201 protein-coding genes (1 of these 201 cut by a window edge) are annotated in these 230686 nt (G+C 56.2%); 53 read left to right on the plus strand and 148 right to left on the minus strand.

Annotation, left to right across the window (positions count from 1 at the left end; all coding sequences use genetic code 11):
• Window positions 1-384, plus strand: a 384-nt coding sequence (locus INT32_RS08390) for a cytochrome c5 family protein (protein WP_193088289.1), incomplete at its 5' end; no start/stop codon positions are given.
• A gap of 217 nt (window positions 385-601) precedes the next feature.
• Here INT32_RS08390 and INT32_RS08395 read toward each other — a convergent pair.
• The 5 genes from INT32_RS08395 to INT32_RS08415 form a co-directional block, all read right to left on the minus strand.
• Complete coding sequence (locus INT32_RS08395) at window positions 602-1825, minus strand: CaiB/BaiF CoA-transferase family protein (protein WP_193088290.1); 1224 nt, start codon at window positions 1823-1825, stop codon at window positions 602-604.
• 174 nt (window positions 1826-1999) lie between these two features.
• Complete coding sequence (locus INT32_RS08400) at window positions 2000-4063, minus strand: UvrD-helicase domain-containing protein (protein ID WP_226816780.1); 2064 nt, start codon at window positions 4061-4063, stop codon at window positions 2000-2002.
• Window positions 4064-4066: 3 nt separating this feature from the next.
• On the minus strand, window positions 4067-6118 hold the full coding sequence (locus INT32_RS08405; protein ID WP_193088291.1) for a primosomal protein N': 2052 nt from the start codon (window positions 6116-6118) through the stop codon (window positions 4067-4069).
• Window positions 6119-6464: 346 nt separating this feature from the next.
• Window positions 6465-7538 (minus strand): uroporphyrinogen decarboxylase, encoded by a 1074-nt coding sequence (gene hemE, locus INT32_RS08410; RefSeq protein ID WP_193088292.1) that lies wholly within the window; start codon window positions 7536-7538, stop codon window positions 6465-6467.
• 126 nt (window positions 7539-7664) lie between these two features.
• The gene (locus INT32_RS08415; RefSeq protein WP_226816783.1) at window positions 7665-8669 is read right to left on the minus strand and encodes a hypothetical protein; all 1005 of its coding nucleotides are present in this window, start codon (window positions 8667-8669) and stop codon (window positions 7665-7667) included.
• Window positions 8670-8895: 226 nt separating this feature from the next.
• On the opposite strand from INT32_RS08415, the gene INT32_RS08420 reads away from it, so the two are divergent.
• Window positions 8896-9126 carry a hypothetical protein gene (locus INT32_RS08420; RefSeq protein WP_193088293.1) on the plus strand — a complete coding sequence of 77 codons (231 nt, stop codon included), beginning with the start codon at window positions 8896-8898 and terminating at the stop codon, window positions 9124-9126.
• Window positions 9127-9853: 727 nt separating this feature from the next.
• On the opposite strand, the gene INT32_RS08425 is transcribed toward INT32_RS08420, so the two are convergent.
• Window positions 9854-10849 carry a tripartite tricarboxylate transporter substrate binding protein gene (locus INT32_RS08425; protein WP_193088294.1) on the minus strand — a complete coding sequence of 332 codons (996 nt, stop codon included), beginning with the start codon at window positions 10847-10849 and terminating at the stop codon, window positions 9854-9856.
• Window positions 10850-10971: 122 nt separating this feature from the next.
• Between INT32_RS08425 and INT32_RS08430 the strand changes: the two genes are divergently transcribed.
• A complete protein-coding gene (locus INT32_RS08430; RefSeq protein WP_193088295.1) occupies window positions 10972-12660 on the plus strand; it encodes a thiamine pyrophosphate-binding protein in 1689 nt (562 codons plus the stop codon).
• Window positions 12661-12879: 219 nt separating this feature from the next.
• Here INT32_RS08430 and INT32_RS08435 read toward each other — a convergent pair whose 3' ends face one another.
• The 10 genes from INT32_RS08435 to INT32_RS08480 all read right to left on the minus strand — a co-directional run bounded on the left by INT32_RS08435 (window position 12880) and on the right by INT32_RS08480 (window position 21307).
• Window positions 12880-13308 carry a F0F1 ATP synthase subunit epsilon gene (locus INT32_RS08435; RefSeq protein ID WP_014749581.1) on the minus strand — a complete coding sequence of 143 codons (429 nt, stop codon included), beginning with the start codon at window positions 13306-13308 and terminating at the stop codon, window positions 12880-12882.
• Window positions 13309-13317: 9 nt separating this feature from the next.
• The gene (gene atpD, locus INT32_RS08440; protein ID WP_193088296.1) at window positions 13318-14718 is read right to left on the minus strand and encodes a F0F1 ATP synthase subunit beta; all 1401 of its coding nucleotides are present in this window, start codon (window positions 14716-14718) and stop codon (window positions 13318-13320) included.
• A gap of 55 nt (window positions 14719-14773) precedes the next feature.
• On the minus strand, window positions 14774-15685 hold the full coding sequence (atpG, locus tag INT32_RS08445) for a F0F1 ATP synthase subunit gamma (protein WP_014749579.1): 912 nt from the start codon (window positions 15683-15685) through the stop codon (window positions 14774-14776).
• A gap of 67 nt (window positions 15686-15752) precedes the next feature.
• Window positions 15753-17294, minus strand: coding sequence for a F0F1 ATP synthase subunit alpha (atpA, locus tag INT32_RS08450; RefSeq protein WP_193088297.1), 1542 nt, complete (start codon window positions 17292-17294; stop codon window positions 15753-15755).
• 34 nt (window positions 17295-17328) lie between these two features.
• Window positions 17329-17871, minus strand: a complete 543-nt coding sequence (locus INT32_RS08455) for a F0F1 ATP synthase subunit delta (protein ID WP_193088298.1) — start codon at window positions 17869-17871, stop codon at window positions 17329-17331.
• 12 nt (window positions 17872-17883) lie between these two features.
• Window positions 17884-18354 carry a F0F1 ATP synthase subunit B gene (locus INT32_RS08460; protein ID WP_024005178.1) on the minus strand — a complete coding sequence of 157 codons (471 nt, stop codon included), beginning with the start codon at window positions 18352-18354 and terminating at the stop codon, window positions 17884-17886.
• 145 nt (window positions 18355-18499) lie between these two features.
• Window positions 18500-18742 (minus strand): F0F1 ATP synthase subunit C, encoded by a 243-nt coding sequence (gene atpE / locus INT32_RS08465; protein WP_014749574.1) that lies wholly within the window; start codon window positions 18740-18742, stop codon window positions 18500-18502.
• A gap of 128 nt (window positions 18743-18870) precedes the next feature.
• On the minus strand, window positions 18871-19758 hold the full coding sequence (atpB, locus tag INT32_RS08470; protein WP_193088299.1) for a F0F1 ATP synthase subunit A: 888 nt from the start codon (window positions 19756-19758) through the stop codon (window positions 18871-18873).
• 65 nt (window positions 19759-19823) lie between these two features.
• Complete coding sequence (locus INT32_RS08475) at window positions 19824-20270, minus strand: ATP synthase subunit I (protein WP_193088300.1); 447 nt, start codon at window positions 20268-20270, stop codon at window positions 19824-19826.
• Between the two features lie 257 nt (window positions 20271-20527).
• Window positions 20528-21307 carry an enoyl-CoA hydratase gene (locus INT32_RS08480; RefSeq protein ID WP_193088301.1) on the minus strand — a complete coding sequence of 260 codons (780 nt, stop codon included), beginning with the start codon at window positions 21305-21307 and terminating at the stop codon, window positions 20528-20530.
• 137 nt (window positions 21308-21444) lie between these two features.
• Between INT32_RS08480 and INT32_RS08485 the strand changes: the two genes are divergently transcribed.
• Window positions 21445-23226, plus strand: a complete 1782-nt coding sequence (locus INT32_RS08485; RefSeq protein ID WP_193088302.1) for a M61 family metallopeptidase — start codon at window positions 21445-21447, stop codon at window positions 23224-23226.
• On the opposite strand, the gene INT32_RS08490 is transcribed toward INT32_RS08485, so the two are convergent.
• The 4 genes from INT32_RS08490 to gpmA all read right to left on the minus strand — a co-directional run bounded on the left by INT32_RS08490 (window position 23223) and on the right by gpmA (window position 28110).
• On the minus strand, window positions 23223-23978 hold the full coding sequence (locus INT32_RS08490) for a HesA/MoeB/ThiF family protein (protein WP_193088303.1): 756 nt from the start codon (window positions 23976-23978) through the stop codon (window positions 23223-23225). The two genes, INT32_RS08485 and INT32_RS08490, sit on opposite strands and share 4 nt — an antisense overlap.
• A gap of 3 nt (window positions 23979-23981) precedes the next feature.
• The gene (locus INT32_RS08495; RefSeq protein ID WP_193088304.1) at window positions 23982-25640 is read right to left on the minus strand and encodes a S41 family peptidase; all 1659 of its coding nucleotides are present in this window, start codon (window positions 25638-25640) and stop codon (window positions 23982-23984) included.
• 29 nt (window positions 25641-25669) lie between these two features.
• Window positions 25670-27295: a murein hydrolase activator EnvC gene (locus INT32_RS08500; RefSeq protein WP_193088305.1), complete on the minus strand. Its 1626-nt coding sequence runs from the start codon at window positions 27293-27295 to the stop codon at window positions 25670-25672.
• A gap of 62 nt (window positions 27296-27357) precedes the next feature.
• Window positions 27358-28110, minus strand: coding sequence for a 2,3-diphosphoglycerate-dependent phosphoglycerate mutase (gpmA, locus tag INT32_RS08505; RefSeq protein ID WP_193088306.1), 753 nt, complete (start codon window positions 28108-28110; stop codon window positions 27358-27360).
• Window positions 28111-28290: 180 nt separating this feature from the next.
• Here gpmA and INT32_RS08510 point away from each other — a divergent pair, with 180 nt between their 5' ends.
• From INT32_RS08510 to INT32_RS08525, 4 genes are all read left to right on the plus strand, one after another.
• Complete coding sequence (locus tag INT32_RS08510) at window positions 28291-28707, plus strand: rhodanese-like domain-containing protein (protein ID WP_193088307.1); 417 nt, start codon at window positions 28291-28293, stop codon at window positions 28705-28707.
• Window positions 28708-28776: 69 nt separating this feature from the next.
• A complete protein-coding gene (gene grxC, locus INT32_RS08515) occupies window positions 28777-29040 on the plus strand; it encodes a glutaredoxin 3 (RefSeq protein WP_370540200.1) in 264 nt (87 codons plus the stop codon).
• Between the two features lie 38 nt (window positions 29041-29078).
• Complete coding sequence (secB, locus tag INT32_RS08520) at window positions 29079-29615, plus strand: protein-export chaperone SecB (protein WP_193088308.1); 537 nt, start codon at window positions 29079-29081, stop codon at window positions 29613-29615.
• Between the two features lie 6 nt (window positions 29616-29621).
• Window positions 29622-30662: an NAD(P)H-dependent glycerol-3-phosphate dehydrogenase gene (locus INT32_RS08525; protein WP_193088309.1), complete on the plus strand. Its 1041-nt coding sequence runs from the start codon at window positions 29622-29624 to the stop codon at window positions 30660-30662.
• A 79-nt stretch (window positions 30663-30741) separates the two neighbouring features.
• Here INT32_RS08525 and INT32_RS08530 read toward each other — a convergent pair whose 3' ends face one another.
• The gene (locus INT32_RS08530) at window positions 30742-31659 is read right to left on the minus strand and encodes a methyltransferase domain-containing protein (RefSeq protein ID WP_193088310.1); all 918 of its coding nucleotides are present in this window, start codon (window positions 31657-31659) and stop codon (window positions 30742-30744) included.
• An 80-nt stretch (window positions 31660-31739) separates the two neighbouring features.
• Here INT32_RS08530 and INT32_RS08535 point away from each other — a divergent pair, with 80 nt between their 5' ends.
• The 6 genes from INT32_RS08535 (at window position 31740) to hutG (ending at window position 36730) form a co-directional block, all read left to right on the plus strand.
• Window positions 31740-32549, plus strand: coding sequence for a ComF family protein (locus tag INT32_RS08535; RefSeq protein WP_193088311.1), 810 nt, complete (start codon window positions 31740-31742; stop codon window positions 32547-32549).
• 288 nt (window positions 32550-32837) lie between these two features.
• Entirely contained in the window at window positions 32838-33593 is a 756-nt protein-coding gene (locus INT32_RS08540; RefSeq protein ID WP_193088312.1) for an IclR family transcriptional regulator, read from the plus strand.
• Between the two features lie 19 nt (window positions 33594-33612).
• Window positions 33613-34347 carry a transporter substrate-binding domain-containing protein gene (locus tag INT32_RS08545; RefSeq protein WP_193088313.1) on the plus strand — a complete coding sequence of 245 codons (735 nt, stop codon included), beginning with the start codon at window positions 33613-33615 and terminating at the stop codon, window positions 34345-34347.
• Window positions 34344-35012: an amino acid ABC transporter permease gene (locus INT32_RS08550; RefSeq protein WP_193088314.1), complete on the plus strand. Its 669-nt coding sequence runs from the start codon at window positions 34344-34346 to the stop codon at window positions 35010-35012. The genes INT32_RS08545 and INT32_RS08550 overlap by 4 nt, the downstream gene beginning before the upstream one ends.
• Window positions 35009-35764, plus strand: a complete 756-nt coding sequence (locus INT32_RS08555) for an amino acid ABC transporter ATP-binding protein (RefSeq protein WP_370540201.1) — start codon at window positions 35009-35011, stop codon at window positions 35762-35764. The genes INT32_RS08550 and INT32_RS08555 overlap by 4 nt, the downstream gene beginning before the upstream one ends.
• Before the next feature lie 15 nt (window positions 35765-35779).
• Complete coding sequence (gene hutG, locus INT32_RS08560) at window positions 35780-36730, plus strand: formimidoylglutamase (protein WP_193088315.1); 951 nt, start codon at window positions 35780-35782, stop codon at window positions 36728-36730.
• A 107-nt stretch (window positions 36731-36837) separates the two neighbouring features.
• On the opposite strand, the gene INT32_RS08565 is transcribed toward hutG, so the two are convergent.
• The 7 genes from INT32_RS08565 to rsmB all read right to left on the minus strand — a co-directional run bounded on the left by INT32_RS08565 (window position 36838) and on the right by rsmB (window position 45362).
• Complete coding sequence (locus INT32_RS08565) at window positions 36838-37302, minus strand: tRNA (cytidine(34)-2'-O)-methyltransferase (protein WP_193088316.1); 465 nt, start codon at window positions 37300-37302, stop codon at window positions 36838-36840.
• A 45-nt stretch (window positions 37303-37347) separates the two neighbouring features.
• A complete protein-coding gene (locus tag INT32_RS08570; protein ID WP_193088317.1) occupies window positions 37348-38817 on the minus strand; it encodes a TrkH family potassium uptake protein in 1470 nt (489 codons plus the stop codon).
• 9 nt (window positions 38818-38826) lie between these two features.
• Complete coding sequence (gene trkA, locus INT32_RS08575) at window positions 38827-40203, minus strand: Trk system potassium transporter TrkA (protein WP_193088318.1); 1377 nt, start codon at window positions 40201-40203, stop codon at window positions 38827-38829.
• Window positions 40200-40916, minus strand: coding sequence for a response regulator (locus tag INT32_RS08580; RefSeq protein WP_193088319.1), 717 nt, complete (start codon window positions 40914-40916; stop codon window positions 40200-40202). The genes trkA and INT32_RS08580 overlap by 4 nt, the downstream gene beginning before the upstream one ends.
• 78 nt (window positions 40917-40994) lie before the next feature.
• Entirely contained in the window at window positions 40995-43274 is a 2280-nt protein-coding gene (locus tag INT32_RS08585) for an ATP-binding protein (protein ID WP_370540204.1), read from the minus strand.
• Window positions 43274-43918 (minus strand): DUF4390 domain-containing protein, encoded by a 645-nt coding sequence (locus INT32_RS08590; protein WP_193088321.1) that lies wholly within the window; start codon window positions 43916-43918, stop codon window positions 43274-43276. The genes INT32_RS08585 and INT32_RS08590 overlap by 1 nt, the downstream gene beginning before the upstream one ends.
• 100 nt (window positions 43919-44018) lie before the next feature.
• Window positions 44019-45362, minus strand: coding sequence for a 16S rRNA (cytosine(967)-C(5))-methyltransferase RsmB (gene rsmB, locus INT32_RS08595; RefSeq protein ID WP_193088322.1), 1344 nt, complete (start codon window positions 45360-45362; stop codon window positions 44019-44021).
• 540 nt (window positions 45363-45902) lie between these two features.
• On the opposite strand from rsmB, the gene rimO reads away from it, so the two are divergent.
• Together rimO and INT32_RS08605 are read left to right on the plus strand one after the other, a co-directional pair.
• Complete coding sequence (gene rimO, locus INT32_RS08600) at window positions 45903-47231, plus strand: 30S ribosomal protein S12 methylthiotransferase RimO (RefSeq protein ID WP_193088323.1); 1329 nt, start codon at window positions 45903-45905, stop codon at window positions 47229-47231.
• A 22-nt stretch (window positions 47232-47253) separates the two neighbouring features.
• Window positions 47254-47883, plus strand: coding sequence for an HAD-IA family hydrolase (locus tag INT32_RS08605; RefSeq protein WP_370540205.1), 630 nt, complete (start codon window positions 47254-47256; stop codon window positions 47881-47883).
• A 105-nt stretch (window positions 47884-47988) separates the two neighbouring features.
• Here the strand turns inward: INT32_RS08605 and fmt are convergent, their stop codons facing one another.
• Window positions 47989-48951 (minus strand): methionyl-tRNA formyltransferase, encoded by a 963-nt coding sequence (gene fmt, locus INT32_RS08610; RefSeq protein ID WP_193088486.1) that lies wholly within the window; start codon window positions 48949-48951, stop codon window positions 47989-47991.
• Window positions 48952-49030: 79 nt separating this feature from the next.
• Between fmt and INT32_RS08615 the strand changes: the two genes are divergently transcribed.
• Window positions 49031-50008, plus strand: coding sequence for a cation diffusion facilitator family transporter (locus INT32_RS08615; protein WP_193088325.1), 978 nt, complete (start codon window positions 49031-49033; stop codon window positions 50006-50008).
• A gap of 231 nt (window positions 50009-50239) precedes the next feature.
• Here the strand turns inward: INT32_RS08615 and INT32_RS08620 are convergent, their stop codons facing one another.
• From INT32_RS08620 to dprA, 4 genes are all read right to left on the minus strand, one after another.
• Window positions 50240-50719 carry a hypothetical protein gene (locus INT32_RS08620; RefSeq protein WP_193088326.1) on the minus strand — a complete coding sequence of 160 codons (480 nt, stop codon included), beginning with the start codon at window positions 50717-50719 and terminating at the stop codon, window positions 50240-50242.
• Window positions 50720-50727: 8 nt separating this feature from the next.
• Window positions 50728-51639: a hydroxymethylglutaryl-CoA lyase gene (locus tag INT32_RS08625; protein WP_193088327.1), complete on the minus strand. Its 912-nt coding sequence runs from the start codon at window positions 51637-51639 to the stop codon at window positions 50728-50730.
• A gap of 12 nt (window positions 51640-51651) precedes the next feature.
• Window positions 51652-52257, minus strand: coding sequence for an NADPH-dependent FMN reductase (locus tag INT32_RS08630; RefSeq protein WP_226816786.1), 606 nt, complete (start codon window positions 52255-52257; stop codon window positions 51652-51654).
• A 130-nt stretch (window positions 52258-52387) separates the two neighbouring features.
• Window positions 52388-53638 carry a DNA-processing protein DprA gene (gene dprA / locus INT32_RS08635; protein ID WP_370540202.1) on the minus strand — a complete coding sequence of 417 codons (1251 nt, stop codon included), beginning with the start codon at window positions 53636-53638 and terminating at the stop codon, window positions 52388-52390.
• 174 nt (window positions 53639-53812) lie between these two features.
• Here dprA and def point away from each other — a divergent pair, with 174 nt between their 5' ends.
• Both def and INT32_RS08645 read left to right on the plus strand, forming a co-directional pair.
• Window positions 53813-54325 carry a peptide deformylase gene (def, locus tag INT32_RS08640; RefSeq protein WP_193088329.1) on the plus strand — a complete coding sequence of 171 codons (513 nt, stop codon included), beginning with the start codon at window positions 53813-53815 and terminating at the stop codon, window positions 54323-54325.
• A 263-nt stretch (window positions 54326-54588) separates the two neighbouring features.
• A complete protein-coding gene (locus tag INT32_RS08645) occupies window positions 54589-55302 on the plus strand; it encodes a lipoate--protein ligase family protein (RefSeq protein ID WP_193088330.1) in 714 nt (237 codons plus the stop codon).
• A gap of 21 nt (window positions 55303-55323) precedes the next feature.
• Here INT32_RS08645 and INT32_RS08650 read toward each other — a convergent pair whose 3' ends face one another.
• From INT32_RS08650 to INT32_RS08680, 7 genes are all read right to left on the minus strand, one after another.
• Window positions 55324-56628, minus strand: a complete 1305-nt coding sequence (locus INT32_RS08650) for a phenylacetate--CoA ligase family protein (protein ID WP_193088331.1) — start codon at window positions 56626-56628, stop codon at window positions 55324-55326.
• Between the two features lie 9 nt (window positions 56629-56637).
• Complete coding sequence (locus INT32_RS08655; RefSeq protein WP_193088332.1) at window positions 56638-57489, minus strand: ABC transporter ATP-binding protein; 852 nt, start codon at window positions 57487-57489, stop codon at window positions 56638-56640.
• A gap of 82 nt (window positions 57490-57571) precedes the next feature.
• Entirely contained in the window at window positions 57572-58903 is a 1332-nt protein-coding gene (locus INT32_RS08660; protein WP_193088333.1) for an ABC transporter substrate-binding protein, read from the minus strand.
• Window positions 58904-58976: 73 nt separating this feature from the next.
• Window positions 58977-60041 (minus strand): branched-chain amino acid ABC transporter permease, encoded by a 1065-nt coding sequence (locus tag INT32_RS08665; RefSeq protein ID WP_193088334.1) that lies wholly within the window; start codon window positions 60039-60041, stop codon window positions 58977-58979.
• Window positions 60042-60058: 17 nt separating this feature from the next.
• A complete protein-coding gene (locus INT32_RS08670; RefSeq protein ID WP_193088335.1) occupies window positions 60059-60988 on the minus strand; it encodes a branched-chain amino acid ABC transporter permease in 930 nt (309 codons plus the stop codon).
• A 5-nt stretch (window positions 60989-60993) separates the two neighbouring features.
• The gene (locus INT32_RS08675) at window positions 60994-61794 is read right to left on the minus strand and encodes an ABC transporter ATP-binding protein (protein ID WP_193088336.1); all 801 of its coding nucleotides are present in this window, start codon (window positions 61792-61794) and stop codon (window positions 60994-60996) included.
• Window positions 61791-63761 carry a long-chain fatty acid--CoA ligase gene (locus INT32_RS08680; protein ID WP_193088337.1) on the minus strand — a complete coding sequence of 657 codons (1971 nt, stop codon included), beginning with the start codon at window positions 63759-63761 and terminating at the stop codon, window positions 61791-61793. Before INT32_RS08680 ends, INT32_RS08675 begins: the two co-directional genes overlap by 4 nt.
• Window positions 63762-63934: 173 nt before the next feature.
• Here INT32_RS08680 and INT32_RS08685 point away from each other — a divergent pair, with 173 nt between their 5' ends.
• Window positions 63935-64603, plus strand: coding sequence for a Crp/Fnr family transcriptional regulator (locus INT32_RS08685; RefSeq protein ID WP_193088338.1), 669 nt, complete (start codon window positions 63935-63937; stop codon window positions 64601-64603).
• 264 nt (window positions 64604-64867) lie between these two features.
• Here INT32_RS08685 and INT32_RS08690 read toward each other — a convergent pair whose 3' ends face one another.
• From INT32_RS08690 to INT32_RS08700, 3 genes are all read right to left on the minus strand, one after another.
• Window positions 64868-65560, minus strand: a complete 693-nt coding sequence (locus tag INT32_RS08690; protein WP_193088339.1) for a YggS family pyridoxal phosphate-dependent enzyme — start codon at window positions 65558-65560, stop codon at window positions 64868-64870.
• A gap of 29 nt (window positions 65561-65589) precedes the next feature.
• On the minus strand, window positions 65590-66522 hold the full coding sequence (locus INT32_RS08695) for a glycosyltransferase family 9 protein (protein WP_193088340.1): 933 nt from the start codon (window positions 66520-66522) through the stop codon (window positions 65590-65592).
• A 185-nt stretch (window positions 66523-66707) separates the two neighbouring features.
• Window positions 66708-67985, minus strand: a complete 1278-nt coding sequence (locus INT32_RS08700) for an O-antigen ligase (RefSeq protein ID WP_193088341.1) — start codon at window positions 67983-67985, stop codon at window positions 66708-66710.
• A gap of 218 nt (window positions 67986-68203) precedes the next feature.
• Here INT32_RS08700 and INT32_RS08705 point away from each other — a divergent pair, with 218 nt between their 5' ends.
• Complete coding sequence (locus INT32_RS08705) at window positions 68204-69079, plus strand: acyl-CoA thioesterase II (RefSeq protein WP_193088342.1); 876 nt, start codon at window positions 68204-68206, stop codon at window positions 69077-69079.
• A gap of 286 nt (window positions 69080-69365) precedes the next feature.
• Here INT32_RS08705 and INT32_RS08710 read toward each other — a convergent pair whose 3' ends face one another.
• From INT32_RS08710 to INT32_RS08740, 7 genes are all read right to left on the minus strand, one after another.
• Window positions 69366-71351 carry an acyltransferase family protein gene (locus tag INT32_RS08710; RefSeq protein WP_193088343.1) on the minus strand — a complete coding sequence of 662 codons (1986 nt, stop codon included), beginning with the start codon at window positions 71349-71351 and terminating at the stop codon, window positions 69366-69368.
• A gap of 325 nt (window positions 71352-71676) precedes the next feature.
• Window positions 71677-74022, minus strand: coding sequence for a glycosyltransferase (locus tag INT32_RS08715; RefSeq protein ID WP_193088344.1), 2346 nt, complete (start codon window positions 74020-74022; stop codon window positions 71677-71679).
• 20 nt (window positions 74023-74042) lie between these two features.
• Window positions 74043-74789, minus strand: coding sequence for an ABC transporter ATP-binding protein (locus tag INT32_RS08720; protein WP_193088345.1), 747 nt, complete (start codon window positions 74787-74789; stop codon window positions 74043-74045).
• Window positions 74790-74791: 2 nt separating this feature from the next.
• Window positions 74792-75586, minus strand: coding sequence for an ABC transporter permease (locus tag INT32_RS08725; protein WP_226816797.1), 795 nt, complete (start codon window positions 75584-75586; stop codon window positions 74792-74794).
• Between the two features lie 336 nt (window positions 75587-75922).
• Window positions 75923-77212, minus strand: a complete 1290-nt coding sequence (locus tag INT32_RS08730) for a hypothetical protein (protein ID WP_193088347.1) — start codon at window positions 77210-77212, stop codon at window positions 75923-75925.
• A complete protein-coding gene (locus tag INT32_RS08735; protein WP_193088348.1) occupies window positions 77187-77600 on the minus strand; it encodes a GtrA family protein in 414 nt (137 codons plus the stop codon). Before INT32_RS08735 ends, INT32_RS08730 begins: the two co-directional genes overlap by 26 nt.
• Entirely contained in the window at window positions 77597-78544 is a 948-nt protein-coding gene (locus tag INT32_RS08740) for a glycosyltransferase family 2 protein (RefSeq protein WP_193088349.1), read from the minus strand. Before INT32_RS08740 ends, INT32_RS08735 begins: the two co-directional genes overlap by 4 nt.
• A 271-nt stretch (window positions 78545-78815) precedes the next feature.
• On the opposite strand from INT32_RS08740, the gene INT32_RS08745 reads away from it, so the two are divergent.
• Window positions 78816-79646, plus strand: coding sequence for a glycosyltransferase (locus INT32_RS08745; RefSeq protein ID WP_193088350.1), 831 nt, complete (start codon window positions 78816-78818; stop codon window positions 79644-79646).
• 2 nt (window positions 79647-79648) lie between these two features.
• On the opposite strand, the gene INT32_RS08750 is transcribed toward INT32_RS08745, so the two are convergent.
• The 3 genes from INT32_RS08750 to INT32_RS22365 form a co-directional block, all read right to left on the minus strand.
• Entirely contained in the window at window positions 79649-80908 is a 1260-nt protein-coding gene (locus tag INT32_RS08750; protein WP_193088351.1) for a polysaccharide pyruvyl transferase family protein, read from the minus strand.
• On the minus strand, window positions 80901-82985 hold the full coding sequence (locus INT32_RS08755; RefSeq protein WP_193088352.1) for a glycosyltransferase: 2085 nt from the start codon (window positions 82983-82985) through the stop codon (window positions 80901-80903). Before INT32_RS08755 ends, INT32_RS08750 begins: the two co-directional genes overlap by 8 nt.
• A gap of 108 nt (window positions 82986-83093) precedes the next feature.
• The gene (locus tag INT32_RS22365; RefSeq protein ID WP_193088353.1) at window positions 83094-84368 is read right to left on the minus strand and encodes a sugar transferase; all 1275 of its coding nucleotides are present in this window, start codon (window positions 84366-84368) and stop codon (window positions 83094-83096) included.
• A 294-nt stretch (window positions 84369-84662) separates the two neighbouring features.
• Between INT32_RS22365 and pgi the strand changes: the two genes are divergently transcribed.
• Entirely contained in the window at window positions 84663-86195 is a 1533-nt protein-coding gene (gene pgi / locus INT32_RS08765; protein ID WP_193088488.1) for a glucose-6-phosphate isomerase, read from the plus strand.
• Complete coding sequence (locus tag INT32_RS08770) at window positions 86192-87301, plus strand: glycosyltransferase (RefSeq protein ID WP_193088354.1); 1110 nt, start codon at window positions 86192-86194, stop codon at window positions 87299-87301. The genes pgi and INT32_RS08770 overlap by 4 nt, the downstream gene beginning before the upstream one ends.
• A gap of 181 nt (window positions 87302-87482) precedes the next feature.
• Here the strand turns inward: INT32_RS08770 and galE are convergent, their stop codons facing one another.
• The 15 genes from galE to INT32_RS22135 all read right to left on the minus strand — a co-directional run bounded on the left by galE (window position 87483) and on the right by INT32_RS22135 (window position 99967).
• Complete coding sequence (galE, locus tag INT32_RS08775) at window positions 87483-88517, minus strand: UDP-glucose 4-epimerase GalE (RefSeq protein WP_193088355.1); 1035 nt, start codon at window positions 88515-88517, stop codon at window positions 87483-87485.
• Window positions 88518-88806: 289 nt separating this feature from the next.
• Window positions 88807-89787 (minus strand): lipoyl synthase, encoded by a 981-nt coding sequence (gene lipA, locus INT32_RS08780; RefSeq protein WP_100696638.1) that lies wholly within the window; start codon window positions 89785-89787, stop codon window positions 88807-88809.
• A gap of 274 nt (window positions 89788-90061) precedes the next feature.
• Window positions 90062-90688, minus strand: a complete 627-nt coding sequence (gene lipB / locus INT32_RS08785) for a lipoyl(octanoyl) transferase LipB (RefSeq protein ID WP_193088489.1) — start codon at window positions 90686-90688, stop codon at window positions 90062-90064.
• Window positions 90688-90963 (minus strand): DUF493 family protein, encoded by a 276-nt coding sequence (locus tag INT32_RS08790; protein WP_128396139.1) that lies wholly within the window; start codon window positions 90961-90963, stop codon window positions 90688-90690. The genes lipB and INT32_RS08790 overlap by 1 nt, the downstream gene beginning before the upstream one ends.
• On the minus strand, window positions 90963-91829 hold the full coding sequence (locus tag INT32_RS08795) for a D-amino acid aminotransferase (RefSeq protein WP_193088356.1): 867 nt from the start codon (window positions 91827-91829) through the stop codon (window positions 90963-90965). The genes INT32_RS08790 and INT32_RS08795 overlap by 1 nt, the downstream gene beginning before the upstream one ends.
• 18 nt (window positions 91830-91847) lie before the next feature.
• Window positions 91848-93164: a D-alanyl-D-alanine carboxypeptidase family protein gene (locus INT32_RS08800; protein WP_226816800.1), complete on the minus strand. Its 1317-nt coding sequence runs from the start codon at window positions 93162-93164 to the stop codon at window positions 91848-91850.
• A gap of 85 nt (window positions 93165-93249) precedes the next feature.
• Complete coding sequence (locus tag INT32_RS08805; protein WP_193088357.1) at window positions 93250-93921, minus strand: alpha/beta hydrolase; 672 nt, start codon at window positions 93919-93921, stop codon at window positions 93250-93252.
• Window positions 93921-94082, minus strand: coding sequence for a hypothetical protein (locus INT32_RS08810; RefSeq protein WP_193088358.1), 162 nt, complete (start codon window positions 94080-94082; stop codon window positions 93921-93923). Before INT32_RS08810 ends, INT32_RS08805 begins: the two co-directional genes overlap by 1 nt.
• Window position 94083: 1 nt before the next feature.
• Window positions 94084-94884: a type III pantothenate kinase gene (locus tag INT32_RS08815; RefSeq protein WP_193088359.1), complete on the minus strand. Its 801-nt coding sequence runs from the start codon at window positions 94882-94884 to the stop codon at window positions 94084-94086.
• A 4-nt stretch (window positions 94885-94888) separates the two neighbouring features.
• Window positions 94889-95749, minus strand: coding sequence for a biotin--[acetyl-CoA-carboxylase] ligase (locus INT32_RS08820; RefSeq protein ID WP_193088360.1), 861 nt, complete (start codon window positions 95747-95749; stop codon window positions 94889-94891).
• Window positions 95750-95752: 3 nt separating this feature from the next.
• On the minus strand, window positions 95753-97138 hold the full coding sequence (locus INT32_RS08825; RefSeq protein ID WP_193088361.1) for a 3-deoxy-D-manno-octulosonic acid transferase: 1386 nt from the start codon (window positions 97136-97138) through the stop codon (window positions 95753-95755).
• Window positions 97139-97182: 44 nt separating this feature from the next.
• A complete protein-coding gene (gene waaC, locus INT32_RS08830) occupies window positions 97183-98136 on the minus strand; it encodes a lipopolysaccharide heptosyltransferase I (protein ID WP_193088362.1) in 954 nt (317 codons plus the stop codon).
• 237 nt (window positions 98137-98373) lie between these two features.
• Window positions 98374-99183: an endonuclease/exonuclease/phosphatase family protein gene (locus INT32_RS08835; protein WP_193088363.1), complete on the minus strand. Its 810-nt coding sequence runs from the start codon at window positions 99181-99183 to the stop codon at window positions 98374-98376.
• Window positions 99184-99192: 9 nt separating this feature from the next.
• A complete protein-coding gene (locus tag INT32_RS08840) occupies window positions 99193-99834 on the minus strand; it encodes a site-2 protease family protein (RefSeq protein ID WP_226816803.1) in 642 nt (213 codons plus the stop codon).
• On the minus strand, window positions 99827-99967 hold the full coding sequence (locus tag INT32_RS22135) for a hypothetical protein (protein WP_226816805.1): 141 nt from the start codon (window positions 99965-99967) through the stop codon (window positions 99827-99829). Before INT32_RS22135 ends, INT32_RS08840 begins: the two co-directional genes overlap by 8 nt.
• A gap of 219 nt (window positions 99968-100186) precedes the next feature.
• Here INT32_RS22135 and INT32_RS08845 point away from each other — a divergent pair, with 219 nt between their 5' ends.
• Together INT32_RS08845 and INT32_RS08850 are read left to right on the plus strand one after the other, a co-directional pair.
• Window positions 100187-101059 (plus strand): neutral zinc metallopeptidase, encoded by an 873-nt coding sequence (locus INT32_RS08845; protein WP_193088365.1) that lies wholly within the window; start codon window positions 100187-100189, stop codon window positions 101057-101059.
• Between the two features lie 44 nt (window positions 101060-101103).
• Entirely contained in the window at window positions 101104-101400 is a 297-nt protein-coding gene (locus tag INT32_RS08850) for a HigA family addiction module antitoxin (protein ID WP_193088366.1), read from the plus strand.
• 163 nt (window positions 101401-101563) lie between these two features.
• Here the strand turns inward: INT32_RS08850 and INT32_RS08855 are convergent, their stop codons facing one another.
• The 6 genes from INT32_RS08855 to INT32_RS08880 all read right to left on the minus strand — a co-directional run bounded on the left by INT32_RS08855 (window position 101564) and on the right by INT32_RS08880 (window position 107952).
• Complete coding sequence (locus INT32_RS08855; RefSeq protein WP_193088367.1) at window positions 101564-102733, minus strand: patatin-like phospholipase family protein; 1170 nt, start codon at window positions 102731-102733, stop codon at window positions 101564-101566.
• Window positions 102734-102742: 9 nt separating this feature from the next.
• On the minus strand, window positions 102743-103540 hold the full coding sequence (locus INT32_RS08860; protein WP_193088368.1) for a 3-hydroxybutyrate dehydrogenase: 798 nt from the start codon (window positions 103538-103540) through the stop codon (window positions 102743-102745).
• Window positions 103541-103745: 205 nt separating this feature from the next.
• Window positions 103746-105539, minus strand: coding sequence for an aspartate--tRNA ligase (gene aspS / locus INT32_RS08865; protein ID WP_193088369.1), 1794 nt, complete (start codon window positions 105537-105539; stop codon window positions 103746-103748).
• 88 nt (window positions 105540-105627) lie between these two features.
• Complete coding sequence (locus INT32_RS08870; protein WP_193088491.1) at window positions 105628-105912, minus strand: FmdB family zinc ribbon protein; 285 nt, start codon at window positions 105910-105912, stop codon at window positions 105628-105630.
• Window positions 105913-106038: 126 nt separating this feature from the next.
• Complete coding sequence (locus INT32_RS08875; protein WP_193088370.1) at window positions 106039-107340, minus strand: putative Na+/H+ antiporter; 1302 nt, start codon at window positions 107338-107340, stop codon at window positions 106039-106041.
• 111 nt (window positions 107341-107451) lie between these two features.
• Window positions 107452-107952 (minus strand): GAF domain-containing protein, encoded by a 501-nt coding sequence (locus tag INT32_RS08880; protein WP_193088371.1) that lies wholly within the window; start codon window positions 107950-107952, stop codon window positions 107452-107454.
• 286 nt (window positions 107953-108238) lie between these two features.
• Between INT32_RS08880 and ubiA the strand changes: the two genes are divergently transcribed.
• Window positions 108239-109153 (plus strand): 4-hydroxybenzoate octaprenyltransferase, encoded by a 915-nt coding sequence (gene ubiA, locus INT32_RS08885; protein ID WP_193088372.1) that lies wholly within the window; start codon window positions 108239-108241, stop codon window positions 109151-109153.
• 368 nt (window positions 109154-109521) lie between these two features.
• Window positions 109522-113346: a trifunctional transcriptional regulator/proline dehydrogenase/L-glutamate gamma-semialdehyde dehydrogenase gene (gene putA, locus INT32_RS08890; protein ID WP_193088373.1), complete on the plus strand. Its 3825-nt coding sequence runs from the start codon at window positions 109522-109524 to the stop codon at window positions 113344-113346.
• Between the two features lie 127 nt (window positions 113347-113473).
• Here the strand turns inward: putA and dctP are convergent, their stop codons facing one another.
• Genes dctP through tssJ form a run of 7 tightly spaced genes read right to left on the minus strand, consistent with a single transcriptional unit; the run spans window position 113474 to window position 125130 of the window.
• Window positions 113474-114685: a TRAP transporter substrate-binding protein DctP gene (gene dctP, locus INT32_RS08895; protein WP_226816811.1), complete on the minus strand. Its 1212-nt coding sequence runs from the start codon at window positions 114683-114685 to the stop codon at window positions 113474-113476.
• Between the two features lie 41 nt (window positions 114686-114726).
• Window positions 114727-117519, minus strand: a complete 2793-nt coding sequence (locus INT32_RS08900; RefSeq protein ID WP_193088375.1) for a hypothetical protein — start codon at window positions 117517-117519, stop codon at window positions 114727-114729.
• Window positions 117520-117568: 49 nt separating this feature from the next.
• Complete coding sequence (gene tagF / locus INT32_RS08905; RefSeq protein ID WP_193088376.1) at window positions 117569-118312, minus strand: type VI secretion system-associated protein TagF; 744 nt, start codon at window positions 118310-118312, stop codon at window positions 117569-117571.
• A 2-nt stretch (window positions 118313-118314) separates the two neighbouring features.
• Entirely contained in the window at window positions 118315-121926 is a 3612-nt protein-coding gene (gene tssM, locus INT32_RS08910) for a type VI secretion system membrane subunit TssM (RefSeq protein WP_193088377.1), read from the minus strand.
• Window positions 121923-123236, minus strand: coding sequence for a DotU family type VI secretion system protein (locus tag INT32_RS08915; RefSeq protein WP_193088378.1), 1314 nt, complete (start codon window positions 123234-123236; stop codon window positions 121923-121925). Before INT32_RS08915 ends, tssM begins: the two co-directional genes overlap by 4 nt.
• Window positions 123237-123238: 2 nt before the next feature.
• Window positions 123239-124582: a type VI secretion system baseplate subunit TssK gene (gene tssK, locus INT32_RS08920; protein WP_193088379.1), complete on the minus strand. Its 1344-nt coding sequence runs from the start codon at window positions 124580-124582 to the stop codon at window positions 123239-123241.
• 20 nt (window positions 124583-124602) lie between these two features.
• Window positions 124603-125130: a type VI secretion system lipoprotein TssJ gene (gene tssJ, locus INT32_RS08925; RefSeq protein WP_193088380.1), complete on the minus strand. Its 528-nt coding sequence runs from the start codon at window positions 125128-125130 to the stop codon at window positions 124603-124605.
• A gap of 546 nt (window positions 125131-125676) precedes the next feature.
• Between tssJ and INT32_RS08930 the strand changes: the two genes are divergently transcribed.
• Both INT32_RS08930 and INT32_RS08935 read left to right on the plus strand, forming a co-directional pair.
• Window positions 125677-126144: a TssQ family T6SS-associated lipoprotein gene (locus INT32_RS08930; protein ID WP_193088381.1), complete on the plus strand. Its 468-nt coding sequence runs from the start codon at window positions 125677-125679 to the stop codon at window positions 126142-126144.
• A 58-nt stretch (window positions 126145-126202) separates the two neighbouring features.
• Window positions 126203-127279 (plus strand): FHA domain-containing protein, encoded by a 1077-nt coding sequence (locus INT32_RS08935; protein WP_193088382.1) that lies wholly within the window; start codon window positions 126203-126205, stop codon window positions 127277-127279.
• 122 nt (window positions 127280-127401) lie between these two features.
• Here INT32_RS08935 and tssH read toward each other — a convergent pair whose 3' ends face one another.
• Complete coding sequence (gene tssH / locus INT32_RS08940) at window positions 127402-130029, minus strand: type VI secretion system ATPase TssH (RefSeq protein ID WP_193088383.1); 2628 nt, start codon at window positions 130027-130029, stop codon at window positions 127402-127404.
• 202 nt (window positions 130030-130231) lie between these two features.
• Window positions 130232-130960 (minus strand): bifunctional 2-polyprenyl-6-hydroxyphenol methylase/3-demethylubiquinol 3-O-methyltransferase UbiG, encoded by a 729-nt coding sequence (locus INT32_RS08945; protein ID WP_193088384.1) that lies wholly within the window; start codon window positions 130958-130960, stop codon window positions 130232-130234.
• 463 nt (window positions 130961-131423) lie between these two features.
• On the opposite strand from INT32_RS08945, the gene tssG reads away from it, so the two are divergent.
• From tssG to INT32_RS08960, 3 genes are all read left to right on the plus strand, one after another.
• Complete coding sequence (gene tssG, locus INT32_RS08950) at window positions 131424-132458, plus strand: type VI secretion system baseplate subunit TssG (protein WP_193088385.1); 1035 nt, start codon at window positions 131424-131426, stop codon at window positions 132456-132458.
• A 385-nt stretch (window positions 132459-132843) separates the two neighbouring features.
• Window positions 132844-134343 (plus strand): sodium/proline symporter PutP, encoded by a 1500-nt coding sequence (putP, locus tag INT32_RS08955; RefSeq protein ID WP_193088386.1) that lies wholly within the window; start codon window positions 132844-132846, stop codon window positions 134341-134343.
• Between the two features lie 325 nt (window positions 134344-134668).
• Window positions 134669-135616, plus strand: a complete 948-nt coding sequence (locus INT32_RS08960; protein WP_193088387.1) for a LysR family transcriptional regulator — start codon at window positions 134669-134671, stop codon at window positions 135614-135616.
• 244 nt (window positions 135617-135860) lie between these two features.
• Here INT32_RS08960 and INT32_RS08965 read toward each other — a convergent pair whose 3' ends face one another.
• Window positions 135861-136841, minus strand: coding sequence for a DMT family transporter (locus INT32_RS08965; RefSeq protein WP_193088388.1), 981 nt, complete (start codon window positions 136839-136841; stop codon window positions 135861-135863).
• 212 nt (window positions 136842-137053) lie between these two features.
• Between INT32_RS08965 and INT32_RS08970 the strand changes: the two genes are divergently transcribed.
• Together INT32_RS08970 and INT32_RS08975 are read left to right on the plus strand one after the other, a co-directional pair.
• Window positions 137054-137218 carry a hypothetical protein gene (locus INT32_RS08970; protein WP_193088389.1) on the plus strand — a complete coding sequence of 55 codons (165 nt, stop codon included), beginning with the start codon at window positions 137054-137056 and terminating at the stop codon, window positions 137216-137218.
• 261 nt (window positions 137219-137479) lie between these two features.
• Window positions 137480-138838, plus strand: a complete 1359-nt coding sequence (locus INT32_RS08975; RefSeq protein WP_193088390.1) for a GntP family permease — start codon at window positions 137480-137482, stop codon at window positions 138836-138838.
• 172 nt (window positions 138839-139010) lie between these two features.
• On the opposite strand, the gene INT32_RS08980 is transcribed toward INT32_RS08975, so the two are convergent.
• Genes INT32_RS08980 through INT32_RS08990 form a run of 3 tightly spaced genes read right to left on the minus strand, consistent with a single transcriptional unit; the run spans window position 139011 to window position 144067 of the window.
• Window positions 139011-139517, minus strand: coding sequence for an acetone carboxylase subunit gamma (locus INT32_RS08980; RefSeq protein WP_193088391.1), 507 nt, complete (start codon window positions 139515-139517; stop codon window positions 139011-139013).
• 58 nt (window positions 139518-139575) lie between these two features.
• Window positions 139576-141903 (minus strand): hydantoinase B/oxoprolinase family protein, encoded by a 2328-nt coding sequence (locus tag INT32_RS08985; protein ID WP_193088392.1) that lies wholly within the window; start codon window positions 141901-141903, stop codon window positions 139576-139578.
• 16 nt (window positions 141904-141919) lie between these two features.
• Complete coding sequence (locus INT32_RS08990; RefSeq protein WP_193088393.1) at window positions 141920-144067, minus strand: hydantoinase/oxoprolinase family protein; 2148 nt, start codon at window positions 144065-144067, stop codon at window positions 141920-141922.
• 631 nt (window positions 144068-144698) lie between these two features.
• Between INT32_RS08990 and INT32_RS08995 the strand changes: the two genes are divergently transcribed.
• Window positions 144699-146765: a sigma-54-dependent Fis family transcriptional regulator gene (locus INT32_RS08995; RefSeq protein WP_193088394.1), complete on the plus strand. Its 2067-nt coding sequence runs from the start codon at window positions 144699-144701 to the stop codon at window positions 146763-146765.
• A 158-nt stretch (window positions 146766-146923) separates the two neighbouring features.
• Here the strand turns inward: INT32_RS08995 and INT32_RS09000 are convergent, their stop codons facing one another.
• From INT32_RS09000 to INT32_RS09030, 7 genes are all read right to left on the minus strand, one after another.
• Window positions 146924-147994 carry an aldo/keto reductase gene (locus INT32_RS09000; protein WP_193088395.1) on the minus strand — a complete coding sequence of 357 codons (1071 nt, stop codon included), beginning with the start codon at window positions 147992-147994 and terminating at the stop codon, window positions 146924-146926.
• Between the two features lie 40 nt (window positions 147995-148034).
• Window positions 148035-149036 (minus strand): asparaginase, encoded by a 1002-nt coding sequence (locus tag INT32_RS09005; protein WP_193088396.1) that lies wholly within the window; start codon window positions 149034-149036, stop codon window positions 148035-148037.
• Window positions 149037-149468: 432 nt separating this feature from the next.
• Window positions 149469-150560 carry a tartrate dehydrogenase gene (locus tag INT32_RS09010; RefSeq protein ID WP_193088397.1) on the minus strand — a complete coding sequence of 364 codons (1092 nt, stop codon included), beginning with the start codon at window positions 150558-150560 and terminating at the stop codon, window positions 149469-149471.
• An 82-nt stretch (window positions 150561-150642) separates the two neighbouring features.
• Window positions 150643-151437, minus strand: a complete 795-nt coding sequence (locus tag INT32_RS09015; RefSeq protein WP_193088398.1) for an ABC transporter permease — start codon at window positions 151435-151437, stop codon at window positions 150643-150645.
• Between the two features lies 1 nt (window position 151438).
• Window positions 151439-152248: an ABC transporter ATP-binding protein gene (locus tag INT32_RS09020; protein WP_193088399.1), complete on the minus strand. Its 810-nt coding sequence runs from the start codon at window positions 152246-152248 to the stop codon at window positions 151439-151441.
• Between the two features lie 4 nt (window positions 152249-152252).
• Window positions 152253-153290 (minus strand): ABC transporter substrate-binding protein, encoded by a 1038-nt coding sequence (locus INT32_RS09025; RefSeq protein WP_193088400.1) that lies wholly within the window; start codon window positions 153288-153290, stop codon window positions 152253-152255.
• A gap of 350 nt (window positions 153291-153640) precedes the next feature.
• Window positions 153641-154138 carry a DNA-deoxyinosine glycosylase gene (locus INT32_RS09030; RefSeq protein WP_193088401.1) on the minus strand — a complete coding sequence of 166 codons (498 nt, stop codon included), beginning with the start codon at window positions 154136-154138 and terminating at the stop codon, window positions 153641-153643.
• 128 nt (window positions 154139-154266) lie between these two features.
• Between INT32_RS09030 and INT32_RS09035 the strand changes: the two genes are divergently transcribed.
• On the plus strand, window positions 154267-155049 hold the full coding sequence (locus INT32_RS09035; protein ID WP_193088402.1) for a transporter substrate-binding domain-containing protein: 783 nt from the start codon (window positions 154267-154269) through the stop codon (window positions 155047-155049).
• A gap of 179 nt (window positions 155050-155228) precedes the next feature.
• Here INT32_RS09035 and INT32_RS09040 read toward each other — a convergent pair whose 3' ends face one another.
• Window positions 155229-156158, minus strand: a complete 930-nt coding sequence (locus tag INT32_RS09040; RefSeq protein WP_193088403.1) for a LysR family transcriptional regulator — start codon at window positions 156156-156158, stop codon at window positions 155229-155231.
• 337 nt (window positions 156159-156495) lie between these two features.
• Between INT32_RS09040 and INT32_RS09045 the strand changes: the two genes are divergently transcribed.
• The 5 genes from INT32_RS09045 to INT32_RS09065 all read left to right on the plus strand — a co-directional run bounded on the left by INT32_RS09045 (window position 156496) and on the right by INT32_RS09065 (window position 165016).
• Window positions 156496-157494 carry a tripartite tricarboxylate transporter substrate binding protein gene (locus INT32_RS09045; protein ID WP_193088404.1) on the plus strand — a complete coding sequence of 333 codons (999 nt, stop codon included), beginning with the start codon at window positions 156496-156498 and terminating at the stop codon, window positions 157492-157494.
• A 16-nt stretch (window positions 157495-157510) separates the two neighbouring features.
• On the plus strand, window positions 157511-157975 hold the full coding sequence (locus tag INT32_RS09050) for a PaaI family thioesterase (RefSeq protein ID WP_193088405.1): 465 nt from the start codon (window positions 157511-157513) through the stop codon (window positions 157973-157975).
• An 83-nt stretch (window positions 157976-158058) separates the two neighbouring features.
• Window positions 158059-161376, plus strand: a complete 3318-nt coding sequence (locus INT32_RS09055) for a carboxyl transferase domain-containing protein (protein WP_193088406.1) — start codon at window positions 158059-158061, stop codon at window positions 161374-161376.
• 29 nt (window positions 161377-161405) lie between these two features.
• A complete protein-coding gene (locus INT32_RS09060; RefSeq protein ID WP_193088407.1) occupies window positions 161406-163883 on the plus strand; it encodes a CoA transferase in 2478 nt (825 codons plus the stop codon).
• Between the two features lie 125 nt (window positions 163884-164008).
• On the plus strand, window positions 164009-165016 hold the full coding sequence (locus INT32_RS09065; protein WP_193088408.1) for a tripartite tricarboxylate transporter substrate binding protein: 1008 nt from the start codon (window positions 164009-164011) through the stop codon (window positions 165014-165016).
• 251 nt (window positions 165017-165267) lie between these two features.
• Here the strand turns inward: INT32_RS09065 and INT32_RS09070 are convergent, their stop codons facing one another.
• From INT32_RS09070 to INT32_RS09180, 22 genes are all read right to left on the minus strand, one after another.
• Window positions 165268-166266 (minus strand): AraC family transcriptional regulator, encoded by a 999-nt coding sequence (locus INT32_RS09070; RefSeq protein ID WP_193088409.1) that lies wholly within the window; start codon window positions 166264-166266, stop codon window positions 165268-165270.
• Between the two features lie 333 nt (window positions 166267-166599).
• Complete coding sequence (locus INT32_RS09075; RefSeq protein ID WP_193088410.1) at window positions 166600-167379, minus strand: 2-keto-4-pentenoate hydratase; 780 nt, start codon at window positions 167377-167379, stop codon at window positions 166600-166602.
• A gap of 31 nt (window positions 167380-167410) precedes the next feature.
• A complete protein-coding gene (locus tag INT32_RS09080; RefSeq protein WP_193088411.1) occupies window positions 167411-168712 on the minus strand; it encodes a mechanosensitive ion channel family protein in 1302 nt (433 codons plus the stop codon).
• 379 nt (window positions 168713-169091) lie between these two features.
• Window positions 169092-170459, minus strand: coding sequence for a 4Fe-4S binding protein (locus tag INT32_RS09085; protein WP_193088412.1), 1368 nt, complete (start codon window positions 170457-170459; stop codon window positions 169092-169094).
• 121 nt (window positions 170460-170580) lie between these two features.
• The gene (locus tag INT32_RS09090) at window positions 170581-171426 is read right to left on the minus strand and encodes an FTR1 family protein (protein ID WP_193088413.1); all 846 of its coding nucleotides are present in this window, start codon (window positions 171424-171426) and stop codon (window positions 170581-170583) included.
• Between the two features lie 27 nt (window positions 171427-171453).
• Window positions 171454-171810 carry a cupredoxin domain-containing protein gene (locus tag INT32_RS09095; protein ID WP_193088414.1) on the minus strand — a complete coding sequence of 119 codons (357 nt, stop codon included), beginning with the start codon at window positions 171808-171810 and terminating at the stop codon, window positions 171454-171456.
• A 2-nt stretch (window positions 171811-171812) separates the two neighbouring features.
• Window positions 171813-172352, minus strand: coding sequence for an iron transporter (locus INT32_RS09100; RefSeq protein ID WP_193088415.1), 540 nt, complete (start codon window positions 172350-172352; stop codon window positions 171813-171815).
• 317 nt (window positions 172353-172669) lie between these two features.
• On the minus strand, window positions 172670-173428 hold the full coding sequence (gene phnP / locus INT32_RS09110) for a phosphonate metabolism protein PhnP (protein ID WP_193088417.1): 759 nt from the start codon (window positions 173426-173428) through the stop codon (window positions 172670-172672).
• Window positions 173425-174006 carry a phosphonate metabolism protein/1,5-bisphosphokinase (PRPP-forming) PhnN gene (gene phnN / locus INT32_RS09115; RefSeq protein ID WP_193088418.1) on the minus strand — a complete coding sequence of 194 codons (582 nt, stop codon included), beginning with the start codon at window positions 174004-174006 and terminating at the stop codon, window positions 173425-173427. Before phnN ends, phnP begins: the two co-directional genes overlap by 4 nt.
• A complete protein-coding gene (locus INT32_RS09120) occupies window positions 174006-175151 on the minus strand; it encodes an alpha-D-ribose 1-methylphosphonate 5-triphosphate diphosphatase (RefSeq protein WP_193088419.1) in 1146 nt (381 codons plus the stop codon). The genes phnN and INT32_RS09120 overlap by 1 nt, the downstream gene beginning before the upstream one ends.
• The gene (phnL, locus tag INT32_RS09125) at window positions 175141-175845 is read right to left on the minus strand and encodes a phosphonate C-P lyase system protein PhnL (protein ID WP_193088420.1); all 705 of its coding nucleotides are present in this window, start codon (window positions 175843-175845) and stop codon (window positions 175141-175143) included. The genes INT32_RS09120 and phnL overlap by 11 nt, the downstream gene beginning before the upstream one ends.
• A 34-nt stretch (window positions 175846-175879) precedes the next feature.
• Window positions 175880-176710 (minus strand): phosphonate C-P lyase system protein PhnK, encoded by an 831-nt coding sequence (phnK, locus tag INT32_RS09130; protein ID WP_193088421.1) that lies wholly within the window; start codon window positions 176708-176710, stop codon window positions 175880-175882.
• A complete protein-coding gene (locus INT32_RS09135) occupies window positions 176707-177561 on the minus strand; it encodes an alpha-D-ribose 1-methylphosphonate 5-phosphate C-P-lyase PhnJ (RefSeq protein WP_193088422.1) in 855 nt (284 codons plus the stop codon). Before INT32_RS09135 ends, phnK begins: the two co-directional genes overlap by 4 nt.
• On the minus strand, window positions 177558-178787 hold the full coding sequence (locus INT32_RS09140) for a carbon-phosphorus lyase complex subunit PhnI (protein ID WP_193088423.1): 1230 nt from the start codon (window positions 178785-178787) through the stop codon (window positions 177558-177560). Before INT32_RS09140 ends, INT32_RS09135 begins: the two co-directional genes overlap by 4 nt.
• 9 nt (window positions 178788-178796) lie before the next feature.
• Window positions 178797-179381 (minus strand): phosphonate C-P lyase system protein PhnH, encoded by a 585-nt coding sequence (phnH, locus tag INT32_RS09145; protein ID WP_193088424.1) that lies wholly within the window; start codon window positions 179379-179381, stop codon window positions 178797-178799.
• Complete coding sequence (gene phnG, locus INT32_RS09150; protein ID WP_193088425.1) at window positions 179378-179827, minus strand: phosphonate C-P lyase system protein PhnG; 450 nt, start codon at window positions 179825-179827, stop codon at window positions 179378-179380. Before phnG ends, phnH begins: the two co-directional genes overlap by 4 nt.
• Entirely contained in the window at window positions 179824-180537 is a 714-nt protein-coding gene (phnF, locus tag INT32_RS09155; RefSeq protein ID WP_226816813.1) for a phosphonate metabolism transcriptional regulator PhnF, read from the minus strand. Before phnF ends, phnG begins: the two co-directional genes overlap by 4 nt.
• A 39-nt stretch (window positions 180538-180576) precedes the next feature.
• The gene (gene phnE, locus INT32_RS09160; protein WP_370540206.1) at window positions 180577-181395 is read right to left on the minus strand and encodes a phosphonate ABC transporter, permease protein PhnE; all 819 of its coding nucleotides are present in this window, start codon (window positions 181393-181395) and stop codon (window positions 180577-180579) included.
• A gap of 57 nt (window positions 181396-181452) precedes the next feature.
• Entirely contained in the window at window positions 181453-182448 is a 996-nt protein-coding gene (gene phnD / locus INT32_RS09165) for a phosphonate ABC transporter substrate-binding protein (RefSeq protein WP_193088427.1), read from the minus strand.
• Between the two features lie 23 nt (window positions 182449-182471).
• On the minus strand, window positions 182472-183314 hold the full coding sequence (gene phnC, locus INT32_RS09170; RefSeq protein ID WP_193088428.1) for a phosphonate ABC transporter ATP-binding protein: 843 nt from the start codon (window positions 183312-183314) through the stop codon (window positions 182472-182474).
• A 602-nt stretch (window positions 183315-183916) separates the two neighbouring features.
• Window positions 183917-185281 carry a YbfB/YjiJ family MFS transporter gene (locus INT32_RS09175; RefSeq protein ID WP_193088493.1) on the minus strand — a complete coding sequence of 455 codons (1365 nt, stop codon included), beginning with the start codon at window positions 185279-185281 and terminating at the stop codon, window positions 183917-183919.
• A gap of 18 nt (window positions 185282-185299) precedes the next feature.
• Entirely contained in the window at window positions 185300-186271 is a 972-nt protein-coding gene (locus INT32_RS09180; RefSeq protein ID WP_193088429.1) for a threo-3-hydroxy-L-aspartate ammonia-lyase, read from the minus strand.
• A gap of 139 nt (window positions 186272-186410) precedes the next feature.
• Here INT32_RS09180 and INT32_RS09185 point away from each other — a divergent pair, with 139 nt between their 5' ends.
• Entirely contained in the window at window positions 186411-187652 is a 1242-nt protein-coding gene (locus INT32_RS09185) for an FAD-binding oxidoreductase (protein WP_226816816.1), read from the plus strand.
• A gap of 272 nt (window positions 187653-187924) precedes the next feature.
• Here the strand turns inward: INT32_RS09185 and INT32_RS09190 are convergent, their stop codons facing one another.
• The 4 genes from INT32_RS09190 to INT32_RS09205 all read right to left on the minus strand — a co-directional run bounded on the left by INT32_RS09190 (window position 187925) and on the right by INT32_RS09205 (window position 191369).
• A complete protein-coding gene (locus INT32_RS09190; protein WP_193088430.1) occupies window positions 187925-188446 on the minus strand; it encodes a class IV adenylate cyclase in 522 nt (173 codons plus the stop codon).
• A gap of 195 nt (window positions 188447-188641) precedes the next feature.
• The gene (locus INT32_RS09195) at window positions 188642-189622 is read right to left on the minus strand and encodes a tripartite tricarboxylate transporter substrate binding protein (RefSeq protein WP_193088431.1); all 981 of its coding nucleotides are present in this window, start codon (window positions 189620-189622) and stop codon (window positions 188642-188644) included.
• A gap of 18 nt (window positions 189623-189640) precedes the next feature.
• Entirely contained in the window at window positions 189641-190588 is a 948-nt protein-coding gene (locus tag INT32_RS09200; RefSeq protein ID WP_193088432.1) for an SMP-30/gluconolactonase/LRE family protein, read from the minus strand.
• Entirely contained in the window at window positions 190572-191369 is a 798-nt protein-coding gene (locus tag INT32_RS09205; protein ID WP_193088433.1) for an SDR family NAD(P)-dependent oxidoreductase, read from the minus strand. Before INT32_RS09205 ends, INT32_RS09200 begins: the two co-directional genes overlap by 17 nt.
• A 112-nt stretch (window positions 191370-191481) precedes the next feature.
• On the opposite strand from INT32_RS09205, the gene INT32_RS09210 reads away from it, so the two are divergent.
• Window positions 191482-192387: a LysR family transcriptional regulator gene (locus tag INT32_RS09210; protein ID WP_193088434.1), complete on the plus strand. Its 906-nt coding sequence runs from the start codon at window positions 191482-191484 to the stop codon at window positions 192385-192387.
• Window positions 192388-192542: 155 nt separating this feature from the next.
• Here the strand turns inward: INT32_RS09210 and gorA are convergent, their stop codons facing one another.
• Window positions 192543-193889: a glutathione-disulfide reductase gene (gorA, locus tag INT32_RS09215; RefSeq protein ID WP_193088495.1), complete on the minus strand. Its 1347-nt coding sequence runs from the start codon at window positions 193887-193889 to the stop codon at window positions 192543-192545.
• Window positions 193890-194131: 242 nt separating this feature from the next.
• Here gorA and INT32_RS09220 point away from each other — a divergent pair, with 242 nt between their 5' ends.
• Together INT32_RS09220 and INT32_RS09225 are read left to right on the plus strand one after the other, a co-directional pair.
• On the plus strand, window positions 194132-194959 hold the full coding sequence (locus INT32_RS09220) for an aspartate/glutamate racemase family protein (RefSeq protein WP_193088435.1): 828 nt from the start codon (window positions 194132-194134) through the stop codon (window positions 194957-194959).
• 2 nt (window positions 194960-194961) lie between these two features.
• Window positions 194962-195609 (plus strand): VOC family protein, encoded by a 648-nt coding sequence (locus INT32_RS09225; RefSeq protein ID WP_193088436.1) that lies wholly within the window; start codon window positions 194962-194964, stop codon window positions 195607-195609.
• A gap of 29 nt (window positions 195610-195638) precedes the next feature.
• On the opposite strand, the gene INT32_RS09230 is transcribed toward INT32_RS09225, so the two are convergent.
• From INT32_RS09230 to INT32_RS09265, 8 genes are all read right to left on the minus strand, one after another.
• Window positions 195639-196463 carry a M55 family metallopeptidase gene (locus INT32_RS09230; RefSeq protein WP_193088437.1) on the minus strand — a complete coding sequence of 275 codons (825 nt, stop codon included), beginning with the start codon at window positions 196461-196463 and terminating at the stop codon, window positions 195639-195641.
• A 92-nt stretch (window positions 196464-196555) separates the two neighbouring features.
• The gene (locus tag INT32_RS09235; RefSeq protein ID WP_193088438.1) at window positions 196556-197659 is read right to left on the minus strand and encodes a P1 family peptidase; all 1104 of its coding nucleotides are present in this window, start codon (window positions 197657-197659) and stop codon (window positions 196556-196558) included.
• Window positions 197660-197702: 43 nt separating this feature from the next.
• Complete coding sequence (gene gsiD, locus INT32_RS09240) at window positions 197703-198605, minus strand: glutathione ABC transporter permease GsiD (RefSeq protein ID WP_193088439.1); 903 nt, start codon at window positions 198603-198605, stop codon at window positions 197703-197705.
• A gap of 10 nt (window positions 198606-198615) precedes the next feature.
• Window positions 198616-199536 carry a glutathione ABC transporter permease GsiC gene (gene gsiC, locus INT32_RS09245; protein WP_193088496.1) on the minus strand — a complete coding sequence of 307 codons (921 nt, stop codon included), beginning with the start codon at window positions 199534-199536 and terminating at the stop codon, window positions 198616-198618.
• Between the two features lie 78 nt (window positions 199537-199614).
• Window positions 199615-201165 (minus strand): glutathione ABC transporter substrate-binding protein GsiB, encoded by a 1551-nt coding sequence (gene gsiB, locus INT32_RS09250; RefSeq protein ID WP_193088440.1) that lies wholly within the window; start codon window positions 201163-201165, stop codon window positions 199615-199617.
• 57 nt (window positions 201166-201222) lie between these two features.
• Window positions 201223-203079 carry a dipeptide ABC transporter ATP-binding protein gene (locus INT32_RS09255; protein WP_193088497.1) on the minus strand — a complete coding sequence of 619 codons (1857 nt, stop codon included), beginning with the start codon at window positions 203077-203079 and terminating at the stop codon, window positions 201223-201225.
• 105 nt (window positions 203080-203184) lie between these two features.
• Window positions 203185-204159: an isoaspartyl peptidase/L-asparaginase family protein gene (locus INT32_RS09260; protein WP_193088441.1), complete on the minus strand. Its 975-nt coding sequence runs from the start codon at window positions 204157-204159 to the stop codon at window positions 203185-203187.
• The gene (locus tag INT32_RS09265) at window positions 204156-205025 is read right to left on the minus strand and encodes a MurR/RpiR family transcriptional regulator (protein ID WP_193088442.1); all 870 of its coding nucleotides are present in this window, start codon (window positions 205023-205025) and stop codon (window positions 204156-204158) included. The genes INT32_RS09260 and INT32_RS09265 overlap by 4 nt, the downstream gene beginning before the upstream one ends.
• Before the next feature lie 341 nt (window positions 205026-205366).
• Between INT32_RS09265 and INT32_RS09270 the strand changes: the two genes are divergently transcribed.
• Both INT32_RS09270 and INT32_RS09275 read left to right on the plus strand, forming a co-directional pair.
• The gene (locus INT32_RS09270; protein ID WP_193088443.1) at window positions 205367-206476 is read left to right on the plus strand and encodes an NADH:flavin oxidoreductase/NADH oxidase; all 1110 of its coding nucleotides are present in this window, start codon (window positions 205367-205369) and stop codon (window positions 206474-206476) included.
• A gap of 127 nt (window positions 206477-206603) precedes the next feature.
• On the plus strand, window positions 206604-207101 hold the full coding sequence (locus tag INT32_RS09275) for a C40 family peptidase (RefSeq protein WP_226816818.1): 498 nt from the start codon (window positions 206604-206606) through the stop codon (window positions 207099-207101).
• 168 nt (window positions 207102-207269) lie between these two features.
• Here the strand turns inward: INT32_RS09275 and INT32_RS09280 are convergent, their stop codons facing one another.
• The gene (locus tag INT32_RS09280) at window positions 207270-207806 is read right to left on the minus strand and encodes a VOC family protein (protein ID WP_193088444.1); all 537 of its coding nucleotides are present in this window, start codon (window positions 207804-207806) and stop codon (window positions 207270-207272) included.
• Window positions 207807-208159: 353 nt separating this feature from the next.
• Between INT32_RS09280 and INT32_RS09285 the strand changes: the two genes are divergently transcribed.
• A complete protein-coding gene (locus tag INT32_RS09285; protein ID WP_193088445.1) occupies window positions 208160-208603 on the plus strand; it encodes a MarR family winged helix-turn-helix transcriptional regulator in 444 nt (147 codons plus the stop codon).
• Between the two features lie 192 nt (window positions 208604-208795).
• Here the strand turns inward: INT32_RS09285 and ppk2 are convergent, their stop codons facing one another.
• The gene (ppk2, locus tag INT32_RS09290) at window positions 208796-209992 is read right to left on the minus strand and encodes a polyphosphate kinase 2 (protein ID WP_193088446.1); all 1197 of its coding nucleotides are present in this window, start codon (window positions 209990-209992) and stop codon (window positions 208796-208798) included.
• Between the two features lie 123 nt (window positions 209993-210115).
• On the opposite strand from ppk2, the gene thiD reads away from it, so the two are divergent.
• Complete coding sequence (thiD, locus tag INT32_RS09295; RefSeq protein ID WP_193088447.1) at window positions 210116-210928, plus strand: bifunctional hydroxymethylpyrimidine kinase/phosphomethylpyrimidine kinase; 813 nt, start codon at window positions 210116-210118, stop codon at window positions 210926-210928.
• Between the two features lie 77 nt (window positions 210929-211005).
• Window positions 211006-211683 (plus strand): protein-L-isoaspartate O-methyltransferase, encoded by a 678-nt coding sequence (locus INT32_RS09300; RefSeq protein ID WP_014749414.1) that lies wholly within the window; start codon window positions 211006-211008, stop codon window positions 211681-211683.
• Window positions 211684-211905: 222 nt separating this feature from the next.
• Here INT32_RS09300 and INT32_RS09305 read toward each other — a convergent pair whose 3' ends face one another.
• The 9 genes from INT32_RS09305 to ubiE all read right to left on the minus strand — a co-directional run bounded on the left by INT32_RS09305 (window position 211906) and on the right by ubiE (window position 220487).
• Entirely contained in the window at window positions 211906-212400 is a 495-nt protein-coding gene (locus tag INT32_RS09305; protein WP_193088448.1) for an adenylyltransferase/cytidyltransferase family protein, read from the minus strand.
• Window positions 212400-213971 (minus strand): ubiquinone biosynthesis regulatory protein kinase UbiB, encoded by a 1572-nt coding sequence (ubiB, locus tag INT32_RS09310; RefSeq protein ID WP_226816821.1) that lies wholly within the window; start codon window positions 213969-213971, stop codon window positions 212400-212402. Before ubiB ends, INT32_RS09305 begins: the two co-directional genes overlap by 1 nt.
• Window positions 213968-214597, minus strand: coding sequence for an SCP2 domain-containing protein (locus INT32_RS09315; protein WP_193088449.1), 630 nt, complete (start codon window positions 214595-214597; stop codon window positions 213968-213970). Before INT32_RS09315 ends, ubiB begins: the two co-directional genes overlap by 4 nt.
• A gap of 146 nt (window positions 214598-214743) precedes the next feature.
• The gene (locus tag INT32_RS09320; protein ID WP_193088450.1) at window positions 214744-215598 is read right to left on the minus strand and encodes an ABC transporter substrate-binding protein; all 855 of its coding nucleotides are present in this window, start codon (window positions 215596-215598) and stop codon (window positions 214744-214746) included.
• Window positions 215599-215655: 57 nt separating this feature from the next.
• Window positions 215656-216429 (minus strand): ABC transporter permease subunit, encoded by a 774-nt coding sequence (locus INT32_RS09325; protein WP_193088451.1) that lies wholly within the window; start codon window positions 216427-216429, stop codon window positions 215656-215658.
• Window positions 216426-217424 carry an ABC transporter substrate-binding protein gene (locus INT32_RS09330; protein WP_193088452.1) on the minus strand — a complete coding sequence of 333 codons (999 nt, stop codon included), beginning with the start codon at window positions 217422-217424 and terminating at the stop codon, window positions 216426-216428. Before INT32_RS09330 ends, INT32_RS09325 begins: the two co-directional genes overlap by 4 nt.
• 166 nt (window positions 217425-217590) lie before the next feature.
• Window positions 217591-218355: an ABC transporter ATP-binding protein gene (locus tag INT32_RS09335; RefSeq protein WP_193088453.1), complete on the minus strand. Its 765-nt coding sequence runs from the start codon at window positions 218353-218355 to the stop codon at window positions 217591-217593.
• Window positions 218356-218561: 206 nt separating this feature from the next.
• Complete coding sequence (locus tag INT32_RS09340) at window positions 218562-219539, minus strand: Tim44 domain-containing protein (protein WP_193088454.1); 978 nt, start codon at window positions 219537-219539, stop codon at window positions 218562-218564.
• A gap of 180 nt (window positions 219540-219719) precedes the next feature.
• Window positions 219720-220487, minus strand: coding sequence for a bifunctional demethylmenaquinone methyltransferase/2-methoxy-6-polyprenyl-1,4-benzoquinol methylase UbiE (gene ubiE / locus INT32_RS09345; RefSeq protein WP_193088455.1), 768 nt, complete (start codon window positions 220485-220487; stop codon window positions 219720-219722).
• 119 nt (window positions 220488-220606) lie between these two features.
• Between ubiE and phoB the strand changes: the two genes are divergently transcribed.
• Both phoB and phoR read left to right on the plus strand, forming a co-directional pair.
• Window positions 220607-221302 carry a phosphate regulon transcriptional regulator PhoB gene (gene phoB, locus INT32_RS09350; RefSeq protein ID WP_025371273.1) on the plus strand — a complete coding sequence of 232 codons (696 nt, stop codon included), beginning with the start codon at window positions 220607-220609 and terminating at the stop codon, window positions 221300-221302.
• A 126-nt stretch (window positions 221303-221428) separates the two neighbouring features.
• Window positions 221429-222769, plus strand: a complete 1341-nt coding sequence (gene phoR / locus INT32_RS09355; protein WP_193088456.1) for a phosphate regulon sensor histidine kinase PhoR — start codon at window positions 221429-221431, stop codon at window positions 222767-222769.
• A gap of 283 nt (window positions 222770-223052) precedes the next feature.
• Here phoR and INT32_RS09360 read toward each other — a convergent pair whose 3' ends face one another.
• The 7 genes in view from INT32_RS09360 to INT32_RS09390 are tightly spaced (at most 38 nt apart) and all read right to left on the minus strand, a layout consistent with a single transcriptional unit that may run on beyond the window.
• Window positions 223053-223658, minus strand: coding sequence for a TetR/AcrR family transcriptional regulator (locus INT32_RS09360; protein ID WP_193088457.1), 606 nt, complete (start codon window positions 223656-223658; stop codon window positions 223053-223055).
• Window positions 223659-223696: 38 nt separating this feature from the next.
• A complete protein-coding gene (locus tag INT32_RS09365) occupies window positions 223697-225817 on the minus strand; it encodes an acetate--CoA ligase family protein (RefSeq protein ID WP_226816825.1) in 2121 nt (706 codons plus the stop codon).
• Window positions 225814-226908 (minus strand): acyl-CoA dehydrogenase family protein, encoded by a 1095-nt coding sequence (locus INT32_RS09370; RefSeq protein ID WP_193088458.1) that lies wholly within the window; start codon window positions 226906-226908, stop codon window positions 225814-225816. The genes INT32_RS09365 and INT32_RS09370 overlap by 4 nt, the downstream gene beginning before the upstream one ends.
• Before the next feature lie 4 nt (window positions 226909-226912).
• Complete coding sequence (locus INT32_RS09375; RefSeq protein WP_370540203.1) at window positions 226913-228121, minus strand: acyl-CoA dehydrogenase family protein; 1209 nt, start codon at window positions 228119-228121, stop codon at window positions 226913-226915.
• A gap of 7 nt (window positions 228122-228128) precedes the next feature.
• The gene (locus tag INT32_RS09380) at window positions 228129-228905 is read right to left on the minus strand and encodes an enoyl-CoA hydratase/isomerase family protein (RefSeq protein WP_193088460.1); all 777 of its coding nucleotides are present in this window, start codon (window positions 228903-228905) and stop codon (window positions 228129-228131) included.
• A 32-nt stretch (window positions 228906-228937) separates the two neighbouring features.
• Window positions 228938-229906: a tripartite tricarboxylate transporter substrate binding protein gene (locus tag INT32_RS09385; protein WP_193088461.1), complete on the minus strand. Its 969-nt coding sequence runs from the start codon at window positions 229904-229906 to the stop codon at window positions 228938-228940.
• Between the two features lie 33 nt (window positions 229907-229939).
• A protein-coding gene (locus tag INT32_RS09390) for a tripartite tricarboxylate transporter substrate-binding protein (RefSeq protein ID WP_193088462.1) crosses the window boundary here: on the minus strand, window positions 229940-230686 show its 3' portion. 219 nt of this gene lie beyond the right edge of the window; 747 of the gene's 966 nt are visible here — the last part of the coding sequence; its start codon lies beyond the right edge, outside the window; the stop codon is at window positions 229940-229942.

The raw sequence follows: 230686 nt of genomic DNA on the forward strand, positions 1-230686 counted from the left end.
GCCGCTCCCGCTGAAGGTGCCGCTCCTGCCGAAGGTGCCGCTCCTGCCGAAGGTGCCGCTCCTGCCGAAGGTGCCGCTCCTGCTGAAGGTGCCGCTCCTGCAGCAGATGCGGGTGCCGCAGCGGCTGCCCCGGCAAATGACAAACTCGCCGAAGGAGAAGCGCTGTACAAACAGATTTGTTTCGCCTGTCATGACGCCGGCGTTGCCGGTGCGCCAAAACTGGGCGACAAGGCTGCCTGGGATGCACGTATTGCAACCGGCATGGACAAACTTTATGACGCCGCCGTCAACGGCTTGAATGCCATGCCTCCCAAAGGCGGATCATCAGCATCGGATGAGGTCGTCAAGGCTGCGGTTGACTACATGGTCAAATCCGTAAAATAATCCGCGACGTTTTCGGTTGAAGTTAAAAAGCCCACTTTATATAAGTGGGCTTTTTGTTTTGGGTAAAGATTATTATTGCCTGTAATTCTTATTGCCGGTTGCCGGTATGCGACTGGCTATCGGCAGGATGCGGCGCATCCGGGGCGGCTACCTTTTTCCGGCAGCAAAGTCACGCAAGGCCATTCAGCAGGCACGCAAGGTGCCCGTGCCGTGCTACTTACTTGCCCAGCAATGTCGCGATCTGTTCGTCGCTCCAGCCCAGTTCCTCTCGGAGGATATCCTCGGAATGCTGACCCAGCATGGGCGGTGCATTGCGATACTGAATGGGTGTGTCGGAAAAACGCATGGGACTGGCCGTCATCGGCGAGGTTCCCGCTGCCGGATGCGGCAGTTCCAGTTTCATCTGGCGTGCGATCACTTGCGGATCTGCGTAAACCTGGTCAATCGTGTTGATCGGTCCGGCCGGGATATTGCTGGCCTCCAGATCTGCCAGCCAGGTATCACGCTTGCGGGTTTTCATGACGGACGCCAGCAATGGAATGAGTGAATCGCGATTGACTACCCGGCCGGCATTTTTCCGGTAGCGCTCATCGTCGACCAGTTCCGGCATATTGATCAGGCGGCAGAACGAGGCAAATTGTGTGTCGTTGCCTACCGCCAGGATAAGATGGCCGTCTTCAACTTCAAACACCTGATAGGGCACCAGATTCTGATGCGCATTACCGGCACGCTTGGGTACCTGGCCAGATGTCATGTAATTGAGATTCTGGTTGGCCAGCATTGCCACCTGGCAATCGAGCAGCGCCATGTCAATATATTGCCCCAGGCCGCTGCTGTGGCGCTCATTCAATGCCGCCAGAATGGCAACGCTTGCATACATGCCTGTCATCAGATCCGACACCGCCACGCCGGCCTTCTGAGGGCCGCCACCTGGCAGATCGTCGTGTTCTCCGGTAATGCTCATGAGACCGCCCATACCCTGAATAATATAGTCATAGCCTGGGCGGGTGGCATACGGCCCCGTTTGTCCGAACCCGGTAATGGAACAGTAAATAAGTCGCGGATTGATCTGCTTGAGACTGGCGTAGTCGAGCCCGTATTTTTTCAGGCCACCCACTTTGTAATTTTCCACGACAATATCGGCTTTGGCCGCCAGCGCCAGAACGACCTCCCGTCCCGCATCCGTAGTGAAATCGAGCGCCAGCGAGCGTTTATTGCGGTTCGCAGAAAGGTAGTAGGCCGCTTCGCTGGTGTCCGCTCCGTGTTGATCCTTCAGGTATGGAGGCCCCCAACCACGCGTGTCATCACCGCTGCCCGGACGTTCCACCTTGATGACGTCAGCGCCCAGGTCGGCCAGGTTCTGGGTACACCATGGACCCGCCAGAACGCGTGTCAGATCAAGTACCCTGATGTTCGCCAATGGCGCCATACGCTGTGTCATTTTCCTGCTTCTCCGTATTCAAATTTCAATTATGTTGTCGCCGTCGGCCAACATGTCAAACGTGATTAAGTTCCAGAATCGGCCACCCGCCCTGCATGACGCAAGTAATATAGTGACCCAATAGATAGTGAACAAACAGACAGGCCAGCGGCCCGGCTGCCTGGGGCTTACATTCTACCCTTTTTTCTGCAGCATCTCTTTGAGCCGGACCAGCCGCTCCTTGGGAGTCATGCCGCTGAATGGATCCACCACTGTTTTTACGCCGCTCTCCAGACCCATTTCACCGATAAACCGCGAAGGTTCACGAATCAGATCTTCACGGGCCTTGCGGCGCTTCTTGCACCAGGTCAATGTCAGATGAAATTGCGCTCGGGTAATACCCACATACATGAGACGGCGCTCTTCCTGGATGCGCACTTCCAGCGCCTCGGCGTCCTTGTTCGCATCGCCATATTCGTCGTCCTTGCCAAAATGGGGCAGCAACCCTTCCTCTACGCCAACCATGTGCACATAGGGATATTCCAGACCCTTGGAGGCATGAATGGTCGTCAGCCGCACGGCATCAGGATCTTCATCGTCTTCGCTACGTTCCAGCATGGTGATCAGGGCAATACGCTGAACCAGCTGCGCAAGCGTCAAGCCGTCTTCCTGTGCCTTGCGCTTGAGCCAGTTGGTCAATTCAAGCACGTTCTGCCAGCGCGATTGTGCCGCACGCTCTTCCTGGGTGTCATATAAATAGCGTTCGTAATCGATGTATTTCATCAATTCGTCCAGCAGCTCGGTTGCGCCTTCAGCCGGTGTCGCCGCACCGCCATCTGTCCTGCCGCGCCCGGCACGCCATTGTATATTTCGAATGAAATCAACAAAAACCTTCAGCGGCTCAAGCTGGCGGGGCGCAATCCGCGTGGCGGCCAGTTCATCATGAACGGCATCGAACAGTGAGCACTTGAGCTGCGTGGCCGTGTCCCCAAGCGCTGTCAGGCTGGCCTGTCCCACGCCACGTTTGGGCGTGGTAACCGCGCGAATGAACGCAGGATCGTCTTCTTCGTTGGCGACAATGCGCAGGTAGGCAATAATATCGCGGACCTCGGCCTTGTCGAAAAAGCTTTGCCCCCCGGCAATCACATAGGGAATCCGCAGCTCGCGGAATGTTTGCTCGAACAGGCGACCCTGATGGTTGCCACGATAGAGCACGGCGTAGTCCTTCCAACGGGCGTTGCGTTCGAAACGGGAAGCCGAGATGCGCATGCCCACCGATTCGGCCTCGGCCTCTTCATTGTCCATGACCACCACCTGAATGGGTTCGCCCTGACCCAGCGTAGACCACAGTTTTTTACCGAACAGATTCGGATTGCGGCTGATGACCTGGTTGGCTGCGTCCAGCACCGTCGCGACCGAACGATAGTTCTGTTCCAGCTTGATAATACGCAGTGCCGGATAATCCTGAGGCAATTTGGCCAGGTTTTCGATAGTGGCGCCGCGCCAGGCATAAATGGCCTGATCATCGTCGCCCACCGCTGTAAACATGTCGCGCAGCCCAGTCAGGGATCGCACCCATTGGTATTGGCAGACGTTGGTGTCCTGGTATTCGTCCAGGAGCATATAGCGACAGCGCCGCTGCCAGCGCTCGCGCACCTCATCGTTGGTGCTCATCAGCGTCGCCGGCATGACAATCAGATCGTCAAAATCCACCGATTGATACGCGCGCAAGGTTGCATCGTAGCTACGGTACACGCGGGCAGCGTCCATTTCGTCAGGGGTTTGGGCGATTTTTTCTGAATCATCAGGCGTAATCAGCGCATTTTTCCATAGCGATATTTGCTGTTGTACGCTGCGCAACCGGCCCTTGTCGGTGGTCGCCAGCAACTCCGGAATCACGCCCAGCGCATCGGTGGAGTCCAGGATGGAAAAACCGGGTTTCAACCCCGCCAGCACCGCCTCTTCCCGCAAAAAACGCACGCCCAGTGCATGAAATGTGCTGATCGTCAGGCCTTTGAGCCGTTTCTTTTCCACGCTTTGCTGAATACGTTCAGCCATTTCGCGCGCCGCCTTGTTGGTGAACGTCAGGGCTATGATGCCGCGGGCATCATAGCCGCACTCATTGATCAGATAGGCGATTTTCTGGGTGATGACGCGAGTCTTGCCGCTGCCGGCGCCTGCCAGGACCAGGCATGGTCCGTTCAGGTACAGCACCGCCTCACGCTGCGCGGGGTTCATCGATTGCAGTGCATTGCTCATTATCTAGATTTCCAGTGGGTCTACTTCGATGAAATAACGCATGCGCTGCTTCTGTCCGATCGTTTGGACCTGTGGCAGCCACTGCTGCAGAAAACGCTGCAGCGCTGGCCTTGACACCGATTCAACCAGCAATTGTGCCCGTTCGACGTGGGCAACGCGCAGAATCCGCAGGGGGACAGGATCGTAAAGACGCACGGCCTCGGGCTCGCCGTCGCCAGACAAGACCGAGGCGGCGTGTTCCCGGATGTCTTGAAGAAAGGCCAGTGCCAGCTGCACGCTTTTGGCTTCGGCGGTGATCAGTGCCTGAAAGGTAAAGGGTGGCAGGCCGGTATCCTGGCGCTCTGCCAGCAAGTCGTCGGCAAAGGCCGGGAAGTCGTTGTTAAGCAATGTCTGATAGACCGTATGGTCGGGATAGCCGGTTTGAATCAGCACCTGCCCCCCTTCCGTGTGACGCCCTGCCCGACCGGCTACCTGCAGCAATTGGGCAAACAGGCGCTCGGGGGCGCGAAAATCCGCAGAAAACAGCATGGAGTCTGCATTGAGCACCGCAACCAGGCCAAGACGCTTGAAGTCATGCCCCTTTGCCACCATTTGCGTGCCTACCAGAATATCGATATTGCCGGTATGCACTTCATCGAATAGCCGCAGAGCACTACCCTTCAGGCGTGTGCTATCTGCATCAATGCGCTGGATTCGCGCTGTGGGAAACGTTTCCTGCAGAAACTCTTCAACCCGCTGGGTGCCCCGCCCCAGCGGCTGCAAATCCTGGTTGCCGCAATCAGGGCAGATGGATGGGACGCGACTGTGGAAACCACAGTGGTGACACTGCAACTGATAGCCGCTGCCAGGAGTGCGATGCAATACCGTATGCACCGAGCACCGCGGGCACTGGCTGACCCAGCCGCAAGCGGCACAATGCATGACAGGGGCGTAGCCCCTACGATTCAGAAACACCATGGACTGTTCGCCGCGCTCGAGGTGGGTGCGGATGGCCTCCAGCACGTTCGGCTCGAACCCCTGGTTAAGCTTGGCCTTCCGGGTATCCACAAGACGAATGTCGGGAAGAAAGCGGGTTCTGGCGCGCTGCTCCAGGCTCAATCGGGTATAGCGGCCACTGAGCGCATGATGCCAGGTTTCCAGGGAGGGCGTAGCCGATCCAAGTATCAGCGGAATACCGGCATGATGTGCGCGCCAGACCGCCAGATCGCGCGCCGAATAACGCAAGCCCTCTTGCTGCTTGTAGGAAGCATCGTGTTCCTCATCGACAATAATCAGGCCGGGATTGTCCAGCGGCGCAAAAATTGTCATGCGCGTGCCTAGCAGTACCTTGAGCTTGCCGCGCTGGGCGTCTGCCCAGGCCTTCAGGCGCTCGCCATCGGCCAGCCCGCTGTGAAACACGGCAATTTCCTCGGGAGCCACGATATCTGCAAAGCGGGCCCGGACCGCCGTCTCCAACTGTGGCGTCAGATTAATTTCCGGCACCAGCATTAATATTTGCTGGCCCCGCTGCAAGAAGGCAAGCGCCGCGTGCAGATACACTTCTGTCTTACCGCTTCCGGTCACGCCATGCAGCAGATAGGGACAATAGCCGTCTGATTGGCAAATTTGCTGCACGGCATGTTGCTGCTGGGCATTCAATACGATTGGAGAGGCGACCGCTGGGGCGACTGGACTGCGTTTTTTACGATCGGCTCGGGCCACCGGGCCGCCGGCGGACCGCTTGCCCAGATAAGCGGCCGGTTTTCTTAAGCCGTTGGGCAGTACCGGCAGAATGACCTCGCCCAACGAGCGCTGATAGTAACGCGAGGCGAAATGAGCCAGGGCCAGCCAGGAAGCAGAAAATGCCGGAAGATCGTCCAGCACCTGCTCCACATCGCGGATCTGATCCGGGTCAAGCGCGGGCGCGGGCAGCAATTCGATGACCACGCCGATAAGCTGTCGCGAGCCGAAAGGCACAATAACGCGCTGCCCTATTTGCACTGGATGCTCGCATCGATAATCGAATGCCTCCTGTCGGGGAATATCCAACACGACACGAACCCAGCTGACTTGCACGCTTAATTCCTGAAAAATGTGAGAACAGATACCACCAGAGTTATCTGTTTGAGTATTACCTTTAAGTTACATATCCATGTCAACACTTAAAGTAGTTTCGCAGGTTTCAGCGTTAAAGCATCTGCCCGAAACCACTTATTAAATAAATGACTCTGCCTGTGGATAACTTTGGGGAAAACTATATTACAAAAAAATTATTGAAATGAATTGAAGGATCAAATTTTTTTCATACCGGAAACTTCATAAACTAATTTCTTAAATTTCAATAACTTAAAACGTCAGCTCATTGTGTTACAACAGTTTGTCCAAAAACAACAGCCGCTTGACTTCTGTGTACAACTTGGCCTCAACCGTGTTTGCTTGCGCTATAGCTGTGCACTTCATCGACCAGAATTGACACATTTTGGGGCGGTGTAAATTGTGAAATTCCGTGACCAAGATTGAATACATGCCCCCCATTTGTTACCGGCCCGAAGTCGTCAATGACGCGACGCACTTCCTGACGAATGGCGTCTTCTGTTCCAAACAGCGCCATGGGATCAATATTGCCTTGCAATGCAACACGGTCGCCTACCCGCTCACGAGCCTGCTTCAGGTTAACAGTCCAGTCAAGTCCAACGGCATCGCAGCCACTGTTGACGATGTCTTCCAGCCACAATCCGCCTCCCTTGGTAAACGAAATAACCGGCACAGTAACACCATCCTGATTGCGTTCCAGCTGGCTGATTACCTTGGTGGTGTATGCAAGCGAAAATTGCTGATACAAGCCATCGGCCAGTACGCCGCCCCAGCTGTCAAAAATCATGACGGCCTGGGCTCCCGCGCGGATTTGCTCGTTCAGATACTGCACAGTCGCCTGTGCAGTGACTTCCAGAATACGATGCAGCATTGCTGGCTGCGCATACATCATGGTTTTGATTTGGCGGTAATCTGACGAGCCCCGCCCTTCTACCATATAGCAGGTAACGGTCCACGGGCTGCCGGCAAAGCCGATCAGGGGCACACGGCCATTGAGCGACTGGCGGATCTGGCTGACGGCGTCGAACACGTAGCGCAACTGATTCATATCGGGAACGGCAAGCTGCTCGACATCCTGCTGCGTGCGCAAGGGACGTGCAAACTGCGGACCCTCACCGGCAACAAAACCCAGCCCAAGACCCATGGCGTCGGGCAGCATGAGAATATCCGAAAATAGAATGGCCGCATCCAGGGGAAACCGATCCAGAGGCTGCAAAGTGACCTCTGTGGCAAAATCCGGATTTTTGGCCAGCCCCAGAAAGGACCCCGCCCTGGCGCGGGTCTCGTTATATTCAGCCAAATATCGTCCAGCCTGGCGCATCAACCATACAGGCGTATAGGGAACATGCTGGCGCTGCAGTGCGCGCAGGAAAACATCGTTCTGCAAAACCGGGAAAGCCATCGGGTACCTTTAATATCTATAAATCTATGATTTTCTTACCGGACAGATTGTATCGTACCTGGTGTAAGAATGGCCGCTGACAGTCGCCCGACCATCAAGCGGTTTGCCGTCAGACACCGCTGCTGTTCAAAAACCATTGTCGCGAAACGGTTCTGCACTGATCTGGTGTTTACGCATGAGCGCCCAGAACGCCCGACGATGTTTATGGGAATTGCGGGCGGCCAGAGCGATATTGCCCTTGCTGCGCGCCAGTGCATGCGTGAGATAGGCACGTTCAAATTGGGTAACCACGACCGACTTCAGTTGCTGAAATCCTTCGGGAAATTGCGCTATTTCCTGACAGCAGACCTTGGGGACGCTCAGGCGTGCCGGATGGGCACCCGCCGGCTTGCTCCCTTGCGGCATGGGGCTGCCGATTCCGCGCAAAAGCGAAACAGGCGACAGGATACGGTCAGTGCCTGGGCTGACCCCCATCAGTGCAGCAGCAGGCGTGCGACCGCCGGATCGCTTGAACGCGGGCAACAACGGCGAACCCGGCCTTTCACCGGTCAGGTGCAGTGTACCCGCGGGAGCGCACGCTGGCGCCGGCGCTAAAGCATATTCAGCCGGGTGCGTGATCGCAGCATCGTGAACAGCATACTGCTTCGTATTGACGCTGTCGCCCAGTAGCGAAGGAAGACGGGCCTGAAGATTACGTAGTTCATGCAAGGCACGCAGCAGCCTGACACGGATTTCCTCTGGCTCGCATGGCCATAAGGCGAAATCAACGACACCGAGCTCGAGCAGATCGATCAGGCCAATGGGGCGCAGCGACAGCCCCAATACAAAAATGGGACGATGCTGTTCGATACGGGTTTGCTGCAACAATAAACGCGTCCAGACCAGCGAAGCCGATGAGACAGGCAGGCAGATGGCATCAAAATGACGCAGTGAATAAGTCATTTCCTGCAGCAGCGAGACAGATGGGAACGTACCATGCTCCGCCCCGGGGGAGGGTTCTACCAGACTGAAATGCAGACGACCATTGTGTAAACGGTCAGGTTTGAGCAGCGTTTCTGCGAGCGTTTCGCAGCCGGGAATACTGATAAGGGCGCAGTCCAGTCGTTCTTTCACCTTGAGGGCCTTTTTCATGTAACAAAGCGTACAGGATAAATGGGCTCTGCACGACCAGCAATTCGCATTTGTCACACTAGGGCAATTACTGTTAAGTGACTGTTTTTGCTGAAAAAACAACGGTTTTGCTGCAGTGCATGACATAAAGGCCATATACCCTTGCTTATTGCTAGGGTTAACCCTATAATGGTTTATACCTAGCTTTTACAGTCACTTTAAAGAGCCCAATACCATGAACCTTTCTATGAAAAACGCCCTCGCAATGAGCGATACCCCTGAACTTGCTTTCAGCGATTCTATGGAACGTGAATTGATCCACAATGCAATCAACGAAGAACGCGCACTGAGCCTGACCGCTCTGGTCAAAGCCATCGCTGTCTCTGTCGCCGCAGCCTGCGTCATGATGTATGACATGATCAAGGAAACAGAAAAAGCGATTGACGACACCGAGTCCGAAGGCGGTTTCAGCTGGTAATTGCTGAACGTTCCTGCGGCAACAACGCGGGTACACGAAATCGAAGTGCAGTAATGAATGCGGCGGACGTGATCGTACGCCAAACGGGTGATTGACTGACGGCGCATCTGCCTGCAATTGAACCCACAGTGGCCAGCGAGCTACTGCGATGCAGGCGGATGACATGCCGGTTCGGCAACCTGACCGTATAGATGAGAATAAGGGGCACAAGCGCCACCCTATTGCATAGATTTACCCATCTGAATATATTTTCCGTGGCATACTGCCTGCAACAAGGCAAGCGACATGGCATCGCAGTCGCTACAGCGCTCCCCAGACTTTTACCGTCACTGTTCGCATAAAAAGACGGACATCGCATGGCCGTTTTGTGTCCAATGTCACCTTTGTTGGCGGCAACGCTGACCACTCATAACAATAAATAAAAATATTGATGCGTGCACTTTCCTTTCGAAAGGGTATGCCAGTCGGGCGCAACACAACAACTTGCTCAATCCGATCCGCCTGCGTATATCGCGGTTGTGTCAGACGCAATTCGCTTTGGCATTCCGGGCGATTATTCTCCTTTCCCGGCAGCGACCTGGCGTTGGCAAGGCCCCGATGAGCATAATGAACGCAGTAATGCGCACAATATAATGAAAAACGGCAACAGGTGCCTGTGCCCCTGCTGCCGTTTCTGTTATGCGCTGGCACGAAAAGCCTTGGCCTTCGCGCGCCACCTGCTGCTCAGTTATTCAATTGAAATATTGCCCTTGCGAATAACTTCACTCCAGGTCTTGGTTTCATCAGAGACGAATTTTGCAAACTCTTCCGGCGTATTCTTTTCTGCCGTCGCGCCCAGACCTTCCAGCTGCTTGAGCACTTCGGGCTTGGCCAGAATTTTTTCTACGGTTGCGTTGATTTTATCAATGATAGGCTTGGGTGTACCTTTGGGCGCCACCAGGCCGAACCATGAAGACACGTTAAACTGCGGATAGCCCGATTCCTTCAGCGTAGGCACGTCGGGAAATGCATCCGAGCGCTTGTCCGTTGTCACAGCAAAGGCCTTGATCTTGCCTGCCTTGATTTGCGGTACGGCAGCAGGCATATTCTCGAACACCACATCGGTCTGGCCACCGACCAGAGCCGTCATGGACGGGCCACTGCCGCTAAACGGAATGTGCAGCATGTCGATACCGGCCTGCTGCTTGAAAAGCTCGCCCGCCAGGTGAATGGAGGTGCCGGCGCCAGAAGAACCATAGTTGATCTTGCCAGGATTGGCCTTGGCGTAGTCAACGAACTCTTTCAGGTTGTTATATGGCGTATTGTTGCTGGCAACCAGGATATTCGGCACTTTGGCAACCAGAACGATGGGTTCGATATCCTTTTCAATATTGAACCGGACGTTTTTGTACAGCGTCTGGTTAATCGTGGTAGTAACGGCCATCATCATGAGGCTATAGCCGTCTGCCTTCCTGCGCAGCAATTGGTCCGTCGCAATATTGCTGCCGGCGCCCAGTTTGTTCTCGACCACAAAGCTCTCGCCAAGTTCGTCGCCCAGGCCCTTGGCCACAATGCGGGCCAGCACGTCTGTCGTACCCCCAGCCGCGAAGCCGACCAGTACCGTCACCGGTTTTGATGGATATGCTTCTTCCTGCGCAAACGCGGTATTTGCTGCAGCCAGCAGTCCCAAGCCGGCTGCGATCGAAAAAGCGCGCGGGAAAAAACCTTTCGGAGTCAAATTCATATTCTATATCGCCTATACTTTACAATGATAATGTTGTCTGTGATTGTGCGTGCAACACAAGTGACACGCTGATTTGGAATCATGGACAGCATTCCTTTCACAACTGAAATTATAGAACACTCATGCAAAACAATAGCCAGAGTCGTCCCGGTGGAGAAATTATCGTCGATCAACTCGTCCGTCAGGGCGTTGATCATGTCTTTTGTGTTCCAGGTGAGAGTTACCTGGCCGTTTTGGATGCTTTGCACGACGCCAGCATCAATGTCACGGTGTGCCGCCAGGAAGGGGGTGCGGCCATGATGGCAGAAGCCCACGGCAAGCTCACGGGCCGGCCCGGCATCTGCATGGTGACCCGCGGTCCGGGCATCTCCAACGCCCTGGCGGGCATTCACATCGCCAAGCAGGATTCCACGCCTCTTATCGTCTTTGTTGGACAAATTGAAACCGGCATGCGCGAGCGTGAAGCCTTTCAGGAAGTGGACTACCGCGCCGTTTTTGGTACGCAGACAAAATGGACCACGGAAATCGATGATGCTGCGCGCATTCCCGAACTCATCGCGCGCGCCTTTCACGTGGCCATGTCCGGTCGCCCGGGACCCGTTGTCGTCGCCCTGCCGGAAGACATGCTGGTGCAGTTGGCCACCGTAGCGGACGCGCCACGCGTAGAACCGGTAGAGTCAGCTCCGGCTCCTGAACACATGGCGCAAATGGCCACCCTGCTGGCGGGTGCGAAAAAACCACTGGCCATCCTTGGCGGCTCACGCTGGACACAAGAGGCCGTCAATAATTTTGTCCGTTTTGCCGAAAGGCAGCAACTTCCTGTAGCGGTCCAGTTCCGCCGCCAGCATCTGTTCCCGTCGTCGCATCCCAATTTCGTTGGTGATATAGGTCTGGGCATCAATCCGAAACTACTCAAGATGGCGCAGGAAGCCGACGTGATTCTGCTGGTGGGCGGACGCATGTCGGAAATCGCTTCGCAAAGTTACACACTGCTGGACATCCCGGTACCAAAACAGACGCTGATTCATGTTCACCCGGACAGCCAGGAACTGAACCGCGTCTATCAGGCAACACTGGCCATCAACGCCACGCCAGTTCAGTTTGTCAATGCCGCCACCGGGCTCTCTGTCAGCGACCAGGGCACGCGCAAGGACTATGTTGATGCCGCCCATGCAGCCTATCTGGAATGGAGCGATCCACAGTCTGTGAGCACGCCCGGCGACCTGCAAATGGGTAAAGTCATGGCGTATCTTGAAAACAATCTGGAACCGGACGCCATTCTAACCAATGGCGCCGGCAACTATGCCACCTGGCTGCATCGCTTTCACCGCTTCAATCATTTCAATACCCAATTGGCCCCTACTTCCGGGTCAATGGGCTACGGGGCGCCCGCTGCCGTAGGCGCCAAGCGTGTCATGCCACAGCGGCAGGTTGTCTGCTTTGCCGGCGATGGTTGCTTTCTGATGCACGGTCAGGAGTTTGCCACTGCCGTACAGTACGGATTGAATATTATTGTGCTTGTGTTCGACAACAGCATGTACGGTACGATACGCATGCACCAGGAAAAACACTACCCTGGCCGCGTCAGCGCCACCGACCTGCAGAATCCGGATTTTGCCGCTTATGCGGTGGCGTTTGGCGGCCATGGAGAGCGGGTGGAAAAGAGCGAAGATTTCGGGCCTGCGTTTGAGCGGGCAGTGGCCAGCGGCAAACCAGCGATTTTGCACTGCCTGATCGATCCGCAAGCCATTACCCCTACCGCCACGCTGGATCAACTGCGCGCTGCTGCAGAAAAATCACAAACGAAGTAATCCCGTGAAGACACTGGCGGTTTGAAGCGCACCACAAACCGTCACTACCCGGGCCTGATCCAGGCATTTATAAGCGTAAGCCACCCGCACTGGTGCGCCTTCAAGCTATTTGCGACAAGCCTGGATCACGAGGACAATCAGCCTGGGGACACAAAAAGCAAAAGACGCCACCAGGGCGTCTTTTGCTTTTACTGACAGTACCGCAGCAACAATGAAAAATCAGTGACGATTTTTCATGTTGGCCAATCGGCGGGCAGCAGCAACCTGCGCTGCCAGCATAGCCAGTTCGGCTTCGACAGCGGCAATATCCTGCTTGTCGTGTGCATTCTCGAGTGCTTCCAGCGCCTGCTGGCGAGCCTTCTCGGCCTTGGCTTCGTCCAGGTCTGCCGCACGGATTGCCGTATCGGACAGGACTGTAACGCCAAATGGCTGCACTTCAAGAATACCACCGGCTACAAACACCAGCTCTTCTGTTCCATCTTCACGTACGATTTTCAACGTACCAGGACGGACCTTGGAGATCAGCGGCGTGTGGCCGGGCAGAACGCCCAGCTCACCGCTTTCACCCGGCAAAGATACAAACTTGGCTTCGCCCGAGAAGATGGATGCTTCAGCACTGACAACATCTACTTTGAGTAAAGTAGCCATAGTTATTCCTTATTTTAAGCCTTTCGCTTTTTCAAAGGCTTCATCGATGGTACCGACCATGTAGAAAGCCTGTTCGGGCAGCGCATCGCATTCACCGTCAACAATCATCTTGAAGCCGCGAATGGTTTCAGACAACGGTACGTATTTACCAGGAGAGCCGGTAAAGACCTCGGCAACGTGGAACGGCTGAGACAGGAAGCGCTGGATTTTACGTGCACGGGCAACAGCCTGTTTGTCTTCAGGAGACAGCTCGTCCATACCCAGAATCGCAATAATGTCGCGCAATTCTTTGTAGCGTTGCAGTGTCTGCTGCACACCACGGGCCACTGCGTAATGCTCTTCACCAACCACTTGCGGATCCAGCTGACGGCTGGTGGAATCCAGTGGGTCAACCGCTGGATAAATACCCAGAGAAGCGATGTCACGCGACAGCACGACCGTAGAGTCCAAATGCTGGAAGGTTGTAGCAGGAGATGGGTCGGTCAAGTCATCGGCGGGAACGTAAACGGCCTGGATCGATGTAATGGAACCGGTTTTGGTAGAGGTAATACGCTCTTGCAGTACACCCATTTCCTCGGCCAGTGTTGGCTGATAGCCCACCGCAGAAGGCATACGACCCAGCAGCGCAGATACTTCGGTTCCGGCCAGGGTGTAACGATAAATGTTATCAACGAAGAACAGAATGTCACGGCCTTCGTCACGGAATTTCTCGGCCATTGTCAGGCCGGTCAAAGCCACGCGCAGACGGTTGCCCGGAGGTTCGTTCATCTGACCGAACACCATGGCTACTTTGTCCAGAACGTTGGACTCTTCCATTTCGTGATAGAAGTCATTACCTTCACGAGTACGCTCACCCACACCGGCAAACACGGACAGACCGGAGTGCTGTTTGGCGATGTTGTTGATGAGTTCCATCATGTTAACGGTTTTGCCCACACCGGCACCACCGAACAGGCCCACTTTACCGCCTTTGGCGAACGGGCAAACCAGGTCAATCACCTTGATGCCGGTTTCCAGCAGCTCGACCGAAGGAGACAGTTCGTCAAACTTCGGTGCAGGCTGGTGAATTGCGCGTCTTTCCTCGGTAGCAATAGGACCGGCTTCGTCGATAGGACGACCCAGCACATCCATGATGCGGCCCAGAGTGGCTTCACCGACAGGAACGGAAATAGCAGCGTTGGTACGGCCAACGGACATGCCGCGACGCAGACCGTCACTTGAGCCCATTGCAATCGTACGCACAACACCGTCGCCCAGCTGTTGCTGAACTTCCAGTGTCAAACCTTTCTCGGCGAATTTTGATTCATTGTCCGCCAGGACAAGGGCTTCATAAACTTTTGGCATGTTGTCGCGTGGGAACTGAATATCCACGACGGCGCCGATGCACTGAACGATGGTACCGTTACTCATGTCGATTCCTTACTTAATAACGATTGAAAGATGCCGGTTCGTGTTGACCCGAAGGTTACACGGCCGCGGCGCCCCCCACGATTTCTGAAATTTCTTTGGTGATAGATGCCTGACGGGTTTTGTTGTAAACCAGTTGCAGCTCTCCGATCACTTTCTTTGCATTGTCCGATGCAGCCTTCATCGCCACCATCCGTGCCGACTGCTCTGACGCCATATTTTCCGCAACTGCCTGATACACCAGACCCTCAACGTAACGGGCCAGCAAATCGTCGATGACCGATTTGGCATCGGGCTCGAAGATGTAGTCCCACTGGTAGCTCGATTCGATCGCTGCCTCTTCGTCTTCGGCTTTTGCAGCACCGGCGACAAATGGATCCTTCAAGCCATCCGGCAACGGCAGCAGACGCATGATCGTTGGCTCCTGCCTCATGGTGTTCACGAAATGCGTGGACGCCACATAGAGGGCATCGATCTTGCCGTCCAGATAATCGTCAAGCTGTACCTTGAGAGCGCCAATCAGACGTTCAAGATGTGGCTGATCACCAAGCTGCACTTCGTTGGATACCAGATTGCTACCGATACGTGTCAGCAGGCTCAAACCTTTATTACCCAGGGCAGTCGTCTGGACCTTGATACCCTTGGCTTCAAATTCCTTGAGACGCGCCAGCACCAGCCGGGAGATATTTGTATTCAGGCCGCCGCACAGACCCTTGTCTGTGGTGACCAGCACTACACCCACCGCCTTGATATCTGTACGTTCTTCCATGTACGGATGACGGTAGTCAGGATGCGTTTGCATCATGTGTGCAGCGATTTCGCGTACTTTCTTGGCATAGGGACGGCCGGCACGCATTCTTTCCTGCGCCTTGCGCATTTTGGATGCTGCCACCATTTCCATGGCCTTGGTGATCTTGCGCGTGTTTTGCACGCTCTTGATCTTCGTACGAATTTCCTTGATTCCAGGCATTTCGCTTTCCTGTTAAACCAATTTCAGGAAGGTGCACGGCAACAGGCCCTGCACCTCACGGACTTACTTAATATGAGCCACCAGATTTGAAGCTGGCAACAATATCTTTCAGTGCAGCTTCGTCTTCTTTGGACAGTTCTTTCGTATCTTCGATACGGCCGATCAGATCAGCGTGCTTGTTCTTAAGCTCATCTTTCAGGCCTTTCTCGAAGGACAGAACCTTCTCGACTTCAACGTCGTCCAGGTAGCCATTGTTCACGGCGTACAGTGAGACGGCCAGTTCCCAAACCTGCAAAGGTTGGTATTGAGGCTGCTTGAGCAGTTCTACCACGCGTTTACCACGCTCGAGCTGACGCCGTGTTGCGTCGTCAAGATCGGAGGCAAACTGGGCAAAGGCTGCCAATTCACGATACTGGGCCAAGTCGGTACGAATACCACCGGACAGTTTTTTGATGACTTTGGTCTGCGCTGCACCACCAACCCGCGATACGGAGATACCCGCGTTGATCGCTGGGCGCACACCGGCGTTGAACAGATCGGTCTCAAGGAAGATCTGGCCGTCGGTAATGGAAATCACGTTGGTAGGAACGAACGCAGAAACGTCGCCTGCCTGGGTTTCAATGATCGGCAGCGCGGTCAGAGAACCGGTTTTGCCTTTCACTTCACCATTGGTGAATTTTTCTACGTAATTTGTGTTAACGCGAGCTGCACGCTCAAGCAGACGGGAGTGCAGATAGAACACGTCACCAGGATAAGCTTCACGGCCTGGCGGGCGACGCAGCAACAGGGAAACCTGACGGTATGCCCAGGCTTGTTTGGTCAGATCATCATAAACGATCAGGGCATCTTCACCACGGTCGCGGAAATATTCACCCATGGTGCAACCGGCATACGCTGACAGATACTGCATGGCAGCAGAGTCAGATGCAGTGGCTGCAACAACAATCGTGTATTCCATTGCGCCGAGCTCTTCGAGCTTACGGACCACGTTGTTCACGGTAGAGGCTTTCTGACCGATAGCAACGTAAACGCAGGTCACGTTCTTGCCTTTCTGGCTGATGATCGCGTCGATGGCAACAGCGGTTTTACCTGTCTGGCGGTCACCAATAATCAGTTCGCGCTGACCACGGCCGATAGGCACCATGGAGTCGATTGATTTAATACCGGTTTGCAACGGCTGAGAAACAGACTGGCGCTCAATAACGCCGGGTGCCACTTTCTCGATAATGTCGGTTGCTTTCGCGTTGACCGGACCTTTACCGTCGATGGGCTGACCCAGTGCGTTGACCACGCGGCCGCGCAATTCGGGGCCAACGGGTACTTCGAGAATACGACCGGTTGTTTTGACTTGATCACCTTCGGATACGCCGGTGTAATCACCCAGAATAACGGCACCCACGGAGTCACGCTCGAGGTTCAGAGCAAGACCGTAGACGTTATTGGGAAACTCCAGCATTTCGCCTTGCATCACATCGGAAAGACCGTGGACGCGTGTGATACCGTCGGTTACGGAAACAACCGTACCTTGCGTACGAACATCGGCAGAAGCGCCCAGGCCTTCAATACGGCTTTTGAGCAGTTCGCTGATTTCTGACGGATTGAGTTGCATGTTCAGACTCCTGAAATCCTGTTATGTATGGCGCTTAGTGAGCCGCCAGTGTGTCGCGCAGGCGGCTCAACTGAGCCTGCACGGAAGTATCTAATACCTGATCACCTACTGTTACGCGAACGCCACCGATAAGCGATGGATCAACGGTAACAACCGGCTTCAGTTTAACGCCGAATTTTTTCTCCAGCCCGGCAATCAGTTCCTGCACCTGGGCTTCGGACATCTCGAAAGCACTGGTGATATCTGCCTGCGCAGTCCCATCATTGCGGTTTCTGAGCGCCTCGAACTGCTCGGCGATTTGTGGCAGGAGCAAAAGACGATCGTTTTCAATGAGCAGGTCGACGAAATTGCGCATTGGCTGCGACAAGGACGTTTTGAGCAGGCCCAGAAAAACATCTTCTTTTGTTTTTCGTTCCAGTTGCGGATCTGACATCGCTTCACGCACATCTTTCAGACTTGAAAGCTGCGCGAGCTCATTGACGGCATCCGACCATGCAGCAAGACCTGCCGGATCATTTTTCGCAGAGGCAAAAAGCGCCTCGGCGTACGGACGGGCAACGGTTGATAGTTCTGCCATGGTATTTCCGAATTAAAGCTGTGCCTTGAGTTGGTTCAGCAACTCGGCATGCGTCTGAGGATTGACTTCGCGCTTGAGAATCTGCTCTGCGCCTTTGACGGCAAGGGCAGCTACTTCATCACGCAGGCTGTCCCGTACACGCTGCACTTCACGCTCGGCATCCTGTTGGGCCTGAGCGATGATGCGTGAACGTTCAGTTTCTGCTTCTCCGCGGGCAGCATCAACAATCGATGCGGCATGTTTTTCAGCGTCCTGCAAGCGAGCATGTGTTTGCTGCTTGGCATCGGCTTCGATCAGACTGATACGAGCCTGGGACTGAGCGAGATCCGCTTTGCCTTTGTCGGCTGCAGCCAGACCATCGGCAATCTTCTGACGACGTTCTTCAATGGCCTTGATCAGCGGAGGCCACACGAATTTCATCGTGAACCACGCCAGCACAAAAAAAACGAGCGTCTGGAAAAAGAGCGTCGCGTTTAAATTCACGGTCGTTTCCCTTCAATAATGGGCGGTTTCGCCTGGGCGAAATCCTGAAATTTACTTGAACTTTTGTCATTGGCGAACCCTGAATATCAGGGTTCGCTATTCCATCTTGTTCACCACCATCCGAAGATGGCCTTACGTCTTGTTATCAGGCACCAAACGGGCTTGCGAACGCGAACAGCATGGCGATACCAACACCGATCAGGAACGCAGCGTCGATAAGACCAGCCAACAAGAACATTTTAGTTTGCAAAACGTTCATCAGTTCTGGCTGACGAGCGGATGCTTCGAGGTATTTACCGCCCATGATACCGATACCGATACACGCGCCTATAGCGCCCAGGCCGATGATGAAAGCGCAAGCAAGAGCAACGAAAGCTGCTGTGGTCATGACAACTCCTTGTGGTTATGAACCTAAAACAATTTAAAGATGGAAAATTACTGCTTAAAACTTGGTAGATCGGTTATTGATTTCCGATCTACCGACTACGGCATAACAGAACCTGCTATGACGAAACCTTAGTGGCTCTCATGCGCCTGACCAAGATATACCAGGGTCAGCATCATGAAAATAAAGGCCTGGAGCAGGATGATCAGGATATGGAAAATAGCCCATATTGATCCGGCCAGTACCTGGCCAATGCCAAGCCCGATATTCATTGCGGAAAAACCGGTCCATGCACCACCCAACAGGGCAATCAGCATGAACAACAGTTCACCGGCGAACATATTACCGAACAACCGCATACCGAGAGAAACGGTTTTGGCAGCGTATTCGATGATATTGAGCAACAGATTGAAAGGCGACAGCAGGACAGCGGCAAAGCCATGCGCGTGAAACGGCGCAGTGAACAGCTCTTTCACAAAACCACCGGCGCTCTTGATTTTGATACCGTAGTAAAAAGACAGCAGCAACACAGCCAGAGACATTCCCATGGGAACGTTCAAGTCGGCAGTAGGAAGAATGCGATGATAATACAGGGGGCCATGCGCAGTAGCGTCACCGGTCAGGCCCAGCCAGCCGAAAATGGCACCAGCCAGATCAACCGGGATAAGGTCCAGCACGTTCATCAGCGTGACCCACAAAAACACGGTCAACGCCAATGGCGCGATGAACTTGCGCGATACTTCGTTATGAACAATGCTTTTTGCCTGATCGTTGACCATATCAACAACCATTTCGACGCTAGCCTGAAAACGACCAGGTACGCCATTGGTCGCACGGCGGGCTGCCAGCCATAGGAGGAATACGACAGCCAGACCCGTGGCCAGAGACCAGAATACGGAGTCGTAATTGATAACACTCATATCCAGAATGCTGGTTTGAGGATGACCCGTATTGTTCAGGTGCGCCAGGTGATGCTGGACATAAGCTGACTGAGGCGATACTTCGGCAGATGCAGCCATTTAGTACGTACTCCAAATTCGCAGCCGGTTCAGGCTGCATTTTGATTTATCCCATTTATGTCTGACTACCTGAGTTTATTCAACACAAGCAGCAGGACATACCCCTTCAATACAACAACAAGCCCGATCAGCAAGGCAGGCCAGACAAGGTAGGTTCCCGCGAACCTGACTACCAGGGCCAGCAATGCCAGCGTTCCGCCAATCTTCAGCGCTTGCGTCCAAAAGAACGTAAGCGCACCGGCGTTAGCCTGACTGTAAATCTTTACAAGCATATGAAGAGCAGCGAACGAGGATGGGATCAGATAAATCAACCCCCCGGCCAGCGCCGATAGCGCTGCATAGCCCCCCGCAACAAGCCAACTCACCAGTGCTGTTATGAGCAGCAACGCTGCTTGTGCCAGCACCAGATTAACCAGGCCCCTTGCCGCCCTTGCGTTCATCCTGGCTCGCTCTTGTGGAGTCAAGCTCAGTGAACGCGCTTCCTGTGGCGTTGTTTGTGCTTTTTCTGACATTACCGGCGCAGCCTTTCCTACTGCGGTGTGTTGGTTATTGGCAACGGGCGTATCTGTAGACACCCCGGACTGCAAAACCGACCTTCCCGGCAAATGCTTCGTACGATCAGGTCCGATGGCTCCCGTTGGATGATTCATGCCGATGGATGATTCATAAGTAAAGCCCCCGCGCCGTTCATAACGGTTTTTAGCATTCAGTTAAGCCATAGAAGTATATCGTATATTTCAAGTCATAGGCAAGACGCGGGGACGTTTTCTTACATATTATTGAAGGCAGGTGCTCGCTTGCCAACAAAGGCGTCCATCCCTTCTTTCTGGTCCTTTGTCGCAAACGTTGCGTGAAATACACGGCGCTCAAACAACAACCCCTGCTCAAGTGTTGTTTCCAGCGCCACGTTGAGGCATTCCTTGGCCATCATGAGCGTAGTTTGCGACATGCCCGCCATGCCCTGCGCGATCTTGATCACTTCCTCGAGAAAATTCTCGACCGGCAGGACACGAGCAACCAGCCCCGCGCTTTCTGCTTCCTTGGCGTCCATCATGCGGCCCGTGAGCACCAGATCCATGGCCTTGGCCTTGCCCACTGCGCGGGTCAACCGCTGCGTGCCGCCCAGGCCGGGGATCGTACCCAACTTGATTTCGGGCTGGCCGAATCGGGCGCTTTCGGCCGCATAGATGGTGTCGCACATCATGGCCAGCTCGCAACCACCGCCCAAGGCATAGCCCGAGACCGCCGCAATGACTGGCTTGCGAATGACATTCTTCATGGTTTCCCAGTCGCCGCCAATGTAATTGCTCTTGTAGACATCCATATAATCCCAGTCTTTCATGGCCGAGATATCGGCACCGGCAGCAAACGCCTTGTCGGAACCGGTCAATACAATGACATTGACACTGCTGTCTGCCTGCATGGCCAGCAGGGCCTGGCTAAGTACGCGCATCAGCTCATTGCTAAGCGCATTCAGGACCTTGGGACGATTGATGGTAATGACGCCGACAGCGCCTTCGACACGCGATACGACAAATTCTTCTGACATGCTTCGGTCTCCCTGTGAGTATTCGGATATTCACTGAAATTGTGTCGATTATTGTAGCCACTGAATGGTCAAAAAACGACAAACCTGCGGTTTTTGCTATAGTTACTTACTTAACCCCAAAATTTTACAGAGTCAGTATGCCTTCCGTTTCCTATCAGATCACGCCCGCCGACCCCGCCGCTCATTATTTTGATGTCCAGGTCACCATTGACAACCCCGACCGTCGCGGCCAGGTTGTGTCGCTGCCGGCATGGATCCCCGGCAGCTATCTGATACGGGATTTTTCCCGGCATATTCACGGCCTGACGGCAAAGACCGGCAGATCTGCGCTGGCCATCAAAAAACTGGATAACCACACCTGGCAAGTGGCGCCCAGCTCCCGCCGCCTGACGCTCAATTATCGGGTGTACGCCTGGGATCTGTCGGTGCGCTGCGCCCATCTGGATCAGACCCATGGCTTTTTCAATGGCACCAGCGTTTTTCTGAAAGTGCATGGCCGCGAAAAGCAACCATGCCAGGTGACGATTGAACCGGGCAGCAGCACCCGCCATTGGCGCGTTTATACCAGCCTGCGACCGGCACGCCGGGGCCGGCAGACGACCCTGCCGCATCGGTTCGGGGTCTATGAGGCGCCCGATTACGATGCCCTGGTGGACCATCCGGTCGAGATGGGCACGCCTCACGTGGAAACGTTTACCGTATGCGGGGCCAAACATGAAATGGTGTTTACCGGGGTGTTGCCCAACGTCGACTTCAAGCGCATTGCACGCGATACGGCGAAAATCTGCGAAACCCAGATCCGTTTTTTTGAGCCTCGCAGCCAGCGCGCACCGTTTCTGGACAGCGCCGATCGCTATGTGTTCATGACTTACGTGACAGGAAAGGATTATGGCGGCCTGGAGCATCGCGCCTCCACGGCACTGGTGGCGTCCCGCCAGGACCTGCCTGTGATCGGCAACGATGAACGCAGCGAAGGCTATACCGGTTTTCTCGGTCTGGTCAGCCACGAATATTTTCATACCTGGAATGTCAAGCGCATCAAGCCGCAGGCCTTTGTCCCCTATGATCTGTCCCAGCCCAATCTGACCAGCTTGCTGTGGATTTTCGAAGGCTTCACCTCATACTACGATGATCTGATGCTATTGCGCGCCGGCGTCGTAGATGAAAACGACTATCTGCAACTGCTGGGCAAGACTATTACCGGCGTACACAGGGCGCCGGGGCGCTTCAGGCAGAGCGTAGCCGACAGCTCCTTTGACGCATGGAATCGATATTATCGCCAGGACGAGAGTTCCATCAACAATATCGTCAGCTACTATACAAAGGGGTCCCTGGTCGCGCTGGCGCTGGATCTGAGCATTCGCAACGCCACCGGCAACCGCAAGTCGCTGGACGACGTCATGCGATTGCTTTGGGATCGCTATGGCCGCCGCTTTTACCAGTCACGCCAGCGTGGCTTGCAGGAGCATGAATTTGCGGGCCTGCTCAAGCAGGCGACGGGCGTGGATCTGCAGTCATTTATTGACGCGGCCACCGAACAAACAGACGATTTGCCGCTGGCCTCGTTGCTGGAAACACAAGGCATCAGCCTGTCCTGGCAGACCGAGCGCCGCGCACCAGGCATTGGCGCCACCATGCGGGCCACGGCAACCGGTGAACCGGGCCTGGCGCAGGTTATTGAAGGCGGCGCAGCGCATGCGGCAGGCCTATCGGCCGGCGATATTCTGCTGGCCATGGATGGCCTGCGCATTGAAGCGGCAAACTGGGACAAGCTGCAGGGCCGCTACCGGCCCGGACAGCAAGTCCTTATTCATTATTTCAGACGTGATGAGCTGCGCAGCACGCAACTCACGCTGCAGGCGCCGGCTCATGACAAGTGCAATTTAACCAGGCAATCTGCCAGCCAGGACAGCAATTAACGATCGCGTGTTGCACACACTGGACATGCCAGATTGCGCTCCAGCAGCAGCGTTTGCCACTGCATGGATAGCGCATCGAGCATCATCAGCCGACCGCGCAGGTTGTCGCCCGCACCCAGCAGCGTTTTGATGGTTTCGGCCGCCTCTACGCTGCCGATGATACCGACCAGCGGCGCAAAGACGCCCATGGTGGCACAGTTGTCGGTCTGTAAATTGTCTGAGGGAGGAAATGCGCAGGCGTAACAGGGCGAGTCTGCGTGGCGCGTATCAAACACCGTCACCTGGCCAGCAAACCGGATGGCCGCACCCGACACAAAGGGCTTGGCGTGTGCAACGCATACTTCATTGATGGCCTGGCGCGTGCGGAAATTATCGGTGCAGTCCACGATAATATCGACCCCGGCAAGCAACTGCCCCAGGCGATCGGTGTCGACCCGTTCGACGACCGTGTCCACCACGCAATCCGGATTGATCTGGCCAATGGCCGCAAGCGCTGATTCTGCCTTGCTCTGGCCGATGCGTGCAGTGGTATGGATGATCTGGCGCTGCAAATTCGACAGCTCGACCTGATCGTCATCCACCAGCACCAGCCGACCAACGCCGGCAGAGGCCAGATACGCGGCCACCGGCGAGCCCAGCCCACCGAGCCCGAGGATCAGCACGGAACTGGCAAGCAGTTTTTCCTGCCCCTCAATGCCGATGGCCTCAAGCATCAGATGTCGCGCATAGCGCAGTAGCTGGTTATCATCCATTGGCTATTTTCCTGCGGGCTGCGCGGGTGCCGCCGGCTTGACAGCATCAGCCGGCGCCTTGCGCTCGGCTGGCGGTGGCGCAGCAGGCGCGGCCTTATCAGGCTCATCTGCGTCAGCAGGTTCGCCCTTGACTGGCTTATCACCCTGATCCTGTCCCGGTTTGGCGACGCTGTCAGAAGCCGCGTCAATGGATTTGCTCTCCGTCTGCTTTTCCTTCTCGCTCAGTTGCTTTTCGGCAACCGGTGCACCGCCCTTGACCGGTTTGCCCAGCAGTTTGTTCACCGCCTGCGCCAGCTGAAAATCGTCAGCCGAGCCGAACTCAAAGACCTGCTGGTCCTCTGCCGTTTCGTCGGGCTTGATTGAGGTGGTGCCTTTGACTTCACCGTTTTCACCAGCCTGGTCATTGCGCAGATGCTCGGCCAGGTCGGCCTCGCGCGGGAAGCTGAACAGATCGCCTTTTTCGGTGTCCGTCACCACGACATCCGGAACAATGCCGGTGGCCTGGATGGAGCGCCCGGAGGGGGTGAAATAACGTGCCGTGGTCAGCTTGAGCGCCGTATTATCGTCCAGCGGCATGACCACCTGGACCGAACCCTTGCCGAAACTGCGATTACCCATCACCGTGGCGCGCTTGTGGTCCTGCAGCGCGCCAGCGACAATTTCCGCAGCTGATGCCGAACCAACGTTGATCAATGCCACCATGGGAACCGTTCTGGTCCAGGCTGGCAGGCCTTTCAGATAATCACTCGAATTGTGAACGTAGTCCCGCGCATCGGCGTTGAACACATGCGAATCCTGATCGTCGCGGGACTTGGTAGACACCACATTGATGCCGGGCTTCAGAAATGCCGCCGACACCCCGATGGCGCCCGTCAACAATCCGCCTGGATCGTTGCGCAAATCAAGCACCAGACCTTTCGGTGTGCCCTTGGCGTCCAGCTGTTTCAAGTGCGTCGCCAGATCGGGACCTGTGCGTTCCTGAAACTGCGATACACGCACATAGGCGATCGCATCAGGCAGCATTTTGCTGCGCACGCTTTGCACCTTGATCACAGCGCGGACCAAATCAAAGTCCAACTGTTTGCCGGTGGACGGACGGCTGACCGAAAGCTTGATCGACGTACCCACGTCTCCCCGGAGATTCTTCACCACATCGTTCAGCGGCTTGCCTTCCATACTTTCGCCATTGATGCCGGTAATGATGTCGCCTGGCATGATGCCGGCCTTGGCCGCCGGCGTATCTTCAATGGGCGAAATAATTTTCACAAAGCCTTTTTCGGGGCCGATCTCAATGCCCAGGCCACCAAACTCGCCATCGGTGGACACTCGCATCTCTTCATACTCTTGCTCATCCAGATAGGCCGAATGCGGATCCAGATCCTGAACCATGCCCTTGATCGCGGACTCGATCAGTTTCTGGTCCTCTATCGGCTCTACGTAGCTGTTTTTGATCGCAGCGTACACGCGCGCGAAACGCTGCAGCTCGGCAAATGGCAACGACTCTTCGGCAGGCAGCGGAGCGTGAGTCTCGGGTGCGGGAATCTGCCGCGCCGGATTGGCCGGCTTCTGCTGAGACAAAGCCACTGGCGAATAGGCGATGCCTGCCTGAATCAGCCCGATGATAATTACATATGACAACTGGCGCACTGCAAACAATTTCATAGCGTCTTCCGGATAAATGCGCGGCACCGTTACCGGGCCAGCCAGCTCATGGGATCTACCGGAGTAGACCCTTGTCTGATTTCGAAATAGAGGCCAGGGTCAACCTGCCCCCCCGTAGCGCCGACACGGGCAATGGTCTGGCCAATGCGTACTCGGTCGCCCACCTTTTTGCTCAGGCTCTGATTGTAACCATATACACTCAGATACCCATTCTGGTGATCCACAATAATGAGGTTACCAAATCCCTGAATCCATGATGCATAAACTACGCTACCGCTGCCAACCGCCTTGACCGGCGTGCCGCTGCCCGCCCGAATCAGAATGCCGCGCCAGACATCACCCGTATCGGGACGCGGCGTGCCGAAGCGACCCTGCACACTGCCGCGTACGGGCCAGGGTGCACCGCGCTGCAGGCCGGCAGTGCCAGACGAGGCTTCTGCAGCAGCCTTGCGCTCATCTTCACGCGCCTTCTGCGCCAGCCGCACTTGCTCTTCAGCCTTCAGGCGCGCCAGACGGGCCTTCTCGCGATCGATTTCCAGATTTTCCCGCTGTATCCGCGCCAGCGCCAACTGCTCCTGCGCCGCTGCCGCAGAACGGCTGGCTGTGTTCAGGTCGGGCGAAGGCGGTACGCCAGCGCCGGCAGATGGCGCGTTTTCGCGGGCGCGCCGCAGGGCCTCTGTCTGTTCTTCGGCCGTCATATAGGCGCGTTGTTCTGCTTCCCGGGCCGCCTGGGCCTGACGCGCCGCCTGATCCGCGCGCCTTGCCGCAAGCGCCGCCTGCTGGGCAGCTTCACGAGCGGCCTGCTCACGGGCCTGTTGCAGCGCCTTGCGTCGCGCAGCCTCGCGGGCCTCGCGCTCGATTGCGGCACGACGAATGGCCTCGCGCTGCTTGACAATGCTGCCCTGAATATCATCGATAAGCGCGTTCAGGCGCTTGTCGTCCCGCGCCAGCTTGCCAGCCTGGGACCGCCGCGCTTTCAGATCTTCTTCAACCCTGGCCAGCACCGCCGCGTGCTTTTGCTTTTCCTGCTCCAGATCAGCCTTGCTTTTTTCTGCGTCATCAGCCAATTTCTGCAACGTTTTCCGGTGATCCGCCACCTTCTTTTTGACGGCGTCAAGACGGGCGATTTCGGTGTTGAGCGCTTCAACAGCCCGGGTTCTTGCCTTGGTAACATAACTGAGGTAGGTCAGGTCACGGCCGATTTTCTGTGCATCATCGCCGGAGAGCAGCGCGGCCCATGGTGAAACACCGTGGGTGTACTGGGACTTGAGCTGCTCTGCCAGTTCCTGGCGGCGCTGCTCCATGAGCCCCTGCTGCGCGGCCTGCTCCTGGCGCAGGTCGTCCAGCTCCCTCTCGGTCTTGTCCCTCTGGCTGTCCAGATCATCAAGCCTGGCATTGAGCCGGGAAATTTCGGTCTCGGACTGGCGCAGCGACTCGGTGACATCCTTGCGATCGCTTTCGGATTCATCGATCCGCTTCTGAACTTGCGCAATTTTTTCCTGAAGGTCACGACGCAACTGTTCGGCATTCTGCTGCTGTTTGGTAAGCGAAGAAATGGATTGCGCGCCCGCCGGCCCGCTCGCAAGCAGAACCAGACAGGCAAGCGTCGCACTGCCGAGCAAACGCAATGATAACAAGGGACCGGACCCACTCATGACGCCTTCCCTATGGCCGGCATGCAGACAGAAGACGCAATGTGCGCGAGACCCGGATCACGTCAGTCCTTTTTGGCCTTTCCCTGGGCCGCAACAGCAGCCATGGCCGCAGCGATGGCATCCTGGTCGCCCAGATAATAGTGTTTAATGGGCTTGAGGTTCTCATCAAGCTCATAGACCAGCGGCTGGCCGGTAGGGATATTTAAATTGACGATATCGTCTTCAGAGACCTGATCCAGATGTTTGATCAATGCACGCAGACTATTGCCGTGGGCAGAAATAAGCACATTGCGGCCAGCCTTGATCGCGGGCGCAATGGATTCATTCCACAATGGCAGTACCCGTTCAACGGTATCCTTCAGGCATTCGGTTGCCGGCAGATCGGCAGGGGCAATGCGACTATAGCGGGCATCAAAGCGCGGATGGCGTTCGTCGTCTCCGTCCAGTGGCTCGGGCGCAATCGCGTAGGCCCGACGCCACACCAGCACCTGCTCATCACCATACTTCTGGGCGGTTTCCGCCTTGTTCAACCCCTGCAGCGCACCATAGTGCCTTTCGTTCAGGCGCCAGCTGTAGTGCACCGGCGTGTACATGGCATCCATGGCGTCCAGGGCGATCCAGAGGGTGCGGATGGCGCGTTTTAACACAGATGTGAATGCCAGATCGAAGGTGTAGCCTTCTTTTTTGAGCAGCTCGCCTGCTTCCCAGGCCTGCTGACGACCGGTTTCAGTCAGATCGACGTCTTTCCAGCCGGTAAACCGGTTTTCAAGATTCCACTGGCTTTCGCCATGGCGCATTAACACTAGCTTATACATTATTGATTCCCGCAAGACAAACTGAAAAACTGTACCGGGTTGAAAATCGGCCCGCCGCGTGCCTGCGGCCCGGGTCAACCATTAATTTTGTCTATTTTACAGAAGTCTTATCACGAATAGGCGAGCTATTTTATAATCAGTAAATTCAGCGTTTGAAAAACGCAATTTACAGGATTCATTGTGGATTTTCTTTTTTATCAAAACTCGATTTACTTTCTTATTTTTCTGCTGGTAGCCGGCGCCCTGCTGGTTTTCCCCCTGCTGCGCCAACAGGGCAAAGGCAATACCGGGCTGAGCGTCAAAGATGCGGTCAACCTGGTCAACCGTGAAAACGCGGTGTTTGTCGATCTGCGTGCCGCCGATAGCTATCGCAGCGGCTCCATTCCTTCTGCCCGCAATCTGCCAGCAGCCGACTTTGAACAGAAAGCCGGTACCCTGCCGCGCAACAAACCGCTGATCCTGGTATGCGACAATGGACGTGAATCGGCCAAAATGGCCAACGTGCTGCGCAGCAAGAACACCGAGAACGTGTATACGCTGGCCGGCGGCATGGGGGCCTGGAAGGCTGACGGCATGCCCGTCAAGCAACACAGCTGACGTCATCGCCGGCGTCGCCACGGCGGCGCAGCACCGCATCCATTGCTACACAGAGAACAGATAAGGCTCATGATGAAAAAAGTGACCATGTATTACAAGCAGACCTGCCCCTACTGCGTGCGCGCAGAAAAATTATTGCGTGAACGCGGAGTGAACGATCTGGAGAAAATCAGCATTGACACAAACCGGGAGCAGCGGGCTGCTATGATTGAACGATCCGGCGGGCGTACAACGGTGCCGCAAATCTTCATCGACCAGGCGCATATCGGTGGCTGTGACGAGCTGATGGCACTTGACCGCGACGGTAAACTGGTTAACATGCTGGGTGCATAACCCGCTTATTTTTGATATTTACATAATTAGGAAGTTATATGGCTGACGAAAACAACGCTGCGTCGAACAACGACGCGACAGGAACAGATCCGGTATTCTCGATGCAACGTGTCTATCTCAAAGACCTTTCCCTGGAAATGCCCAATGCACCGCAAATTTTCCTGGAGCAGGAAACACCGAACGTTGAAGTGTCTCTGAACGTCGGCGGCGAGCGCCTGGCCGATACCGTTTTCGAAGCGACAGTGACAGTGACGATCACCACCAAGGTTGGCGACAAGACGCTGTATCTGGTCGAAGGCACGCAGGCAGGCATTTTTGAAATTGCCAATGTGCCTGAAGAACAGTTCGAACCACTCATCGGTATTGTCTGCCCGACCATGCTGTTTCCTTACCTGCGCGCCAACGTCGCCGATGCCATCAACCGCACCTCGCTGCCTCCGCTGCACCTGGCCGAAGTGAACTTCCAGGCATTGTATGAACAGCGCGTACAGGAAGCACAAAGCCAGGCCGGCGGCAATGACTCGCCAGACACGGGTTCAGGCCTCTACGTGCCTCCCGGTACCACACGTCAATAAACGCCCATGACGCCTGCGCCTTCGCCGTTGTCATTGCGCGTGCTCGTTCTTGGAGCAGGCAGCTGGGGCACAGCGCTGGCGCATGCCGCCTGCAATAATGCCCAGACCATGGTCTGGGCACGTGATCCGGAAACGGCGCGACACATCAACCAGCAGCATCGCAATCCGCGGTATCTGCAGGATATCCCCCTGCCGCCTGGCTTGCTTGCCAGCGACAGTCTTGACCAGGCGTTTGCGTTTCTGCAAGAAGCGTCAACGTCCCTGATTATCCTGGGCACACCTGTCGCAGCCATCGCCCACACCTGTACTATTTTGCGCGAGCATCTGCCAGTTGCCGGCCTGCAAACAACGCCTGTACTATGGACCTGCAAGGGATTCGAGCAGCAAACGGCGCGCCTGCCTCACGAAGTGGTGCAGGCCATTCTTGACGATATCGTTCCGTATACCGGTGTGCTGTCCGGCCCTTCGTTTGCGCGCGAAGTGGCGCAGGGTCTTCCGGTTGCACTGACTGTGGCCAGCCGCCATGAGTGCGTCACAGCACGGGCCACAGAAGCCCTGCATGCGGGCAATACCCGCATTTATCGAAGCCAAGACGTGGTCGGCGTTGAAGTGGGCGGCGCCATGAAAAACGTTATTGCGATTGCCTGTGGCATTGCTGATGGCCTGGCACTAGGCATGAATGCACGTGCGGCGCTCATTACCCGTGGACTGACCGAAATGAGCCGCCTGGGCCTGGCGCTGGGCGGCGAGGCCGCCACCTTCAGCGGGCTGACCGGGTTGGGCGACCTTGTCCTGACGGCAACCGGAGACCTGTCGCGCAATCGCCAGGTGGGTGTCGCGCTGGGCCAGGGTCAGGGCCTGGATACGATCCTGTCTTCGGGCATGACCGCCGAAGGCGTTCGCTGTGCCCGTGCCGCCCTGACCCGTGCACGCGGGCTAAATATCGATATGCCCATTACCGAAGCCGTCTGCGCTGTACTGTTCGACAAAGTCTCCCCGCTACAGGCCGTATCCCGTCTGCTGTCACGCGAATCGCGCAACGAATAGCGCAGCAGCTCCAGCACCGTCGATCGGCGACGTTATGATCACCATTGCCACCGGGCTGCGCCGCCGTACGCGCGCATGCTTAACGTACTGCCCGCTTGATGGTGCTGATCGGCACCAAAGTCTCACCCGCCGCATTTTGCCTTACCGGCTTGCACCAGGCGTGCCCATACGCCACCTCTAATGACAAGCGCAATAAACCGTCTTCTCCACGACCCGCTTCCAGTGCCTCGCGAAGACGCCGGTGCCACGCTTGCCCCTTGAGTCCGTCGCCACGTGCTTCGCTCGGATTGCCGCCCAGCCCGCGCACATCCCTGAGCAGGGCATCCACCGTGCGATAGGTCAGCGTAATCACTTCCTGATCCATGACCGGATCCATAAAGCCATTTTCCAGGAGGATGTCGCCGAAATCATGCATGTCGACAAATTGCATGGTCTGGGTCTGGATACCCGCTGCCGCGACAGCGTTGCGCACTTCACGAAAGGTGCCAGGGCCTAGACAGGAAAACATGGCCAGGCCGCTGTTACCCAGGACCCGACGCCATTCGCGGATGACGTCATGCGGTAGCTGATGCCAATGCAGCGCCAGATTGGACCAGACCATATCGACCGACTCAGGCGGCATGGGCATGGCCGCCATATCGGCGAGCGCGAAGGAAAAACCTTGCCGTCCCTTAAGTTTTTGCATGATGGATTTGAGCCCTTTGGGCACAAACTGGTTCTGGCAATGCTCAATAAAGGGCGCGCAATGGTCCACGCCGATGATCGATGCCTGCGGGTAACGCGCCGCCAGCAGATAGAGCGAATTGCCGGGGCCGCAACCGGCGTCGACGATCCGCTCGGGCGCCACCTTGATATAGCCCAGGCGATCGATCATGCGCGTGGCAATTTCGTCATAGAAAAAGCGCGCGTCTTCCAGCGTGCCACGGCGGGCAAACTGCTGACGAACATGCGTCATGTTGATGGGCAGCCGCGAAGCCGAATGAATTAGCTGGGACATTGGTATCACAAACCCGTTTGATGCCAGAGCTGTCTTCTGGCAGATTATGCAATCTGCCATTGTAATGAAGGAGACCAGTCATGACTGCCGTCAGGCCGTTTTCCCCACGATTTTCCTATTTGCGCGCACGTCTGTCCGCTGCCATCGGGGCCGCTTGCGCGCTGTGCAATGCAACTGCGCCATTAGGCCGGCTCTGCCCCGGATGCACAAGCGACGTGCAGCATTCCATGCGCGAACATCCGTGGCGCTGCGCCCGCTGCGCGCTGGCACTGCCGGCGCCAGGGCCATGCCCGGACTGCGCCGACCAGGCGCCATCGCTGGAAAAAGTTATCGCTGCCTTTGACTATGTTGGCCCGGCAGACAGCCTGATTCTGCGCTACAAGAACGCCCGTCAGTTTCAGTTGGCCACCGCGTTTGCGGCGCTGGCCGTTGATGCGATCCGGCTGGGCAGCCAGGGGAACGGCTCACCACCATGGCCTGCCTTGACGCCACTGATCCCGATTCCCGGCAGCCGCCGCTCGCTGCAGCGGCGCGGCTTCAATCCGGCCGCCGAGTTCGCCTGCAGACTGGGCCGATTATTGAACATGCCGGTGCTGCATTCGCTGCTATACCGTGAACCCGACCATCTGAAGCAAAGTACGCTGAACCGCCGACAGCGGCGCGCCAACACCGCACATCTGTATTATTGCGCTCGAAATTGCCATTTGCCGTGTGCGGTTCTGGTGGACGACGTACTGACCACGGGCAGCACACTCAATACCGCCGCCAGGGCACTGATCGCAGCCGGCGTAGACCGGGTATTTGCCGTGGTCATCGCCAGAACGCCCTGCGTCGCGCGCGATGAGCCCGACAGTATCGGTTTGCCGGATCACCCATCAGAGCACGACTGACCAGCCCACCACTGACTGCGAAGCGAAACGGTGCGGAACACACACGCTTCGTGTCCCTGGTGGTCGCCTGGCCTGTTGCCGGAAAGCCAACCCGATCCCTCGACGGAGCCAGCCGGCGCCGCCAGCTTCTATCGGGTTCCTCTACATCCCTGGCAGACCTAACTACCTTGATTCCGTACCTATCGAATTGGGGTTTTCCATTATTTTCTCGATAGTCAGGAATTGATTATTTGATTATTGAGAAATTAACGTTATTCTGCGTTTCTCTTCTTCTTTTCCAACAGGGTCATGCTTTCTCAATCGGACAAAGGTGGCGCTGATCGCGCGCTTTATATTCTGTCGGTTTTCGCCAAAATCGAGCGGCCAGTTACCGTGGCCGAGCTGATCACGCTTACCGGTTTGCCACAGAGCACCCTTTACCGACAACTGACACTACTGAAAAAGTGGGGGTTTGTTTTCGAATCACAGGGCCAGTACATGCCCGGCCCCGGATGCCTGCCGCTGGCGTGGGGCTTCAGTCAATCGTCCTTTCTTTTGCAGCATGCACGCAGGGATATGCTGACCCTGTCCACCCAGACCGGTGAATCGGTCGGCATACTGGTTGCGCTGGATGCGATGGCGGTCTGCCTGGATATGGTCGAAAGCACAAATTCCCTGCGCTGTTCATTCGTCAAGGGGCGCTCGCTGCCATTGATCCGCGGGGCGTCCGCCAAATCCCTGCTGGCCTTTCTGCCCGCAGCCAAGCAGCAGGTAATTGTGCAGGAAGCCGTGCAGCAGAATTTGCTAACCGGCACGCAAGCCGAGCAATTGGCGGCAGATTTGCGCCAAATTCAGCAGCAAGGCTTTGCGGTATCCGAAGGCGAAGTAGACGACGGGGTTTGGGGCGTCAGCGCCCCGCTCTTTCAGCACAAACGGATCGCACTTGGATCCATTACCCTGATGGCGCCCACTGCCCGGGCCCTGCCACGAAGTCAGCAACTGATTGATGCAACCGTGAAGGCTGCAGCCAATATTTCAACCACGCTTAAAGCGCTCCTGGTTTAACTCACGTGAAGGAACTTCCATGAAGACATTTTTTCTTACCGCTCTGCTGGCTCTTGGCCTGGCAGCACCCTCCCTTTCTGTTGCTGCCGATGCGCCATTGCGCGTGGTCACCGACGCCACCTTTCCACCCATGGAGTTTTTCCAGGATGGCAAACCTACCGGCTTTGATATTGAGCTGATGCATGCGCTGGGCAAAGAAATGAACCGCCCGATAGAACTGACCAACATTGACTTCAAGGGCCTGATTCCTGCCATTGTGTCCGGTCGCGCAGATGCGGCCATTTCAGGCATCTACATTACGCCAGAGCGCAAAAATGTTGTGGACTTTACCGCTTCGTACTATGCGGGCGGCCTGGTCGTACTGACCAAGAAAGACAACAATATCAAAAGCATCAAGGACCTGGATGGCAAGAAAGTCTCGGTCCAGGTCGGAACTAAATCGGTCAACTATCTGACCGAGCATTTGCCCAACGTCAAGCGCGTCGAAGTGGAAAAGAATGAAGAAATGTTCAATCTGGTTAAGATCGGCCGCGCCGATGCGGCAGTGACCGGCAGGCCGGCCGCCAAACTCTACGCCCAGCACAATCCGGATTTTATCGTTCTGGACGACCAGATCACCACTGAAGAATACGGCATTGCCGTGAGCAAATCACAACCGCAAGTGCATGATGCGCTGAACGCAGCGCTGAAGAAAATCCGTGACAACGGCACCTATCAGAAGATCGTGGACAAATGGTTTGAGGCCAAATCATGAATCTGGATTTCACTCCTGTCCTCTCCGGCTGGGAACCTTTGCTGCGCGGGACCCTGGTGACCATTGAGGTGACTGCCGGCGCATTGCTGCTCTCGTGCTTCGTCGGTTTGCTCATCGGCATCGGGCGCCTGAATCCCGAGCGCAAATTTATCTATATGTTGTGCAGCACTTATCTGACGATTTTCCGCGGCACACCCCTGCTGGTACAGTTATTTATCTGGTTCTTCGGGTTGCCCCAATTTGGCATTCTTTTGCCGGCCTACCTGTGCGGCGTACTGGGGCTGGGCATGTATTCGGCCTCGTATGTCTCCGAAGTTGTTCGCGGCTCCATTCAATCCGTGGACAAAGGCCAGGGCGAAGCGGCCAGGTCACTGGGCATGTCTACGCGCCAGGCCATGCGTAAAATCATTCTGCCCCAGGCGCTGGTACGCATGATCCCGCCATTGGGCAACGAGTTTATCGCGCTCATCAAAAACTCTGCCCTGGTATCTTTGCTGACGATTCACGATGTGATGCATGAAGGCCAGAAAATTATCAGCGTGTCATATCGCTCACTTGAAACATATTTGGTCATTGCCCTCATTTATCTTGTGCTGACCGCCACCGCAATGTTCATCTTGCGCAAAGTAGAAAACTCACTCAAAGCCGGAGGAATGGTTCAATGACGCCATCCATGATTCATCTTGATCGCGTTGAAAAATACTACGGTGATCATCAAGTGCTCAAGGGCGTAAGCCTGGATATTGCACGCTCCTCTGTCGTGGTCCTGATCGGGCCCAGCGGCTCAGGCAAAAGCACCCTGTTGCGCTGCTGCAATGGCCTGGAGACGGCGCAAAAAGGCAATATCACAATCAACGGGCAGGCGCTGCTGAAGGACGGCAAACTGATCGCCGAAAAAGACCTGAATGCACTGCGCATGAACGTCGGCATGGTGTTCCAGTCGTTCAATCTGTTTCCCCATCTGTCGGTACTGGACAATGTCACGATTGCGCCCAAGACGCTGAAAAAAACCACCGATGCCGATGCGCGAAAACTCGCATTGTCGTTACTGGAAAAAGTGGGACTACAGGAAAAAGCCCAGGCAATGCCTGCCAGCCTGTCTGGCGGCCAGAAGCAGCGCGTGGCCATCGCCCGGGCGCTGGCCATGGAGCCGGAGGTCATGCTGTTTGACGAACCAACCTCGGCGCTGGATCCCGAACTGGTGGGCGAGGTGCTTCAGGTTATGAAAATGCTGGCCAGCGAGGGCATGACCATGTTGGTCGTTACTCACGAAATGGGCTTTGCCCGCGATGTCGCTGACAAAGTGGTGGTCATGGATCATGGTGTCATCCTTGAAGAAGACCTCCCCTCTGTCATCTTTACGCAGCCGGCGCATGAACGTACCCGTTCATTTTTGCAGGCCGTCCTGAACGCTTGAATTTCACTGATCATAATGACAAAAGCAATATTTTCCTGGCATGGCAGAGTGGACGCTTCCGAACGTGGTGATACCTGCCGGATCCACCAAATTGCCCAGCCACTGGGTAACAGTCTTCCCGACGCTTTGAACGGGCAAGCGGTTGTTCTGGGGTTTTGCTGCGACGAAGGCGTCAGTCGTAACTATGGCCGCATCGGCGCACGTCAGGCGCCGGACCATGTGCGTGGGGCGCTTGCCGGTCTGCCTGCCCATAAACTGCAACGCCTTTACGACGCCGGCGATATTGAATGCGAAGGCCATAACCTGGAACTGGCGCAACGCCAGCTGGCAAACAGAATTGGCGCCCTGCTCAACACCTCTTCACGCCTGGCTGTCATCGGCGGCGGTCATGAAATTGCCTACGGCAGTTATCTGGGACTGGATCAGCATTTGCAGACAACGGCGCAGTCGGGTACCGTGCTGGTGCTTAATTTGGATGCGCATTTTGATTTACGTACCAGCCGGCCTGGCAGCTCGGGCACCCCGTTCGACCAGGTATTGGAACACGCGGCGCAACACGGTCGGTCTGTTCGTTATTGCTGCCTGGGGGTCTCGCTCCTGTCCAATACCCCAGCCCTGTTCAACCGGGCACGGGAACTGGATGTGGCCTATCTGCAAGACACGCAGATGCAGGAAAGCCAGTTACCGCAGATCCGGCAGTTTGTGGCTGCACAATTGCAGGAGGCGTCTCATCTTTATCTGACCATTGATATGGACGTGCTCCCAGCCTGGCAGGCGCCTGGCGTATCTGCGCCAGCCGCTTACGGCGTGGGCCTGACGGTCGTCGAAACGATTCTGGGTATGGCCCAGGAGTCGGGCAAGCTGCGACTACTGGATATAGCAGAGGTCAACCCTGAGCATGACCATGACGGGCTGACGGCTAAAACCGCAGCAAGGCTGATCTGGCGATATCTGCAACCGGCATGATGTAAGTATTCAGGCGCTGTGGGCCGTAACGCGCCTGCCACGCTTTAGCGCCTGGCTGATTGTGGGAAATGTTGCTTTTTCCGGCCAGCATTCAGGCGTCATCAACGCTAGCTGCCCGACGCAAACCCCAGTTGCCGCCATGCTTCGTAACTGACAATGGCCACGGCATTGGACAGATTCAGGCTCCGGTTATTGGGCAACATCGGGATTCTCAGACGTTCGCTGTTGGCGAAGGTCGCCATGACCTCGGGAGCAAGCCCGGTGGTTTCAGCGCCAAAAAGCAGCACATCCCCATCCTGAAACGCCACATCGGTATAGGCGCGCGTGCCTTTAGTGGTGATGGCAAATATCCGCTGACCAGGCACGCTGGCCACAAACGCGGCATAGTCCGGGTAAATTGTCACCTTGGCCAGATCGTGATAATCCAGTCCAGCGCGGCGCATTTTTGCATCATCAATGCGAAACCCCATGGGCTCAATCAAATGCAGCCAGCAGCCATTGTTGGCGATCAGCCGGATAATATTGCCGGTATTGGGAGCAATTTTGGGTTCGAACAGGGCGATATGGAGCATGGGCAACGTCAGCTGAACGATAAGTGTGCGGGCATAATAGGCGCCTTATTTTTTCCAGAATCCGGGCGTAAAGAGCACCAGAACGGTAAAGAACTCCAGCCGGCCGATCAGCATGGCAAAAGTGCACACCCAGATCTGAAAATCGCTCAGGCCGGAGTAATTGCTCATGGGCCCAACGGCGCCCAGGCCCGGACCGATATTGGACAGACTGGCAAAGACCGCCGATGATGCCGTAGTGAAGTCCAGGCCGGACACCACCATCACGCCGGTGAGCACTACGTTCATGATAACAAACACCAGCACGAACACCATGATGGATGAAATAATCGCCGGCGGCACGATCCGCCGGTGCAACTTCACGGGACAAACGGCATGCGGGTGCAACACCTTGCGCAGCTCGGCGCCAATTTGCTTGAAAATCACAATGACCCGAATCAGCTTGATCCCACCACCGGTGGAGCCGGCGGACGAAGAAAAACTGCCCAACATGAGCATCAGAACCGGCAGCAGCACCGGCCAGTGCAGATAGTCGGCATTGGCAAAGCCTGTGGTCGTGGCCAGCGATATGGTATTGAACATGCCAAAACGCAGCGCTTCGAGCATGCTTGGATAGATGCCATCAAAATACAGCCAGGCGCTGACGCCCAGCCCGCCAAGCACCATAATGCCGACGAATACTTTTGTTTGCGGACAGGTGATGTAATAACGCAGATTGCGATGCCTCAACACGTTGTAATGCGTGGCAAAGCTGATGCCGGCCAGGACCATGAATACGCAGGCAACTGCATCGACCATGGGGGAGTCATAATGCAGAAAACCGTCATCGTAAATCGAGAAACCGCCCAATGCCATAGTGGATGCCGCATGACACCAGGCGTCAAACCACGATAGGCCCGCCAGCCGATAGCTGATGACGCATAGCGTTGATATCGAAATATAAATGGTATACAGCGCCTTGGCTGTCCCGGCAATGCGAGGCGTCAGCTTTTCTTCCTTCATGGGGCCGGGAATTTCACCTCGCATGATCTGGTAACCACCCACGCCCAGCAGCGGCATGACGGCAACGGCCAACACCAGAATGCCCATACCGCCTACCCAAATAAGGGTGACACGCCAGATATTGACCGAAGGCGGCAACGCCGAGATATTGTTCAATACCGAACCACCGGTGGTCGTAATTCCCGACATGGCTTCGTAATACGCATGCGTAAAGCTCAGCGAATACCCTTCTATGCTGGCATCGATCACGAAGGGCAGCGAAGCGATCAGCGGAAACACCAGCCAGACCAGTGATACCAGCAGCAGCCCGTTGCGTGCGTTGAGCTCAGCCTTGGAGCTGCTGGTGAGCTTCCATAGCACGGCCGATATCCCCAGCGAGATACCCAGGCTGATCAGAAAGGCATTGTGCGCGCCATCTTCAAAATAAAGCGAGACGGCCAGCGGAAACAGCAGTACGGTGGAAAAGCCAAGCATTGTCAGGCTGAGCGCATGCAGGACATTCAGAATATTGCGCATGTAGGCTGCCTAGAAGAAAAACACGGAAACCTGGAAGAGTTTTTCGACCCGCCGCATATCGTGCCGATTGCCGGCAAAAACCACCACATGATCGCCCGGCTCGATAATCGTTGCCGGTTCGGGCAGAATAACGTCCTCTTCGCGCAAAATTGCCGCCACGATGGCGGTTCTTGGTAATTTCAATTCAGCAATGGACTTGCCCACGACCTGGGAGCTCTTGCTGTCGCCATTGACTTCAAACTCAATGGCTTCGGCATTGCCCCAGCGCAGCCGATGTCCGGCGACCACGGCGCCTTGCCGCACATCACGTAGCAAGGCCCCAATGGTCGCCTGGGAAGGCGAGACAGCAATATCGATCAGGCTGCCTTCCATCAATTCGCCATAGGCCTTGCGATTGATCAGGGCCACAACCTTGCGTGCGCCCAGCCGCTTGGCCAGCAAGGACGACATGATATTGTCTTCATCATCATTGGTGACGGCCAGAAACGTGTCCATTTCTTCGATATTTTCGTTATCGAGCAGGGCCTCATCGGTCGCATCGCCATGCAGGACCAGCACTTTGCTGGGCAACAAGGTTGCCAGGGTCTCACAACGCTCGCGGTTGCTTTCCAAAATACGCACGTTATAGCTGCCTTCGGACAGCTTGCGGGCAAGCCGGTAGCCGATATTGCCGCCGCCGGCAATCATGACGGTACGCACCTTGCGCGAAACGTACTGCAACTTGGCTACCGCCTCCTTGCCTTCCTGCGTATCGACAGCAACAACCAGCTCGTCACCTTGCTCAATGGCAGACTGATGATCCAGCGCCACCGAGGCGCCATTGCGGAAAATTTCCAGCACGCGGGCATTGATGTTCGGTAAATTGTGGCCAGTCTGATTGACGCGTACATTGATTAGCGGGCTGACCCGGCCGATGCGGATGATAAGCAGGCTTAAGCGGCCCCCGCCGAACTCCACTACCTGCAAGGCTTCCGGAAATTCGATCAGGCTGTGCAGGTAGGTAGTGACACTGTTTTCAGGGCTGATCACGGAATCAACGCCAAAGCTCTCCTTGATCAGCTCTGGATTGCTGGAAAAATCGTAGCTGCGGACACGGGAAATGCGGCGCGGAATATTGAAGACATCTTTGGCAATCCGACAGGCAACCAGATTGACCGGATCGGTAGCCGCACAGGCAACCAGCAGGTCGGTATCATCGGCGCCTGCCGCGCGCAGCACTTCGGGCATAGAAGCGTCGCCCTGCACGCCACGAAGGTCAATACGGTCCTGCAGGTAGCGCAGGCGCTCTCCATCGGTGTCGACAATCGTGATATCGTTTTTTTCAGAAACAAGATTCTCGGCGACGCTCGCACCAACGCGCCCTGCGCCAAGGATCAGGATCTTCATGAATTGCGTTTGCGTGAGGAATCAATACCCAGTTGACGCAGCTTGCGATACAGGTGCGTGCGTTCCAGGCCGGTTTTTTCCGATACCCGGGTCATGCTGTGATTTTCGCGACCCAGGTGATATTCAAAATAGACGCGCTCAAATTCGTCCCGGGCATCGCGCAGTGGCTGGTCAAGTGAAATGCTGCCCAGTTGCGACCCTTGCACCGGCGTCTCCGGCTCAGCCGCAACCTGCGTACCCTGGACCGTCGCAGCGGCAGGCGCCGCCACCGTGCCTGGTCTGGCAGCAGGTGCTGCGGCCGGCGCGCGGTTGGCGCCATTGGTTGCCGATGCCATGACCTGTTTGGCGTGCGGTCGCATCAGGCCGGCCTGCACGGTCTTGAGCAGTTTTTGCAGCGTGATGGGTTTTTCAAGAAAATCCATAGCGCCAATGCGGGTGGCTTCAACCGCAGTGTCTACTGTCGCATGCCCGCTCATCATGATGACTGGCATATCCAGCAAACCCTGGGAGCCCCATTCCTTGAGCAGGCTGACACCATCGGTATCGGGCATCCAGATATCAAGAAGCACCAGATCGGGCCGGTAGCGCAGGCGAGCGGCGCGTGCCTGCGAAGCATTCTCTGCAAGCTCTACGGTGTGACCTTCGTCGTATAAAATTTCCGACAGAAGTTCGCGTATACCAATTTCATCGTCAACCACCAGAATTCTGGCCATATCTTGTCACCTATTACTTTCTGACTGCATTTTGGTACTGATCAAAGTTCCGGGTTCAATTATAACCACGGGAATGCGCTAATTGCCTGTTTTCGGAGTCAGCCGCGTGAGTAATATTGAGACACGGGCTCCACCGTCCTTGCGATTGGCAATATCAATTCGGCCACCATGCTCCTCGATTATTTTACGCACAATGGGCAGTCCCAGCCCCGTACCATGCGCCTTGGTCGTGACATAGGGTTCAAAGGCCGTCTGCAATACCTTGGCAGAAAATCCACCACCTCTGTCCTCAAGTGTAATACGAATTGCCTGTCCGGCCGCGCTCTGATCCTTCTCAGACCGCGTAAGTGTGGTGCGAATGGTGATTCCGGGCTCATCGCCTTCGAGTTCCAGCTCGGCCATGGCATCGCGGGAATTGGACAGCAGGTTGTTCAGAACCTGGCGCAACTGGGTCGGGTCGGCTTCGGCCAGCGGCAGATCTGGCGCCAGGTCCAGGCGGATGTGGCGGTACAACGGCTCGTCATGATGCCCATTGCCTTCCGGATCCCAACCATACAGGATGGCCAGATCGGAAATCAATGCATTGATGTCAACACGCTGCATTTGCGCGGGCGGCGTTCTTGCGTATTCGCGGAAATCATCCACCATTTTTTTCAGCGATGATACCTGATTGATAATGGTATTGGTCGAGCGTGCCAGGATCCCGGCATTGCGCTCGTCCAGATGCCCTTCCAGCTTCATGGCCAGGCGTTCGGCCGACAGCTGAATCGGGGTCAGCGGATTCTTGATTTCATGCGCCAGTCGTCGCGCCACTTCGCCCCAGGCGCGGGCCCGGTTAGCCGAAATCACCTCTGAAATATCGTCGAACACCACGACATAGCCCGTGGGGCGTCCGTCAATGCGCAGCCGTGTACCGCGCATCAACAAGGTAATATCGTCCGTTTCGTCGCTTTCACTACTGGTCGACAGGGTGATCTGCTCCTGCCAGTAATGGCGCTCGGACCCCACCGCAGCGTGATCGGCAAATGCCTTGCGAATCTGCCGGGTAAACTCAATCAGCGAATCGATCACTTCCAGCGGCCGCCCCGGCACTGAGCGCAGGTCGACATCCAGAATCGATTGGGCCCCTTTATTGACTGTCGTCACATTGAAGCGCTCATCAAATACGATCACCCCCGAAGACAAACCGGCCATCACACTTTCCAGATACGCATTGGAGCGCTCCAGCTGAATGCGATTGCTTTCAACCTGGCGGCGCGCTTCATCAAGCTGGCGCGTCATGGCATTGAATGAGCGGGTCAACAGGCCAATCTCGTCCATGGCCGTGGGTTCGGGCAACGGCCGGTAGTCGCCAACAGCGACTGCCTGGGTCCCGGAAGCCAGTGTCAGCAGCGGCTTGACCAGGCGTCGCGCGATGGCCAGCGCCACGGCAATGGACGTAAACAGCGTGACCAGCAGCGCCAGCGTCAAGGTAATGCCATACAGTTTCTGGATGCCCTGGCGCGACAAGGCCAGTTCCTGATAATCCCGGAATCCCTTTTGCACCTCGTTCAAATTGCTGCCGATATTTTCCGGCACCAGTCGGGTCAGCTGCAGCAGATACGGTTCGGGCGAAGCGCCCAGGGGCGCGTCAAGCTTGAAGGAATTGGAAAACACCGGCACGATAACGCGAATGCGCAGCTGCGGGTTTTCGAAATCGGTGCCTTCGACCGCCTCGGTACGGGCATAGGAGCGCGACAGCCGCAGCTGGTTCAACACCGACACCGGCGGCATTTGCGGCAACAGGCTGCCAAACGAGGAACTGGAAAACCCGACCACCCGGCTGCCGGAGATAGTGAACACCAGGGCATCGCCCACCGTGGTATTTTCACGCAAACGGGTCAGCGCCACCGACAGTTCCTGATCGGGAACGGTCGACAGATCATCGGCCATCAGCCTGGCGCGCGACAGCAAATCGCCCACCTGGCTATCGAGCGATGCCTGCCCCAGTGTCAGGCCCGATTGCAGGGCGCTATCGACCCTGACGTTGAACCATGATTCGACCGATCGCGACATGAACTGTACGGAAAGCAGGTAGATCACCACGCCGGGAATAATCGCCATTACCGCAAACGCCAGCGCAAAACGCGAAGTGAGTCGCGCGCCAAATTGCCTGGACCGCAGTTGCCGGATCAGGCGGAAGGTCAGCATCGAGACCCACAGGAACAACGCAAGCGCCAGCACCCCGTTGAGCAGGAGAAGCAGGTCGTACTGCTGCGCCAGTTTTGAGGAATTGCCGGTAGAGCGCACCAGCAGCCCCATCAGAACCAGGGCCGCGAGCACAGCGGCAATAAATACCAGTCGCACGACCCACTTGATCAGGGATTGGGCGCGATTGCCGAGAATTGAAATGCGAAATTTTTCCATGGTGTCGATAAGGCCCAGGCGCGTCCGCCCAGGGCGTCCATCTGAAAGGGCCGCGGTAAAAGAGAGGTATCCAGTTTCATGCGAAACTGCGCTTCATAATGCTGGTCGGGATCCAGATCAGTGAACGGTCCCACAGGCCAGTTATAGATTCGTGTAATGGTTTGCAGGGCATCGTCCAGAGACATTTCCGGCACTGAATAGTCGCCCGAGGTGACGCGCCACTGACGCACCAGCGCATTGTAGGCCACACGCCAGGTTTGCGATTGATCATACACTTGCCGGTCAAACCACCACCAGCGTGGCTGCACCAGCCGGAACTCGACCGTGAAATAAAGCGGCACGCCATGCTGGGCGGCCACCTGCAACTGATGCGACAGCGGCAGCTCAACGTCGGCATTCAGGACATACCCGTCTGCCTGCTGCTGGATTTCGACGCTGTTGATCGTCGCCACGGCAGCACCGGTGCCTGCGTCAGCATCTGCAGTGGTAGTTTGCGCGTGCAAAGCGGCGCCACCGTTGGCGGCGAGGCCCAGAAGCACGATCAGCGCAAGCCTGAGAATAAATGCAATTGACATGGAAACGGGCTGGGTTTTCATCCGGAATAGGTCATTGGGGTTGGCAGCACCGGCGCTTGCGGTGCCCCTATAATACCCCAACCCAACCGGCGCGGGCGACTTAACCGCCCGCGCCGGGCGTTCAGCCCTGTTTGCGCAGCAATGAATAGAAAAACCCATCATGCTCCTGTCCCTGCCCGGGCAATAGCTGGCCGGGTGATGGCAGTGCGACGGCGCCCTCAAGCGCCTGCTGCATCCATTGGTCCTGCTCAATCCCTTCCTGCGGAAAGACCGAACACGTGACGTATAGCAAAGTCCCGCCGGGCTTGAGTGTTTGCCACAGGGCAGAAACAATACGTCGTTGCAGTGCGACAGTGTCGGCAATATCCTGTTCGTGGCGCAGCCACCTGATATCGGGATGCCGACGCACGATCCCGGATGCGGTGCAAGGCACATCGGCAAGAATGGCGTCAAAAGGCTGCGTGTCCCACCACGATTTCAAATCAATCGCATTGCCGGCACGCAGCACCACACCCTCATCATTCAAATCGAGCCGCTGCAGGTTCGAGGCTACCCGTTCCAGACGACCCTGGTCGATATCCAGCGCAGTCAGCTGCAGCCGGGCCTGCATCAACAGGCCAGCCGTTTTGCCGCCCGGCGCGGCGCAGGCGTCCAGCACCCGCATACCATCAGTGACCGGCAATAGCTGGGAGGCCAATTGCGCACCCGCATCCTGCACCAGCCACCACCCTTCTTCGAATCCGGGGATTTTGGCCACCGGCAGCGGCTGATCCAGAATCACGCCATGATCCCCGATAGCCGAAGCAGAAATGTCTTGCGCCTGCAGCACCGCCAGCAGGGCTTCCCGGCTGGTTTTGCGTGTATTGACGCGAAGAGTGAGCGGCCCCGGCTGAAAGCTGCTGGCCAGTATCGCTTCCCATTGCGCCGGATACGCCTGGCGAACCCGGCCGATCCACCACTTGGGGAAACCCCAGCGCACATTGCTACGGCGATATGCTTGCTCCAGCAGCGCTTCGCGCTCCCGTTCAAAACGTCGCAAGCAGGCGTTGATCAGCCCCTTGAAGCCGGCCGTTTTGCGGTCCAGGCCGGCGGCAGCCACTGCCTGACTGACCAGTGTATAGGCCTCATAGACCGGCACCCGCGGGTTGTCGCGCACTTCGCGCTCGTCTATTGACAGCAGGGACAAGGCGGTGATCAGCAGACTGTCCGCCAGCGAATTGGGCGGACTACGATCCAGGAGCAGATCTGCCAGCGCATGCCCGCGGGCCAGCTGGCGCATGACATAAAATGACAGTGATTGGACCGCCGCGCGCCGACTTGCCGGCTCGGCATTCAGTATGTCGGTCAGGGAACGGCCTTCGCCGACTGCCTGCACTGCGTATGCTGTTGCCAGCAAAAGCTCGCTTAAGGGCGGAGTGACCGACGCCGCTTGCGGCGAGATGGAGGGCTGGACAGGACTAGTCATTGACTGAAATCCCCGAGCATAAAAAATTGACTGTGCATATACACCGTTAGTGAGCGAAAATGGTAAAATTGCCTGATTATTCATTGCGATAGCAAGCAACCGGCAGCAGATGGCGGACTGGAAGAGCAAAAACAAGGCTTGGCGGTTCCCGGTGTTCTGCCAGAAATACGGTCTCTTTTGTAAGCGTTACCGGCCAACCGGCTTCCAATGCGCGCAATAGCCCCTGCCCTGCAACCCCCGTACTGTAAGTTAAGAATACAGCAGGACAGGCAAAACCGGCAGCGCCAGCGGCCTTGCTGCTGTTTTTGGGGCAAATGGCTCAAGCGCCTGTCAACCTGGCTGCCGGCCGTATAAACCAGGCAAAAACGTGTTGATAGGCGCCGTGCCTTTACCGAAACAGGGCCGGCAACAGAATCCGTTTCGATCTGCCGCAAGAATAAACCGGACGCCTCGGGATACGGTATTTTACTGCCCATACCCCATTAGGTCGCGTTGCTTCCCATTGTTTCGTATTTATTCTCTATATTTTAAAGGTTTTCTATGTCCGCTCCCCGCGTTGGCTTTGTCAGTCTGGGCTGCCCGAAGGCACTCGTTGACTCTGAACGCATCCTGACCCAGTTGCGCACTGAAGGTTATGATATTTCTCCCTCCTATGAAGGCGCCGACGTGGTCGTGGTCAACACCTGTGGCTTCATCGACAGCGCCAAGGCCGAATCGCTTGACGCGATCGGCGAGGCGATCTCCGCCAACGGCAAGGTTATCGTGACCGGCTGTATGGGCGTGGAGGAACAGGTCATTCGCCAGGTCCATCCTCGCGTGCTTTCCGTGACCGGTCCCCAGCAATATGAAGAAGTGGTCCGTGCCGTCCATGAGGTCGTCCCTCCCTCGCTCGACCATGACCCTTATGTAGACCTGGTGCCGCCACAAGGCATCAAGCTGACGCCCAGGCATTATGCCTATTTGAAGATTTCCGAAGGCTGCAACCATCGCTGCAGCTTCTGTATCATCCCGTCCATGCGCGGTGACCTGGTCAGCCGCCCGGTGGGCGACGTGCTGCAAGAGGCACAACGTCTGGCCAATGCGGGCGTCAAAGAACTGCTGGTCATTTCGCAGGATACCAGCGCCTACGGCGTAGACATCAAATACCGTAGCGGTTTCTGGAACGGACGCCCGGTGCGCACCCGCATGACCGAACTGTGCGAGGCCCTGTCCGAACTGGGTATCTGGGTGCGTCTGCATTACGTTTATCCTTACCCCAGCGTTGATGAAGTGATCCCGCTGATGGCCCAAGGCAAAATCCTGCCGTATCTTGATATCCCGTTCCAGCATGCCAGTCCCAAAGTCCTCAAGGCAATGAAACGCCCTGCCTTTGAAGACCGCACGCTGGCGCGCATTCACAAATGGCGCGAAACCTGTCCCGACCTGACCATCCGTTCCACCTTTATTGTGGGATTCCCTGGCGAAACAGAGGAAGACTTCCAGTATTTGCTTAACTGGATGACAGAGGCACAGCTGGATCGCGTGGGCTGCTTCCAGTATTCACCGGTAGAGGGCGCACCCGCCAACGCATTGGGCGATCATGTGCCCGATGACGTCAAGCAGGATCGCTGGGAGCGCTTCATGGCTCACCAGCAGGGTATTTCCACCGCCCGGCTGGCACGCAAGGTAGGACGTGAAATTGACGTTCTGATCGACGAAATCGATGAAGATGGCGATGCCGTGGGCCGCTCTCACGCAGATGCGCCGGAGATCGACGGCTGTGTGTTTATCAGCAGCCCTGAAAAACTGCAGGCTGGCCAGATTGTGCGCTGTACCGTGACTGACAGCAACGAATACGATCTGTGGGCCGATCATAAACCGCTATCTTGATTGTGATTTACAGATGAAGTCTCTGCCTTATCAGTTGCTGGCCTTTGATTTTGATGGCACGCTGGCCGATACTCTGCCGTGGTTTGATACGGTGCTGGCCAGCGTGGCGCAAAAATACGGGTTTCGCAACCCGGCCGAAGACGAGAAGGAACAGTTGCGGCACCGCGATGTGCGCCATATCCTGAGCACACTGGATATCCCCTTCTGGAAGGCGCCCGCCATTCTCATGGAATTTCGCCAGCGCATGCAGGAGGCCTCGCCGGATGTGCATCTGTTTGAAGGCATAGAGCAGGCCCTGGCTGCACTCAAGCACGCCGGCTACCAGATCGCCGTCCTGAGCTCGAACAGTGAAATCAATGTGCGTCGCACATTGGGCAGGGCGACCGAGTTCATCGACCAGTATCGCTGCGGCAGCGACCTGTTCGGCAAAGCATCCAGGCTCAAGACCCTGTACCGTCAGACCGGCTGCACGCCCGAAACCTGTTTGCTGATTGGCGATGAAATCCGCGACATCGACGCCGCGCGCGAATCGGGCTGTCATGCCGCCAGCGTGGCGTGGGGCTATAACCATCCCGAGGTGTTGTCTGCAAAAGGACCACAGTTTCTGTTTTGCACGCCGGATGATATCCAGGCCCAGTTACTGCCAGCTTAACGGCCTATAACGGACCCATAGCGTACCTACAATAACCCCAAACAACACGGCGCATGTTCCAGGCGCGCGCATCGCTCGCGGGCTGACCCGTGCAAGGCTCGGGGATCAGCCCTGTGGCAGCTTCCACCCCGTGACAAAAACCGCGACAGGCTGACGCTTGCCGCCCGCTTTCTGCAATTGCAATAGCCGCAGTGTGCCATTACCTGTAGCGATATCAATGCCCTCGGGGGTAACGGCCAGCACCTGCCCGGGCGCTGCCGAAGCAGAAGCCCCCGCGGCACCGGCCTCAAGCGCACAGGCATCCCACACCTTGACCGGGCTATCGATCCCCGGCAGCATCACGCTGGCCCCCGGTGCAGGGTTAAATGCGCGGATACGGCGCGCCAGCGTAACGGCATCCTCTGATAAGTCCAGCGCCGCTTCGCGTTTGTCCAGTTTGGCGGCATACGTGACACCGGCCTGTGGCTGCGGGCTTGAGTGCAGCACGCCGTCCTTATCCAATGTCTGCAGCACCGCGACAATTTGCCGCGCGCCCATCACAGCCAGTTCATCATGCAGTTGCGTGGCATTCTGGTCCACAATGGGAAGGGTTTCGCTGGCAATGACATTGCCCGTGTCCAGGCCAGCATCCATCTGCATGATCGCAATGCCGGTCTGGCTGTCGCCGGCTTCGATCGCCCGTTGGATGGGCGCCGCGCCGCGCCAGCGCGGCAACAGACTGGCATGGATATTCAGACAGCCATAGCGAGGCAGATCCAGGACCCACTGCGGCAAGATCAGGCCGTAGGCGGCCACCACCATGACGTCGGGCTGCAGCGCTTGCAGCGTCTGGCGGGCACTGGCGGCCTCGTCGGGATACTTGCCATCCAGGCGCAGACTGACAGGCTGGATCACAGGAATATTATCTGCAACCGCCTGCTGCTTGACCGGACTGGGCGTCAGTTTCATCCCCCGGCCCGCAGGACGATCAGGCTGCGTCATAACCAGAGGAACTGAAAACCCTGCCTGCACAATGGCGGCCAGCGCCTGGCGCGCAAATTCGGGCGTTCCCGCAAAAACAACATTCAGCATAATCGTGATACTTGGAAAGTGATGGACAATTGAGTAGCATACCTCAAAGACGCTTTTATTTTCAGCCCCAACCGACATGACCCATCAACATGATCATTCTGCGGTACCTGCGCGCCGGCTTGCCTCCTACCAGGCATCAGAGCTTGTCGCAGAAAGCGAACGCTCGCAGGTAGCCCGGCGCAGCACCTGGGTCAGCGTCGCCGTCAATATCATCCTTGTGATATTCCAGATCATTGTGGGCGTGTTCGCCCAATCTCAGGCGTTGATTGCAGATGCCATTCATTCACTGTCCGACATTTTTTCCGATTTTGTGGTGCTGTTTGCCAATCGTCATGCCGCCAGGGCGGCCGATGCCGGCCACCCCTTTGGGCACCGCCGTTTTGAGACCATCGCATCGTTGGCCATCGGGCTGATCATGCTTGGGGTGGGGCTGGCCATGGTATGGAGCGCGGGGCTGCGCCTGACCGACCCGTCAACGATCCCCACCGTGCATATGAGCGCGCTGTTTGTCGCAATCAGCGTGCTCATGGCCAAGGAACTACTGTTTCGCTATATGTTGAATCAAGCGCAGCGCGTGCGCTCTGCCCTGCTGGTCGCCAATGCCTGGCATGCGCGCTCGGATGCAGCATCATCGCTGGTTGTCGGCATCGGGATTCTGGCAAACATTGCCGGGTTTCCCATGGCCGATCCGCTTGCCGCGCTGCTGGTGGGCGCCATGATTGCGCGCATGGGCGGCAAGTTCTCACTGCGGGCACTGAGCGATCTTGCCGATCACGCCGTGGACGACGAAATCGAACAACAGATTCGCCAGGCCTTGCATGACACGCCCAATCTGCAAGGGTTTCATGATCTGAAGACGCGCAAGAGCGGCGACATGGTTCTGGTCGAAGTGCATCTTGAATTTCCTTCGGACATGACGATCCTGGCGGCGCATGACATTTCCGAACTGGCCTGCGCGCGTATTATGCAGATCGACGATATTTTGCAGGTGACGACGCACTTTGATCCGGTGACGGTCGCTCCCGCGGACACTGGCCGCGAGGTCAATAAATAAGAGATACTGAACGCCGGATATTACGCGTATACATTGTGCGGCGGCATTGGCCCATGCCTTGCAGCCACCAGATCGGGTTTGCTACTTTTGTCAGTGACAGCAGGCGCAATGATAGACGCCAACCGCGTTTTGACATAGCGGCCGGTGCCAATTGCGATCGTTATATTCGTCAGCAGAAACGCCTGACCGGTACAACGTCAGTAAGCATTGTCCGCCCGGCCCTGGCATGCATCACACCTTCCGATTCTTGAACGCCAGCGAAATTTTCGCAAACGCCACCTGCAGATCTTGTGTACCGCCCTGGAACACCACGGGTTTGCCTTTTTTTGTGAAGACCACCAGCCGCTTGGACGCGAGCATCGGCACAAACTTGGCGAAGGTCACGTCCTGCCAGGCCACTTCACGGCGGGTCAGCCAGCTTTGCCGCAAACCCTGTGAATCTATGGTGGTGACTGAGGTCTGCATATAGCGGGTTGTAACAGCGAGCGCCAGGAACACAACCAGCAGGATCAGACCCGTCATGGAAAACAGCACCTGCACCCCGGCCTTGTTGAAAGCCACAAGCGACTGCAATACGATGAGACCCAGCACAACCCAGGCGACCGTTTTCACCCAGGCGGGCCATGCCTGCCCGCGAACGGGCAAGGGTTCGATCGAAGCGAGCAACTGGTCGCGTTCGGACTCGGAAAGCGGCAGGAAATTGATGACCATAAGTGCGCTTACGCCGCCTGCCGTTTGGTAATAATGGCCTTGCCGGCACGACTGGAATTGGCGCGCTGCAGGTAATCGGAGATCCACTGGCCGGTGCTGATGACCTGATCCAGGTCAATGCCGGTTTCGATGTCCATGCCATGCAGCATATACAGCACGTCTTCGGTGGCGACATTGCCAGTCGCGCCCTTGGCGTAGGGACAGCCACCCAGACCAGCCGCAGACGAGTGCACAATGGCAATACCCGCTTCGAGCGCAGCCAGAATATTGGCCAGCGCCATGCCATAGGTATCGTGAAAATGCGCAGACAACATGGCGGGATCGGCCACCGCCGACACGGCGTTCATGACTGCCGTCACCTTGCGCGGTGTGCCCACGCCAATCGTGTCGGCAATATCAATTTCGTGACAACCCAGTGCCAGCATGCGCTTGACGACATCGGCCACCGCAGCCGGTGCGATCTCGCCCTCGTACGGACAACCCAGCGCACAGCTGATGCTCGCACGCACGCGCAGGCCGGCCTCTTTGGCCGCACTGGCCACCGGCTCGAAACGCTCAATGGATTCGGCAATGGAGCAATTGATATTGCGCTGGGAAAAGGATTCACTGGCTGCGCCAAAGATCACCACCTCGTCGGCGCCAGCGGCAAGCGCCCCTTCGAACCCTTTCAGATTCGGCGTCAGAACGGAATAAATAGTGCCCGGCCGGCGCTCGATGCCAGCCATGACCTCTGCGCCATCGGCCATTTGCGGCACCCACTTAGGCGACACAAAAGAGGCCGCTTCCACATTCTGAAAGCCCGCAGCCGACAGGCGATTGATCAGCTCGATTTTAATGTCGGTCGGAACAAATTGTTTTTCGTTCTGCAGGCCATCGCGAGGCCCCACTTCAACCACTTTTACGCGTTCCGCAATTGCCATGACTATCTCCGATCAGGCTTGATTCTGTTTTTGATGATGCAGCTCGAGCATGCGAGCCAGCTCTTTCAGATGATTGCCAATGAAGGTGAGCGTGGTTTCGTCGGTAATCTTGCCACCTTCGCCTTCGGCCTTGTTTTGTACTGTGCCGACCATGATTTCGGGCCGATTGACCAGATGAATATTCATCGCAACCAGGATCTGGCGCAGGTGATATTGCATTCTGGCCCCGCCGATAGCGCCGCCCGAGGCCGAAATGATTGAACCGACCTTGTTGTCAAACGGCAGCGGACGCAAGCGCGATACCCAGTCGATCGCGTTTTTGAGCACACCGGGCACCGAATAGTTATATTCAGGCGTCACAAAAATCAGGCCATCGGCCGCAACAATGGCGTCGGCAAACGTCTGGACTTCTTTGGGAAATCCGGCATCCTGCACGTCCTGGTTATAGTGAGGCAGCGTACCGATGGAAGGAGCGTAAACCAGTTCCAGATTATCCGGCGCCAGGTCAGCCAGTTGCCGGGCGATCGCGGCATTATAGGATTTTTCACGAAGACTGCCGATGATGATCAGAACTTTGAACTTGGTGCTCATTAAGCGCTCCTGTTTGGGCTTGGACATGAATAGAACCTGGCTGGCGCATCGTTGCCGACGCCCCTTTGGCGGCATGCTGCGGTGGCAATTGCCGGCACTGAAATACCGAGCGAACAACGCTGCGGCATGCGTGACGGCATCGACTTTGCTGCGTTGCTTATTGTAAGTGATTCACCCGTTGCAGATAGCGTCCGTCTGGCAGGCGCACTATTTTACCGGCCATTTCCAATTCGGTCAGCAACCCCGCCAGCGTGCCCACCGTGGTGTCAAGCCTGACCAGCAGCAAATCCATGGAGACCGGGTCAAACCCCATCTTCTCAAGCAGCGCCTGGTGTGCCGCATTGCTGGTGGTCGTGATCACGGCTGGCGTACTGCGCGCGTCGCCCGATTGCGCCTCCCGGCGCGTTCCAGGCGTTATGAGCGCCAGGGGTGTGGCCGCACGCTTCGAGCCAGGCTGCGGCTGCCGCCCGGATTCACGGCCCAGGCCGGCGCCAGGGCTGGGTGCCGAACCGCTGCGCGCAAGCTCTTCCAGAATGTCTTCGGCGGTTTCCACCAGCTTGGCGCCCTGCCGGATCAGCGCATGGCAGCCACGTGACAACGGCGAATGAATGGAACCCGGAATGGCAAACACCTCGCGACCGTTTTCCCCGGCCAGACGCGCTGTAATCAGCGAGCCGCTGCGTTGCGCGGCTTCGACCACCAGTACGCCGAGCGAAAGCCCTGCGACGATTCTGTTGCGGCGAGGGAACTGATGCACCACCGCTGCGGTATCCAGCGGCAATTCGCTCACCAGCGCCCCCTGCTCCCGGATCCGCATGGCCAGCCCCTTGTTGGCTGCCGGATAGACGCGATTGATGCCCGTTCCCATGACCGCAATGGTGGCCGGCGCCGCGCCACTGGCCAACGCGCCCTCGTGAGCGGCCGCGTCAATGCCCTGGGCCAGGCCGCTAGCGATGGTCCAGCCGGCATCGGCCAGATGTCGTGCGAAAGCGAAGGCATTATCGGTGCCGCCTGCCGTGGCCGAGCGCGCGCCCACCATGGCAAGCACGGGCCGGGACAGCGCCTGGGGATCGCCGTCCACATAAAGCAGGGACGGCGGATCGGCAGTATCCAGCAATCGGGCGGGATACAGTTCATCGGCCAGCGTCACGATATGATGGCCGGGGCGGGCAAGCCAGTCGAAAGTGCGCTCGATCAGGGTGTGGGTAACCGGGTCGACCGCTGCGGCCAGTTGCACCGCCTGTTTCTGGGGCACCACCTTCATCAGCGCCGCCACCGAGGCGCCAAAAATATCCTGAGGCAGTCCGAAGGCAACCAGCAGATGACGGGCAGTGACCGGGCCTATCCCGGGTTCCAGCGTGAGACGAATCCACGCGTACCGCTCTTCATCTGACATTGCCATATCCATCCGCTTGAATTTGTGAAAAAACACCCTATTATAGGAATATAGTCGCAAGAGAATGATGATTTTTCTGCGGCACCCCCAGGATTCCGATGCATCATGCAATTTGACCTGCTGCGCCAGAGGGGCCCGGCGGGCTGTGAACCCCAAGCAGCATCGATTTCAATTATAATATTGGCCATGGCACTCTTACCTATTCTTCAATTTCCCGATCCCCGGCTGCACACGGTAGCAAAACCGGTAGCCCAGGTGGATGACCGCATTCGCCAGCTCGTCCGTGACATGGCTGAAACCATGTATGCCGCACCCGGCGTGGGGCTGGCTGCGACCCAGGTCAACGTGCATGAACGCGTGGTGGTCATTGATGTCTCCGAAGAAGGCGACGACCTGCTGGCGCTCATCAACCCTGAAATTATCTGGAAAAGCGACGATAAACAGGTATATGAAGAAGGCTGCCTGTCGGTTCCCGGTGTTTACGACAAGGTGGAGCGCTCGGCCAGCATTCGCGTCCGTGCGCTCAACGAGCAGGGAGAAACCTTCGAATTTGACGCAGAAGGCCTGTTGGCCGTATGTGTCCAGCACGAACTGGACCACCTGCTGGGCAAGGTATTTGTTGAATATCTGTCGCCCTTAAAGCAAAGTCGCATCAAGACCAGGCTGAAAAAACAAGCCAAGGAACAGGCCGAGGCCTGATTGAGCAGGAACGGCCGGATGCAGACCCGCAAAGGCCACCGCTGTCCCCAGGAGCAGACGTGCCTGGACCCATCCGGATCGCAAGCGCGCCCATCGCCCTCGCCAATCAGCAATCGCCCATGGCCGATCATCAAATATAATTGTTCTGATTTCTCCACCGCCCCGGCAAACCTTTCCTGCCGGCCGGTGGTTGCTCACGGTCCGTCGATCCCTTCTGCCCGCCGCATGGCCCGGCCGCACCCGCGACAGGACTGCCAGCTAACATGAATGCGCCCTTTTTTGCCCTGCCGCCCAGTGCCATTTTTGAAGACGGGCGCAGCCGTCGGGACAGCGAGGCGCGGCTGCTGGATCAGGTCGACCGGCAGGGACAGCGCCTTGCGGTCATCCACCAAGCCAGCCAGGGAATCAGCGTGCCGCGCAGTTATCAGCGCAACCGACACTTTGAAGCGGCCAGCAAGCAGTTGGCCGCAGCGGGCCTGCCCGTCGATGTTCGCCTGTCCGGCGGGGGTGTGGTGCCCCAGGCGGCCGGGGTAATCAATTTACATCTGGCCTACCCGGTCCAGGCCAATTATCCGCTGCAGCATGTCGAAGCGCATTACCTTGGCCTGTGTGAACTGATTGCCAACGCGCTGGCTGCTTGCGGCATTCATGCTACGCCCCAGCCGGTGCAGGGCTCGTTCTGCGACGGCCGGTTCAATCTGGCTGTTGATGGTAAAAAAATCGCCGGCACGGCCCAGTACTGGCGTCGCAACCGGACGGCAACAACACCCGCTTTTTCGCTACTATCGCATGCGGTGATTCTGGTCAATGCCGACAGCACGAAACTGACCGACATGGCAAACCGTTTTGAAGTGGCGCTGCACAGCCCGGTACGCTATCTGCCGGAAAAAACCACATCGGTCGCGGCGTTACTGGGCAGGCCTGTGACTGACTTTGAACAGATCCTGCTGCAGGCGCTGCAGAACCCGCCCTTCTGAGGCAGGTTCTATTTTGCTTTTTTATTCGTAAGAGCGACTATCTTCAATGACCTTGCCGTCATTGGCCAGTTCGCCGACCCCGACAAAAACAATGGCGGCACGCAGCTTGGTTTCTTCCCGAACCACATTACCCAGTTTTTCCTGCAGGCCTGCGGCGGGCACGCCGTCCACTTCCACAAAAAGGGTCATGTCATCGCGCCCGGTTTCACCGGAAACGACCAGCCTGGCCTTGTTGATCTGCTCAAAGCGAGCGACGATTCTGGCCACTTGCTCCGGGTGCACAAACATGCCCCGCACCTTGGTCGTCTGGTCAGCCCGTCCCATCCAGCCGCGAATCCGCTTGTTGGTGCGACCGCAGGCTGAATGCCCGGGCATGATTGCCGACAGATCTCCAGTGCCAAAACGCAGTAGCGGATAATCGGGATTCAGGGTAGTCACAACAATTTCCCCCACCTCGCCTTCGGGTACCGGCTCATTGGTGCCGGGCCGCACAATTTCCAGCACAATATCTTCGCCGATAATCAACCCATCCCGCGCTTCGGACTCATAGGCGATCAAGCCCAGGTCGGCAGTGCCGTAGGCCTGATAGCCGTGAATCCCGCGTTGTGCGAACCAGGTCTGCAACGACGGCGGAAATGCTTCCCCGGAGAACAGTGCGCGCTTCAATGACGGCAATGCGATCTGCATTTCGTCGGCTTTTTCCAGAATCAGTTTGAGAAAGCTGGGGGTGCCTGCATAGCCCTCGGGCTGCAAATCATGGATGGTTGCCACCTGCATTTCAGTCTGGCCGACCCCGCCCGGAAATACCGTACAACCGATGGCCAGCCCAGCCGTTTCAAACATGGAACCGGCTGGGGTGAAATGATACGAAAAGCAGTTGTACAACAGCGTATTGGCTCGAAAGCCAGCCGCATACAGCGCGCGGCCGAAACGCCAGTAGTCGGCTCGTTTGCTCTCGGGCTCATAAATGGGGCCGGGCGAGGCAAATACACGCGCCGCGTCACCCCAGCCAATCGTTGAAAAGCCGCCAAAGACGCGTTGCACGACAGTGCCCGCCCCAGGGCCAGGGCCCGCGTGGGCGGGCTTTTGACCGGTCTGCGTACGTTGCGCATGCTGCCGCTTGAGCAGCTCAGATTTACGCAATACCGGAATGGCGGCTAGCGCCTGGCGACTGGTGATGCGGTCCACCGGCACGTCCTGCAACTGCGTGGCAATTGCCGGCGCCCGCTCGCGCGCTGCAGCCAGCGCTGCGGGCAATGCCGCAAACAGATCGGCCTCACGCTGCGCCTGATCGCGCACTTCCAGAGCATCGAAATACTCAGTCATTCTCTGCTCCTAAGCCAGCCAGCGCTTGCGGCGGCGATAAAATTTGGTGTCACGAAAGTTTTTCCGATCGCCGCTTTCAATGCCCAGATAAAATTCTTTCACGTCATCGTTGCTGGCCAGCTCCTGGGCCGTGCCGTCCATCATTACCCGGCCGCTTTCCAGAATGTAGCCGTAGTCGGCATAACGCAGCGCGATGTTGGTATTCTGCTCGGCCAGCAAAAAGCTCACCCGTTCACGGGTATTGAGGTCACGCACGATTTCGAAGATTTCCTCGACAATCTGCGGCGCCAGACCCATGGATGGTTCATCCAGCAGAATCATTTTAGGGTCGGCCATCAGAGCGCGCCCAATGGCCGCCATCTGCTGTTCCCCGCCCGAGGTATAGCCAGCCTGGCTGCTGCGACGCTGTTTGAGTCTGGGAAAATACTGGTACACCCGATCCAGCGATGCCTGAATGTCGCCCTTGCTCACCTTGCGCGTATAGGCGCCGGTAAGCAGGTTCTCCTCGATGGTCAGGTGGCCAAAACAATGACGTCCTTCCATGACCTGTATCACTCCCCGTTTTACGAGGTCAGCCGGTGTCATACTGTCGACCCGTTCATTCTGGTAATGAATCGTCCCTTTGGTCACGTCGCCGCGCTCGCTTTTGAGCAGGTTCGATACGGCACGCAATGTCGTCGTCTTGCCGGCGCCGTTTGCGCCGAGCAGCGCCACAATCTTGCCTTCCGGCACCACCAGCGAAACGCCGCGCAGGACAAGAATAACGTGGTTATAGATCACTTCAATACCGTTGACGTTCAACAGGAGCTTTTCAGGTTCCGGCTTGGCGGCAGCGTCTGCTGCAGTTGGCGTGGTTTGCATATTGATATCCCGCTATGTGCTGTCTGATGGGTTGCCCATCCCCCGGCACCGTACCGCGCCGGGGGTGGACGCTCCTCATCCCTCAGGAAGAAGTCTTGCTGCAGTCACGTGGAGTCACTTTCTTTGACTGTGCGTATTTCTCGGCTTCAGACTTGACCAGCGGTCCCACATATTTCTGGTCTGCCTGATACAGATCTGAAGCCGGAACAAACTTGCTGCCGTCCCACTGGACGATCCGGGCCCAGTCTTCACCAACGTGGTTGGCGCAAGAAGTTTTGAACGGTTTGATGATTTGGTCAAAGCCGATTTCCTTCAATCGCGCTTCGGTCAGGTTCAGGTTTTCGAAACCCCAGCGCACCTGTTCGGAAGTCATATGCTTGCCCTTGCCGTATTTTTCCTGGGCAGTGCGAATGGCCTCAACCTGCAGCATGGAAATGACCAGACCACGGGTGTAAGCGATGGTGCCCAGGGTGTTTTTGCTGGAACCATTGCCCTTGTCAAACAGATGCGTTTTCAGATCGTCGTATACCTTGCCCTTGGCTTCCCCGGTATTGTGAATCGTAATGGCGTTGTATCCCTTGGCCACCTCACCCAGATCCTTCACATCGCCCTCTGACCCGGCCCACCAGATGGCATAGATCTTGTCACGGGCGTAACCGGTAGCCTGCGCTTCACGAATGGCCGTTGGCGTCATGATGCCTGCACTCCACAGCAATACGTAATCAGGCCGTTTCTGGCGGATTTGCAGCCATGTGGATTTCTGCTCAACACCCGGTGCTGTCACCGGATAAAGCTGCAGTTCGAAGCCGTTGGCTTCGGCCCGCGCCTTGAGCAAGGGGATCGGCTCTTTGCCATAGGGCGAGTCATGATACACAAGGGCGATTTTCTTGCCTTTGAGCTTATCTTCTCCCCCCAGTTTTTTGGCAATGTCCTGAACCATTACATCAGCCGCGGTCCAGTAGGTACCCAGCAACGGAAAATTCCATTTAAAGACAGAACCGTCTGCAGATTGAGACAAGCCATAACCCACCGTTTCGATAGACACCTTGTCTCTCGGGGCCCTGTCCGAAACCGCAAATGTGATACCGGTGGACTGTGAATCAAAGCCCGACGCGCCGCCGTGAGCAGCCTTAAAGCGCTCGTAACACTCTACGCCGCGATCTGTCGCATAGGCGGTTTCACATTCTTCATAGGCGATCTTGACGCCGTTGATGCCGCCGTCGCGCTCATTGACCAGCTTGAGGTAATCAATCTTGCCATCGGCCCAGGGAATACCCAGCGGCGCGAACGAACCCGTACGGTAGGTCAGCAATGGAATAAATTGTTCGTCGGCTGCCTGCACCTGTAGCGGCAGCGTACCCAGCACTCCGGCGACACCCAGTGCGGCTATCCATTGTTTCATTTTCAATTTCATGTCTCTCTCCTCGGATTTTCATCCAGATAGGTTTTATTTATTGAATACATCCAGCACAGCAAACAGCACACCACTAGTGCGGAAACGGCCAAATCCGCAATTTTTCTTTCGCAATACTCCACAGCCGCGCCAGACCATGTGGCTCGACGATCAGGAAAAATACAATCAGGGCGCCAAATACCATATGCTCGATATGCGCTGCCGTATCCACTCCCAGCGAGAGCCCCAGCATTTCGGGAACCCGGTTGAGCATAATGGGCACCAGGACGATGAAGGCGGCCCCAAAAAAACTGCCTACGATAGACCCGAGCCCGCCAATAATAACCATGAACAGCAACTGGAAAGAGCGGTTCAGATCGAAGGCAGACGGCTCCCAGGAACCAAGATGGATATAGCCCCACAAAGCGCCGGCGATACCCACAATGAACGAGCTGACGGCAAAGGCGCTGAGCTTGGCATACATGGGACGGATCCCGATAACAGAAGCGGCCACGTCCATATCACGAATGGCCATCCACTCACGACCGATGGCGCCGCGCACCAGGTTCTTGGCCAGCACTGCGATGACTATCACAAGTGCAAGTACGAACAAATATTTCTGCAAAGGCGTTTGTACCGGCAAACCGAAAAAGTCCAGCCGTGGCACCGACACGCTGCCCGATGATGAGTTATTGGTGAAGAATGGAATACGCAGGAAGGTCCAGTCTACAAAGAACTGCGCCGCCAGCGTGGCAACCGCCAGATACAGACCGCGTATCCGCATGCTTGGAATGCCAAAAAGAATACCCACCAAAGTGGCAAAGACACCGCCCATCAGAAGTTGAAAGATAAGTGGCAGTCCCGGAAAGCGTACGCCGAAGTTCCATGCGGCATAGGCCCCCACCGCCATGAAGGCGCCGGTGCCCATCGAGATCTGGCCGCAATAGCCCACCAGAATATTTAAGCCGATAGCCGCCATGGCCAGTATCAGAAACGGGATCATGATCCCGCCCAGGAAGTAATTGGTAGACACAAGCGGCACGACAACGATAGCCACGATCAGCAATAACGCAATAAAGATACGGTCCTGCCTGATCGGAAAAATCTGTTGATCCTGCCGGTAACTGATTTTGAACTGACCGTTTTCACGATAAAACATATGGATTCCCTTGCCTTTTACACGCGGTCAATGATTTTTTCGCCGAACAGACCCTGCGGGCGGAACAACAGGAACACCAGCGCTAGCACATAGGCAAACCAGATCTCGATCCCCCCGCCTATGAACGGACCGATATAGGCTTCGGACAGCTTTTCTCCAACGCCAATAATCAGGCCGCCGATAATGGCGCCGGGCACTGATGTGAGCCCACCCAATATCACAACCGGCAATGCACGCAACGCCGCAGTGGACAGCGTAAACTGCACGCCAAACTTTGAGCCCCAGATAATCCCGGCAACCAGTGCCACAATGCCGGCGACGACCCAGACAATGACCCAAATGCGATTCAGGGGAATGCCGATAGATTGCGCGGCCTGGTGATCATCTGCCACGGCACGCAACGCGCGCCCTGTAGCCGTGTACTGGAAAAAGAACGCCAGCAGCGCCACCAGCACTGCTGAGATGACAGCGGCCGTCAGGTCTTCCAGGCTGATCAGAATGCCCCCTTCGAACACCGAATCCAGGATGAACGCAGGATCCTTGGGCATGCCGACATTGATGGAGTAAACCGAGCTGCCGAAGATAATCTGACCCAGTCCATCCAGGAAATAACTGATGCCCAGCGTGGCCATCAATAACGTGGTGCCTTCCTGATTGACCAGGTGGCGCAGCACCAGCCGCTCCACAAGAATGGCGAAAAGCACCATGACGCCAGCGCTGACAATGAACGCCAGGATATTTGCCAGCAGCAAATTTTCAAATCCCAGCCATTGCGGAATCCATACCGAAAACCGTGCCATGGACAAGGCGGCGACCAGCACCATGGCGCCCTGGGCGAAGTTGAACACCCCCGATGCCTTGAAGATAAGAACAAAACCGAGTCCGACCAGCGCATAAAGCATGCCGCCCATCAGACCACCAAAAAGCGTTTCAAGAAAGTAAGCCATGATGATCAGTGCTCCACACCCAAATAAGCCCGAATCACATCCTCGTTCGAGCGCACTTCCGACGGCGTACCATCGCCGATTTTTTTACCGTAGTCGAGCACCACTACCCGATCGGAAATGTCCATCACCACGCCCATATCATGCTCGATCAACACAATCGTCGTACCGAATTCGTCATTGACATCCAGAATGAAGCGGCTCATATCCTGTTTTTCTTCTATATTCATGCCCGCCATGGGCTCGTCCAGCAGCAGCATGCGTGGCTCCATGGCAAGCGCCCGACCCAGGTCCACGCGCTTTTGCAAACCGTAAGGCAGCCTCCCGACCGGGGTTTTGCGATAGGCCTGGATTTCCAGGAAATCAATAATGTTTTCGACAAATTCGCGATGGGCGATTTCCTCTTTTTCTGCGCCGAATATCCGGAAGGCTTGCGAGATCAGCCCGCTTTTCATGCGCAGATTGCGTCCGGTCATGATGTTGTCCAGCACACTCATTCCCTTGAACAGCGCAAGGTTCTGAAAGGTGCGCGCCACCCCCATCTCTGCCGCACGACGCGGCGTCATCCGGCCAAACTGTTTGCCATCGAAGTGGATGCTACCGTCCTGCGGCACATACACTCCGTTGATCACATTGAGCATGGAGCTTTTACCGGCCCCATTAGGGCCGATAATCGCACGAATCTCGTGTTCCTTTACATTGAACGAAATGTCGGTCAGCGCCTTGACGCCGCCAAACCGCAGCGAAATATTCTGCATATCAAGGATCACCTTGCCGATTCTGGCTTCACGTTCGTCACTCATGCTCATGCGGCCTTTTTAAGAGGATCGGATACAACGACGGCAGGGTGAATTTTCAACTCTGCAGCAATTTTCCCGGTTCGTCCATCTTCATATTTCACTTCGGTTTCGATGTACTGACTCGGTTTACCGGAAAACAGCGCATCGATCAGTACACCGTAGCGTTCAGCGATGAAAGCGCGACGCACCTTGCGGGTGCGCGTCAGCTCACCGTCATCGGGGTCCAGCTCCTTGTGCAGAATCAAAAAGCGGTGGATCTGCAGGCCCGATAATTGCGGGTCCTGCGCCACATCTGCATTGACCTTGCCGATGCAATCGGCGATCAACTCATATACTTCGGAGCGCGAGGCCAGATCGGTATAACCGGCATAGGCCAGACTGCGCCGCTCGGCCCAGTTGGCGACGGCTTCCAGGTCGATATTGACAAAGGCCGTGACAAAGTCACGATTTGCACCAAACGCCACGGCTTCCTTGATAAACGGAAAGAACTTCAGTTTGTTCTCCACATACTTTGGTGCGAACATACGCCCGTCACTCAAACGGCCCACGTCCTTGGCGCGATCAATAATCCGCAGTTGCCCCTGAGCATCAACAATGCCGGCATCACCTGTGTGATACCAGCCATCTGCGGTGAACGATTCACGCGTGGATTCGGGATTGCGATAATATTCGCGGAACAAGCCGGGGCTTTTTACCTGCACTTCACCACTTTCGGCAATACGCAATTCGACGCCCGCCACGGGAGGTCCAACAGTGTCGGCAGATACCTGTCCGTCGCTCTGAACGCAAACGAACACCGACGTTTCGGTCGACCCGTAGAGCTGCTTCAGATTGATTCCGATCGAACGGTAAAAGCGAAACAAGTCAGGACCGATAGCTTCGCCAGCGGTATAGGCTACGCGCACCCGGTTCATGCCAAGCGTATTGCGCAGCGGTCCGTAAATCAGAAGATTACCGATTGAATATTTAATACGGTCCAGCGTGCCGACGGCTTGGCCATCCAGGATGCGCCCGCCCACGCGGTGGGCCAGCTTCATGCAGGTATCGAACAGCCATTTTTTGAACCTGCCAGCGTCTTCCATGCGAATGGTCACATGCGTGAGCAAGTCTTCAAGAATGCGTGGCGGCGAAAAATAATACGTCGGCCCGATGTCATGCATATCAATCGCCACGGTCGCTGGCGATTCCGGGTGATTCACCGTAAAGCCGGTGACCAGCAGTTGCGTGTAGGAGAACATATTCTGGCCGATCCAGGCAGGCGGCAAATAGGCTAGCACCTCTTCCCTGTCGGTCAGATTTTCCAGCTCCTGAATCACCTGCGCCCGATCAATCAGGGCGGCATGCGTGAGCACCACACCCTTGGGCTTGCCTGTGGTTCCCGATGTATAAAACATCGCGGCCGTATCGTCGGGCTGCACGCGGTTTACTGCATCGGCATAAGCATTGGGTGCGCCTGTTGCGTACTGGTCGCCCAGTTGCTGCAGGTCTTCCCAGGACAGCAGCTGCGGATCGCTGTAATGGCGCAAGCCACGCGGATCGTCATATATGACATGAGCAAGCGTAGGCACCTGTTCACGTACCTCGAACATCTTGTCGACCTGCTCCTGGTTTTCCGCCACGACAACCCGCACGCTCGCATCCTGGAGCACGTAAACCATCTCCTGCGCAACAGCGTCCTGATACATGGGGACGGGAATCGCGCCAACCGCCTGCGCAGCCATCATCGCCATATACAGCCGCGGTCGGTTCTCGCCCACAACTGCAATATGTTCGCCGGGCTGCACCCCGAACTGCAGGTAGCCATTGGCAACGCGCTGTACCTGCGCAGCAACCTGCGCCCAGGTATAGGTCTGCCAGATGCCCAGGTCTTTTTCCCTGAGCGCCGGCCGGGCTCCGCGGACTGCTGCGTGATGCTGCAGCAGTGCAGGAAATGTCTGCGACACGGCGGCACTCGTGCTGTTTACTTGTTGCGGCATGTTGTCTCCTTGCCTGTGTCTTCGGGCGCTGATTTATTTGTTCTGCCCGCCCCGGTCCGGATACCCCGTATTGGCGAAAAGCCCCGGAAACTTTATGTGTTGCTAAGTTAACGGTTTGATTGTAAGCTAACTGTCGCCATCACGACATTCTATGATTTTCTAGGGTAAGTCCTATGTCATCTTTTTCCCCCGAGGCCGCGCAGTGGTTCAATCTGCTCGCGCCCGAGCACCAGCGACGCGTGCTGCAGGATGTAACCGTTGCCCATTATGGAAACGGCGCCCTCATCGCGCGCAAGGGCGAGGCCGCCGATCACTGGATCGGCGTCATGGATGGCCTGATTCGAATTTCAGTGGGTAATGCCGATGGCAAGGTGGCATCCCTTACCGGCATCCCGGTCGGTGGCTGGCTGGGTGAAGGCAGCATCCTGAAGAAAGAATGCCGCAAGTACGATGTCGTGGCCCTGCGCGATTCCTACGTGGCCAGACTGCCGTCCCGAACCTTTGAGTGGCTGCTGGACAATAGCATTCCGTTTAATCGCTATCTGCTGGATATGCTGAACGAGCGCGTGGGGCAGTTCATCGGTCGCGCCGAACATGACCGCCTGCTCAACGCTGATGCCCGCGTTGCCCGCTGCCTGGCCGAACTGTTCAATCCCCTGCTGTATCCCGGCCTGAAACAGCGGCTGGCCATCACGCAGGAGGAAATGGGTTATCTGGCCCGGGTATCGCGCCAGCGCGCCAATCAGGCGCTCAAGAAACTGGAAAGTGAAAAATTATTACAGGTGGAATACGGCGCCGTATCCATCCTTGATCTGGACGGCTTGCGTCGCTACGGCGCATGATCGTTGTACGGTGAGATTCATACCCTCATCGCCTGCATCAGGGTATTTACACCGTGATATTCATATCGTGATATCTGCAACTTGAGATCTGCATCAGACAATCCACACCTTGATATCAACATCTTATATTGGCACCGAGATATCTGCTCCTCGAGATTAGTGCCGAGAGATACACACTAAGTATTCACGCCAAGCCATTCGCCCAGGTTATTGCACCGGGTCATTACACCGTGAATGTAGCTCACCGGGCTATCAACGTCCGTATCAGCGCACTGGGGGACGCTGGCCGAACAGCGCAGACCCAATGCGCAACTGCGTCGAGCCTTCCTGTATCGCCAGCGCAAAATCGGCGCTCATTCCCATGGACAAAACCGGCAATGTGCGGCCCTGTTCATCCTGGCATTGGTCACGCAACTGGCGCACACGTTCAAAACAGCGCCTGATCCGCTCCTGCTCATGGGTGTTTTCCGCCACCGTCATGAAGCCCTTCACGTTCAGGGTGTCATAGTCGCGAATAGTTTTAAGAAATTGCGGCACAAGCTCGGGCGCCATGCCGGTTTTGCTTTCTTCATTGCTGGACTTTACCTGCACCAACACATCCAGGCGGCGACCGGCCTGCTGCAGCCGTTTGTCCAGCGCCTGCGCCAGCTCCAGCCGGTCCAGCGATTGCAATTGGCTGGCATAACGCACCACTTCCTTGACTTTATTTGTCTGCAGGTAGCCGATGACGACCCATTCGATGGAGGAATCATTCAATGCCAGCGCCTTTTCTTTCATTTCCTGGACCCGGTTCTCGGCAAACTGGCGCTGGCCCAGCGCCATGGCCTGGCGCACGACCTCATGCCCAAAGGTCTTGGAGACCGGCAAAATGCAAACCTGCTGCGGGTCCCTGCCGGCACGTTCACATGCCAGACGTACCTGTTCATTGACGGCGGCAAACTGCTCGGCCAGACTCATTGTGTACCCTCTTGTTGCAGCAGCCTGAATCAGGCCGCTTCCTTGGCATTCATGTTAGTGTCGGTATCGGTGACCGCAGCCGTGTCTGACCGCAATTTGCCGAACGCCCACATCACCTGTTTTGGCGTGAGCAAAATACGCCAGTATCGGTCGCGCAATCGCCCCCCTGGAATATACCATGGTGAAACAATACGTGAGATGCTCCAGGCCGGTCGCCACGCCCTGGTACGCGTCATGCGGCCGGTCAGCGTTAGCACCGGAATACCGGCAGCCGAAGCCAGATGGCCAATGCCCGACTCATTGCCAATGAACCAGCCCGATTCCCGAATGTAGCATGCGACCCCGGTCAGCCCCGGATTATCCGGCAACGCTGCTCCCACGCCTGTAACCCATTGCCAATCAGCGCGCTCGGCTGGCGACACAATAAAGGCAGGTTCAAAACCCGCCTTTATCAAATCTGTAGCCAATTGGCCAAAATACTTTGGCGCCCAGCAACGCAATGCGCCGGTGGAGGTCGGATGGATCGCCACCCGTCTTGGATAGCGGTTCTTTTCAATGCCGCCTGGCGCGACCATACCGTTGGTATGCGTGCACCCGGTATGTCCAAAGTAATCGCGGCAAAAATCGCGCATTTGATAGGCCTTGACAAAGCCCTTGCCGGTAATGACCATGTGTTCGTCGTATATGACTGCGTTCGAATTTTTTTGGGTCAGATCGAACGGCCAGCCGGGATGCATTTGTATGGCCCGATCAAAGCCGCTGAGCGCTGCATGCGCCTGCTGCTCCGTCAACGACCGATGAATGGCAAAACCCGGAAACCAATCGCGCAATTGCCAGATATAGTCACTAAAGATGGACACCTGAGCACCATTGTTACGAAAATTATTGGCAATCACCATCATAAGCAAGGAATCGCCCAGACGCGGCGCCATCAAAATGGCTACCTTTTCTTGTTCGCCCATATATGTCTTTCAATCCCCATGATCAGACAACATGGCTATTGTACTGTTGTCTGATTTGCCACATGACACCACAATACCGGGTGCGCCAAAATACCGGGTGCGCCAAAAGTGACAAACTTGCCGAAGCCCCGATCTGCTGCCCCGGCATGACGTATTTGACAAAACCGCGTAAAAACTTACCCTGATTAATGTTCAACACCCCGGATTCTTGTGGACAGGGCCAGATACACCGCCACGATCACGGTATAGAACCCCATGGTGCGCAAACCGCGGAACATCAGCTCCGAGAGCCCGAAGACGGCAAAGCCGACACAGACTGCAGCCCCCATTGCCGCGTAGGTTCGCAATTCCTCATTGGTTGTGCGCAACATTCGCTTGATGAAGACGGCAGCCGGCGCAAAGTAAAGCAAAAAAAGGCCCAGCACCCCAAACAATCCGTAACTGCTTAACGCCTGCAGCCAGTCGTTATGCGGTTCTCCCCATTGATTGGCCACCACTTCGGAAACCAGCCCGCGCTGCACGCCGTCCGTTTTCATGAATTCGGAAAAATAGTTGTTGGCGCCGGACCCAAACAACGGATTCTCTTCCCAAATAGCAATGGTTGAACGCCACAACTGCAGACGTATGCAGATTGAAGACAACTTGGTGCGGTCCGTGGTGATACATTCCTTGAATTCTTTCTCGCCCAGTTGCACCCGGTCCTTGATACCGGGTATGGTCAGGGTGACGGCTGCAGCCAGCACCAAACCAACCAGAAACACGCCGGCCAGCTTCATGCGATTATTTTCCCGCATATGGATCATGATGCCAAACAGCAGAAAAAAGGGCACCGCCACCCAGCCGCTGCGCGTTTGAGTAAGTACAAACGCCGCAATACCCAATATCCCCAGAATGATTTTGAGAATCTTTTCTGTTCTGGCAAAACGTGTAAACGTCACATTACAGGAATACAGCGTGATCACGCTGAGCAGAAAAGTCAGATCGCCATAGCCCACGGCATTGTATACGGCACTGGTTTCCGGTCGAATGAAATCGGGCAAGGCCAAATAGACGATGAATACAATAGCAAACACCAGGGCTGCGTATACACCGAATACAGAATAGGATAGCCAACGGCGAGGGACATAGCAGCAAGCAGCGACAAGCAGGGGCAGGCCGGCGGAAAAACGCAGTGCCTTTTCAAATCCCGCGCCGTCACTACGGTCATTGACCAGTTCAGATACCACGACGGCCACAACAAAGACAGCACACAGGGCGAACAGCCACGAAAACGTCTTGAGCCGGAAGGTACTTTGCGCCGGGCGCAACGCGACCACAATAAACAGCGACAAAACCAGCAGGAAATAAAAAAGCGGACTGGGGACGCTTTGTGTGCTCATGACGGCAAGTGGCATTGCCACCAGCGCCAATATGAATGTCAGAAAAACAGGGCTTGCCAATTTATTCTGGATGAAATGTGGCATTCGGTGTTCCTTTTCCGTAAAGCATATGACAAAGTGCGGACTTTGCGTCATCGGGATTATAAAACGGGTTATTAAGCCTCGTCCAAATTTGTATCAAGCTGCAAAAACTATTGGCTGCAATTGCGCGATACGGCCATAATAATCGCCGATCGGCACGCTGCCGCCCGAACTCTTCTGCTAGAATCGGACTTTCCTCTCATTTGTCAAAATGACCATCTATGGATAATCAGAACGTACTGCCAGACCTTATTGAGCAACTTCAGGTCGAGTCACTGGGTAATGACGTTTTCAATGGTATCAGCACCGACATCTTTGGTACAGGCCGCATTTTTGGCGGGCAGGTGCTGGGGCAGTCTCTGATGGCAGCGTCGCTGACGGTCAGCCCGGGTCGGGTCGTGCATTCGCTACACTCGTATTTCCTGCGTCCGGGCGATACCAGCAAACCGATACGCTTCGAAGTGGAACGCACCCGTGACGGCGGCAGTTTTTCGGCCAGGCGCGTGATCGCCTCGCAACTGGACCAGCCCATTTTCATTATGAGCAGCAGTTTCCAGGGAGAAGAACCGGGTTTTCAACACCAAACCCCTGCACCCGTCGTGACACCACCAGACTCCCTGAAAAATGAAAAACAACTGATTGCCGACATTGAGCAGAAGCTGCCCAAACGCCTGGCCAGTCTGGTCGGGCGGGATTTTGCCATTGAGATGCGGCCAGTCGAGCCCAGCCATATGCTTAAACCGGGCAATTACGATCCGCAGGCCCACATCTGGTTTCGCGCCGCAGACAAACTGCCCGATAACCCGCTGCTGCATCGCGCCATGCTTGCCTATACATCAGATTTCTACCTGCTGTTTACTTCCCTGCTGCCGCATAACCAGACGCCCTTTTCCATAAGCATGCAAATGGCCACTATTGACCATGCCATCTGGTTCCACCGCCCGTTCCGTATGGACGAATGGCTGCTCTACTCCCTGGAATCGCCGAGCGCCAGCAATGCCCGCGGCTTTTGCCGGGCGCACGTGTACAACAGCAAGGGAGACCTGATCGCTTCCACCACCCAGGAAGGGCTGATACGCAAGATAGAGGAGCACTAATTACGAACGCTGCGAACCTGCTGGTTCAGCGCCTGGTGCCCAAGAGGACCGGTTTCTGACAGAATGTATCCAAAAGCGGCGCAAGGCCGCTTTTTTTGACCACCGGAAAATCCAATTGCCCTGCAGCCTGCAGAAGATCACCTGCAAAAGGCTAACGCCGCCCGCTGGTGGCATTTGCGCCAGCACTCGGACACGAGAACCACGCCGCGGCCCATTACGAAGGTACAGGCATCCGAATTTTCCTGACAGCAGAGCCCACATTGCAATGGGTTCCCATCACCAGTCATCACTTCTCGAAAATAGCCTTGAGCCTGGGCCACAGGCCCTGTATAACGAATGCCGACCCCTGCTTGGACAAATGAGTCCCATCGGAATACAGAAACTGTTTGCGCTTGATCATGGTCACGCAGCGTCCCCCTGCGCACAATACCGAATAGGGATTGATGAATTCAACGTTTTTATGACTTTGCGCATATTTTTCCAGACTGCGGTTCAGCGCATAAGCGTTGCCCTTTTCTTCATTGAGTTCCAGATATTTGGCGCACACCAGCGGCAGATAGCCCGGCCGGTCAACGCATGAGGCCAACCCTACCTGGGACCCCGCTCCCGGCGGCGTACCGATAATGACAAGGGTATTGGTCAAGCCTATCCGCTCATGAATGGCGTCGAAGTTTGTTTCCAGAAAGCGGATATAGGTCTCTGTATCGGGAAAATCCACGCGCTTGCCGTCGGGCGTGCCCATGGTTTTCTGGTAATTCTGATAGCTAACCGCGTACAGCAGCGGCACTTTGGACAGTTTTGCCTCTTTCAGGGCATAGTCCAGCCGTTCCACGCAGTCCTTGCGCGGCACGCCATCGAGCAGGCGGGTGTAACCGGGTCCGAAAAAACAGCCATCTTCGAATGAGGTATCCACCCATTTCTTATTGGCGGCCAGGATCTGGTTCAAGCCGAAGGCGTACTGCCTGGCATAGCTGTCACCCAGAAGGACGGCCGATTTGCGTCGACCATTGGCGTCCCCCAGTACCTGGCTGCCCATGGCAAACCCCTCTCCTCCGTATTGTTCTTCATGGAACCGCGGAGAATTGGCCATATGCTCGGCGAAATAATCATTCATCCGAAAGCTCATGCCGTTGCTGGTCATGATCATGAGCGCCGGTACGAGGATCAGTGCAAGCGCAAACACACGCTGTATAGTCTGTTTGAAATACCAGCTATACAGATCCACACGGCGATACCGGTTTTCCACCAGCACATACATCAAATAACCCAGAATAAACGGCGCGATCACCAGTGCCCACCTTTCGGACAGCAGCAGCGGCCGGTAAATGTAATACTTGTAGAACACAATCAGCGGCCAGTGGATCAGATACATCGAGTAGGAGATCAGCCCCACCGTGACCATGGCACGATTTCTGAAAATATTGCCCAGGTACTTTGCCGGGCTCGCATAGATGCACAACGCCGCGCCAATGGCCGGCACCAATGCATGCAGCCCAGGAAAAGTCGTGGTTTTATCATAGACAAAGATACTGTACAGCAGCAATGCGATGCCCACTGCCATGATGATTTCGTACAGGATCACGCCTGGCGTATGCCGCTTGCGATAATCCACCGCAAACACCATCAGTCCGCCTATGGCAAACTCGAACACCCGAAAGGGAGTCAGATAATAATTGGCAGATGTGTCTACCGACAAATACCATTGCGACAGCGCCAGTGACACCGCCCCCAGCGCCAATAGCGCCCACGGCAATAAGGCACGGTTGAACCGGTATACGAGAAAAATAACAAACGGCCAGATCAAGTAAAACTGCTGTTCCACACCCAGCGACCAGGTGTGCAGCAACGGATTGGTTTCTGATGACGTATCGAAGTATCCCGACACCAGCCAGAATCGGAAATTGGAGACAGAAAACAGGGCGAATACGCTGGAGTCGGCCAGGGCAACGTAGTCGTCCGGCGAAAACAGCAGGAACCCTGCAATCAGGCACAACACCAGTGTCAACAGCAGAGCCGGATACAGGCGTGCAACACGCCGCGCCATAAAGCGCAAAAACGAGAATTTGCCTTCAATACAACTGTTGAGCAAAATCCCGGTGATCAGGTAACCCGAGATGACAAAGAAAACGTCTACCCCGACATAACCGCCACTGAACGCCTGAAAACCTGCATGGAAAAACAGGACGGCAATCACCGCAAGGGCGCGAAGACCATCAACACCAGGTTCGTAGGATGCGGACTGCGTTTTGGAGGTCGTTGAAAACAGGGACATCAGGGCCTTTCTTTATTGAATAACCGGGACTATGTTAATACAAATCGATGACGGCACATCCATGGTGCTGTATATGCATCTGTAAATATTGTGTGGATTCCTTATCAATTGTTCCCGCCCATACCCGACCAGCCTCCGGCTTGTATCCAATTGCAGCAATTCGATCGCCACAGGGACATGAAACGCTTGCATGGCCGCAGTCCCGCTTTGCTCACCGGGCTCCGCCGCCACCCCAAAGGGCGAGTCTACGGCAAAAGGGGCGCGTATCATGTCTGTATCAGGAGACGGGCAACAAAGCTGACATACAGCCTCGGCAAAGTGCCGCTCAGTGCCTGGCGATGCCGCCAGCGCCGGTCGCTGTCACACCTGCCGTGGCGGGTTCAGGCGCCACTTGTCGTTCTTGCTCAAGCGCCTGGTAAAAGCCGTCCATCAGATCAGACCATTGCGCATTGTACTTAGGCACAAAATCTTGAAGCAGCGACTGGATATGCGCCTTGTTGGCCAGCACGCGCTTCATCCTGACATAGATGGCATAGGCATTATCCACGCAGGGCTCGACCAAATACCCGGCCAGTTCTTCGGAAATGCCCGAGAAAATATCGCCAGCGGGCCCGACAATGCATGGTACGCCCAGCGCGCTGCATTCGAGCACCACCATGGGCGAGCATTCGGTATTGGTCACATACAGGTTCAAATCCAGCGACGCCAGCAAGGCGATAAACTGTGGGCGCGGCAATTGTTCATAGGACTCCATCCTGCCCAGTTGCCGAAAATCCAGATCCCTGAAGGTAATACGCGGCACATTGGTATGCAGGGTCCAGTTCTCTTGCCCAAGCGTGGCCAGCAACTGCACAAACGGATTCTTGTACCAGGAACTGACAGCGGAAAAAACGCCGATATGGGCCACCCCATCGTCGGCACGCCGGGTAACGGTAAGCGTGAACTGGCGACGCAGATCCGGAATCGGATTGATCAGTCCGAAGCTTTTGATGCCAATCACATTCAGAATTTTTTCCAGGTCAGGCTTGACTGATATCACGCCGTCAATAACACGACTGTTATATAACTTGTGCCACAAGTTAAAGTGTTCCAGCTGGCTGGGCTCGACCCATTGCGCCGGCGAACCGTGCCACAGAAAGTACTGCTGAATCTGCGGGCCACGTTCGCGGACTTTTTTCGCCATGGTCAGATGAATGACAGACCCCCCACTATAGATAATCTGCGTGGGCGAATTCTCAAGCAGCGTGTCGACCGCCATATCCAACTGCGGATGATTGGCCACCTCCGGGTATTCGTCATCAAAATAAGGAAATCGGAATCGCCCATCGTCAAACAGGCTTTCAGTAGACGCGGCCACGCCCTTCCACATGGGCGCGTAGACCACCACAGGTCTTTCCGGACTGCGCTGCTCAAGCGTAGCCTTGTAAGCCTTCTCTACAGTCTCATATTGAGCTGCGCGGTCAACCGCGTTGGCGCCAAATATTGACCTGCTGTTGCCATGCAAAAGGCGGTTATACCAAACGGCAGCTTTGGGAAACAAGCGGTCAATTGTCCGCACCAGCCCCGCGCGCTTGAGAAAAAAAACAAATGTTCTGGCGCCGTTGACGGCATATTGTCGCAAAACACTGCGGTTGATGCTGTAGCTCTGCTGGCGGGTGGCCACCGGTATCGTCCTGGCAGCCGCCGCCTGTAGAAATTGCAACCATTGGGCCCTGAGCGGGCCTGTGGCGGCAAACTGTTCGTGGAATGCCTGCAGGTTGGCCTGTTTCATCGCAGAAATTCGATCCCGTGACTGGACCAGCGCCTTGAGCGTCGTATAAAACTGCTCGGCGCTTCGCTCGATCACAGTCTCTTGCAGATATTCGGCGGGTAGCACTTCCCTGGCAATGCCGACAGGCGTGGAGACAACGGCGACGCCAAGACTCATGGCTTCGATCAGCGTGAGCGGCGTTCCTTCCGCCAGAGACGCAACCAAAAGAATATCCTGCTGCGCCAGCGTCGCCAGCACTTCATCGCGTGATCGCTTCTGCTGTGCCGAATCGATCACAGTCAGCTCAACCGGAAAACCTTCCTGTTTGAGCCGCTCGACTGCCGGTCTAATAATCGACTCCAGCCCCTTGTAGTCGCGATAACCCGCGTACTCACCCCATTTGGAGTTGCCGGTCCACATGATTTTGATGGGGCCGCCGGCAGCAACCGGCGCTGCCTGGCCGCCAGATACCCCCGCCTGACTGATCGGCCAGTCGATGAGAACACCGTCGGGTCTGGCGAAGAAATCCTGGCTGTCATAAATCTGTTTGAGATCGGCATTGGTTACGAAGTAGCCATTCACGAAATCAAACACCAATTTTCGCTCGATCAGTTCATCGGTCGAGTGGTAAAGATAGTCCGGAATATGCGTCGTAACGACAAGACCATTCAGGTGCACCGCCGCTTTGGATTTTGCTCCTACAGTTTCAAAAATGACCTTCAGGTGTTCCCGGAAAAAAAAGTGCACATGCGTAATACCATCATCTGCCATTTTCTGCAGAAGATGAGAGGCAATCGGATAATCAGCCCAGTAATACAGACTGACCTCGTAATCATCCGACAGTTGCTGCTTTACATGACTGGCAATAATGTCAAATGCCCAGCCCTGTATATCAACGATAAACGCCAGCTTCTTTTTCATATCTGTCCCGGGCCGCACATTCAAAACGACTGCTCGTAGGCCGAAATCACTTCCTCTACCGGTCCCACCATCATTTGTTTGCCGGCATCAAGCCAGATCGCCTTGTTGCACATATCACGGATGACCTGGTTCGAATGCGAGGCGACAAAAACGATCTTGGCACGCTGTTGAAATTCCTTGAGTCGTTTGTTGGCCTTTTCCAGAAATGCAGCGTCACCAACACCAATCACTTCATCGAGCAGCAGAATTTCCGGGTCGAGTGCCGTTGAAATGGCAAATGCCAGGCGGATACGCATACCCGATGAATAGGTGCGGATGGGCAGGTACAGATAATCGTTCAGATCGGTAAATTCGGCGATCTCCTCGGTTTTTTCCTTGATCTCGGCTGAGGACATACCCAGCAGCGTACCACGCAGGCGAATATTGTCATAGCCGCTGAGTGTCTCGTCCATACCCAGCCCCATATCGAGCAGCGCCACTGCGCGGCCTTTGGTGATCAGGGTACCGTTGGTTGGCTCATAAATGCCTGCCAGCACCCTGAGCAAGGTCGACTTGCCCGCCCCGTTGCGTCCGACCAGACCGACCCTGTCGCCGTTGCCAAATTCGAAATGCAGGTCCTGCAGGGCCTTGACCACTGTAATGCCGTGATCGGAGCGCAGACGATCGTTCTTGAGCGAGCCCAGTACGCGCAGTTTCATGGAACGGCCGCTAAGGTCGTACACCGGCATCTCGACATTAAGATTTTCTGCTTTTATGTATGCGGTCATGATTACACCCAGAAAGGAACGCGGGCACGGTAACGCCCGTGCATAAAAATAGCCAATATGGTTCCGGCCACCGCCATCACCAGGCAGACAACCCAGTTTTCAATACTGGGATATTCGCCCAGCAGCGGCGAACGGATGATTTCGATCAGATGCGCGAACGGGTTCAAATCAATGATCCATGGATACTTGTCGAGCATCTCCTTTTTGAACAAAATAGGCGTGACATAAAAGATGACCTGCAAAATACTGATGACAATCTGCGGGACATCACGAAAACGAGCGCAGACCAGAGAAGCTACTGTGCAAATCCACCACAGGTTCCACAGCAGCAACAGCATGCCCAGGACAAACAAGTGCAAGGTGTGCCAGAACGAAATCTGAAAGCCGATCAGCACCAGTACGACGATTACGAAGTTGTGCGCCAATACGATCAGATTGCGCCAGATTGTCTGCAGAATGAAAATGGATCGGGGCAGCGATATCTGCTTCAGATAATTGGTCGAGGCAATATAGGTATTGCAACCATCGGTAATAGTCAGCGATATAAAAGACCAGATCACCAGTCCAATAGCCAGCATCGGCAGGTAATCGCGCAGATTCATCTTGAACAGCGCACCGTAGATCACGCCCAACGCGGCAACCATGACGCCCATACTGATGGTCAGCCAGAATGGCCCGATTTTCGAGCGGTTATAGCGCTGCTTGATTTCAAGCCAGGCCAGAAGCATCCAAATGTGGTGATGCTGAAGGCCCGCGCGGATATCGCTCAGACCCCGATTGATATTGAACAAAAACATGTAATGTAAACTCATCCAAAAAAAGCCAGATTCGCCATCTGTCGTGCCGAATTGCCTGACGATGGGCGCTGCAGGCCATTTGCCCGCCAGCGGAATTATTATCTGTACAGATATGCGCCGCAAGTGCGATGACGCCGTGCGAACATCTCAGCCTGCACGGCCAGACGCGCAAAGCGCATCCTGAGCGCTGACAGGGATGGATTTTACAATAGGTCCCCCTAATAACGTAAAACCCATGCGCAGTGCAGCAAATATTGGGGCCGTACTGATTACAGCAGGTTTCAGCCCCCAGCGCCACCCCGTGCACGCACCTGAATTCTTACAATATGCTGACAACTATCCGGCAATATGCCAGCGTTGCCGGGCGAATCCGACCAAAAGCAGGAAGACAGCGAGCGAGCCCGCTACGATACTCCAGTAGTAATACCGGAAAAAAGGCGCGTTCGCTACCAACAAATAGGACATCAGGTTGATACCCGCCGATAATGACAAGGCAAGGGTCACCGCGCGGTGCGGCAGCCTTGAGGCAACGCTCAGGCAGAACGTGACCGCCGCCACCGCCAGCCAGAATGCCCCGGTAAAGAATAACGGGACCAGCTGTGCAATCGTATTGACATACAGGCCCAGCATATGACGTATGCCATTGGTCTGGCTGCTCTGGTAAGAGCTACCGAGCCAGTACCCGTAGCTGGGCTTGTCCAGCTGGAATGGGGGCGCCAGCGAAAACCCCAGAAAGCGCAGGAAAACTTTGCCGCGAAATTGCAGATACATCCATGGATGATCGCTTACTGCCGCTTTCCAACTGGCCTTGACAGCCTCATAATTGAGCACATGGCTGTAGCGGAAGATATTGTCGCTTACTGAAACCTGCGAACTGCGAGTCACCGTCGCTAGATCTACCCCCGGCACCAGCGAATGCTCCATCTGTGTGGACATGTATGCCAGATCATCCACCATAATGACAATTTGCGGCGTGGCTTTGGTGGTATTGAGAAAATGATAATTGAACAGATTCAGGCACATCAGTTGCGCTATAAAAAACACGCACGACAGGGCGAGCACGCGCGCCCACTTATAGGGAACCCGACGGTTTGCGAACTGTTGCCAAAAATAGCCTACGATCAGCGGCAGGCAGGAAAACAGCGAGTTATAGCGAATGCCAATGGCAACGAAAATGAACAATGAAAACAGCGCCAAACGGCCGCGTGATGGAGGTTGAAGCATCACAATGGCCGCCCATAGCAGCGCATAGGCGGTTGTCACATCCTTCCAGATCACACCGGAAAGGTTGATCACGAACGGCAAAAAACCCAGCAGGTAGACAAATGGCGCGTAGCGATGATCGACACTGCGATTGACGCAGTACAATCCGAACCACAGCAGGAACAGATCAAAAAAAAGAAAGCCTGACGCTGCCGGAAACACCCGATTCAGTCCCGACCAGAGCCAGGCCATCATGGGCGGATGCCAGTCATTGAAAGACTGGGCATTGGCCTGAGCAAGCTGATCCAGCGTATCCGGCGTCATGATGCCGGGATAAAAGGCCAGTGCGCACACGATGAAACCCACAACTGCAATCAGGTCCGACCAACGCAGCGGCTTACCGGGAAATGGCATTTTTATCATATTTATACATTCCCAGGCGCAATTGCAGATAATTGACAAACATGCCAGCCAGACTGCCCACCGCGACCCCGAGTACGGGAAACTGGCGCACGGTGGGCGACCAGGTGATTAGAGCGGCATAGGTCAAATAATTGACCGCGCCACCGGCAAGCATCATCACAAAATATTGCACAAACTCAAGCCAGGGCGCCTTGTTGGAAGACTTGCTGCGAAAGGTCAGGTTGCGGTTCAATATCCACGTGACGAACACGGCGCAGGGAAAGGAAATGGCCCGGGCCCAGTAATTGCCCACGCTGTCTCGGAACAGGTACAAAACGGCAGTGTCGGCGACAAACCCTGCCACGCCGACCAGGCCAAAAAGCAGGAACTCCCGCAACAACGGCTTCATTGCGGCGTTCTGGAAAAAAGAGGAATGGCCAGGTAGGCAAACCGGCGCATTTCCCGCCGGCTTTTACCAATGGAGTCCAGAATAATGCCGGCCACAAACAGCTGCATGGCGAAAATAGACAGACCAGTGGCCGCGACCGCCGTGGGCAGCCGGGGCACCAGTCCTGTCTCCAGCCAGGTCAGAAACAGAGGGATGGCCAGGCCAAGTGCGCTCAACGCAAAAGCGGCAGCCAGAATGGACAAACACGCCAGTGGCCGCTCGAACATATATAAACGCACAATGGTCCGGGCAATACGAATGCCGTCCTTATAGGTACACAACTTGCTGTCCGACCCTTCGGGTCGCGCACCGTAAGGTGTAGCCATCTCGCCATAGGGCATGGCGTTTTCCAGCGCATGTACGGTCAGTTCGGTCTCAATCTCAAAACCAGAGGATAGGCTGGGGAAGGATTTGGCAAACCGCCGGGAAAAAACCCGGTAGCCGGAAAGCATATCGGTGAACTGCCCGCCGAATATCTGCATAACCGAGCCGGTCAGCATACGGTTGCCGAATCGGTGGCCCTTGCGGTAGTTGGCGTTTGCGCCTTCATCAACACGACACCCCACCAGCATATCCAGATGCTCGTCCAGCAATTTTTCGACCATGGCCGGAGCCGACGGCGCGTGGTAGGTTGCATCGCCATCGACCATGATATAGATATCGGCCTGCGCGTCGGCAAACATGCGCCGAACCACGTTGCCCTTGCCTTTTTCCTTGACATGAAACACGTGCGCCCCGGCTGCCCGGGCCACTTCAGCTGTGTTGTCCTGGGAATTATTATCAAAAACATAGATCTGCGCCTGGGGGAGTGCTGCCGCGAAATTGCTGATGACAGTACTGATGGCAGCCGCTTCGTTATAGCACGGTACAATGACCGCGATTGTCGGGAAAGTGTGTTCTTTCATGGTCGCCACTGACTAATGTCCTTTTGGATTGATCATGCGAACTGCACATCGGCGCCCGTGGCTTTATCTGTCCAGGATTCCGAGCTCGCGTACATTGCCCTGCCCGATGGCGGGCCGAACCAATTTTTGTGCGCTGCCCCAATCACAACGATGGTGCAGTACAAAATTTACACCCAGATACACTTGTTCTGTTTATAGCATAATAGCGGGGTATCCGGTCTGAAAAATACGATTCCTGTTGTACGCTTACGATTTTGACATCGCGACCGCAATGACACATTCGATTCCCTTTTCGCTGCTGATGGCTGTATATAAAAATGACAGTCCCGATTTTCTGGCGCAAGCGCTGGACAGTGTCGTTGCTAATACCTGTCAGCCAGCTCAGGTCGTCGTGGTCAGGGATGGGCCGGTCACTCCGGAGCTCGAACGCGTACTTCAGCAATATTCAGAACACCTCGCGCTTGATCTGGTCTCGTTGCCGGTGAACCAGGGCCTGGGGCCGGCGCTTAATGCCGGGGTCCTGGCGTGTCGGGAAGAATGGATTGCCCGCTTTGACAGCGACGACATCTGCAGTCCGACCCGTTTTGAGGAGCAACTGACCTATATTGCGTCGCATCCGGAAACTGGCCTGCTGGGCGGCCAGATTCAGGAATTCGAAACGCATCGGGAACACACGTACGCTTCCCGTATTGTGCCAGTGGAGCAGGCAGCGATTTTCCGATTCGCCAAAACACGCAATCCGTTCAATCACATGACGGTCATGTTCAGAAAATCTGCCGTGCTTACCGCCGGCAACTATCAGAATGATCCGCTTTATGAAGACTATGCACTATGGATACGCATGATCATGCAGGCGCAGAAGGTCGCCAATCTGCCCGCTGTACTCGTATATGCGCGGGCTGGCAATAATATGTTTCGCCGCCGTGGGGGCTGGAAATATGCCTGGAACGAAACGCGCTTCCAATATGGGTTCTACCGTAAAGGATTCCTCTCCCTTCCACAGCTGGCAATCAATATTGCCACCCGGGTGCCCGTACGCCTGGTGCCGAACCAGGCCAGGGCTTTTATCTATCGGCATATATTGCGCCGACCGAACCAGTAGCGTTATTTAAGGACGCCAAGCTGGCGCAGGATGCGTCCGCCGGCGGACCGCAATTTTCGCAAGGCAGGGCCTGTGTGTTCATTCTCATACAATCGGTTATAGCGCACCCACAGGCGATAGCCTCGTGAATCCAGAAAAGCCTGCTGCTGTGCAGTGGGTCGGTCTTCACTCAAATCTTCCAATTGCCTGGAAAGCGCGTCAAGCCGGTAAGCATAATTGAGATTTCTATCCCTTGTGTCTTGGAGTTCTTCATTCAGCATACGATGCCTGTCTGTCAGACTGATCAACGACTCATTGAGCGCAGCAATGTCGGTCGCAGCATGTTCAATGACTTGCAGATCCTGCGGATCCCGGACGCGCGATACACTGCCAGGCTCCTCGCTCTGGTCGGGTTTGCTGTCGGTGAAGGTCACATTCGAAAACCGTGAAAGGGAATAATCATAGACTGCCCTGTTCTTGAAATATCCGCTTGGATGCATGGTCACTTCGCAGCCCATCAAGGTACCCAGGATCGACATATGCAGCCTATCGGAATGAATTTGCTCAAACTGCGACATCAATTCGAGCAGCGGAGACAGTCGTCTGATACACATATCCTTGTCAAACCAGGACTGGCTGTTCCACAACAGTGACAAGTCATAATTATGAGTGTAATGAGCCGCGTTTCTAGCTTCCTCGTCTTCTCGAAACAGATTCAGTCGCCCGCTGCGATGGTCGATCCCGTGCACATTGAATGCCGAAAAATCGGTAGCAAATGCCAGATCGTGACAGAGAAACACTCGATCCTGCATGCCACGGATAGCTTTCAGGTGATCGTAGGACACACGCTCCCTGGCAAAGATTGTGATCTGGCTTGCATATTTTTCGAAGAAAGACTCAAAGCCTTTGACCGTGCTCGGTAAAATCAGCACTTGTCCGCCTTGTGCCAAATAGCCATCCAGTATCTGTGCATAGTGATTCCAGAGCCCGTCAAGCCAGCCACCGCCGCCACCCACAATAAGATGCTTGGCTTGCGGCAGACTGGAGTCGGTCAGGATATCCTGCATGTTCGGATTGATGCCGATTTTTTCAAAAAGATATAAGGTCCCCAGCCCGATCAGGCCATCCCCAAAATTGCCTGCGCTGGGCAAATAAATCGCATCGTTTTCCGCAAATTCTTTTAGGTTGCTGATCAGCGGTTCACACCCTGTGACCTCACCCTGAAGTTCAAGTCGTTTTTCGATAATACTGCTTTGTTGTGTGCTACCTGACTGGTTATTCATGTGATCCGTCCGCCAAATGAAATATTTCTTTTACACGCGTCATATATGCCTGTTCGCTGTGGCGCTCCAGAACGAGAGACAGCGCGTCTTTCCTTAACTGGTCAACATCAAGGGAGTTGTCATAAAGTTGACGAATCGCATCCAGATAACGATCAGCCATTGTCGCATCGTCAAAATCATTATCGAGCAACAGTCCTGTCTTATCGTGATACACAATTTCGCCAATACCGCCCACATTTGGTGCGATTACAAGCAGTCCCTCAGCCATGGCCTCAAGCACGATGTTCGGCAAACCATCAAACCGGCTGGTGTAGATCAGCGCATCATATCCGGCAGCATGCAAATCTGCAAACTTTGCGAACCCGCCCTTGTAGGCAACGTTGGGAATGGTGGCCAGTTGATTGCCGTTTTCAACAAATACACTTTGTCCATAGACATCCAGCACAATATCCGGGTCGAATTCAAGCAATCTAGCCGCGATGAACGGGATCAATTCAGGACGCTTTTCATAATCCAGCCGCGACGCCCAGAGCAGGCGCTTGACTGGCGAGAACTGCTTCAGATTGTCGGGTAGCAAATCACTGGCGCATTTCGCAAACAGCGTTTCACGCTTAAGGCCATCGATGTCAAGCCGCTGCTCCGCGTAGCGGATAGACGCAGGTTGATCCGAAACAATGTGCGTAAGATTTGGGGCAAATTCTGAGATGAAATACAAGCTGCTACCGTCAGTAAAGTTGACGCCTCGATCCGGATAAACAGCGTTGCTGAAATAATAGAATACCGCCTGATTGGTCAACTCTGCGGAAAACCGTTCGAAGAACGAAAATGCATAAGGACACGACTTGATATGCAGCATGCTGGCGCCCGCCACCGCCTGGATTATTCTAAGTGTAATAATATGGATATCACTTAGCTGCCAGCGCGAACATATGTCATACAAATCGATGAAAGTGCACTGTTCGGGCAGCAAATGCAGCGCATGTTGCTTGTATTTTTCCCCACAAAGTATCAGAACGCGCTTGGCCGGATCCAGCTTCCGCAAAGTTTTTACCACATCAAGAATGTATTTTTCCCCACCACCCTTGGAAACAAACGGAAATAGCACAACGTCGGTAAATTGGGTATCATCCAGGTCCTTGACCGCCTCGTAATAGGCGCAGCCCGGCGAAAGTGGTCCGCCCTTTGACGAACCGACATTGAGCCGCCTGACCAGTTCCAGATCGATTTTCGGCTCTATGTAATTGGCAGCAGCAAATGACTCAAGTATCACATCTGATGCCAGCAACCGTTGACGCATGCGTTCGCTATTGAATCCATCAAACCATTTTCTGCCGTCAATTCGCCGATAATCATCAGCACATCGTTGCACAAATACGCTCGGCATGAAGAGCCTGGAAAACGGAATAATGCGTCCGTGGGAGGTGGTCATAATGCTATTGCGACGTTGTCTGTAAAACAGAATCGTATCGCTGGCCACATCAAACCGATAACCGGCGGCCACAGCTTCACAATTGAAATGCCAATCCTCAAATGCCTTCATGCCGCCACGCGCATCGACAAACTGCAGATTATCGAACACCGACCTGTGGCAGCCGATGCGGGACACGTATGAATTGGCACCGAACAGCATGATATTGGTCACATCCTCGCTTGACGTATATTGCCCCCAATAGGTTCGATCGCCAAACGAGCAGACATGTTCCGGACAAATAATCGTATTGGGGCCATGGGCAAGCAAGGCCTGATGCATCTGGACAAAGAAATTATAGGACACCAGATCATCGGCATCTGCAGTAGTAACATATTCCCCGCCCGCAGCAGCGATGCCATCATTGCGCGATAATCCCAAAGAGCGGTTACTGACGTGCAGAACTTTGTACGAGTCGAACTCTGAATAGTTCGCTTTTTCGACCCACTCGCGCGTGGCCTCATCGGCACTGTCCAGCACCAGAATAAGCTCTGAGGTGAGCCCTTTATGGCGAGCAAACTCTGCCGCGTGGGCAAGCGAGCGCAGCGTCCTTTTCAGGTATGGTGCCTCGTTGTGTAAATTGAGAACAACTGAATAGTCGATAGTCATGTACTTCCCGTTACGACTCAATAAAAAAACGGTGGGCGGGTTTCGCCATCGCTACTGACTGCCAGCAACCCGCAAACCGGTTTATGTCAAATGACCAATATGCCCATGTCAGCGAGCGCCATACCCTGTCAGCATTGTCTTGACTGTCAGGAAAATTATATAAATATCCAGAGCGAAAGAGGCATTCTTGATGTAATAAAAATCATGTTCTATCTTGATCTGCGTTTCATCAACGTCGGCCGCATAACCAGACCGAACCTGTGCCCACCCGGTGATGCCGGGCTTGAGCACGTGCCGATAACTGTAGAACGGAATAAGCTCGTCAAACTGCTCGACAAAACTGGGCTGTTCCGGACGCGGGCCGATCAGGCTCATTTCACCACGGATTACATTGATGTACTGCGGCAATTCGTCAATGCGCAGCATTCTGATAATACGCCCCACCCGGGTAATGCGACCATCGTTTTCCCTCGCAAATGCCTCAGTCTCGTTGCCGGTACAGGCCATGCTGCGAAACTTGTACAAGGTAAAGGGCCGATTGCCGCGACCAATGCGGGTTTGGGTATACAAGATCGGGCCAGGACCATCCAGCCTGATACACACGGCGGTGACGGCGCATACAATAAGCACCAGCGGCAATGTAAGCAGAACAATGAAAATATCGAACAGGAACTTCAGGCGTTCGTAGTTGCGGCTGGGCAACAGCGACCCGATGTCGTTTTCAGACATTTTACGGATCGAAACCCGACCTGTGAGCGATTCCAGCAAATGCTTGGCGTTATAGACGGCCGTGCCCTTGAGCACACAGCGCGTCAGAAAGCGCTCCCAGGTGCCGTCAATGGCATCGAAATCGGCAACCACACCGTCATAACGGATTTCCTGGAGATCCGGCGCCTTCAGAATACGCGTGTCAATGAACGGAATCCTGGTCAGTTCAGCGGCGCGCCCCATGTCGATCACCGCCAGCTTGACCTTTTTAAGGTGCTGCAGCACCATAAATTCGATATGCAGCCAGAACAACGCCACAATACCGCTGGCAAACAGCAGATACCGTGATACTTCCAGGCGAAACAGCAATACGATCAGCGACAGGATCAAATAGATCGCCAGAACCTGAGGCGCGACCAGGGCGGCATTGCGTCCACCAGGGTAACGGGTCAGCAGGCGGAAGACGGCCACGTTAGACAGGACCAGCGCAAGCGTGGTGACAACTGCTGCCGTGACCTGGCCGTTATCGGGCGACCAGACAGCCCGCGGCCCCCACATCAGCACGTAAGGCAATACAACGCACAGACTCCAGCCGATTACTATTGAAAACACCCTGGAGAACAGGAGTTGCTCAAAAAAACGGTCAAACCGGCGGGCAGGAATTAGTTCATTCACGTTTCGGTACTGATCCATGTAATACACGACATGCATTACACTACGGATCGGAAGATAAAGCTGCTAGTTTACCGCTTAAAGGTCACACTTCGCCTGTGAGCAATTAAAGTATTGAAAAGGCGTTGTATTGCCGACAACACCTTATTTCAGGGCGTTTCCAACATAAAGAAGACTCATTCGCATTTATTCCTTACGGTATACTTGGCGCTATCGCTCGACAAGCTTTAACCCTGAACTGTTTTTGGCAGGAACACCTTGAATACTGAACCGGACGCTCACAAATCATTGACACAAATGCTGCAATGGCACGCATACGTCAAGGCTATCAATGCTGCGCCTCGTGCGGCCCCTGCCCCGCGGCTTATCGAGGCCGGTGGCATGCTGATCGACCTGACTGCCCAAACCTATAGTCCGGATGTACTCACAACCACCACTGCCCTGCTCCAAGCCCGCAACTTTACCGGCGCCCGCCAGGCGCTGTTTGACGGCGAACCAGTCAATACCACAGAGAACCGGGCAGCCTGGCACACTCAGTTGCGCACCCCCCGTCCCGTCGAAGAAGTTGCCGAGGAACGCAAGCGCGCGCTTGCGTTCGTTCGGCGCAGCGACAGCGAGCGCCGCTGGCGCAACATTGTCCATATCGGCATTGGCGGCAGCGACTGGGGCGTAAGGCTGGTCGTGGGCGCCTTTGGCTATGCCGGCATGTGGCGTAATATCCGTTTTGTTGCCAATATCGACGGTCATGCGGTCGAGGGGGGGCTTGCTGGCCTTGATCCGCGCGAAACACTGATCGTCGTGGCTACAAAATCGTTCAAAACGGCCGAAACCCTGGAGAATGCCAACCGGGCTATTGAATGGATGCAGGCGGCAGGCATTGCCAAGCCGCTGAACCAGGTGATTGCAGTAACGGCCAACCCACAGGCGGCCCAGGAATGGGGTCTGCAGCAAAGCCAGATATTCCGGTTCTGGGACTGGGTGGGGGGGCGTTTCTCCATCTGGTCGGCCGTGGGTGTCGCTGCGGGCCTGGCGGTAGGGCCCGATGTGGTTGCCGGGCTGCAAAGTGGCGCCAAGGCCATGGACGACCACTTCCTGACCACGCCCATCCAAGAGAATGCGCCAGTGCAACTGGCCATGGCCGGTATCGCCAATCGCAGTATCCTGAATTATGGCTCGCTCAATATTTCGGCTTATGATTCCCGGCTGGCCAACCTGATTCCCTATATCCAGCAACTGGAAATGGAGTCGCTGGGCAAATCGGTCGATATCAATGGACAACCGATTACCGTGCCTACCGGGCCGGCAGTCTGGGGGATGCCGGGCACCGATGCGCAGCATACGTTTTTCCAGTGGCTGCACCAGGGTAGCGACGGCGCGCCGGTCGATTTCATCGCCTGCCAGCACGAGGATCATGCCTGGAAAGAACACCACATCCAGTTGCTTGCCCACTGCCTGGCCCAGCGCGAAGCGCTGATGAACGGCAAGACGTATGAACAGGCGTTGCGCGAAAACATAGAGACGGGAATGCCGGACGCAGCCGCCCGCGAGCTGGCAAAACACAAGGTCCACCCCGGCGGCCGGCCGTCCAACCTGATTATGATGCCCAGCCTGACGCCTTTTTCGCTGGGAGCCCTGCTGGCCCTGTATGAACACAAGGTATTTGTCCAGGGCCTGGTGTGGGGCCTGAACCCATTCGATCAATGGGGGGTGGAGTACGGCAAGGTGCTGGCAACCGACATTACCGCCGAATTGAAAGGCGCAGCAGCACTGGCGCCGCACGACGCCTCTACCCATTACTGGATTGAACGCATTCGGTCGCAAATGGAATGAAAATCCTCTTTACCAATTTCCATAAACGCAACGGCGGCGGGCACGTAACCTATATTCTGAACCTGTTGCGGCAGTTTGCCGACCATGACTGCTGGCTGGCCACGCCCGGCACCAGCAGACTGTTTCGCTATGCCCACGCGCTGGACGGCGTGACGGTCAGGGAACAGACCTTCAATTCCCGTATCGGCAAACTGATTCCGGAAGTACGCCAGTTGCGACAATTGATCAGGCAGGAGCAGTTTGACATTATTCACGTCAACGCCTCTGCGGATCACCGGCACGTGATGCTGGCCTGCCTGGGGTTGCCGCAGCGACAACGCCCGCGCATTGTTCTTACCAAACACAACGACCATTCGGTGCATACGATCGGACACCGGCTGCGCGCCTGGCTGGCCACCGATGCCGTCATTGCCGTCAGCCACTACGTGGCGGGATTGTTCGCCGACAGCGCCTACTCGTGCTTTCCGATACACGTGATTCATCACGGCGTTGACGTGCAGCATTTTGCACCACCCTCCCGCGCTGAACGAAGCGCGGCACGCAAAAGCCTGCTGGGTGCAGATGATCCGCAATTGATTGTGTTTGGCAGCACCGGCGGCACCGATTATGAAAAAGGCTGGCTCGAACTGGTATATGCGGTGGCAGGACTACCAGACGCATTACGCAGGCGGTGCCGTATCGTGGTGGCCGGCGACCCGCCGCCGGACGATATTATCCAGAGTATCGACGGGCTCCAAATGCAGAACCAGGTGATCTTTCCTGGATTGCTGGATGACACGCGCCCCGTGCTGGCCGCCAGCGACTTAGGATTTGTCCTGTCGCACCGGGAAGCACTGTCTTATGCTGCGCGTGAAAGCATGGCATGCGGGCTGCCGACCATCGTGAGTGATACGGGCGGCCTGCCCGAAAACCTGGAGCATGGCGTCTCGGGTTGGGTAACGCCGACACAGGACGTCACCGCATTGCGCGCCCTGCTTGCGAAGATTCTGCCTGATGCGCCAGCCCTGGCAACCGTGGCTCAGCATACGCGGCAACGCGCCGAAGTCTTGTTCAATCTGTCGGTCTTTGCCAACAGCACCATGGATGTATACAAAGGCGTGCGCTAACCCTGTTGTCGCCGTGGGTGCACCAGACGCGGCCTGTCGGGCCGCGCAAGTCCATCTGCGCCATTTCATCTGCACGATTTCACCGGCGTGATTGCATTTGAGCTATTTCGTTTGCGCTATCTCATTTGCGCTGTCTCGTTCGCACCCTCTTTCTTTTAGCGAACCATCCAGACGCTTGCCGCTATTGTTGATCGCTGTCGTCGCTCCGATAGCCCTGTGGGTTGTTTTTTTGCCAGCGCCAGCTGTCAGACATCATCAGTGACAGCCCCCGTCTGGCGGTCCAGCCCAGTTCCCGGCTCGCCTTCTCGGGATTGGACCAGCACTCGGCGATATCGCCTTCGCGCCGGGGCGATAACGTATAGGGAATGGACACCGCCGTGGCCTCTTCAAATGCCTTGACGATATCCAGCACGGAGTACCCTTTGCCCGTACCCAGATTCCAGGTATGGGCGCCGGTTTTATCGTGAATAAAATTTAAGGCAGCCAGGTGACCCTGGGCCAGATCGACCACATGGATATAGTCCCGCACACCGGTGCCATCGGGCGTCGGGTAGTCACTACCGAATATGGCCAGCTTTTCCAGTTTCCCAACCGCCACCTGCGTAATGTAAGGCAACAGATTGTTGGGAATGCCGTTGGGATCTTCGCCGATATACCCGGATTCGTGCGCCCCGGCAGGATTAAAGTAACGCAGAATTGCCACCGACCATCGCGGATCGGACTTTGCCAAATCCTGCAGGATGCGCTCGACCATCAGCTTGGAACTGCCATAGGGATTGGTGGGATTGCCCACCGGACAGGTTTCTGCAATCGGCATGGTCTCGGGCTCGCCATAGACGGTCGCTGAAGAACTGAAAACAATGCGACGGACCCCGGCGTCGGCCATGGCTTCGGTCAGTGTGACTGTTCCGCCCACATTATTATCGTAATACCGAAGTGGCTGGCGGACACTTTCACCCACGGCTTTCAGGCCGGCAAAATGCACCACCGCATCAATATTGTGCGCGCTAAACAGCGCATCCAGCACAGGCCGGTCGCGAATATCGCCTTCAATAAAGATGACAGACTTTCCGGTGATTTTCTCTACCCGGTCCAGCGATGTGACCGAGCTGTTGGACAGATTGTCCAGCACGACAATCTCGTGTCCTGCACTCAGTAATTCGATAACGGTGTGTGAGCCAATAAACCCGGCGCCGCCGGTAATCAGAAGTTTCATGCCGGGATTCCCACTATGCAGATTCAGATCGGAGTGATATTGACCGGATTATAGTGCAATGACCGGCGCAAAACCGGCGGGGCAACCGACTGAAAAGGGCAGATGGCGGGATAATTGACCGGAAAACGACAAACCGGACCGGATTGCCTGCGCAACCCGTGTCCGGTAAATCATGCGCCATGCTCGTAACCATGGCGCAGGCATTGCCTGAATTTCAGAAAACCTCGTCGATAGAGCGATATAGTGCACGCCCAATCGCTAACGCCATCAGAGATCAGGTCTGCTCACATCAGAAACCGGCCGCGTGGGCCTGTTCGTCGGCGTGGTAGGAAGACCGTACCATGGCCCCGACAGCAGCGTGCGTAAAGCCCATTTTGTAGGCCTCTTCCTCGAACATTTTGAAGGTATCGGGATGAACGTAACGCAGCACGGGTAAATGGTGTTCTGAAGGTTGCAGATACTGGCCAATGGTCAGCATATCAATATCATGGTCGCGCATGTCGCGCATGACCTGCAGGATTTCCTCGTCGGTTTCGCCCAGTCCCACCATCAGGCCGGACTTGGTCGGTACGTTCGGATAGCGCTGTTTACAGTCGCGCAACAGTTTGAGCGAGTGCATGTAATCAGCGCCGGGACGGGACTGTTTATACAGGCGGGGAACGGTTTCCAGATTGTGGTTCATGACATCGGGCAGGCCGTTGCCGAAAATGTCCAGCGCCTTGTCCAGGCGACCACGAAAATCGGGAACCAGCACTTCAATCTGGGTTTTGGGAGAACGGCTGCGCGTCTCGTTGATGCATTCGACAAAGTGGGCCGCGCCGCCATCGCGCAGATCATCGCGATCAACCGAAGTAATGACCACGTAGTTCAGACGCATCGCCGCGATGGATTTGGCCAGATTGGACGGCTCGTTGACATCCAGCGGATCGGGCCGGCCATGGCCCACATCACAGAACGGACAGCGACGCGTACATTTGTCGCCCATAATCATGAAGGTAGCCGTACCCTTGCCAAAACACTCGCCAATATTGGGGCAGGAGGCTTCCTCACAGACTGTGAACAGATTGTGTTCGCGCAGGATTTTCTTGATGTCGTTAAAGCGTGAATTGGGCGCCGCCGCCTTGACGCGAATCCATTCGGGCTTTTTCAGGCGTTCAACCGGAATAATCTTGATTGGGATCCGCGACGTTTTATCGAAGGATTTCTGTTTCTTGGTGGCGTCGTACTGTTCGTCTTTGACAGTTGGGGTTACTGCTGTGTTGGTAGTCATAGTGATGTCACGGCCCTTATGGGAATGGACGTTACGGCAATAAGGCAGGTGTATTTACTGACGGCGATTTATGAAAGCCGCATGAAATTTCAGCTTATTTTAACGCTTAATAGGCGCTTATCCGCAAAAACCCTAAGAGCGCCATAAGTTTAGGCGGCGGCGCCTCTGGACAATGGGTGCCAGCGCGCATTCACCGGGCGATCGGGCCAGATCCCTGCCAGACCATGTTCCAGCCCTATCGCGAACACATTGCAGCCACAAACCCCGGCACGTATCAGGAAAACCGGGGCAACAACCGCTCAAGCACGCGCATGCCTGCTTCCTGCACAGTCGTATTGACACCCATGGTTTTCAGATCTACCGTTTGTAAACCCGCGTAGCCACAAGGATTGATGCCTGCAAAGGGTTGCAGGTCCATATCGACATTAAGGGCCAGGCCATGATAGGCGCAGCCCTGGCTGATTTTCACACCGAGCGCAGCAATTTTGGCCAGACTGCCGTCCTGCAAGGACACATAGACGCCGGGCGCCCCAGCCTTGCGACAGGCTTGTTCCAGGCCGAAACTAGCCAGGGTGTCAAGCACGACATCCTCGATCAGCGTCACGTATTGCTTGACGTAAATGCCCTGGCGACGCAAATCGACCAGCGGATAGACGACCAGTTGCCCGGGACCGTGGTAGGTGACCTGTCCACCACGATTGCAATGGACCACCTCGATCGCACCGGTATTGAGCAAATGTTCCGGCTTGCCGGCTTGCCCCAGTGTATAAACCGGACGGTGCTCTACCAGCCAGATTTCGTCCGGTGTCTCTTTGTGGCGACCTTCGGTGAACGACTTCATGGCCTGCCATACCGGCTCGTAGGGCGCAGGCCCGTCCAGATGGCGTACCTGTACTTGCATCACAAAACGATTTTGACCAGCGCGTGTCCGTGCAGCGCACGATACAGATTATCGAGCTGCTCACGGGAGGTGGCGCGTACCGTAAATGTCAGGCCAATGTAGTTGCCCTTGCTGCTTGGGCGCATCTCCACCGTAGCCGGATCAAACTGCGGATCGAACTGCAACACCACGTCTGTCAAGAGTTGTGCCAGTTCGGGATGCTGAACGCCCATGACCTTGATAGGAAAATCACTGGGATATTCAATCAGCGACTGCTCTGGTGGAATGTCTTTCATCATAATCGGGAAATTTCCTTGTCGTATTCAGCCCTTACCTTTCTGTATATGGGGCCGGGCTGGCCATTTCCAACCGGTGCGCCGTCCAGCTCCAGAACCGGCAACACTTCCTTGGTGGCCGATGTGACAAGGATCTCATCTGCAGCAAAAACTTCTGCACGAGTAATGTTGCGGGCTTCAAACGGCACTGCCGCCCGTTCGGCCAGCGTTGCCAGCAGACCGTAGCGAATCCCTTCAAGAATCAGGTGGTTCTTGACAGGCGCCAGCAAGGTGCCATCTTTGACCACCCACATATTGCTCAAGGACCCTTCAGTCAGAAAATCATTGCGAAACTGGATCACTTCATCCACGCCGCGCTCGGCGGCTGCCTGGCGCGCCAGAACATTGCCCAGTAACGACACCGACTTTATATCGCAGTGCAGCCAGCGCTCATCCGGCCCCGAGATTACGCGAATACCGTGCTCGCGCTGCTGTGCAGTTGGCCGGATAAACGGACCGCTGGAGCAGAAAATGGTGGGCGTAACCGCAGGCACGGGGAATACATGCTCGCGTTTGGCAACGCCACGCGTAACCTGCAGATAAATAAATGAGTCATCGGTTTCGGCGCGATCAATCATGTCCTGCATCAGGCCGGCCCAGAACTGTGAGGTTTTGCCGGTGGCCAGGCTGATGGCGTTCAGGCTGCGCTCCAGGCGCTGCACATGCTCGTTCAGCCGGAACGGCTTGCGGTTGTAGGCCGGCACGACCTCATATACGCCATCCCCGAAAATGAACCCCCGATCGAATACCGAAATTTTTGCTTCGTCGGCCCGTACATACTCACCGTTAAGATAAACGATGCTGTCGCTGTCTATACCCTGTATCACAACACTCTGCCCGAAAGATTAGCTATTGAAACTGCTCAGGACCTTGTCCCACATGCGTCCGAAGAAGCCGGCTTGCGGTACATCTTCAAGAACGGTGAGTGACTCCTGCTTGAGTACTTTACCATTGAGCACGAACTGAACATTGCCCACTGTCTGGCCCTTGGTCAGCGGCGCAACCAGTTTGCCGTTAATCTGCGTAATGGTCTGGACCTTGTCTTCCATGCCACGCGGCACGGTCACGCTGACGCCGTCGGCGGCACCCAGCTTGGCCTGCTTGACTGTGCCTTCCCAAACGCGCGGGCTGATGAGCGGCGCATCAGCTGCAGCCACCTGTTTGGCGGTAAAGTTCTGGTAGCCCCAGTCCAGCAGGTTCTGGCTGACCTGTTCGCGTTCGCGCACGGTTGCCGCACCAACGACCACTGAAATAAGACGACGATCATCGCGCTTGGCTGCGGCGATCAGGCAGTAGCCGGCATCTTCCGTATGCCCGGTTTTGAGCCCATCCACGCCAATATTGCGAGACAGCAGGCCATTGCGGTTGTGCTGGCGAATTTTGTTGTAGGTAAACTCAGGCTGGCTGAAATAGTGGTAATACTTGGAATGATCCTTGATCACGTGCTGCGCTAGCACTGACAGGTCGCGTACCGTCGTGTAGTGGTCCGGTGCCGGCAGGCCGGTCGGATCGGTAAAGTGGGTGTTGGCCATACCGAACAGCGCCGCTTCCTTGTTCATCTGGTTCACAAATACATCTTCGCTGCCGGCCACGGTTTCGGCCAACTGAATGGTGGCATCGTTACCAGACTGCACGACCATGCCCTTGATCAGATCATCGACAGTCACTTGTGTATTGACCCGGATGAACATGCGCGAACCACCGGTGCGCCAGGCTTTTTCCGAAACGGTCACTTCCTGTTCCGGGCGGATGCGGTTGTCATCTAGTGCCGAGAACACCAGACTGGCGGTCATCAGCTTGGTCAGTGAAGCAGGCGACACTTTCAGGTCCGGTTCCTGGTTGCCGATAATCTGGCCCGACGTGGCATCAATCAGGAACCATGCCTTGACATTGGTTTGTGGCGGCGTCATGCCGGCCACCTCTGCAAGCACAGGCGTATTGGCGTTGGTTACCGGCACGCTGGAGCGTGATTCAGGCTTGGGGGGTGAAGTAGGGGCTTGTGTAGAGGATCCGGTTTGCGCACTGGTTTGCGTCGTGTCCGAACCTGTGGTTGTCTGCGTGCTGCCCGAGGACGCACTATTGTTGGTTTTATTGAAGAAGACATAAGCGCCGCCTGCGACCAGGACGATGATCAGGATGAGAACAATACGACGTAGGAACATGGAAACGGATCCGGATAGAAGAAAGGATTTGAGAAGAGATGGGCCTGCCAGTTAGGAATTATAAGCGCTTGCAGGACAAAATGCGTTACAGGGTGGTTTCGGCGGACATCTGCTGCAACGCGTCGAGCGCCAGTTTTTTCAATTCGATCAGATAGCCATGAAAAAAATGGGTGGCGCCGGGAATAACCGTGACGGCAATGCGATAGCTGGCGATCCAGTCAAAGACTTCCTGCAGGGGTACCACTTCATCACGTTCCCCATGGATAACTACCGTGTTGGCAGGTAGCACCACCTCGCGCCAGGCGAACCGTTTTACTGCCGTGCCCACCAGGGTCAGCAATTGCGGCAAGGGCTGGGTTTGCTCTTCGTGCAACACCGAGTACAGTTGCGCTGCCACCGACGTTCCAAATGAAAAGCCGGCCAGCAGCCATGGCTTGCCGTCCAATTGAGGATGCGCAGTCAAAAAGGCCTGGATCAGCTGTTGCATGTCCTCGGTTTCGCCGCGCGCCTGGTCAAAACTGCCCTCAGATTTGCCGATACCGCGAAAATCGGGACGCAGCACGGCGTAACCTGCCTGCGCGTAGGCGCGCGACAAGGTCGTGACCACTTTATTGTTGCGCGTGCCACCATGCAGCGGGTGCGGGTGCAGAACCAGCGCCCAGCCCAGTAGCTGCTGGGCCTGATCGGGCCAGTCGACAAGACAGTCGATGCGGCCTGCCGGGCCGACGGTATCAAACGGTTCAGTCTGGATAGACATTAGCGTATCGGTCCTACTTCAATGGCGCCTGGCCGAAATTCGGTGGGGGTCTTGACGGTCGCCCCCAGACGCGATTCGCCCGGCTTGAGGCCAAACCAGCCTGCGCCCAATCCGTAAGTAAGGGCATTGGCCAGGACGACAATAAAGAAAAGCGTGCGCATATCAGGCGTCCGTTGAGTGCTGTGCAAGCGCGCGCAGGCCGTCAAGGACCGGCGATTCGCTCTCGATGACCGGTATTGTACCAAATCCCATGTCAACGCTGAATGAATCGATACGCGCCTGCAGTTCCGGCATGATCGCCGCGCGCGCGCCCCCGGTGACAAAAACCAGCGGCGCGCGGCCCAGATGTTCGGTCACCTGCTGCCACTGCCGGATCACACCACCCGTTTGCGCAGCCACAATGCCGGCGGCAATGGCCGCCTGGGTGTTTTGCGGAAATGATGGCCACACCTGTGCTGACATCGGGGCAACGGGCAGGCGGGCCGTCCCTGCGCCCAGCGATGATTGCATCATGCTGACGCCAGGGAAAATCACCCCGCCCAGAAAAGTTTCATGATCGTCGATCGTATCGACCGTCGTCGCCGTCCCGAAGCTGACAAGCATCATCGGGCCATCGACGGGTCGCGCAGCCAGAATGCCCAGCAGGCCAAGCCAGCGATCGGGCCCCAGCTCGGCCGGGTTGTGATAGCGGTTTTTCAGCCGCAGCAGGCGCGCTCCCGGCGTCTGCCACTGGATCAGGCACGGCGCAAGGATCGCGTCCAGTTCCTGGCGGATCGCCTCGGTGGTGACACTGACGCCCAGCGCCCTGGCCGGCGCCTGCGGCAGTTGCCTGATCAGATCGGCCAGGGCATTCAGGTCCGCAGCAGCAAAGGCATGAACGCCTGTGTCGGCAGACCGGCCTGCCGAATCGTAAAGGGAAACTTTGATGCGCGAGTTGCCAGCGTCAATCAGAACGGTCAGCATAGGGTCAGCCCTGGCCTTCAGGCCGGATGGAAATATCGCCGATCGTAATGGCGTGCTGTTGTCCGGCGCATTCTACCAGCAGACAGCCGTCCTGATTAACGCCACGGGCGGCGCCGGACAGGACGATCCGCTCATCCTGGATCACATTGACCTGTTGCTCGCGCAGTGCATCTATCTGCGAATGACGCGCCATGAAAGCGGCAAACCCCTGCTGCTCATACTGCGCAAAGGCGTCGCGCCACGCCCGGGCAATGCGTGCAACCAGCAAGGCGATGTCTTGCGAGCGACCGGGGTCATCGCTCATATCGCCCAGCACCGAGGTCCAGTCGGCGACCTTGCGCCCCAGATGCTGGGTCAATTCCACTGCGCTGGATAAATTCATCCCCATGCCGACGATGACCACATGGTGGTGCTGCGATTCGCGCTGCACCGGCCGGGCTGATTCGACCAGCAAACCGGACAGCTTGGCCTGATCGTACAAAATATCATTGGGCCACTTCATGAGCAGGCGATCCTGCACCGCCGGGCCGGTGATTTTTCGCAACTGCTCGCAGGCGACAATCCCCACGACCGGCGCCAGCATGGGCAGGCGCGCAGGCGGCACGAACACATCATAGGCGCAGGAAAACATCAGCGTGGAACCGGGCGTGTCCTGCCAGCGCCGCCCTGCCCTGCCGCGTCCGCTGGTCTGGGTATGGGCGCCCAGCAGCGCCGGCCGGCCCATGGCAGATTGCGTACCTCTGACTTCCTGCATCAGGTTGACGTTGGTCGAACCGACCTGCTCAACCCAAGCGATACTGGCAAAGTCTGGCAATGCCGAATAAAGGGTTTTTTGCAGGACGGAGGCGCTTGGTAACAGTGACATGGTTTACTTCAGATAAGGCTGCAACGCAGACATGATTCTATCGGTAGCGCCCTCGTGCAGGGACAGCCATTCTTTGGCAGCGCGACTCATGCCCAGGCGCAATTCGGGATTCTCCAGAATCCGCAATGCCAGGCCAATCGCCTCGGAGGGCGTCTGGGCGCGGCGGGCAGCGCCCTCGGCCAGCGCATCTTCTACCGATTGCTGGAAATTGCGGGTATGCGGGCCCACGATGACGGGCAGGCCAAGCGCACTGGCTTCGATATGATTCTGGCCACCCAGCTCGGCAAAACTGCCAGCCACGATGGCCACGTCGGCCAAGCCATAAAAGAAAAACATTTCACCAACCGAATCGCCCAGCAATACATCGGCCGTGCGCAACTGGTTATCGGTCGGAAAGTCGCTGCGCCGACAGAGACTCAGGCCATCATCAGCCAGATATCCGGCGACCAGATCAAAGCGTTGCGGGTGCCGGGGCACCAGGACAAACAGCGGCATCCGATTGTGGTCGACGCCCGATGCGTCTTGCCGGTCTGCCCCGCCCTGTTCGTCCCGAGAGGCCTGATAGGTCTTTTTTACCTCGGCGATGGCGCGGGTAAACAACTCGTCTTCGCCTTCCCGAGTGCTGGCAATCACAATGACAGGCCGCCCGATATGGCGTCGCGCCACCTGCCCCATATGCGACTGTTCGGGCGAGATGCGCAGGTCAAACTTCAGGTTACCCACCACGCGGGTGCGCTTGACGCCGATTTCCGCAAGACGCGCTGCGTCAATGTGGGTCTGGGTGAGAATCAGGTCAATACTGGTCAGCGCCTTGCGCAGCACGCTGCCCAGCAGTTGTCCGCGGCGCAGCGACGCCGGTGAAAAGCGCGCACTGGCCACGATAACGGGAATATTCTGTTTCTTGGTCTGAGCCACCATATTAGGCCAGATTTCGCGTTCGATCAGGACACAGCAGCGCGGCTTCCAGTAATCGAGAAACCCTTGCACGGCTTCGGGAAAATCGTAAGGCATCCACGCCTGGCACAATCTGCCGGTATTGATGGCCGGCGCAAACAGTTTGCCGCCAATTGACCTGCCGGTTTCCGTAAAATGCGTCAGCAGGACAGGCAACCCCTGGTCCAGCAGCGCCTGCACCAGCGGCTGGGCGGCCCGCGTCTCGCCCAGGCTGACGGCATGCACCCACACCGGCCGGGCAAAATCGAATACCGATTCGGCATAACCCTCGTCATCGTCATGCGGGCCGGCCTGCTGTCTTTCGGTATAACGGCCATATCGCTCGGGACCACGGATATCCCAAACGCCGCCAGCCTTGCGCGCGCGCCGTTGCAGCCACCACAGCAGCAAGGGTGAGGCCATTCTTAGGGTTGCAGTATAAAAAAAGCGATTCATGTTCTGATTCTAGGTACCGGGACGGCCACAAGGAAGGATCACTGTCAGGCCTGCAAAGCCTGTTTCAGTTTTGACACCACCATATCTTGCGTTGGCGGCAGGCCCCGGTCGCCCAGGCTCGCAGTAAAGCCGGCGCCTTCCAGGGGCGTGCGCACCGGTGTAGAGGCGCTGTAGATACCGATAGTGGGACGACCAAGCGCCGCCGCCAGGTGCGTCAGACCGCTATCGAGACCGACCATAATTTTGCAGGCTGCCAACAGTTTAGCAACTTCGGTCAGGTTCATTCTGGGTAAAACTTCGGCATTATCGAAATCCCGTATAAGGGCGTGTGCCCTGGCCGTCTCTTTTTCGTTCCCGGCAAGCAGCTTCAGCCCCAACCCTGCCTGCTTGAGCAGACCAAAGACGACCAGCCAGTCCTGTTCGGGCCATAACTTGTCTTCTCGACTGGCCGACGGCATGATGACTGCATAATCCTGTATCGGCGTGTTATCGGTAAAGGACTGCAGACCGAAATCGGGATCCCCCGAGAAGGTATAACCCAGCGCAGCAGAGGCCAGCAGGCGCTGACGGCGCACCGCCGGCTGCCAGAATTCGACCTTATGGCGATCATGATAAAAAAGCGAGGCCAGCGACTCACGTGCCGAACGCCAGTCCAGGCCGTGGCGCCGACCTTTTGCCTGGCGCACAACCCAGGCCGATTTCATTAGCCCCTGCATGTCCAGCACAATATCGTAATCCCGCTTGTGCAGGTTCTGGGCGAAGGCTCGCCGTTCACTGCAGGCCTGCCGCGAGAGCCACTGCTTGCGCCAGCGGCGGTGGGAAATGACAATCACCTCGTGCACGGCAGGATGCCAGGCAGGAATTTGCGCAAAATTTTCTTCCACGACCCAGTCGATTTGCGCACCAGGCACATGCCGATGAATGTCGGAGATGGCCGGTAGCATATGCACCAGATCTCCCAGGGAAGACGAGCGAACAATCAGGATTTTTTTTGTCATCGTAGCGATTTTCGTACTGTGACATGCCTGAAGGTCTGCCACGGGGTAACTGAGTGCAAACTCAATGGGCAAGCTGCGGCAGCCGCAACCTGCAGTTGCCAACGCCAGGCACGCCCTGAGTATTGGCCGCTATTGTAGCGAAGAATGAGGCGTTGCTGCACCCGGCTTTCGCAAAGCAAGCTGCGCCTGGGCGCAAAACCCGCAAATTGGGAGCAACCAGTGTCGGATGGATACATTTCAGGCCAGTTCCAGTTCGGCCAGGATCGGCGCATGGTCGGAAATGCGTGCCCAGGGCAGCCCCTTGAGCACCTGCGCCGACAGGATGGTAAAGCCGCGTTGGTACATGCGATCCAGCCGCAGCCAGGGGAACATGGCCGGGAACGTACGCGGTGGCGCCAATTGATCCACTGCCATCAGGCCGCGACCGTCCATCATGCTACGCAATGACGTTTTCAGGCGCGGCAACTCGTTATCTATCCGCAGCGGACTGTTGGCGAACACCTCGTGCAGCCCCAGTTCGTGATCGAAATAAGGCGCCAGTTTCTCGTTCCAGTCGTTGAAATCGCCGGCCAGAATAAGCGGTTCATGATCCGGCACCAGCCGCTTGATGCGTTCGATGATGGCAACGGCCTGCCGACCGCGACTGGCGGCAAACAGCCCCAGATGCGCGACAAAACAGTGAACCGTTTTGCCGTCGACTTCCACCCGTGCATGTAACACACCGCGCTGCTCCAGCCGATGGTCGGAAATATCCTCGTTTTCATGCTCCACAATGCGAAACCGGGAAAGCAATGCATTGCCGTGATCGGTGTCGGTGCGTACAGCATTGCAGCCATAACAGACATCCATCGACAAATGATTTGCCAGCATATCCTGCTGCGCGTGTAACGACTCGAACCGGCTGTTGCGGCCCTGCACTTCCTGCAGAAATACCAGATCAGCGCTCAGTTGTGTCAACCCGGACTGCAGATCGGCAAGCGACACGCGCTTGCCAAATGCTGACTTGCCTTTGTGGATGTTATAGCTGACAACTTTGAGTGTAGTCATGATTTATGCTTATCCGAACAGAAACAGACGCCCAAGCAGATCAAGCACCACACCGATGACCGGCAGCAGCACCACCTGCAACAGACCAAAGGCGATCAAGCCAAGCACAATGAAAAATCCGTAGGGCTCCAGCCGCTGATAGGCAATGGCCCACTTCGCAGGCAGAAAGCCGGCGATGATGCGGCTGCCGTCCATGGGAGGAATAGGCAGCAGATTAAAGACCATCAGGAAGATATTGAGCGTAAAGCCGGCAATTGCCACCTTCCACCAGTAACTGTCCAGCAAACCAAAACCCAGCAACAGACGCGCCGTGATCACCCACAAGATCCCCATTAACAGATTGGCCAGGGGCCGAGCCAGCGCCAGCAGGATACTATCCCGCTTCGGGTTTGCAAATTGTGACTCGTTCACTGGAATCGGCTTGGGCCAGCCCACCACAAAACCCGGGTTGGCGGCGATCAGCAGCAACGGCACAAGAATGGTGCCGATGGGATCAATATGTTTGGCAGGATTAAGTGTAAGGCGGCCCAGCATGAGCGCCGTGCGATCGCCCAGCTTGTGGGCGACAAAGCCGCGTGCCGCTTCGGCAAGCGTAATGGCAAAAATCAGCGGAATGGCGTAAATGGTAATGGCACGAATAATGTCATTCATGATGGCGGCGCCCCTCACGGCAACGGACTGGCCGTTCGGCAACGATGGCCTGTAGCCAGGCCTGCCCGCTTCCACCATTCACACAACGATCGCCCGGAGAACCCGGTACGCCGACAACAACTTGATTCAACATATTTTTCATGACCCTATTTTAATCGTGAAAACCCACAAAAGAATGACAACCGGGTACCCCATGCGATTTCAGCTGCGCTGCAGATCTTGCATTCGGTTACGTGATTTGCCGCAATTTACCCGGTGATCCCGTATAAAATCGGGGCGCAGTCATATAATTTCAAAGAAAAAAACAACCTGCCTGTCTCATTGTCGGTGGGTTTGCAACAGAGGGATCAAGATGCGATTAGACGATCAGGAACAAAGCAGCAATGTGGAAGACCGCCGTGGATCCGGCGGCTCTGGCCGTGGCCGTGGCATGCGGCTGGGTGGGGGCAAGATCGGCATCGGCACGATCGTCGTTGCACTGGCCGCCTGGTATTTCCTGGGCATCAATCCGATGACCATTCTGGGCGGTGACGATATCCAGCAGGAACCCGCCGGGCAGTCACAACAGGCCGGCGGGCCGGTTGCCGATGACCAGGACAAAGTATTTATGTCCAAGGTGCTCAAGACCACCGAAACTGTCTGGTCTGGCATCTTCAAGCAAAATGGCGGCACGTATCAGAATCCGGCACTGGTGCTCTACTCCGGCGCCACCCGCTCCGCCTGCGGCGTTGGTCAGGCCGCGATGGGGCCGTTTTATTGTCCCGAAGATCGCAAGGTGTATATGGACATGAGCTTCTTTCATCAGATGGGCGCGCAAATGGGGGTTCAGGGTGACTTTGCGCAGGGCTATGTGCTGGCTCACGAAGTTGGGCATCATGTACAGAATCTGCTGGGCGTCATGGACAAAATGGCCCAGGCGCGTAGTTCAATGAACGAGCGCCAGGCCAACGATCTGTCGGTGCGCGTCGAACTGCAGGCAGACTGCTTTGCAGGTATCTGGGCGCATGAACTGCAGAAAGAAGGCACCATTATTGAAGACGGCGACATTGAGGAAGCCATGAATGCCGCCGCAGCGGTTGGCGACGATCATATCCAGAAGCAGGCTCAGGGCTATGTAGTGCCCGACTCCTTTACGCACGGCTCTTCAGAGCAGCGCATGGGCTGGTTCAAGCGCGGCCTGGCCGGCGGCGATATGAAACAGTGCAATACGTTTGCGCAGCAGTAAGGACGGGATGAATCGAATATCTGGACGATCCTAAGGAGTAGCATATGAACGCGCTTAATCATCCTCATCCTGGCCTCATTTTGCGTGAAGACGTCATTGTTCCGTTGGGTCTAACAGTAAGCGATGCCGCCGAAAAATTAGGCATGTCTCGAACTGCATTTTCACGTGTGATCAATGCAAAGGCGGGGATTAGCCCCGATTTGGCAATCAGGCTGGAAACGGCCGGCATCAGTTCCGCCCGCTTCTGGATTGCCTTACAAGCTGAATACGATCTTGAAAAAGCCAAGCAGCATAAGCAGCCAAAAGTTGCCCGTTTAATGGTTAAACCGGCGCTGACCTGACTGAAAAACTGCTAAGGAACGCCTATGCGCATGACTCGGCAATACATCAATTTCTCATGAAAAGCCGACGATTTCGTTTGTCCGTTAGCGCCTCCCCCTATAAAACCCAAACCGGGGTCTGCACGGAGTCAATCGCCCTTATTTGCCCAAACACTCGCCCTGCTCAGAACTTTCTCTTGCGGGCCGCTTCGCCTTGATTGCGATGAATATCATGTGTCACAAATGAAATATCATTATCGGGCATGGCAAGATAGTCGGGGTGCGATAGCGTACTGCGAATGTCCTTAAGCCCGGATTTCCAGTGATCGCGCATGGCACTTACGCCGAACTGATAATCTTTGTTGAACGACTCGTACTCGCGATCGCGGTAAATAAGTTGAATCACATTGCAGTGCTTGCTGTCGGCGATCGCCCGGGCCATATCCAGTGTTTCCGCGTCCAGCGTATGCTTGTCTGGTAACTGCTCAAGCACTTTGGCCATGACCGAACGCATGCGTTGCGTGCGTGCCCATTGATTGGTGACGAGCCGGGTACGGCTGGAGAACTGGATTTCCTTGACCCGGTCATAGACCTGCAGCATATTGTCTGGCAAATGCCCGCGGGCGCTCCATAAATCCACCTGGAAGACCAGTGTGTCGGCGTTCACTTGTGCATCCAGCACATAGCCCAGCGGTGTGTTGGACATGATCCCGCCGTCCCAGTAATACTCGCCATCGATCAGAACCGGCGCGAAGGCCGGCGGCAATGCGCCGGAAGCCATGAAGTGCGCCGGTGTCAGACGGTGCCTGTCGTTGCAGAAATAGGTGAAGTTGCCGGTGCGCACATTCACAGCGCCGACCGATACGTTCAGGTGCCCATGGTTGATCAGGTCAAAATCACACAGCCGTTCAAGCGTCTCGCGCAATGGCGTCATGTCATAAAAACCGGTATGCTCAATGCTGCCTTTCGCATACAACGAGGGTGGCGGAAAGCGCGGCGTGAAAAAGCCTTTTTGCCCGTCCATCATGGCAGACATGCCATACATGGCCGATAGGCTGCTGCGGGTCAGGTCATTGAACCGGAACAGGCTTTGTTCCAGCCACGGCATCAGCCCAAAACCATTATTGGACTGGCAGATGGTATCCCAGAACTCATGGAGCCGTTGCGCGCGTTTGCCCGGCGGGTTTCCGGCAATGATGGCGGTGTTAAGCGCGCCAATGGAGATGCCGGAAATCCAGTTGGGCTCTATTTCGGCCTGCTCCAGGCCTTCAAATACGCCGGCCTGGTAGGCGCCAAGCGCCCCACCACCTTGTAAAACCAGCGCAATCCGTTCGTACTCGGGTAACTGAACCATAAATATGCTCTACTGCATGAACCAGCCGTGGCTGACCACGACCGATTGACCGGTAAGCGCGTTATTGGGAAACGCGGCCAGAAACAGGGCCGTCTGGGCGATATCCTGCGGCGTCGTAAATTCGCCATCCACTGTCCCCGCCAGCATCACGTTCTTGATCACCTCTTCTTCCGAAATACCCAATTCCTTGGCCTGTTCAGGAATCTGTTTTTCCACGATGGGCGTGCGTACAAAACCAGGGCAGATCACATGCGAGCGCACATTGTGGGCAGCGCCCTCTTTGGCCAACACCCGGGCCAGCCCCAGCAAGCCGTGCTTGGCGGTCACATAAGGCGCTTTCAGTTTTGAGGCCTCATGAGAATGCACCGATCCCATATAAATAACAACGCCTTTTTTTGCCTTGTACATATGCTGCAGGGCCGCCTTGGTGGTCAGGAATGCACCATCCAAATGAATGGCCAGCATCTTTTTCCACTTTGCAAATTCGAACTTGTCGATAGACTCGATGGTCTGGATGCCTGCATTTGACACCAAAATGTCCAGCGCGCCAAAGTGCGCGACAAGATCGTCCACGCCCTTGTTGACCTGCGCTTCGTCGGTCACGTCCATGGCAATCCCGAAGGCTTTTCCACCCGCAGCATTAATTTGCTCTGCCACCTCGTTGGCGCCGTCCAGATTCAGGTCTGCAATGCCCACTGCGGCACCGGCCTTGGCATACGTTTCGGCAATTTCCTTGCCCAGGCCGCTGGCCGCGCCGGTAACCAATGCCACTTTGCCGGCGAGTGAGGTTTGTACTTCGGTTGTCATTACATCTCTCCTGAAATTTCAATGAGCGGGTGGCGGGTACGCGCCCGAAGACAGGCCCTTGCCACTGGCGAGTAAACAAATAGGAACGGAACACCAGAATAACAAAATTATAGGCCCACTGATTCGGTTACGCAGTAGCGCAACACATACATGCCGCAAATGGACGAAAAAAAAGCCAGAATCCGATTCTGGCTTTTTCTCTGGTTTATTCGACGACTGTTTTATTACGCAAACGAATATGCAGCTCACGCAATTGCTTTTCATCGACTGGCGATGGCGCCTGCGTAAGCAGACACTGCGCCCGTTGTGTTTTGGGAAAAGCAATCACGTCACGGATGGACTCGGCGCCAGCCATCATGGTCACCAGGCGATCCAGCCCCAGGGCCAGGCCGCCATGCGGAGGCGCGCCGTACTGCAGCGCATCCAGCAGGAAGCCGAATTTGGCGCGTGCCTCTTCATCGCTGATGTTCAGGGCACGGAATACCTTGCTTTGCACTTCTTCGCGATGGATACGGACTGAACCGCCGCCGATTTCCCAGCCGTTGAGCACCAGATCATACGCCTTGGCGTAAGCCTTGGATGGATCAGTGGTGAGAAAATCCTCGTGACCATCTTTCGGGCTGGTAAAGGGATGGTGCGCGGCGAAATATCGTCCCTCTTGCTCGTCATACTCGAACATCGGGAAATCAACCACCCACAACGGCTTCCAGCTGTCTTCGAACAGGCCGGTGGATTTGGCAAAGTCACTGTGGCCCAGCTTGACACGCAAGGCGCCCATGGCGTCGTTCACGACTTTGGCCTTGTCGGCGCCAAAGAAAATGATATCGCCGGCGGCAGCGCCCGAACGTTGCAGGATTTCATTGATCGCAGCGTCGTGCAGGTTTTTCACGATCGGCGACTGCAGGCCTTCGCGACCCTTGGCCGGGTCGTTGACCTTGATCCATGCCAGGCCCCTTGCACCGTAGATGCTGACAAACTGGGTGTAGTCGTCAATTTCCTTGCGTGACAACTCGGCACCACCCGGTACGCGCAATGCGACAACACGTCCGCCCGGCTGGACCGCAGCGGCAGAGAACACCTTGAAGTCAACGTCTTTCATCACGTCGGTCAGTTCAGTAAACTCCAACTTGACGCGCATGTCCGGCTTGTCGGACCCGAAACGGCGCATGGCTTCGTCCCAGCCCATGATCGGGAAGCGTGCATCCAGGTCCACGTTCTGCACCTGCTTGAACACATGGCGCACCATGCCTTCAAAAATTTCACGAATCTCTTCTTCGTTCAGGAACGAGGTTTCGCAATCGATCTGTGTGAATTCAGGCTGGCGATCGGCGCGCAGGTCCTCATCGCGGAAGCATTTGACGATCTGATAGTAACGATCAAAGCCGGCCACCATCAGCATTTGCTTGAACAGCTGGGGCGACTGTGGCAGGGCAAAGAACTGCCCATCATGCACCCGTGATGGCACCAGATAATCGCGGGCGCCTTCGGGTGTGCTTTTGGTCAGCATGGGTGTTTCGATATCGATAAAGCCAAGCCCGTCCAGGAACTTGCGCACTTCGATGGAAACCCGATAGCGCAGCATCAGGTTGCGCTGCATTTGCGGGCGGCGCAAGTCCAGTACGCGATGCGTCAGGCGGGTCGTTTCAGACAGGTTTTCGTCATCAAGCTGAAACGGCGGTGTGACGGAGGCATTGAGCACTTCGACTTCGCGGCACAGTACTTCAATTTCACCCGAGACCAGCTCCTTGTTGGAGGTGCCTTCGGGGCGGCGGCGCACCAGACCGGTAATACGGATGCAGTATTCGTTACGGATTTCTTCCGCTATTGCAAAGGCCTGCGCATTGTCGGGATCGAAAACGATCTGTGCAATGCCTTCGCGGTCACGCAGATCAATAAAAATCACGCCGCCATGATCGCGGCGACGGTGCACCCAGCCGAAAAGGGTGACAGTTTGATCCAGCTGATCAAGGCTGACTTGACCGGTGTAGCAGGTACGCATGAAAAATGCTCCGAAATTCTTTGATTTTGTGTAAATGCTTGAAGCGGCACAGGCCAGAGGCACTGCGCCGCCGCTGGCAGACGGCAAATTATGCAGCGCTGCCTTCAGATGAGGATGGGGTCGGCGCGGCCGCGCTCTGACCGGCACTGCCCGTGTCGGACTTGGCCGCAGCGTTGCCGGCGCCATTGCTGCCGCCGCGGAAATCGGTTACATACCAGCCAGAGCCCTTGAGCTGAAAACCGGCAGCAGTAACCTGCTTGGAAAACGTGCTTTGACCACACTCGGGACAAGTGGTCAGCGGCGCATCGGACATTTTTTGCAGCACATCCTTGGCATGGCCGCAGGCGCTGCATTTATATGCATAAATAGGCACAACGAACTCGCAAAAAAACAGGGTGAAAAGAGATACAAACCCGAACGGGGCGACCCAAAAAATGGGGCGCATTCGGGAATGCATATAGGGACTTATCCCCAAAGTAACCTCTTATTTTATCGCAATTTACAGACCTGTATTTCCCAGAAGTTGCACCGGCAGCAAAAACATGGCCGCGGCCACCAGTGTCGGAACCAGCGCCGCCAGCAACAAGTATTTGGGCGAGATCGCCTCATCGGGAAAACACCCCTTGAGGATGGAAAACCCGGCCGGATTGGGCGCATTGGCAATCACGGTCAGACCACCGCCGGTCACCGCGCCGGCAACCAGCATATAGCGCCAGACCTCGTTGGTGCCCTCCACCAGCGAGCCCAGATACGTTAATGCTGCGTTATCGGTAATTGCCGTCAATGCCGTTGCACCCCAGTACAGCAACGCGGGCGACAGCCCTGCCAGCAAATCCTGCAGCCACCATTGCTGCAACCCGCCCAGCACAATAAGCCCCGCCAGAAAGAACGCCACCATGAGCGCCTCTTTGATCATCAGCTTGTCCTGATAGTGTTCGTAGGCCGAGCAATAACCCACAAACAGCATCATCAACCCGATGAACACGGCCGGATGGTGGGCGAAAATCACAATACTGGCCAGAAATGCCAGATGAATCAGAATGACGAACCAGGGCACCGGCGCACGTTCGTCACTATTGGTCCGGGTCTGTTCATTGGCATGCTCGCCGGCGACCACCAATTCCTTGCGCATCAGAAAGGTAAGCGCACTGGCATTGATCACCACCGCAATCGCTGCCTTCCAGCCGAAATGGGTTGCCATGTACGCAGAATCCCAGCCAAATGAGCTGGCCACCATCAGCACTGGCGGGGCAGCATAGGACGTAAGCACCCCACCGATGGAAATATTGACGAACAGCACGCCCACGGCCATGTATTTGAACCGGGTATGGCTGCTGTGATCAAAGAATGCACGCTTGAGCAACAAGGCGGCCAGCGTCATCGCAGCCGGTTCGGTAATAAACGACCCGGCCAGCGGGACCAGTGTCAGGGTCAGAAAAAAGGTGGCGATAGAGGTCTGCAGGGGCAGCACGCGGGCCAGATAGCGCACCGTTGTGCCGACCATCACCAGAATAGGCCGGCTGGCGGCAACGACCATGATCGCAAATACGAACAGCGGCTCGGTAAAGTTTCGGCTGTCCATATACTTGACCGCGCTCTCGAGCCCGCCGGTCACGCCCATGAAGATGATCAGAATGGACGCCCATAAGCCGAATACCGCCTCGACCTCCGAAAAAACATGCCACAAGCCCGAGTGCGGCCCGCCCTCATGTGCTTTTCTGGCAAAAAACGGCACCGAAAAGGTGTGCACAATGGCAATCGCAAACAGTACCGTTGCGATCAACTCGATCATGTCCGGCATGATTATCCTTTATTTGTCACTAACGAAATGGGGGGATTTTACGGACATCCCCATGATGATTTCAATCGAAACACAGACAAATAAGGGTTTATCTGTGCACGATCAGGCAGATTACACCCTGGCGCCAACGTAGGCATCCAGCCATACCTGGCAGAGCGCCTGCATACCGGCTTTGTCCTCTTGGGTAAAACGGTCAGGCTTGGGACTGTCCACATCCCAAACGCCGATCAGCTTATCATCCCTGAACAAGGGAATGACAATTTCCGAACGGGACGCCGCATCGCAGGCAATATGGCCCGGAAAGGCAAATACATCAGGCACCAGCTGGGCTTGGCCGGTCGCGGCCGCCGTGCCGCATACGCCTTGTCCCATTGCAATACGTACGCAGGCAATCTTCCCCTGGAAAGGCCCCAGCACCAACTGGCTGCCATCATGAAAATAAAAGCCGGCCCAGTTCAGATCGGGTACGGTGTGATACACCAGCGCCGCCAGATTGGCCGCATTGGCAATATGGCTGGGTTCGCCGTCAAACAGCGAGCGCGCCTGGGCAACCAGTGTGTCGTACATGGCTGGCACCGACTCAAAGCCGGAAGAATGATCGAAACTGAACATAATCGGTCTTGGATAGAGTGAGCACCGCAGTTGCGCAAAGACAGACCCAAAGCGAGGCGCCCACGCACAACAAGCGGCGATATTGACTGGCAGGCTTGATTGACAAAAACCATACCGCGGGACTCCGATTGTATCCACAAACCCGGTCCTGGCAGCAAAAACCACTGCCAGCTTCGCAGGAAATTGCGTCATACCCGCCGCGCGGCCCCCTTGGCTGGCAAAACCTTTAAAATCGCTCTTTCAGTATCAAATACGCCGCGAACCCTTGCGACACTTAGCACATACCATGGCCAGCACTCACTCTGATCTTAACGACATTCGCCACAACGACTGGGTGGAACATTATCTGCCCACCGCCTGGCGTCCGTACGCGCGGCTTTGCCGGCTGGACCGCCCTGTTGGCACCTGGCTCACGTTGCTGCCGTGCATCGCGGCGCTGATCCAGGCCCAGCACGGCATGCCCACGCTGCTGCGTTTTGTGGTTTTCTGCCTGGGCGCCTTGCTCATGCGCAGTGTGGGCTGCACCGTCAATGACATCTGTGATCGCAACTTCGACAAGCATGTAGAGCGCACCCGCTTTCGCCCATTGACCAGCGGCCAGATCTCGCTCAAACAGGCCATTATCTTTCTGTTCGCGCAACTGATGGTGGCCGCCCTGCTGCTGTTTTTCATCAATACCTACAGCCGCTGGCTGGCTGTGGCCCTGGTGCCGCTGGTTTTCATCTACCCGTTGTGCAAGCGCTTTACCTATTGGCCGCAATTGGTGCTGGGCGTCGCTTTCAATTGGGGAATGCTAATGGCCTGGTCTGATACCACCAATAGCGTACCGCTGGCTGCCGTTCTTATGTGGATGGGGGCGGTCACGTGGCAGATCGGCTATGACACCATCTATGCCTATACCGACATGAAGGACGATGAACAGCTGGGGCTGCGATCCACCGCGCTTCGCTTCAGGAACCAGGGACTGGCCTGGCTTATCGGATTTTACGCCGCCACTGTTATCTTGTGGACCCTGCCCGGCATCATGCTGGGGTTCGGCTGGCTGTATTATGTATTCATGCTGGCTATTGCCCTGCATTTTTACTGGCAATTGTCTACCTTTGATATACAAAATCCGGGCCGCAGCTTTACGCTGTTTCGCGCCAACATCTGGACCGGCAGCCTGCTGGTAGCCGGCTCGCTAGGCGGCACGCTGCTGTAAGCACAAAATGTGGTGCACGCTTGTGCGACTGCGACGGTCGGCATCGGCTGGCCGACCCGCATTGCGGGCGATTGCACCCGAGACATAAATGGCATTCGTTGCGCCATATTGGATCGCATGCGCACGCCCAGGCTTGCTTGCGGGCACATACGAAAGCCAGCTGGCAACGGCGACATTGTCGCCAAACCCACCCCACGCTCAAGCAAACCACCCGCCTGCGGTTAACCTGATTTTCCATCAAACCAATATCAACAAATAAGTCAATAAATCCAAAGGTTAACCTAAAAATAAAGGGTTAACCCTAATATTAATTTAGCCACAGATTCGGTACGCTCAGCGTCATCACCCGAACCAGACTTGAGTTGCATATGGCTACGACTACTACACTAGGCATCAAGGTCGATACCGACCTGAAAAACCGCCTTCAATATCACGCAGACAAATTGAACTGTACCCCGCACTGGCTGCACAAACAGGCCCTGATTACGTATCTGGAACAGATCGAACGCGGCCTGACGCCCGACGAGCTTCGGCATCTGGCGCCGGCCGCCACGGACAATGACGGCGCCGTGACCTATCAGCAGGACAGCCGCAAGCCGCCTTTCTACGCGTTCGGCCAGGACGTGCAGCCGCAATCGGTGTTGCGCGCCGCCATCACTTCGGCATATCGCCGGCCCGAGCCCGAATGCGTGCCATTGCTGCTGGAACAGGCCGCATTGGTCAAGCCCGAACAGACACGGGAACTGGCGCTCAAACTGGTCAAGTCGCTCAAAGAAAAAAGCCCCGGCGGCGGTGTCGAAGGCCTGATCCATGAATTTGCCCTATCCAGCCAGGAAGGCGTCGCACTCATGTGCCTGGCCGAAGCGCTGTTGCGCATCCCGGACCGCGCCACGCGCGATGCGCTTATCCGCGACAAAATCAGTCATGGCGACTGGAAATCGCATATGGGCAGCTCTCCCTCCCTGTTCGTCAACGCCGCCACCTGGGGGCTTATGCTCACAGGCAGACTGGTGGCCGTCAACAGCGAGCAGAACCTGTCCAAAGCCCTGACGCGCATGATTGCAAAAGGCGGCGAGCCGCTTATCAGGCAGGGCGTGAACATGGCCATGCGCATGATGGGCGAACAATTTGTATCGGGCCAGACTATTTCGTCGGCCCTGGCCAACAGCCGCAAATTCGAGGCCGAGGGCTTTCGCTACAGTTACGATATGCTGGGCGAAGCTGCCACCACGGCGGCCGACGCACAGCGTTATTATGAATCATACGAACAGGCGATTCATGCCATCGGCAAAGCCTCCGGCGGGCGGGGCATTTATGAAGGGCCGGGCATTTCCATCAAACTGTCCGCCCTGCACCCACGGTACTCGCGCGCCCAGCGCGACCGCATCATGAGCGAACTGCTGCCGCGCCTGGTTGCGCTGACGCGTCTGGCCCGCTCCTACGATGTAGGCCTGAACATCGACGCTGAAGAGGCCGACCGGCTTGAACTCTCGCTGGATTTGCTGGAAGCGCTTTGTGCGACGCGTGAATTCGAAGGCTGGAATGGCATCGGGTTTGTGATCCAGACCTATCAGAAACGCGCCCCTCATGTGATTGATTATGTTATTGATCTGGGTCGCCGCACCCGCCACCGCCTGATGATCCGACTGGTCAAGGGCGCCTACTGGGACACCGAAATCAAACGCGCGCAACTGGATGGCCTGGAAGGCTATCCGGTGTATACCCGCAAGGTCTACACCGATGTCTCCTACCTGGCTTGTGCCCGCAAACTGCTGTCGGCGCCCGATGCCGTGTACCCGCAATTTGCCACGCACAATGCGCAAACGCTGGCTGCCATTTATCACCTGGCAGGAAACAATTACTACCCAGGCCAGTATGAATTTCAGTGCCTGCATGGCATGGGTGAACCACTGTATTCCGAAGTGGTCGGCAGCAAGAAGCTGAATCGTCCCTGCCGTATTTATGCACCCGTTGGCACACACGAAACGCTGCTGGCCTATCTGGTGCGACGCCTGCTGGAAAACGGCGCCAATACGTCATTTGTCAATCAGATCGGCGACGATAACATTGATATCAATACACTGGTTGCCAATCCGATCGAGGTGGCCAGCGCCATAACGCCGCTGGGCGCGCCGCACGAGAAAATTGCGCTGCCGCGCGATTTGTACAACACCGATGGCAAACCCGGCAGACGCAATTCCAGCGGTCTGGACCTGAGCAACGAGCATCGCCTGGGCTCTCTTGCCGCGGCGCTACTCAATGGCGCCACCCAGCCCTGGCTGGCCGCACCCACGCTGTACAACGCCGACAGCAGCGAAAGCGACACCGCAAACCGCAAGCCTATGCTCAATCCAGCCGACCATCGCGATGTGGTCGGGCAAGTGATTGAAGCGAGTACGCAGGATGTGGACCAGGCCATGGCTGCAGCCACCACGATGGCGCCTATCTGGCAAGCCACGCCCATCGAAGACCGGGCCAATGCCCTGCGCCGTGCCGCGCAGTTGCTGGAGTCGCGCATGCAGCCATTGCTTGGCCTGATCGTGCGCGAAGCCGGTAAATCGCTGCCCAACGCCATTGCCGAGGTGCGCGAAGCCGTAGACTTCCTGCGCTATTATGCCGATCAGATCGAAGACAACTTCAATGAAGACCATCATCGTCCACTGGGACCGGTGCTGTGCATCAGCCCCTGGAACTTCCCGCTGGCAATCTTCACCGGGCAGGTCAGCGCCGCGCTGGCAGCCGGAAACACCGTACTGGCCAAACCGGCCGAGCAGACCCCATTGATTGCGGCGCAGGCCGTGGCCATCCTGCATGAAGCCGGCATCCCCAAAGAAGCGGTACAGCTGCTGCCAGGCGCGGGCGAAACCGTAGGCGATCAGCTCGTGTCGCACCCGGACATTCGCGGCGTGATGTTTACCGGCTCCACCGAAGTGGCGCGCATTATTGCCGGCAAGCTGGCCGGCCGCCTGGACAACCACGGCCACCCGATCCCGCTGATTGCCGAGACCGGGGGCCAGAACGCCCTGATCGTAGACTCCTCTGCCCTGGCAGAACAGGTTGTCTACGACGTGCTCAACTCCGCGTTTGATTCTGCCGGTCAGCGCTGCTCTGCCCTGCGGGTGCTGTGTATTCAGGAAGATGCTGCCGATCACGTACTAACCATGATCAAGGGCGCCATGAAGGAATTGTCGGTAGGCTGCCCCGATCTGCTGTCTACCGATGTGGGTCCGGTCATCGACGCGCAGGCGCGCCAGATCATCGAGCGCCATATACTCAAAATGCGCCAGTCAGGACATGCGGTGGAACAGCTGCCAATGGACGCGTCCACCGAAAAAGGCACTTTTGTCTCACCGGCAATTATCGAGCTCAATGACATCAGCGAGCTTGAGCGCGAAGTATTCGGCCCCGTACTGCACGTGGTGCGCTACAAACGGCCAGAGCTGGATGCACTGGTCGACAAAATCAATGCGACCGGCTATGGCCTGACATTCGGCATCCATTCGCGCATCGATGAGACCATCGCCCGCGTCAGCAACCGTATCCATGCCGGCAATATTTATGTCAACCGTAATATCGTGGGCGCCGTGGTAGGGGTTCAACCTTTCGGCGGCCAGGGACTGTCGGGAACCGGCCCCAAAGCGGGCGGCCCCCTGTACCTGTATCGCCTGCTGTCGCAGGGCAATGACGACATGCCAAGAGGCATTGATCTGCCGGGCCTCAATCCTGCCGGCACGCTCTTGCCCGGCCCCACCGGAGAGACCAATGTCTATCGCCTTGTACCCCGGGGTACGGTGCTGGCCTGGCCTGCCTCGGCTGAAGGCGCACGCCTGCAGCTGGAGCAAATTCTTGAAACCGGCAACCAGGCCTTGTTTGTGGACACACCTTCGGTACGGGGCTGGATCGGCGCAATCGCAAATGCAGACAACCGGCAGCGCATTGAGTTTATTGCCGAAGAGCGGATCGATGACGCGGTCCTGGATGCGGCACTGTTCGAAGGCGATGGCGATACCCTGCGCCGCTTGAACTTGCAACTGGCCGCAAAAAAAGGGCCGATTGTTATTGCCCAGGGCCTGCAAACCGATGAAATTACACATGGGCATCGCTATGCCATCAGCGGCCTGGTGCACGAACAAAGCATCAGCACCAATACCGCTGCGGCTGGCGGCAATGCAAGCCTGATGACGATCGCTTAGTGGTTGCAGGGGGCCTGGATAGCGGGTACAAACCGTCACGCCCGCTGCGCCGGGCAAGGGAACTGCCTTTGGGTCCGGCGCACCATTTTTCCTTTGGAGATTCTGCCTTGGAGACGTTGCCCAGGCGTTAGCGGCCAGTATCGGTAGCGGTGGGCGTGCTCTGCCCCGCCTTATCCAGTTCGGCGCCGCTTGCAGCCGGGGCGGCCTCATCAACAGGGGGCGGCTCGGGATTCGGTGAAGCCGGTACGGCAGATGCCGGGACTGCTGCCGGATCACTGGCCGGCGGCAATTTCGGTCCGCGTTTGATATCAGCGTTGGCGATGGTGATCAGATCCTGCCCGATTCTCTCGGACCAATTCTGCAGCACGCCGGATGCGGCATTTTTGAATGCCGCCCTCTGCTGATTAGTCAACCGCGTCACTTGTACACCGGCCTGCTCCAGTTGGCCAACCGTTTCATCCACTGCCTGGGTTGCAGCCTGCGACGTCAGAATCGGCGCGGTTTCGCTGATGGCCTGCTCGGCTGCTGCGCGCACTTGTTGCTGGTCTTCACGCGACCAGTTATTCCAGACATTTTTATTGACTGCAATAAAAATTGGCTCTGCCGGATAATTCCACACCGTCAGGTATTTCTGGCCCATTTCATTGAACTTGAAGCCGGTAAATACCGAGAGCGGATTATCCTGGCCATCAATGGCCTTTTTCTGCAACGCATCGGGCACCCCTGTCAGATTCAGCTGCACCGGCGCTGCGCCCAGGGCCTTGAAAAAGTCCATGAACAGCGGCAAACCAATCACACGAATACGCATACCCTTCAAGTCGGCAGGCGCCTGCACAGGTCGCAGCGCATTACTTAGCTGACGATAGCCCGATGAGCCCCAGGCCAGGGTCACAATACCCGCCTTGTCCATATTGTCCCGTACCAGGTTGCCCAGGTCGCCACGAATCAATGCCGCAGTCCCGTCAATATCGGGAACAAAAAAGGGAAGAGAAAATATCGACAGCGCGCGAAACTGGCTTGACCAGTTGCTGGCCGAAGCAACAGCCATATCGGCCACCCCCTGGCGCACCGCCGTCGCTTCACGGGTCTGCTCGCCTTTGACCAGCGACGCGTTGGGATACATGCGGATATTTACACGCCCTTCGGTTTTTTCCGCCACCAGCTCGCGCCAGCGTTTGGCGGTGCGCCCGATGGCAATCCGCTCATCGGATACAAAGGAAAGCGAATACTCGGGCTTATAGCCACCCGCGCTTTGTGCCGAGGCCGGGCCAGCATGCAGCAGCAAGAATGCAGCACAGGCTCCAGGAAGCAAAAACCTGCACAATACTACCCTTTTCATTCCGTGAACATCCGTATTAGTGATTGATCGTACCTCGCATGTTACTGGAATTGGTGTACAACGGTGATATTTTCACCGGCCTTGACGGTAATCACCCGGACATAACGCGGCAAATCCCCGTTTGTAATCATCACATTATAGGTGCCGGGAGCCAACTGCACACTGCGAAATGGCGGGCTGGCGCCGCGAGATCGTCCGTTGATGAACACATTGCCCCACGGCCGTATCACAAAGGAAACCGTACCTTTTGAGGTACTGCGTGTAGCGCCTGCGCTTCGCTCGGCACGTGCCTCGGCAGCACGTCGGCGTTCACGCTCTTTTTTCAGGCGCGCATCTTGCTGGCGGGCTTTCTCCAGCGCCGCCTGCTCTTTGGCCTGATTCGCTTCCTCTTCGCGCGCAGCATCAGCCGCTTTCATTTCAACGGACTCGTTTATGCCCGAAGCCGGTGCAGCGCTTTGCGCCGTGGATGTTTGGTCCGCAGCAGCGGCGCTGGCGGGACTCGTTGCCGCCTGATTGTCCGTGACCGCATTGGTATTGGCAGTGTTATTGGCTGCAGTTTCGGCCCCGGTAGCCGCTGGCGTGCCGCTTTCTGTTGGCACCTCTGCACCAGCAGCCGGACTGGTGCTGCCAGCAGCGGCGGAGGGTGTCTCCTGGACAAACGTACTGGTGCGTCCCGACAGTGCGCCCTGTGTGGCTGTCTCGGGCGCTGCCGGTGTACTCGCAGCAGTATCCCCAGCCGTACCTGCTGCAGGCGCTGCCGATGAAGGTTGTTGGCTTGCCGCAGCCAGACGCGCCTCTTCTGCCTTGGTTGCTTCTTCGATGCGTCGAGCTTCCTGCTCACGACGTGCCTGCTCTGCAGTGGCCTGGTCGTTGGCAACAGCGCTATCCGCAGCCCCTGGCATCTGCGCAGCGGTCCCGCCGGTGGCGCTCAGCGTATTGCTTTGCTCCGTGGGCATGGGGCTGGCGCCCGTTGCCGACGGTGCAGTGGCCGCGGTCGCTGCAGCCGACTGCGCATTGCCTGGGCCGGAAGCCGGCTCGTTAGCGGCAGGCGGTGTGCTCGCCGCCGTTTGCGCCGAATCGGTCACCGGTGCAGTATTGCTGATGGCCGGGTCCTGACCCGCAGCTTCACCCGTCGGCGCGGCTGCCGGCGAAGACTGTCCTGCCGCACCCGATGCGGCTGTGCTCTCGACATTACCGGCATCTGTTGATGCAGCATTATCCGCAGCTGTAGCCGCATCGGTTGCCGGCGCAGCCTCTGAAGGTGACTGCGATGTGTCAGAGGAAGGTTCGCCAGCCTGGTCGGCCGTCGCCGATGGGGTTGCAGTGGTGGCGGGCGCCTGCGGCGTTGCCGGTTCAGTAGAGGTCGCCACCGGGGGCGTGTCGGCCTCTTTTTGACCCCCAAAACCGAAATAGGCGCCTGCTGCGATGGCAGCCAACACAAGGGCAATCAGCAGCACCGGCGCATTCTTTTTTTCCTCCCGGGGTGGCGCAGGGGCAGCAGGTCCGCCGCCCCCGGGGGCGGCCGGCGGAGAACCGGACACGCCGCCGCTGTCTGTCTCTCTTGCCGCTGCCCCATGACTACCCGCCACGGCTTTTTGCTCGCCAGCGCCTGCGTCTGTCGGCGCGTCCGATGTTGCAGTCACGTTGCCAGCCGCAGCAGTGTCGGTCGCTGCAGCCGCTTGATGATCGGCACTACCCTGTTCACTTGCCAGATGAGCCGCACCCGCCGCACCGGCTACGCCGGTAGTACCCATGGCGGCCAGTCTGGCGCGTTCACTTTCATCGTGATGAGGCTGCGTTTCGTTTGCCCCCGCGCTCGTGGATGTAGCAGCATCGCGGCGCGACTGGCTTTGCGCCTGTTCTGCCCTGGCTTGTTCTGCCCTGGCTTGTTCTACCCTGGCTTGTTCTGCCCTGGCCTGCTCTGCTCTGGCCTGCTCTGCCCTGACTTGTTCTGCTCTGGCTTGTTCTGCGCGGATCTGTTCCTGTCTGGCAGCTTGCTCGCTGGCTTGCGCTTGCCGAGCCTGCTCAGCCTGTGCTGCTTCAGCCTCCTGGGCATTACGCAGGGCTTCTTCCTGAGCCTGTCGTGCCTGCTCAGTCTGGTGTGTCGACTCCTGCTCCGCGGCTGGTGGCTGCCCGCTTCCCTCGTCCTCACGCCTACCGCTGCCTGCTGCGGGGCTCAGGATTCCCTGAGCGGCCAGACCACCTGCAACCGCGCCGGGCACCGCTATGCCGCCCGATGTCGAAGGCGCCACCGGCATAGCCGGTGTGGCGGCCGACAATCCCATCATGGACGATAGTTCATCGACCGATTGCAAACGCAAGGCAGACTGCAGCACCGTGCTCAAATCCACCGTGCGCAGAAACTGGCGCGAATAGCCCGCAGGCGCCGCTGCCGCCAGCGGTTCCTGCGTATCCTTGACAAAACGACGCACCGGGCTTTGCGGCGTCTGCCCGCAAATCATGGCCCGCAACAGGGCGCCCAGGCCGTAAACGTCGGTCCAGGGGCCGATACGCCAAGCCGCATCGTCAGTCTGCAACTCGATGGCGGAAAAGGCTTCCGTGCCCGGCACAACGTGGGTCCCTTGCTTGACAAAAGGCTGGCCGACACCCGGCAGTAGCTTGGCACGGCCTACCGGGTCCAGAAAAACGGTTTGCATGGACCACAGACCATAGGCACGCTGCTGTGCATGTAGTGCCTTCAGTTGTGGCAGCAAATCCAGCACCAGATCTTCCAGCTGTCCCTGTGATGCAGATCCTGTCCCCAATCCGGTCTTTTCCAGCGGCTGCCATGAGGGGTCGACGTTGCTTATAAGGTCCTGTAACGAGGTCGCCATAATGTTGTTTCCTATGCCAGGCTTGTCAAATGCATTAATCGGTAAATAGCTACAATCTGAAATTGGTGTGCGTGATAAACAGCGAATTGAACAGTGTAATATTCAACGCGCCGCCATGCACCATGGACTTTTGCGCAGCACCATTGGCCTGGTTGGTCCACCAGTAACTGTTATGTGCATCGCTGTTAAAGCATAGGGCCAGCTCCGGCCAGCGCGAGTCGTTCTGGTCCAGCTTTTCAATCGGCGCAGTTTCATGGCCGCCGTTCAGAATATCCAGAATATCACTGCTGCCATCGTCTTCTATCATTTGCGTAGAAGCGCGTGTCAGCATTTGCGTCAACGTGCCGCGAGCCCCCTGGATATTCTGCTCGAACTGCGTGGCCGAGCAGCCATGTCCGACGGCAGCCAGCAGGCTGCGCCCCAGCTGCTCGTAAAACCGCCCCGAACCCGACACCTGCTGCGCTTCGTACTGCGTTGCCGGCACATATAGAACCGCCATCAATGGATAGGCGCGTCCCACCCGGTCGCGGCTTGGCGCCAGACATCCCATCTGCACCATATCGCACCCGAGCGAAGCGGGAATCAGGAAATTCCAGATGGGCGCACTCAGATATTCCTGCTCGGCCGACAGCAACACCGATTCATGCATGGCAACAAGACCCGAACTGAGCCAACGGTGCCACCAGCCGATCAGGCTCTGATCGAGCCGTCGATGCACAAAATCACCACTGGAGGGCATTTTTCCATACCAGCCCAGCGATTCGGAAAGTTGGTCAATACTGATTCCGCCCATGTCTAACCCTTCCCTGGACATCTGAAACTGCGCATATCGCTCAGGCGAAATGGACTTTTGGCCGAATAGGCGGCAAATTCCAGGGTCACCCGACGACCACCGATATTGAAGGTGGCGACCGTCACTTCCGGTGAGCGTCCCTGACGCTGGCTGGCGCGGTCCAGCAGGCGATTGAGCGCCCAGGGACCTGATGCGGAAATGCCCGAGGTGCCGATTTGCGGCTGCAGACTGATCGTGACCTGGTTACTGCCCTGCTTACCAGGCCACTCCATGGTCGTGCCCACTTGGGGGCCATGGGCGTAGGTCAGCGTCTGCCCGTCCACTTCCATCACCATCTGCGTGATTTCCGGATCCATATCGATCGGACGAACCGCAACCTTGAATGACGGCTCCAATTTGCCGGCAGCAAAATAGACATCGCGGATGACCGATGCTTTTTCAAAGGAGTCAAGAAAGCCTGCAACGCCACCCTTGCTGCCATCGATGCCGGGCTTGAAGCGCCATTTGCCGCCACTCATATCGACCAGGCTGGCCAGGTTTTCACGGAAGAACTGGTCCATCATCTGCTGGGGACCAAAGAAACGCGCAAAGTCATTGGGCGCCACATCCTTGGATGAATTGCCAAACGGATACCGGCCGGCAATCGAACGCCGACAGAAATTGCCAAGCACGGCATTCACGTCCTCACCCACCTTTTCCTGACGAACCCCGGCCACCTGCCGTGAAGCGGTGACCGACAGATCTGTCAGCACGCCGCCTACTGCCGGGGGCACCCGCCCCGCCTCGGCCTGCAGCTTGGTCAAGACATCTGCCGGTGGCAGCGGACTCTGGCTGCGCAAGGCGGTATCGGCCGCGGTCAGATAGGTGTACAGTTCATTGAGCAGCCCCGTCGTGCCCTCTATCGGCGGGGGCACGCCCTGGCCTGCACTGCGGGCCAGTTCGCGATACTGCACAAAATGGTTATCGACAATTTTTTCCAGCTTCTCTTTGGTTGCATCGCGGCGTATCGGATTATCGATCCCAGTTGCGCCGAACATGGATTCGAGCGACTGGGTCGAACCGGACACCCGTTCCCGCGCCCGGTCGAGCAGGGAGCGCTGATTCGCTTCGTCCTCGCGCAGCAGCGTGGTCTCCAGGGCGACCCCTTTGACAAACTTGACCAGTGGTGAATTGGACGAGGACAGGCTGCGGGCGATTTCTATGCTCTGTAGCATCGTCTGCGGTTTGCGCACCGACACATCGGCCAGATAGTTGTCCCAGTACTGCACATAGTCGTCAAAGTATCTTTTTTTTACATCTTCGAACAGCTTGCGATTGCTGCCATCGGCAAAGCTGCCGGCCTTGATCTCAAGCACCCATGTGTCGTCTTCGCGCAACTGCGTGGCGACATTCTCTACGCTCTTGCTAAAGACGTTCCAGTAGCCGTTGTAGGTATACAGCCCGGGGATCCCCTCATTGAGGGGCTTGCCGCTTTTGCGAAAAAAAACCGTAGAGGCTTCAGCGCCACCCAGTGTGATAAAGGTGCTTTGTGTCAGGCTCTGGCCGGACAACAGGCGCAGCATGCGGCTGTACACCCGTTCGGCCAGCGCATGGCGATCAAGATTGCCCCGCACCCGCTCGATCAGCGCGTCATTCCTGGGAAACGGTGAAGACATCACCCCGTTGTTGAACAGCCGGTTGATATGCAGCTTGAGCTGATCATAATCCTGCGTGGTGTAGCCTGCGGGCAGAATTTTCTGCATATCGGACAGTACCCACGACTGCAAAAACGACGGATCGTAATGCTCGGTATCGTACATCATGAGATAGGCACGCAAGGCCTCGTACGAGTATTCCAGATCGTCGGGCGGGGCATTTTCCAGCGCATTTTCGATACGTCGCGACACTTGCGGCAACAGGACTTGTTTGATCGTCTCATCGTAAATACTATTGGCCGCCGCAGCGATCTTGCTACCCTGATAAAGACCGAAAGTATTCCAGACCGGCGGGCTTTCGACCGGGAAGTCTTTGCCATTGGGCAGGTCGGTCGTCGCATTCATAAACGGCACCAGACCCAGCACATCGCCCGATTCGGTAATCTTGATATCCCGGCTTAGTTGATTAAAGCCAGGCAGCTTGTCGCCGACATGCTCAAGATAGTTACGATTGTTCCGGTAGCTATTGAGCCACGCCAGCAGGCAAACGGCAAGAACGGCAGTCAACAGCACATAACCACCCCACTGGATCGTACGATAGCGGCGTTCCCATTTCAGGTTCAGGCCAGCCAGCATGGACTCGGGAAAGACCACATCCTTGAGCAGATTATGCAGGAAGTAGCTTTTCCCCGTTTCCAGCGGAATGCCTGATCCCTGGTCCCGGATGCCCTCGATCTTCAGATATTTCTTGAGCTGGCCGGTGACCCGATCGAAGGTCTGGCCGCCTTGCGTACCGCTGGTGAAATAAATGCCTCGCGGAATCACCACCGATTCAAACTTGGAACTGGAAAATACGTCGCTCAGGAAATGCCCCAGCACCTGGCGCAGGCCGGCAAACTGTTGCGGCAGCAGATACGCCAAGGCGCGTCGCGTGTCGTCCTGCTCTGCAGCCAGCACATCGGGCAGGGCTTCGTAAAGCCGTTTCTGCAGCAATTCGTACTCGGCGTCATAGGCAGTCATCAGCTTGAAGTCTGGCTTTTGCGCCTGCTCGTACGGAATCGTAAAGCCCCAGATCTGATCCAGTTCCTGCCGACTGAAGGTCGCAAAATACTCTTCGAACCCGGACAGCAAGTCGGTTTTGGTCACCAGCACGTACACCGGGAAATGAATACCCAGTTCTTCGCGCAGCTCCTGCAGACGGCGACGCAGCACTGCGGCGTGGGCCACCCGTTCCGTGTCGGTCGCACTCAGCAGATCGGCCACGCTCACTGTGAGCATCACGCCGTTGATTGGCTGGCGTCCACGATACTTGGTCAGCAGGTTCAGAAACCCCTTCCACTCCTGCTCATCGCCGGTCGGATCGCTTTCGTGTGTGGTATAGCGACCTGCCGTATCCAGCAACACGGCCTCGTCGGTGAACCACCAATCACAATTGCGGGTACCGCCGATGCCCTTGAGCGCCACTTTGCCGAAGCGGTCCGCCAACGGAAAATTGAGTCCCGAATTGACCAGCGCGGTTGTTTTTCCCGAACCCGGCGCGCCAATGAATACGTACCAGGGCAATTGATACAGATACTGCTTGGAAAAGCGCGCCAGCGGCGACTTGTTCTCACCGGCTTCAAAACGCGAATTGCGCAGCAGCGTAATGGCTTCGTCGAACCGCTCAGACAGGACCTTGATCTCGGCGCGCTCGGCTTCGGGCATCGCTTTGAGCTCGGCTTCGGGCTTGGGCTTGCGCAATTGGCCCAGCAGTTGCGCATTAAGCCGCCCTTCACGCCACTTGCGCCAGATAATACGCAGTAGCCAGATGGCCCAAATGGTGCCGATCACCCAAAGACGCACCTCCCGGGAATCGAGCAAATACCAGTTATTGACCGACAGGCTCGGGCCCACCGTCCAGATCAGGAACGATATGACCAGCAGCCCGAGAAAAACCCACAGACCACGACTGAAAAGAAAACTGAAGAAGCGACTGATCATCGGTTCGCTCCCCGCTCGGGCATGGCAGACGGGTCAGCCGGGGCAGACGAGCCCGGCGCAACAGGCGAAACAAGCAAGGTAATCTCCACGCGTCGATTGCGTGCCCGATTTTCCGCCGTATCGTTCGGCGCTACCGGGTCGGCCTCTCCGCGACCCTCCGCACGCACCCGCAGTTTATCGGTCAGGCGTTCATCCAGCAGTTTTTTGACGGCGTCAGCACGAGCCTGGGACAGTTCCCAGTTGGAGGGATATTTAATGGTCTTGATCGGTACATTATCACTGTATCCGGTGACCAGAATATTGCCCTGAACTGAATTGAGCGCATCGGCCACGCGTGAGAGCACCGGCAGATATTGGGAGCGGATGGCATCGGCACCCGACTCGAACAGACCATCGCCGCGCAGCACAATCACGCTGCGATCGGCTTCGTCACGAACGGTCAGTAAATTTTCGCGTATTTCAGGTGCAAGAAACGGCGCAATCCTGTTGGTTTTGACTGGTTCGCGTTTGACCTGCGGCGCGCTGATCTGCACCGTTGGCGGTTTGATTTTAATGACGTCTGCAAACAGTTTGTCCGAACGATCTCCCAGGCTCCACTGCAAGCCAAGAAACGACAGAAAACCCAGCGCTACGGCCAGCACGGCAAATACCCACAAGGGAATCGGCAGACGCCGCACCTTGTTTAAAATCGGCGCATCCTGCCAGTGCGGAGACAATGCGGCGGCATATTGGCCACGCGCATTGCGCAAGATAAGCAACAGGCGCTGGCGCAATGTTTCCAGTTGCGAGCGGCCGTTGTCCACGACCCGATAGCGGCCCTCGAAGCCCAGCACCAGACAATAGTAAAGCAGCTCCAGCAGGTCGATGTGCTGCGCCGGGTTCTGCGACAGCTTGGCAAGCAACTGGAAAAATTTCTCGCCACCCCAGGTCTCGTTATGGAAGGTGACCAGCAGGCTATTGGCCGACCACATCCCACCGCCGCCCCAGGGCGTAAGCGCCGCCGCTTCATCCAGTGCCGTGCACAGACAATAACGCGCGCCAAGAATCGTCTCGTTGCGTATGCCTGCATGCTGCGCGCGCAATTCAAACTGGCGCACTTCATCGACCAGGTGTTCGCGCAACTGGGTGGGCGATGGATGCGAGCGGGTATTGCGAATTTGCGGAATCAGTACCAGCAGCGGATTGGCCGCGGCAACCAGTGTATTGGAACCGCTAATGACATAGTCATCGGGCCGCAATTTGCCTGCATCGGGCACCGCGGTGGAGTTTGCCCAGGGACCAATTGGCGTCCCCGCGAAATTTTCTGCCATGTTTATCTGTCCCGATCCTCTCTGACTGCCCAGAACTCAAGTGTCAGCCCCGGAAAGTCTCCGGCCAGATGCAGCGCCAGCGCGCCGGTGCGTTCCAGTTGCGTCCACATATCGCCGGTTTTTTCCAGAGAAAAATAAATATGCCCGGCACTGTACGGCAGCTGACGCGGTACATTGGTGACCGGCTTGAGTGAAACACCCGGCAACTGCAGATGCACCAGATCGCGGATACGTTCGACCGGTCCCAATTTGACCTGTGCCGGAAAGCGGGTTCGCGTGAGTTCGGCCGGCATATCGGCATGAACGGCAATAATAAATTCGGCAGACTGCAACAGGTGCGGGTCGGTAATCTGCCCCACCCGCAGTCCCTGCCCTTTGTCGTGCAGCGGTATGCGAATGGCCTGCTCTTCCAGAATGGTCGTTAACGCCCGGCGCAGCACCTGCATCAAGGGCTCAAAGCTGAGTCGCAAATTGTCATGCACATAAGCGGGGAATGTTTCCATTCGCTTTCCCGTGCCGGTAAAGGTCGCCAGATCGCTGGCCAGCATCAGAAAGTCGTGGAAAATGCGCTCCGGATGCACATTGCCAAGTGTGATCATATGCCATAAGGCGCCACGATAGCGATTGATGGTTTCCAGTATCAGGAACTCCGAGACTTCGGCAACGCCGCCGCGCCCCGGCTGATTCAGACGCGCCGCCAGCAGTTCGCTGCGGGCATTGAGCAGTCCGAAGAGTTCGCGGATAAAGCTGGTCAGGGCAAAACTCACATTGCTCGACAGCACCGGTGCGATATAGGTGAAGTCAAGGACGACCTTGTTGTCGGCGCTGCGTTCGGTAATCCAGGCCAGCGGCATGCCGATCCACTCGTCGCCGAAATCGGACTCAAGCATCAATCGAAAACGCAACCGTCCGACCTGGACCACCGCCGTTCCCAGCGACACTTCACAGGTATCGACAACTTCGTCTTCTATGACGCTATAGCGCGCCAGGGAATCAGGCGTCTCTTCGAACACAACATCTTCAGCGCCTTCGCGTACTCGCGGTATCGCCAGGTACACCCGTTTGTCCAGGGTGCCGGCAGGCACCTCAAGGGCAAATGGCGCAGATTCGGCGTCAAAGCTAAATGGCGTGCCATCGGGAAACAGGCCGGTGGCCTTTTTCAGCGCAATCTTGCCCAGCGCCAGGGCATCAATGTCAATATCCAGGTCCTGAAACCCCCAGAACACACTTGTGATACTTTCAATGCGTACCCGCAGGTTGTGTTCCAGAAATCGTTCGAACTGCTGAAAATGATGAGGGCGAAGAAACATCCCCTCCGACCAGACTACTTTATCTTTTATGCTCATAAAACAATCTGCAATTTAATTTATTTTGGTTCTGTTTTGTTGACGTTGACAGCGGCTCTCTGCACATCGATGCGAATACGTTTTTCGTCAGGAGAGAACTGCCAGAATTTGTAGAAATTGGTCGTCTCGGCTTCGGGCAGATCTACTACCAGGCGCCACTGACTGTTGTTCAGATCACGGTACGAGGCAACAATGCCCAGCGCCTTGGCCTGGGTGCTTCCCGATGCCTTGATTTCCTCAGTACTGCCTGGCTTGATGATACGGGAATTGACTTCAAGCATCTGATCGCCAAGTACTGCGCGCGGGTCCTTCATAAGGGCAAAATAGTCTGCCGTGTCAAAGGCATTGGTGGACTTCAGTTCATAGACAGTGACCTTGACCGGAGAAGGTTTGCCCGAAGCGTTAGGGTTTACCTGACTGTCCGCCTTTAACTCTATGATATAAGGGACTGCCATTTTAGATTCGGTAGATGCGCATCCGGCCAGCACACCGGCAGCAATCAGGCCGACCGTTCCCAGCTTCATGATCTTGTTATAAATAAATGTCATTTGCCATGTCCTCATTCAAATAGCGTGCCAGTGTCTGACCATTACCGCGTAACAAATACAATAGCCGCAATAGCCGCCGTACAGACGCATCGGCAAGGGCGTTTGCACCCGCCAGGTCCTGTCTGCCAGCGCGCCTGCACACCCGGCAAATTCGTCAGTTTCAATTGTGTTTGTGACAGACCAAAACATCAAGCACAAAAACCTATACTCTTACTGAAATTAACTAAGGTGTAGTTAAATTAAACAGTATTTTTCCAAAGTTACCTATCTGTTACATAATTTACGTTTCTTAAGCACGACGCTGCCGATTTAACATGTTATTGTCATCTACAGGTATTAATATATTTAGTACGCAGTCCTGTTGCCGTAAACACTCCAATGAAGGACACTTCCTTCGCAGAAATGGCAGTACAGTGACTGATCTGCATTTGTGATTGCATTTGTCATCCGCCGTAATAAAACGGTATATTTCATTTGCATTAACAGGCTATGTCAAACAGCATTATTAAATATTTCTATTACACAAACATGTCTCAATTCAAAAAAATGAACGCTTCACGTGTATTTCTGCTGCCCGGTGTACTTGCTGCTGGTGTCCTGATGTCGGCATGCTCCCTGTGGAGCAGCTCCGGTCCAACTGCGCTGTCCTCGTCCGAAGAAGTACAGATTCGGCCGATACGCGAAAGTTTTATGGCAGGACAATACGAGGCGGTCATTACGCAAGTGACGAACACCCCGACACTGAACACCGGCTCGGTCCCGCTGCACACGACTGCACTCAAGTACAAGGCATTCAGTGAGTGCCTGACTGAAGCCAAGCGCAGTTGTGCCAGCACTTTTGAACAAATTTTGACACTGGATCCCAATTTCGCATTGCTTCCCGCCGAAAAATCGCATCCCTCCTGGGGACCGGTTTTTGAGCGAATACAGGAACAGCATCAGCCCGGCAAAACAGCAAGCCCGGGCACACAGGCCAGCGGCAGCATTACGCCCATCCGTCCTCTGACAAAGTAGGCTGGCGCGGCACGACGGGGACGCCACAACCGTCTCCGGTCAAGGAGCAGAACTTATCATGAAACTGACCGTACAACATCTGCACAACGCCACCACGTTTATATGTCAGCTGCAGCCGCCCGGCGGCACGATTGGCCGTGGCCAACAGAATGATCTTAATCTGCCCGATCCATCGGGCGAGCTGAGCACCCTGCAGGCGATTGTCCGCATGCAAGAGGGCGGCGCCACGGGCACTGTGCTCAATATGAGCAGCATGAGCCGCGTTGCTGTCAACGACACACCACTCGGACTGTCCCAGGAAGCTAACGTAAGCAACGGCGATCGGATTACCGTGGGCGATTATCTGATTGTCGTTGACGGACCACCAGCAACCTCCAGACCCGCTGCCGTTGACGACACGGGCCTGAGCGCGACCCCATACGATACTGCAGCGTTTGTCGGCACGGCAGCTGCGGGCGCGACGACAACTGCCCGCGCCTTCCCGGATTCGACGACTGCAACTGCCGGCGGTGACGAGCACCTGCCCACCTGGCATCCGGCCTATCAGGCTCCTGCCGAACATACCGCTGACGCAGCGCAGCCGGATTCCTATCCTGAAGAACACCCCCTTGGCACGCCCATTAACAGGATGCCGCCCCCAGCTCCCGTGCCCAACACCACAGTCGCGCCCCTGGGAGACAACACGACACGATCGCGTGCGTCGCCGGAAAATGCACCTGCAGCGTCGCCTGCCGATACGGGCAACAGTCCTGCAGCAGCGCCTGTGCCGGAAGAAAACCCCGACGATATTTTCAAGGATCTGCTCAGCGGTCCCGGCGTGCTGCCCGTTGGCGGCAATGCTACCGATGAACGACATCCATTTGACATGGAATCGGCCACCAATCGCAATCATCATAATCCCGTAGAACTGCTCAAGCCGGAAGGCATGCATCATCCATCGATCGATGGCGACCCACTGGATGCATTGCCTAGCGATGGTGCGGACAAAGATCGCCACACCATATTCAGCGACGACAGCCCGACGACACTGAACAAAGATACCGCCCTGGACAGCCACAAGCAGGACAATATTCTTGAGACGCTGCAACGCGCGGCGCATTCGGGATACAAAGACAAAGACTCTGGCAAAAAATAAAGCGCCTGGCAAGGCAGACTATCGGCAGAGGCGCAACCGTCCTGAATCCAATCCTCTGAAAAAAATGCCCGCTGACAAATTAGCGGGCATTTCTTCAATCTTCATTGCAACGCGATTGGCTTTCAGCTGTATTGATATACAAACTCGCCGTCCTGCGCATCCAGGGACAACCGGGCGAGACTGCGGCCTTCGATCGTGCTCATAAGAATTTCCTGACTCACATTAGGCAATACCGTATTGGTCAGAATCGCATCCACCATCCGCCCGCCGGACTCCACTTCGGTACAGCGTCCGACGATCTGCGAGACAGCAGCGTCGGTTACGTCAAAATCAATATTGTGATTTTGCTGCAGACGCACCTTGATGCGGCCCAGTTGCAGGCGCACGATACTGCCCAGCATCTCATCGGACAGCGGCAAATAAGGCACCACCACCAGTCGACCCAGTAGCGCAGCAGGAAACACACCCAGCAAGGGCTCGCGCAAGGCGCCGGTCAGTCCTTCGGCATCGGGCATCAAATCAGGATCCTTGCACAGATCCACGATGCGATCCGTACCTACATTGGAGGTAAGAATAATCACGGTATTTTTAAAGTCGATATAGCGGCCTTCACCGTCTTCCATCCAGCCTTTGTCGAATACCTGAAAGAAAATCTCATGCACATCGGCGTGCGCCTTCTCGACTTCATCGAGCAGAACCACGCTGTAGGGGCGTCGCCGCACGGCTTCAGTCAACACGCCACCTTCGCCATAACCAACATATCCGGGCGGCGCTCCCTTGAGTGTGGAAACGGTATGCGCTTCCTGGAACTCGCTCATATTAATGGAGATCAGATTCTGCTCGCCGCCATAAAGCGTCTCAGCCAGCGCCAGTGCCGTCTCGGTCTTGCCCACGCCACTGGGGCCGCAAAGCAGGAAAACACCTACCGGTTTATTCGGATCAGTAAGGCGGGCACGAGACGTCTGGATACGGCGAGTGATGGCATCGAGCCCATCTCGCTGGCCGATCACGCGCTTTTCCAGCGAATCGGACAACTGCAATACCGAACTGGCCTCGTCCTTGACCATACGACCAACAGGAATACCCGTCCAGTCTGCCACGACAGCGGCAACCGCGTTGGCGTCCACCGAAGGAAAAATCAGCGGCGCTTCACCCTGCTGGGCTTCCAGTTGCTCCTGCACTTGCCGCAGCGCGGTCAGCGTCTCGTTACGCAGTTGCTCGCTGGTGTCTTCATCACGCAATACCTGACGCAACTCAAACAACCTGGCTGCCAGTTCCTGTTCGGTACGCCAGTTTTCTTCCAACTGGCCCAGCTTGTCACGTGCCGCCACCAGGTCGCTGTCAATGTTGGCGATGCGTGCCTCGCTGCCAACGCCCACCTGCAATTCCCGCTGCGCAATATCGCGCTCGATCTGCAGATGTTCTATGCGCCGCCGGCAATCCTCTACCGCCGGCGGCTGGGCGTGCTGGCTGACCGCTACGCGGGCGCAGGCCGTATCCAGTAGCGCAACAGCCTTGTCCGGAAGCTGGCGTGCCGGGATATAACGGTGAGACAGTCGCACGGCTGCATCAATCGCTTCGTCCAGAAGCAGTACCTGATGATGCGACTCCAGCCTGCCAGCCAGGCCGCGCAACATAATTAGCGCCTTGGCTTCGGCCGGTTCATGCACCTGCACCACCTGAAAGCGGCGCGTAAGGGCAGGGTCTTTTTCGATGTACTTCTTATATTCCGCCCAGGTCGTGGCGCCGATCGTGCGCAACTGACCGCGCGCCAGCGCGGGCTTGAGCAGGTTGGCCGCGTCCCCTGTACCGGCCGCCCCACCTGCGCCAATCAAGGTATGGATTTCATCTATAAACAGCACAATCGGCTTTTCACTGGCCTGCACCTCGTCAATAACCTGGCGCAGTCGCGATTCAAATTCTCCTTTCATGCTCGCGCCGGCAGACAACAGCCCGATATCCAGCAGATACAGCGACACCTCGCGCAGCGACGGCGGAACATCGCCGCTGGCCAGCCGCAGCGCCAATCCTTCAACTACGGCTGTTTTGCCGACGCCGGCCTCGCCGGTGAGCAACGGATTGTTCTGGCGACGGCGCATCAGGATATCGACAATCTGCCGAATTTCTTCATCGCGACCGGATACCGGATCAATTTCATTGTTGCGCGCCCGGGCGGTCATGTCTACCGCATACTGTGCCAACGCAGACTTGCCGCTAGCCCCGGCAGCAGGCGCTGTTGCGCCACTCTCTGACAAAGCCGCGCTGTCCTGCTGTTCAACAGAGTCCCTGACAATGGCAGGCAGATTATCGGCCAGCACATCCGGTGTAATTTTCTTGAATTCAGATGAAATACCGTAAAGCACATTGCGCAGCGAATGAGTCTTGAGAATGCCCAGAACCAGATGCGCACTGCGGATACGCGCTTCGCCATACTTGAGCGAACCGTATACCCAGGCGCGTTCGGTTGCGTTATCCAGATGCTCTGACAGATCGGAAACCGACGAGGCGCCCCGCGGCAACTCGTCCAGGGTGGCGACAATGCCGCGCTCCAGCTGATCGGGATTAAGTTCGAAATAACGGATGATTTTCTGCAGATCGCTGTCATGCTCGTGCATGATCTGATGAAGCCAGTGCACCAGTTCCACATGCGGGTTCCCGCGGAGTTTACAAAATGCCGTGGCCCCTTCCAGGGCGCGGTACAGCAGGGTGTCGAGTTTTCCAAAGAGATCGCTGCGATTAATTTCAGACATAGTTGTTTGTTTTGCTTGCTGTCATTTGTGAATAGAAAAGCGTAGCCGAAAGATATGACCTGCCTGTGAAAATGATGTCCTGTATGTTACGTGTATCCGCAAAGGTTTTCGAACTCTAAAGTTTTGCCAAATGTAAGCGCGCCGATCCGGCCATCACATGGAGCCTGCCGCAGCAAGAATTGGTATAGCCCGCCATCAGCCGTTACACTGACGCAGACACAATCAGCATCATGGGGCGCTCCAGCTCCTCTGCCAGTTGTGGCAACTGCCCAATCTGTTGGGCGGTGGGCGCAAACTCCTGAACCGCCTGAATGCGAAAGCCCGCAGCAATAAGGGCCTTCAATGTCGTGCCGATTGTCCTGTGATATTTCAGTACGCCGGTAGCAAACCAGTCCGTTCGGCGCTCCCCTTCCCGGGCGTATCCGCTGACCGGCCAGGTTTTGCGGCCCTGCTCATCACTGATCCAGTGGGGGTCGGTAGCGGCCATGAAGATCGGATGCTCAATCGAGAAGACCAGGTGCCCGCCTGGCTGCAGGCACTTATGGATCTCGTGCACAAGGCGATCAAAATCCTGCACATAGTGAAAAGTCAATGCACTGTAGGCAACATCGAAACTGGCCGGAGCAAGCACCAGGGTGTCCAGATCGGCGATCCGATATTCGATTGCTGCATCTGCAGTGTCTGCCCTGGCGCGCTGAATCATGTTCCGTGACAGGTCCAGCCCCAGCACCGAGCGCGCACCCTGCTGGCGAAACCAACGTGCGGTCCAGCCGAAGCCGCAACCGAGATCGACGACCCGTTTTCCGGCCGGATCGGGCAGCAGGGTCCGGATCGCAGGCCATTCCGGCGCCCCCTTCAGGCCAAGGACCTGCCGGGGCAATTGAATATAGCCGGCGAAAAAATCAGGGTCATCGTAAATGTTTTGTGCCATTTATCCCTCAATGCACTGGAACATGGCGCTTTTGCGCACTTGCCGGCATGCCGCCCACAGCGTTGCCGCCTGTTTAATCAGACACCTGGTCTGTTGCAATGGCGCGGCCCAAATCCAGCGACAGGGAACAACCAACGACAATAGAACAAGTGCAATAGAACGATTGCGATAAAACAGTTGTATTAATACGTTCGTATTACAGCAGCGGCAACAGCGTGCAGCCATGGACGTGGCGCAATCGTTCGGCGTGCTCATCATGCCGGCGTACGCGGGGGCGGACGGCGTACCTATACCGGCGCTGCAGTACCGGCGCTGCAGATATGGCTTTGTTTTCCGTATCTGATATTATCTGGATTGCAATTTGTCACCTTACACAATATTAAGCTTTCAGGTACACTGGCTGCAACCGCCATGTCATTTCACCAAGATATCTTATACACCTTTTGACAGGTACCACAACCGCATGGATACACCTTCGGATCCTGTGACCCCGACCAATACGCTGCCGCCGGACTTCTGGCAGAAGCTTGAAGCGGACCCCTATCGTTTCGGTCTGTATCATGTGCTGCGCTGGCTGGACGCACGCAGCGGCACACGCAAGCCGCTGGGCCGCGATTCGCTGCCCTCACGCGAACCGGTACGACTACGCCAGGAACCATCCATGGCGTTTGCGCCATCGACCATTTGTGATGTCGATCGTGATAAAGACGGCCCGCCCGTTGTCTCCATTCTGAGTTATGGCCTGTTCGGCCCCAACGGTCCGCTGCCCTTGCATCTGACCGAGTACGTGCGCGAGCGAATCGTGCACCACCGGGACCATACCCTCTCGGCCTTTGCCGATATTTTTCACCATCGCCTGATTGCGCTTTTTTACCGGGCCTGGGCAGACGCGCAAAGCACGGTCAGCCTGGATCGTCCCGAAGAAAATTTCAGTCGTCATGTTGCCAGCCTGATCAATCAGGGACAAAAATCGCTGAAACAGCGTGATTCCATCATGGATCACGCCAAGTATTTTTTTGCCGGCCACCTGGTGCGCCAGACGCGCAATCCGGAAGGTATTATCCAGATACTGAAAACCTTCTTCAACATCAACGTCAGTTTAAAGGAGTTCGTGCCGCAATGGATCGAACTGCATCCATCGCAGCAACTGGGCCTCAATGGCAGCATGGGGCTGGGTCAGGATACGATTCTGGGCAGCTCCGTGCGCGATGCACAGCATAAATTCCGCCTGTTGCTGGGCCCGCTTACCCGGTCCGAATTTGATCAATTCATGCCGGGCACAAGCAAGGCAAAACAGCTGACACACTGGCTGCGGCATTATGTGGGAATCGAACTGAACTGGGATGTCGAGGTCGTGCTCAAAAAAGAAGACATCAAGGGCATTCGTCTGGGCGAAGCCTCGCCGCTGGGACTGGGCACCTGGATGGGATTGCGCCCCAACAGCGCCGGCGACGCGCATGATGTCGTTATTGACTACGAATTGCGCGAAAAGCTGTAGAGGCCTGATTGATTGACTCCCTGCGCAACCGCGCCGACCATGGGCCACCGGCGTGGTTGCTGTGCATAGCGCCGGAACGCGCAGCCTGAAAACCCATGGATCTACGGGTCCCGGAAAGGAACTTCGGATTAGCGAGCTTATCGACCTGCTGCAAGCGCGCTACCGGACAAATGGACTCCCGGGTGAGCGGATTACTGAACAACCTGGCAATTGATCAACTGAGCAGTCCTGGGGTTAACCCAGTTAAAATACAGAAAAACAAAAAATAATATCCATATCAAATCAAAAAGTTAACCGGAATTTATAAGAGTTAACCCTTATATTCATCTGTTTTACTTTTCCGTAAAATCCATCACTTTCAACAGACAGACAAAGGGAACGAGGAATGAGTGGCATAAATCCAATGATCATCACGTTCGCCATATATCTGATTGTCGTACTGGCAGTCGGGTTTATCGCCTACTTTTCAACACGTAATTTTGACGACTATATCCTGGGCGGACGCAGTCTGGGCAGTTTTGTGACGGCACTCTCGGCAGGCGCCTCCGACATGTCGGGCTGGCTGCTCATGGGTCTGCCCGGCGCGATTTATCTGGCGGGCCTGTCCGAAGCATGGATTGCCATCGGCCTGACCATCGGCGCCTACTTCAACTGGCTGCTGGTGTCAGGACGTTTGCGCATGCACACTGAATACAACAACAATGCACTGACGCTCCCTGAATATTTCCATCACCGCTTTGGGGCCGGCAGCGTCTTCATCAAGATAGCAGCCGCAGCCATCATTCTGTTTTTCTTTACCATCTATTGTGCCTCAGGCATTGTGGCTGGCGCCCGACTGTTCGAGAGCCTTTTCCACGTTGATTACGTCACCGCAATGTGGCTGGGCGCCGGCGCCACCATCGTCTATACCTTTATTGGCGGTTTTCTGGCGGTCAGTTGGACCGACACCATCCAGGCTTCGCTCATGTTTTTTGCGCTCATCCTCACGCCAATCATGATATTGCTTGGCATTGGCGATCTGTCTGCCGTCACCGCAACCATTGACCAGGCAGCGGCCACAGCCGGCAAGAATTACTCAAGCCTGATTTCGGGCACGAGTTTTATTGCAATCGTGAGTGCCGCGGCATGGGGCCTGGGTTACTTCGGCCAGCCGCATATTCTGGCGCGCTTTATGGCAGCCGATTCGGTCAAAAGCCTTAAGTCTGCACGTCGCATTGGTATGACATGGATGATTCTATGTCTGATTGGCGCGGTCGCAGTAGGCTATTTTGGCATTGCATGGTTCCAGTTGCATCCGGAACAAGCCGGCGAGGTCAACACAAATAGCGAACGTATTTTTATCGAACTGGCCCAGATTCTGTTCAATCCCTGGATTGCAGGTGTGATTCTGTCGGCGATTCTGGCTGCCGTCATGAGCACGCTCAGCTGCCAGTTGCTGGTATGCTCCAGCGCCATTACCGAGGACTTCTACAAAGGATTCATACGGCCACACGCGAGCCAGACAGAGCTGGTCTGGACCGGCCGCGTGATGGTACTGATGATCGCACTGGTCGCCATCTGGATTGCGTCTGACCCGGAAAGCCGGGTACTGGGCCTGGTTTCGTACGCATGGGCCGGCTTCGGTGCAGCCTTTGGACCAGTGATTATTCTGTCGGTATTCTGGCGTCGCATGAACGCAGCCGGCGCACTGTCCGGCATGGTGGCCGGCGCGCTGGTGGTCGTATTGTGGAAACAGTACAGCGGCAGCGCCCTGTATGAAATCGTACCTGGTTTTATTGCCGGCTTGATCGTGATCATAGCGGTTTCGCTGTTAACCAAAGCGCCCTCACAGGCCGTGGTCGACAACTTCGACCGTGCAGATCGCGACTTCAAAAACGCGGCATAAGCTGCAATCGGCAATACTGCAGAGCCGGCCGAGTATGTCGGTTCTGCAGGCAGAATCAAACGCTCCCGTCCATTCCAGGACTGGAGCGTTTTTTATATACCCCGTTTTCTTGTTATGACGGTTGCAATAGGCCGCACATTAAAGTGCATGCCGGATGCCGGATGCCGGATGCCGGATGCCAACTAGCGTCAGTTTTCTGAAACGGATGTTCAACACGTACGCTTTATACAACATAGTCAGTGATTTGCACGAATCCTGTCGGCAGAATACGGGTTAAGCCCTACAATCGACAATACCTGAGCACTTGCACCCATGAGAGCCCTTTTTGAAAATCCGCCAGCCGCTTCCTCCGCTGAACAGCCTCAAGGCATTCGAAGCCACTGCACGCCTCAAATCCATGGCGCTGGCGGCAAAGGAACTGCACGTCACGCCCTCGGCCGTAAGTCAGCAGATCAAGCAGTTGGAACACCACCTGGGCCAGCGCGTCATTACCCAATCGCGCAGCGGGATCGTGCTGACCGCTTATGGGCGCGACGCGCTGCCCAAGCTGTCTCAGGCGTTCGACCTTCTGGCAGGCTCCTTTCACCATCCACGCGATCCGTTGCTAGTACGCATCAGCGTACTGCCTTCGTTTGCACGCTTCTGGCTCAATCCACGCCTGCCTGCGTTCTTTCGCCAGCACCCCGCTATCCGGCTGGACATAGACAGTTCGCCCAAATTGATTGATTTCACCTTTGACGACCTGGATCTGGCGATCCGGTATGGCAAAGGTAATTATGAAACGCCGCTGTGCGACAGCCTCATGAAAGAGGCACATCAGGCCGTCTGTACACCGCGCCAATATCCGGCATGGGCGCCGCTGGTCGAGTCCGGCGATTTCGCCCGTCTGCCATTGATAGGCGACCGGGGCATGCTGGGCGGCGATGAGCAGGATGTGACCTGGCGGGAGTGGTTGCATGCAAAAGCACCCGAGTCGACATTACCCGACTATCGCATTACTTATACCGATTCAGGCCTGGCGATAGACGCCGCACTTGCCCACCAAGGCATGTTACTGGGACGACTGGTGCTGCTGGATCCGTTGCTCAAGGAACAGAAACTGCTCGCGCTGGATCCGCTTATATTGCGCTCGGAGTTGGGATATTTTTTGCTGGGACCATCACTGGCCGGCCTGTCCGAAGGAGCGCAAAAATTTCGGCAGTGGCTGCTACAGGAAGCCGCGGCATACCAAACACAGCACCATACCCAGTCGCCGGGCTTTTCAGATAGATAACCAGGAACACCAGGCCGGACACTAGCAGGGGCAATGCCCGTCACTCCTGATGGTATTGGGCGTCTGGCGCACCCACATAGGAACAGGCGCTGTGCTCTGATGGCAGGAGCGCCGATGGCCGCTGCGTTAATGCCTGATGCGCATGCGCTTAGCTGATCAGCACACCAAATACAGCGGTCACGGCCTGGGCCCTTTCTGCTGTATTCGCCTTGCCGCTACCGCCATCCCGCTATCACAATCCGGCCTATTGCGACTGTGTTCGCACCGGACAAGGGATGCCTGCCTCGCCGGCCAGCTCGCCCTGCCCGTCTTGTCCATTTTTCTGCAACGAGTCCGGCGGTTGCACCCGAGTTCCCGAATTGCGTGCATTGGCTACGCCGGCAGCAATAATCATGACAATGCCCAGCCATTGCCAGCCGCCCACTTCATGGCCAAACGCGAAATAATCTGCAATTACCGCGACGACCGGATAAACATAGGACAGGATTGCAATTTTTCCCACCGGCAATGATTGATATGCAGAGTAGATCAGGATATACATCAGGAAGGTATGAAACACCCCCATGACAACGACGAACAGCCATTGCACAGATGTCTGCGGCATCTGGTCAAATGCCATAATCGGTGCCAGAAAAACAAGCCCTACGCCCAGCTGACACATCGCCACGACATGGGGTTTGATGCCGGTCAGTTTTTTGGTGACAATGGTCACACCGGAATACAAGAGGGCGGCAAGCAAGGCAAAGCCGGCGCCCTGCAGAAAAAGCAAATCCACTTCTACGCCAAGCAGGGCGGGCAGCACAATCAGTATCACCCCACCAAAAGCCAGTATTGCCAGCGCCACCTGTTTAAGCGTAATGCGCTCACCGAACACCAGCGTGCCGGCCAGCAACAGAAAAAACGGCTGCGTGTTGTAGATCACCGTGCCCACCCCAATACCCGCGTGCAGATACGAAGCGAACAACGCTGCCCAGTTCAGCACCAGCACCACGCCGCTGACGGCAAGCAATACCCATTGCAATCGTGATACGTGCGCCAGCTTCAGATACCCTTTGGCAAAACAGAACAGCAGCAGGCACAGCCCGCCAATCAGGCAGCGCCAGAACCCGACATTAAAAGGATTCTGCCCCGACCAGACCACGAACAGCCCAATGGTGCCCGACATAGCCATGCCCGCAATCAGCTGAAGCTGGCCTACGTTTTCGTTTTTTGTACTCTCTGTCATTGCTTTTTCCTGAACTGCCCCTGATTATGCCAAACCTGATGGCGTTACGACAGGTGCCTGATGATACTCCGGTACTACGCCAGCCGGCATCGGTTCGACTCGCCGCCAAAAGGCAAAACGCGTCGGCTCTCGCGAATCGAGCCCATCCTGCCAAATATGCCATGGGCGACGGCCTTGAGTATGTCTGCAGCCACCGATGAACTGTTGTCATTGTGAATAAACGACAACTGGCTGGCAAGCCACTTTTTCTTAACGACCTTTACTTTTTCTGGTGCACGGCCCTGCTATCCATGGGCAAGGCAGGGGTTATTTTGCACAAGGCTGGCTCGGCCTGCGCGATGAAAGTCGACGTGGCCGCCGGTTCGCTCGGCCAGTGAGGATGCCGATCAAAACGCAAATATGCGCGGCAGTTCAGGCGCCACCGCGCAAGTCATTCGGACCGATTGCACGCCCCTTGCATTGATATATCGTCGCCACCTGCACCTTGTGTCCTCTGCCCGATCCGCCAGCATCGGCTACCCTGCACATGCGTGAGCGCACGGGAAAGACCACGATTTCCGGGAATAATTAAGATACAATCGCCGAATTATTACCCGCTGTACCCAACCCTTTACGACAATTGAATTAGGACAACTGAAATGTACCTGGTCGCCATTCTTGCCATATTGATCGCGCTGATCGTACTGGCAACAACCAAACTCAAACTTCATCCGTTCCTGGCTTTGCTGGCAGCGGCTTTTATCGGCGGCTTCATGTATCAGGTGCCGCTGCTGGATATTGTCAAACACATCACCACCGGCTTCGGTGGCATCATGGGCAGTATCGGGATTGTGATTGTACTGGGCACCATCATTGGCGTCATACTGGAGAAAACGGGTGCAGCCATTACCATGGCTGACAGTATCATCAAGCTGCTGGGCAACCGTTTTCCGACGCTGACCATGTCCGTGATCGGGTATCTGGTTTCCATTCCGGTATTTTGTGATTCAGGCTACGTCATTCTCAATTCATTGAAGGAAGCCATTGCAAAACGCATGAATGTCTCGCTGATTGCCATGAGCGTCGCGCTGGCAACAGGTCTGTATGCTTCCCACACCTTTGTCCCCCCCACACCGGGGCCGATCGCGGCTGCCGGCAACCTGGGGCTGGGGGACAATCTGGGCCTGGTCATTCTGGTTGGTCTGGTCGTATCTGCGGTCACGGCGTTGGCCGGTTTGCTCTGGGCCAATATTTTCCTGAAAAAGGACATTGAACTGGAAGCACCAGTGGTGCCTGTGGGCCCGAATCAGGGCTTGATGAAAACCCGTGAAGACTATGGCGTGCTGCCAAGCGCAGCGCAGGCATTCACGCCAATTTTCCTGCCCATCATCTTGATCTGCATTGGCTCGGTTGTTGCCTTTCCCAGCAAGCCATTAGGCCAAGGCACCGTTGCCAACGTCCTGTTGTTCCTTGGGCATCCGGTCGTTGCGCTGCTCGCAGGTCTGATTTCTGCCATGTTCCTGCTCAAGGGTACGGGCAAACGCCAGCAGTTTCATGACTATGTCGCCCAAGGGCTGACTTCTGCCGCACCGATTCTGCTTATCACGGGTGCGGGCGGTGCTTTTGGCGCGATTCTGAAAGTGACGCCGCTGGGCGACTATATCGGCACGACCCTGTCGACCATGGGCATTGGGCTGTTCATGCCCTTTATCGTATCGGCAGCACTTAAAACAGCTCAGGGCTCGACCACCGTCGCGCTGGTAACGACTTCTGCGCTGGTTGCGCCGATGCTCGGTCAATTGGGTCTGGATAGCGAAATGGGACGCGTGCTGACCGTGATGGCCATTGGCGCTGGCGGGATGACCGTCTCTCATGCCAACGACAGTTTCTTCTGGGTGGTTACCCAATTTAGCCGCATGCGTGTATCAACCGCCTATTATGCGCAGACCATGGCCACGCTGATTCAGGGCGTGGCCGGGATGATCACGGTATGGTTGCTGAGCCTGGTTTTACTGTAAGGCTGATGCCTTTAATGGAATGGCTGTACGAAAACGATAATAAGTGAACATTTCAGGGCAGCATCACGAACGTAACGAAAATGACGCTCGTGATGCTGCCCTGATTCTTCATTAAGATGCCATGTTGGCTAACAGGCTAACGTCCCTGCCTGGCGCCAATGCAGTCGCCGTTTCACTTCCCTTTTTTCGGCACAGGAAGACCCAGCCAGTCTTTATAGAAAGCCTCAATATCCGGCGAAAAATCGTGAATCACGGGATACCATGGCGTTGGCGCTTCTACATCAAGCATGACGCCACAATCAGGACAATAATATTCCCGATAGACCTGCCACTGCGTGTCGGGTGCCATGAGCAATGGATAGACTTCCTCCATTGCTTCAGGCGTGTCACGTACAAAAATGCTCGCCTCCAGTTTCCAGTTTTTGTCATAGGCACAAAACTCATGCCCGCACTCACATTTGGTGATCCACTCGCCGGTTTTCGCCGAGCGCACGATATGAAGATGCGGCCCCAGCGGCAGAATGATTTCGTCCTTCCATGACATTTTGGCCTGCAGGACATCACGATAGATTTCAAAACGTTCCTTGTCCTTGGGCATTTGCAACATGCGCAAGGTCGTATCCCAATCGAGTTTGCCGTCAACCAGATTTTTGACCTGTTCCTTTGTATAAACTGACATAAATTATCTCCAATATTGTTGTAACGGGATCGGCTGCCTTGGCGCCGATCCCTTCGATTTACTCTTCCACCAGCACGACCGTACGAACGTCGGGCATTTCGGAAATGTCATTGCGATACGTGGAGCCAAAGGATGGAACACCCAGCTCGGATTCGGGCAACGACCAATCGGCAGGCAAATCCCAGAAGGACTTGAATTCGTTGGTGAATTTTTCGCTCAGACCGAAGCTGGTTGAGTACATATGACGTACCGGCAATGACGCATCCTTGGCGATAATCCGTTCGCGCTCCTGTTTCATCCAGTCGCGTACCGGAACAGCGCGTTTCAGGCGGTCCTTGCGGATCTGCTTGCGTCGTTCTTCGGTTTTGCTATCGTCAACCGTCCATACGCCATCGGCATCTTTTTCAATGACCGCACCATAGACGCGTTCGGCATATTCAGGCAGAACGAAACGGCAGTTGAGATCCCGGGCAATCGCCTGAGGATCCCGATCCAGCGGATCACCAAAACCTGGGCCTCCACGAATGTAATTGAGGTACAAATCGTGGTCATCAAATACGGTTTCGGTTGTCATGCATTGCTTGTCGCGCTTGACCACCGCGCCTTTGCCCAGATGTTTCTCGTAATCAGGATGGTTCGGATTGGCATCGGCTCCCAGCGGCAGGGACTCGCGATTGGCAATGCGATCTTTCAGCCCGGTGTGGTGGGCTTCAAAGCGATAGCCGGTGGCCGCAGGATAACCGCCCATCATCCCCCAATCACTATTCATGTAGCCGTTGCCCGAGAAGAACATGGTCCAGTCCTGCGCGTGCCATACCATGCGCAAGGTTTCCAGACCGCAACCGCCGCGGTACTTGCCATAGCCACCTGAGTTGCATTTGACCGTGCGTCCCATGAACAGCAAAGGCTCGGCCATTTCCCAGATTTCGATATCCCCCATGTCGCCTTCGGGGTTCCATACGGCGGCAGCATGATTCAGGCCATCCTTGACCGCGCAGGCGCCGGTGCCGGTGGCCGCCGTCTCAAAGCTGTTGACGGCGTGAATTTCACCATCCTGGTTGATACCGCCACCCTGCAGCCAGTTACTGGTGTTCCCGTTACCCGCATTGACCTCTTCCAGATAACCTCGACTGAAATAGGATTGGCTCATGGCACGCCACATGCCGGTCCAGGCGGAAACAAGATAGTGCCAGGCATCGGCATGCGCTGTACGACGGTCGTCCGGATTCATCCATGTTCCCTTGGGAATATGGAACTCAGTTGCGTAATAGGCGCCATCATTGATCCGTTGCGTTGGCACCAGCGTCTGGGTCAGCATCACCCAGATACCGCTGGTGAAAGCGACCTGGTTGGCGTTGAAACTGTGCCAGCACCAGCGACTGCCTCCTTCGAAGTTCATGCGCCAAGAACCATCCGGCCTGATCGTAAGCTCTGTGGGCGCGTGCATGATCGTATTCATTTTGGCGTAAGAAGACGTCAGGTTGACATCTTCATGGTCGTACGGCACGTCAACAAACGCCACCTTGCGATAGACGCCCGGAATGGTCATATCCTTGAGCCGTTGCCGCAAGCCCCGACGCCCTTCTTCGATAATTTCGTAAGCAAAAGTTTCAAACGCCTCGACACCTTCGCTTTCGATCACTTCTTCTACCAACGCCCGGATCATATGGCAACCGGCGATACGGGTACGCTCATCCAGAATCAGGTACTTCGGTGTACGTACGGAGCGCTGGCTTTCATGCAGCCAGTCACGCAGAGGCTGGTCATTGACACCTGTCTTGCGGCAGGTCGTCATATAGCCGTCGCCAAAACGCTGTGTCTGACCAGTGGACATGGAGCCCGGGCTGATGGAGCCCGTATCGATAACGTGGGTCACGCCCCCGACCCATCCCACCAGCCGATCTGCCCAGAAAATGGGAACAATGGTCGCAATATCGCAAGGGTGAACATTACCGATGGTGCAATCGTTGTTGGTGAACATATCACCCGGGTTGATGCCGGGGTTGGCTTCCCAGTCGTTCTCGATCATGTACTTGATCGCCGCACCCATGGTACCCACGTGGATAATGATCCCGGTTGAGGTCAGAATACAATCGCCTGCGGCGTTATACAGCGTAAAGCACAGTTCGCCTTCCTGCTCCACGATCGGAGAGGCCGCGATTTTCTTCGCGGTTTCGCGGGCATGAACCAGACCGCCGCGCAACCTGGAAAACATTTTCTCATAGCGGATCGGATCCTTTTCCTTGAAGTGCAGCGTGCTCAGGCCGTTGTAGTGCCCGGTCTCGCGCGTTTTCGACAGAACCTCGTTACGATGTTCGCGCAGCGTCTTGCCGTTGCCCAGCAACTCCCCCGGACCGAACACGTTCTTTGTCATCATATTATTCATATGTGTCTCCTGCTTTCTATTTGACTTCTTTCAGATGGAACAAGCGGTGTGTATCGAGTCTGGTTTCGAACCCTTTGGGCACCACGAAGGTCGTGGAGTCAGATTCGATCACAGCAGGACCGACGATACGGTTTCCGGCCTGCAGTTTTTCCATGGACCAGACATCAGCCTGCTGCCATTGCTTGCGACGGTAGAATGGACGCTTGCCAAGCAATGCCTCTTTTGGTGGCGTCTCTCCGACCAGTTTCTCTTCTGGCAGTTCGGGTTTTTTGGAGACCACACTGCCTCGCATGATGGCGCTGGTGACACCGAACCCGAGCTCAGGGGAACTGGCCGACGTGGCATACACACGGGCATAGGTTTCATCGAAAGCGCCAACCAGTTTTTCCCAATCGGCCACCGTGGCGGCGGCGCTGATGGGAGAGTCGATTTCCAGATCATTCAACTGGCCAAGATACTGCATGCTGTAGCCTGGGCGCAGCATGACATCTTCACGCTTGAAGCCATTGATGATGAACTCCTCGATCACCTTCTCTGCAAGCTCGGCCCACGCTTCGGTCAGGGTTTTGCCTGCTGCAACCTTGACCTCGTCCCCGGCGCTAGGTGGCACCGCAATGTCGACACTCTTGTCATACCGATATTCATACTCGGCGCAAGCGCAACCGAAGGCCGAGAAACCGGCTGCCCATGCAGGCACGATGACATCTTCAAAGCCCAGGCCCTCGGTATAGCCGTAGGTGTGGACCGGGCCTGCACCGCCATACGAGAAGCAGACGAAATCGGCTGGGTTGTAGCCCTTGGCACTGATAATGGAACGCGTATATTCACGCAATTGCAGGTCAAGCAGTTCAATCACACCCGATGCCGCATCCTCGACCGACAGGCCCAGCGGATCGGCGATCTGTTCCTTCAGACAACGGCGTGCGCGATCGACGTCCAGCTTGATCGCCCCGCCCAGGAAATTGTCGGTGTTCAAATAGCCCAGGATCACGTGACAGTCGGTTACCGAAACGGTATCAAGACCGCTTTCAGGCCAACACATGCCGACACGATAGCCGGCGCTGTCGGGGCCGAGCTTGATCGCGCCGCTGTAAGGATCGATACGAACAAAACTGCCGGCGCCTGCCCCTACCGAGTCCATGGCGACCAGTGGCAACGACAGCACCAGCCGAGCCATGTCGGGATCGGACTTGATGGCAAAATTGCCTTTGGTGATGAGCGCCATATCAAAACTGGTGCCACCGATGTCACTGCAGGCAATATTCTCGTAGCCAAGCAGTTCGCCCAGATATTTCGAGCCGATCACGCCTCCGATGGGGCCGGAGACGATGGTTCGGGCCAGTTCCTTGGCTCGCCAGCCGATGGTTCCGCCATGCGTGGCCATCACGCGCAAATCGAACTTGCCGCCGTGTTTCTTGAACCGATCACTGACGCGTTTGAGCGTGGCGCGCGACGGCTCCGCCGCATAGGCTTCAAGCACGGTCGTGTTGGTTCGATGGCTCTCCTTTCGGGAAGGATAGTAGTCGATCGTTGCGAAGACAGGAATATCGCTGCCCATTTTTTTGAGTTCTTCCAGGTATATATCGCGGGCGCGCTGCTCGTTCTGTCCATTTTTGTGGGACTGCAGCAGGCTGATGACGATGGCCTTGGCGCCACTATGGACCAGCTCGTGCGTGACGGAGCGTACTTCGTCTTCATTCAGTGGAATAACGATTTTTCCCTGTACATCGGTTCTTTCCGTCACCCCGCGTGTGCGCGATAGCGGCACCAATGGTTCATCGCAGCGGTGCGTATTCAGATGAATACGATCTTCCAGCGCATAGCCAAGATAGCTCTGCAGTGCACGTCCCATCGAATGAATATCCTCGAACCCTTTGTTGCACATCAGGCCAACGTCCAGCCCCTTGCGCATTACCACCCGATTGAGCATCGCTGTTCCCGAATATACGCAAGTGAGCAGCTGGGGATAGACGTCTTCAACGCTGCGTCCCCAGGGTGCCAGGGCATCCTGGGAGGATTCGTAAATTGCCTGGGACTCGTCGCCAGGGTTGCTCTGGGCCTTGCCGACAACGAACCTGCCGTCGCTGCTGACGAAAAAGGTATCGGTCATCGTGCCGCCGGCATCGATACCCATTACCTGAACGGGCATTGATTCAGTTTGCATATTTTTGTCTCCGAATAATTGCTAACCTCGCAACCAGACAGGCGCATTGCCATTGCGTCCACCGGGCTGCCTGAACAACAGAATTGACTGTCGTGCGCAGAGATATAGCAATTTCCGGGCCAATTTTTTTTATCGATATTCAACCATCTGATTTTTCTGAAAAATTTATTTTTCTCTTCAGTTTTCCTACTATTGATTATAAAAAAGCGCTGTCCTGAACGTTCGAATCCCATACGTATTTGATGACAACGTATGAAATTTGAACGACGTGACGAACGCGATTCATACCAAAGGCACGGCAGGAAAATGAATTCGCCTTACGGCAAAAGCATGCTCCATCGGTTTTTCATATATTGCAAAATCAAGACCTGCGACGTTATAGTTAGCAATACGATCAACCCCACAAATGCAACAGGTGGCCTTCGCCAGACTAACCGAATCAGTCTTAAGCGATCTGGTCTTAACCGATCCGGACTTAACCGATCCGGACTTAAGCGATCCGGACTTAAGTGAACCAGTCTTAAGTGAACCAGTCAGGAGCAAGCCAGTCACTCAGTGCTAAAGGGGAATCAGGCACACTACCGGAAAGGCTGAAGGTAGTGATAAGTATCAGCACAAAGCGGGAGACAATATGATCAAGACCAAAAGATCACAAAGGCTATCCGACCCCGAAAAGAATGGCCTTGTCATGTCAGTCTGGGAGCGCATCGTTCACGGCGGTCCCTGCCATTCAGACGCACTGCGTCCTCTAGTGACTGACTCGTGGCAACGCTGCCTGCACGCGCAACTTGACCCATTTCATCCGACCACGTCCCCTGCGCTAGAGGGCGCCTCGTTGCGTAACTTGCAGGAACGGCATGCCGATCTGCTGACCTGCAGTCAGCCAGTCATGCAAATGGCAAAAGACGTACTTGAGGAAACCGGTTCGATCATGATTCTGACCGACCCGCAGGGCGTCATTCTGTCCGTTGAGGGCGACAGCCGAACCCAGAGTGCGGCCGAGAACGTATCTCTGGTTTCCGGCCAGAGCTGGGACGAACTGCTTTCAGGCACGAATGCGATTGGCACCGCGCTGGCAACCGGCCTACCGGTACAAATTCATTCGGCCGAACATTTCTGCGCTCAGGTCAAAGCGTGGACCTGCGCAGCAGCCGTCATTCAGGATCCGCTGGATGGGCGCACAGTGGGTGCGATTGATATTTCCGGCTTGCATAACACCTACACGCCAAACAGCCTGGCACTGGTAGCAAACACCGCCAGCCGTATTGAAAATTTACTGTCCAAAAATGAGTTGCATTTTCGAAACCAACTGCTTGAGCGCAGCATGGATCGGTATTTTGGCACTCAGGACGGCATCATTATTGTCGACAGACACGGACGTCCATTCAAGCTGAACCCTTACGCCAGGCAGATTCTGCGTGACATGGATATCTGCGTGGACCCCGAACGAATGCAGACGATTGCTGCTCTGAATTTCAGGCAGGCCGATCCCGGCGGTGACACGGCAATGCCAGGGTGGCTTAATCCGGATTGGGTTGAAGCGGTCACTGTTGAAGGAACAAGAGTCGGGTCCATTTTGACCCTTCCTCGCAGAGAGCCACCCTGTGTCCGTGTCGATGGCGCCTCGCTGGCGCACTCTCGACAATACATGCGCCGGCCGGAGCCGGATGCATTCGATCGCATTGTCGGAACGGCACGGCCACTGCGCGATGCGATCGCCAAGGCCCGACGCCTGGCAACTGTAAACGTACCGGTGCTGGTGCTAGGCGAGACAGGGGTGGGCAAGGAAAACATGGTTCGCGCCATGCACCAGTTTGCAGAAAGTACAAGTATAGCTGCCTCCAAAGCCAATGCTGCCAAGCCGGCGCCCCGGCCATTTGTCGCCATCAATTGTGGAGGCATGTCTGCAGACCTGCTGGCAAGCGAGCTGTTTGGCTACGCCGATGGCGCGTTTACCGGTGCCCGTCGGGGTGGCATGACAGGCAAGGTTGAAGCTGCTCATGGCGGCACGTTGTTTCTTGATGAGATCGGTGAAATGCCACTGGCATTGCAACCGCATTTGTTGCGTGTGCTGGAAGAAGGGGAAATCTACCGTATCGGAGAAACAACGCCCCGGAAAATTCAATTCAAACTCATTGCGGCAACGCATCGTAACCTGCAGCGTGAGGTTGCCGAAGGTCGCTTTCGTGAAGATCTGTATTATCGCATCTCAGTCACGAGCATACAGCTGCCAGCGTTGCGCGAAATGGCCGAAGATATTCCTTTATTGGCTCGGCACCTGCTGCAGCGCCTTTGCTCCCGGTATGATGCGGGCCCGAAAACAATCTCGGACGATGCGATGGCGCTGTTATGTCAATATCACTGGTCCGGCAATATCCGCGAACTGCGAAATACCATCGAAAGCATGTACCTCACGTCCCCGTCATCCGTATTGCAAGTCACAGACCTGCCATCGCATCTGCAACCGGATGCCCCAGGCAATGGCACTCAGGCTGCGCCAGCCATCCCTGTCAACCTGGGAAAACTTAAGGCCAGTGAAAGTCAGGTGATTCAACAGATGCTCCAGTCCTGTAGTGGAAACCTTACGCTCATGGCGCGAGAGTTAGGCATAGCAAAAAGCACCCTTTATGCGAAACTCAATAAGCTTGGAATGGTTGATCAACTACACAAGATCCGACAGGAGCGCCGCGCACATTAACACACATTGCAGCAACCTTATATATGTCCACTCCCATATCCACTCCCATGTTCACTGCAAGAACGAACCAAGGGGACGCCGCCCAGTTACGACACTCCCCGACACGCCAGACGTCACGATTTGCTAGAGCCGTCTACCTGAAAGGGAGTCACCCTGGCTTACGACTTTTCCTGCTGTGGAGTCACCTTCGCAAACGACATGAAATCTCCCGGCCCTTCACGGCCAGGATACGGCACACGTCCCCGTACTGGATGTCCCGGATCGTTGTAACCAGGCGTGGATGCATGACCCGGCGTGACCAGAGCATCAACCAGCGCCTCGTCTTCTTCGGTCAGCCGATATTGCAGCGCATTAAGATAAGATTGCCATTGTTCAAACGTACGCGGTCCCACAATGGCCGAGGTCACGTATTGATTGTTCAACACCCATGCCAGCGCAAAATCGGCGGCGGATATGCCCAGCGCCTGAGCATGTGCCTTGATTTTCTGCGCCACCTGCAGCGACTCTGGACGAAATTCCGTTTGCTGGATACGCTTGTCGCCGCGACCAGCCCTAGAATCGGGCGGTGGCGGCGCATCTGCCGCATATTTGCCCGTCAACACGCCGCGCGCCAGCGGGCTGTAGGAAATCACGCCAATTCCATAGTTTGCTGCAGCGGGCAACTGCTCCACTTCTGCATTGCGTGAAACCAGGTTGTATAACGGCTGACTGGCCACAGGACGGTCAATGCCCAGCTCATCGGCCAACCGGACGGTATCGGCAATTTTCCAGCCCCGAAAGTTCGATACGCCGAAATAGCGCAGCTTGCCCTGGCGGATCAGATCGGCAATGGCGCGAATCGCCTCGCCCAGCGGCTGGCCGGGCACTTCGCGATGCATATACAGGATATCGATATAGTCGGTGCCCAGTCGTTTCAGGCTCGCTTCCACAGACTGAATAATCCATTTGCGCGAGATGCCCCGTTCATTTGGTCCCTCTCCTGCAGGGTTGCCCAGCTTGGTGGCCAGCACCCAGAAATCACGATTGTCTTTGAGGGCTCGTCCCACCACACGCTCGGATTGGCCGCCGTTATAGACATCTGCAGTATCAATGGAATTGATCCCCCGCTCCCTTGCGTCCTGAATAATACGGTGCGCTTGCGCTTCATCCGTTTGTCCGCCAAACATCATAGTCCCTAACGTAAGGGGAGAGATGCTCAATCCGCTTTTGCCCAGATACCGATATGACATGACATTTCCTCTTGCAAATACACTTGAAATAAACTGGTTTTTACTTTGACCAGGCGATCAGCAGGCTGTTAATCGCGTCGCGATTGAGTCCGTTCCAGATGGCGGCGCTAAGCAGCAGCCTGGCCTTGCGCGGGCACAACCAGCCACCCATCAAAATACCGTGCTGTTGCAAATCGATTTCCGCCCCCTTATAACCATACACTGCCGTGGTGGTGCTGCCGGCACCCGTACGGCTGCACATGATGATGGGCACCTGCGCTACTGCCGCCACCAATGCATCGCGCAGCGGTTCCGACACATGTCCGGAACCAAACCCGGCGATCACGATGCCTGCATATCCCGCGCCCAATGCATAAGAGACGATATCAGGATCGTCATCAAGGCTGTGCTCGAGCAACAGCACTTTGTCGCCGTGCACTGATGGCGCCGGCAAGCGTGGTGTTTCAGGCGTATCGCGCAGATAGCGTACCCGACCTTCCTGCACGACCCCGACAGGCCCAAACACAGGCGAGACAAATGCATCAACATGGGTGGTATGCATTTTGCGCACGCGCCGCGCCTCATGAATGTCGTCATTCATGACCACCAGCACCCCGCGACCGCAACTATTCTGGTCGGCCGCGACCTGCACCGCGGCCAGCAGATTGGCGCTGCCATCAGCGCCAGGCATTTGCGGATTGCGCATGGCCCCCATCAGCACCAGTGGTTGACGTCGGTCCCAGAATAGATCAAGCAGAAACGCCGATTCTTCCAGTGTGTCGGTGCCCTGGGTAATGACCACCCCCTGCGCGCCCAGATCAATCTGCTGCTGCGCCCACGCCAGGGTATCGAACAGATGCTGAAAACGGATGGAACCACTGGCCATTCTGGCCAGCGTATGCAAATTAAGCGTGGCAGCCTGCGCCAGCCCAGGCACAGACTGGGCCAGCTCCTCTGCGCCAAGGTTCGAGCTCACTCCCTGACCGCCCGGCGTGCCGGTCATGCTGATCGTGCCCCCAAGGGCGCCAATGGAAATCGTCGGTTTGCTGTTGATGTTGCTCATGCTCATTCTTTTACGAAAAGGTCTGGCGATAAACGTATCTGGATAGGTCTGTCGGTACATGCGGCGCCTGTAAATCGGGTGCGGCACTCAACATTGCCAGCAGCGTTCGGCTTAAAATAGTGATGCCTGAAAAAATGGCTTGCAGATTGCAGGCATCACAACTTAATCCGTTCGATTATCACACGATAACAGATAAAAAATCGTCAGCACCGGCCAAGCCGATCTGACGATGGTACTTTCAAATAGCGGTTTGACAGAACCGGGACGATTCGGTTCGTTGCGCGTATAGGTCTGCGAACTGGCCGACGTAGTGGCCTGTGAATTAGTCAGCGGATTATTCAGTGTATTAGCCAACGTATTGGCACGCATCACGCCCAACGTTTATCGCTTCGCCCAGGCCGGCACAAAAACGGTTGCCTGGGCGTGCGTGCCCTACTGCTGACTGGCGACCAGTTGCGCGATCGCCTTGCCCATCTCGGTGGTGCCTGCCTGCCCCCCAAGATCGGGGGTCTTCGGCCCATTGAGCAATGTCGCTTCCACCGCCCGCATAATGCTGTCTGCCGCTTTTTGTGCGTCGGGGTTGTCCGCCGCAAAAAATTCGAGCATCATCGCACCTGACCAGATCATGGCCACCGGATTGGCAAGGTTTTTGCCAAAGATATCCGGCGCAGAACCGTGCACCGGCTCGAACAGAGACGGGAAATCGCGTTCCGGATTCAGGTTTGCCGAAGGCGCGATGCCGATGGTACCGGTGCATGCCGGTCCCAAATCAGACAAAATATCGCCAAACAAATTGGAGGCAACCACCACATTAAAGCGATCGGGTTGCAAAACGAAGCGCGCGCACAGGATATCAATATGCTGTTTGTCCCATTTCACGTCTGGGTACTGCTTGGCCATTGCCACCACACGCTCATCCCAATACGGCATACTGATTGAAATACCGTTGGACTTGGTCGCGGCGGTCAGTGTTTTACGTTCGCTTCGATTGGCCAGTTCAAAGCCATATTTCAGAATACGGTCCACGCCCTTGCGGGTAAAAACCGACTCCTGCAGCACCACTTCCCTGTCGGTACCTTCAAAAATCTTGCCGCCTACTGAAGAATACTCACCTTCGGTGTTCTCGCGCACCACCAGAAAATCAATATCGCCAGGCTTGCGGTTGGCCAGCGGACATGGCACGCCGGGCATCAGGCGCACAGGCCGCAAGTTCACATACTGATCAAATTCGCGACGGAATTTAAGCAAAGAACCCCACAGGGAAATATGATCGGGCACTTTGTCAGGCCAGCCGACTGCACCGAAATAAATCGCATCGAAGGATTTGAGCGTTTCGAACCAATCATCGGGCATCATCTGCCCATGCTTTTCATAGTAGTCGCAACTGGCCCACTCAAATTCGGTAACCGCAAGGTTCAGACCGAATTTTTCGTTCACAGTCTGCAGAACCCGCAGCCCCTCCGGCATGACTTCCTTGCCGATACCGTCTCCGGGTATCGCGGCGATTCTAATCTGTTTTTTCATGACTGCAAATTCCTGGCGATGCAACGCCTTTATATGTTAAGGATAATGAAGCGCTTGTCCCGGGTGCATCCGGGACAGATCGCTACAGCTTTTCGGTTTCACCCGCTGCCGGGCGCCAGGTGAGCGCATACTTCTCGGTAATGCTGACGATACCGTCCAGAATAAGGGCAAACACCGTGAGCACAATGATGCCGGCCACCACCGTATTAATATCGAAGGTACCCTCGGCCTGTAGGATCAGGTAGCCGACGCCGCTGGCAGAGCCCAGATACTCTCCGACAACCGCACCGACGAAGGCCAGGCCGACCGACGCATGAAGACTGGAGAAGACCCAACTGGTTGCAGAGGGGATGTATACGTGACGCAGCAGCTGGCGTCGGTTGGCGCCCAGCATGCGAGCGTTATCCAGCAGCGTCGGACTCACTTCGCGGATACCCTGGAAAACATTGAAGAACACGATAAAGAATACCAGCGTAAAGGCCAGTGCGACTTTGGACCCGATACCCAGCCCGAACCACATCGCAAAAATAGGCGCAAGAATGACCCGGGGCATGGAATTGAGCGCGGTCAGGAAAGGATCAAGCACCAGGCTGGCAGTACGGGACAGCCCCAACCACAGGCCAAAGCCCATGCCGAACACGGTGCCCAGGAAAAAGGCCAGCAGGGTTTCAATGAGCGTGATCCCCAAATGCCTGTAGATATCTGCATTGACAATGAACCAGTTCCAGATGACCTCGGCCACGCCCAGCGGCCGACCAAAAAAGAACGCGGCCGTATCGTTCAGGGTAATGAAGTACCAGGACCCTAGCAGAACGATGACGATCAGCAACTGCCACGCGCGGTAGTTTTTGGGTGAGGGTTTAATGGCGTTCCACATATTACTTCCGTTTTTGTTGATCGTAGCCTTTGAGAACTTCGTCACGCAGGACGCTCCAGATAGCCTGGTGAAGTTCAACAAAGCGCGGGTGAGCACGAACCTCGGCCACATCGCGCGGACGCGGCAGATCGATGTGAAACTCGCCCATGATATGGGTTCCTGGCCCCGCAGACAGCACGACTACCCGGTCGCTCATGGCGATAGCTTCGTCAAGGTCGTGGGTAATGAAGAGCACGGCCTTGCGCTGCTTCATCCAGATATCGAGCACTTCATTTTCCATCAGTTGCCGGGTCTGGATATCCAGGGCCGAAAACGGCTCATCCATAAGAATAATATCGGGATCGCGAATCAGCGTTTGCGCCAGCATGACGCGCTTGCGCATGCCGCCGGACATTTGATGCGGGTATTTATATTCGGCCTGGGACAAGCCAACACGACGCAACCAGTCCAGCCCCTGGCGCTTGGCTTCTTCCTTGGCCGTGCCCGCAAACTCCAGACCGGCTGTCACGTTATCCAGCGCATTGCGCCACGGCAGCAACGCTTCGCCCTGGAACATATAGCCAGCCCGTTTGTTGATCCCGGACAAAGGTTGACCAAACACCCGCACCTGCCCCGATGAGGGGGTAAGCAGGCCTGCTCCCACATTGAGCAGCGTGGATTTGCCACAGCCTGTGGGTCCCACTACGGCAACGAATTCTCCGGGAGCGATATGCAGCGTCGCATCCCGGACTGCGGTGTACTTCTGGTCACGGTTGTCCTTGGAGACAAACGTGCAGGTGATCTTGTCCAGGCTTAAGGCAGCATCATTCATAGCATCAGGCATTGGCAGCTTTGTCGGTGAAATCATTGGTCCAGCACTTGGACAGGTCTATATCGTCGGCCTTGAAGCCGGCGATATAGACAGACAGTGCTTTCAATGACGTTTCAGCGCCTTTGGGATCAATCCGGCCGTCGGGCGACAATCCCTCAAAACTCTTGGTCAGCGCAAGCTTGTAAACATCGGGGTTGCCCAGCAGATAGTTTTTGGGGACCGTTTTCATGATCTCTTCTGCGCCTGCAGTCTGAATCCATTTGTCAGCCTTGACCATGGCGTTGGTCAGCGCCTGCACCGTGCCCGGATTTTCATCAATATACTTTTGCGCGGTATACAGGCAGCCGGCAGGCATGGGGCCGCCAAAAATGGTTTGCGTATCTTTCAGGGTGCGGGTATCGGCAATCGTGAAGATATCACCGGTGCCGTCGAGCAAGCTGATCACCGGATCCAGGTTGCTGAGTGCATCGATCTGACCGGCACGCAGGGCGCTGACCGCACCGGCGCCACCGCCAACGCCGATAATGGACACATCGGAATCCTTCAACCCGTGCTGAGCCAGGAAAAAACTGACCAGCATATTAGTGGAGGAACCGGGCGCCGTAACGCCGATTTTCTTGCCTTTGAGGTCGGCTGGCGATTTGTAGCCGGCCAGCGTTTTCTTGTTGCCCGCCAGAACGATCATTGGGGCGCGCCCTTGCAGCACAAACGCACGAAAATACTGTTTCTTCGATTGCAGGTTGATGGTATGCTCAAATGCCCCGGAGCAGACATCAGCGCTGCCCCCGACCACGGCCTGCAAGGCTTTGGAGCCGCCGGCGAAATCGGCGACCTTGACGTTGAGCCCTTCTTCCTCGAAGAAGCCCTTTTGTTCTGCAATGGTCAGCGGCAGGTAGTACACCAGACCCTTGCCGCCCACGGCAATAGACACATCGGTTTTTTCCAGCTTGGGTGCATTCTGTGCCAGGCCGATACCTGGCCAGACTGTTGCCAGGCCGGACAAACCGGCGGCTTTCAGTAAATGGCGACGTGACAGACTCATGTGATGCTCCTTGATTTTTTTTCTTGAAGAGGGTTGATATATGACAACTGGAATTGCGTTGCGCCGGTTCGGACAGTGCGGCTCGCCCGTCGCACAGGCCTGGCCGATCCAATCGGCAAAGCCGGGTAAAAACCCAGGCGGATGGCTGGCGAATAAGCAGCAGATGAGCGGCGCAACAGGTACAGCGTCGAACCGGGCTATTGTATCAGAACCCTATAGGGTGAAGACAATCGTGATTATTACCAAGGCGCGCCAAACGGGCCGCATTAACCTGGCCGCACTGACCAAGTTACACCAGGGGGTATCCGAACCGGAGGCTGCCGACACGGGTAACGCCACCTGCCGCTGCGTCAAGTATGGCGCTGCGCAAAAAACTGCCGCCATTGCTGCAGCTTGGCAGCAAAGGCCAGCGTGTAGGCGGGGCTGCTTGAAGGCAACGTCTGCGTCTGGATATGCACGGGAATATGTGGCTGCCCTGCCCTGGCAGCCGCCTTGCCATTGAACCCCACATACTGCAAGGCTGGCGCGGCAGCAAACAGGGTATGCAGTGGATTGAGCTGGCCCCGACGGATGGCGCTGTCCAGACTGCCAACACGCTCGCAGCCTGAGTACACATCCCAGAGCCCGATCCGGTGCGCCAGCAAAATTGCGGTACGCGCCTCATAGTCCAGGGTATTCATGGGTTCATCCAGGATCGCCCCCATCAGCCGCCAGAACTGATTCTGCGGATGTCCGTAGTAACCCTGACGCGCAAGCGACGCTTCCGACGGGAAACTACCTAGAATCAGATGAGTAATGTGTGGTGAATGAAGTGGCTCAAAGCCGGTCAGCCAGGGCGAGATATTCATTGTGTCAATGTTGTAGATTGGGTATGCACCGGCCAGTGTACCCGCATATTGGGATATGCCTGATTGTATTGCATCTGAAATTGCGCCAGACTTGCTGTTTTTCCCATCCTTGTCTTTGGAGAATAACCATGAAAAGAACCCTGCTGTCCGCCTTGCTTTGCACCTTGCCGCTTTCGGTACTGGCGCAAGCGGCCCCCGATACGCTCAAACAGGTCACGGACAGCAAAACCCTGCGCGTCTGTACGCCAGGCGATTACAAGCCGTTCAGTTTTGACCAGGGTGGGCATTTTGAAGGCCTGGATATCGACCTGATGAACGCCCTGGCCGGCACCCTGGGCGCAAATATGCAGGTTGTCAAAACCACCTGGGCCAATCTGATGGCCGATTTTACCTCCGGCAAATGCGATATTGGCGCCGGTGGCATCTCAGTGTCTGTGGAACGCCAGAAAAAAGCCTTTTTCAGCGCACCCTATATGGTAAATGGCAAAACGCCGATTGTCCGCTGCGAGGACAAGGACAAATATCAAAGCATCGAGGCCCTGAATCGCCCGGAAGTAAGGATTGTGGCCAATCCTGGCGGCAGCAATGAAAAATTTGCGCGCACCATGCTGTCAAAAGCGTCGCTCACCATGCACAAGGACAATCTGACCATTTTTGATGAGGTTGCCAATGGCAAGGCCGATGCCTTTGTGACCGAAGCGGCCGAGGCCCGGGTCCAGAGCAAACTGAACCCCAAGCTATGCGCGGTCAATCCGGATCAACCACTGCAATATGCCGAAATGGGATACCTGATCCCTGACAATGACATACGATTCAAGCTATATGTCGACCAGTGGATGCACCTGCTCAAAGCCAGTGGCCAGTACGATCAAATGGCCGAAAAATGGATCCCGGCCGACCCCGCGAAGTAACTGCGCAGGACAAAACCGTGTTGAACACGCGTCGAACGTAATCTGCGCTGAACGCGACCAGTGCTGCTGTCGCAGAGCCACTGCGTTATGTCGCTGTATAGTTTATGCTGGCCCTGGCGTTGCTTATCGGGTAAGCCCGTCAGGCCATGAGGTACGCTCTGCCCGGTCATCATTGCAGGTCAGTCAGCCAGCCACTCCACACCCACGCAACTGAATTGCTGAACGTACGGTCGAAGCAAGCCGATCAGTTCGCCTTGAAGTGCATTCACCGTATGCGGGTTGCGATTGATTACCGGACTGCCGATGATCACCGTCCGGCGAAGGTGAGGACTGACGATAGGTGCGCCGACGATGCGCTTGGCCTTTAGCATAGGGGTAATCGGCATGACCGGCAGGATGGTGTAGCCCACACCGCGTTCAACCAGGTCGAGAATGACGGCAGTACTGTCTGATTCAGCCACCAAATTCAAGTTAACCCCAATAATGGTACACGCACGGTCGATGGCGTTGCGAAGACTTTGCGCTTCCGGAACCACCATAGGCCGCTTTGCGACTTCAGCAAGGGTGACGGGATGGGATTGCGATAACCCGCAAGCGGGTAGGCCCACAACGTAAATGGGTTCGCGGAAAACTGGTGACGTCAAGAGCATCTCGGATTGCAGGTAGTCGCCCATGAGGCAAATGTCCAGCTTGCCGTCTTCCAGGCCGTCTTGCAGGAAATCCGTGAAACCGGTGGCGATGCGTACTTTCAAGTCCGGGTATTGCCGGCGCAGAGACGTTACCAGTGGTCCGGCCAGCGCAGCGGCAAGACCTGGCAGCATGCCTACGGCGACGGACCCCATCAGGTTTGCGGCAGCCGCTCCGATGTCAGCCTTGGCTTGATTAAGCCCCTTTAATGAAACTCGCACCTGGTCCACGAAGCGGCGGCCTGGGATTGTCAGCACCATTCCGAGGCGATTTCGTTCAAACAGCGGGGTACCCAGCTCATCTTCCAGCTGCTTCAGTTGTCGGGACAACGCCGGTTGAACGACGTGAAGAAGTTCGGCTGCCTTGGTCAGGCTACCCGTTTCGGCAATAGCCAGGATGGTCCGAAGTTGTCTTAAGTCCATCGTTAGTTCACCCAAATTGAGATCTATGCCGAACCGCTATAGCTGTCAAAGAAAGATGTGAATTGTGTCACAGACTCACGGAAATTACTATTACACCACTGAATTGCACGCGCATGAGCATGACAAACCATCTTCATTGACAAGGAGATTGGGTTGGCGTTAATCCGCATTCCTGCCATGTGATCCACAGGTTTGAAAAGTGCCAACACCGGCGCTTGGTTGATTTAACAGCTTCGGCAACCGGTAGCAGTCAAAAGTTAAGCACTCAATAAAAACCCTCTAGCACCGTTATTTATAAGCGTAACGATGAATAAAGGGCAAAACTTTAGGAGACAAAATGCTGGCAAGGTACACATTGAACCGCCAAGTGCTCTCGGTATTTCCGATGCTCATCGTTGCATCGACGCTGGGCTTCTCAAATAGCGCCGGCGCCGCAGATTGGCCAAAAGAACAACCCATCAACATCATTGTGCCGTTCGCTCCCGGTGGATTCACAGACTTGATTGCACGCCGCCTGGCGCTTGATTTGGGAAGCGCACTGAAGACGAGCGTGGTCGTTCAGAACAAAGCGGGTGCCAGTGGGCAAATCGGTAGCGCAGTGGTGGCTCGGGAGAAACCTGATGGATACACGTTATTGGTGACGGCTACGCAGCACGTTATCTACCCGGCATTGCAACCGAATCTTCCATATGACCCGAAGAAAGATTTCTCCAACATATCGATTCTGGCGCTTGCGCCAAACGTGCTGCTGGTGCCAGCCAAATCGCCTGTAACCAACGTAAAAGAATTTGTCAATTATGCGAAAAAGCAGTCGGGAGGCCTTGCCTTTGGCTCAAGTGGCGTCGGTGGTTCTGCGCATTTGTCGGGCGAACTATTTAAACTCGTAACGGGTGCGAACTTGCGCCATATTCCCTACAAAGGTGCAGCACCTGCTGTAACCGACCTGATCGGTGAGCAGATTCCATCTGCTTTCGTTGACGCGACATCTGCTTCAGCATTTATTCAAAATGGAAAGGCCAAGGCATTGGCGATTACCTCAACGCAGCCATTATCTTCATTACCAGGCATTCCGACTATCGCAGAGTCCGGGTATCCCAGCTATGAATCTCAAGCTTGGGTAGGGTTGTTTGGGCCTCCCGGGTTGCCCGCTGAAATAGTAAGCAAACTCAATGACATCGCACAACAGAGCAATGCGGCGCAGCGAAACATGAAATGGTTGGCCGACAACAACTCCATTTCCGTGACGTTATCACCGACGCAGGTAACAGCCTTTATTCATTCAGAACTCGATAAGTGGAAGCAGGTCGTGAACAAAGCGCACGTCACTGCTCAATGATCATTGGTTTATTTTTATGCGTACGTTAGAGGATTCAAGTTTGAGCTGTGTAAAAAACCAGGAATTATCAATAGAAGCAGATGGCTTGCAATTGGGGCATTTTGGAATTGATGTGCCATTCATGCACCATATTGGTCTCCAGACTATCAACCTGGATGGTGATTGTTGCCGTACACATTTGAAATTAAAGCGCGAACTCCTCAACAGCCGAGGTGATATTCACGGGGGCGCGTTGATGAGCGCACTAGATTTCACATTGAGCGTCGTGGCGCGAGCGCACGATCCACTCACTATCGGGGCTGCAACGATTGATATGTCGACTCATTTTTATGCGCCTGCCAAATCGCGCATAGACATTGTTGCCACATGCAAACGGCGTGGCAAAAGCATTGCATTTTGCGAGGGTGAAGTCCACGACGACGAAGGCGTGGTTTTGGCTGTTGCGCGTGCCGTATTCAAACTGGTGCCGAGAATTGGGTGAACGTTTTACTTAGCGTTGGATGTGCAATTTCCAGTGGTGGGCAAGACAACGATTAAGACAAGAAATCAGGAAAACAGGAAATCATGAAGAAAATTTTGGTTGCCAATCGTGGCGAAATCGCCGTTCGTATTCTTCGCGCCATACGTGATCTGGGAATGCACAGCGTGGCGGTTTATTCGAGCGATGATTCGAATTCACGACATCGCATTCTGGCGGACGCGTCAGTTGCATTGGATGCGGCAGGCCCTTCGGCATATATCGATATCGATGCCATTATCGCTGCAGCACAAAGTGAGGGCTGCGATGCCATCCACCCCGGTTATGGCTTTCTGAGCGAGCGACCGGATTTCGCTCAAGTGTGTGCCGCTGCAGGCATTACCTTCATTGGCCCCGAGATCAGGCAATTGGCCTTGTTTGGCGACAAGGGTAGCGCATTGAAACTTGCAAGGGAGTGCGGCGTACCCGTGATGCCTGCCACTCACGGAGACGCCACGCTCGAGGAAATAGTGCAGTTCTTCGACGAGCAGGGCGGCGTGGGTGTCGTCATCAAGGCAGTGGGCGGTGGCGGAGGTCGCGGCATGCGAGTGGTAACGTCAAAGGTTCAAATTCCTGAACTCTACGCTCGCTGTCGATCCGAGGCGATGTCCGCATTTGGCGTGGATGCCCTCTATGCAGAACGCTTGGTAAACCGTGCGCGTCACATCGAGGTGCAAATAGTGGGGGACGGATCACATGTCGTCGCGCTGGGTGAACGCGATTGCACGCTGCAACGTCGCTTTCAGAAAGTGGTTGAAATCGCGCCAAGCCCTGTTCTCAAGGCGCAATTGCGTACAGATATTCTTGCCGCAGCAAGCAAGCTTGCGTCGAAGGTGAATTATCGCAGCCTTGGCACGTTTGAGTTCCTCGTTGAAGAAGATGAAAATGGCGTACAAACGGATTTTGTTTTCATCGAGGCCAATCCTCGACTTCAAGTCGAGCATACGATTACCGAACAAGTCGCCGGGGTCGATCTGGTGGCGCTGCAAATTGGTATTGCACAAGGCAAGAGCCTTGAGGCGTTGGGCCTGAACCCTGAGAGCCCGCCGCAGATAAAGGGCTATGTCATTCAAGTGCGAATTACGGCGGAGTCCACGGACGCCGATGGTCTGGCCCGACCGGCGCACGGTCGTCTTGAGCGCTTTGACCCCCCCATGGGCCCAGATGTGCGAGTGGATACGCATGCCTATAGCGGCTATTGTCCCGCGCCGGCTTTCGATACGCTTTTGGCCAAGCTGATTGTGTCCAGTTCCAGTGATGACTTTTCAAACGTCGTCAGGCGCTTGCGCCGCAGTTTGGCTGAGTTCAGGATCGCAGGCGTTTCGACGAACATTCATTTACTGAAAGCGCTTGTCGATCGTGATGATTTCCTACAGCAAAAGAACCATACCCGTTATATCGAATCGATTCTTGCGGACTTGGTCGCTACTGCCTCTGCGCTCGAAAGTGAGCAGGAGGCGAAGGAGTTGCCCATGAGCGAAGCGACTCATACAGCCGCCGCATCGCCAGTCACGAAAAACGTCGTACAGGAAGTGCTTGACGCGGGGCTCGTTGGCTCTCGCGCGCCACTGAGCGGGCGCGTTGTCGAAGTCTTGGTTGGCGTAGGCGATGCGGTTCTGAATGGGCAGTCCATAGCGGTCATCGAAGCGATGAAGATGGAGCACTCCGTGGTCGCTGAAGTCAATGGGCGAGTCGTTGATGTACGGGCCGATAACGGCAGTCAGATCGCTGAGGGCGATATCCTGGTGGTGCTGGAACAGGCGCTGGACAGTACAGATGCAGAGGTCGCTGTTGAAACCGTAGATTTGATGGCCATCCGCCCCGATTTGCAGGCAGTACTTGATCGCCATGCCATTCTGTATGACGACGCTCGCCCGGATGCGGTGGCTAAGCGGCGCGCGCGCGGTCAACGAACTGCCCGCGAAAATCTTGCGGATCTGTGTGATGACGGTTCCTTTGTCGAATACGGCGCATTGGTCGTTGCCGCACAAGCGACCCGCCGCACGAAGGAGGATCTAATGGTAAACACACCTGCCGACGGTATCGTCACTGGTATTGGCAACATCAACGGGGCCCAGTTCGGTTATGACAAGTCGCTAAGTGCCGTAATGGCCTATGACGCAACGGTTCTGGCCGGTACGCAGGGCAAGCGCAATCACATCAAAACCGATCGTTTGGTGGAGCGTGCGCGCCGCGACGAGATGCCATTTGTGTTGTTTGCCGAAGGCGGCGGCGGTCGTCCGGGAGACGTAGACTTCCCATTTGTGTCCGGGTTGTACCAGCCTTCATTTGCGGCGTTAGCAGAACTCAGTGGTGAAGTTCCACTGCTGGGCATCGTATCAGGTCGATGCTTTGCCGGCAACGCTGCCTTTCTGGGCGTATGTGACGTCATCATCGCGGACAAAAACTCCAATATCGGAATGGCCGGCCCCGCGATGATTGAAGGCGGTGGCCTGGGAAAATTCAAACCTGAGGAGGTTGGCCCTGCGAGTGTGCAATTTGCGAACGGTGTCATCGACATTCTCGTGGAGAATGAGGCTCAAGCCGTTGAGCTCGCCAAGCATTACCTTTCAATGTTTCAGGGCAGAACGAAGGACTGGTCAGCGCCCAATCCGCTGGAACTGCGGCACGTGGTCCCCGAGAATCGCTTACGCGTCTACGACAGCCGCAAGGCCATTGAAGGCATCGCCGACGTGGGTAGCATATTGATGCTTCGTTCAGGATTCGGACACGGCATGCACACAGCGCTTGCGCGCGTTGAAGGGCAGCCCGTGGGCATCATCGCCAATAACCCACATCATCTGGGCGGCGCCATTGACGCTGATGCCGCAGACAAGGCGGCCCGGTTCATGAATCTTTGTGATGTTCATGGCCTGCCGATCATTTCGCTGATCGACACACCCGGCTTCATGGTTGGCCCCGATGAGGAAGCGAAGGCTCAGGTGCGCCACGTATCCCGCATGTTCGTAACCGCTGCCAAATTGCGTGTCGCAATACTGGCCATTGCCCTGCGAAAGGGCTACGGCCTGGGAGCCATGGCCATGGCAGGCGGCGGCTTTCGCTCGGCAAGTTGCTCGGTGTCCTGGCCAACAGGAGAGTTTGGTCCGATGGGGCTGGAAGGCTCAATCCGGTTGGGCTTCAAAAAGGAACTCGGCAACGTTCCCGAAGGGCCAGAACGGCAAGCGCTTTACGACCAGCTGGTAGCACGTGCATACGAACGCGGTCATGCCATCAACGTCGCGTCCACCACTGAAATCGATGCAGTCATCGACCCGGCACAGACGCGGACATGGATTCGTCAAGGCATCGCTTCTGCGTCGTTGCGCGCGGCTCGTCCCCGTCGCTCATTTATCGACACTTGGTAAGCACTGCACACAAATAGAGGGAACAGACTTTGATTAAGCATGAACCTACCAGCCAGCTCGCACTTGCTGGACTGCGCGTCCTGGAAATCGGCAATGGCGCGGCATTGGCCTATGCCGGAAAGCTTTTCGCAGACTTTGGCGCTGAGGTCATCAAGGTGGAGGAGTTGGACGGTGACGCGCTTCGGTCTGTGCCTCCGCTGCTGACGGGCTCAGCGATCGAATCGCAAAGCGCACTGAACGCCTGGCTCAACACAAATAAACGCAACGTCACATTGGATGATAACAGTTTCGAAGAACTTGCATGGTTATCGCGACTGGCCAAAACCTGCGACGTAGTTCTCGATGCCAGAGCGCTAAATGAAGGCATCGGAGCCCTGAAACGCCCTGTTTATGGTGAAAGTGACGCGGCTAACGTCGAGAACGTGCCAATCGAGGTGTATTTAACCTGGTTTGGCGAAAGTGGTCCGTACAGCAGTTTCGTGGGCACGACCGCTGTTTGCCGTGCCCTGGCCGGTGCTGTTTACGGTAGCGGCGCGGTCGAAGGACCGCCGCATCTGCCGCACGACCTGCAAACGGGAATTGTTGCGGGTATCGGTGCTTTCTCAAGCGCGATTTCAGCCTTGCTTGGCGAGTCTGACGGAAGCCGTCGATATGTGCTCAGCATTCATGAACTTGCCTTCTCTGTTGTGGAGATGGAGGCCGGCATGGTGCAAGACGGGCGTCACCCCAAAGCGCGATTAGGCGTCAACCGGTTTTGCACAACGCACCCCGGTGGTATCTACAAGACCCGCCAAGGCTGGATCGGCATTTTCGCACACACAGATCCGCAATGGACTGCGTTGTGTTCGGCAGTGGGACATCCAGAACATGCCCAGGACCCTAGATTCATGAGCGGTCCGACACGCATAAAGCATGCCGACGAGATTGACCAGTTCCTGCTTCCGGCGCTGCTTACTAAGACTGCCCAGGAATGGTTTGAGGAACTTGGCAAGGCTAAATTCCCGGCTGTTCTCGTGCCGACAATGGAAGAGCTGCTTGTGCAGCAGGTTCATCGTGAGCGTGGTGCATTTGTTCCGGTGAAATCCGGGGCCAGCCAGTTTGAAGGCGTGGTCGTGCCTTTTCCGCTCGGGGATGTAGGACCTTTGCCAGGGGGTGCTGCGCCGATGAAGGGTGCAGACAACCAGTTCTATCGCACCGACCAAGCCCTGGCTTCGAGAGTACGCCGTACTCGCGCAAAAGTGGCTGTGCCGCCGCTTCGCAAGATTCGTGTGATCGATTTGACCATGGGGTGGGCAGGGCCCCTGGCAACACGCACCCTTGCAGACTTTGGCGCCGAAGTCATCAAGGTCGAAGGGACTCAATATCCGGATTGGTGGAGAGGAACGCATTACACCGAAGCGTTCTACAACGAGCGTCTGTACGAGAAAAATTCGAACTTTGCGCTGATGAACCGGAACAAGCTTGGCATAACCCTGGATCTGACTCGTCAGCAAGGGCGCGCAGTTTTACTCGACTTGGTAAAAACTGCCGACATCGTCATCGAAAACTATTCAACCGAGGTGCTTCCCAAGCTGGGTCTGGATTACGCGGCTTTGTCCAAGGTGAATGATCGACTGGTGATGGTGTCTATGCCCGCGTTCGGTAGCGGCAACAAGTGGAGCACCACGCGGGCTTATGGCGGTACGCTTGAGCAGGCTAGCGGCTTGCCACATCACACCGGGTTTCCACAGAATCCGCCATCACTGACTTCCTACGCGTATGGCGATCCGATAGGTGGATGGAACGGCGGTGCGGCCGCCCTTCTGTCGCTCCTGGTGCAAGCACGTACAGGGAAAGGCCGGCACGTCAATCTCTCGCAAGTTGAATGCATGCTTCCAATGGTCGCACCATTCATCGTGGAGCAGTCCGTTTGCGGGAAAACGACCCCGCGCAGCGGTAACGTGCATCCCTTATTTGCTCCGCACGGAGTTTATCAATGTGCAGGCCATGACCAGTGGGTGGTTCTGAGCGTCACCAACGATGCACAATGGCGGGCCTTGGTCAACGTCATTAAGGCCCACCACCTCTGCACCGATTCGCTATTGAACCATGTTGAGGGCCGTCGTTTGCAACGACAGCAGATAGATGCTCACATAAGCACGTGGTCCAGGCAGCGATCTGCAGACAGCGCCATGCTTGAACTGCAAATGGCCGGCATTGGTGCGGGTGTGGTAAAGCCGATCTGGCGTGTTTTGGACGATCCGCACTTGAGCGACAGGGGTTTCTTCAAAAAGATATCACGTGCATATCTTGGCAAGTATCTGGCTACGACTCCCTGGTTCAGAGAGACAGTCGCAGCAACCAAGATCGTACGCCCGGCACCCACGCTGGGCGAGCACAGCCACGAGGTCTTCTCTCGAGTGCTTGGAATGACTCAGGAGCAGCAACAAGCGCTTCAGGATTGCGGAATCACCGGAACCTCGGCAACCAGGAAAACAGCCCAGGGAGTGGCCAAAAGCGTCCATTGATTTGTCTCAAGTAGCGCTTCCCTTTGACACCGGATGGCTGGCTTGCGAGCGTTGTACAGAGCGATCGGTAGATATCGCAACTTGAACCTTTTATTTTTTGTTCATCAAATTTTCGGAGACATAACATGACAATATTAAAATCGCGTAGAGATTTTCTAGCCACAGCTGCAAGCGTCGCGGGAGCGTCAACGTTTGGGCTCAGTTCTACCATGGCGTTTGCACAGGATAAAAATTGGCCTGCCAAACTGATTCGAATCGTCGTTCCATTTCCGGCGGGATCCATTACCGATGCGATGGCTCGCCTGCTTGCCGACAACCTTTCAAAGTCCCTGGGACAGTCGGTGATCGTGGAAAACAAAGGCGGAGCCAATGGCTCCATTGGTGCAACTGACGTCGCTCGTTCGACACCGGACGGCTATACCTTGTTGGCTACCAACAGCAGTAGCATTACGGGCAATCCGTTGATTTACAAAAACTCGCCATACAAGTCAACGGATTTCTCCCCAATTGCGCTGGTGTTGGATGCACCGTTCATCCTGAACGTAAATGCGCTGTGGGCAAAGACGCACGCCATCAACTCCGTAAAGGACTTGGTCGCGTTTGCCAAGAGCCATCCTTCTGAGCTCAGCTACGGATCTGGCGGAGTAGGAAATCTCGCGCACTTGGCGTATGCAATGTTAAGTAATGACGGAAAGTTCAAGGCCACGCATGTCCCATACAAATCTGCATCGCAGGCGAGCATGGCGGTGATGGCTGGCGAGGTGAACACTTCGTTCGACACCTTGGCCAGCGTTCCGCAAATTCGCGCTGGAAAGCTCAAGGCCCTCGCGGTAACGCCGAACCAACGCATTTCCCAGATGCCCGATATTCCCACAATGGCTGAAGCGGGCTTTCCGAATATTGATCTGACGTTCTGGCTGGGTCTGCTGGCTCCCGCTGGAACGTCTGCTGACATCGTTGAGAAGTTGTACGAGCACTCCAAACAGGCCATGTCTGTGCAGGCCGCGAATACGGCACTGAGTGCGCAGGGAACCATTGTCATGACGAATCCGAAGGATTTCGACACGCGTATTGCGAACGAGACCAAGCAGTTGGCCGAAGTCATCAAGCGCGAGAACATCACGCTCGATTAATTCACTAAACGATTTATCGACAGCCCACCGCAAGAGTCGGTCGTACAGAGCAGCACAAGTGCACGGGTAAATCGCGATACCGTCATGGCTTGATGCAAGGATTGTTTGGGCCGGGGCCGCCGCAGGAGTGGCCGAAAAATGGATCCCGGCCGACCCCGCGAAGTAACTGCGCAGGACGAAACCGTGCTGCACACGCCTTGAACGTAATCTGCGTTGAACGCGACCAGTGCTGCTGTCGCGAACAGCAGCACTTAATACGGTGCCTGGGGTCCATCATTGCTGTGCGCGATATCACGCATTTGCCCGGGCGTGATCGAATGATGTTTTTTGAAAACCTTGCCAAAATGCGCAGGATCGGCAAATCCACAAAGCCAGCCAATGTCGCTCACGTTAAGATGCCCCAGCAGCGAATCGCGCAACATGTTTCTGGCGTTCCACATGCGGATATTGTTCAGAAAAATCGCGAATGAGGCCGAATCATTGAACTCACGAAACAGCTTATGCAGCGTACGCACGGAAATACGAAATTCCCGAGCCACCTTTTTGCCTGTCAGGTTGGCTTCCCCGAAATTCAAGTAGAGCCACAGCGTTATGTCAGTGTACAGCTTATGCCGGGCCTGGCGTCGCCTATCGGGTATCCGGCCCGCCAGACCGTGTGGTACGCTCTGCCCCATCATCATGACTGCCAGCGAAAGCACCGTGTCCAGACAGACACTCTGATCCGACGGTACGGTGGCGATCCGCTCCATGAAAGATTCATTCAATTCACGCAAATAGACCGACAGCAATCGCGCCCAGCCGCTGTCTGCGCAAAAGTGCTGATTACAGGCCTGCCGAAACAGCGATTGCCAATGTGCGACACAAGGCTCCTGCAAGGCAATGATGGTACAGTCAAGCTTGACTCGCGGACGCAGGCTGGCCGCACCGGAACTGTGAATAAGCAGCAGATCGCCTGGCTGTAATGTACGGCTGTTGGCATTTTCGGTGAATTCTACTGCCTCCCATGCACATAACAGAAACCATCGTTGGCTGTTGCTGGCGGTAGGGGCCAGCGCCGATGGCGCCAATATCAGATCGGCATGATTTGCCTGCAGCATGACCACACTGGCCTTGGCGGTCAAGGCAAATGCAGATAGATTGACACCGAACGCAAGAGTCTGTTGTGCGGCGGGACGCAATTGGGCGTTGGGCAGAACTTGCGGCAGGATTTGATTAAAACGCGGCAGGTTGATATCTGTACCCGCCATCATTGAATTCAGTCTGAATGGTCCGGACAGCCCATTGACAAAATCTTTGAAATACATCGGTAAGACTGACAGTAGGACAAAGTAGAAAACCCACCACCATTTTGAAGCAAATCAATCAAACCGAATAGTCCAAGAGCGCCAAAAAAACATAATATTCGCGCCCTGAATCAAATTTTTCTAGGCTCTCGCAGCGCACAACATCCGGCAATAAAGCGTCATACGTCGGCGTTTCGTCAAGCCATTGAGTACACGCGCCATGTCACTGGCTGCTGCCCGATCAGGAAACCCGAAGCACCCGGTGATCATTTCTGAATAAGGCTGGCGATGCTGATGCCATTATGGTTCACAGCGAAAGGATACCGACCCCAACCCTCCGAGTTCAAACGTAAACTGATCGCCTGCGCGGGGAAATCTCACCGTCATCAGGTTACCGGTAATAAGCACTGCGCCCGCAGGAATGCTGCGCTGCTGTCTGGCCATGACCTTGGCCAGCCAATAGACAGACTCCAGTGGGCTGACAATATCTGCCACGTTACCCTGCTCGATCACTGCGCCATGCGCGGTGATGGTGATGTCCCGGTCAAAATCGGATACGGCGGACTGCCACTGCCCCAGAATAACGGACGTATTATTGACATTACATGCCACCAGCGTCTGGGCATCGGGTGGCGTTTTTTCCGGGCAGCGATCGTCGAGCACCTCGACCGCCGGCGCGACGGCATCAATCCAGTCAGCGGCCGCTTGCACGCTTGTTAAATCATCACCAAAAAGCTCCCTGCCTATGCGCACTGCCACTTCAAACTCGAATTTCATGTGTGTGTAGTCACTCATGGACAATACTGCATCGGAAGGCAGCAATGCCGCGTCCAGCAACTGGCCATAAACAGGTTCGCTCAGGCCAAGCTTGCTCCAGGCGGCAGGCGTATTCAGGGCGATTTTCAACCCGGCCAGCCGGGCATTGTGACGCGCCATGCGAATCTGGACCAGTTGTTCCTGAACCGCATAAGCCTGCTCCAGGCTTAGCGTCCTGCCTTCGGCCAGCAATGTTGAAAAATGCACGCGATGATCAAATTGCTGCTGCAGCTGCAGTGCCAGCTCATGCGGGGTTGGACCCATGACGTCTCCTTTACGAATTGGGTGATGCAGCTCAAGCGCTGCGGTTTGTGTTGTCGTCGTTATCGATATTGGTGTTGGTATTCACATTGCCAGCGATGGCCGGCTTGAGTGCTGCCATATCATACCCGCTGGGCTCCTGGAATACGCGCAAATCGAACTCGCCGACCACGGCGAAGATATGATCGAACAGATCGGACTGGATACGCTCATACTCTGCCCAGACCACGGTTGTCGTAAAGGCATAGATTTCAATGGGGACGCCCGTTGTCGCCGGAGCCATCTGGCGCACCAGCAGGGTCATATTCCGGTGGATATGCGGATGATTGCGCAGATAGACTTCCAGATACGCCCGAAAAGTGCCGATATTGGTGAGCCTTCGACCATTCAGCGCGGACGACAGGTCTTCGCTGCGCGACTGATTGTATTCCTCTACTTCCCGGGATTTGTCCAGAATATATTGAGACAGCAGCCGGCTTTTGGTCAGGCGCTGCATTTGACTTTCGGTTATGAACTTGATGCTGTTGACATCGATAAGGATGGCACGCTTGATACGACGCCCCCCGGATTCGGACATGGCCCGCCAATTCTTGAAGGAATCGGAAATGAGTGAATACGTGGGGACGGTGGTTACCGTATTATCCCAGTTGCGCACCTTGACCGTTGTCAGCCCGATATCAATGACGGCACCATCGGCATTGTATTTGGGCATTTCCAGCCAGTCTCCGATACTGAGCATATTATTGGCGGACAACTGTATGCCGGCCACCAGGCCCAGTATCGGATCCTTGAAAATGAGCATGAGCACGGCGGTCATGGCGCCCAGACCGCTGATCAGGATAACCGGGGACTGGCCGATCAGGACCGAGACAATGAAAATCACGCAGGCAATGGATGCAACGATTTTCAGGCTTTGGACGATGCCCTTGAGCGGAAACTGGACGGCAACCTGTTTGCGAAAGCACCAGTCCAGCACAATGTCCAGGAATGCAAAAAACGCCAGAATGGTGTAGACCAGCATCCAGATGCGCGAGAACCCAAGCAGGCCTTCATGGACCGAGCTGGGCGGCACCCACAGGCGCGTAAGCAAGCCAAGAGCCAAACCTTGCACCAGCATGGCAGCATAGCGAAACAGGGACGAGTGACCGACAAGCTTGATGAAGAGAAAACGGTCGTTTCGCATTCTGCCCCGCAGCATGCGCAACACGCCATAATGCAGGACACCATGCAACAGCGCCAGCAAAAGCAGCATGACCCCGAGGGTGACGATTAATGTTGCGAAGGGAGAAAGTTGCAAACCGGCCAGAGCCAGCCAGTCAGAAGGAGTTTCTTTCATGAATTACCATCAGAATACTAAGTAGCATCACATAGTAGCAAACTGGCCCACGCTCGTCATCTGTGTAAAGTACGAAGGGGCACGACCAGACGCTGTAGGACGGCGATCGCGACAAGACCAGCGCGAGGTGCAAGACCTGGCGTTGGGATACTCGCCCCATCACACTTGCCCTCAGTATATATCGCTGAGCATGGCATGTATATCTGGCATGTGTATCTTGACGCGGTCCACCCGGCTATTCATGACCCGCTGCATATTACTGGTTTTATACTCGTGGCCTGATACGCCTGACCTGATACGCCTACGACCGATTGATGCGCTTGAATAGACGACTCCTGGCGGTATCTCCATGCAGACGCGGTTTGACCACCCACGCTTCTTACCAGATCACAAAGAACAATAGCCACGCATAGGTGAACGGCGCCAGACCTGCCACCAATAACAGCATACAGGTGACCCGCTGCCACAGCGACACCTGATGCCGTTGCAGAATTTTCCAGGCTAGGCGCAATGACCACAGCAGGGAAAGAAATAGCAATGTCAGGCGGGCCGGGCCTGCCCAACCGGTGGCGATACCATCATTACGCAACAGGGTGATCGTGGTTGCGGACAATCCCAGGAAGACGCCGACGCCAGCGGCCGGAATCAGCGCCTGTGCAACGGTATCGACTGCGCCGATAAATGTTGCACCCACTACTTTCTGTACGCATTGCAGGCTCAGCCACAACGCCCCTGCGGTAACCAGCGCAGTACCAAAAATGAACAGCACAATTGTAAAACCATCGAGCCAGCTGAAAACATCATTGACTTCCGGATAATGAGTCAGAATGAACCAGGGCGCGTTCTGCTCCAGAGGCCAGAAGACATCACGGTTGACCAGCCACTCGGCCATGGCCTGTTTCAGGCTGACAAACCAGGGGCTGGCGCTCCACAGGAACGCGCCCACGGCAATGCCCATCAGCCCCCAAACGATCAGGGCCGTCTGCCAGCCGCCGGTTTGCGCCACGTCAACGATTTCTTCCTCGGGTGAGCGGGCGGTAAGCGCAATCGCACCACGATAATCGGCGCAACGTCCGCACATATGGCAGTCGGCAGCCCCCTTCATGTGCCGCAAGGGCACCAGCGGCGCGCAATTGATTCTCTCGATGCGGCGAACCGGATGGCGCCAGGCATCTTCACTGACCTTGTAATGCCAGGGCGCCAGTTTGGCCAATAGCTGGAACACCCCGTTGACCGGACACAAATACTTGCACCAGACGCGTTTATTACGGCCGTACAAGTAACCGACCACCATGGCCGCTGCAGTCGAGCCGCCCAGCACAGCCAGCACCGCCCAGGGATATTGGTATACGCTAACCAGTTGGCCGTAAATCGTTGTCAGGGCAAAGGCAACAAATGGCCAGCCACCCCAGCGCATCCATTTGGGAATGGCACGACCCCGACCATGTTCGCTGGCCCACTCGCTGAGCATGCCTTCAGGACAGAACCACCCACACCATGCCCGTCCCATCAGGGGCATGGAGACGAGCACAAAGGGCCACCAGATACCCCAGAAGGCAAACTGGGCAAAAATGGTCAGATTGGAAAAAATGTGCGCAGAATTGCCCGGCAGGGGGAGCGCAGCGGGAACAAGGATGAGAAAAAAATAAACACCGACCACGCACCACTGCATATTGCGAAGCAGTTTTTTGTGGTCCCGCAAAAATGACGAAAGCCGATAGGCGAATGATTGAAATATGGCGCTCATGGAGCAAACCTTTGAAGAGCGAATCCACTATTGTGGACAAGACAGGAACGGCTAGATGCCATGGTCCGCCGTCACAGGACAGCTGAATTTTCCCAGCATGCACAGCCTGAGGCGACACACGTCAGCCATGCGTAGCAACCATCAGTCGCGTCGCTGCAGGCCGCGACCAACGATGCAACAGCCCAATTGCAAGCCAGTACAGGGCAAAAACAATCACATGCATCAGCGATGGCATTGCCCGGTAGCCGGCGAAATCGGCCAGGACTTTGCCAATGCCGCTGCTGTCATCGAGTACTGCACCGGTATCCCACACAGGATCCACCCACGTCGGGATGGCTTCAAGCGAGACCAGGTGATCAATTCCGTTCATCAGGAGTGAGCCGGCCAGCAGCAGCAACAAAATTTCGGTGATTTGAAAGAAGCGACGCCAAGTAATGACTTTGCCCCCCAACTGCAAAATATAGAACGTAAGCAGCGCCAGCAGAAAACCACCGACACCCGCAGCGGCGAGCATCCATGCCTGATTCTGTTGCGCGCCGGCCAGTATCGTGCCCCACAGGAAAACCACGGTCTCGCTGCCTTCTCGCGCCACGGCAATCATGACCAGAACCAACAGACCCCACCAGTTGTTACGCTGGAGATTGGCCGAAGCGCCACTGACCAATTCGCTTTTGAGCGTGGGACCATTTTTTTTCATCCACATGACCATCTGCACCACCAGCCCGCAAGCGACCAGCGCCATGATTGCCTGGAACCACTCCTGACCTGTATCGGACAGCCAGGTGGACACGCCCATGAACACCAGCGCCAGCGCGACCGCCAGCAACAGTCCCGCAGCCACCCCACCCCAGAGCCATGGCATACCACGCCGTCCTTCCGGAGAGGCTCGCAACCACGTGTACAGAATACCCACCACCAGCAGGGCTTCAACGCTTTCACGCCAGACAATAAATGCCACTTGATCCAATTGGATTCCTTTTGAGTGAATGTCGAACTATTGGGCAGGCTTGACCACCAACGTACCTTTTACAGATTGATGGAAGTCATCAAAAAATGGATATTCGCCGGGCTTGGAAATTTTGAAAACCAGAAATGAGGACAGGCCTGGCCCCAGCACTTTTTCCTTACGCAACGGCAGGCTCTCGAACTCAACCGGCACCTTGCTTTCATTGATGAGATTGATCTTGAAGCGACCGGCGGGTACTTCAAGCCGCTGCGGCTCGAACGTGCCACCTTCCTTGAACGTGAGGGTAAAGGTTGGCGTCTCGGCCCAGGCGCTTGCCGCCAGCAACGCCTGGGCCAGAGTCAGGGAAAGCGCCAGACCGGCAACAGCCAGAGCGCGTTTGACCATGATCAATATCCGCCTTTTTTGCCTGTACCGGCATACGTGAAGTCGTACTCGACTTCAAATGGCTTCCAGAACGCTTCGACGCCGGTTTCCTTGTCGGTATGATGACCGAAGTGGGTCATTTTTCCGGACTCGGGTGAGCCAATAATGAACGTAAGCTTGTACTTTCCGGGACCTTGCAGCTTCACATTGTCGCCATAGTGCGCGCCATCGTTGGCCACCATGGGCATCAGCGGGCCTTCCTGAACCTTGCCGCCTTCTTTTTCCAGCTTGTATTTGATGTCCAGGTAGGGCATCCATGCACCTTCTTCGAACCCGTTCTTGTTGTCAGCCGTTGCGTGAATATCTGCCTCAAGGTGAATATCGGAATCCTTGGCCTCGCGCATCATGCCTGCCGGTTCCATAGTGATGGGCTGCAGGTAGACGGCAGCGATTTCCATGCCGTTTTTCATATGGGGTTTGCCGATAGGATACTCGGCAGCCTGCGCAGACAGCGACAGAGCCAGCGCCATGCCGGCACTGATCAGGGCGATTTTCTTGATCATACTTGAATGTCCACCAATGAGATAATTAGGTAAATGAGAATATTTCTCGTTTATATTAATATATATTGGCTGACAGTCGCCTTAACGAATATCAAAAAGCACGGGACATGTGCTGGTCTTGCGTCACCGATCTCAGAAAAATTGCCCAGGACCCAATGGCACGGGTAGCCCGGATGTCGGGAAGGGTCAGAACAGCAGATATCGCAGCCCGCGCCAACGAGCAGGGTCAGGCCGTCTGCCATGAGGCAGGACAACCGCTGTGCCCTTCGGCAATCGGAGCGAACGCCAACGCCATCCACGTCATGCCCGGCGTCAACTTATAGCTGGATCTGGTCACCATCAAAGGCCTGGCGCACATCCCCGGGGAGTGCCTCGGGATGAGCCATCAGGTACCGGTCCAGGTCATGACCGGCGTGGGTCAGCCAGGTGGTCCCGGCGCCAATGGCGGCATGAATAGCCAGCGCCTGATTCAGATCGTTGTGATTACGTCCGGGTTCCGGTCGGGGCGGATAAGAGCAATCGAGCACACAATGAGCTGGACGTTCGGCGCGCAAAAAGCGCTCTACCTGTTCGGGCAGGCCTTGCGTATCGGTCAGGTAGGCCAGGCTGCCGCCCTGATCGGGCCGGATAAGATAGCCGTAGGTCGGACGGGAATGCTGCAACGGCAAAGCGGTGATGCTGAAACCGGCAAACGGCCGCTCTTCAAACGCCTGAAACGGTTCAGAAAAATCCAGAATACCTGGGTGCTTATACAGGTCTGCAAACCCGGCTTCATCCGCAGGACCATACACGGCAATGCGCAAGTTGACGCCCCAGCGCAGGTGCAGCAGGCCTTGGGCATGATCGGCATGATAGTGCGTCTGGAAGATGCCCTGCAGCGTGCCGGGTGCAAAGCGGGTAGTCAAATCCGTCAGGCCACTGTCGATGAGCCATTGCCCGTCATTGGCCTGCAGCAACGCACTGCAGGGCAGACGCACGTGGCGAGCATCACTGCGCGCCCGCGCGCAGGCCACGCAATCGCAGTTGTAAACAGGCATCTGCGCCGAATTGCCGGTGCCCAGGAAAGTCAATTTCATTGCCGCTCCAGTATCGTGGCCTGTTCGATGGTATGCAATAACTGCGTCACGGCGCTGTCCAGATCGCCGGAGTTATCAAGCACCACTAACCGCGCGCCCTGTTCCCGCAGACCGTCCATGAATGCGGTATCGAGCGCGGTATTGCGCGCCAGCCGCTGGGTAATCTCCTGGCGGCTTTCACGACCGCGCTGCAGCAGGCGTTGCAGCAGCAATGGCGGATCCACCTGCACCAACACCACCAGCACAGATTCGTAGCGTTGTACTGCAGACTCGCAATAGGCACGGGAACCGTTGACCAATACGGTATGTCCCTGCGCAAGTAGGTTATCGAGCGCTATCGGGATACCATAAGCCAGGCCGTTGGCGCGCCAGCTCAAGGCGAACTCGCCTCGCGCCTGCATCGCAGCGAAGGCTTCGGACGACAGGGAGAATGCGTCTTCTCCCTCGGATTCAGCCGAGCGGGTTATATAGCGTTTCATCACTCGCAACTGCGATCCTGCGCGGCTGGCGGCCAGTTGCAGCAGACTGTCTTTGCCCGACCCGGAAGGCCCCATCACGTAAACCAGCTGACCCGACATCAAAATACCCGTTGACCTTCGCGCAGCACCTGCTGCACCACAAATTGCCTGCCCGTATCCTTGACCTGCACCAGATCGGCACGAAGTCCCGGGCTGATCTGGCCACGGTCCGGCAAATTGGCGGACCGGGCCGGCGCCAGGCTGACCATATTGACTGCTTGCGGCAGGCTGATCCCCAGGTCTGACTGGCTCAGGATACGCACCGACTGCAACATGCTTGCCGGGTAATAATCGCTGGACAGAATATCCAGTACGCCTTTGCGCGCCAGATCGGTTGCTGCGATGTTACCGGAGTGAGAACCGCCGCGCACCACGTTGGGTGCGCCCATCAGCACTTTCAGGCCCAGTTGGTGGCTGAGCGCAGCCGCTTCATGAGTCGTGGGAAATTCGGCGATGGTCATGCCAAAACCGGCTGATTCGTGCACGTGCTCGCTGGTGGCGTCATCATGGCTGGCAAGCGACAGCCCGCGCTCGCGGCAGATATCCACGATACGACGGCGATAGCGCTCGCTGTAGCGATCGGCATTCTGTTTTTGCAGCACGATAAAGGCATCCATGTCGGCATCGTTCAGATGATACTTGCCCTGATAGTATTCGCGGTATTTTTCGTACTTGACGAACTGACGCTGACCAGGCGTATGATCCATGATCGACACCAGATGCACCAGTTCATTGCCCACCAGGTCTTCGAAGATACCCAGGGTTTTTTCATGACTGACCTCACAACGCAGATGCAGCCGGTGTTCGGCTCGCGTGTGTCCCTGATCGGCAGCATGGGAAATGGCTTGCACCATTTTGGGCAATTGCAAAAGGCGTTGCCCTTTGGGGTTCACATCCCCAATAGAGAGCGCATCAAATACCGTCGTGATAGCCGCGCCGATGATTTGTGCGTCGTGCGCCAGTACCGCATTCTCCGACGGCCAGTCTACGCCGGGACGCGGGTTCATGTATTTTTCAAGGTTGTCGGTATGCAGCTCGATCAGCCCCGGAATAACAAAATCGCCCTGCCAGTCTTCGGCGGCAGGCAGACTGCTTCCGCCTTCGCTTACATCGTAGATCTGTCCGTCACGCAGGGACACGGTACCCCTGATAACCTCGCTGGCGGTAACGATCTTTGCATTTGTGATCACTCTTTCACGCAACATGTTTCATCTCCCGGGTCGCGATATCCAGGCTGCGATCTGCCACTGCCTCGCGCGCCGCCTTGTCATGAAAAATGCCGATCAGGGCCGAGCCGGCTGCCCTGGCCTCGCCAATCATTTCCAGCACCACCTGACGATTTGCCTCATCCAGCGATGCCGTCGGTTCATCCAGCAGCATCAATGGCCAGTTGACCATGAACCCCCGAGCGATATTCACGCGCTGCTGTTCGCCGCCAGAAAAGGTATTGGGCGCGAGCGACCAGAGCCTTTGCGGGATGTTAAGGCGCGTCAACAGGTCGGCGGCGCGCGCACTGGCCTGTTCCGCACTCCAGCCGCGCAGCAGCGCCGGTTCACTGACCACATCCAGGCAGTTGACGCGCGGAATAACGCGCAGGAACTGGCTAACGTAGCCCATTGTCTCCCGGCGTACCTGCATGATCTGGCGCGGCGCCGTGCCGACCAGTTCGGTCATGCTGTCGCGGTGCAGCACGCGGATGGAGCCTGCGCCCGGCAGATAGTTTCCATATAGCGTACGCAGCAGCGTTGATTTTCCGGCACCCGACTGGCCGTGCAGCACCACGCACTCGCCGGCGTTGACTGAAAAGCTGATGTCGTCGAGCACATGCAATTGCACACCCTGCTGTTGATGCAGTGTGAAAGTCTTGGACAGATTATTTACTTCCAGAACGGTATTCATTGTTTCTCCGAATGCGTTGATTGCAACTGTACTATCACGGTTGCAATACGGATGAGACCAGCAGTTGCGTGTACGGATGCTGTGGGTCGTCCAGTATCTGATCGGTCAGCCCGCTTTCGACCACGCGCGAGCGCCGCATCACCATCAGGCGGTCAGCAAGCAGCCGAGCCACTGCCAGATCATGGGTCACAATCACGACGGCAAGACCCAGGTCGCGCACCAGGGCACGCAGCATATCCAGCAAGCGTGCCTGCACCGAGACATCCAGCCCGCCAGTCGGCTCGTCCATGAACACCAGCCGTGGATGTGAGACCAGATTGCGGGCGATCTGCAGCCGTTGCTGCATGCCGCCGGAAAAAGTGCGCGGCAGATCGTCAATGCGCGACTCGTCAATTTCCACCTGACGCAACCAGCGCTCCGATTCGCCGCGCAGCACACCATAATTGCGTACGCCTTGCGCCATCAGGCGCTCGCCGATGTTGGCGCCGGCCGACACTGTCATGCGCAGCCCATCGCGCGGGTTCTGTTCTACAAATCCCCACTCGGTGCGCAGCAAGGTGCGCCGTTGTGCCTCCGAGGACGCGTACAGATCCGTCACCGCGCCATCGGTCTGCCGATAGTGAATTGTCCCGGCATCGGGCTGGCTGCGGCCTGAAAGCACATTGAGCAGGGTAGACTTGCCAGATCCCGACTCGCCGACGATGCCCAGCACTTCGCCGGGATACAAATCGAAGCTGACCGCCTGGCATCCCTTGTCCGGGCCAAACAAAAGGCCAATGTCCGATACCTGAAAAAGCGGTTCGCCGGCCAGTTCGTCCAGTACCGCACGACCCGCCTGATTGTTGATTGCCTGCAATGCACTCATTGTGTTACCTCTGCTTGTGCCACGCGCTGCGCGCAGTAGTCTGTATCAGAGCAGACAAATTCCCGACTGCCCTTGTCATCTGTAATAATCTCGTCCAGGAACGAATCCGTGGATCCGCAAATGGCGCAACTGTGCTCCCATTTCTGAACTTCGAATGGATGGTCTTCAAAGTCCAGGCTGGCCACATCGGTATAGGGTGGCACGGCGTACAGGCGCTTTTCACGGCCCGCGCCAAACAGCATGAGCGCGGCGCTGCGGTTCAGTTTGGGGTTGTCGAACTTCGGTATGGGCGACGGGTCCATCACATATCGTCCGGCTACCAGCACCGGATAGGCGTAGGCGGTAGCGATATGGCCGTAGCGGGCAATGTCTTCGTACAGCTTTACATGCATGACGCCGTAATCGTTCAGCGCATGCATGGTTTTGGTCTCGGTTTCCGACGGTTCAATAAAACGCAGCGGCTCGGGAATCGGCACCTGGAAGACCATGATCTGGTCATTGCTCAATGCCGTCTCGGGAATCCGGTGACGGGTTTGTATCACAGTTGCCTCGGTCGTATCCACTGTGGTGCGAACGCCTGCGGTGCGCGAGAAAAAGCGGCGTATGGACACGGCATTGGTGGTATCGTCTGCGCCCTGGTCGATCACTTTCAGTACGTCATCACGTCCCAGGATCGCGGCGGTCAGTTGCATGCCGCCGGTACCCCAGCCGTAGGGCAGCGGCATCTCGCGTCCGCCGAAAGGCACCTGATAACCGGGAATGGCCACTGCCTTGAGCAACGCACGGCGAATCATGCGCTTGGTCTGTTCGTCCAGATAGGCAAAATTATAGGGTTCTGCTATGGCGTTCATGCCCGTTTCTCCTTCTGCGGCGGGACCCGTCCCGCTTCTGTTTCCTGCTGCTGTTGCTGGTCGAGCTCGGCCTGCGCGTCGCGTTTTCTCATTTTGCGAATCAGCTCAAGTTCAGCCTGGAAGTCCACATAGTGCGGCAATTTCAGATGTGATACGAAGCCGGCCGCTTCAACGTTATCGCAATGCATCAGCACGAACTCTTCCTGTTGCGCTGGTGAAGTAATCTCCTCGTCATACTCGGCCGCGCGCAGCGCGCGATCGACCAGGGCCATGCCCATGACCTTGCGCTCGTTATAGCCAAAAGCCAGACCGTAGCCGCGCGTAAATTGCGCAGGCTGGTCCTTGGAGCCGACAAACTGATTGACCATTTCACATTCGGTGACTTCGATATCTCCGGCCGGTACGGCAAAATCCAGTTCCTCGGGTTCCAGCCAGACTTCGGTAAAGCCGATTCGGATCTCGCCGGCAAATGGGTGGTTGCGACCATAGCCGCGCTGCGTGGAATAGCCCAGCGCAAGCAGAAACCCCTCATCGCCACGGGCCAGTGCCTGCAGGCGCTGCATCCGGTTGCTTGGAAAATCGAGCGGCTCACGGGTAATATCGGGAACCGGCTGGGCACTGTCCGTTTCTTCGCGCATCAGTCCTTCCTGCGCCAGCAGACCCAAGACGCGTGGAAAGTGCTGCCCTGCTTCTTGCATGGCGGCGTCAGCCTGCGCATCTGCACCCAGGGGCATCGCGCCGGGCAATGTCGCCTGCTGCGCATCTGCGGCTCCGTCTACGCCGGCCTGAGTCCGCTGCAGCGCCTGGGGCTGTTCGCCTTCGGCCTGCAGGGTAAAGTCCAGCAGACGGTGTGTGTAGTCGAAGGTCGGTCCGAGCAGCTGTCCGCCTGGCAAATCCTTGTAAGTAGCGGAAATGCGTCGTTCCACCTGCATGCTCTCGGTGTGCAGGGGGCGACTGACACAGTAGCGACTCAGTGTGGTGCGATAGGCTCGCAACAGAAATATCGCTTCCAGCAGATCGCCCGCAGACTGTTTGATGGCCAGCGCGGCCAGCTCTCGGTCGTACAGCGAGCCTTCGCTCATCACCCGGGCCACGGCCAGCGGCATCTGTTGCGCGATCTGGGTCAGCGACAAGGGTGGTACGTCGGTCGCCCCGCGGCGTTTCTGATCGAGCAATCGATGCGCATTTTCGATAGCGGTTTCACCGCCTTTTACAGCAACATACATCGTATTCTCCTATAGGAAGCTGGCCACGGTACTGCGTGGCAAAGCCATCAACTGGCGCTGGCTGGTCATGAAAAAATCCAGCCCCTTGGGGAAATCGGTCACCCGATTGCGTGCCGACCAGAACTGCTCACATAGCGGCAGTGTTACGGCGCGCTGTGATTCAATGCCCGGCCCTTCGAGCACGACCTGGCGCCCGCCTTCCAGGCTGTCCAGCTGGACGATCACCGTGCATGACAGCTCCGGATCGCGATCGGTGCCGCAACGAAATTGCTCAAGATAGTCAACCTCGGCAGCCGTAATGATGGCCAGGTCGGCCTGCTGCGGATCGTGGGTCACAGGGCAGGCACAGTGAAACGCCAGGTTGGCCCGAACCATGGGCGTATCGAGCGCCGGACTGAGCCATACTTGCGTATCGTCATCAAACAGCGTCAGCGCCAGGGAAAAGGTGGCTGGATGCATGATATCCAGGGCATCGGCAAAATCGGCCTGGGCGACCATGCCGGGTTCAGACATGGCCTTGAGCGCGGCGCGAAAACTCATTTGCGCATTCAGGACAGGGTCTGCAAACGCAGGAACCAGAACGGGAGCAGTCATTCATTTTCTCCTCGAAGAAGGGTAAAGAAGTCAACTTTGGAAGCGGCCACCTGGGCCTGACTGCCCAGACGCGCCTGTTGCTGACTGCGCGCAAGCGGCTCGATCACCGATTGCATGAGTTTTGCTTTCTCGTCCCCGAGCAGCAGGGCATCGGCCAGCGCAGCCAGCTCTGCATGACGCTTGTTGCGTCCGGCAATGTAGCTGTACCCGGCACGACCGTCCTGCAGTTGCACGACGCAACGGGTGACCGTCATCTCGCCCAGGTTGAATGCCTGTCCAGTGCCGCCAGTGCGTCCCCGCACCATGGCCATGCCGGTTTCCGGCTTGCGTATGCATTGATAAGGCACACCGCCAAGCTCGGATTCGTACCCAGCCAACGCATCACCTGCGCGTGCGAGCACCTGCATCCAGCGTTGTCGCTCGGTCGGAGCAAAGTCCGCTTTCATATGTGTTCTCCGTTTAAAACTACCTGATATTGAAAACGGTCGGCGCGGCTGACAGAAAATGTCAACTCCACGGGATGACCGTGCTGGTTTTTGGATAGGGTGGTAACGGTAAGCACCGGCGCCGATTGTGGGATCAGCAGACGCGAGGCTTCGTCAATGGTGGGCAATCTGGCGCCGATCACGCTGGAAGCCCGCTGTAACTCACATCCGCGCTCTTTCAGATACTGGCGCATGGAATCACGTTTGTAGTCTTGCAGCAAGGCTTCGTAGCCGGAAGAAAAAAAGTGCGTCATGACGCTGATCGGTTCATTGTCGATGAATCGCAGCGTGCGGTATTCAAGCACGGTGCTGCCCGGTGCCAGGACCAGTTGCGTCAGTTCATCATGGTTGGCGGGGCGGCGATACACTTTAAGCAATTGCGCCCTGGCGGTGTGACCCATGGTTGAAAACTGATCGGTGTAGGCGGTTTTGGCCTGCACCGGATACAGCAGCGGCCGTGTCAGCACCTTGGTGCCCTTGCCCTTGATCCGGATAATATTGCCCTCTTGCACCAGCAAATCCAGCGCCCGCCGCACGGTATGGCGATTGACATCAAAACGCTCGGCCAGTCGCAGCTCGCCAGGCAGCAGGTCACCCGGTTTATACATAGACAACTCAGCCCGGATAGTGGAGGCCAGTGTCTGATAGAGCGGTTCATCTTGTCTAGACAAGTTCATCATTTTAAAAAGGCAGTTGCCTGCCTTGTTCCATCATACGAAGAATTTTCTGAGTCGCTGCGAGGCCACGTCGATCACGCTCACACAAAGAATAATGATGAGCAAAATGGCTGCAGTCTGTCCGAAAGCAAAGCCCCGGATTGCCTCCCACAATAACACGCCAACACCACCGGCACCAACCATGCCCACCACGGTGGCCGAGCGCACATTCGATTCAAACCGGTACAGTGCGTACGACACCCACAAGGGCATGACCTGGGGAATCACACCGAATATCACCTCTTGCAAAGCGCTCGCGCCGGTGGCCCGCACCCCTTCGACGGGACCCGGGTCAATCGCCTCGACGGCTTCTGCAAACAACTTGGCCAGTACACCCGTGGTGCCAAGAAACAGCGCCAGGGTGCCGGCAAAGGGTCCCAGGCCCACGGCCACCACGAACAACATCGCAAATACCATTTCATTGATAGAGCGCAGGGCATCCATCAGGCGACGCACCGGCTGGCAGACCCACCATGGCACCAGATTGGACGAAGACAATATGCCAAGTGGAATACCAAAAATAATCGCCAGAACGGTACCCCAGACGGCAATCTGGATGGTCACCAGCATTTCGCGCACATACATGCGCCATTCAGAAAAATCGGGCGGGAAAAAGTCCGCGGCAAAGGTGGCCATGTTGCCCGAATCGGTCCACAGCAGAACCGGATTCATTTCAGCGCCCTTCCAGGCCCAGGCCAGAAACAGCAGGAACAGCCCCCATCCCAGCATCTTTGCCCATGTCATGCGCGGCGGCTGCGCAGGCGGTGCGCCGGACATCGGGCTGGGGCTTGTCGTCAATACAGACATATTCATTTCCAGTTTATGGCAACCTGCAAACGCAGCGCAGGCCGCCATCATGATCAACTCAAATTACGAGTTTTTACCTTCGATTTGTTTCATGCGGGCAGAGATCTTGCTCAGCTGTTCATCCAGGCTGGCGATCTGCTTTTTGCGATCTTGCTCATCCAGTTTGCTGTCGCCGGCAATTTGCGAACGTTTTTTGAACAGTTCCAGTTGGCGGATAGGCAGTAACTGATCATTGCTTGAAGGCTTGAACTTGCCCCAGGCCAGGCCGTTGAGCACTTTGAGCTCTTCTGGCTTGTCGCCATAATTGTCAAAGAACGTTTTGAGTTTGGCCTTCACGTCGTCCGGCAGATTTTTGCGCCATACGATCGGATCGGCGGGAATCAGCGGGGACTTCCAGATGACCTTGAGCAGGGCTGCTTTGTCGGGGCTGGTCCTGTTCAAACGCTCCATGCCTTCGGTATTGAAGGTGGCGACATCAACCTGTTTGTTTGCCACAGACAGTGCATTCACTTCATGGCTGCCATTGACCGAGCGTTTGAAAATCTTGTTGGCATCGACATTGTTTTCAGCAAACACATAATAGCCGGGCACCAGATAACCGGACGTGGAGTTCGGATCGCCGTTGCTGAAGTTCAGTGTCTTGGCGTTGTCCAGCATGTCCTTGACTGAATTGATTTTGCTGTCTTTATGGGCGATCAGCAGGCTCCAGTAGCCAGGTTTGCCGTCTTTATCAACCGTCTGGTAGATCACTTCGCCATTGGCGCGATCCACGGCTTCCATGGCCGATTTGTTGCCGTACCAGGCGATGTCGACTTTATCAAAGCGCATGCCCTGGATAATGCCGGCATAGTCGGGCGCAAAGAAAGCCTTTACCTTGTAGCCGGTTTGTTTGGACAGATCGGCCAGAAACGGTTCCCACACGGTTCTCAGGTTCTGGGAAGATTCCGTAGAGATAATGCCGAAATTGAGTTCCTTGGATTCCTGGGCCTGAACCGCTGCGGCACTCATACCCAGCGCGAACAGGGAAATGCCAAGACGGCGAATGGTCGATTTGAACATGTAAATTCCTAATGAAATAATGTTTAAGCTGCTGCCAGAACCAGGCGTGCCGGGTCTCTGGCGGGTGTTTTCTGTGCCTCCTGTTCTCCGAACAGAAGTGCCGTACCTATTTCCGAACCGTACAGATCGCTCAGAAAATCGTTGCTCAGCCCAGTGATGGGGCCGTCGAAGTACTTCTTGCCGCCTTTGAGCGCTACCGCATGGCGACAATATTTCACTGCGTAATCCACCTGATGCAGCGTAACAATGACTGTTTTCCCGTCATGCTTATTGATGTCTGCCAGTGTCTCCATGACCCGGCGAGCCGATTCCGGATCCAGTGACGCGATGGGTTCGTCCGCCAGAATGATTTCAGCCTTCTGGCACAGGGCGCGGGCAATGGCCACGCGCTGTTGCTGGCCGCCCGACAGGGTGGATGCGCGACGATAAGCGTACTCAAGCAGGCCTACCCGCTCCAGTGCCCGCAAGGCGTTGTTCACTTCTTCCTTGTTGAACAGTCCGAGTGCGCCGCGTACGCGCGACATGCGCCCCAGACTGCCCAGCAGTACGTTCTTCAATACTGACAGTCGCCCCACCAGGTTGAATTGCTGAAAGATATAACCGATGTCCGAACGCAGCCGGCGAACATTGCGGTTCAATATGCCGTCTTTCTGCATTTGCTGGCCCAGCATCTGTATATCGCCACCAACCTGGCGATCACCGGTGGCCAGGCCGGCCAGATGACGCAACAACGTGGATTTGCCGGAGCCGGATGCGCCGATCAGCGCGACCATCGCGCCAGGCGCCACGTTCAGTTCCAGATCGTGCAGGACCTGTCTGGTGCCGAATGTCTTGTTCAGATTCTGAACCCGGATTGCCTGAGTCATCGTATTCCTCTATGTATTTTGCAACCGCCGGATCGATACATCGAAAAAACGGCCGACCGCAAGCAGCAAATGCCAGCAGTCGGCCTGTTAGAGCGGACCGCTGCTGTTCAAGTGCCGTCATATTAAGGAATATGTGTGACAGTCCGGTTAATGCCGTCTTACAAGGCCATGACAGTTTTGCCATTTTTGGGGCAATTTACTAGACAAGCCGGATATCGCGAGCAGAAATAATTCTTATAATTAATCAATGATTTGGCATTTATGCAACACTATTTCTTGCGCATAACATAGACAAGTGAAAACGACCTAAAAAGTGTAACAACGGCCCTGAACCGGACATAAGGATGCAGGCCGGGTGATTGGCCCGCCAGGGTTGCCCTGCCGGCGGGCGCCGGACTAATAGTGACGGGTGCGATGGGCGGTCCGGTGGCGCATGATTGCACTCGTCATCAAGGGCAATCGTGCAGCGACAACGCAATGGTAGCGGCAGCGCCCTCGCCCACCTCGCCTGACCCTGTATAGGCACAAGGCAAAGCCAAAGCCGCCTGGTCATGGGCCGGGCGCGCAATCTCTCATGGCAAGGACCAGGAACGAAAAAGCGCTTAGCGTTGCGTTGTTGGCCCGGGAGACAGCATGAGCATCACGAATGCAATGGCCAAAGCCGCCGCGGCCAGCATGAAAAGCAGCCAATACTGGCCGTTGGAATGCGCAAACACAAATGACATGGCATAGGCAGCGGCCGCCTGCATAAGCGCAAAAGCGGTTGTCGCCCTGCTCCAGGCGGTTTTTTGCTCCGTCGGGGAATGCGGCAGCATCTCGCGCAGACGCCCCAGAACCAGCGGCACGATGCCCGGCGTGAATGCGCCCACCGCAAAGCTGGAAATACCCAGCAGAATGGGCGCGGTGCTCAGGATCGGAAGACTGACCATAAGCAGTTGCAGCAGCAACGCCGCACGCAGGGTCAATCCATAGCCAATGCGATCGGCTACCGCACCGGTGCACAGGGGTCCTGCCACAGCCCCCAGACCGTAAATCACCCAGAAAAACGACCCGGTATTGACGCCCCAGCCAAGCCCACGCGCGACATAATCCACGAGAAACACCATGTGCGCCACCAGTCCGACCGCATTCAGACCATAAACAAGATACAGCACATACAGGCCACGACTGCCAGCTCCAGCGGATATGGGCGACGGCGTAGCCTGCATACCCATCGGGTCGCCAGGATCGCCCGCTCGGTGGTTCAGGTTCGGCGCAGCTTCGGCAGGAACCGTTACCGGCGCCAAGACTGATGTAGATGTGGATGTACACGCAGCTGTCGATGTTGTCGATATCGGTGCTGCTGGTGTAGATGTTGTCGATGTTGCTGTTGCTGGCGCCGCCGGTGGCCAGCTGGACCAGGCCAGAAGCGTCAATAACAAAGACAACAACCCCAGTCCCAGCCATGTTTGCGTCAAGCCCAGTTGCAGCAGCATCGGCACCAGCGTGCCCGATGCGGCCACACCCAACCCCACCCCGGTAAAGATGACGCCACTGGCAAGCCCGCGACGCGAGGGCAGCACGAAAGGCAGGATGGACGTGGCAGCAAGCACCATCAGGCCGCCACCGGAGACGCCCGACACAAAACGCCACAGAAAAAACCAGATAAACGATACCGGCAGCGCACAGGCAAAAAAAGCAAGCGTCGCCAGGACCATCATCAGCCGCAGGGCAGCACGCGTCCCGGTCTGCCGGGCGATGCCAACGCCCAGCAGCGCGCCGGCCAAATATCCTGCCAAATTGGCCGCCCCCAGATAGGCTGCGGTGGAGGCAGAGAACCATTGTGCGTTGATAATGGCCGGCAGCAATGGTGTGTAGGCAAAGCGCGCCAGCCCGATGCCCACCAGGCTGGCGCAAAGCCCTGCCATCAACATCCGCCACTCCGGCAACTGCGTAGGGGTATTAGCGGTCGACTGTGCTGTGCGCATCTTCAAGGCTTCGTTCCGTCACTCCGAGGCGCTGCCGAGCAGGGCGCAGAAATTGGCCAGGTCCACATTGCCGCCGCTGATAATAATGCCCACACGCTTGCCACGCACCAATTCTTTTACAGTGCAGGCGCCAGCCAGCGACAGACAGCCCGTGGGTTCGACCAGCATTTTCATGCGCTCGGCATAAAAGCGCATCGTACGAATCAGCTCCTGATCAGTAACGGTCAGGATATCGGCGACTTCGCGTTCAATGATGGGAAACGTGTAGTCACCCAGAAACTGCGTCTGCGCGCCATCGGCAATGGTTTTTGGCATATCAATGCGCACGATATGGCCGGCGCGCAGGGACAGTTGTCCATCATTACCCGCTTGCGGTTCCACGCCATAGATTTGGCATTCCGGAGCAAGGGCCCGCGCCGCCAGGGCCGAGCCCGACAACAATCCGCCGCCACCCAGGCAGACAAAAAGCAGATCCAGCGGTCCGGTCTCCTGTATCAGTTCCATGGCGGCCGTGCCCTGACCGGCGATGACATCGGGGTGATCATAGGGCGGGATGAGTGTGTAGCCGTGTTGCTGTGCCAAACTTGTGGCAATGGCCGCCCGGTCTTCGGTGTAGCGGTCATATTGCACCACCTGCGCGCCATAACCGCGTGTGGCTGCCAGCTTGGCGGCGGGCGCATCCAGCGGCATCACGATGGTGGCTTTGACATTGAGCACAGCAGCGGCCAGCGCCACACCCTGGGCGTGGTTGCCCGAAGAAAACGCAATTACCCCCGCGCGCTGTTGCGCTTCGCTCAATGCCGCGATCGCATTGAATGCGCCACGGAACTTGAAGGCGCCAATGCGCTGCAGGTTTTCACATTTGAAATACAAGCTGGCGTCCAGCTGCGCGTCAATGGTCCTGGAACGCAGAACGGGCGTGCGGTGCGCGTAACCTTTGATACGTTCCGCTGCGGCAACGACATCAGTATAAGTGGGCAACGTCTGCATAATGCTCCTGTTTCAGAAATGGTCCTGCCGCGCAAAACGTCATGACCTTGCCGGTTTATCTCAATCAGCATATTCTACCCGCGTTTGAGTCGTTACAATGGACGCCATCATCAGGCCAGATCGAGAAGCATCCATGTCCATGCAAAACAACTCAGTTGCCATTATCGGCGCCGGCATTGTCGGCTTGTGTACCGCGCACGCCCTCAGAAAGGCGGGATGGCAGGTAACTGTATTTGACGCGCAGGACCCGGGATCACAATGCTCTTTCGGCAATGCCGGTGCCTTGTCCGAAGGATCTGTCGCGCCATTGGCCATGCCCGGTGTCATCAGGCAGGCAGCCTCCATGCTGCTGGACAGCACCAGTGCGCTGCATGTCCCGCTGGCTTACCTGTTGCCGGCGATGCCCTGGTTTGTTCGATTTATCGGGGCGTCACGGCCGGAACGCGTCCGGCAAATCGCAACCGCCCTTCATGATTTGCTAACGGAATCGGTGCGTCATCACACGGAACTGGCCCATGACATCGGCTGCGCCCATTTGATAAAAACCACAGGCCAATTACACCTGTACCCGGACGCCAACAGCCGCGACAAGGACAAGGCGTCCTGGCAGCTCAAGGCCGACTTCGGACTGGCGATGCAGTCGGTGGACCGCGCTGCCATTGCCGAACTGGAACCGGCAGTCAGCGACACCTATCGCTGCGGCTGGTTTCTACCGGACGAAGGGTGGGTCAGCGACCCGTTCCAGTATTCGCAGGCCCTGGCCAGGGCGAACACAGACCTGGGCGTCGCATTTGTCAACGCAGGCATCAATAACCTGCGTCGCAGCAATGATAAGTGGCATTTGTACAGTGGTGAACAATCATGGCAGGCCGATCATGTTGTCGTGTGTGCAGGAATGGGCTCGCGCGATCTGCTGGCGACACTGAACCGGTCGGTACCACTGGAAAGCCAGCGCGGCTACCACCTGCAGGCGCCGCATCCGGGTGTCACGTTATCGCGCATTGTGGTGCTGGCCGATCGCAAGATCTTCATGAATCCGATGCAGGGCCAATTGCGCATCGCCGGTACAGTTGAATTCGGCGGCACCGGCAAGCCGATGAACGAACAGCGCGCGCTACTGCTCAAGGACCACGCGCAGGCAGGTCTGGACAACCTGGATACCAGCGGCTTTACCTCCTGGCTGGGCCATCGGCCCTGCCTGCCCGATTCTTTGCCGGTCATCGGCCCTGTCGCAGATTTGCCGGGTCTGTGGACTGGGTTCGGGCATGGCCATCTTGGGCTGACCGGCTCCATAAATACCGGCAGGCTGCTGGCGCGCGCCATGGCTGGCCAGGCGAGCGCCCATGAACTGACGCCGTTTGCGCTAAGCCGCTTTCGCTAAGCCGTTTTCAGCAAGCAATTGTCGTCGTTTGCCGAGCAATCGTGTTTATCACCCGTACCAGTGCATGCACAGCCGCTTTTACCCGCAACCGCGTGCACCTATGGGCGTGTGGGCCGATGGGTGTGTAGGCTTATAGGACTCTGACCCTACGGGATATGGACGTATCGGCATACCGGCGTATAACGATCTGCCCCCCTCCGCAGCCGAAAATCTGCCACAGTTGCGTTGATGCGACGTCATGCCACGGCACATCGCGTGGCAGGCATATCAGATTACAGAGGCGTGCGGCGGGCCAACAGATCGAAGTAGGACCCTTCGATGAGTTGCGAACTGCGGATTCCCAATTGTTGCATCAATGATTCGGCTTGCTGCATGCCACGGGCTGTCGACTCTCCGGCTTCAAGCACAACCTCAAGCTCCATGAACTGGCCCAGCCCTTGCACGTGATCAAGATGAACGCGCGTCCTGCCTACCATGTACAGCGTACGTCGCTTGATGACCCGACCGATAACGCTATAGGCCAGTGATAATACTTCTCTGAGTGATTCAGGCGTCGCTGTTTCAGACAACATATAGAATGATTCTTTCGGCCCCGCCGCATCCGGGCGCCGATAAAAAATAAGCTGTCCTGTCCCATCTGCGAATTCCCTGAGTTTTAGCCGACCCTCATCGCACTTGAAAAACGTATCATCCTGGAAAATTTCGCAAGGTGCTTCGGTTGCAATCGTGGCCGCCTGTTGCGCCAGGTCGCTGATACTCGCGATACGCGCCTTGATTTCGATATTTCTCGCCATTTTGCCATCTCGTACATGCATGTTTGCTGCAGCAGTACGACCATATTGCCGTACTGGCGCATCGGTGGGCCATTATAGCCGCACCCATCCTAGTTCGAGCTGGCGCCCGGCTGATCACCGTCGCGCAAACTGACCGTTAAAACCCGCATAGCCACAATCACCTTTATTGCCAGTCACCTATATTGGTAATCGCCCCTATTGATTCGTCTTGATATTTTCCGCCTTGATCAGATCAGCCCATTTTTTGGTGTCCTGATCAATCAGTGAGGAAAATTGTGCCGGTTCCAGATCATCCGTGTCCAGCCCGGAGGTTTTCACGTATTGCATGACCGCGGGTGTTTTCATGACCGCGCGATAAGCCAGGTTCAGTTCCTTTATTTTCTCGTCAGGCGTGCCGGCCGGTGCAAAAACACCATACCAGTTGGTCGCATGAACATTTTTGATGCCCAGTTCGTCAAAAGTAGGAACCTGCGGCAACGCTGCAGATCGCTTGTCCGACGCCACGCCGATCGGCACCAGGCTACCCTGCTTGATGTGCTGCACCAGGCCCGACACATCGCCAAAGAAGCCATCAACCTGTCCGCCTATGGTCGCGGTAATCGCCGGCGCTGCGCCACCAAAGGGCACAATCAGCGTATTGGCCTGGGTGGCAATGCGAAACTGGGCAATCGCCATATGAGGCATGCTGCCCACCCCGGACGTGGACAGCGAGATACCGTCGGGATTGGTCCTGGCCTTTTCGAGCAACTCTTTCACACTTGTAATACCGCTTTTTTTGGACACGACCAGCACTTCGGGTGTGGAAACAAGCAGTGCTACCGGTTGCAGATCCTTTGCCGGATCATAGATCAGCTTTTTGTAGAGCGCCGGATTGACAGCAATCGCACCGGTGGAGCTTAGAAACAGCGTATTGCCATCGGGTTTTGCACGAGTGACCGTACTGGCGGCAATGGCGCCATTGCCGCCCGGTTTATTTTCCACCACCACTGCTTTCTTAAGCTGACTCTCGAGCTCCTTTCCCGTGACCCGGGCCAGCGTATCGCCGGGACCGCCGGCAGGAAAGGCCACCACGACACTGACTGGAGATGCAGCCGGGACATTCTGGCTGACAGCAAGGCCCAGAACAGCAGCAAATGGCATCACGTATTTAATATATTTTTTTCCGAATCCGGACATGTCTTCCTCCTTATGCCGTCAGGTACCCGCAATCCCTTGCGTATTGACGAACAGTGAATAAATGGACGTACAAGACGCCATGAACAGGCGATTTCTATGCAAACCGCCAAAACAAAGATTGGCGCACCGCTCGGGCAATGCAATGCGCCCCAGCAGTTCGCCTTGCGGGCTAAATACCCTGACTCCATCAAGGTCGGCAGTTCCCATTCCCCAGCCACACCACAAATTGCCATGGATATCCACCCGAAAGCCGTCCGGCGTCCCCTCACCGGCATCGAAAAGCACGCGCTGCCCAAGCAAACTGGTCCCGTCAGCATTCAGGTCAAAGACCAGCAAGTTACGGGGTTGGGCACGTGATTCGACCACGTACAATTGTGATTCATCCGGAGAAAATGCCAGACCGTTAGGGCCATTGACAGCATCGGTCACCAGGGTCACTTGTCCATTAACAGGGTCAATGCGATAGACGGCTGCGGGCAGTTGCTGTTCTGCTTGTTCTCCCTGATAGTAGCCAACGATGCCAAACGGCGGATCGGTAAACCAGACCGAACCGTCTGACTTGATCACCACGTCATTGGGTGAATTCAGTCTCTTACCCTGATAGCTGTCCGCCAGCACAGTAATGCGGCCATCCGGCTCCGTGCGCGTCACCCGGCGCGACAGGTGCTCGCACGTGATCAGGCGCCCCTGCCGGTCGCGGGTATTGCCATTGGCATAATTTGACGGGCTGCGAAACACCTGGCTCTGGCCGGTGCCGGCATCCCATCGCATGATGCGGTTGTTCGGTACATCACTCCATAGCAAACAGTTCCAGTCGCCAAACCACGCCGGCCCTTCGGCCCAGCGACTGCCACCTGCGAGCCGTTCGAGGGCAGCCAGAGGCAGCGTCAGCGCATGAAAGCGGGGATCCAAGGCAATCACTGCGGGATCCGGATAGCGGACGGGGGTCTCAGTCGCAGCGTGCACTCATGCCTCCGTCCACAACAATTTCGGTGCCCGTGATAAAGCGCGCTTCATCGGAAGCCAGAAAAAGCGCGGCATTGGCCGTATCAATGCCATCGCCCATGAATGGCAGCGGAATACGCGCCTGGCGCTGCGCAAGCAGCGTGCTTACATCGCCGCCTGCGCGTTGTCCTGCCAGACGCGTTTCTACCATTGGTGTGTGCATCTGGCCCGGAACCACGGTATTGCACCGTATATTGCGCTTGGCATATTCCACCGCCACGACGCGGGACAATTGGATAATGCCGGCCTTGGCGCTGGCATACCCAACCTGCGCCGAACCGGTCCAGCGGATGCCCGATGTGGACGAGATATTGACAATGGCCCCTGCACCCTGTTGTTCCATAATGGGCAACACATACTTGCAGCCCAGAAATACACTTTTCAGATTGAAATCAAGCTGGCTGTCCCATGTCTGCTCATCCAGGGCAACCGGGCCACCCTTTTTCGACCCCCCGACATTGTTGACAAGAATATCGACACGTCCAAAGGCCTCCTGGCAGGCACGCACCATCTGATCAACAGCATCCGCCGAGGTGACATCTGCGGTCCAGGTACGGATTGTGCCGTTTACTTCATTGACCTTGGCTACGGTTTCATTTAACGCATCGGGGTTCATGTCCACGGCAAAAACATGCGCACCCTCGCTGGCAAACCGCCAGGCAATCGCCCGACCGTTACCCCAACCCGGCCCGACGCTGCCGGCACCGGTCACAATCGCTACTTTGTTTTCCAGGCGTCTCATCGCTCGCTGTCCCCTGTAATTGTCTAATCACAGCCATGATGCGCGAGGCCCTGCGAATCATCAAGACCCGCCTTGCGACTTCTGATATCGAAAAAACGTATATCATTGCCACATGGATCTCAAACAGCTTCAGTATTTCATTGTGATTGCCGAACAGCGCAGCTTTTCCCGCGCTGCGGACATGCTCGATCTGTCGCAACCGTCACTAAGCCGGCAGATCCAGTTGCTGGAGGCCGAGCTTGGACAGCATTTGCTGGTTCGGACGGGCCGCGGCGTGGAACTGACTGAAGCCGGTACCCGCCTGCTGGGGCATGCCCGAACCCTGCACCATCTGGCCACGCAGGCAAAGCAGGATCTGATTAATTTTCGTTCTTCTGCCCCGGGCCGGGTGCGACTGGGCATTCCGCCGCGCGTTGCGCGACGGCTGGCGCCCAATATCATGCAGCAGTTCCGCGCGCAATTTCCCGCCTCATCCATTACGCTGGCGGAAGGCCTGAGCGCCCAGTTACGTGACTGGCTGCTCAAGGACAAGGTTGACCTGGCCCTGCTATACGAACCCGCGCCGTCTTCACTGATGCAGGTGGAGTCGCTGTACCGGGAAGAGCTGGTACTGGCCCACGCACATGCGGGCGGATCGACCCTGCCGGCATCGATTGCCGTCGCCGATCTGGATAAATATCCGCTGGTGTTGCCCAGCGCACCCAATACCATTCGTGCGCTGGTTGAACACACGTGCAGAGAGTGCAATGTGCAATTGAATGTCGTGGCTGAAGTGGACGTCGTGCAGACGATTGTTGAAACCCTGAGCTATTCGCATGAGCCGGTGTTTACGATCATCCCGCGTTCTGCTCTGGGCGATATTCCCGGCCCCACGCGCTTAAGTTGCGCGCCTATTGTGGAGCCTGCCATTCGCAATAATCTTACCCTGGCCATCGCGACCGCCGGCGCGCAATCGCAGCTGGTGCTTGCGGTTGCGCAAATTATTCGTGGCATTGACATGAACAGCCATATGGGCTGAACCACCGCGGGGAGGGGGCAAACACAAGTCGTGTAAGTGGGGTAAGTCGTATAAGGCCTATTAGCCCGATAAGCTCATAAACCGTATCACCCATCCAGGCCATATAAGCTGACCGCCACACACCCACCCCGCCACCGCGTCTGATGGCAAACGTGCTATCCGCGCATGGTCACAAACTCTTCGGCCGCCGTCGGATGAATGCCAATGGTCGCGTCAAAGTCTGCCTTGGTTGCGCCCATTCGAATAGCAACAGCAAACCCCTGCACAATTTCGCCTGCGTCGTCGCCCGCCATATGCAAACCTACCACCCGGTCGGATTTTTTATCGACAATCAGTTTCATCATCATTCTGGCGGTGCTGCCGCTGAGCGTATGTTTTAAGGGGCGAAAATCCGAACGATAGATGGTGACTTCGCCATACATCTCGCGCGCTTCGTGCTCACTGTAGCCTACCGTGCCCACGTTTGGATGGGTGAAAATTGCGGTTGGAATAAATTCATAACTCATGCGACGCGCACCCTTGCCGAACAAATGATCCACCAGCACCATGGCTTCGCCCAGTGCAACCGGCGTGAGCTGAATCCGGTCGGTCACATCGCCCAGGGCATAAATGGAAGGGGCCGATGTACGATAGTTTTCGTCAATCTGAATGGCGCCATTGTGATTGACCTGTACGCCGGCAGACTCAAGATTGAGCTTTTGCACATTGGGCGCTCGACCTGTCGCATACAGCACCTGATCGGCCTGCAGCGTCGTGCCGTCATTCAATTTCACTGAAAGAACTTCACCCACCTTGTCGATCCCGTCCACTTTGGTTTCAAAGTGAAAATGCACGCCGGCTTTTTCCATTTCCTTTGCGGTGAACGCACAGATTTCTTCATCAAAGCCGCGCAGAATGCGATCGCGACGAATCACGATATGCACTTCGGCCCCCAGACCGTTGAAGATCGACGCAAACTCACATGCGATATAGCCGGCGCCGACCACGACCAGCCGTTTGGGAAATTGCGGGACATCGAAAATGTCATTTGAGGTAATCACATGTTCGCGCCCGGGGAACTCTGGCACGACGGGCCAGCCGCCGGTCGCAATCAAAATGTGCTTTGCAGTGTAGGTCTTGCCGTCGTCCATGCGAACGGTATTGGGTCCGGCCAATTCGGCCCAGCCGGTCAGCAGCGTTACGCCGGCGTTGGTGATCAGCGAGTGATAAATGCCGTTCAGGCGGGAGATCTCCGTGGCCCGGTTGGTTTTCAGGACCGACCAGTCCAGCTCGGCCTCGCCAACCTGCCAGCCAAACCCACGCGCCTCTTCAAAAGCCTCATGGTAATGCGCAGCATAACTGTAGAGTTTCTTGGGAATGCAGCCGACATTGACACATGTTCCGCCCAGATCGGATCCTTCTGCCACCGCCACCCGGGCGCCGGCCTGTGCTGCCATGCGCGAGGCGCGTACCCCGCCGCTGCCGCCGCCGATTACAAAAAAATCATAGTCGAAACTTTCCATGCTGACTCCAAGTTCAAAATGCGCAATATTGTCGGGCCGCCATGCCAACTGCCATCGAAAGCCGGACAAGGCTCCTGCGGCGGCACTGCGACTGCCAAGCAGGAATGCCACCGGCAGCCACATCGCTTTGGCCCCGCCTGATTGTAACCTCACCGCCACGGCAAGAGATGCAAAACCCTGCCCGCGAGTGCGTTGCCGGCCAGCCCCGGCCGTATAATTATCACTTACGGAGATTTATATTCATGTCATTGCCTCATACAAACACGTTCTCGTCTTCCCTGACTGCGGCGCCACCGGTCTGGCCCGTGCTCGGCGTCCTGGGTGGCATGGGGCCGCTTGCCGGCGCCACGTTTGCCGCCAGGCTTGTGCAACTGACTCCTGTGACGGCAGACCAGGCGCATATCCCGGTGCTGTTGCGCAATGATCCGCGGATTCCCGACCGCAGCGCGGCCCAGCTGGCCGGCGGACCAAGCCCGCTGCCGGCCATGCGTGAAGGGATGCAGGACTTGCAGCGCTGGGGCGCGCAATACATTGCCATCCCGTGCAACACGGCGCATTTGTGGTTTGAGCAGTTGCGCGACAGCGTACAGGTGCCGGTTCTGCACATTGTCGAATCGGTAATTCAGGACTTGCAACGCAATGGCATCTTTGAAGGTCCGGTGGGCATCATGGGCACCCCGGCGACGATGCAATTGGGGCTGTACCAGGACGCCCTGCGCGCGGCCGGATATGAGCCCTTCACCGGCAACGACAATAGCATTCGTGATTGGTCCGTGCAGGCTATCGCTGCAGTCAAATCCAACCAGAACGAGCAGGCCTTTGCACCCGCGGCGGCCGCCGTCAATCGACTTGCCCAAATGGGGGCACGGGCCGTCATTCTGGGTTGTACGGAATTGCCGCTGGCCATCCCGCCCTCGCGTCGGGACGCGTTTCCCGTCGTGATATCGGATTCGATTGATGCCCTGGCGCGTGCGGTGCTAGAGACCTTTTCACATCAGACCTTTTCGCATCATGCGCACGCGAGCGACGGTGCCGATCTTCCCGCAGCAGCGGCCGCAAAACCGGAGTAGCCATGCCTGTAGCACCACACACTGTCATTGATCATCTTGTCGTGACCGCAAGCGACCTGGAGGCAGGCGCCGCCTATGTACGCGACTGCCTGGGCGTGGCCCCGCTGCCGGGCGGCGAACATGCAAAAATGGGCACCCACAATCGCCTGCTGCGCTGTGGCATGAACTGCTATCTGGAAGTGATCGCCATCAATCCGGCTGCGCCGGCGCCCGCGCAGCCACGCTGGTTCGGGCTGGATGTTTTAGGGGCGGAGAGCGCCGCCTCGCTGTCAGCCTGGGTAGTGCGTACTACAAATATTCATACCCATTCGGCGGCCAGCACCCAGCCTTTGGGCCCGGTCACCGCCATGCAACGCGCAGACCTGAACTGGCTGATTACCATTGCCGAAAGCGGTATATCGCCCCTGGACGGCATAGCCCCGGCGCTGATCGAATGGCAGACCGCCGAGCTACCGGTCTTGTCCATGCCGGATCAGGGCTTGTCGCTGGACGCGCTGCATATCTATCATCCCGAACCAAAGGCGATGCAGGCATTGCTTGCCAGCCTGCAACTGGACGCCCCGGTGTCGGTATTTCCGGCGGCGCCGGACAGCAAACCGGCCTTGCGGGCGATCATCCGGACACCTTCGGGTATCCGCGCGCTGGGCTGATCAGACCTGGCGCCCGGCGGGCGTGGATACTAGCGCAACGCAACCGACATGGTGGAAAACACATTTAATGTGCGGATCACATGCTCGATACTGTCTGCCCTGAATGACAGGGTGACCCCATCCAAACGGTCTGTTCCGGGCAACACACAAAACGTATCGGCCAATGCAGGAGAATTGGTTTGCAACCTGCATTCATACGGCGCGCCGATCACAAACGGAGTCAGCGCTTGCGCCATGCCGGCCTGAACCGCCGTGCACATGCCCTCGCGTATGCGCGCGCAGGCTGCCTGCGGCGTCAGCGTAGCGGCGCTGGCATGGCCCATGGCCTGCTTGGTTTCCACCCATACGGCACCGTCGAAAAAGCCTTTATTTTCTTCGATGAAATACTGGTCGCCGCTACCGAAGATCACCGGCACGCCGGCCTGGCCGGCCAGCGCGCCATACAGGCCCGGTTCGCCCAGTTCCATGCCGTTGACCATCACCCGGGCAAAGGCAAAACTGTTGATGGTATGGGCCAGCACGCCGCGGCCCTGTGCCCTTGAGTGATGCCCGACCAGGGCGACAGCACTGACTCCGAATTCCAGACCGGTCATCATGCTGTAGATCCGTGGCTTGCCGCTGATCAATGTGGCACGTTCATCGATGTCAGACGCAATCATATTGCGAAAGCCACCATGCGAATCGTTCACATAAACGGCGGTGGCGCCGCCATCGAACGCACCGGCAACAGCTGCGTTGGCTTCGGCGGCCATCCATTGCCGTGCCCGTTCGTACTCCACGTTGCCGGCTCGCACCTGCTGCGCATCTACCACACCGGCAACGCCTTCAATGTCTGTTGATATCAGTACTTTCATTGATCACACCTTGTTATTCTTTGCCAATCATTATTTCAATTGTAATATTAATATTCTTTAGGACTGCCTTTACATGGCAGTGACGAAAGCGCTCAGTCATGCAGCCAGTCGGTGACCGGCCATCGCGTATTGCCATCACGCCCGGTCACTGCAGCGGCGCGCCACAGCGAATTGACAATGGCCTGCTCTGTCGCCTCGGCGGCCGCATCAAACAACGACTCCAGCTGCTCGTCATGCAATGGCGCCACCGGTATCTGCGCAGCCTGCACCTGCTGGCCGATGCGCATACGCGTTGAAAATGCAACGGCAATATCACCGCTACCATGGCCAAAGTTCGATCCGGTGCGCGCCAGGCCCGCTGCAGCGCGCATGCTCAACCGCCGCAGTTGCCGGGCGTCCAGCGGTGCGTCAGTTGCCAGCACCATGATGATGGAACCCTTGTCGGGCGCATTTTCCGCGATCTCCGATACCACTTGCGATGCCGTATGCCGACGGGCCATGCGTCTTTTGATGTCCTGACCCAGCAGGCTGCCATTGACCCGTAAATTGCGCAGTTTGCCAAAATTGGACAGCACTAGCGCGCCCACCACATAGTCGGGCGCACTGCCTGCCAGTTCCCGTTCCTGCTTGGCGATCCGCGATGCCGAGCCAATGCCGCCTTTCAAGCCAAAGCAGCTCATCCCGCGCCCGGCGCCTACCGCGCCCTGCTCCGGCTGCGTAGTCGCATTGGCGCAGGCGGCAAAGTAGTCCGCTTCGGTCACGGCCATGGCCTGAATATCGTTCAGATACCCGTCGTTGCACTCGAGCACCAGCGGGTTGACGGTCGGCCAGTCGCGACCGATCTGCGCATTGGCCGCAATCGCCTGTCTGATTTGCGCCTGCGCCACCATCGGTACGGAAAAAGTATTGGTCAGCGCCAGAGGCGTTTCTATGGCCCCCAGCTCCTGCAACTGCACTAGCCCCATGCTTTTGCCGAAACCGTTGAGCACCGACACACCGGCCGCCACCTTGTTCAGGAACAGGTCGTCCGAATGCGGATAGACAACCGTGACACCGGTCTGGATCGCACCACGCGCCAGCGTGGCATGACCCACCTTGACGCCGAATACATCAGTAATACAGTTATGCGGGCCGGCAGGCAGGATGCCCACCGGCGGCGCAGACCACGCCACCGCTTCAGTTGAAGAATCAGTCATATACGCTCATCTGTGTGTGCCACCTATTGATAACACGACGGGATTATTGCCGGTCAATCTTCGGATCCAGTGCATCCCGCAGCCCATCGCCCAGCAGGTTGAACGCCAGCACGGTCAGGAAGATGGCCAGTGACGGGAAAATCGCCACATGCGGGGCCAGCACCATGTCGGAGCGTGCCTCGTTGAGCATCGCGCCCCATTCGGGCGTAGGCGGCTGCGCGCCCAGGCCGATAAACGACAGCGAAGCCGCCGTAATGATCGAGGTACCGATACGCATGGTGCCGTAGACGAGAATGGGTGAAATCGTGCCAGGAAGAATGTGTTTGAAAATAATGGTGAAATCAGAAGCGCCAATACTGCGCACGGCTTCGATGTACGTCATGTTTTTCAGGGACAGAGTATTGCCGCGCACCAGCCGAGCAAATGCCGGAATGCTGAATACCGCCACAGCGATCACCACGTTCACCATACTGGGGCCCAGCACCGCGATCACGCCGATGGCCAGCAAAATACCGGGAAACGCCAGCAACACATCTGAAATGCGCATCACAATGCGTTCCCACCAGCCTTCATAATACCCGGCCAACAGGCCCAGCACCGTGCCCACAACGGCACCCAGCGCAACCGAGATGAAACCGGCCGCCAGGGAAATGCGCGTACCCATGACGATGCGGCTGAAAATATCCCGACCCAGCGAATCCACACCCAGCCAGTGCAGCACTGACGGCGGCTGGTTGATGCGGTCGTAATCGAAATAATTCTCCGGATCGAAGGGGACGATCCAGGGCGCCAGAATGGCGATAAATACAAGTGCAAGAATAAAAAGCGCCGCGACGACAGCCAGATGCTGCTTGCGGAACTTGCGGATAAACTCCGTCATCGGGGTGCGGATGCGTTCCCGTTTTGGCGGCAGCGATTCTATCGGAGAAGAAGTTACTTGCGTCATGTCTGTCCCGTTATTTGTAACGGATGGTCGGATTGATCACGCCGTACAGCACGTCAACAATCAGATTGATCAAAATGAATTCAAAGGAGAACAGCAGGACCAGTCCCTGAATAATCGGATAGTCCCGTGCCGCAACGGCATCCACCAGCAGCGTGCCCATACCGGGCCAACCAAAGACGGTTTCCACCACAATCGAGCCGCCCAGCAGAAAGCCAAACTGCAGTCCCATCATCGTAATCACGGGAATCAAGGCGTTGCGCAAGGTATGTTTGACGATGACTACTTTTTCAGACAAACCTTTGGCGCGAGCGGTGCGCACGAAATCTTCCTGAATCACCTCCACGAACGAAGCACGCGTAAAACGCGCCATGATGGCCGCGACCGCAGCGCCCAAAGTGATGGACGGCAAAATATAGTGCTGCCAGCTGGTCGCGCCCACAGAAGGCAGCCAGCCCAGGTTGACGGCGAAAATCTGGATCAGGATCATGCCCAGCGCAAAGGGCGGAAAGGAAATACCGGAGACGGCCAGCGTCATGAACAGGCGATCCGGCCAGCGGTTGCGCCATACAGCCGACACCACGCCGATCACCAGGCCGAAAATAACCGACCAGATCATACTGGTAATGGTCAGCAGCAAAGTCGGCGTAAAGCGGACCGCAATTTCAGTCAGCACCGGCCGCTTGGTGCGCAGCGAGGTACCCAGATCGCCCTGACTCAGATTGATCAGGTAATGGCCGAACTGCTGCGGCAGCGGCAAATCCAGGCCCAGTTGCTTGCGTATGTTCTGAACCGTTTCGGCATCTGCCTCGGGCCCTGCGGCAAGCCTGGCCGGATCCCCGGGCAGCATATGTACAAACAGGAAAACCACCACGCAGACCAGAATCAGCGTCGGTATCATCCCGAAAATCCGTTTAACCAGATAGGAAAGCATTTTTGAATCCATTGGGCCGCGACACCCTGGGGTGTCGCGGCTATGTCAATTGCAATTGAATAGCGAAGCAGGACCGAATCAGTCCTTCAGGCTGACATCCCTGAAGTAGTAGGAAGCATCAGGCATCACATGAAAACCCTCAAGCTTTTTGCTGCGGGCCGCTACGGTATCGGCTGTATTCAGGAATACCCAGGGCGCATCCTTATAGATCTGTTCCTGTGCATCTTTGTAGAACTTGGTTTTCGCGGCTTTATCGGTGGTTTTCAAGGCGTCGGCCAGATCCTTGTCGACCTGGGCATTTTTATAATATGCGGCATTATTGAAGGTGGGTGGCCAGGCGTCGCCAGCCAGCAGCGGGCTCAACGCCCAGTTGGCTTCACCAGTAGAAGCCGACCAGCCTGCATAATACATGCGCACCTTGGCGTCTTTCGGATTTTGCACCGTGTCAATCCGCTGAACGCGCTGTCCCGCTTCCAGTGCTTCTACGGATACCTTGACACCCACTTGGCGTAATTGCTGCTGAATAAACTGGATTGCCTTCACCGAAGTACCATCGTTATAGGCGCTCCACAGTGTGGTTTCGAATCCTTGCGGGTAGCCAGCTTCGGCCAGCAGTTCGCGGGCTTTTTTCGGATCATAAGGCCAGGGTTTCATTTTTTGTGAAAACTCGACCTTGCCTGGGACCACACCCTCGGCAACGCGCGCGTAACCGTTAAACACAACCTTGTTCAGGGCTTCTTTATTGATCGCATAATTCATGGCTTGGCGCACTTTCGGATTATCGAAAGGCTTGACCAGATTATTCATGGCGATATAGCGCGCAATAATGGACGGCTCGGCAAGCAAGTCAAGCTTGTCATTTTTCTTCAGGATAGCCGCCTGCTCATAGGGAATCGGGTAGGTAAACTGGGCCTCGCCGGTCTGCATGACCGCTGCACGCGTATTGTTATCGGTCACCACACGGAAATTGATGGAATCGACTTTGGCCAGGTGTTCCTTGTCCCAATAACCGTCGAATTTTTTCATTTTCACATTCTGGCCGGGGTTCCATTCAACAAACATGTACTGTCCGGTGCCGGTAGGATGCAGATTGATCTGCTTGCCATATTTTTTCAGGGCGGTCGGAGAGATCATCATGGCCGACGGATGCGTCAGATTGTTGATGAATGCAGAGAACGGCTCTTTGAGCGTGATTTTCACCGTAGCAGGGTCAATCACCTCGATATTTGCAATGCCCTTGAACTGGTTGTAGCGACCCAGTGCGTTGTCGCGGTTCAGCACGCGCTCGAAATTGACCTTGACCGCTTCTGCATTGAAGTCGGTGCCGTCATGGAACTTTACGTCCTGGCGCAATTTGAATGTATACGTGAGTCCGTCTTCGCTCACCTCAAAACCCGTAGCCAGCAGCGGATGAATCTTGAAATCCAGATCGAACATGAACAGCCCTTCGTACCAGCCCTTGCCAACGGCCTGGGATTGTGTCGAATTGGTGTTATAGGGATCGAGTGAATCAAAACCATAGGGAACTGCGACCGTGACATCTTTGGCCGCCAGTGCGGAGTGGGAAAAGGCCAGGCACGCCATCATGGCCGGGGCCAGCAATGCTCTGCGAAGATAAATAGGTTTCATGAAAATCTCCCTGCGAAGGATAAATGGTTAAACGTCGTTTGAAAAACGAAATAAAAATCAGTAAATACCTACCGAGTGGCGGGCAACAAAATGATCCGCCCCCACCTGCTCGAGCGGCAAGACCACCGGCTCATCGCCAACAGCACGCACCGGACTGGGAATTTCACCTGCCATCAGTGCGGCAAGTTTGTGGCGCCGCGCCGGATCAGCAATGGGAACGGCGGCCATGAGTTTTTGCGTATAGGGATGTTGGGGGTTTTCAAATATTTCACGACGCGACCCCAGTTCAACCACCTGCCCAAGGTACATCACCGCCACGCGATGGCTGATGCGCTCCACCACCGCCATGTCATGTGAAATAAACAAATATGAAATACCAAATTCCTTTTGCAGATCCATCAGCAGATTGACGATCTGCGCCTGGATCGATACATCCAGTGCCGATACCGATTCGTCTGCAATCACCACTTTGGGATTGAGCGCCAGTGCACGTGCAATACAGATACGCTGGCGCTGCCCCCCGGAAAATTCGTGCGGGTAGCGCTGCGCCATGGCCGCCGGCAGGCCAACTTTTTCAAGCAGCCATTCGACACGCTCCAATGCCTCGCGCCCGCTGGCCACCCGATGGATCAGCAGGGGCTCCATAATGGAATATCCCACGGTTTGGCGCGGGTCCAGCGATGCGTATGGATCCTGGAAGATAAACTGGATATCGCGCCGAACTGCCTGCATATCCTGGGTATTGAGCTTGCTGATATCGCGCCCCTGAAACAGGATTTGTCCCGAGTGCGCTTCGATCAGACGCAACAGGGAGCGACCTGTCGTGGACTTGCCGCAACCAGACTCGCCCACAAGGGCCAGCGTTTCTGCCGGATACAGATCGAAGCTGACTTTTTCGACCGCATGCACACGCCTGACAACGCGATTGAAAATGCCGCTGGTCACATCGAACCGCGTCACCAGATCCTTGACCTGCAGGATCGGCCCGGCCTGGCGATCCGGCGCCAGCACCACCGGCTCATGCGGGGTGATGGCTTCATCGGCGCCCGCCTGTTGCAGCGACAGCAGGTCAAAATGAGCAGGCAATGACGTGCCATTCATGGATCCCAGTCGCGGCACGGCTGACAGCAACGCCTTGGTATAGGCATGTTGCGGATCGTGGAAAATGGCCTGAGCGCTGTTTTGTTCGACCTTGTTTCCCTTGAACATGACAAGAACACGATCGGCCACTTCGGCCACCACGCCCATATCGTGCGTAATGAAGATCACGCCCATGTTCATTTCTTTCTGCAGTTCCCGGATCAGTTGCAAAATCTGCGCCTGAATGGTCACATCCAGCGCCGTCGTGGGTTCATCGGCAATCAGCAAGGCCGGTTTACAGGCCAGCGCCATGGCGATCATGACGCGCTGGCGCATACCGCCGGATAACTGATGCGGAAACCGCGCCAGTACGGCACGCGCTTCAGGGATACGCACTTGATCGAGCATGCGCAAGGCTTCTGCCAAGGCTTGCTGCTGGCTAAGCCCTTGATGCAGGCGAATGGATTCTGCAATCTGGTCACCCACCGAAAACACCGGGTTCAGCGACGTCATGGGCTCCTGAAAAATCATGGCCATATCTGCCCCACGAATGGCGCGCAGTTGCGCGCCTGGCAGCCGGGCCAGATCCACCTCCTGTCCCTGGCGGCGGCGAAACAGCATTTGCCCGCTGACGATGCGACCGCCACCATGTTCGACCAGGCGCATGAGCGAGAGCGAGGTCACCGATTTGCCCGAGCCCGATTCGCCCACGATGGCCAGTGTTTCACCCTGGCCCACCGTAAAGGACAAATCCTCAACCGCCTGCACGGTTCTTTCGGATCCGACAAAATTGACACTCAGATTGCGCACATCCAGGACGCAGTCCGGCGCCAGTTTTCCGGTGCCGTTCGTTGGCGCCTTGTCGGCGTTTGCATTAATCACATTTGTATTCACTTACTGTTTTCTCCATACCGCTCACAGTGCCACTCAGGCATCGGGCTAACGATAAATACCGACGACAGGATCCTGGCCGACCCGCAGGTAACCCCGATACATGCCTTCGGAATTGAACGGCAGCGCGACGTTGCCCTGCGCATCGATGGCAATCAGGCCACCCACGCCACCAATAGCCGGCAGCTTGTCGAACACCACGTTATCGGCGGCCTGCGCCAGCGTGCGGCCCGCATATTGCATTTGTGCTGCCACGTCATACGCGGCGACACTGCGAATAAACATTTCACCGGTTCCGGTGCTGGAAACCGCGCAACTGTGATTACTGGCATAGCACCCGGCGCCGATAATGGGCGAGTCGCCAACCCTGCCTGGCTGCTTGTTAGTCATGCCGCCGGTTGAAGTGGCTGCAGCCAGATTGCCGGCCTGATCCAGCGCCACCGCGCCGACGGTACCCAGCTTCTTGTCTTCATCCAGCGGCGCCACCGCATTACCAGGTTGCACCTGCGCCACGGCATCGTGATCCAATACAAAGCTGGCGGCGCCGGTTGCGCGGACCCGGTCAAGCTGCTCGCGGCGCAAGACGGTGCTGAAGTAATCGGGTTCGACCATGTCGAGCCCGGCGGCGGCCGCCAGCGCTTCGGCAGGTTTGCCGCAAAAGAATACGTGATCGCTGGTTTCCATGACAGCTCTTGCCGCCAGTACCGGATTGCGCACGGTCGAGATCGAGGCGACCGAACCGCAGCCCAGCGTCGCGCCGTCCATGATGGCGGCATCCATTTCGTGGGTCGCGGCACTGGTAAATACGGAGCCATGGCCGGCATTGAATAACGGACAATCCTCAAGCAGGCGCACAGCCAGCGTCACGGCATCCAGTGCCGAGCCGCCCTTGTCCAGCAAGGCGCCGCTTTGCGCCAGAATGTCGTTCAATGCCGTCTCGTAGGCCGCTTGCTGCTGCGGTGTAATGGTGTCGCGAGACAGGGCGCCGGCCCCGCCATGAATGGCGATAATGGCAGTTGTCATGCCGAGGTTTCTCCGTGAATGAGCCAGGGGGTGATGGTTTCTGCCACTTCTGTGGCAATTTCAACTGAAAAGGGTGAGCGATAATCCAGGGCCGCCATCAGCGCGTCGATCAGGGCCAGTGCCACCGGATCGCTATTGGTGCCATATACACTGTCGCTGGATGTGTACAGAATGCAATCACAGGCTGGGACGATCGGCGAAGTGGCCTTGTCGGTCAGCCCGAGCACCCTGGCGCCGCGGCCGTGCGCTTTCTGCACGATCTTGACCGTGTCGGCCAAATACCGGGGGAAAGTGAGGGCGATCACAAGGTCATTTTCATCGACCAGCGCCAGCCTGCGGGCCGCATACGTCACCCCGCCAGGGCCGGCAAGGCTGACCACCATGTCGTTGTGCGAAAACAGGCGCCGCTCCAGCAGCCCCGACAGATAGCCGCTGGAGCCCAGGCCCAATATGAAAATACGGCGGGCGGCCAGGATCATGTCGACCGCCTTGTCACAGGTCTCGGCGCTTAAGTTCAGGCGAGTCTTTTCCAGATTGCGCTGCCCCTCCACCAGGACATTGGACATGACTTCCTGATTGGTGGCCGGATACGACTGTTCTTTTTTCAGGCGATTGACCGACTCCAGTACGCCTTCGAAGCCCTTGATAATGTTTTGCCGAAACTGGGCATACCCCGGATAGCCCAGCGCCCGCGCAAAACGGTTGGCGCTGGCGCTGGAAACGCCCGCAGCCTGTGCAAATTCGTCGATCGACATAATGGCGACCTTGAACGGATGTTCGAGCACATAGGCGCCAAGCAAACGCTGGGGTTTGGTCAGCTCTGGCAGCCGTTTGGCCAGTGCCCGTGTAAAGTCGGTTTCAATCATGATTGGCAGAAAGTACGGAGTCCGAATGGGAAAGAACAGCACCTATGACGATGTAAGTAAACTTACTATTTTCATCTTTTATGAAAATATAATTACATTTTATGCTGCTTTATACCATTTTTTTAGGCAGTTTTGCTGCAGCAAGCAATATGAGCTGCAGTGTGCCCCGGCTGGCCGGGTTCATAAACCCGTTTTCTGCGGGCAAAGACACACGATCATGTCATCACCAGGGTCATATACCGATCACCGTTGACGGGTATGGTAAAAACAAGACATGGCGCTGACGGAGCTTTCCCGGCGCCCATGCCACTCCCCGACAATTTCTAAAGTGTGAAGACGCCATGACCGATTCAATCCTGTTCAGTCCCTTCAACCTGGACAGCCTGCAGCTTAAAAACCGTATTATTGTTCCCCCCATGTGCCAGTATTCAGCCATAGACGGCTGCATGCAACCCTGGCATCTGATGCATCTGGGTTCGCTGGCTGTGTCCGGCGCAGCGCTGGTGTTTATTGAGGCCACGAGCGTCGAACAGGCGGGCCGCATCTCGCCGACAGATGTCGGGCTGTGGGATGATGTCACCCAGGAGGCAATCGCGCGCACCCTGCGCGATATCCGCAGCTTTTCCGATACGCCCTTTGCGATTCAGCTGGCGCACGCCGGGCGCAAGGCCTCATGCCGTCAGCCCTGGTTTGGCGGTGGTCAATTGTCGCTGGAAGAAGGCGGCTGGCAAACCTATGGCCCGTCACCCGTGCCTTTTGATCCAAAGGATCGCCCGCCCCAGGAACTGGACCAGGCCGGGCTGACGCGTATTATCAATGCCTTCGTGCAGGCGGCCCGTCGCAGCGTAGACCTGGGCATTGACGCCATCGAGCTGCATGGCGCGCATGGCTATCTGCTGCATGAGTTTTTGTCGCCCCTGTCAAACCAGCGCCAGGACAATTATGGCGGCTCCCTGGAAAACCGCATGCGCTTTGCGCTGGAGGTGTTCCAGGCCGTCTATGAAGAAGTGGCAGGCAAGGTGCCGGTGGGTGTGCGGATTTCGGCCAGTGACTGGGTCGATGGCGGATGGGACGTGCAGCAGAGTATCCGTCTGAGCCAGGCGCTCAAAGAGCGTGGCGCGGCATTCATTCATGTCTCTTCAGGCGGCCTGTCACAGGCGCAGCAGATCAAGAACGAGCCGGGCTATCAGTTGCCATTTGCGCAGGCAATCAAAAATGCCGTCGATGTGCCGGTCATTGGCGTTGGCCTGATTACCGATCCGCAAATGGCCGAGTCGGTGGTGGCCTCGTGCCAGGCAGATCTGGTCGGCGTTGCCCGCGGCATGCTTTATGACGCGCGCTGGCCCTGGCATGCAGCGGCCGAACTGGGAGCACGTATCGATGCTTCGCCCCAATTCTGGCGCAGCCAGCCCTCAAGATTAAAAACACTCTTCACAAATAACATAAGTTAATGCTATTAACTTGTTGTTTTTATGATTAATTTTTTTGATATTCTTTAAAAATACCGGCAAAAGGCTTTTCCTGACGCGGTGAAATTGCGATACTGGAATCCAGAGGTTTTTTCGCGTCGGGTAAGGTATGCAACGTTTCCATATTTCTATTACAACGGTTATAGCAGCCTGCCTGCTGGCAGGCTGCGCAAGCCGCGGCCCGGTGGCCGAGGTGCCCGCTTCCTTTTCAACGCCTGCGCTTGACGCTTCCTATCGCGATCCGGTGCTCGAACAGGCGCTGACCCTGACCGGCACACCCTACCGCTATGGCGGCATGACCCCGGACGGGATGGATTGCAGCGGGTTTGTGCGCTACGTGTTCCAGGAGTCCGCGGACTTTCGCTTTCCACATAACACGGCGATGATCGCCAAATTGACCAAGCCCATTTCCCGAACAGAGCTCAAAAAAGGCGACTTCGTCTTCTTCAATACCTACAAGCCCTATTCGCATATGGGCATTTATATCGGCAACAACGAATTTGTCCACGCGCCATCCAGCCGCAACAATGGCAAGGTCCGGGTCGATTCACTGGACAGCCGCTATTTCGCCAAACGTTTCCTGGGCGCCCGTACGGCATTTCAATGAGTGGCAGGACAAGGGCAATCACGCAGACACCGGCATGCGCACTACGTCATACGGGACCGCTTGACAGCGCACGCGCAATAACAAAGGGGCCGATCCCCACGGTTGGCGATCGGCCTCTTTTCGATCTGCTCTCCTTACTGGCCCGTTTTGCAAGCCATGCAACAGTCGTTACGCCTGGAGCTCTTCTTCGTGCAGCCACGCTGCGTGTTTGGGCGCACGCCGGGTCTTGCTCCATTCTTCCAGCATCTCCCATTTGACCTCATCCAGTTTCCGGTTCATTTCCGGCGTAGCCGTGGGCGCGGCCAGCTCGACACGATGTCCGTTGGGATCCCGGAAATAAATGGACTTGAACAGGACATGATTGGTGATACCCACAACATCAATCCCTTTGGCCTGCAACTTTTCCTTGGTGCGTTCCAGCACCTGCACACTGGGCACTTCGAACGCGATATGCTGAACCCAGTCAGGCGTATTAGCATCAAAGCCCATTTCCGGTGAGTTGGGCAGTTCAAAGAAAGCCAGTATGTTGCCCTGGCCGGCGTCAATGAAAACATGCATGTAGGGATCATTGGCCTTGGTAGAAGGCACGCGATCCTCGGCAATGGCCAGGACAAAATCCATCCCCAGATTTTCCTTGTACCAGAGAACAGTTTGCTTGGCGTCTTTGCAGCGATAGGCTACGTGATGTATTTTCTGAATGTCCATGTCTACCCTCTTTGTCTGATATGCTGAATGAAATATTGCGCGTAAGCGCCGGATCGCAAAACACGGTCTTCGCAAGCGCCTGCGCCACGCTTTGCTAGTCAGGCATGGGTGCATACGCAATATGCACAGATCCCGATGCAGAAGTTCCAATATGCAGGCCCTGATGCGCAGGCCATCAATAATAGTAACTAACGTTACTATTAAATAGTATTTGTTTTCATCCGTCAACTAATAAATACAGCAATCTGTTATTTATTATGGGATTTTTCCTTATTCTATATTTTTATCCCGCCAAGAAAGGCGATGAAAATGAAGTATCATTCGTTATCAATTGAATATTAAACGAGTTTTCCATGATTGATTTGAATGCTTTTTTGCCCTACCAATTTTCGCAGTTGGCCGACGTGGTCAGCCTTTCGGTGGCTACAGTCTACGAAAGTCGGCTGGGCATATCGCGCGACGACTGGCGCGTGCTGGTTGCCGTCAATCAGGCACGGCATATGCGTGCGACCGATATCGCACAACACACTACGCTGGACAAGATGCAGGTGAGCCGGGCCATTGCCCGGCTGGAGAAAAAGGGTTTCTTGTCCCGCACAGCCGATACGGACGATAAGCGACAGCAGATTCTGGTGGTGACGCCTGCCGGCCAGGCGGCCTATCGGGAAGTGTCGCCATTGATGATGGCGCGCAACGATTACCTGTTGCAGGACCTGACACCCACCGAGCGCGAGGTGCTGCAGCGCTATCTGGACCAGGTACTGAACCGGGCCCAGCAATTGGTGGCGCGCGGATAATGCAACGGGTTGCCTCGATACCGGCGCATGGCCGCAGCAACCACCGGGGTGAGGGCATGAACGCAAACGGTCACCCGCGTTGCCAGATCAAGCAACCGCTGCTGCCATGCCTGTTTGGCCAAAAACCATGCGACCAAAACCCCGGCAGTCTCCCCCACAGCCGCTGCGACGACACGCAGCTGAAAACCGGTGTTAGCGAGTGTCCTGCTTTACCCCTGACGGGCTGTGCAAGACGTGTTCGCCCTGCTCGTAGACCACGTTGGAACGACCCACAATCAGCGGGTCAATCTTGCCGATGTGTGCCGAGTCCTTATTGGTGTAATTGAACTGCTGCAGGACATAGCGCATGGCGTTAAGCCGCGCGCGTTTCTTGCAGTTGGACTTGACCACGATCCAGGGCGCGTCGCTGGTGTCGGTATGAAAAAACATCGCTTCCTTGGCACGAGTATAGTCATCCCATTTGTCCAGGGAGGCCATATCGATGGGAGACAGTTTCCACTGTTTGAGCGGATGGTGACGACGTTCCTTGAACCGGCGTTTCTGCTCATCCTGGCTGACCGAGAACCAGAACTTGATGACACTGATGCCGCTGCGAACCAGATTGCGTTCGAACTCCGGCGCCTGGCGCATGAATTCCATGTATTGGGCATCGGTACAGAATCCCATGACCCGCTCAACCCCCGCCCGGTTATACCAGGAACGGTCAAACATGACTATTTCACCACTGGTGGGCAGGTGCTCCACATAGCGCTGGAAGTACCATTGGCCCAGCTCGCGTTCCGTCGGCTTTTGCAACGCAACCACACGGGCTGTCCGCGGATTCAGATGCTCCATGAAGCGCTTGATGGTGCCGCCCTTGCCCGCCGCATCGCGACCTTCGAAGACAATAACGACACGCTGGCCAGTTTCCTTGATCCAGGACTGCAGCTTGAGCAGTTCAACCTGCAGGTCGTATTTCTGAAACTCGTAATTACGGCGCGACATGAGATATTTATAGGGATACCCCCCATCCTGCCAATTGTCCTGCAGCTTGTAGTCCGGATCGGTTTCCGGGTGCCTGAGGTTGTCGACACGAAGTTTTTCCTCACGCAGCAACTGGAGCAGTTCACGACGATCATCGGCCGCCATGCCCTCGAGCAGGAGCTTGGCCCGCTGATTGCGTGCGGCCTTGTCGGTACCGACAAGATCGGCCGTAAAGGCAGCTGCTTCGGCATTGATGCGTGCCCGCTGGCTGTCCATAACGGTATTGTCGCGGGTTTGCGCCGGCGTATCTCCCGACTGGGTATCGCCCGCCGTCACCTCACGTGCGATAAGGTCGGTTTCGGCGTGCTGGCTATTGGATTTACTGCCCTGACGGCTCGTTTGATCTGTAGATTTACGGGTAGCCATTTGACATCCTTGTACTGATAAAAGCGCATTGTAAGATTGCGCCTTCACTCAATCATTAACATTAATTCAGAGGAAGACATTATCATATGCGTATGACAACAATACTGTCGACAGAGAGGCTGTATGATTTTTAATACTTTGACCATTGCCGGTGTAGATCCTTCCGGCGGTGCCGGCATTCTTGCCGACGTCAAGACCATGAGTGCCCTCGGTACTTATGCCTGCGCCGTTGTGGCGGCCCTGACCGCCCAGAATACCAAGGGAGTGAGCGGCGTGCAGCCTGTCGCACCCGAGTTCGTTCGCCAGCAGATTGATACGCTGTTTGACGATGTTCATATCGATTCGGTAAAAATCGGCATGCTGGGCCAGGAGCCGGTGACCCGCATGGTGGCCGAACGCCTGGCTTACTGGATGCCCGACCATATTGTATTGGATCCGGTCATGGTGGCCAAAAGCGGCGATGTGCTGCTGGACAAGCCGGCCATCGCCACGCTGCGTGAAGCACTGATACCGTTATCGACCGTCATTACACCAAACCTGCCCGAAGCAGGCGTGCTGCTGGGCGAACGGGAGGCCGATTCCTTAAAGCAAATGTACAGGGTGGCAGAGCGCCTGCGTAAACTCATGGATCATCACCGCACCGTTTGGGTTATGCTCAAGGGCGGCCATTTGCCAGGCAACGACACCGTCGATCTGCTGACCGACGGAGACCGCATGATCGAGCTGCCCGGCAAACGCGTTGACACGCCCAATACTCATGGCACGGGGTGTACACTGTCGGCGGCCCTGTGTGCGCTGATTCCCGGCACGGGCGATGTGCCGCAGGCAGCCAGGCTGGCCAAGACCTACATCGAGACTGCCATTGCCCGTTCCGGCGAACTAAATGTTGGCCACGGGCACGGGCCCGTCCATCATTTTCATGCCTTATGGTCATGAAACCAGAAGCACCGCGCCAGTTGCGGGTAAAATGAACAAGAAATCCCAATCTCAGGACCACGTTTGATACTCTTCCTATGAATGCTCTGACTTCCCTCGCCGAACAAAGCCGTTTCAACATGATCGAACAGCAGATCCGTCCGTGGCATGTACTGGACCAGGATGTACTGGACGCGCTGTCTGCGATTCCGCGCGAACGGTTTGTACCTATCCGATATCAGAATATGGCCTATTCCGATATCGAAATCCCACTGGAAGTTGAAGGCATCAACAGCTGTGAAACCATGCTGGCGCCTAAAATAGAGGCGCGGCTGGCCCAGGAATTGCGTCTGACGCCAACCGACGGCGTGCTGGAAATCGGCACCGGCTCGGGTTATCAGGCGGCGATTGTCAGTCGCCTGTGCAGCACGGTTGTCAGCGTCGAAATCGATCGCCATATTGCGGCTTTCGGCAAGGCCAACCTGGAGCGCGAGCAGATCGGTAACGTGAAAGTGGAAATCGGCGATGGACGCGCCGGCTGGGGTACCGGCGAGTACAGCGCCATCCTGCTGACCGGATCCATTCCAAACATTCCCGACTCACTGAAGTACCAACTGACCATCGGTGGCCGGCTGGTTGCCATTGTGGGACAGGCGCCAGTCATGACGGCTTTGCGCATTACCCGGGTCAGCGCCGCCGCGTTTGAAACCGAGTCGCTGTTTGACACGTACGCCAAGCCATTGCGCGGCACCACTGTGTCTCATTTCAAATTCTGATTTACCTGAACCCGCATCGGCCCATGCCGGTTGGGGTTCAAAAGCAAAGGCCGTTGCCTCAGACTGACTAGTGCAGTCGCAGGAACGGCCTTTGTGCATGATGATGCGTCTGCCCTAACGCGTGGCGCACGTCATTGATCAACGAAGATCAATAGCGATAAAAATCAATCGCCAATGCAAGCCTTTATTGGCGAGACATAAGCGGAGCATTGGCGCGACCCCTTACTGGGCGGTGGTGCCGCGGATGGCATTGACCAGGGCTGTGGTAGAGCGTTGAAAACGGAAGGGAATGGCAACCGCACGCCCGCCCCAGCTTTGCACCAGAGCGGTTTCCCTGAGTGTGGCCATATCATAATCACCACCCTTGACGATCACATCCGGCCGCAATTGCGCGATCAGCTCGTAAGGGGTATCTTCTTCGAATACGGTCGCTGCAGAAACGCTGGCCAGCGCGGCCAGCATCGCCTGGCGATCCTGCTGCCCATTGAGGGGGCGATCAGGCGCCTTGCCCAGCCGACGCACCGAATCGTCGGTGTTGACTGCAACCACCAGGCTGGCGCCAAGCTGCGCAGCTTCATCCAGGTAGCTGACATGGCCACGATGCAGGATATCGAACACGCCATTGGTAAACACCAGTGGTCGGGGCAATGCCCCATTGCGAACGGCATCAATACACTGCTGGCGGGTCAGAATCTTGCTTTCGAAACGTATGCTCATTACTGCCACTCCAGCAACGTGGCCACCAGCCAAAGTATCAACCCGGCCTGCAGCGTGAGGATCAGCGTCATGACGATAAAGATGCGTTCGCTGCGACGGTGGCTTTTCCCCAACTCAGACAATTCCTTGCGAATGGCCGGCAAACTATCCTGACGCGCCAGTTGGGTATGCACCAGCCTTGGAATTTCCGGCAACAGATGCGACCACTGCGAGGCTTCCTTGCGCACCTGGGCGACAAAAGCACGCGGGCCGATGCGATCCCACATCCAGCGTTCCAGAAACGGTTTGGCCGTTTGCCACAAGTCCAGATCGGGATCAAGCTGCCGCCCCATCCCTTCCACGTTCAACAGGGTTTTCTGCAGAAGGACCAGTTGCGGCTGGATTTCCACATTGAAGCGACGCGAGGTCTGAAATAGTCGCAGCAGCACCTGGCCCAGGGAAATTTCGGACAATTTGCGATCAAAGTAAGGCTCGCACACTGACCGCACGGCAGCCTCAAGCTCTTCTTCCCGCGTATTGGCCGGCACCCAGCCGGACTCAATATGCAACTGCGCCACACGACGATAATCCCGGCGGAAAAACGCCAGAAAATTCTGCGACAGATAGTTCTTGTCAAATTCGGAAAGTGATCCGACGATACCAAAATCAAGCGCGATATAGCGTCCCAGCGTTTCCGGTTGCAGCGAGACAAAAATATTGCCCGGATGCATATCGGCGTGGAAAAAACCGTCTTCAAACACCTGGATAAAGAAAATTTCCACACCGTTGCGAGCCAGCTTCTTGATATCGACACCGGCCACCTGCAGCTTGTCGATCTGGCTGACCGGCACGCCGTGCATGCGCTCCATCGTCATGACAGTCTTGCTGGTGTATTCCCAGATCACTTCGGGCACCATCAGCAAGTCGGCGCGCTTCGGGTTGGATTCGAAGTTGCGACGCAACTGGCTGCAGTTGGCCGCCTCAACCTGCAAATCGAGTTCATCATGCAGGTACTTGTCGAACTCGCTGACCACTTCCCTGGGTCGCAAGCGACGCCCATCTGGCAACAGGCGTTCCACAAAACCGGCAAACAGATTCATGAGCGATAGATCCCGCTCGATGACCGCCAGCATGCCGGGGCGCAGCACCTTGACCGCCACTTCACGACCGTCATGCAGTACGGCAAAATGCACCTGGGCAACAGAGGCCGAAGCCACCGGCTCGGTTTCAAACAGCGCAAACAGTTCGGACGGATGCTTGCCAAACGCCTTCTGGATGCTTTGCATGGCCTGTTCGGACGGAAACGGCGGCACTCGATCCTGCAACGCCGACAGCTCATCGGCAATATCCAGCGGGATAAGATCGCGCCTGGTGGACAGGACCTGACCGAACTTGATGAAGATCGGTCCCAGCGATTCGAGCGCAAGCCGCAAGCGCTCGCCGCGCGGCTGCTCAAAACGGCGACCCAGCCGCACCACTTTGAGCAGGGAACTGGCAATGGGATGCTTCAGGCCACTGAGCACCAACTCATCCAACCCATAGCGCAGGCAGATCAGCAATATGCGCAGCAGGCGCAGGGCTGACATGATCATCGTGCGCTCCTGCGATGTCGAGCGTCAAGCGCCCTGAGCCGGGCATCGAGCTGATCCAGCTGTACGGTCGCAGCGCGCAGGGAGTGCTCCCAGGATTGCAGCGCCGGCTTTCCCAGCACCATGCCGGCCTCTTCAGCAACATATTCGCTCACGTTTTCCGACAGGCGGCCAGCCACGGTGGTGGTGGTCGCAAACGCACGGTGCAGCAGCAAATGAATTTGTCTTGACAGCAAGCCGCCGGTAAACCGGGCCAGTTCGTGTTCGGAATCCCAGCGCAGGTCGCGTGCCAGCTCCGAGACCAATTGCGCCAGGCCAGCGTCCCCTTCCAGATGCAGCAGCGAGGCAAGTTGTGCAGGATCGTGACGATTGCGCAATGCGCCGGGCACATCGCCCAGCCGGCTTTCGGGGATAGACAGCGTGACATCGGCAACAACCGCAGGATCTGCACGCGCCACGCTACCATCGTGCCCAAGGGTAACCCGAAGCACAAGACGGCTGATGCGGATGCATACGGTTTTGCCGGCATGCGCGGCAATACGCGTCTTTGCCCAGGGCTCGCGATCCAGCAGCAGGTTCAGGGCGCGCACAATAGGAATGTTTGGATCAGGTAAGGCGGAGAGCAACATAAAAAATCCGGTAGACCACGCAAGATTCTGAATCCGATAGTGTACCCTTTTCGTGCTGAATCCGACCCGTTTTAAGCTTGTGGGTACTGTCGCGCATGTATCACAGCGGCGCCTTGGGTCAAATCCAGCCTCCGCACCGTGAGCGTTCAGCTATGACAGTCGGGTACTTCCTGATCCAGATAGACGTCAAAGGCCACATCAGTCGCCCACTTTTTACTGAACGCCGCCCATTGCCCTGCCCTGTCCCACTGTTGCATTCGGGCTCGCAGCCATTGCGCTTCACGTGTGTTTTCGGCCGCAACCAGCCAGGTCAGCGTACGGGGCGCATTGGCCAGCTCAAGCGTGGCGGAAAATTTTTTCCATTCGGGATAATGCATCAAAGGTTGCCAGGCCGTCTGGTCAATCAGTCCCAGATCACATTTGCCTTCGCGTACCGCGACCAGCGCATCCGAAGGAACGGCAAAGGGCAGCAAGGTTGCCCCCGCCTGCGTCGCTTCAGCAGCCGCGTGCTCTGCGGTGCGGGCGATGCAAACGGTGCGCCCGGCTAAATCGGCCCGCGAGCGGATTTGCGTGTCGCTGCGGATGACCGCCTTGGGGTACGTGCGATAGCTGGTAGGAACAAGCGTCACACCGCGCCTGTTGGCTGCATCTGCCGGCAGGCTGTAGAGGGCCAGATCGATGCCGCCTTCTGCCAATGCCTTTGCTGCCTGGTCAGGCGCAAGCTGAACCAGCTGTGTCGGCAGATTCAGGGTCGTGGCAAGCGCCTTGACGGCAGGCGTATCAAGCCTGTCTTCGGTCCTGACCTTGGCGCCCGGTGCTGCAGCAGGCGTGACATGGACCACCGCCACGCGCAGGGCGCCTCGGGATACTGCCTGGGGAAATAGGCCGGCGACATCGCTAACAACAGAAGCAGCGGTGGTGGCGGTAGCAGGCATCCATGCCTCGGCACAGGCTAGGAGGAGCACTGCACGCAGGACAGATCGGATGGACAGCAGGGTCATGATGCATCTTCCCGTCCCGCCAGGCAGCGGGACTCACAGGATAGGGTATTGCGTGACTCAGACGTATTGGTAACGCAGCAGGCGGTGCTTGATACGCTCCAGGATCAGCTGATCGATAAGCGCTGCCAGAATGGCGATAACCAGAATATTGGCCATCACACCTGTCATATCGCCGGTATCGCCTGCAAAACTCAGCGAACGGCCAAGACCCTTACCGAAATCGACCAGCATTTCCACGGAGATCAGCGCGCGCCATGCATTGCCGAAGGCCAATTGCGCGCCGGTAATCAGCTCGGGCATGACCGCAGGCAGATAGACCCGCCTTACCAGGCCCCAGCGACTGGCCCCCATGACGCGCGCTGCAGAAATATGCACTTTGTGCACCGATTCGGTGGCGTTCATGACGCTGAGCGCAGCCGGGAAAAATGCAGCCAGCGCCACCACGACAATCATGGGTTTGTTGCCAAAGCCCCAGACGATCAGAAACAGCGGCACCCAGGCAATGCTGGGCAGCGACTGCAGAATCACAATCACGTTGCGCAGCACCTCGCGAAAGAAATTCAGACTGGCCGCCAGCAGGCCGAAGGCGATGCCACAGATCAGCGCAATGCCGTAACCGGTGCCAAGACGCGCCAGAGAACCTGCCAGGCCGCTATAGAATTCACCACTACGAATGCTTTCGGACAAGCGCTCGAGCACTGGCAGAATGCCGGGCATGAGAAAGTCTGGCAGCGTCAGTGCGACCAATTGCCAGACCAGAAGAATGAAAGCGATGGCCAGCATCACCGCCAGCGGCTTTTTGAAGCCGCCGATCCGGGTGTTGTTGCTCACAGTTTACGTGCCTTCTGCCATTCAAGATCCAGCACAGTGTTAACGTCAAATGGCTTGCCATCCCTGGTTTTCAGGGAACCGTCACGCTCCATGATACGAGCCAGCTCAGTCATCCGCTCAATATCCTTGTCTGTCACCGTAGGCGTAAATTCCTGGGTCTTGATCGCGTCTTCGATCACGGTCTCGCGCGCCAGCTCACCCTGCTTAAGGGTCTTCAGGGTTGGTTCGGCGATAAAGTAACTGGCGATCAGTTTGGACGCCTGGGCCGGTTGTTTTTCAAGCAGTTCGATTGCCTGCTGCTGGGCATCCAGCGCCTTCCAGATATCATCCTTGCGAGCCTCCAGCACTTTGCCGGAAGTAATCACGACCATGCAGGGAAAGGGCCAGTTTTGGCCAACTTCATAGATCTGCTTGACAGGCGCAACCAGTTGCGCAATCCGGTCATACGGTTCGAAAAGAAACGCAGCATTCACCCGATTGCCCACCAGCGACTGTACCGCGACTGCGGGACTCACGCCCATGACGCTGACATCGCCGTCAGCCAGACCCGCTTGCTTAAATACCACACCGCGCAAGACGGTGTCGGCAGTGCTACCCTGGCTTTGTGAAGCCAGTGTTTTACCTTTCAGGTCGGCCACGGTATTAATACCGGCATCATCACGCACGACCAGCGAGTGGTAGCCGCGCTGCGCACCGGCCACAACCTTCAGGTCTGCGCCACGAGAAGCCCAGGAGATGGCATTGGTAAAGCCAAGTACACCCACATCGACCTGGCCGCCAATAATGGCCTTGACCAGATCGGTACCAGACTTGAACTCCATCAGATCAGTGTCCAGGCCCTGTTTTTTGTAGAATTCACCCTCGTGAGCGACGATCGCCTGCGCATCGTCCATCACCCGCAGATAACCTACCTTGAGCTTGTCGGCCGCCATGGCCGCACCTGAAAGCAACAGCGAAGCCACCAGGGGCAATGCGGTCCATTTACGAATATTCATCTCTGACTCTCTCTAAAAATTTGACTGTTTTTTGTTATTGACTCACATACTGCCCGCTTGCGGATGCCTTGCAGTCTGCCTGCCGAATCTGCTTGCCTACACCTGCCACGATACACAGATGACTGAGCGCTCAAAAAAGACCGCATCAGCGCCTGCAGCGCCACGCTCAAGCAACCATTTCGACCGGCTTGGGTTCATGCGTGACCGCAATACCCAGCAGGCTAAGAATTTCTCGTTTTTCCGCTGCAAGATCAGACAGATCGTGCGAACGTGACCGGTGGCTCAGATTGAATTCCTTGAGCACCGTGGCAGGCCTTGCGCTGAACACCATGACCCGGTCGGCCAGGAACAGGGCTTCGTCCACATCATGCGTTACCAGCAGCACGGTCGGCCTGGCTTGCTCCACCAGATCAAGCAACACATCCTGAAGACTGAGCCTGGTCAGCGCATCCAGCGCGCCGAAGGGCTCATCCAGCAAAAGCACTTCCGGCTCGGCAATGAACGCACGGGCCAGCGCTGCGCGCTGACGCATTCCTCCCGACACCTGGTGCGGATAATAATGTTCGAATCCATCCAGGCCCACGCGTTGCAGCCACGTCGCGGCGCGCTCGTAAGCCTGCTTGCGGGCCACCTGCTGAAACTCCAATGCCATGGCAACGTTCTGCTTTAGCGTCAGCCACGGATATAGCGCATGTTCCTGGAATACCAGCGTGCGGCTGGGATCCGGCTTGGTCACAGGCTGCGAATCGGTATCGATATTGCCCGATGTGGTGCTCTCCAGGCCGGCAGCCATGTGCAACAGCGTGGATTTGCCTGAACCGGAAGGCCCGACCAGGGCAACAATCTCGCCCGAGCGAAAGTCGGCGCTGAAATTCTCAACGACCGAAAGCGAACCGAACTGCTTATAAACATTGTTGAAGCTAAGATTCACGGTATTTTCCCTATACGATCTGACACTATAACCAAATCTTCTTAAGAGAAAAAATAATTAGTATTTATTTTTATATAGCTATTAGTTATTAACAATAAACAGCAGTCATCAGACTTGCTCTGCCACAAACAACAAGGCGTGATCACGAAACCATGATCACGCCCAGCGTGCCGGCTGACATTGCCGGCGGTTGTTTTAAAGTACGGTCAGGAAGCGTTATCCACCGGAATCTGCTGAATGCCCGCCAGCAGCCAGCCGGAATTGTTTTCCTTGTACAGGTTCCATACTTCCTCGAAGCGGAAGGCGGCTTCCTGCGCGTCTTCACGCAACATGCCGGAAAAGCGCACTGAGGCAAGATGACCATCCTGAACCTGCTCAATACCAAGCAGTTCCGCATTGAGCAGCACGACTTCAGTCTGGCTTTGTCCGGCACGGCTGGTAATTTGCGGAGACAGCTCTGCAACCAGATCTTCGGTCAGATAGTTCTTGAGATCTTCAATATCGCCCTTGTCCCACAAACCCTGAATGGTCACGAACTGCTTCTTGGCGGTTTGCAGAAAGGTTGGCGTGTCAAAATCGCCCGGGATAAACCAGCTTTTGTCTTCTGGTTCGGCCGCTGCCTGCGCATTGCCGGAAAAGTCTGTGGCAGACAGGCCACTGTGCTGCTGCGTGCCACCACTGGCAGTATCCTGCCCGGAGTACTGATGCCGTGAGCCTGGTGCCGGAGCACCGGACTGTCGCTGCATGGGCGAGGCGCCCTGGAAGGCCGGACGGGCCTGACCACCGCGTAAACGGCGCACAATAAACATAACGCCAAAAATAACGATGGCAATAAGAAGGGCGCTGGACAGGAATTCAAGCATGGCTCCGCCCAGACCCAGGCTTGAGAGCAGCGCCGCAATGCCCAGACCAGCGGCTATACCGGCAATAGGGCCCAGAAAACGGGAAAACCCACTACGCTGTGCCGCAGCGCCCGCGTTGGCTGGCGCCGCAGAAGTACGATTGACCGCTGTGGGCGCCTGTGCCGCCGGAGCCCGGTTCTTGGTAATGCTGGAAGACTGGCGTCCAAAGCTGCTGCCGCCTCCCATGCGGCGGGCTTCAGCGTCATAGGTCACAGTCAGCATGCTTACAGATGACACGACAATCATCGCAGCCGCGAGAAATTTAGACCACTTTTTGAACATTGATTATTGCTCCGGTGGGATTGACCCACAATGAATAAATTAGCAAACAATTTAATCTTACAAAAACCTGAATATTTATGCAAGCTACTTTGTAATGACCGGAAAATGAAGGATCGGCCTGCCCGATCGGCACGCCTACGCCGGTGCTGCAACCCGCGCGTGGGCAGGCAGAACGCGGCGTCAGAACAGTTTTACGCCTTCGTGCAACGCCACTACTCCGGCAGTCAAGTTGAAATAGCTGACCCGTGGCAAACCGGCGTCGCGCATCATTTGCGCCAGCGTTTCCTGATCCGGGTGCATGCGTATGGATTCGGCCAGATAGCGGTAACTATCTTCGTCATCTGCCACTTTTTTGCCAAGCCAGGGAAGAATATTGAACGAATACCAGTCATAGGCAGGCGCCAGTGGCGCCGCGATCCGCGAAAACTCCAGCACCAGCAATTTACCGCCGGGCTTGAGCACCCGTTGCATTTGTTGCAGGGCCTGGTCCTTGTGCGTCATATTGCGCAGACCAAAGGCAACGGTGACCACATCAAAAAATTCGTCGGGAAAAGGCAGGTGTTCGGCATCGCACACCACCGTAGGCAGCAGCACCCCCTTATCGATCAGGCGATCCCGCCCGACCTGCAACATGGAGGAATTGATATCGGTATGCCAGACCTGACCGGTTGGCCCGACCTTGCCTGCAAAAGCCAAGGCCAGATCGCCGGTGCCCCCGGCAATATCGAGCACCCGCATGCCGGGCCGCACGCCCGCCCGTCCAATCGTGAAGTTTTTCCAGAGACGGTGCATGCCACCGGACATAAGGTCATTCATCACATCGTAACGTTGCGCCACCGAATGAAACACTTGCGCCACTTTTCCGGCTTTTTCCTGTTCATCGACAGTACGGAAACCGAAATGCGTGGTACCGGATTGCCCGGCTGACGTTGGACGTTCTGAATTCATATGCAATCTTTATGAAAAGTAGGCAGGATTGTCACAAACATGACACAATTAGGCAATACCATTGAGATTAGTATTTCCGGTTAATGTCAATCGCGTGACTTTTTTAATTTTACTTCATTATGGCCAGCACAATTCTCGTCGTCGAAGACGAACCCGCAATTCAAGAGCTCATCTCCGTCAACCTGTCCTTTGCCGGCCATAAAGTGCTGCGTGCGCTGGATGCCGAGCAGGCAAAGGTGCTGATCAATGCGGAATTGCCCGATCTGATTCTGCTGGACTGGATGCTGCCCGGCTCCACTGGCCTGAATCTGGCGCGCAATTTGCGCAGCAGCGAGCGTACGCGCGACATCCCCATTATCATGCTCACCGCCAAGAGCTCCGAAGCCGATAAAGTGGAAGGACTCGAAAGCGGCGCCGACGATTACATTACCAAGCCCTTTTCGCCCAAAGAACTGATGGCGCGCATTAAGGCGGTACTGCGTCGCCGCGCCCCCCAACTGACCGACGATGAAATCGAGATCTCCGGGCTCAAGCTGGATCCGGTCTCGCATCGCATCACAGGCAATGGGTCAAACCTGCCGCTGGGTCCGACCGAATTTCGCCTGCTGCATTTTTTCATGACACATCCAGAGCGGGTGTTCACTCGCGGCCAGTTGCTCGATCAGGTCTGGGGAGACCATGTATTTCTGGAAGAACGCACAGTCGACGTGCATATCCGCCGCCTGCGCAAGGCGCTCGAGCCGAGCAATCATCATAATCTGGTTGAAACCGTACGCGGAAGCGGGTATCGTTTCACCTCTAAACTGCCGGCCTAATTGCCCAACAGGCCCGGCATAGCGGGCCCGGTTTTCATTATTGATGCTGGCCAACTGCTGGCGCGCCGTGTTTTTCTTCAAGATTGGGCGGCCAGCGCACGCCATTGTTCAGGAATATAATCAATCATGCCCCGCCCCTCACTCCTGTTCGCCTACCTTGCTGCCGTTGCCCTCGCGCTGGGTCTCCAGTGGTTTGTTGGCGGGCTCAGCGGCGTTCTGTTGCTGGCTGTGTGCGGTTTCGTTTATCTTGCCAGACATCAGCGCCATCACAGGCTCACGCTCAAGTGGGCCAGCCGTCCCACCAGCGCCCCGCCACCCGATCTGGGCAGCTATGACGAAATCGTCACCCCAATTTATAAATACGTACGCACCCGCCAAAACGAATATACAGCGCTGCGCGAACTGACCAATAACGTCCTGTCGGCTGCGCAGGCGCTACCGGCTGCAGCGGTCACGCTGGACAAGTCTTTTCAGATCGAATGGTGCAACGCCCAATCCCAACGGTTGCTGGACCTGGTCTACGAAAAAGACAAGGGCTACAACATCTTCAATATCATTCGCCTGCCTGAGTTTTTCGATTACGCCCAAAGCCGTCAATGGGCCCGCCCTTTGCGCAGTCGCAGGGAAATCGGCGGACAGGTGTGCTCCCTGCAATTTCAGCTGACCCAGCACGCCAACGAAGGATACCTGCTGCTGTGCCAGGACATTACCCAGCTGGAAAAACTGCAAACCACGCAACGGGATTTCGTTGCCAACGTTTCGCATGAAATCCGCACCCCGCTGACGGTATTGATCGGCTTTCTTGAGACCATGCGCGACCTGCCGCACGAAGCGCTAACCAAAGAACAGCGCAAGCAATACGAAGAGCTGATGCACGAGCAAGCGCAACGGATGCTGGCGATCGTGGCCGATTTGCTGACCCTGTCTACCCTGGAATCGACCGAGATCGTCGACGGCTCAAACGTGCAATTGGCTCCCATTATTGACAAGGCTGCCGTACAGGCCCAGTCAATCTCACGCGAATCGCACGCCTTCGAATTCGACGTGGATCCCGCATTGACGGTAGTCGGACAAATGAACGAGCTGGCGTCGGCGGTAACCAACCTGCTGACCAACGCCGTACGCTACACGCCGGAAGGCGGCAAAATCACCATACGCTGGGCCCGCAACGAACATGGCGAGGCCATCTTCAGCGTGACCGACACGGGCCTGGGTATTGAAAAGAAAGACATTCCGCGCATTACCGAACGCTTTTACCGGGTAGACAAAAGTCGTTCCCGCGCATCGGGCGGAACCGGTCTGGGCCTGGCCATTACCAAGCACATTGTCATCCGGCACAATGCCAAGCTGGTTGTGGATAGCGAAATCAACAAGGGCAGCACGTTCAAGATTGTTTTTCCGGAAAACCTCGTCGTCCACACTCCCGAGAGCAATGACGCCAAGATCGTAGAGGATGCGGGGGCGTAATTTGCACGCGCCACGACCAGAAGCCAGGCGGGTGCGCACAACTACGCTAGAACAACCAAGGTTGCGGGCGCCTGGGATGGCGCTGCGTCCAAGTTGCCAACCGGCTCCCCATAAATTGTCAGACAGCAATATTGCCGGATCAGACCTGTTGCTGCGATTTTATTGATGCCATTTGCTACTTCTGCAGACCACTGGACTGGTCAGGAGGTCGGGTCCTGCGCAGCCAGGAAGGCATATCAACTTCCCGACCAGGCCCATATCATTGCCACGCATACTGTGAACATTATTCGGCAGGCGTCTGATGGCTACGCACGCCATTTAAATAAGTGTCCAGATAAATGTCTATGATTTGCGTGGCACTATATTTGCCGTCGCTGCGATACCATTTAGGCAATTGATTGATAATCGAAAGCAGAAATTTGCTGGAAAGCCGCAGCTCCAGGTCGCTTCTGAAGACGCCCGCGTTCATCCCCTCACGGATAATCTGCTTGAGCAAGCCCTCGTACGCATCCCTGACTTCCAGAATCTGCTCACGGGCCTCATCGGAGGCCGCCCCCCAAAAGAGCGCAGACCCCGACATCCAGCTATCCTGGTTTTTTTCGTAATGGTTAACAGAAGCGTGCATGAATGCGCGTAAACGCGCCTCTGCCCCGCCTTGTGCCTGGCTGACCGCGCTCTGCACTTCAGAGAGCAATTGGTCCATGCCGGTCCTGGAACTGGCGCGATAGATAGCCTCTTTGCTTGGGAAATGATGATACAGCGCTGCTTTGGTCAAGCCGGTTTCAGCCGCAATCATGCTGATCGACGCACCACCATACCCGTATCGCGCAAATAGACGTCGCGACGCTTCCAATATTTTTCGTCTTCGGTCCGGGTCTCTGGATGCCATGCAATAGTCTCGTTATAGGGTTCAGCCGTGAATTATAGCTAAGTTCCCTTTCTAAACGAGATCACTGCATCCAGACAAGCCGTCCCGGATTCCATTACAACGAACGGATTGATATCAACGCCTTCGAGCACCGGCGCCCAGTCTTGGGCAAAGTCCGACAGGCTCAGGAGCGCAGATTCCAGCGCTTGGATATCGTGCATTTTCTGGCCTCGCCACCCGGTAAGCAACCGGCAAGCCCGCACCGACCGGACCAATTGGCCAGCCCGTGCTTTGGACAACGGCACAGAGGCGAAAGCGACGTCGTCATATAATTCGACCGCCACGCCACCCAGACCGAACATCACCATTGGGCCAAACGTCGGATCTATATGTATGCCCAATATTGTCTCGATGCCGCCTTTTATCATCGGAGCGATAAGCACACCCTCAATTGACGGTTTGTCACTCAATTGTCCGGCTGCCTCCAGCAACTGCTCGAATGCCTCCTGCACTTGTCCGGCATTCTGCAAATTCAGCAGAACCCCTCCGAATTCAGTCTTGTGCTGAATGTTCGAAGAGACGATTTTCGCCACTACCGGGTAGCCTATATCGCGAGACGCGGCCACTGCTTCGGCTGCGCTTTCACACAACGCTTCTATCGGCACCGGCAGGCCGTACTGCGCGAGCAGGCGTTTGGCCTGCCACTCGTTCAGCGCAGGCTTGCCGACATCAGGCCGATGTCGGCCGGGTCGAACCGGATCAGGCAAACCAGGATGCAGCGTTAACCAACGCCGTTTGAGTTCGCACAACGCAGCCACGGCTCGCATTGCCCGCCCGGGATCGGCGAAAATCACCAGGCCTTGCTGCTCCAGCTGCTTGCGTAACGACTCCTCCGACGGCCCCACCAGTACGATCAGACGTTCGGGATAATTGGTCCTGATCGCTGCCAATTGCTCAAGCAGCGGAAGAAATCTGCCCGGATCGCAAGGGATCTGGGCTAAATAGATAAAATGGATGGCGAATTCGGTACCGCCAATGACAAGGTCTATCAGATCCGGCAGCCCCTGCTTGATGGCGCCGATCTGCGCGGTGGTATCCAGCGGATTGACACCGACAAGAAATGGCACTACCTTGCGCGCCTGCTGCTGCAAATGTTCGCTTACAGCAGGAACCTTTACGCCATAACGCTCGGCATCGTCGGCCATTAGCACACCGATACCACCCGAGACGGTGATAATGCTGGCGCAATCATTCGCAGGCAACGGCAGTTGCGTGCACACGTATGCAATGTCCAGCATTTCTTCAATTGAATAGGCGCGCCATGCCCCGCATTCCTGGCATACCACGTCAAAAATCCTGTCATTGCCGGCGATCGCTCCCGTGTGGGTCGCTACCGCCTGCTGGCCGGTAACAGAACTGCCGACTTTCATCAGGACCACCGGCTTGCCGGCCGCTGCGGCTTTGAGCAGGGCTGCGCGCAACCGATTGCCGTCACGACACCCTTCGATAGCCGCACAGATCACTTTGGTCTGCGTATCCGAGGCTAGAAAATCAATGCATTCGGTAACGTCAATATCAGCCTCGTTGCCGGTCGCAACGATGCGCGCAATCCCCAATCCTCGTTGAATGGCCTGCGCATATGCGCAGGAACCAAAAGCACCACTTTGGGTCGCAAAACTGATGCCTCCAGGCGAGGGCGTAAGGGCCTCCAGTGCAGTGGAGAAGGTTGCAAAGTAGCGATTTCGCACACTGACGATGCCCAGGCAATTGGGGCCAAGCAATCGCACGCCATGACGCTTGGCCAGATCAACCAATTGGTTCTGCCGCACAAGACCGTGCGCGCTTTCTTCTGAAAAGCCCGAACTTAATACCTGAACTGCTTTGATGTTTTTTGCTATGCAATCCTGCAAAGCGTCTAGCGCTGCCGACGCTGGCACAATAATGAGCGCCTGGTCAACATCGCCGGGGATATCTGCCAGACAAGCGTAGGCTTTCAACCCTTGCACTGTTTCGGCACGCCGGTTAATAGGATAAATATCCCCTTCATAGCCTGCTTCGAGCAAAAACCGAATCGGCCTGCCTCCCAGTTTTGCAGGGTCTGACGATGCTCCGATGATCGCAACCGAGCGTGGATTGAAGAACTGATTCAATGAATGACTATTCATCGTAGCTGACGTCATTTGGTGCCCGCCTGAAATTGAGTCAGTGCTTTGGCGTGGCTGTACGCATCGCCAAAACGAAATGCACTGGCCAATAGCCGCGAAGCCATGCGCGCTGCCATGGTCTCCTGGGTCATGCCCATGCCGCCGTGCAGCTGGATGACCGATTGTGCAAACGCTATCGCCTGTTCTCGCGTATATATGCCAAGCAAATCCAAAGCTGCCAGATCGTCGCTGCCACCTGCGCCATCCAGTGAACGCAGTGATGCTATTAGCAGATTCTTGCCCGTTTCAAAACTGACATAGAGTTTGGCAACATCATGCCGAAGCACCTGAAACTGGGCCAATGCCTGTCCAAACTGCTTACGCTCCTGCAAGTAGCTCACGGTCTCGGCCAGCATATAGTTCATGGTACAAACAATATCTGCGGCTACCGACACTTGCGCCAGTTTCCAGCCTGCCTGACGCATTGCCAACGCGGCATCACCCTGGGCCAGAACGCTATGGTTGGCTATTTTTAACGATCCCAAATCAACCTGCTTGATGCACCGCCTCTCGACGGTGGTAAAACGGCGGGACTGATCCGGCAATTGCTCGACCTCGATAAGGACAATACTGATTTTCTGGCTAGCCGTGTCAAGCGCGCAAAATAATACGTGTGTGCAACATTCAGTCCACTCAAAAGCATCTAGCTGACCACTAAGGATCCAGCAGCCATCAGTGACGGGCGACAGTTGGGCAAGCTTGTGCGTTTCCCGACAGCTGAGCGATCCAGCCAGTTCAATACACGCCACGCCTTGGGCAATCTGCGACAGCAAGGTGCTGACGGTTTCCTGCTCGGGCGCCGCTTCAAGCATGCCAGGCACAATGCAACACCGAGTCATGATAGGCAGATTGACTGCCCGGGAAGCCATGCCCTCTAGCAAAGAGCCGATATCAGCAAACGTACCGCCATAGCCGCCATTGCTTTCGGAAATGAGTGTGCTACTCCATCCCATTTCCTGGATAATGCCCGGAGGTATTGCTGCCTCGTATGACGATACTTTTTTTGCTACACGTTCAGCGCCTTCCAACAAAACGCCTGGAAAAATAGTTGCTGCTTCGAATCCCATCAAATCATGCTCCAAACAATTGACGTGCGACCACATTTCGTTGAACTTCTGTCGTTCCGCCGGCAATAGTCTTGGACCGGGTAAACATATAGTTCTGCAGCCAGATCCCCGATTCAGTCGGGTCCGACCCCTCAGATATAAATTGTTGGCTGCCGGTCGGGCCGATAATCCGCAATGCCACTTCGCTAAGCCCTTGCGCTACCAGGCTGCATCGCAATTTCAATGCTGAGGGTTTTGCACCTAACGGCTTTTTCTCCATCATGTCGTCGATTGCGTCGGCCAGCATCTCCCGGGCACCCTTTATCTGTGCTGCCAACATGAACATACGCTGATTCAGTGCCGAGTAGTCATGGCTCGCCTGTTGTTCATGCTGACTTGTCCATAACAATTGCGTCACTCTGCGCCATTGCCGGACCAGTTGACCAACGCTAGCCGGCGGCAAACGTTCGCGCTCAAGCAGATACTTGGCGCACTGCCAGCCCTGCCCCTCTTGCCCCACCCGTTGGGTCAGCGGTACATGTACGTTTTCGAAAAACACTTCATTAACGTGGTGCCAGCCATCGATGGTTTCTATCGGCTTGACCGTTATCCCCGGCGTATCCATGTCCACCAGCAGCAGCGTAATGCCCTCTTGTTTTTTTGCTTCGCGCGAGGTTCTCACCAGCATATAGATCACGTTCGCTTCGTGAGCGTGAGAAGTCCAGATTTTCTGTCCATTCACGATGTAATGGTTGCCGTCCAATTCTGCGCGGGTTTGCAGGGATGCCAGATCAGAGCCCGAATTTGGCTCCGAATAACCCTGGCACCACCAGTCAGAACCATTGAGAATTCGGGGAAGATAGTGTTGTTTTTGCTCGGACGTACCAAACTGCATAATCACCGGCCCAATGTGGCCCAACCCATGATGATAAAGCGGTGGACAATCAAAATCTGCGATCGCCTCTTCAAATATCATGCGCTGGCGCAGGTCCCAGCCGGTACCGCCATGTTCGAGCGGCCAGCCAGGCGCTGCCCAGCCATGTTCGTGCAGGATTTGCTGCCATCGGCTATATACCGTACGCGTCAGTTTTTCTCCGGCCCGCACCTTTTCGCGGATATCTTCGGGGCAATTGTGCCCAACGAAATGACGCACTTCGCGTTGAAACGCCAGATAACGACCCTGTTCATTGTTTGCGCTCGATGGCAAGCAAAGATAATGTTCATTCAGTTGCACAGCCATATCACCTGCCCTTGTACTGCGGCGTACGTTTTTCCAGAAAAGCCTGCTGCGCCTCGGCGGCGTCTTCTGTCCTCGATAGCGCAACAGTAATGTTTTGTTCGTAACGATAACCCTCGCGCTGTGGCATATTGAGCGTCACTTGCGCAGCCTGCTTGGCATACTGTAAAGACAAGGGCGCTTTTGCTGCGATCTCTTTAGCCAAATTCAAGGCATAAGGCAATAGCTCTTGCCGCGGCAGGCTGGCCTCTATCAACCCTAAACGGTAGAGTTCATCAGCGGTCACTTTCATTCCGGTATAAAACATACGCCGGGCCCTGGATTTTCCGAAGATTCGCTGCAATAATGCCGTCCCGCCTGCCAGCCCGACGTTAATCTCTGGCATGGCCACATAAGCATTATCCGAAGCAATCCATATATCGCAAGCAGCCATCAACCCGAAGCCGGCTCCAAGCGCGGGACCGTTTACCGCTGCGATAACCGGTTTGCTGCAATCAGCAATGGAAAGGGCCGCTTCGCGCACCAGACGATTGTGACTCCAGTAAGCGCCTGGACCGCGTTGCTTTATAGCAGGACGCTCGGAGATATCCGCACCCGCAGAAAATATGTCGCCATGCGCAGTCAGCACAACACATCGTATTTCTTCATCATCATTGAAAGAGTCAAAAACGCCAATCAACTCCTCACGCAGGGCAGCACTTTGCGCATTGACGGGTGGGCGATTCAAATAAACAATAGCAACGCCATCTAGACGTTCAACTTCGATAAACTTCAGAGTCATTGGTTTGGTTTCCATTGATAGTATTCTGGTCTTTACTGAACGATAAACTTCACACCGCCATCCACCAGGCCCTGCAGCTTTCGGGCCTCTGCATCAAGGAAACCGGCAAACTCGGCTGGCGTGCCACCGACAACAAACAATCCTGCGTTATCGAGCACTTTTCGAACCTTCGGGTCTTTAAGCGAGGTATTCAATCCCTTATTCAATTTATCGATAACGGGCTTTGGCGTATTGGCTGGCGCCATGAAGCCAAACCAGCTACCAAAGACCATATCTATACCCTGTTCCTTGAAAGTTGGCACTTCAGGTGCTGCGGGATGTCTGGACTCATTCGCAATACCAAGTGCCCGTAACCGTCCCGCACGCACATTGGTAATGGAGCTCGGTCCGTCAAAGATGCCATCGACCAGGCCGGCTAAAAGGTCATTCATGGCCGGTCCTGTGCCTTTGTATGGAACATGAGTAAAACTCACACCCACCTGCTTGGCCCACAACTCAGCGGCAACATGGGGGCTTGAGGCATTGCCTGACGACGCAAACTTCAGATTACCTGGTGCTTTTTTCCCCTTCTTGATCACGTCATCAAGCGTATGCAAATCACTCTTTCCGGGCACAACCAGCATACTGCGGCTGTTGCCCAGCAACATGACCGGTGTCAGCGCAGCACGCTCGTACGGCAGGTCCTTTCTCAGGATCGGATTGGATGTATATGCATAACTGGTTAGCAACAGCGTGTAGCCATCGGGTTTGGCTCTGGCAACCTGCTGCGTACCGATAATCGTGGCTGCGCCGCCTTTGTTTTCGACCACTACCTGCGTCTTCCACAAACGCCCCAGATAATCACCAATCGAGCGGGCATATGCATCAGTGATGCCACCTGCGGCATAGGGCACAACAAGTGTAATAGGCCGATCCGGGAAGGTCTGCGCGTGCGCCGAAAACGCGCATGCAGCACATAAAGACGCAATCGCGATTTTTAATTTCGTTTGGTGTTTTCTCATGCTTTTGATCTCGGGAAGATATTGAACAGTCAATTATTTTTCATGTGTCACCGCAATTGCGGCACTATCGATGACCGCTTTCCAGCGCTTCTGCTCGCTGCGGACGAGGGCCTCCATTTGCTCAGGCGTACTGCCACCGAGCATGGAACCGGTTGAGGCAAACGTTGCCTGTAATGTCTTGTCGGACGCGACCTTATTGATTAACGTATTGAGCTTTTCAATAATGGCATCGGGTGTTGCGCCAGGCGCCGTAATGTAATTGACCGGCGAAGCTTCGAAACCGGTCAGTACATCGGCGATGGGTCGGATGCCCGGTTCAATGGCAGCCGGCTGCAATGTAGACACGCCCAGAGCCCGCACCTTCCCCGAGCGGATATGCGGCAGGTATACGCTGAGCGTATCGATCGTCATCTGCACGCGCCCTCCTACAATATCGGCCGCAGCAACAGAAGAGCCCCTGTAAGGTACGTGGGTGATGTTTATGCCAGCCATTTTCTTGAACAGCTCTCCAGCAAGATGACTGGTCGAACCAATACCCGAACTGGCAAAATTGACCTTGGCCGGATTTTTCTTCGCGTAGTCGATCAATTGCTGTATTGAGATTGCAGGAAAGTCTCTGGTAACAACCAGAACATTGACGCCCGCCGTCAGTTTACTGACGGCGCGCAAGTCCTTGAATGCATCATAGGGCAAGTTATCTATCAGATAAGGTGCGGTCATTTGCTGGCCGGGCGTGGTGTACAAAAGCGTATAGCCATCGGGAGCCGCGTGCGCTACTCG

Source organism: Advenella sp. FME57 (assembly GCF_014897675.1).
Lineage (GTDB): Bacteria > Pseudomonadota > Gammaproteobacteria > Burkholderiales > Burkholderiaceae_B > Advenella.

Coding starts and splice junctions, on each gene's coding strand:
- INT32_RS08525 (WP_193088309.1), top strand. CDS start 29,622: ATGACGCCTGCGCCTTCGCCGTTGTCATTGCGCGTGCTCGTTCTTGGA.
- INT32_RS08750 (WP_193088351.1), bottom strand. CDS start 80,908: ATGAATAACCAGTCAGGTAGCACACAACAAAGCAGTATTATCGAAAAA.
- INT32_RS08840 (WP_226816803.1), bottom strand. CDS start 99,834: ATGAATGACATTATTCGTGCCATTACCATTTACGCCATTCCGCTGATT.
- INT32_RS09385 (WP_193088461.1), bottom strand. CDS start 229,906: ATGAGAAAACACCAAACGAAATTAAAAATCGCGATTGCGTCTTTATGT.
- ubiE (WP_193088455.1), bottom strand. CDS start 220,487: ATGAATTCAGAACGTCCAACGTCAGCCGGGCAATCCGGTACCACGCAT.
- waaC (WP_193088362.1), bottom strand. CDS start 98,136: ATGACAAAAAAAATCCTGATTGTTCGCTCGTCTTCCCTGGGAGATCTG.
- dprA (WP_370540202.1), bottom strand. CDS start 53,638: ATGGATATGGCAATGTCAGATGAAGAGCGGTACGCGTGGATTCGTCTC.
- def (WP_193088329.1), top strand. CDS start 53,813: ATGGCACTCTTACCTATTCTTCAATTTCCCGATCCCCGGCTGCACACG.
- INT32_RS09010 (WP_193088397.1), bottom strand. CDS start 150,560: ATGAAAAAACAGATTAGAATCGCCGCGATACCCGGAGACGGTATCGGC.
- INT32_RS08545 (WP_193088313.1), top strand. CDS start 33,613: ATGAAGACATTTTTTCTTACCGCTCTGCTGGCTCTTGGCCTGGCAGCA.
- INT32_RS08835 (WP_193088363.1), bottom strand. CDS start 99,183: ATGACTACACTCAAAGTTGTCAGCTATAACATCCACAAAGGCAAGTCA.
- INT32_RS08825 (WP_193088361.1), bottom strand. CDS start 97,138: ATGAATCGCTTTTTTTATACTGCAACCCTAAGAATGGCCTCACCCTTG.
- INT32_RS08715 (WP_193088344.1), bottom strand. CDS start 74,022: ATGAAAAAGAAGCTGGCGTTTATCGTTGATATACAGGGCTGGGCATTT.
- INT32_RS09230 (WP_193088437.1), bottom strand. CDS start 196,463: ATGAAAGTACTGATATCAACAGACATTGAAGGCGTTGCCGGTGTGGTA.
- tssH (WP_193088383.1), bottom strand. CDS start 130,029: ATGTCTGAAATTAATCGCAGCGATCTCTTTGGAAAACTCGACACCCTG.
- INT32_RS08615 (WP_193088325.1), top strand. CDS start 49,031: ATGACCCATCAACATGATCATTCTGCGGTACCTGCGCGCCGGCTTGCC.
- ppk2 (WP_193088446.1), bottom strand. CDS start 209,992: ATGGCTACCCGTAAATCTACAGATCAAACGAGCCGTCAGGGCAGTAAA.
- hemE (WP_193088292.1), bottom strand. CDS start 7,538: ATGGCTTTCCCGGTTTTGCAGAACGATGTTTTCCTGCGCGCACTGCAG.
- INT32_RS09035 (WP_193088402.1), top strand. CDS start 154,267: ATGAAAAGAACCCTGCTGTCCGCCTTGCTTTGCACCTTGCCGCTTTCG.
- INT32_RS08720 (WP_193088345.1), bottom strand. CDS start 74,789: ATGACCGCATACATAAAAGCAGAAAATCTTAATGTCGAGATGCCGGTG.
- INT32_RS08735 (WP_193088348.1), bottom strand. CDS start 77,600: ATGAAGCCGTTGTTGCGGGAGTTCCTGCTTTTTGGCCTGGTCGGCGTG.
- secB (WP_193088308.1), top strand. CDS start 29,079: ATGGCTGACGAAAACAACGCTGCGTCGAACAACGACGCGACAGGAACA.
- INT32_RS09185 (WP_226816816.1), top strand. CDS start 186,411: ATGCAAAACAACTCAGTTGCCATTATCGGCGCCGGCATTGTCGGCTTG.
- INT32_RS08685 (WP_193088338.1), top strand. CDS start 63,935: ATGTCATCTTTTTCCCCCGAGGCCGCGCAGTGGTTCAATCTGCTCGCG.
- INT32_RS08570 (WP_193088317.1), bottom strand. CDS start 38,817: ATGCGCAATATTCTGAATGTCCTGCATGCGCTCAGCCTGACAATGCTT.
- INT32_RS08675 (WP_193088336.1), bottom strand. CDS start 61,794: ATGAGCATGAGTGACGAACGTGAAGCCAGAATCGGCAAGGTGATCCTT.
- INT32_RS09040 (WP_193088403.1), bottom strand. CDS start 156,158: ATGGACTTAAGACAACTTCGGACCATCCTGGCTATTGCCGAAACGGGT.
- INT32_RS08945 (WP_193088384.1), bottom strand. CDS start 130,960: ATGGCACAAAACATTTACGATGACCCTGATTTTTTCGCCGGCTATATT.
- INT32_RS08990 (WP_193088393.1), bottom strand. CDS start 144,067: ATGCAAACTGAATCAATGCCCGTTCAGGTAATGGGTATCGATGCCGGC.
- INT32_RS08680 (WP_193088337.1), bottom strand. CDS start 63,761: ATGCCGCAACAAGTAAACAGCACGAGTGCCGCCGTGTCGCAGACATTT.
- INT32_RS08425 (WP_193088294.1), bottom strand. CDS start 10,849: ATGAATTTGACTCCGAAAGGTTTTTTCCCGCGCGCTTTTTCGATCGCA.
- INT32_RS09065 (WP_193088408.1), top strand. CDS start 164,009: ATGACAATATTAAAATCGCGTAGAGATTTTCTAGCCACAGCTGCAAGC.
- INT32_RS08395 (WP_193088290.1), bottom strand. CDS start 1,825: ATGACACAGCGTATGGCGCCATTGGCGAACATCAGGGTACTTGATCTG.
- lipA (WP_100696638.1), bottom strand. CDS start 89,787: ATGACTACCAACACAGCAGTAACCCCAACTGTCAAAGACGAACAGTAC.
- INT32_RS09275 (WP_226816818.1), top strand. CDS start 206,604: ATGCAACGTTTCCATATTTCTATTACAACGGTTATAGCAGCCTGCCTG.
- INT32_RS09180 (WP_193088429.1), bottom strand. CDS start 186,271: ATGCAGACGTTGCCCACTTATACTGATGTCGTTGCCGCAGCGGAACGT.
- INT32_RS09085 (WP_193088412.1), bottom strand. CDS start 170,459: ATGAGCGCCATATTTCAATCATTCGCCTATCGGCTTTCGTCATTTTTG.
- INT32_RS08740 (WP_193088349.1), bottom strand. CDS start 78,544: ATGAAAGAACACACTTTCCCGACAATCGCGGTCATTGTACCGTGCTAT.
- gsiB (WP_193088440.1), bottom strand. CDS start 201,165: ATGAAACCTATTTATCTTCGCAGAGCATTGCTGGCCCCGGCCATGATG.
- INT32_RS09020 (WP_193088399.1), bottom strand. CDS start 152,248: ATGAATGATGCTGCCTTAAGCCTGGACAAGATCACCTGCACGTTTGTC.
- ubiA (WP_193088372.1), top strand. CDS start 108,239: ATGGCCAGCACTCACTCTGATCTTAACGACATTCGCCACAACGACTGG.
- INT32_RS08915 (WP_193088378.1), bottom strand. CDS start 123,236: ATGGCAGAAAATTTCGCGGGGACGCCAATTGGTCCCTGGGCAAACTCC.
- INT32_RS08900 (WP_193088375.1), bottom strand. CDS start 117,519: ATGGCGACCTCGTTACAGGACCTTATAAGCAACGTCGACCCCTCATGG.
- phnG (WP_193088425.1), bottom strand. CDS start 179,827: ATGAAAGCGGACTTTGCTCCGACCGAGCGACAACGCTGGATGCAGGTG.
- INT32_RS09190 (WP_193088430.1), bottom strand. CDS start 188,446: ATGGCGAGAAATATCGAAATCAAGGCGCGTATCGCGAGTATCAGCGAC.
- INT32_RS08805 (WP_193088357.1), bottom strand. CDS start 93,921: ATGTCTATCCAGACTGAACCGTTTGATACCGTCGGCCCGGCAGGCCGC.
- INT32_RS08790 (WP_128396139.1), bottom strand. CDS start 90,963: ATGAAAGACATTCCACCAGAGCAGTCGCTGATTGAATATCCCAGTGAT.
- INT32_RS08855 (WP_193088367.1), bottom strand. CDS start 102,733: ATGGTTCAGTTACCCGAGTACGAACGGATTGCGCTGGTTTTACAAGGT.
- INT32_RS08430 (WP_193088295.1), top strand. CDS start 10,972: ATGCAAAACAATAGCCAGAGTCGTCCCGGTGGAGAAATTATCGTCGAT.
- INT32_RS09300 (WP_014749414.1), top strand. CDS start 211,006: ATGAATGCTCTGACTTCCCTCGCCGAACAAAGCCGTTTCAACATGATC.
- INT32_RS08935 (WP_193088382.1), top strand. CDS start 126,203: ATGAAACTGACCGTACAACATCTGCACAACGCCACCACGTTTATATGT.
- INT32_RS09265 (WP_193088442.1), bottom strand. CDS start 205,025: ATGATTGAAACCGACTTTACACGGGCACTGGCCAAACGGCTGCCAGAG.
- INT32_RS09260 (WP_193088441.1), bottom strand. CDS start 204,159: ATGACAACTGCCATTATCGCCATTCATGGCGGGGCCGGCGCCCTGTCT.
- INT32_RS08630 (WP_226816786.1), bottom strand. CDS start 52,257: ATGTCCAAGCCCAAACAGGAGCGCTTAATGAGCACCAAGTTCAAAGTT.
- INT32_RS09320 (WP_193088450.1), bottom strand. CDS start 215,598: ATGACCCTGCTGTCCATCCGATCTGTCCTGCGTGCAGTGCTCCTCCTA.
- phnH (WP_193088424.1), bottom strand. CDS start 179,381: ATGACTGCTCCCGTTCTGGTTCCTGCGTTTGCAGACCCTGTCCTGAAT.
- INT32_RS08820 (WP_193088360.1), bottom strand. CDS start 95,749: ATGTCACTGTTACCAAGCGCCTCCGTCCTGCAAAAAACCCTTTATTCG.
- putP (WP_193088386.1), top strand. CDS start 132,844: ATGAGTGGCATAAATCCAATGATCATCACGTTCGCCATATATCTGATT.
- INT32_RS09235 (WP_193088438.1), bottom strand. CDS start 197,659: ATGACTGATTCTTCAACTGAAGCGGTGGCGTGGTCTGCGCCGCCGGTG.
- INT32_RS08475 (WP_193088300.1), bottom strand. CDS start 20,270: ATGTCAGAAAAAGCACAAACAACGCCACAGGAAGCGCGTTCACTGAGC.
- INT32_RS08800 (WP_226816800.1), bottom strand. CDS start 93,164: ATGTTCCTACGTCGTATTGTTCTCATCCTGATCATCGTCCTGGTCGCA.
- pgi (WP_193088488.1), top strand. CDS start 84,663: ATGCTGCAATGGCACGCATACGTCAAGGCTATCAATGCTGCGCCTCGT.
- INT32_RS09305 (WP_193088448.1), bottom strand. CDS start 212,400: ATGAGCATACGTTTCGAAAGCAAGATTCTGACCCGCCAGCAGTGTATT.
- INT32_RS08650 (WP_193088331.1), bottom strand. CDS start 56,628: ATGACTGAGTATTTCGATGCTCTGGAAGTGCGCGATCAGGCGCAGCGT.
- INT32_RS08665 (WP_193088334.1), bottom strand. CDS start 60,041: ATGTTTTATCGTGAAAACGGTCAGTTCAAAATCAGTTACCGGCAGGAT.
- putA (WP_193088373.1), top strand. CDS start 109,522: ATGGCTACGACTACTACACTAGGCATCAAGGTCGATACCGACCTGAAA.
- INT32_RS08660 (WP_193088333.1), bottom strand. CDS start 58,903: ATGAAATTGAAAATGAAACAATGGATAGCCGCACTGGGTGTCGCCGGA.
- atpA (WP_193088297.1), bottom strand. CDS start 17,294: ATGCAACTCAATCCGTCAGAAATCAGCGAACTGCTCAAAAGCCGTATT.
- INT32_RS08550 (WP_193088314.1), top strand. CDS start 34,344: ATGAATCTGGATTTCACTCCTGTCCTCTCCGGCTGGGAACCTTTGCTG.
- INT32_RS09360 (WP_193088457.1), bottom strand. CDS start 223,658: ATGGCATCCAGAGACCCGGACCGAAGACGAAAAATATTGGAAGCGTCG.
- gpmA (WP_193088306.1), bottom strand. CDS start 28,110: ATGTATAAGCTAGTGTTAATGCGCCATGGCGAAAGCCAGTGGAATCTT.
- INT32_RS09080 (WP_193088411.1), bottom strand. CDS start 168,712: ATGAAAGAAACTCCTTCTGACTGGCTGGCTCTGGCCGGTTTGCAACTT.
- INT32_RS08565 (WP_193088316.1), bottom strand. CDS start 37,302: ATGCTCCATATCGCCCTGTTCGAACCCAAAATTGCTCCCAATACCGGC.
- INT32_RS08670 (WP_193088335.1), bottom strand. CDS start 60,988: ATGGCTTACTTTCTTGAAACGCTTTTTGGTGGTCTGATGGGCGGCATG.
- INT32_RS08400 (WP_226816780.1), bottom strand. CDS start 4,063: ATGAGCAATGCACTGCAATCGATGAACCCCGCGCAGCGTGAGGCGGTG.
- INT32_RS08625 (WP_193088327.1), bottom strand. CDS start 51,639: ATGGCAATTGCGGAACGCGTAAAAGTGGTTGAAGTGGGGCCTCGCGAT.
- INT32_RS08540 (WP_193088312.1), top strand. CDS start 32,838: ATGCTTTCTCAATCGGACAAAGGTGGCGCTGATCGCGCGCTTTATATT.
- tssG (WP_193088385.1), top strand. CDS start 131,424: ATGGATACACCTTCGGATCCTGTGACCCCGACCAATACGCTGCCGCCG.
- INT32_RS08730 (WP_193088347.1), bottom strand. CDS start 77,212: ATGATAAAAATGCCATTTCCCGGTAAGCCGCTGCGTTGGTCGGACCTG.
- INT32_RS09370 (WP_193088458.1), bottom strand. CDS start 226,908: ATGGGATTCGAAGCAGCAACTATTTTTCCAGGCGTTTTGTTGGAAGGC.
- atpB (WP_193088299.1), bottom strand. CDS start 19,758: ATGGCTGCATCTGCCGAAGTATCGCCTCAGTCAGCTTATGTCCAGCAT.
- INT32_RS09315 (WP_193088449.1), bottom strand. CDS start 214,597: ATGTTGCTCTCCGCCTTACCTGATCCAAACATTCCTATTGTGCGCGCC.
- INT32_RS08480 (WP_193088301.1), bottom strand. CDS start 21,307: ATGTCAGAAGAATTTGTCGTATCGCGTGTCGAAGGCGCTGTCGGCGTC.
- INT32_RS09175 (WP_193088493.1), bottom strand. CDS start 185,281: ATGCGCACAGCACAGTCGACCGCTAATACCCCTACGCAGTTGCCGGAG.
- INT32_RS08725 (WP_226816797.1), bottom strand. CDS start 75,586: ATGTTTTTGTTCAATATCAATCGGGGTCTGAGCGATATCCGCGCGGGC.
- phnE (WP_370540206.1), bottom strand. CDS start 181,395: ATGAATATGTCTGTATTGACGACAAGCCCCAGCCCGATGTCCGGCGCA.
- INT32_RS09280 (WP_193088444.1), bottom strand. CDS start 207,806: ATGGACATTCAGAAAATACATCACGTAGCCTATCGCTGCAAAGACGCC.
- INT32_RS08535 (WP_193088311.1), top strand. CDS start 31,740: ATGACTGCCGTCAGGCCGTTTTCCCCACGATTTTCCTATTTGCGCGCA.
- rimO (WP_193088323.1), top strand. CDS start 45,903: ATGTCCGCTCCCCGCGTTGGCTTTGTCAGTCTGGGCTGCCCGAAGGCA.
- INT32_RS08580 (WP_193088319.1), bottom strand. CDS start 40,916: ATGGCCAGAATTCTGGTGGTTGACGATGAAATTGGTATACGCGAACTT.
- INT32_RS09225 (WP_193088436.1), top strand. CDS start 194,962: ATGCCTGTAGCACCACACACTGTCATTGATCATCTTGTCGTGACCGCA.
- tssK (WP_193088379.1), bottom strand. CDS start 124,582: ATGAGCATAAAAGATAAAGTAGTCTGGTCGGAGGGGATGTTTCTTCGC.
- INT32_RS09340 (WP_193088454.1), bottom strand. CDS start 219,539: ATGTTCAAAAAGTGGTCTAAATTTCTCGCGGCTGCGATGATTGTCGTG.
- INT32_RS08435 (WP_014749581.1), bottom strand. CDS start 13,308: ATGGCTACTTTACTCAAAGTAGATGTTGTCAGTGCTGAAGCATCCATC.
- INT32_RS08755 (WP_193088352.1), bottom strand. CDS start 82,985: ATGACTATCGACTATTCAGTTGTTCTCAATTTACACAACGAGGCACCA.
- INT32_RS08975 (WP_193088390.1), top strand. CDS start 137,480: ATGTACCTGGTCGCCATTCTTGCCATATTGATCGCGCTGATCGTACTG.
- atpE (WP_014749574.1), bottom strand. CDS start 18,742: ATGACCACAGCAGCTTTCGTTGCTCTTGCTTGCGCTTTCATCATCGGC.
- INT32_RS08490 (WP_193088303.1), bottom strand. CDS start 23,978: ATGGATGATAACCAGCTACTGCGCTATGCGCGACATCTGATGCTTGAG.
- phoB (WP_025371273.1), top strand. CDS start 220,607: ATGGCCAGCACAATTCTCGTCGTCGAAGACGAACCCGCAATTCAAGAG.
- INT32_RS08530 (WP_193088310.1), bottom strand. CDS start 31,659: ATGTCCCAGCTAATTCATTCGGCTTCGCGGCTGCCCATCAACATGACG.
- INT32_RS09380 (WP_193088460.1), bottom strand. CDS start 228,905: ATGACTCTGAAGTTTATCGAAGTTGAACGTCTAGATGGCGTTGCTATT.
- INT32_RS09195 (WP_193088431.1), bottom strand. CDS start 189,622: ATGTCCGGATTCGGAAAAAAATATATTAAATACGTGATGCCATTTGCT.
- INT32_RS08810 (WP_193088358.1), bottom strand. CDS start 94,082: ATGCGCACGCTTTTCTTTATTGTCGTCCTGGCCAATGCCCTTACTTAC.
- INT32_RS09135 (WP_193088422.1), bottom strand. CDS start 177,561: ATGAACGCCATAGCAGAACCCTATAATTTTGCCTATCTGGACGAACAG.
- atpG (WP_014749579.1), bottom strand. CDS start 15,685: ATGCCTGGAATCAAGGAAATTCGTACGAAGATCAAGAGCGTGCAAAAC.
- atpD (WP_193088296.1), bottom strand. CDS start 14,718: ATGAGTAACGGTACCATCGTTCAGTGCATCGGCGCCGTCGTGGATATT.
- INT32_RS08880 (WP_193088371.1), bottom strand. CDS start 107,952: ATGTTCAGTTTCGATCATTCTTCCGGCTTTGAGTCGGTGCCAGCCATG.
- INT32_RS09220 (WP_193088435.1), top strand. CDS start 194,132: ATGTCATTGCCTCATACAAACACGTTCTCGTCTTCCCTGACTGCGGCG.
- INT32_RS09075 (WP_193088410.1), bottom strand. CDS start 167,379: ATGGGTCCAACCCCGCATGAGCTGGCACTGCAGCTGCAGCAGCAATTT.
- grxC (WP_370540200.1), top strand. CDS start 28,777: ATGATGAAAAAAGTGACCATGTATTACAAGCAGACCTGCCCCTACTGC.
- rsmB (WP_193088322.1), bottom strand. CDS start 45,362: ATGACTAGTCCTGTCCAGCCCTCCATCTCGCCGCAAGCGGCGTCGGTC.
- INT32_RS08645 (WP_193088330.1), top strand. CDS start 54,589: ATGAATGCGCCCTTTTTTGCCCTGCCGCCCAGTGCCATTTTTGAAGAC.
- INT32_RS09210 (WP_193088434.1), top strand. CDS start 191,482: ATGGATCTCAAACAGCTTCAGTATTTCATTGTGATTGCCGAACAGCGC.
- trkA (WP_193088318.1), bottom strand. CDS start 40,203: ATGAAGATCCTGATCCTTGGCGCAGGGCGCGTTGGTGCGAGCGTCGCC.
- INT32_RS08495 (WP_193088304.1), bottom strand. CDS start 25,640: ATGAAATTGTTTGCAGTGCGCCAGTTGTCATATGTAATTATCATCGGG.
- INT32_RS08700 (WP_193088341.1), bottom strand. CDS start 67,985: ATGCCACATTTCATCCAGAATAAATTGGCAAGCCCTGTTTTTCTGACA.
- lipB (WP_193088489.1), bottom strand. CDS start 90,688: ATGCAAGTACAGGTACGCCATCTGGACGGGCCTGCGCCCTACGAGCCG.
- INT32_RS08555 (WP_370540201.1), top strand. CDS start 35,009: ATGACGCCATCCATGATTCATCTTGATCGCGTTGAAAAATACTACGGT.
- INT32_RS08655 (WP_193088332.1), bottom strand. CDS start 57,489: ATGCAAACCACGCCAACTGCAGCAGACGCTGCCGCCAAGCCGGAACCT.
- tagF (WP_193088376.1), bottom strand. CDS start 118,312: ATGGGCGGAATCAGTATTGACCAACTTTCCGAATCGCTGGGCTGGTAT.
- INT32_RS08815 (WP_193088359.1), bottom strand. CDS start 94,884: ATGCTGACCGTTCTGATTGACGCTGGCAACTCGCGCATCAAAGTTTCC.
- gsiC (WP_193088496.1), bottom strand. CDS start 199,536: ATGCTTTCCTATCTGGTTAAACGGATTTTCGGGATGATACCGACGCTG.
- INT32_RS08695 (WP_193088340.1), bottom strand. CDS start 66,522: ATGGGCGAACAAGAAAAGGTAGCCATTTTGATGGCGCCGCGTCTGGGC.
- INT32_RS09025 (WP_193088400.1), bottom strand. CDS start 153,290: ATGAGTCTGTCACGTCGCCATTTACTGAAAGCCGCCGGTTTGTCCGGC.
- INT32_RS08850 (WP_193088366.1), top strand. CDS start 101,104: ATGAACGCGCTTAATCATCCTCATCCTGGCCTCATTTTGCGTGAAGAC.
- INT32_RS09285 (WP_193088445.1), top strand. CDS start 208,160: ATGATTGATTTGAATGCTTTTTTGCCCTACCAATTTTCGCAGTTGGCC.
- INT32_RS09205 (WP_193088433.1), bottom strand. CDS start 191,369: ATGAGACGCCTGGAAAACAAAGTAGCGATTGTGACCGGTGCCGGCAGC.
- thiD (WP_193088447.1), top strand. CDS start 210,116: ATGATTTTTAATACTTTGACCATTGCCGGTGTAGATCCTTCCGGCGGT.
- INT32_RS08690 (WP_193088339.1), bottom strand. CDS start 65,560: ATGAGTCTGGCCGAGCAGTTTGCCGCCGTCAATGAACAGGTACGTCTG.
- galE (WP_193088355.1), bottom strand. CDS start 88,517: ATGAAACTTCTGATTACCGGCGGCGCCGGGTTTATTGGCTCACACACC.
- INT32_RS08770 (WP_193088354.1), top strand. CDS start 86,192: ATGAAAATCCTCTTTACCAATTTCCATAAACGCAACGGCGGCGGGCAC.
- tssJ (WP_193088380.1), bottom strand. CDS start 125,130: ATGACATTTATTTATAACAAGATCATGAAGCTGGGAACGGTCGGCCTG.
- INT32_RS08995 (WP_193088394.1), top strand. CDS start 144,699: ATGATCAAGACCAAAAGATCACAAAGGCTATCCGACCCCGAAAAGAAT.
- phoR (WP_193088456.1), top strand. CDS start 221,429: ATGCCCCGCCCCTCACTCCTGTTCGCCTACCTTGCTGCCGTTGCCCTC.
- INT32_RS09030 (WP_193088401.1), bottom strand. CDS start 154,138: ATGAATATCTCGCCCTGGCTGACCGGCTTTGAGCCACTTCATTCACCA.
- INT32_RS08745 (WP_193088350.1), top strand. CDS start 78,816: ATGACACATTCGATTCCCTTTTCGCTGCTGATGGCTGTATATAAAAAT.
- INT32_RS09120 (WP_193088419.1), bottom strand. CDS start 175,151: ATGTTGCGTGAAAGAGTGATCACAAATGCAAAGATCGTTACCGCCAGC.
- INT32_RS08965 (WP_193088388.1), bottom strand. CDS start 136,841: ATGACAGAGAGTACAAAAAACGAAAACGTAGGCCAGCTTCAGCTGATT.
- aspS (WP_193088369.1), bottom strand. CDS start 105,539: ATGCGTACCTGCTACACCGGTCAAGTCAGCCTTGATCAGCTGGATCAA.
- INT32_RS09100 (WP_193088415.1), bottom strand. CDS start 172,352: ATGATCAAGAAAATCGCCCTGATCAGTGCCGGCATGGCGCTGGCTCTG.
- phnN (WP_193088418.1), bottom strand. CDS start 174,006: ATGTCGGGTCAGCTGGTTTACGTGATGGGGCCTTCCGGGTCGGGCAAA.
- INT32_RS08455 (WP_193088298.1), bottom strand. CDS start 17,871: ATGGCAGAACTATCAACCGTTGCCCGTCCGTACGCCGAGGCGCTTTTT.
- INT32_RS09000 (WP_193088395.1), bottom strand. CDS start 147,994: ATGTCATATCGGTATCTGGGCAAAAGCGGATTGAGCATCTCTCCCCTT.
- INT32_RS08590 (WP_193088321.1), bottom strand. CDS start 43,918: ATGAAAACCCAGCCCGTTTCCATGTCAATTGCATTTATTCTCAGGCTT.
- gsiD (WP_193088439.1), bottom strand. CDS start 198,605: ATGACGCAAGTAACTTCTTCTCCGATAGAATCGCTGCCGCCAAAACGG.
- INT32_RS08705 (WP_193088342.1), top strand. CDS start 68,204: ATGGATAATCAGAACGTACTGCCAGACCTTATTGAGCAACTTCAGGTC.
- INT32_RS08860 (WP_193088368.1), bottom strand. CDS start 103,540: ATGACAACCGAAGTACAAACCTCACTCGCCGGCAAAGTGGCATTGGTT.
- INT32_RS09365 (WP_226816825.1), bottom strand. CDS start 225,817: ATGACGTCAGCTACGATGAATAGTCATTCATTGAATCAGTTCTTCAAT.
- phnC (WP_193088428.1), bottom strand. CDS start 183,314: ATGACTCAGGCAATCCGGGTTCAGAATCTGAACAAGACATTCGGCACC.
- hutG (WP_193088315.1), top strand. CDS start 35,780: ATGACAAAAGCAATATTTTCCTGGCATGGCAGAGTGGACGCTTCCGAA.
- INT32_RS09045 (WP_193088404.1), top strand. CDS start 156,496: ATGCTGGCAAGGTACACATTGAACCGCCAAGTGCTCTCGGTATTTCCG.
- INT32_RS08985 (WP_193088392.1), bottom strand. CDS start 141,903: ATGAATAATATGATGACAAAGAACGTGTTCGGTCCGGGGGAGTTGCTG.
- INT32_RS09140 (WP_193088423.1), bottom strand. CDS start 178,787: ATGTATGTTGCTGTAAAAGGCGGTGAAACCGCTATCGAAAATGCGCAT.
- INT32_RS08620 (WP_193088326.1), bottom strand. CDS start 50,719: ATGGTCATCAATTTCCTGCCGCTTTCCGAGTCCGAACGCGACCAGTTG.
- INT32_RS09005 (WP_193088396.1), bottom strand. CDS start 149,036: ATGAGCAACATCAACAGCAAACCGACGATTTCCATTGGCGCCCTTGGG.
- phnK (WP_193088421.1), bottom strand. CDS start 176,710: ATGAGTGCATTGCAGGCAATCAACAATCAGGCGGGTCGTGCGGTACTG.
- INT32_RS08420 (WP_193088293.1), top strand. CDS start 8,896: ATGAAAAACGCCCTCGCAATGAGCGATACCCCTGAACTTGCTTTCAGC.
- INT32_RS08710 (WP_193088343.1), bottom strand. CDS start 71,351: ATGTCCCTGTTTTCAACGACCTCCAAAACGCAGTCCGCATCCTACGAA.
- INT32_RS08980 (WP_193088391.1), bottom strand. CDS start 139,517: ATGTCAGTTTATACAAAGGAACAGGTCAAAAATCTGGTTGACGGCAAA.
- tssM (WP_193088377.1), bottom strand. CDS start 121,926: ATGATCAGTCGCTTCTTCAGTTTTCTTTTCAGTCGTGGTCTGTGGGTT.
- INT32_RS22135 (WP_226816805.1), bottom strand. CDS start 99,967: ATGTTGAATCAAGTTGTTGTCGGCGTACCGGGTTCTCCGGGCGATCGT.
- INT32_RS09055 (WP_193088406.1), top strand. CDS start 158,059: ATGAAGAAAATTTTGGTTGCCAATCGTGGCGAAATCGCCGTTCGTATT.
- INT32_RS09270 (WP_193088443.1), top strand. CDS start 205,367: ATGACCGATTCAATCCTGTTCAGTCCCTTCAACCTGGACAGCCTGCAG.
- phnL (WP_193088420.1), bottom strand. CDS start 175,845: ATGAATACCGTTCTGGAAGTAAATAATCTGTCCAAGACTTTCACACTG.
- gorA (WP_193088495.1), bottom strand. CDS start 193,889: ATGGAAAGTTTCGACTATGATTTTTTTGTAATCGGCGGCGGCAGCGGC.
- INT32_RS09015 (WP_193088398.1), bottom strand. CDS start 151,437: ATGTGGAACGCCATTAAACCCTCACCCAAAAACTACCGCGCGTGGCAG.
- INT32_RS08875 (WP_193088370.1), bottom strand. CDS start 107,340: ATGCCGGACATGATCGAGTTGATCGCAACGGTACTGTTTGCGATTGCC.
- INT32_RS09095 (WP_193088414.1), bottom strand. CDS start 171,810: ATGGTCAAACGCGCTCTGGCTGTTGCCGGTCTGGCGCTTTCCCTGACT.
- phnP (WP_193088417.1), bottom strand. CDS start 173,428: ATGAAATTGACTTTCCTGGGCACCGGCAATTCGGCGCAGATGCCTGTT.
- INT32_RS08415 (WP_226816783.1), bottom strand. CDS start 8,669: ATGAAAAAGGCCCTCAAGGTGAAAGAACGACTGGACTGCGCCCTTATC.
- dctP (WP_226816811.1), bottom strand. CDS start 114,685: ATGAAAAGGGTAGTATTGTGCAGGTTTTTGCTTCCTGGAGCCTGTGCT.
- INT32_RS08500 (WP_193088305.1), bottom strand. CDS start 27,295: ATGAGTGGGTCCGGTCCCTTGTTATCATTGCGTTTGCTCGGCAGTGCG.
- INT32_RS08930 (WP_193088381.1), top strand. CDS start 125,677: ATGAACGCTTCACGTGTATTTCTGCTGCCCGGTGTACTTGCTGCTGGT.
- ubiB (WP_226816821.1), bottom strand. CDS start 213,971: ATGATCATGTCAGCCCTGCGCCTGCTGCGCATATTGCTGATCTGCCTG.
- INT32_RS09330 (WP_193088452.1), bottom strand. CDS start 217,424: ATGAATATTCGTAAATGGACCGCATTGCCCCTGGTGGCTTCGCTGTTG.
- INT32_RS09050 (WP_193088405.1), top strand. CDS start 157,511: ATGCGTACGTTAGAGGATTCAAGTTTGAGCTGTGTAAAAAACCAGGAA.
- INT32_RS08485 (WP_193088302.1), top strand. CDS start 21,445: ATGCCTTCCGTTTCCTATCAGATCACGCCCGCCGACCCCGCCGCTCAT.
- phnD (WP_193088427.1), bottom strand. CDS start 182,448: ATGTTCAAATCGACCATTCGCCGTCTTGGCATTTCCCTGTTCGCGCTG.
- INT32_RS08845 (WP_193088365.1), top strand. CDS start 100,187: ATGCGATTAGACGATCAGGAACAAAGCAGCAATGTGGAAGACCGCCGT.
- INT32_RS09070 (WP_193088409.1), bottom strand. CDS start 166,266: ATGATGGCGGGTACAGATATCAACCTGCCGCGTTTTAATCAAATCCTG.